Annotated in this window: 176 protein-coding genes, 15 tRNA genes, 3 rRNA genes, 4 pseudogenes and 1 riboswitch (2 of these 199 only partly in view); of the genes and pseudogenes, 59 read left to right on the top strand and 139 right to left on the bottom strand. The window is 35.7% G+C overall.

All coding sequences use genetic code 11. The annotated features are described in order from the left end of the window. The 9 genes from Q8X41_RS16025 to Q8X41_RS15985 all read right to left on the bottom strand — a co-directional run. Nucleotides 1–333, bottom strand: partial view of a flagellar protein FlgN gene (locus tag Q8X41_RS16025; protein ID WP_397537240.1) — the 5' portion only. The gene continues 162 nt to the left of window position 1, outside the view; 333 of the gene's 495 nt are visible here — the first part of the coding sequence; the start codon lies at nt 331–333; its stop codon lies off the left edge, out of view. Nucleotides 334–351: 18 nt separating this feature from the next. After that, nucleotides 352–615 carry a flagellar biosynthesis anti-sigma factor FlgM gene (flgM, locus tag Q8X41_RS16020; RefSeq protein ID WP_397537239.1) on the bottom strand — a complete coding sequence of 88 codons (264 nt, stop codon included), beginning with the start codon at nt 613–615 and terminating at the stop codon, nt 352–354. 178 nt (nt 616–793) lie between these two features. Continuing rightward, nucleotides 794–1,210: a TIGR03826 family flagellar region protein gene (locus tag Q8X41_RS16015; RefSeq protein WP_397537238.1), complete on the bottom strand. Its 417-nt coding sequence runs from the start codon at nt 1,208–1,210 to the stop codon at nt 794–796. 204 nt (nt 1,211–1,414) lie between these two features. Continuing rightward, nucleotides 1,415–2,056: a ComF family protein gene (locus Q8X41_RS16010; RefSeq protein ID WP_397537237.1), complete on the bottom strand. Its 642-nt coding sequence runs from the start codon at nt 2,054–2,056 to the stop codon at nt 1,415–1,417. Further along, a complete protein-coding gene (locus Q8X41_RS16005; RefSeq protein WP_397540289.1) occupies nt 2,056–3,396 on the bottom strand; it encodes a DEAD/DEAH box helicase in 1,341 nt (446 codons plus the stop codon). The genes Q8X41_RS16010 and Q8X41_RS16005 overlap by 1 nt, the downstream gene beginning before the upstream one ends. Nucleotides 3,397–4,185: 789 nt before the next feature. After that, on the bottom strand, nt 4,186–5,028 hold the full coding sequence (locus tag Q8X41_RS16000) for a DegV family protein (protein ID WP_397537236.1): 843 nt from the start codon (nt 5,026–5,028) through the stop codon (nt 4,186–4,188). 254 nt (nt 5,029–5,282) lie between these two features. Next, complete coding sequence (locus Q8X41_RS15995; RefSeq protein WP_397537235.1) at nt 5,283–5,942, bottom strand: nuclear transport factor 2 family protein; 660 nt, start codon at nt 5,940–5,942, stop codon at nt 5,283–5,285. 556 nt (nt 5,943–6,498) lie between these two features. After that, entirely contained in the window at nt 6,499–7,173 is a 675-nt protein-coding gene (locus Q8X41_RS15990; RefSeq protein ID WP_397537234.1) for a response regulator, read from the bottom strand. A gap of 26 nt (nt 7,174–7,199) precedes the next feature. Continuing rightward, nucleotides 7,200–8,354, bottom strand: coding sequence for a sensor histidine kinase (locus Q8X41_RS15985; protein ID WP_397537233.1), 1,155 nt, complete (start codon nt 8,352–8,354; stop codon nt 7,200–7,202). Between the two features lie 417 nt (nt 8,355–8,771). Between Q8X41_RS15985 and Q8X41_RS15980 the strand changes: the two genes are divergently transcribed. Continuing rightward, entirely contained in the window at nt 8,772–9,407 is a 636-nt protein-coding gene (locus tag Q8X41_RS15980) for a YigZ family protein (RefSeq protein WP_397537232.1), read from the top strand. Between the two features lie 133 nt (nt 9,408–9,540). After that, complete coding sequence (locus tag Q8X41_RS15975) at nt 9,541–10,728, top strand: LCP family protein (protein ID WP_397537231.1); 1,188 nt, start codon at nt 9,541–9,543, stop codon at nt 10,726–10,728. Nucleotides 10,729–11,224: 496 nt separating this feature from the next. On the opposite strand, the gene Q8X41_RS15970 is transcribed toward Q8X41_RS15975, so the two are convergent. Beyond that, nucleotides 11,225–12,262 (bottom strand): glycosyltransferase family 4 protein, encoded by a 1,038-nt coding sequence (locus tag Q8X41_RS15970; protein WP_397537230.1) that lies wholly within the window; start codon nt 12,260–12,262, stop codon nt 11,225–11,227. 962 nt (nt 12,263–13,224) lie between these two features. On the opposite strand from Q8X41_RS15970, the gene brnQ reads away from it, so the two are divergent. The 3 genes from brnQ (at nt 13,225) to Q8X41_RS15955 (ending at nt 17,883) form a co-directional block, all read left to right on the top strand. Continuing rightward, nucleotides 13,225–14,565: a branched-chain amino acid transport system II carrier protein gene (gene brnQ / locus Q8X41_RS15965; protein ID WP_397537229.1), complete on the top strand. Its 1,341-nt coding sequence runs from the start codon at nt 13,225–13,227 to the stop codon at nt 14,563–14,565. A gap of 303 nt (nt 14,566–14,868) precedes the next feature. Continuing rightward, a complete protein-coding gene (locus tag Q8X41_RS15960; RefSeq protein ID WP_397537228.1) occupies nt 14,869–16,443 on the top strand; it encodes an FMN-binding glutamate synthase family protein in 1,575 nt (524 codons plus the stop codon). Between the two features lie 82 nt (nt 16,444–16,525). Further along, a protein-coding gene (locus Q8X41_RS15955) for an IS3 family transposase (protein WP_397537227.1) occupies nt 16,526–17,883 on the top strand; the annotation gives its coding sequence in 2 pieces (ribosomal slippage) (nt 16,526–17,000 and nt 17,000–17,883; 1,359 coding nt in all). Between the two features lie 367 nt (nt 17,884–18,250). Here the strand turns inward: Q8X41_RS15955 and Q8X41_RS15950 are convergent. Beyond that, on the bottom strand, nt 18,251–19,582 hold the full coding sequence (locus tag Q8X41_RS15950) for an NAD-dependent malic enzyme (RefSeq protein ID WP_397537226.1): 1,332 nt from the start codon (nt 19,580–19,582) through the stop codon (nt 18,251–18,253). A 1,050-nt stretch (nt 19,583–20,632) separates the two neighbouring features. Between Q8X41_RS15950 and Q8X41_RS15945 the strand changes: the two genes are divergently transcribed. The 3 genes from Q8X41_RS15945 (at nt 20,633) to Q8X41_RS15935 (ending at nt 25,284) form a co-directional block, all read left to right on the top strand. Then, nucleotides 20,633–22,324, top strand: a complete 1,692-nt coding sequence (locus tag Q8X41_RS15945) for a methyl-accepting chemotaxis protein (RefSeq protein ID WP_397537225.1) — start codon at nt 20,633–20,635, stop codon at nt 22,322–22,324. 486 nt (nt 22,325–22,810) lie between these two features. Further along, the gene (locus tag Q8X41_RS15940) at nt 22,811–24,145 is read left to right on the top strand and encodes a LysM peptidoglycan-binding domain-containing protein (protein ID WP_397537224.1); all 1,335 of its coding nucleotides are present in this window, start codon (nt 22,811–22,813) and stop codon (nt 24,143–24,145) included. A gap of 401 nt (nt 24,146–24,546) precedes the next feature. Further along, nucleotides 24,547–25,284 (top strand): C40 family peptidase, encoded by a 738-nt coding sequence (locus Q8X41_RS15935; RefSeq protein WP_397537223.1) that lies wholly within the window; start codon nt 24,547–24,549, stop codon nt 25,282–25,284. 485 nt (nt 25,285–25,769) lie between these two features. Here the strand turns inward: Q8X41_RS15935 and Q8X41_RS15930 are convergent, their stop codons facing one another. Continuing rightward, complete coding sequence (locus Q8X41_RS15930) at nt 25,770–27,347, bottom strand: trypsin-like peptidase domain-containing protein (RefSeq protein WP_397537222.1); 1,578 nt, start codon at nt 27,345–27,347, stop codon at nt 25,770–25,772. A gap of 449 nt (nt 27,348–27,796) precedes the next feature. On the opposite strand from Q8X41_RS15930, the gene Q8X41_RS15925 reads away from it, so the two are divergent. After that, nucleotides 27,797–28,522 (top strand): WecB/TagA/CpsF family glycosyltransferase, encoded by a 726-nt coding sequence (locus Q8X41_RS15925; protein WP_397537221.1) that lies wholly within the window; start codon nt 27,797–27,799, stop codon nt 28,520–28,522. 505 nt (nt 28,523–29,027) lie between these two features. On the opposite strand, the gene Q8X41_RS15920 is transcribed toward Q8X41_RS15925, so the two are convergent. From Q8X41_RS15920 to Q8X41_RS15890, 7 genes are all read right to left on the bottom strand, one after another. Further along, complete coding sequence (locus tag Q8X41_RS15920; RefSeq protein WP_397537220.1) at nt 29,028–31,892, bottom strand: Ig-like domain-containing protein; 2,865 nt, start codon at nt 31,890–31,892, stop codon at nt 29,028–29,030. A gap of 871 nt (nt 31,893–32,763) precedes the next feature. Further along, nucleotides 32,764–33,603: an immunoglobulin-like domain-containing protein gene (locus Q8X41_RS15915; protein WP_397537219.1), complete on the bottom strand. Its 840-nt coding sequence runs from the start codon at nt 33,601–33,603 to the stop codon at nt 32,764–32,766. Nucleotides 33,604–34,109: 506 nt separating this feature from the next. Beyond that, nucleotides 34,110–34,400 (bottom strand): DUF2653 family protein, encoded by a 291-nt coding sequence (locus tag Q8X41_RS15910; protein ID WP_397537218.1) that lies wholly within the window; start codon nt 34,398–34,400, stop codon nt 34,110–34,112. After that, the gene (locus Q8X41_RS15905) at nt 34,388–34,873 is read right to left on the bottom strand and encodes a hypothetical protein (protein ID WP_397537217.1); all 486 of its coding nucleotides are present in this window, start codon (nt 34,871–34,873) and stop codon (nt 34,388–34,390) included. The genes Q8X41_RS15910 and Q8X41_RS15905 overlap by 13 nt, the downstream gene beginning before the upstream one ends. 121 nt (nt 34,874–34,994) lie before the next feature. After that, entirely contained in the window at nt 34,995–35,975 is a 981-nt protein-coding gene (locus Q8X41_RS15900; RefSeq protein ID WP_397537216.1) for a methyl-accepting chemotaxis protein, read from the bottom strand. A 2-nt stretch (nt 35,976–35,977) separates the two neighbouring features. Then, nucleotides 35,978–37,120, bottom strand: a complete 1,143-nt coding sequence (locus tag Q8X41_RS15895; protein WP_397537215.1) for an FIST signal transduction protein — start codon at nt 37,118–37,120, stop codon at nt 35,978–35,980. Between the two features lie 181 nt (nt 37,121–37,301). Further along, entirely contained in the window at nt 37,302–39,038 is a 1,737-nt protein-coding gene (locus tag Q8X41_RS15890; RefSeq protein ID WP_397537214.1) for a bifunctional metallophosphatase/5'-nucleotidase, read from the bottom strand. Between the two features lie 1,002 nt (nt 39,039–40,040). On the opposite strand from Q8X41_RS15890, the gene Q8X41_RS15885 reads away from it, so the two are divergent. After that, on the top strand, nt 40,041–40,427 hold the full coding sequence (locus tag Q8X41_RS15885; RefSeq protein WP_397540288.1) for a PaaI family thioesterase: 387 nt from the start codon (nt 40,041–40,043) through the stop codon (nt 40,425–40,427). A 279-nt stretch (nt 40,428–40,706) separates the two neighbouring features. Here Q8X41_RS15885 and Q8X41_RS15880 read toward each other — a convergent pair whose 3' ends face one another. The 4 genes from Q8X41_RS15880 to Q8X41_RS15865 all read right to left on the bottom strand — a co-directional run bounded on the left by Q8X41_RS15880 (nt 40,707) and on the right by Q8X41_RS15865 (nt 44,895). Continuing rightward, a complete protein-coding gene (locus Q8X41_RS15880) occupies nt 40,707–42,071 on the bottom strand; it encodes a S41 family peptidase (RefSeq protein ID WP_397537213.1) in 1,365 nt (454 codons plus the stop codon). 819 nt (nt 42,072–42,890) lie between these two features. Further along, on the bottom strand, nt 42,891–43,469 hold the full coding sequence (locus Q8X41_RS15875) for a competence protein ComK (RefSeq protein WP_397537212.1): 579 nt from the start codon (nt 43,467–43,469) through the stop codon (nt 42,891–42,893). A 588-nt stretch (nt 43,470–44,057) separates the two neighbouring features. Beyond that, nucleotides 44,058–44,315: a DUF5658 family protein gene (locus tag Q8X41_RS15870; RefSeq protein WP_397540287.1), complete on the bottom strand. Its 258-nt coding sequence runs from the start codon at nt 44,313–44,315 to the stop codon at nt 44,058–44,060. Nucleotides 44,316–44,604: 289 nt separating this feature from the next. Continuing rightward, nucleotides 44,605–44,895 (bottom strand): hypothetical protein, encoded by a 291-nt coding sequence (locus tag Q8X41_RS15865; RefSeq protein ID WP_397537211.1) that lies wholly within the window; start codon nt 44,893–44,895, stop codon nt 44,605–44,607. Between the two features lie 300 nt (nt 44,896–45,195). On the opposite strand from Q8X41_RS15865, the gene Q8X41_RS15860 reads away from it, so the two are divergent. Next, a complete protein-coding gene (locus Q8X41_RS15860; RefSeq protein WP_397537210.1) occupies nt 45,196–46,839 on the top strand; it encodes a pyridoxal phosphate-dependent decarboxylase family protein in 1,644 nt (547 codons plus the stop codon). Next, nucleotides 46,823–48,520: a methyl-accepting chemotaxis protein gene (locus tag Q8X41_RS15855; protein WP_397537209.1), complete on the top strand. Its 1,698-nt coding sequence runs from the start codon at nt 46,823–46,825 to the stop codon at nt 48,518–48,520. Before Q8X41_RS15860 ends, Q8X41_RS15855 begins: the two co-directional genes overlap by 17 nt. A gap of 275 nt (nt 48,521–48,795) precedes the next feature. Here Q8X41_RS15855 and Q8X41_RS15850 read toward each other — a convergent pair whose 3' ends face one another. From Q8X41_RS15850 to Q8X41_RS15830, 5 genes are all read right to left on the bottom strand, one after another. Further along, nucleotides 48,796–49,611 carry a LysM peptidoglycan-binding domain-containing protein gene (locus Q8X41_RS15850; RefSeq protein WP_397537208.1) on the bottom strand — a complete coding sequence of 272 codons (816 nt, stop codon included), beginning with the start codon at nt 49,609–49,611 and terminating at the stop codon, nt 48,796–48,798. 288 nt (nt 49,612–49,899) lie between these two features. Next, complete coding sequence (locus Q8X41_RS15845; protein ID WP_397537207.1) at nt 49,900–50,094, bottom strand: gamma-type small acid-soluble spore protein; 195 nt, start codon at nt 50,092–50,094, stop codon at nt 49,900–49,902. A 49-nt stretch (nt 50,095–50,143) separates the two neighbouring features. After that, the gene (locus Q8X41_RS15840; RefSeq protein ID WP_397537206.1) at nt 50,144–50,404 is read right to left on the bottom strand and encodes a hypothetical protein; all 261 of its coding nucleotides are present in this window, start codon (nt 50,402–50,404) and stop codon (nt 50,144–50,146) included. A 275-nt stretch (nt 50,405–50,679) separates the two neighbouring features. Continuing rightward, the gene (locus Q8X41_RS15835) at nt 50,680–51,999 is read right to left on the bottom strand and encodes an Ig-like domain-containing protein (protein ID WP_397537205.1); all 1,320 of its coding nucleotides are present in this window, start codon (nt 51,997–51,999) and stop codon (nt 50,680–50,682) included. 67 nt (nt 52,000–52,066) lie between these two features. Beyond that, nucleotides 52,067–56,647, bottom strand: a complete 4,581-nt coding sequence (locus Q8X41_RS15830; protein WP_397537204.1) for a S8 family serine peptidase — start codon at nt 56,645–56,647, stop codon at nt 52,067–52,069. 905 nt (nt 56,648–57,552) lie between these two features. Between Q8X41_RS15830 and Q8X41_RS15825 the strand changes: the two genes are divergently transcribed. Both Q8X41_RS15825 and Q8X41_RS15820 read left to right on the top strand, forming a co-directional pair. Next, a complete protein-coding gene (locus Q8X41_RS15825) occupies nt 57,553–58,179 on the top strand; it encodes a LysE family transporter (protein WP_397537203.1) in 627 nt (208 codons plus the stop codon). 115 nt (nt 58,180–58,294) lie between these two features. After that, complete coding sequence (locus Q8X41_RS15820; protein WP_397537202.1) at nt 58,295–59,521, top strand: MFS transporter; 1,227 nt, start codon at nt 58,295–58,297, stop codon at nt 59,519–59,521. 100 nt (nt 59,522–59,621) lie between these two features. Here Q8X41_RS15820 and Q8X41_RS15815 read toward each other — a convergent pair whose 3' ends face one another. The 4 genes from Q8X41_RS15815 to Q8X41_RS15800 all read right to left on the bottom strand — a co-directional run bounded on the left by Q8X41_RS15815 (nt 59,622) and on the right by Q8X41_RS15800 (nt 62,417). Beyond that, complete coding sequence (locus Q8X41_RS15815; protein WP_397540286.1) at nt 59,622–59,897, bottom strand: YqhV family protein; 276 nt, start codon at nt 59,895–59,897, stop codon at nt 59,622–59,624. 259 nt (nt 59,898–60,156) lie between these two features. Further along, a complete protein-coding gene (hpaB, locus tag Q8X41_RS15810; RefSeq protein WP_397537201.1) occupies nt 60,157–61,590 on the bottom strand; it encodes a 4-hydroxyphenylacetate 3-monooxygenase, oxygenase component in 1,434 nt (477 codons plus the stop codon). A 233-nt stretch (nt 61,591–61,823) separates the two neighbouring features. Continuing rightward, a complete protein-coding gene (locus Q8X41_RS15805; protein WP_397540325.1) occupies nt 61,824–62,096 on the bottom strand; it encodes a hypothetical protein in 273 nt (90 codons plus the stop codon). Between the two features lie 33 nt (nt 62,097–62,129). Beyond that, nucleotides 62,130–62,417: a hypothetical protein gene (locus Q8X41_RS15800; protein ID WP_397537200.1), complete on the bottom strand. Its 288-nt coding sequence runs from the start codon at nt 62,415–62,417 to the stop codon at nt 62,130–62,132. A 208-nt stretch (nt 62,418–62,625) separates the two neighbouring features. Here Q8X41_RS15800 and Q8X41_RS15795 point away from each other — a divergent pair, with 208 nt between their 5' ends. After that, a complete protein-coding gene (locus tag Q8X41_RS15795; protein ID WP_397537199.1) occupies nt 62,626–63,000 on the top strand; it encodes a hypothetical protein in 375 nt (124 codons plus the stop codon). A gap of 329 nt (nt 63,001–63,329) precedes the next feature. Next, on the top strand, nt 63,330–64,694 hold the full coding sequence (gene guaD, locus Q8X41_RS15790; RefSeq protein WP_397537198.1) for a guanine deaminase: 1,365 nt from the start codon (nt 63,330–63,332) through the stop codon (nt 64,692–64,694). 99 nt (nt 64,695–64,793) lie between these two features. On the opposite strand, the gene Q8X41_RS15785 is transcribed toward guaD, so the two are convergent. Then, nucleotides 64,794–66,185, bottom strand: coding sequence for an efflux RND transporter periplasmic adaptor subunit (locus Q8X41_RS15785; RefSeq protein ID WP_397537197.1), 1,392 nt, complete (start codon nt 66,183–66,185; stop codon nt 64,794–64,796). A 15-nt stretch (nt 66,186–66,200) separates the two neighbouring features. Then, on the bottom strand, nt 66,201–66,863 hold the full coding sequence (locus Q8X41_RS15780; RefSeq protein WP_397537196.1) for a hypothetical protein: 663 nt from the start codon (nt 66,861–66,863) through the stop codon (nt 66,201–66,203). 668 nt (nt 66,864–67,531) lie between these two features. On the opposite strand from Q8X41_RS15780, the gene Q8X41_RS15775 reads away from it, so the two are divergent. Continuing rightward, complete coding sequence (locus tag Q8X41_RS15775) at nt 67,532–69,031, top strand: alanine/glycine:cation symporter family protein (RefSeq protein WP_397537195.1); 1,500 nt, start codon at nt 67,532–67,534, stop codon at nt 69,029–69,031. A 511-nt stretch (nt 69,032–69,542) separates the two neighbouring features. On the opposite strand, the gene Q8X41_RS15770 is transcribed toward Q8X41_RS15775, so the two are convergent. From Q8X41_RS15770 to Q8X41_RS15735, 8 genes are all read right to left on the bottom strand, one after another. Continuing rightward, on the bottom strand, nt 69,543–73,952 hold the full coding sequence (locus Q8X41_RS15770) for a lamin tail domain-containing protein (protein WP_397537194.1): 4,410 nt from the start codon (nt 73,950–73,952) through the stop codon (nt 69,543–69,545). A gap of 296 nt (nt 73,953–74,248) precedes the next feature. Next, entirely contained in the window at nt 74,249–75,172 is a 924-nt protein-coding gene (gene rbsB / locus Q8X41_RS15765) for a ribose ABC transporter substrate-binding protein RbsB (RefSeq protein ID WP_397537193.1), read from the bottom strand. 15 nt (nt 75,173–75,187) lie between these two features. After that, the gene (gene rbsC, locus Q8X41_RS15760; RefSeq protein WP_397537192.1) at nt 75,188–76,144 is read right to left on the bottom strand and encodes a ribose ABC transporter permease; all 957 of its coding nucleotides are present in this window, start codon (nt 76,142–76,144) and stop codon (nt 75,188–75,190) included. Further along, nucleotides 76,110–77,606 carry a sugar ABC transporter ATP-binding protein gene (locus Q8X41_RS15755; protein WP_397537191.1) on the bottom strand — a complete coding sequence of 499 codons (1,497 nt, stop codon included), beginning with the start codon at nt 77,604–77,606 and terminating at the stop codon, nt 76,110–76,112. The genes rbsC and Q8X41_RS15755 overlap by 35 nt, the downstream gene beginning before the upstream one ends. A gap of 17 nt (nt 77,607–77,623) precedes the next feature. Continuing rightward, complete coding sequence (gene rbsD / locus Q8X41_RS15750) at nt 77,624–78,016, bottom strand: D-ribose pyranase (protein ID WP_397537190.1); 393 nt, start codon at nt 78,014–78,016, stop codon at nt 77,624–77,626. Next, nucleotides 78,013–78,897 (bottom strand): ribokinase, encoded by an 885-nt coding sequence (rbsK, locus tag Q8X41_RS15745; protein WP_397537189.1) that lies wholly within the window; start codon nt 78,895–78,897, stop codon nt 78,013–78,015. The genes rbsD and rbsK overlap by 4 nt, the downstream gene beginning before the upstream one ends. An 11-nt stretch (nt 78,898–78,908) precedes the next feature. Next, nucleotides 78,909–79,883, bottom strand: coding sequence for a LacI family DNA-binding transcriptional regulator (locus Q8X41_RS15740; RefSeq protein ID WP_397537188.1), 975 nt, complete (start codon nt 79,881–79,883; stop codon nt 78,909–78,911). Between the two features lie 619 nt (nt 79,884–80,502). Next, a complete protein-coding gene (locus Q8X41_RS15735; protein WP_397537187.1) occupies nt 80,503–82,683 on the bottom strand; it encodes a bifunctional metallophosphatase/5'-nucleotidase in 2,181 nt (726 codons plus the stop codon). A 787-nt stretch (nt 82,684–83,470) separates the two neighbouring features. Between Q8X41_RS15735 and Q8X41_RS15730 the strand changes: the two genes are divergently transcribed. Then, nucleotides 83,471–84,118 (top strand): hypothetical protein, encoded by a 648-nt coding sequence (locus Q8X41_RS15730; RefSeq protein ID WP_397537186.1) that lies wholly within the window; start codon nt 83,471–83,473, stop codon nt 84,116–84,118. 203 nt (nt 84,119–84,321) lie between these two features. Continuing rightward, nucleotides 84,322–86,478, top strand: coding sequence for an alkaline phosphatase PhoX (locus Q8X41_RS15725; protein ID WP_397537185.1), 2,157 nt, complete (start codon nt 84,322–84,324; stop codon nt 86,476–86,478). 163 nt (nt 86,479–86,641) lie between these two features. Here Q8X41_RS15725 and Q8X41_RS15720 read toward each other — a convergent pair whose 3' ends face one another. Together Q8X41_RS15720 and Q8X41_RS15715 are read right to left on the bottom strand one after the other, a co-directional pair. Beyond that, nucleotides 86,642–87,172: a DUF1643 domain-containing protein gene (locus tag Q8X41_RS15720; RefSeq protein WP_397537184.1), complete on the bottom strand. Its 531-nt coding sequence runs from the start codon at nt 87,170–87,172 to the stop codon at nt 86,642–86,644. A 394-nt stretch (nt 87,173–87,566) separates the two neighbouring features. Continuing rightward, complete coding sequence (locus tag Q8X41_RS15715; protein ID WP_397537183.1) at nt 87,567–89,345, bottom strand: sigma-54 interaction domain-containing protein; 1,779 nt, start codon at nt 89,343–89,345, stop codon at nt 87,567–87,569. Nucleotides 89,346–89,506: 161 nt separating this feature from the next. Between Q8X41_RS15715 and Q8X41_RS15710 the strand changes: the two genes are divergently transcribed. The 8 genes from Q8X41_RS15710 (at nt 89,507) to Q8X41_RS15675 (ending at nt 97,435) form a co-directional block, all read left to right on the top strand. Then, a complete protein-coding gene (locus Q8X41_RS15710) occupies nt 89,507–89,710 on the top strand; it encodes a hypothetical protein (RefSeq protein WP_397537182.1) in 204 nt (67 codons plus the stop codon). 60 nt (nt 89,711–89,770) lie between these two features. Beyond that, nucleotides 89,771–91,189, top strand: coding sequence for a purine-cytosine permease family protein (locus Q8X41_RS15705; RefSeq protein WP_397537181.1), 1,419 nt, complete (start codon nt 89,771–89,773; stop codon nt 91,187–91,189). A gap of 15 nt (nt 91,190–91,204) precedes the next feature. Beyond that, nucleotides 91,205–92,188, top strand: coding sequence for a heme-dependent oxidative N-demethylase family protein (locus Q8X41_RS15700; RefSeq protein ID WP_397537180.1), 984 nt, complete (start codon nt 91,205–91,207; stop codon nt 92,186–92,188). A gap of 1 nt (nt 92,189) precedes the next feature. Continuing rightward, nucleotides 92,190–92,696, top strand: coding sequence for a hypothetical protein (locus Q8X41_RS15695; protein WP_397537179.1), 507 nt, complete (start codon nt 92,190–92,192; stop codon nt 92,694–92,696). Continuing rightward, on the top strand, nt 92,693–93,658 hold the full coding sequence (locus Q8X41_RS15690; protein ID WP_397537178.1) for a PDR/VanB family oxidoreductase: 966 nt from the start codon (nt 92,693–92,695) through the stop codon (nt 93,656–93,658). The genes Q8X41_RS15695 and Q8X41_RS15690 overlap by 4 nt, the downstream gene beginning before the upstream one ends. Nucleotides 93,659–93,675: 17 nt before the next feature. Then, the gene (locus Q8X41_RS15685) at nt 93,676–95,163 is read left to right on the top strand and encodes an aldehyde dehydrogenase family protein (RefSeq protein ID WP_397537177.1); all 1,488 of its coding nucleotides are present in this window, start codon (nt 93,676–93,678) and stop codon (nt 95,161–95,163) included. A gap of 576 nt (nt 95,164–95,739) precedes the next feature. Further along, the gene (locus Q8X41_RS15680) at nt 95,740–96,723 is read left to right on the top strand and encodes a Two component regulator three Y domain-containing protein (protein ID WP_397537176.1); all 984 of its coding nucleotides are present in this window, start codon (nt 95,740–95,742) and stop codon (nt 96,721–96,723) included. A 133-nt stretch (nt 96,724–96,856) separates the two neighbouring features. Further along, the gene (locus Q8X41_RS15675; protein ID WP_397537175.1) at nt 96,857–97,435 is read left to right on the top strand and encodes a hypothetical protein; all 579 of its coding nucleotides are present in this window, start codon (nt 96,857–96,859) and stop codon (nt 97,433–97,435) included. 850 nt (nt 97,436–98,285) lie between these two features. Here Q8X41_RS15675 and Q8X41_RS15670 read toward each other — a convergent pair. After that, on the bottom strand, nt 98,286–100,376 hold the full coding sequence (locus Q8X41_RS15670; RefSeq protein WP_397537174.1) for a methyl-accepting chemotaxis protein: 2,091 nt from the start codon (nt 100,374–100,376) through the stop codon (nt 98,286–98,288). Between the two features lie 600 nt (nt 100,377–100,976). Between Q8X41_RS15670 and Q8X41_RS15665 the strand changes: the two genes are divergently transcribed. After that, on the top strand, nt 100,977–101,360 hold the full coding sequence (locus Q8X41_RS15665; RefSeq protein ID WP_397537173.1) for an HsmA family protein: 384 nt from the start codon (nt 100,977–100,979) through the stop codon (nt 101,358–101,360). Between the two features lie 682 nt (nt 101,361–102,042). Here Q8X41_RS15665 and moaD read toward each other — a convergent pair. The 5 genes from moaD to Q8X41_RS15640 are packed head-to-tail and all read right to left on the bottom strand — an operon-like array spanning nt 102,043 to nt 105,548. Further along, nucleotides 102,043–102,276 (bottom strand): molybdopterin converting factor subunit 1, encoded by a 234-nt coding sequence (gene moaD / locus Q8X41_RS15660; RefSeq protein WP_397537172.1) that lies wholly within the window; start codon nt 102,274–102,276, stop codon nt 102,043–102,045. Beyond that, a complete protein-coding gene (locus Q8X41_RS15655) occupies nt 102,269–102,748 on the bottom strand; it encodes a molybdenum cofactor biosynthesis protein MoaE (protein WP_397537171.1) in 480 nt (159 codons plus the stop codon). Before Q8X41_RS15655 ends, moaD begins: the two co-directional genes overlap by 8 nt. A gap of 1 nt (nt 102,749) precedes the next feature. Further along, nucleotides 102,750–103,265 (bottom strand): molybdopterin-guanine dinucleotide biosynthesis protein B, encoded by a 516-nt coding sequence (mobB, locus tag Q8X41_RS15650; protein WP_397537170.1) that lies wholly within the window; start codon nt 103,263–103,265, stop codon nt 102,750–102,752. After that, the gene (gene glp / locus Q8X41_RS15645; RefSeq protein ID WP_397537169.1) at nt 103,229–104,518 is read right to left on the bottom strand and encodes a gephyrin-like molybdotransferase Glp; all 1,290 of its coding nucleotides are present in this window, start codon (nt 104,516–104,518) and stop codon (nt 103,229–103,231) included. Before glp ends, mobB begins: the two co-directional genes overlap by 37 nt. Before the next feature lie 13 nt (nt 104,519–104,531). Next, nucleotides 104,532–105,548 carry a thiazole biosynthesis adenylyltransferase ThiF gene (locus tag Q8X41_RS15640; protein WP_397537168.1) on the bottom strand — a complete coding sequence of 339 codons (1,017 nt, stop codon included), beginning with the start codon at nt 105,546–105,548 and terminating at the stop codon, nt 104,532–104,534. A gap of 94 nt (nt 105,549–105,642) precedes the next feature. Between Q8X41_RS15640 and Q8X41_RS15635 the strand changes: the two genes are divergently transcribed. From Q8X41_RS15635 to moaC, 3 genes are read left to right on the top strand one after another with little or no spacing between them, the layout of a single operon-like run. Then, nucleotides 105,643–106,137 carry a molybdenum cofactor biosynthesis protein B gene (locus Q8X41_RS15635; RefSeq protein ID WP_397537167.1) on the top strand — a complete coding sequence of 165 codons (495 nt, stop codon included), beginning with the start codon at nt 105,643–105,645 and terminating at the stop codon, nt 106,135–106,137. Continuing rightward, nucleotides 106,134–106,736 carry a molybdenum cofactor guanylyltransferase gene (locus Q8X41_RS15630; RefSeq protein ID WP_397537166.1) on the top strand — a complete coding sequence of 201 codons (603 nt, stop codon included), beginning with the start codon at nt 106,134–106,136 and terminating at the stop codon, nt 106,734–106,736. The genes Q8X41_RS15635 and Q8X41_RS15630 overlap by 4 nt, the downstream gene beginning before the upstream one ends. Continuing rightward, entirely contained in the window at nt 106,729–107,217 is a 489-nt protein-coding gene (gene moaC / locus Q8X41_RS15625; protein WP_397537165.1) for a cyclic pyranopterin monophosphate synthase MoaC, read from the top strand. Before Q8X41_RS15630 ends, moaC begins: the two co-directional genes overlap by 8 nt. A 31-nt stretch (nt 107,218–107,248) precedes the next feature. On the opposite strand, the gene Q8X41_RS15620 is transcribed toward moaC, so the two are convergent. The 4 genes from Q8X41_RS15620 to Q8X41_RS15605 are packed head-to-tail and all read right to left on the bottom strand — an operon-like array spanning nt 107,249 to nt 110,264. After that, on the bottom strand, nt 107,249–108,031 hold the full coding sequence (locus Q8X41_RS15620) for a formate/nitrite transporter family protein (protein ID WP_397537164.1): 783 nt from the start codon (nt 108,029–108,031) through the stop codon (nt 107,249–107,251). Nucleotides 108,032–108,068: 37 nt separating this feature from the next. Then, on the bottom strand, nt 108,069–109,079 hold the full coding sequence (moaA, locus tag Q8X41_RS15615) for a GTP 3',8-cyclase MoaA (protein ID WP_397537163.1): 1,011 nt from the start codon (nt 109,077–109,079) through the stop codon (nt 108,069–108,071). A gap of 31 nt (nt 109,080–109,110) precedes the next feature. Continuing rightward, nucleotides 109,111–109,905, bottom strand: coding sequence for a formate dehydrogenase accessory sulfurtransferase FdhD (gene fdhD, locus Q8X41_RS15610; RefSeq protein ID WP_397537162.1), 795 nt, complete (start codon nt 109,903–109,905; stop codon nt 109,111–109,113). 8 nt (nt 109,906–109,913) lie between these two features. Beyond that, nucleotides 109,914–110,264 (bottom strand): DUF2294 domain-containing protein, encoded by a 351-nt coding sequence (locus Q8X41_RS15605; protein WP_397537161.1) that lies wholly within the window; start codon nt 110,262–110,264, stop codon nt 109,914–109,916. A gap of 636 nt (nt 110,265–110,900) precedes the next feature. Here Q8X41_RS15605 and fdhF point away from each other — a divergent pair. The 3 genes from fdhF to Q8X41_RS15590 are packed head-to-tail and all read left to right on the top strand — an operon-like array spanning nt 110,901 to nt 115,377. Beyond that, on the top strand, nt 110,901–113,837 hold the full coding sequence (gene fdhF / locus Q8X41_RS15600; protein ID WP_397537160.1) for a formate dehydrogenase subunit alpha: 2,937 nt from the start codon (nt 110,901–110,903) through the stop codon (nt 113,835–113,837). A gap of 2 nt (nt 113,838–113,839) precedes the next feature. Further along, entirely contained in the window at nt 113,840–114,319 is a 480-nt protein-coding gene (locus tag Q8X41_RS15595; RefSeq protein ID WP_397537159.1) for a DUF1641 domain-containing protein, read from the top strand. After that, nucleotides 114,319–115,377 carry a P-loop NTPase gene (locus tag Q8X41_RS15590; protein WP_397537158.1) on the top strand — a complete coding sequence of 353 codons (1,059 nt, stop codon included), beginning with the start codon at nt 114,319–114,321 and terminating at the stop codon, nt 115,375–115,377. Before Q8X41_RS15595 ends, Q8X41_RS15590 begins: the two co-directional genes overlap by 1 nt. A 49-nt stretch (nt 115,378–115,426) precedes the next feature. Here Q8X41_RS15590 and modB read toward each other — a convergent pair whose 3' ends face one another. Together modB and modA are read right to left on the bottom strand one after the other, a co-directional pair. Beyond that, nucleotides 115,427–116,092 (bottom strand): molybdate ABC transporter permease subunit, encoded by a 666-nt coding sequence (modB, locus tag Q8X41_RS15585; protein WP_397537157.1) that lies wholly within the window; start codon nt 116,090–116,092, stop codon nt 115,427–115,429. A gap of 3 nt (nt 116,093–116,095) precedes the next feature. Beyond that, a complete protein-coding gene (modA, locus tag Q8X41_RS15580) occupies nt 116,096–116,893 on the bottom strand; it encodes a molybdate ABC transporter substrate-binding protein (RefSeq protein WP_397537156.1) in 798 nt (265 codons plus the stop codon). Nucleotides 116,894–117,250: 357 nt separating this feature from the next. Between modA and Q8X41_RS15575 the strand changes: the two genes are divergently transcribed. After that, nucleotides 117,251–118,165: a substrate-binding domain-containing protein gene (locus Q8X41_RS15575; protein ID WP_397537155.1), complete on the top strand. Its 915-nt coding sequence runs from the start codon at nt 117,251–117,253 to the stop codon at nt 118,163–118,165. A 42-nt stretch (nt 118,166–118,207) separates the two neighbouring features. Then, nucleotides 118,208–119,272, top strand: coding sequence for an ABC transporter ATP-binding protein (locus tag Q8X41_RS15570; protein WP_397537154.1), 1,065 nt, complete (start codon nt 118,208–118,210; stop codon nt 119,270–119,272). A 244-nt stretch (nt 119,273–119,516) separates the two neighbouring features. Here Q8X41_RS15570 and Q8X41_RS15565 read toward each other — a convergent pair whose 3' ends face one another. The 3 genes from Q8X41_RS15565 to Q8X41_RS15555 form a co-directional block, all read right to left on the bottom strand. Beyond that, nucleotides 119,517–120,377 (bottom strand): lysozyme inhibitor LprI family protein, encoded by an 861-nt coding sequence (locus Q8X41_RS15565; RefSeq protein WP_397537153.1) that lies wholly within the window; start codon nt 120,375–120,377, stop codon nt 119,517–119,519. Between the two features lie 297 nt (nt 120,378–120,674). Beyond that, on the bottom strand, nt 120,675–121,505 hold the full coding sequence (locus tag Q8X41_RS15560; RefSeq protein WP_397537152.1) for a glycerophosphodiester phosphodiesterase family protein: 831 nt from the start codon (nt 121,503–121,505) through the stop codon (nt 120,675–120,677). A 108-nt stretch (nt 121,506–121,613) separates the two neighbouring features. Next, the gene (locus Q8X41_RS15555; protein ID WP_397537151.1) at nt 121,614–122,501 is read right to left on the bottom strand and encodes a PP2C family serine/threonine-protein phosphatase; all 888 of its coding nucleotides are present in this window, start codon (nt 122,499–122,501) and stop codon (nt 121,614–121,616) included. 456 nt (nt 122,502–122,957) lie between these two features. Between Q8X41_RS15555 and Q8X41_RS15550 the strand changes: the two genes are divergently transcribed. Then, complete coding sequence (locus tag Q8X41_RS15550; RefSeq protein ID WP_397537150.1) at nt 122,958–123,431, top strand: sigma-70 family RNA polymerase sigma factor; 474 nt, start codon at nt 122,958–122,960, stop codon at nt 123,429–123,431. Nucleotides 123,432–124,120: 689 nt separating this feature from the next. Next, a complete protein-coding gene (locus Q8X41_RS15545) occupies nt 124,121–125,218 on the top strand; it encodes a DUF5105 domain-containing protein (RefSeq protein ID WP_397537149.1) in 1,098 nt (365 codons plus the stop codon). A 170-nt stretch (nt 125,219–125,388) separates the two neighbouring features. Here Q8X41_RS15545 and Q8X41_RS15540 read toward each other — a convergent pair whose 3' ends face one another. Next, on the bottom strand, nt 125,389–126,048 hold the full coding sequence (locus Q8X41_RS15540) for an RsiV family protein (RefSeq protein ID WP_397537148.1): 660 nt from the start codon (nt 126,046–126,048) through the stop codon (nt 125,389–125,391). 171 nt (nt 126,049–126,219) lie between these two features. Between Q8X41_RS15540 and Q8X41_RS15535 the strand changes: the two genes are divergently transcribed. Further along, complete coding sequence (locus tag Q8X41_RS15535; protein ID WP_397537147.1) at nt 126,220–127,050, top strand: nuclease-related domain-containing protein; 831 nt, start codon at nt 126,220–126,222, stop codon at nt 127,048–127,050. 133 nt (nt 127,051–127,183) lie between these two features. Next, on the top strand, nt 127,184–127,723 hold the full coding sequence (locus Q8X41_RS15530) for a hypothetical protein (RefSeq protein WP_397537146.1): 540 nt from the start codon (nt 127,184–127,186) through the stop codon (nt 127,721–127,723). Between the two features lie 409 nt (nt 127,724–128,132). Here the strand turns inward: Q8X41_RS15530 and Q8X41_RS15525 are convergent, their stop codons facing one another. Continuing rightward, nucleotides 128,133–128,492 (bottom strand): hypothetical protein, encoded by a 360-nt coding sequence (locus Q8X41_RS15525; protein WP_397537145.1) that lies wholly within the window; start codon nt 128,490–128,492, stop codon nt 128,133–128,135. A 386-nt stretch (nt 128,493–128,878) separates the two neighbouring features. Between Q8X41_RS15525 and Q8X41_RS15520 the strand changes: the two genes are divergently transcribed. The 3 genes from Q8X41_RS15520 to Q8X41_RS15510 all read left to right on the top strand — a co-directional run bounded on the left by Q8X41_RS15520 (nt 128,879) and on the right by Q8X41_RS15510 (nt 131,040). After that, nucleotides 128,879–130,009, top strand: coding sequence for a hypothetical protein (locus tag Q8X41_RS15520; protein ID WP_397537144.1), 1,131 nt, complete (start codon nt 128,879–128,881; stop codon nt 130,007–130,009). Nucleotides 130,010–130,029: 20 nt separating this feature from the next. Then, on the top strand, nt 130,030–130,515 hold the full coding sequence (locus Q8X41_RS15515; RefSeq protein WP_397537143.1) for a hypothetical protein: 486 nt from the start codon (nt 130,030–130,032) through the stop codon (nt 130,513–130,515). A 345-nt stretch (nt 130,516–130,860) separates the two neighbouring features. Next, a complete protein-coding gene (locus Q8X41_RS15510) occupies nt 130,861–131,040 on the top strand; it encodes a small acid-soluble spore protein H (RefSeq protein ID WP_397537142.1) in 180 nt (59 codons plus the stop codon). A 430-nt stretch (nt 131,041–131,470) separates the two neighbouring features. On the opposite strand, the gene Q8X41_RS15505 is transcribed toward Q8X41_RS15510, so the two are convergent. The 4 genes from Q8X41_RS15505 to Q8X41_RS15490 form a co-directional block, all read right to left on the bottom strand. Continuing rightward, nucleotides 131,471–131,761: a hypothetical protein gene (locus Q8X41_RS15505; RefSeq protein WP_397537141.1), complete on the bottom strand. Its 291-nt coding sequence runs from the start codon at nt 131,759–131,761 to the stop codon at nt 131,471–131,473. Nucleotides 131,762–132,035: 274 nt separating this feature from the next. Next, on the bottom strand, nt 132,036–132,479 hold the full coding sequence (locus tag Q8X41_RS15500; RefSeq protein ID WP_397537140.1) for a hypothetical protein: 444 nt from the start codon (nt 132,477–132,479) through the stop codon (nt 132,036–132,038). Nucleotides 132,480–132,481: 2 nt separating this feature from the next. Then, on the bottom strand, nt 132,482–133,294 hold the full coding sequence (locus Q8X41_RS15495) for a DUF3100 domain-containing protein (protein ID WP_397537139.1): 813 nt from the start codon (nt 133,292–133,294) through the stop codon (nt 132,482–132,484). 52 nt (nt 133,295–133,346) lie between these two features. After that, entirely contained in the window at nt 133,347–134,558 is a 1,212-nt protein-coding gene (locus tag Q8X41_RS15490) for a M20 family metallopeptidase (RefSeq protein WP_397537138.1), read from the bottom strand. A 536-nt stretch (nt 134,559–135,094) separates the two neighbouring features. Here Q8X41_RS15490 and Q8X41_RS15485 point away from each other — a divergent pair. Further along, nucleotides 135,095–135,415 carry a DUF3784 domain-containing protein gene (locus Q8X41_RS15485; RefSeq protein WP_397537137.1) on the top strand — a complete coding sequence of 107 codons (321 nt, stop codon included), beginning with the start codon at nt 135,095–135,097 and terminating at the stop codon, nt 135,413–135,415. Between the two features lie 238 nt (nt 135,416–135,653). On the opposite strand, the gene Q8X41_RS15480 is transcribed toward Q8X41_RS15485, so the two are convergent. From Q8X41_RS15480 to Q8X41_RS15290, 39 genes and pseudogenes are all read right to left on the bottom strand, one after another. Continuing rightward, nucleotides 135,654–140,141, bottom strand: a complete 4,488-nt coding sequence (locus Q8X41_RS15480; RefSeq protein WP_397537136.1) for an endonuclease — start codon at nt 140,139–140,141, stop codon at nt 135,654–135,656. Nucleotides 140,142–140,846: 705 nt separating this feature from the next. Further along, nucleotides 140,847–141,176, bottom strand: coding sequence for a hypothetical protein (locus Q8X41_RS15475; protein ID WP_397537135.1), 330 nt, complete (start codon nt 141,174–141,176; stop codon nt 140,847–140,849). A gap of 194 nt (nt 141,177–141,370) precedes the next feature. Next, nucleotides 141,371–141,658, bottom strand: coding sequence for a hypothetical protein (locus tag Q8X41_RS15470; protein ID WP_397537134.1), 288 nt, complete (start codon nt 141,656–141,658; stop codon nt 141,371–141,373). Nucleotides 141,659–142,092: 434 nt separating this feature from the next. Beyond that, nucleotides 142,093–142,164 (bottom strand) — tRNA-Glu (locus Q8X41_RS15465). 4 nt (nt 142,165–142,168) lie between these two features. Beyond that, nucleotides 142,169–142,245, bottom strand: a tRNA-Asn gene (locus Q8X41_RS15460). 9 nt (nt 142,246–142,254) lie between these two features. After that, a tRNA-Ile gene (locus tag Q8X41_RS15455) sits at nt 142,255–142,331 on the bottom strand. A gap of 5 nt (nt 142,332–142,336) precedes the next feature. After that, a tRNA-Gly gene (locus Q8X41_RS15450) sits at nt 142,337–142,410 on the bottom strand. A gap of 3 nt (nt 142,411–142,413) precedes the next feature. Next, nucleotides 142,414–142,489: transfer RNA gene (locus Q8X41_RS15445), tRNA-Phe, on the bottom strand. Between the two features lie 25 nt (nt 142,490–142,514). Then, a tRNA-Asp gene (locus Q8X41_RS15440) sits at nt 142,515–142,591 on the bottom strand. A 4-nt stretch (nt 142,592–142,595) separates the two neighbouring features. Then, a tRNA-Met gene (locus tag Q8X41_RS15435) sits at nt 142,596–142,672 on the bottom strand. Between the two features lie 148 nt (nt 142,673–142,820). Next, nucleotides 142,821–142,913, bottom strand: a tRNA-Ser gene (locus Q8X41_RS15430). Nucleotides 142,914–142,921: 8 nt separating this feature from the next. Then, a tRNA-Met gene (locus tag Q8X41_RS15425) sits at nt 142,922–142,995 on the bottom strand. Nucleotides 142,996–143,020: 25 nt separating this feature from the next. Further along, nucleotides 143,021–143,097: transfer RNA gene (locus Q8X41_RS15420), tRNA-Arg, on the bottom strand. A 42-nt stretch (nt 143,098–143,139) separates the two neighbouring features. Further along, nucleotides 143,140–143,228: transfer RNA gene (locus Q8X41_RS15415), tRNA-Leu, on the bottom strand. 9 nt (nt 143,229–143,237) lie between these two features. Next, nucleotides 143,238–143,312 (bottom strand) — tRNA-Gly (locus Q8X41_RS15410). Between the two features lie 63 nt (nt 143,313–143,375). Then, a tRNA-Lys gene (locus tag Q8X41_RS15405) sits at nt 143,376–143,448 on the bottom strand. A 22-nt stretch (nt 143,449–143,470) separates the two neighbouring features. Continuing rightward, a tRNA-Val gene (locus Q8X41_RS15400) sits at nt 143,471–143,546 on the bottom strand. A gap of 41 nt (nt 143,547–143,587) precedes the next feature. Further along, a 5S ribosomal RNA gene (gene rrf, locus Q8X41_RS15395) occupies nt 143,588–143,704 on the bottom strand. Between the two features lie 65 nt (nt 143,705–143,769). Then, a 23S ribosomal RNA gene (locus Q8X41_RS15390) occupies nt 143,770–146,698 on the bottom strand. Between the two features lie 182 nt (nt 146,699–146,880). Next, nucleotides 146,881–148,428, bottom strand: a 16S ribosomal RNA gene (locus Q8X41_RS15385). Together the 16S, 23S and 5S rRNA genes with 14 tRNA genes alongside form the textbook arrangement of a ribosomal RNA operon. Before the next feature lie 561 nt (nt 148,429–148,989). Then, nucleotides 148,990–149,202, bottom strand: coding sequence for a bacteriocin immunity protein (locus tag Q8X41_RS15380; RefSeq protein ID WP_397537133.1), 213 nt, complete (start codon nt 149,200–149,202; stop codon nt 148,990–148,992). Between the two features lie 292 nt (nt 149,203–149,494). Next, a complete protein-coding gene (locus Q8X41_RS15375) occupies nt 149,495–149,962 on the bottom strand; it encodes a DUF2004 domain-containing protein (RefSeq protein WP_397537132.1) in 468 nt (155 codons plus the stop codon). 346 nt (nt 149,963–150,308) lie between these two features. Further along, nucleotides 150,309–150,764, bottom strand: coding sequence for a DUF600 domain-containing protein (locus Q8X41_RS15370; protein ID WP_397537131.1), 456 nt, complete (start codon nt 150,762–150,764; stop codon nt 150,309–150,311). A gap of 405 nt (nt 150,765–151,169) precedes the next feature. Then, nucleotides 151,170–151,610, bottom strand: coding sequence for an SMI1/KNR4 family protein (locus tag Q8X41_RS15365; protein WP_397540285.1), 441 nt, complete (start codon nt 151,608–151,610; stop codon nt 151,170–151,172). 229 nt (nt 151,611–151,839) lie between these two features. Continuing rightward, nucleotides 151,840–152,298 carry an SMI1/KNR4 family protein gene (locus Q8X41_RS15360; protein WP_397537130.1) on the bottom strand — a complete coding sequence of 153 codons (459 nt, stop codon included), beginning with the start codon at nt 152,296–152,298 and terminating at the stop codon, nt 151,840–151,842. A 162-nt stretch (nt 152,299–152,460) separates the two neighbouring features. After that, nucleotides 152,461–152,877 (bottom strand): immunity 70 family protein, encoded by a 417-nt coding sequence (locus Q8X41_RS15355; protein WP_397537129.1) that lies wholly within the window; start codon nt 152,875–152,877, stop codon nt 152,461–152,463. Nucleotides 152,878–153,175: 298 nt separating this feature from the next. Then, complete coding sequence (locus tag Q8X41_RS15350; RefSeq protein ID WP_397537128.1) at nt 153,176–153,742, bottom strand: imm11 family protein; 567 nt, start codon at nt 153,740–153,742, stop codon at nt 153,176–153,178. 339 nt (nt 153,743–154,081) lie between these two features. Then, a pseudogene (locus Q8X41_RS15345) lies at nt 154,082–154,528 on the bottom strand (DUF4274 domain-containing protein). Nucleotides 154,529–154,546: 18 nt separating this feature from the next. After that, entirely contained in the window at nt 154,547–154,921 is a 375-nt protein-coding gene (locus Q8X41_RS15340; protein WP_397537127.1) for an immunity 22 family protein, read from the bottom strand. 589 nt (nt 154,922–155,510) lie between these two features. Further along, nucleotides 155,511–155,792: pseudogene (locus Q8X41_RS15335) on the bottom strand (hypothetical protein); the annotation flags it as partial. A 13-nt stretch (nt 155,793–155,805) separates the two neighbouring features. Next, nucleotides 155,806–156,267, bottom strand: a complete 462-nt coding sequence (locus Q8X41_RS15330) for an Imm30 family immunity protein (RefSeq protein WP_397537126.1) — start codon at nt 156,265–156,267, stop codon at nt 155,806–155,808. Between the two features lie 310 nt (nt 156,268–156,577). After that, the gene (locus tag Q8X41_RS15325) at nt 156,578–157,039 is read right to left on the bottom strand and encodes a YrhA family protein (RefSeq protein ID WP_397537125.1); all 462 of its coding nucleotides are present in this window, start codon (nt 157,037–157,039) and stop codon (nt 156,578–156,580) included. A 2-nt stretch (nt 157,040–157,041) separates the two neighbouring features. Continuing rightward, a complete protein-coding gene (locus Q8X41_RS15320) occupies nt 157,042–158,340 on the bottom strand; it encodes an HNH endonuclease signature motif containing protein (RefSeq protein WP_397537124.1) in 1,299 nt (432 codons plus the stop codon). A 251-nt stretch (nt 158,341–158,591) separates the two neighbouring features. Continuing rightward, nucleotides 158,592–159,161, bottom strand: a complete 570-nt coding sequence (locus tag Q8X41_RS15315; RefSeq protein WP_397537123.1) for an imm11 family protein — start codon at nt 159,159–159,161, stop codon at nt 158,592–158,594. After that, on the bottom strand, nt 159,158–159,484 hold the full coding sequence (locus Q8X41_RS15310) for an AHH domain-containing protein (protein WP_397537122.1): 327 nt from the start codon (nt 159,482–159,484) through the stop codon (nt 159,158–159,160). The genes Q8X41_RS15315 and Q8X41_RS15310 overlap by 4 nt, the downstream gene beginning before the upstream one ends. Before the next feature lie 197 nt (nt 159,485–159,681). Next, nucleotides 159,682–160,914, bottom strand: a complete 1,233-nt coding sequence (locus Q8X41_RS15305; RefSeq protein ID WP_397537121.1) for a PoNi-like cognate immunity protein — start codon at nt 160,912–160,914, stop codon at nt 159,682–159,684. Nucleotides 160,915–160,941: 27 nt separating this feature from the next. Next, nucleotides 160,942–162,777, bottom strand: a complete 1,836-nt coding sequence (locus Q8X41_RS15300; RefSeq protein ID WP_397537120.1) for a T7SS effector LXG polymorphic toxin — start codon at nt 162,775–162,777, stop codon at nt 160,942–160,944. A gap of 36 nt (nt 162,778–162,813) precedes the next feature. Beyond that, nucleotides 162,814–163,086 (bottom strand): YwqI/YxiC family protein, encoded by a 273-nt coding sequence (locus Q8X41_RS15295; RefSeq protein WP_397540284.1) that lies wholly within the window; start codon nt 163,084–163,086, stop codon nt 162,814–162,816. 32 nt (nt 163,087–163,118) lie between these two features. After that, the gene (locus Q8X41_RS15290; RefSeq protein WP_397537119.1) at nt 163,119–163,475 is read right to left on the bottom strand and encodes a DUF5082 domain-containing protein; all 357 of its coding nucleotides are present in this window, start codon (nt 163,473–163,475) and stop codon (nt 163,119–163,121) included. 551 nt (nt 163,476–164,026) lie between these two features. On the opposite strand from Q8X41_RS15290, the gene Q8X41_RS15285 reads away from it, so the two are divergent. The 6 genes from Q8X41_RS15285 (at nt 164,027) to Q8X41_RS15260 (ending at nt 170,197) form a co-directional block, all read left to right on the top strand. Further along, nucleotides 164,027–165,421, top strand: a complete 1,395-nt coding sequence (locus Q8X41_RS15285; protein ID WP_397537118.1) for a T9SS type A sorting domain-containing protein — start codon at nt 164,027–164,029, stop codon at nt 165,419–165,421. Between the two features lie 222 nt (nt 165,422–165,643). Then, entirely contained in the window at nt 165,644–168,139 is a 2,496-nt protein-coding gene (locus Q8X41_RS15280) for a hypothetical protein (protein WP_397537117.1), read from the top strand. A 182-nt stretch (nt 168,140–168,321) separates the two neighbouring features. Further along, nucleotides 168,322–168,393, top strand: a tRNA-Cys gene (locus Q8X41_RS15275). Nucleotides 168,394–168,515: 122 nt separating this feature from the next. Further along, the gene (locus tag Q8X41_RS15270; RefSeq protein WP_397537116.1) at nt 168,516–168,998 is read left to right on the top strand and encodes an RNA polymerase sigma factor; all 483 of its coding nucleotides are present in this window, start codon (nt 168,516–168,518) and stop codon (nt 168,996–168,998) included. A 6-nt stretch (nt 168,999–169,004) separates the two neighbouring features. Further along, nucleotides 169,005–169,904 carry an anti sigma factor C-terminal domain-containing protein gene (locus Q8X41_RS15265; protein ID WP_397537115.1) on the top strand — a complete coding sequence of 300 codons (900 nt, stop codon included), beginning with the start codon at nt 169,005–169,007 and terminating at the stop codon, nt 169,902–169,904. An 11-nt stretch (nt 169,905–169,915) separates the two neighbouring features. Continuing rightward, complete coding sequence (locus Q8X41_RS15260) at nt 169,916–170,197, top strand: hypothetical protein (protein WP_397540324.1); 282 nt, start codon at nt 169,916–169,918, stop codon at nt 170,195–170,197. On the opposite strand, the gene Q8X41_RS15255 is transcribed toward Q8X41_RS15260, so the two are convergent. The 4 genes from Q8X41_RS15255 to Q8X41_RS15240 all read right to left on the bottom strand — a co-directional run bounded on the left by Q8X41_RS15255 (nt 170,156) and on the right by Q8X41_RS15240 (nt 181,474). After that, complete coding sequence (locus Q8X41_RS15255) at nt 170,156–170,485, bottom strand: site-specific integrase (protein WP_397537114.1); 330 nt, start codon at nt 170,483–170,485, stop codon at nt 170,156–170,158. The two genes, Q8X41_RS15260 and Q8X41_RS15255, sit on opposite strands and share 42 nt — an antisense overlap. A 6-nt stretch (nt 170,486–170,491) precedes the next feature. Further along, nucleotides 170,492–171,385, bottom strand: a complete 894-nt coding sequence (locus tag Q8X41_RS15250) for a tyrosine-type recombinase/integrase (RefSeq protein ID WP_397537113.1) — start codon at nt 171,383–171,385, stop codon at nt 170,492–170,494. A 231-nt stretch (nt 171,386–171,616) separates the two neighbouring features. Next, nucleotides 171,617–174,586 (bottom strand): hypothetical protein, encoded by a 2,970-nt coding sequence (locus tag Q8X41_RS15245; RefSeq protein ID WP_397537112.1) that lies wholly within the window; start codon nt 174,584–174,586, stop codon nt 171,617–171,619. 852 nt (nt 174,587–175,438) lie between these two features. Further along, nucleotides 175,439–181,474, bottom strand: a complete 6,036-nt coding sequence (locus Q8X41_RS15240; protein ID WP_397537111.1) for an Ig-like domain-containing protein — start codon at nt 181,472–181,474, stop codon at nt 175,439–175,441. 270 nt (nt 181,475–181,744) lie between these two features. On the opposite strand from Q8X41_RS15240, the gene Q8X41_RS15235 reads away from it, so the two are divergent. Then, nucleotides 181,745–183,016: a HupE/UreJ family protein gene (locus Q8X41_RS15235; protein WP_397537110.1), complete on the top strand. Its 1,272-nt coding sequence runs from the start codon at nt 181,745–181,747 to the stop codon at nt 183,014–183,016. 463 nt (nt 183,017–183,479) lie between these two features. Here Q8X41_RS15235 and Q8X41_RS15230 read toward each other — a convergent pair whose 3' ends face one another. From Q8X41_RS15230 to Q8X41_RS15180, 11 genes are all read right to left on the bottom strand, one after another. Next, nucleotides 183,480–183,902, bottom strand: a complete 423-nt coding sequence (locus tag Q8X41_RS15230; protein WP_397537109.1) for a hypothetical protein — start codon at nt 183,900–183,902, stop codon at nt 183,480–183,482. 457 nt (nt 183,903–184,359) lie between these two features. Next, nucleotides 184,360–186,189, bottom strand: a complete 1,830-nt coding sequence (locus Q8X41_RS15225) for a polysaccharide biosynthesis protein (RefSeq protein WP_397537108.1) — start codon at nt 186,187–186,189, stop codon at nt 184,360–184,362. Between the two features lie 406 nt (nt 186,190–186,595). Further along, a complete protein-coding gene (locus Q8X41_RS15220; protein ID WP_397537107.1) occupies nt 186,596–187,024 on the bottom strand; it encodes a VanZ family protein in 429 nt (142 codons plus the stop codon). A 441-nt stretch (nt 187,025–187,465) separates the two neighbouring features. Further along, on the bottom strand, nt 187,466–190,171 hold the full coding sequence (locus Q8X41_RS15215) for a glucosaminidase domain-containing protein (RefSeq protein ID WP_397537106.1): 2,706 nt from the start codon (nt 190,169–190,171) through the stop codon (nt 187,466–187,468). Nucleotides 190,172–190,893: 722 nt separating this feature from the next. Next, on the bottom strand, nt 190,894–191,430 hold the full coding sequence (resA, locus tag Q8X41_RS15210) for a thiol-disulfide oxidoreductase ResA (protein WP_397540283.1): 537 nt from the start codon (nt 191,428–191,430) through the stop codon (nt 190,894–190,896). A gap of 37 nt (nt 191,431–191,467) precedes the next feature. After that, nucleotides 191,468–191,869 (bottom strand): disulfide oxidoreductase, encoded by a 402-nt coding sequence (locus tag Q8X41_RS15205; RefSeq protein ID WP_397540282.1) that lies wholly within the window; start codon nt 191,867–191,869, stop codon nt 191,468–191,470. Beyond that, a complete protein-coding gene (locus Q8X41_RS15200; protein ID WP_397537105.1) occupies nt 191,862–192,506 on the bottom strand; it encodes a DsbA family protein in 645 nt (214 codons plus the stop codon). The genes Q8X41_RS15205 and Q8X41_RS15200 overlap by 8 nt, the downstream gene beginning before the upstream one ends. A 53-nt stretch (nt 192,507–192,559) precedes the next feature. Beyond that, entirely contained in the window at nt 192,560–193,408 is an 849-nt protein-coding gene (locus Q8X41_RS15195; RefSeq protein WP_397537104.1) for a M56 family metallopeptidase, read from the bottom strand. 3 nt (nt 193,409–193,411) lie between these two features. Beyond that, the gene (locus Q8X41_RS15190) at nt 193,412–193,825 is read right to left on the bottom strand and encodes a BlaI/MecI/CopY family transcriptional regulator (protein WP_397537103.1); all 414 of its coding nucleotides are present in this window, start codon (nt 193,823–193,825) and stop codon (nt 193,412–193,414) included. A gap of 617 nt (nt 193,826–194,442) precedes the next feature. Next, nucleotides 194,443–195,630, bottom strand: coding sequence for an MFS transporter (locus Q8X41_RS15185; protein WP_397537102.1), 1,188 nt, complete (start codon nt 195,628–195,630; stop codon nt 194,443–194,445). Between the two features lie 10 nt (nt 195,631–195,640). Then, on the bottom strand, nt 195,641–196,474 hold the full coding sequence (locus Q8X41_RS15180; RefSeq protein WP_397537101.1) for an aldo/keto reductase: 834 nt from the start codon (nt 196,472–196,474) through the stop codon (nt 195,641–195,643). A 218-nt stretch (nt 196,475–196,692) separates the two neighbouring features. On the opposite strand from Q8X41_RS15180, the gene Q8X41_RS15175 reads away from it, so the two are divergent. Beyond that, entirely contained in the window at nt 196,693–197,064 is a 372-nt protein-coding gene (locus Q8X41_RS15175; RefSeq protein WP_397537100.1) for a winged helix-turn-helix transcriptional regulator, read from the top strand. 865 nt (nt 197,065–197,929) lie between these two features. After that, nucleotides 197,930–198,715, top strand: coding sequence for an EAL domain-containing protein (locus Q8X41_RS15170; RefSeq protein ID WP_397537099.1), 786 nt, complete (start codon nt 197,930–197,932; stop codon nt 198,713–198,715). Between the two features lie 278 nt (nt 198,716–198,993). Here the strand turns inward: Q8X41_RS15170 and phnX are convergent, their stop codons facing one another. Next, nucleotides 198,994–199,800 carry a phosphonoacetaldehyde hydrolase gene (gene phnX / locus Q8X41_RS15165; protein ID WP_397537098.1) on the bottom strand — a complete coding sequence of 269 codons (807 nt, stop codon included), beginning with the start codon at nt 199,798–199,800 and terminating at the stop codon, nt 198,994–198,996. Then, nucleotides 199,800–199,991 (bottom strand): annotated as a pseudogene (locus Q8X41_RS15160) (2-aminoethylphosphonate--pyruvate transaminase); the annotation flags it as partial. The gene phnX and the pseudogene Q8X41_RS15160, both read right to left, overlap by 1 nt. 34 nt (nt 199,992–200,025) lie before the next feature. Here Q8X41_RS15160 and Q8X41_RS15155 point away from each other — a divergent pair. Continuing rightward, a pseudogene (locus Q8X41_RS15155) lies at nt 200,026–200,076 on the top strand (hypothetical protein); the annotation flags it as partial. A 420-nt stretch (nt 200,077–200,496) separates the two neighbouring features. Here the strand turns inward: Q8X41_RS15155 and Q8X41_RS15150 are convergent. From Q8X41_RS15150 to Q8X41_RS15130, 5 genes are all read right to left on the bottom strand, one after another. Beyond that, nucleotides 200,497–202,074 (bottom strand): glucosaminidase domain-containing protein, encoded by a 1,578-nt coding sequence (locus Q8X41_RS15150; protein ID WP_397537097.1) that lies wholly within the window; start codon nt 202,072–202,074, stop codon nt 200,497–200,499. 530 nt (nt 202,075–202,604) lie between these two features. Then, entirely contained in the window at nt 202,605–204,152 is a 1,548-nt protein-coding gene (locus Q8X41_RS15145; RefSeq protein WP_397537096.1) for a glycosyltransferase, read from the bottom strand. Nucleotides 204,153–204,262: 110 nt separating this feature from the next. Continuing rightward, nucleotides 204,263–205,072, bottom strand: a complete 810-nt coding sequence (gene tagH / locus Q8X41_RS15140; RefSeq protein ID WP_397537095.1) for a teichoic acids export ABC transporter ATP-binding subunit TagH — start codon at nt 205,070–205,072, stop codon at nt 204,263–204,265. A 23-nt stretch (nt 205,073–205,095) separates the two neighbouring features. After that, on the bottom strand, nt 205,096–205,917 hold the full coding sequence (locus Q8X41_RS15135) for an ABC transporter permease (protein WP_397537094.1): 822 nt from the start codon (nt 205,915–205,917) through the stop codon (nt 205,096–205,098). A 743-nt stretch (nt 205,918–206,660) separates the two neighbouring features. Beyond that, nucleotides 206,661–207,830: a CDP-glycerol glycerophosphotransferase family protein gene (locus Q8X41_RS15130; RefSeq protein ID WP_397540281.1), complete on the bottom strand. Its 1,170-nt coding sequence runs from the start codon at nt 207,828–207,830 to the stop codon at nt 206,661–206,663. A gap of 296 nt (nt 207,831–208,126) precedes the next feature. Here Q8X41_RS15130 and Q8X41_RS15125 point away from each other — a divergent pair, with 296 nt between their 5' ends. After that, nucleotides 208,127–211,726, top strand: a complete 3,600-nt coding sequence (locus Q8X41_RS15125) for a CDP-glycerol glycerophosphotransferase family protein (protein WP_397537093.1) — start codon at nt 208,127–208,129, stop codon at nt 211,724–211,726. 101 nt (nt 211,727–211,827) lie between these two features. On the opposite strand, the gene Q8X41_RS15120 is transcribed toward Q8X41_RS15125, so the two are convergent. The 3 genes from Q8X41_RS15120 to Q8X41_RS15110 form a co-directional block, all read right to left on the bottom strand. Next, nucleotides 211,828–212,049: a hypothetical protein gene (locus tag Q8X41_RS15120; RefSeq protein ID WP_397537092.1), complete on the bottom strand. Its 222-nt coding sequence runs from the start codon at nt 212,047–212,049 to the stop codon at nt 211,828–211,830. A gap of 318 nt (nt 212,050–212,367) precedes the next feature. Beyond that, entirely contained in the window at nt 212,368–213,387 is a 1,020-nt protein-coding gene (gene galE / locus Q8X41_RS15115) for a UDP-glucose 4-epimerase GalE (protein ID WP_397537091.1), read from the bottom strand. A 61-nt stretch (nt 213,388–213,448) separates the two neighbouring features. Further along, a complete protein-coding gene (locus Q8X41_RS15110) occupies nt 213,449–215,632 on the bottom strand; it encodes a CDP-glycerol glycerophosphotransferase family protein (protein WP_397537090.1) in 2,184 nt (727 codons plus the stop codon). Between the two features lie 462 nt (nt 215,633–216,094). Here Q8X41_RS15110 and Q8X41_RS15105 point away from each other — a divergent pair, with 462 nt between their 5' ends. Further along, nucleotides 216,095–217,249, top strand: coding sequence for a CDP-glycerol glycerophosphotransferase family protein (locus Q8X41_RS15105; RefSeq protein ID WP_397537089.1), 1,155 nt, complete (start codon nt 216,095–216,097; stop codon nt 217,247–217,249). Between the two features lie 80 nt (nt 217,250–217,329). Next, nucleotides 217,330–217,734, top strand: a complete 405-nt coding sequence (gene tagD, locus Q8X41_RS15100) for a glycerol-3-phosphate cytidylyltransferase (protein ID WP_397537088.1) — start codon at nt 217,330–217,332, stop codon at nt 217,732–217,734. Nucleotides 217,735–218,003: 269 nt separating this feature from the next. On the opposite strand, the gene Q8X41_RS15095 is transcribed toward tagD, so the two are convergent. Both Q8X41_RS15095 and Q8X41_RS15090 read right to left on the bottom strand, forming a co-directional pair. Further along, nucleotides 218,004–219,164, bottom strand: a complete 1,161-nt coding sequence (locus Q8X41_RS15095; protein WP_397537087.1) for an aminotransferase class I/II-fold pyridoxal phosphate-dependent enzyme — start codon at nt 219,162–219,164, stop codon at nt 218,004–218,006. After that, entirely contained in the window at nt 219,109–219,636 is a 528-nt protein-coding gene (locus Q8X41_RS15090; RefSeq protein WP_397537086.1) for a hypothetical protein, read from the bottom strand. The genes Q8X41_RS15095 and Q8X41_RS15090 overlap by 56 nt, the downstream gene beginning before the upstream one ends. 423 nt (nt 219,637–220,059) lie before the next feature. On the opposite strand from Q8X41_RS15090, the gene Q8X41_RS15085 reads away from it, so the two are divergent. Continuing rightward, nucleotides 220,060–220,272, top strand: coding sequence for a sporulation histidine kinase inhibitor Sda (locus Q8X41_RS15085; RefSeq protein WP_397537085.1), 213 nt, complete (start codon nt 220,060–220,062; stop codon nt 220,270–220,272). A 238-nt stretch (nt 220,273–220,510) separates the two neighbouring features. Further along, nucleotides 220,511–221,191 (top strand): hypothetical protein, encoded by a 681-nt coding sequence (locus tag Q8X41_RS15080; protein ID WP_397537084.1) that lies wholly within the window; start codon nt 220,511–220,513, stop codon nt 221,189–221,191. 14 nt (nt 221,192–221,205) lie between these two features. Here the strand turns inward: Q8X41_RS15080 and Q8X41_RS15075 are convergent, their stop codons facing one another. From Q8X41_RS15075 to Q8X41_RS15040, 8 genes are all read right to left on the bottom strand, one after another. Then, complete coding sequence (locus Q8X41_RS15075; RefSeq protein WP_397537083.1) at nt 221,206–221,901, bottom strand: YqjF family protein; 696 nt, start codon at nt 221,899–221,901, stop codon at nt 221,206–221,208. 320 nt (nt 221,902–222,221) lie between these two features. After that, a complete protein-coding gene (locus Q8X41_RS15070) occupies nt 222,222–222,989 on the bottom strand; it encodes a TatD family hydrolase (protein ID WP_397537082.1) in 768 nt (255 codons plus the stop codon). A gap of 2 nt (nt 222,990–222,991) precedes the next feature. Next, nucleotides 222,992–223,738 (bottom strand): ABC transporter ATP-binding protein, encoded by a 747-nt coding sequence (locus tag Q8X41_RS15065; RefSeq protein ID WP_397537081.1) that lies wholly within the window; start codon nt 223,736–223,738, stop codon nt 222,992–222,994. 6 nt (nt 223,739–223,744) lie between these two features. Further along, complete coding sequence (locus tag Q8X41_RS15060) at nt 223,745–224,497, bottom strand: ABC transporter permease (protein WP_397537080.1); 753 nt, start codon at nt 224,495–224,497, stop codon at nt 223,745–223,747. Further along, complete coding sequence (locus tag Q8X41_RS15055) at nt 224,497–224,787, bottom strand: MTH1187 family thiamine-binding protein (RefSeq protein ID WP_397537079.1); 291 nt, start codon at nt 224,785–224,787, stop codon at nt 224,497–224,499. The genes Q8X41_RS15060 and Q8X41_RS15055 overlap by 1 nt, the downstream gene beginning before the upstream one ends. 12 nt (nt 224,788–224,799) lie before the next feature. Then, a complete protein-coding gene (locus Q8X41_RS15050; protein WP_397537078.1) occupies nt 224,800–225,795 on the bottom strand; it encodes an ABC transporter substrate-binding protein in 996 nt (331 codons plus the stop codon). A 124-nt stretch (nt 225,796–225,919) separates the two neighbouring features. Next, nucleotides 225,920–226,029: riboswitch (TPP riboswitch) on the bottom strand. Between the two features lie 322 nt (nt 226,030–226,351). Beyond that, the gene (locus Q8X41_RS15045) at nt 226,352–227,107 is read right to left on the bottom strand and encodes a hypothetical protein (RefSeq protein ID WP_397537077.1); all 756 of its coding nucleotides are present in this window, start codon (nt 227,105–227,107) and stop codon (nt 226,352–226,354) included. A 189-nt stretch (nt 227,108–227,296) separates the two neighbouring features. Beyond that, on the bottom strand, nt 227,297–230,686 hold the 3' portion of the coding sequence (locus Q8X41_RS15040) for a S8 family serine peptidase (protein WP_397537076.1). The gene runs 1,032 nt beyond the window's last position; 3,390 of the gene's 4,422 nt are visible here — the last part of the coding sequence; its start codon lies beyond the right edge, outside the window; its stop codon occupies nt 227,297–227,299.

The following is a 230,686-nucleotide window of genomic DNA, read 5'->3' as shown; positions in this document are numbered from 1 at the left end:
TAAAGATTCGATAGTAAGTAATAGTCTTTTTCTTACTTCGTCTACCTTTGCCTTTTCTTCATGCGTATCAGCTGCTTCCATTACATCGGCAACTGTAGCTTGGCCAGATAGAGCAATCCCCTTAGCTCCTAGGTAATCCGTTACCATCTTCTGGCGTTGTTGCTCGAGCTGTGAAATCGCAGCTACATGCGCTTGCTCATCCTTGAGCATTTGATCGAGTCCAGCCATGTCTCCAACTTTAATCAGCTCTGTTTTGTGGTACGCAAGCTTGAGCAGACTCTTATGCATTTTTTCGAGTTTATCCATGATGGATAGTAGTGGATCAATCGACATGTCTTATACTCCTTTTTCTTATCGGCGGTGATATTTCAAGATATCTGATGCAAGCTTTTGCGCATCTACTTTATAATTACCAGATTGGACCTGTTCTTTAAGTTGCTGAACACGCTCAGCTCTTTCATCAGCAAAACTTTTAATCCCTTGAAGGTCCTTTGCAGCTGAAGAAATTTCTAGTTGGTCTGTTACATTAAGTGTGTTTTTCTTTACTTGCTCTGTTTTCAGCGATTGGTTTTGATAAGGGTTTACCTTATTTACACCGTAGTTATAGATTTTCATCTCTATGACCTCCTCTCATTCGTTCCTTGTCTACACATTATTTCGGATAAGTTTAAGTTAAGTTAAGCAAAATAGAAGAAAAGCGAAAGACATACTAGTGATTAAAAATCGTAATAGTGCTTTTTTCCTTTCAAAAATAAATCTCCATGCAAATACTATGCATGGAGACTTAGGACTTTTATTTTTTTCGACGTTCGGCTAAATATGTTGCTTTGTTATTTTCTTCTATATTCTTTCGGAATTCGCGTCCCGCTTCGAATTTATTTAGATTCGATTTCAGCTCTTCGGTACAATCATCACATAATTTCCCTTGATTAGTTAGGTGACCACAGTTATCACATGGATAGCCTAAGTTAGGAAATAGGGCAGGTTGTAATCTATTTTTTCGTACCCATTTATATAATAGTTCTTTTTCTACTCCTGTTGCTTCAACAATTCGATCTACTGTAGCTGCACGGTTCTCTCTTCTACGCAAAAAGCGGTACACAACTTCGTACATTTGCTCTTCTTCTTGAGCACATTTCGGGCAAACTTCTCTAACACCAGTATAGTTATAGAAACTTCCACATTTCGGACAATTTCGTAACTCCCCCATTTATAGTACCTCCATCTCTATTTTCATTTACGTATATTCATATTGTCGACATAATGAAGCAATATTTTATAAGTGTAATATCAGTAAACTTTTTTCTGATTACATCATAACAAATATATAGGACCTTGGATACTTAATGTGTGAGTTTCAGTGTTTTTTTCGGGTACTTTTCATTACTCTATTTATCATTACTGTTTGTTGTATCTATCCTTGAATTAGTGTAAAGGCTGTAACCTTTTTGGCACCTGCTTCTAGTAATAATGATTTCGCATGTTTTAGTGTGGTACCTGTTGTCACTATATCGTCTACTAATATATAGTGTACAGCTTCGATTATGGAATGCGGTTTCAGATTGAAAAGTTGCTCTGATTGTTCCCTCTCTACTTTCGATTTACTTGATTGAGTGATCGGCGACTTTTTCTCAAGCAAATGTGTATAGGGGATATTCGCTGCATTAAGTATTTCATCGATATGCGCAAATGTACGTTGTTTTAATTTTTCGGGATGCATCGGAATTGGTACGATAATTGCTTGTTTATCCCTTAAGTAGTTGTGAATTTGTGCACAGAAAACTTCGGACAATACAACATCCTTAAAAAATTTATATTGATGTAGGAAGTCCTTCATCGATTCGTTATAGTGATAAAGCGCTGTGACATCCTCATATTTTTGCTGCTCGAGTGTTACACGTTCAAATTTCTGCATGCATTTTTCGCAAATAACTGGTTCAACGATTTGGGTAAGAAGTCTGCTCCAAGTGAGTTTATTTTGGAGTTGCGTGCTGCATAGATAGCAATGTGTCACAACTTTTGTTGCTACTCTATCTAGGTTTCTGCTAGTCAGCATTATGTCAGCACCTCCATTTGATTAAGTTTTATGATCTCTTTCCGTGCCCCATCCATTTCAAGCGTAATGCCATGGTGAAAAAATACTAAATCCCCTGTTGGGCAATCTGCCGAGCGCCCAACACGACCACCGATTTGAATTAGTGCGCTCACTGTGAAAATTCCACTTTCAGCTCCAACTACTGCTACTTGTACCTTTGGAATGGTGATTCCTCGTTCTAGAATTGTTGTTGTTAGAAGACCCGGAACCTTTTTCTCACGAAGTGCGAGTACCTTTTCTTTGCGATCAGGATCCTCTGCGTGAACCGCTTCAATTTGTGGATGCAATTTTTGAAATAGCGGTATTGCTTTCTCCATTAGCTCGATTGTTGGGAAAAATATGAGAAACGGCTCTTTGTTGGTGAGCCGGGTGTTTGTCCAATCCTGCAATTTTTTTGGAATCTTTCCTTTAGTAATATGTTTTTGGTAATTAAAAAGTGTGGCATAGCGTGGCACCGGTAGATGGTGACCATGAAATCTTCTAGGAATAAAAGAATATCCACCCATTACTTTCTTTACTTTTTCAATTAATTCATCAGATGGAGTTGCAGTTACAAATAATATTGGTGCTTCTTTTTTCTTCGCTTTATTAACAGCTTGTTGCAACGTTTCGTCAAATGTATATGGGAAGGCATCTGCTTCATCGACAATGACGATATCAAATGCTTCTTCAAATCGATAAAGCTGATGAGTCGTTGCAATAATTAGTGGAGAATAGCGTTTTTCAACCGTCGCTCCACCATATAATGCTTGCACAAAAGTATTTGGAAATACTTTTTGAATACGTGGAGCAAGTTCGAGCACAACATCCGTTCGCGGTGTCGCTACACAGACTCGTTTTTTTTGCTTTAGACTTTCTGCTATTGCAGGGAAAAGTATTTCGGTTTTCCCTGCTCCGCATACTGCATGGGTCAAATGGGATCGATTCATTTTGACACTTTCTATTAATTCCTCTGAAGCCTTCTTTTGTTGAGGTGTGAATGTGCCATTCCATTGAAAAATGCAAGAACTGTTGAATCTTGTATGGTTCGGTAGAATTAGTTTGGACTGCGGCCCTGACCATATCATCAAATCTGAACAACTGCTCACTCTCCCCATGTTGATACAATGTCGGCAATATACACAAATCCGCTCGCAATTGGCACAATTAAAAAACGCAAAAAATTCTGCATTCTGATTTTGACAGCGATTGCAAATATATTTGTTATTCGGGAATAGCTTTTTAGTTAAGTTGATTGATTGTACACCTGGAATCGTTTGAATGTATCCCATTTGTATATGTTTGTTGATAGTTTCTTCCATGAATGGAGAATGATCACGAAGCCATAACCGACCTGTTAGAAAGTCACGAAGTTGAAAGTTAATAAGATTATGTTGGAAAGAAAGTTTATGGGGTAATTTTGTTTTGTTTAGTGTAAAGTGCAATTGTTTCCTCCAAATTCTGGGGTTGGATTGGGTTTAGTTTACAGATTCTGGAGTGATATTGCAAGTTGCTTTTATAGGATGACTTTCTTGAACTTATTAGAGCAAAAGATTAATTGCTCTTATTGTTCGCGAATGGAGCCTGTGTCATATTACTCTAGATTCTGCCGCGGATAATGGAAAGACCATTTATATTCTTTTTTTATAGATTAGTGGTACTAGAATTTTTTTCATACTACTCTCTGCATTCAGGAAAAATAATACTTGCGTAATTGGGTGAAATACTTGCGACTTCGGCCAAATTACTTGCAACTTTTGAAATTGTATTCGCATTCTCAGCAAATTACGTCCGAAACCAATGAAAACTACTAAATTCTCCTATTATTCGCGGCTGTATTTTAGGTCATATTATTTTAATCCTGCCGCGGACGATGAAGACATTAGGGATCTTTTTTTACTTGCGCTTTTTATCTGTTTACTTGCGAAAATGACTGTTTTACTTGCGACTTTTGAAATTGTATTCGCGTTCTCAGCAATTTACGTCTTCAAAACCCGTGAAATGACTAAATGCTCTCATTATTCCCGACAATATTTCAATCTATTATCCATAATCTTGTCGCAAAAAAAATCTCACCAAGAAATCTGGTGAGATACATTTTTCATATAAACCTATTTTCTATACCATCCAAGTCCCATAGAACCTTCACCTAGGTGGGTACCGATGACTGGGCCGAAGTAGCTTAGTTCGAAGTGTACAGTCGGATATTTTTCACTAAGCGTAGCTAGCCATTCTTTTCCTTCAGCTTCACAGTTTCCATGGATAACAACTGCTTCGATATTTGGATGTACTGCTACGTCTTCACCTAATAAATCTTCAACTCGTTTTAGAGCGCGTTTACGTGTGCGAATTTTTTCAAATGGTACGATAACTTTGTCTTGGAAATGCAGTAGAGGTTTGACTTGAAGCAAGCCCCCAATCAATGCAGATGCAGCAGAAAGTCGTCCACCTCGTTGCAAATGCGATAGATCATCTACCATAAAGTATGCGCGAATTGTTTTTTTCATCTCATCTAGTTTATCGATGATTTCTTTTGCTGAAGCGCCAGCTTGAGCCATTTTCCCTGCTTCTATTACATAGAAACCTTGGACTGCACAAGCAATTTCACTGTCAAATCCGTAGACGTCGATACCATCGACCATTTCTCCAGCTTGGACTGCTCCCTGATATGTACCACTAATACCGCTTGATAAATGAATCGTTACAATTTCATCATAGTCTTTTGCTAGCTTTTCAAATAAAGTAACAAACTCGCCAATCGGTGGCTGTGAGGTTTTAGGAAGCTCTTTTGCGACCCTGACTTTATTATAAAAAGTAGTAACATCTATATCGACGCCTTCAGCATATGATTCTTGATCGAAAGTTACACTAAGAGGTACAACTTGTATGTTGTATTGTTGTTGTTCAGCTTCGGACAAATAGGCTGTACTATCTGTTACAATTGCTGTTCTCATAAACGAATTTCACTCTCCTAACTAATTTATTCATTTTATAATATATTTCTATCAATGTTAAATAAAAAATATTCTTATTTTCTATTTTAGGTCAAATTTCAATAAAGTGAAACTTCCATCAGTGGGGATTTTCTTCATCCCCTACATATCTTCTTCACTTCTCTCTCAATCTTGCGGTGGGGGTCTTACTGTCCGTTAATACGGGATAAAAAAGAATGCAAAGGTAAACCCCTTGCATCCTCTTAATAAATTACCTATTCTTTTGTTCCCATTACATAAATTGCTGAAATAACCCATTTACCATTTTCTTTGACCATTACTGATACCTGATTTGTCGGTTGAGAAAATGAGTTGTTATCTTGTTTCATAAAAACTTTGACATTTGCAAATACCTCTGCATAATCTTGTTTGTATTTTTTGATTGTTACATTTTTGGCTATTCGTTTTGCGTCATAATCTTTGAAGACTTGTTTTGCATAATCAATGTCTTCTTGGCGATTGAAGCCTTTTGGTTTTTCAGAAATTGTTGCTGCGTAACGATTAATGTCTTTAGCGTTGAATGCATCTATATTTTCGTTGAAAGCAGCAATGATTGCTTTCTTTTCTTCATTCGGAATAGATTTTGCTTCTTCGACTTTACCATCTGAATTTATTTCGAAGCCTACTTGGTCATCCTTATTGGAAGTAGATGAATCGGGTGATGTTTGTTCTTTGCTAGATTTTGTCGAATCTTGTGTAGATTCTGCATTGCTTTGTTGTGTATCTGGTATACCATGATTAATCGAATTATTTTGTGATGTATAATCGCTATCTTTTGTAGAACCAGAACTACTTTCTTTAGCACTTTCATTGTTTCCACAAGCTGCTAACATTAAAGCACAAATCCCGACAAGTGCTAACTTTTTAAAAACCATTTAAACCCCTCCTACATTCTTCTTGGGATTAGAATACCCAAATTTCTAAATATTCATAATGTCTGTAATCTCAATAATTATTAAGACGTAATCGCTATAGATAAGTTTCTAATATGTACCGCTTATGCCGTTTTTAGAATTCTTGTAAGACATACTCAATTAGTATAATCCAGAATCTATTTATATGTCATTTAAAGTTACTTTCTAGTAGAACATGTCATTATTTTGCCATTTTTAATTTGGACTATATTAAACTACACTGTTGATAAACGTGAAAATGGCTTTGTTTTCCGTGGGCAAACCGTTGATCCCACTCGCTGTGCTAGCTTCGTCGCAGAAAAATTTCGCGGTGAGGTCTCTCTGATTCGCTTTCCCGCAGGAGTCTACGTATTTCCACCTCAGATTTCACTTATATAAGTCAACAACGAAGAAAATTACCAGCACTTTAATATTAAACATTTTTCCACTATCTAAATAGTGAAAAAGGCTAGAGCAACTGTTGTATTCCCAGTCACCCTAGCCTTATACGAATTCGTTTATTACTAATCTTTTATGATTATCGAACTTCTACCCAGCCGTTTTTAATCGCTGTTACAACTGCTTGTGTACGGTCGTTTACATTCATTTTTTGAAGAATGCTTGATACGTGATTTTTTACGGTTTTTTCAGAGATGTATAATGTTTCACCGATTGCTCTGTTACTTTGTCCATCCGTTAAAAGTTGAAGAACTTCACATTCACGTTTTGTAAGTAGGTGGAAAGGTCGGCGAATCTCTGTTTGATGGAAAGATCCTTTGTTTTCACGTTCACTTAAACGGCGATATTCTGCTACTAAATTACGTGTTACCTTTGGATGTAGGTATGAACCACCAGATGCTACAATTTTAATGGCATCGACGATTTCATCTGCATCCATTTCTTTTAACATATAGCCAAGTGCACCAGATTTTAATGCATGTGAAACATATGATTCATCATCATGGATAGAAAGCATAATCACTTTTGCATCAGGATACTTTTCTAATAGATCTGAAGTAGCTTCGACACCATTCTTTTGCGGCATATTGATATCCATTAATACCACATCTGGTTGGAATTCTTCATATAGATTAACGACATCTACACCGTCATCGCCTTCTGCTACTACATCAAAAGTATCTTCAAAATCTAAAATTCGTTTAACACCTTCACGGAATAATTGGTGATCATCTACAATAATAATTTTTGTCATTAATATTTCCTCCTAAAATTGGTCCCTTATTTTTTCTCATCTTGATTTACGGGGATTTTAAACATAATTCGTGTACCTTGTTTTTCAGCAGATGTTAAATTCATATCTCCGTTTAATAATTCGACTCTTTCACGCATACCGATTAATCCAAAGGAATTCTTTTTTACAATATTTGTATCGAACCCTATACCATTGTCCTTAATAGTAATATTGAAGTGTTCTTTTCGCCACTCAAAGTTTATCCATATATCGCGTGATTTACCATGTTTAAGTGAATTATTGACACATTCCTGAACCAATCTGAAGACAGCAACCTCATAATTTGTACCTATACGGACTTGTTCACCTATCGAATTAAAATGAACTATAGTTCCTTCGTTGTATTCTTCTACTGACTTCAAATATTTTTTCAAAGTTGGTACGATTCCTAAATCATCTAGTGCCATAGGTCGCAAATCATAGATAATACGTCGAACTTCATGTAACGCATCTCGTACCATATCTTTTAGTGATGATAATTCCTTTATAGCTTGTTCAACACCACGCTCTTCATATGTGCGATTGATTAAATCTGTACGTAATAATACATTCGCGAGCATTTGAGCAGGGCCATCATGTATTTCTCTTGAGATACGTTTTCTTTCTTCTTCCGTTGCCTCAATGATTTTAATCGTATAATCTTCTTTCATCTTAGCATTCTCAAGTGCTGGACCAATATGCTTAAGATCGAACGTTAAATAGTTTAAAACAACATTTACTTGGTTTACTAAATGATCCGCTCTTTCAATTGTATCAAGTAGACTGCGCATTCGTCTTTCTAAATCATCTCGTTTTTCTCGTAATTGTTTTTCTTCAGCTTGAAGAATTGAATAGCGAATTTGTATTTTATTTGCTTGATCGTAGGCTTTGTGAATTTCTTCTTCCGAAAATATTTTAAAATTCTTTGATACTTCTGCTAAACGACTTCTTGAAAGTCTTGACTTAGCTTCGAGTACATCATTTTCGGATATTACATTCTCTATGTTAGAACGAACTTCTTCTAGTTCAAGTTTCATCTCTTCAAATGTTCTTCGGCTTTGTTCACTGATCGTAAAGATGTCATTTTTCGATTCATCAATCATTTTAACCATTCGATTGAAAACCAAATCTAATGATTTCAAATCAACTTTATCATTTAACATTTACATCACCCTTACATTTTGTGCTACATTTAAAATAAATAATACACTATTGAATCAATTTCATAAATCCATTTTCGGTTAAATACGAACATTTCAACATCTCAGCTCAAGCTTTTTCCGTAGGACTAGTAACCTCATTGAATTAGCATCGCACAAAGAAAATGCGAATACATTTCGAGAACTCGCCGTCGAAAGCGTTGCAATGAACAAAATTGGATATCACTAAAAACGTTCGTATATTTCGTATAAATCTTGCATTATGGAATTGATTTTATTAAATAAATATCAAACCTACACCTTTCCTACTGTACCCCAGTCATTATTATATCATTAGTCAGTCCTATGACTATTAATTTTTGATGTCAAGAAGATGTCAAAGGTTTCATTAGGGAATACCTATTTAATGAGGAGTGTAACATGCGAAAAAATTATTTAACACTAAAAAGTACTGAAACCAGTGAAATAGTAATATCCAAATCCAGATTTATCGCTAACTGCAAAAGAGTGGAATCCGAACAAGAAGCTATAGAATTTATTCAATCCATAAAAAAAGAACATTCCTCGGCTACTCATAATTGTTCTGCATACCTAATTGGAGAACACGACCAAATCCAGAAAGCAAATGATGATGGTGAACCAAGTGGAACAGCTGGAGTGCCCATTTTAGAAGTGCTAAAAAAACAACATTTACAGGATACTGTAGTTGTTATCACTCGATACTTCGGGGGCATTAAATTAGGTGCAGGAGGATTAGTCCGTGCTTATGGTAAGGCCACTACATCTGGAATTGATGCTTCTGGTATTGTTGAACGTAGAGTCCATCATCTTATGAAGATTGATGTCGAATATGTTTGGTTAGGGAAACTTGAAAATGAAATTCGAAACTCTTCCTATATTATAAGGGACATAAACTATGCAGGTCATGTGGAAATTTATGTCTTTGTTCCAAAAGAGGAAGACTCTAAGTTCATGGAATGGCTTACCGAAATAACAAATGGGCAAGCTATTATTACATGTGTCGACAAGATATTTCTGGAATTTGACAGAATATAACCTAAATTTCATTTTACTGATTTAATTCCTCATAGTATAATTAAATTCGTTGCACAAAAAGCGGAAACTTTATTTTTGTGTTAGCGTCAATACAACATGTAGATTAGTATTCCTAATTTAGAGGAGATTATATATGACAAATTCAAGAGTACAGGCAAAAAAGGAGAGAAAAGTACCTAAGAAAAAGAAGAAGCATTTGTTTTTAAAAATCTTTTTAATATTGATTTCTTTAATGATTGTTTCTACTGGAGCTTATGCTTTCTACCTATATAAGCAAGGCGAAAAAGCTGCAAATAAAGCTTTCGATAAAAATAATACACGCGTTAAATCCGAATTAAGGGATGCAAAAGTTGAGCCTTTAAAAGACAATATTTCCATTTTATTTGTTGGGATCGATGATAGTGAAAAGAGGGAACAAGGTTCTGACCACTCACGCTCAGATTCTCTTATGCTTGCAACATTAAACAACAAAGATAAATCTGTAAAATTATTAAGTATTCCTCGAGATTCATATGTGTATATTCCTTATGTAGGTCATTATGATAAAATTACACACGCTCACGCGTTCGGTGGCACTCAAGCGACAATTGATACAGTTGAAAATCTACTAAACGTTCCAGTAGATTATTATTATCGTTTAAACTTCGACTCTTTTATCCAAATTGTAGATGCACTTGGCGGAATCGAAGTAAATGTACCGTATGCAATGCATGAACTTGATGAAAATGATAAACGTACAGTTAACTTAAAACCAGGAATGCAAACATTAAATGGTCGAGAAGCATTAGCTCTTGCACGTACACGCCATCAAGATAATGACATTAAACGTGGCGAACGCCAACAAATGATTTTAGAAGCCATTATTAAAAAAGCTTCTTCTATTACATCACTTACAAAATACGATGATATTTTAGCTGCTGTAGGTAACAATATGAAAACCAACATGACATTCGGTGAGATGAAATCACTTGCTGCTTACTTAAAGAACGGTATGCCAAAAGTCGATTCCCTATCTTTAAAAGGTTATGATGATATGTCAACTGGTATTTACTATTACAAGCTAGATAACAATAATCTTGCAGAGGTTAAACAAACACTGCAAAAACATTTAGGTCTTACAGCAAACGAAATTAACAAATCAAAAACAAATCCGAATAATAACTCAACAACGAACACGAATAACAATACAACAAACACCAATAGTAATGGATATGGATCAGATTATAAATCAGGTTCAAGTAGTAACTATAGCGGCTCTGGTTCTGGTAGCAACTATAACTCAAATTACAGTTCGAATAATAACTCGAACAATAACCAATAATAAAAAGGCATCTAACAGCTTTTGCTGATAGATGCCTTTGTTTTTATTTGTATGTGAGACTGATTGACCCGTAGGTGTGAGATGATCTCGTTCTTTCAAATTGTATTTGAATAAGATATTTCTCCATTTATCCGTGGTACCGCTTTTCTATTCTTTCACGAATAATAAAATCCTTACGATCTATTCGGTTCTTTATAAGTTTGAATTACGACTCATTTTTGAGTGAAATTTATTTTCGGACATATTATTAAATTGCAGGGGAAATTTACTTGCGAATTCTACCATTTTACTTGCGATTTCCGATGATATATTTGCGACTTTGACCAGTTTACTTGCTACTTTTTATATTGCATTTGCGTCCTCAACAATTTATATCCCTATGCAAGTACAACATTATAAATACTACAATACTAAATTTCATTTATAAATAAAAAAGAGTGACACTAAAAGATCGTTATCTAAGGATCTTTTAGTTCACTCTGATTGTTATATAGTTTTATTTCTTCCGTACTAAGTTTAACAATGGGCGATAATTGTTTCCTGCTAGTCCTATCACTTCAACGAATAACTCGATTGATATTAATATTACTGTGATTAGAAGGATAGCTCCCCAAAGTTTTGCCATTGAGAAGATGATTGCTGCTAAACCGAACATTGCAGCAATACCATAAATGATTAATACAGTTTGGCGGTGTGTAAAGCCAATACTCATCAAACGGTGATGCAAGTGAGATTTATCTGGGCTAAATGGTGGTTGTTTGTTTATCAAACGACGCAAAATAGCAAAGAATGTATCTGAAATTGGAACACCTAACATAATAATAGGAATTACTAAAGAAAAAAACGTTACGTTTTTAAATCCGAGTAATGCTAAAACAGAAATCATAAATCCGAGGAATAATGCCCCGGTGTCACCCATGAAAATTTTCGCAGGGTGGAAATTATAGAATAAGAAACCACATGTACTAGCTGCAAGGATTAATGCCATTGCAAGTACAAATGTGTTACTCATTATGAACGCCATGCCAGCAAGCGTGATCAATGAAATTGTTGAAACACCAGCTGCAAGGCCATCTAATCCATCTATTAAGTTAATCGCATTCGTAATACCAATTATCCAAATTAAAGTTAATGGAATACTTAAGTAACCGAAATTCAATTCGCCATCGAATGGTAAATTAATAGAATCAATTCGAACATCACCAAAGAAAATAACGATTACAGCGGCAATTGTTTGCCCAATCAATTTTGCTTTTGGAGAGATTTCAAGCATATCATCAAGGACGCCTGTCACAATAATAACAAAGCTTCCAATTAAGATTGCAATCATTGATTCATCCATAGGGCGTGCAACAACTACACCTATAAGAAATGCTAGGAAGATAGCTAATCCGCCTAATCGAGGCATAATATGGGCATGCACTTTACGATAATTTGGTTTATCGACGGCACCAATACGGTATGCGAGTCGTTTAACAAGCGGAGTCAAAAGAATTGAAGCGACAAAGGCTACAACTAATGCTAGGTAATTCATATTACCCGTCCTCCTTATAAACTCTACATATATTAATAAATGCGCAATAAAAAACGCATTCAAATGCTAGTCATCATCGAATACAAGAAGTATTATAGCACGATTTCAGGAAAATAACACTCTGTTTCAATTAATTTCTTAGCATATTACTATGTTCGTACTTTTTCTTTATCCTCTACTATGACGTATTTAAGACTTAAATTGTTTCAAGTTCATTAGAAATCTCCTGGCAAATCAGCCAGGAGATCATAAATCATTTTTAGTATGTATCCATTCCCTTGAATTTTCAATCACTTTAGTTTTACGACAAGCTGAATTTCTCAGTTGATGTGTGCATACCATGAGTTTGCTTATGTAAGTCATCCATTAAAACTGAAAACTATTTAACAGTAGATTTATTTTCCAAAGAAATTTGGTTTGTATGTTCAATATGTGGAGTTCTACTTGTTATCGTATGGTTTAGATGTTCAATAAATTCTATTGTATTTGTTTTTTCTTCCTTAGCTACGTGATTTCTTTTCTTGAACTAAATCAAGTTTATCGATTATTTTTTCATATGAATCATAAAAAGAGTTTAGTTGTCTCCGTTTCGCAATGATATATTGTCCCATTGAAACCTGTAAAAATTCTCTTCAGCAACAATCTATCATAAAGATAAAGTTCTTTATATGAATCTACAAACTCTTAATAATCCTTTATACCCCCTTAATAATCAGTTTGTTCATAATTTTCTTTTATTTTAGAATATTATGCCCTTTTAGTATAAGTTTTCACTTTTTCATCACAATTTGAGGTTCCATTCTTGACATATTCATGTTAATCTATTCAAGTAACTTTTTACAACCGTTGTAATTAGAATTTTCAGATAACAACGAATATTTAATCACTTTTATAATTAGCGTTCTAATTTCATAAAATCTTTCAGAGATTATACGCAAGTACATTTTAAAGGAGTCTTCTTTATGCAGAATCAAAATCTTCCTCTGTGGGAAAAAGTGTCGGTTGGGTTCATGCTTTTTGCATTGTTCCTGGGTGCCGGAAACATTATCTTCCCTCCACAATTAGGACAAGAATCCGGCGAACACTTTGCTGTTGCTATAATTGGTTTCTTAATTACTGGTGTCGGTCTTCCATTATTAGGTGTTATCACCGTTGCAAAATCTGGTGGTGAACTTCAAGATATGGCTGGTCGTATTAGCCCGGCATTCGGTATTATCTTCACATCAATTATTTATCTTGCAATTGGACCATTTTTTGCAATGCCACGAACTGGTACAGTTTCATTCGATTTAGGTGTTAAACCATATCTACATGGTGCTTTATTAGAAAGTAGCTGGCCATTAGTTATTTTCTCAATCCTTTTCTTCGGGATTACAATGTTCTTTGCATTGAACCCAAGTAAATTAATTGACCGTGTAGGTAAAATACTAACACCAGCACTATTAATCGTCATTGCTGCACTGGCAATTAAATCAATTGTTACTCCAATGGCTGGTCATGGTGAAGCAAAAGTTACAGTTGTAGCTGATTACTTACACAAAGCATTCTCTTCAGGATTCATCCAAGGTTATCAAACAATGGACTTCCTTGCTGCATTAATCTTCGGTATTGTAATCGTTGAGGCTCTAAAAGGTAAAAATATTACCCACCGTCCAACTGTTGTAAAAACAACAATCTTCGCAGCTTTTATTGCAGCTATTGGACTTGCTCTTGTTTATATCTCACTTGGATATATTGGATCATCCAGTGTTAAAACAATAGGTTTTATCGGTACTGGATCAGATGTTATTACAAAATCAGCTTATGTCTTATATGGTGACTTCGGGAATTATTTACTGACACTTGTAATTATGCTAGCATGTCTTACAACTTCAATTGGTTTAATGACTGCTTCATCTGAATTCTTCCATAAAATTATTCCAGCACTTTCATATAAAACATGGGTATGGATTTTCGCGATTTTCAGTACAGTCATTTCTAATTTTGGTCTTGAAAAAATGTTAGCTGTCTCAGGTCCTGTATTGAACATGATCTATCCATTAGCTATCGTACTAATGATATTAATTCTAGTTTCTAACCTATTCAATGATGCACGTCCTGTTTATATCGTTGCATTAATCTTCACTGGACTAGTTAGTATCTATGACGGATTAAAAGGTGCGAAAGTAATCGACATCAAAGCTTACGATGCTTTACTTAGTCATTTACCTCTATATTCATCAGGCATTGGCTGGTTAGTTCCAGCAATCATTGGTGCAATCATAGGTTATGTGATTACTATAGTTACGAAAAAAGAAAATTAGTTTGATTTAAAAAAGACGATTAGAGTGATTTACTCTAATCGTCTTTTTTGCTGAAATGAATGAAAAAGCCATCAGATATAGTGAAATAAATTAGAAATAACCCAAAAGCATGCTAAGTGTTGTTTACGACATTCATTGCGCCAACCTAATAATTTTCTGTTTAAGGTAAGCGTTTGCAACCATTTCCTAAAATAAATACATTTTTTGGTTCAACCACTTGAATTCATCTCGTTTTGTGATATATTTAATACGCAAATTAGATGAATTCACGAATTCGACACAAATATTAAAAGGGTGGCTATTATGGAAGGCTTTAAGATAATCTTCTTACTATTACTTATACTAATTGCTATTTTTGTTGTAATACCTGGTATTACATTCTTAGTTTTATATTTTATGGATCGAAACCAAAAACAACATGCAATTCTACGAAACTTCCCGGTTCTTGGTAGAATGCGCTATATTACAGAAAAAATCGGACCGGAACTTCGACAATATCTGTTCGACGATGACCATAAAGGGAAACCTTTTAGTCGTGAAGAGTTTTTACATGTCGTATTACCTGGGAAATACTTAGGAAATGTCATTGGATTTGGCTCAAAACGTAATTTTGAAGAAGCAGGATTCTACATTCGTAACGCTATGTTCACTAAACAAGTAGATGAAATGCGTGTCGACCAAAGTCAAACGGTTGAAACACAAAAATACGTGATTGATTCTGATGGATTGTTCAACCGTAAAGAACATAATGAAAAAGTAACCGTCAAACCTTGGTTATTACCAGAAGAAGATGCAGTTGTAATTGGTCAAAATTGTCGCGAACCATTCCACGTTCGTAGTTTAGTAGGACAATCAGCAATGAGTTACGGTGCATTAGGTAAAAATGCCATTTCAGCTTTATCTAAAGGTATTAGCATGGCTAAAGGTTCATGGATGAACACTGGTGAAGGTGGTGTTTCAGACCACCATTTAGCTGGTGGTGCTGATTTAATCGCGCAAATTGGTTCAGGTTTATTTGGATATCGTACAAAAGAAGGCGAATTTAGTTTTGAATTGTTAAAAGAAAAAGCTGCTATACCACAAGTAAAAGCTTTCGAATTAAAACTTGCCCAAGGTGCAAAAACTCGTGGTGGACATGTTGAAGCAGATAAAGTAACTGAAGAAATTGCAAAAATCCGTAATGTAGAACCACATAAAACAATCAATAGTCCAAACCGCTTCCGTCAATTTGATGATTTACCATCATTATTTGAGTTTATTGATAAAATTCGCGAAGCTGGTGGACTACCAGTTGGTATTAAAATTGTAATCGGTAGCCCTGAAGATGCAGAAAAACTTGCTTCATATATGAAAGAAACTGGCAAAGGGCCAGACTTTATCACAATTGATGGTGCTGAAGGTGGTACAGGTGCGACATTCCAAGACTTAGCAGATAGTGTTGGTCTTCCTATTCACTCAGGTCTTGTCCTTTTACATGATGCTCTTGTAAAACACGACGTTCGCGATCGCGTTAAAATTATCGCATCAGGTAAAATCATTACATCAGACCGAGCAGCTGTTATTCTTGGCTTAGGTGCTGACCTTATCAATGTTGCACGTGGCTTCATGATTTCCGTTGGATGTATTATGGCTCAACGTTGTCATACTAATGAGTGCCCAGCAGGTGTTGCAACAACGGATCCAAAATTACAAAACGGTCTAATTGTTGAAGAGAAAAAATATCGTGTAACCAACTACATTATCACAATGCGTGAGGGACTTTTCCGAGTAGCAGCTGCTGCTGGACTTGATTCCCCAACAAAATTCAACAGCGAACATATCGTCTACAAAGATGACTACGGCCGAGTGTTTACCGTTGAGAATTTGAAAGCAAAGTAGATAAATAGAATAATAGAAAAAGCGTGTCCCCTGAACTGCCCCGTAAATGTTAGACACTAACTAACATTTACGGGGTGTTTTTATGACTAAATTTACAATGGAGACAAAATTAAACGCAGTGAAACGTTATTTAAATGGAACTGAAAGTTATAAAAAGATTGCAGAAAGTATTGGTTCAACCAAATCTCAAGTTATCAACTGGGTAAAATTATTTGAGGCCCAAGGAATGAATGGTTTTGAAAAAGACTATACAGCTTACTCTGTTCAGTTTAAACTAGACGTACTTAATTTTATGAACGAAACAGGCGCTTCTCTTCGAGAAACAGCGAGTAATTTTAATATTTCTTCTCCAAGTACAGTTTATAAATGGGAATGGTTATTAAAAACACAGGGGCTGGATGCGCTAGAACCAAAGAAAAAGGGGCGCCCTCCAATGAAAAAAGAATCGAATAAGATGCAATCAAAAGTTGTAGTATCAGATGAAGGCTCGCTAGAGGCTTTACAAGCAAAGATAAAGCGTTTAGAAATGGAGAACGCCTACTTAAAAAAGTTAAATACTTTAGTTCAAATGCAAGAAAAATTACAAACAAAATCAAAGCGCAAGTAATAGTTGAACTAAAGCATAAATATGACGTTGTGGAGTTGGTTAAAGTCGCTGGCATTCCCCGTAGTACGTATTATTATTGGGAAAATCGATTAGATCAAACTGATAAATACGGACAAGTAAAAGAAGCAATTAAAATGATTTACCACGAACATAAAGGTCGTTATGGTTACCGTCGTATAGCTAAAGAATTGAAGAAATATGGTTATACTCACGATCCTAAAACAATTAATAGTCTAATGAATCAGATGGGCTTAAAATGTCTTGTACGTATAAAGAAATATCGTTCTTACAAAGGGACCGTTGGTCGAATCGCACCAAATCTATTACAACGTGATTTTAAGGCAAAGAAAATGAATGAAAAATGGGTAACAGACGTTACGGAATTTCATCTATTCGGAGAGAAACGTTATTTATCACCTGTGTTAGATTTGTGTAATGGTGAAATCATTGCGTATAAAGTGATGAGCCGTCCTGTTTATCGACTTGTTGGAGAGATGTTAGATCAAGCTATTAATCGTCTTCAACCAGGAGATCAAGTAATTCTACATTCCGGATGGCATTACCAAATGAAGAAGTATCAGAAGACCCTACAAGAACACCACATTACGCAGAGTATGTCCCGTAAGGGCAACTGTTTAGATAACGCCGTCATTGAAAATTTCTTTGGCTTGTTAAAATCTGAACTTCTTTATCTTCAGGATTTTGAGAGTATGGAACATTTTGAACAAGAACTACATGATTATATCGAGTATTATAATCACAAACGAATGAAGGCAAAATTAATAGACCTAAGTCCAGTAGAATATCGAACTCAGGTCTTAGAAGCTGCCTAAACTATTTGTCTAACTTTATTGGATCAGTTCACCCCCTTGTATTAAAGGGGGTTTTTTTAATTTGCACAGATTTGGAGTGATTTTTAGATGGTTGATTTGCTAGTGAAATTTACTTTCTTAGATTCGATTAATTTGCTGGTGAAATTTACTTGCGAACCTTGTCAACTTACTTGCGACTCCCCGTCATTTACTTTCGATATTAATCAATTTACTTGCTATGCTACTTTTTGAATTGTATTTGCATTCACAACATTTTACATCACCATGTCACCACTTCATCTCCTAACTCGCTCAATTAATCCTCCTTTGAGCACAATGGACAAAACAAAAAAAGACCGCTCTTAGCAGTCCTTTCCAATACTTTCTTCTATAATATTGTTTCCTGACTTAGCTCTTTCAGTGCAATGCGTTCGACTGCTTTTGCTACTGATTTGTGGACGTTTGGATCAAGTGGGTGTGGAACGAGATCACCGTTATGTGTTGCATCCACTATTGCATTTGCTGCGGCTAATAGCATTGGATATGTGATTCTTTTTGCATTTGCGTTTAATGCACCACGGAAAATACCCGGGAAACCAAGTACGTTGTTAACAAGGCGGCCATCTGCTGCATAGGCTGCTCCAGCTTTAAGTGCATCTTCAGGTGTAATTTCTGGGTATGGATTTGATAACGCTAGGATAATTTGTCCTTTGCGAATCATTTCAGGTTTTATCAGACCTTTTACACCTGTAGTAGCAATTACGATGTCACAGTGTTCCATTAATTCTTCAATGGAGTTCATGACTGTGCCGCCAAAGCTTCTTAATCGTACAAGAGCGCTTTCTTGCAAGTCGCTGCCGCATACTTCTTTTACTCCATATTCTAACAACATTCGGCTAATCGCAAGACCCGCTGCACCAAGACCGATTTGACCAACAACAGCATGTTTTATATCTACCCCAGCGTAACGGCATGCTGATAAAGCTGCCGCCAACGTTACAACTGCTGTACCATGCTGATCATCATGCATAACCGGGATTTGCAATTCTTTTGTCAAACGGTCTTCAATTTCGAAACAATGGGGAGATCCAATATCTTCTAATAAGATGCCACCGAAACCTTGAGCTATATGTTTCACTGTTTCCACTACTTCATCTGGATTACTTGTATCTAGCAAAATTGGAACACCGCTAATTTCAGCAAATTGGTCGAATAATACTGCTTTCCCTTCCATTACTGGCATACCAGCTACTGAACCAATGTTGCCTAAACCAAGGATGGCCGTACCATCTGTTACAATCGCCACTGTATTCCCGATACTTGTAAAATAATGTGCTTTTTCTGGGGAACGCTGGATTTCTTGGCAAACACTCGCTACACCTGGTGTATAAATACGACGTAAATCACTCAACGAACGAACATCGATTTTTCTAGTCATATGTATTTTTCCGCCTTCATGTGCTTTCATGACATCATCTGAAACAGCACGAACAGTAATATATTCAAGTTCATTAATAGCTTTAACGATATCTTCTAATTGAGCAAGGTTCTCACAAGTACAAGTAACGTCTCGAACCGTAGATAATGTTCCAATCTTTAGTGTCTTAATATCACCGATATCGCCACCTTGATCACCTATTGCTTTAGCGACTTTAGCTAAATTCCCTGGCTTTGATGGTGTTTCTACTATTAAATTGCGCATGATACTTTGAGTAGACATTCATTTTCCTCCGTCCTGGCTTTATCTTTGATAATTATGACTTTTCTGTGACCATTTGAATTTCATTCTACTACTATGCACTATAAAGGTAAATATTTATAATAAAAGGGGGGCGGAAAGTCATAATTATCTGTAAAATATACACCTGCATTAATTTCATTAATCTATTTTTTATTTTTAAATACAAATATTTCAAGACATTAACTTTTCACTATTCAGATTTGGATGTTCCTCTACAGAAAGGGCTTTCAACTCAAACTTTTCCCGTAGGACTCTGAATAACCTTAATGAAATAATATCGCACGATGGAAATGCGAATGCATTTTCGAGGTCTCACCGTCGAAAGCGTTGCAATGAACAAAATTGGCTATCATTATGTCGTATATTTTATAAGAGCTTTGCTTTATGAAATTGATTCACCTATCTTTGTTTTAAATTTTCTTTTTTCGGGTATGCTTGAGTTATAGTGGATTATGAATCAATTTATGGAAATTTTTATGTTTTTTCTATTCACTTCCTATTACTAATCGTTTATTTCAACATTGAAATATATTCTCTTTGCAACTCGGAATAATTAACCTCCTCAGCTCTACAGAGACCGCTAGCCGCCTTTGTTAGCGGTTCTTTGTTGTGCCCTAAAACACCATATTTCCTTTTTATACTTAACACCCATGTCCCTATTTCCATTTACAATTAATTTATATAGTCTCAATTACATATTCCCATCACTACCTAATATTCTTCCCATAATCTAATCAAAATATTTTGGCATCTTCTAGTAGCAATATGATGACTTTTAACTCAAAGTTTTATATCTATATACATTCCTCTGTGATAACTCAATTTTCTTTATGATCCATACTATTTTTAGTGTTTCAAACTATACGATTAAATATTCTGAAAATTATGTTTTAATATCAATTGGTTGCCTTTATACTATTTATATGGAATATTTTATAATAAATATTAACCTCAAGGATTAATGTAATAAGTAATCAATAAGTACTGTATAACAATATCTACATATTACTTTTATAAAGGAGTGGGAGCATGAAAATAAGTAGCATGATAAAATACTCAATCATTATTGCCATTGTACTTCTTGTGCTAAATGGTTTAAGTATTGGGTATTTGACGAAAAGTATATCCGAACAATCCAACGCCTTAAAAATTGATAAACAAGATGGATCTATCGGTGTGCGTCTGATGAAAAATATCGAAACCAAATCTTCTAATATTCGCACATACGCTGAATCGGGTTCAGATCGCTTTTTAAAGGCTTATGAGGATGAGGATCAGCAATCACTTGACACCGATAAAACAATCAAGCAGCTTAAGCGTGACCACTTACCTGAAGATACGTTAGCACTTGCTGAATATGCGCTTCAACAGTCTACCCATCTAAAACCAATAGAAGAAGAAACTATTGCCCTCATTAAAAAAGGTGAATATGACAAAGCGAAAAAAACACTCTATGGAACAGAATATAGTTTACTTAAAGATAATGTTAGTAACACCATTGCCTCTTTTGATAATAAGCTTTCCGCTTGGACAAGCAATCAAGTAGAGCAAGCAAACTCACAAGTCAAAGTAAGCGTATGGATCATGGTCATATTGCTTATGCTTTTACTTATAAATTTTATGACAATTCTTATTCTTTTATCTAGAAAAATTCGTCCACTATACAGTATGACCCATTTTGCAACAGAAATAGCAGAAGGAAACTTAACATTAGATTTATTAAAACATCGTTCTAAAGATGAAATTGGTCAACTAGCAGAAGCATTTAATCATATGTTCAGTAATTTAAAGAAAATGATTACAACTGTAACTCATACAAGTGAGCATTTAGCCGCTGCTTCCGAGGAGCTTTATGCAAGTACAGATCAAACAAATGCTGCTACTAAACAAGTAAGTGAAGAAATTGATCAACTTGCACATGATACGAATGTGCAAATGCAATATGTTTCTAATGGGACAAATTCAATGAATCTTGTTGCTAGTCAAATCCAATCTGTCGCAGCATCAGCAGCATCAGTAGCTCGATCTGCGGCAACAGCAACCGAAAAAACCGTTTCAGGTGGCACAAATCTTGAAACTTCCGTGAAGCATGTTAAAGCAATCCAAGGTTCGATAGTAGAAACCCAAACCTCTCTTTTGGAATTAGCAAATAGTTCTCAAAAGATAAACACAATGGTAACTGCTATCACGGAAATCTCTGAACAAACAAATTTACTTGCACTAAATGCAGCTATTGAAGCTGCACGTGCTGGTGAACACGGAAAAGGATTTGCAGTTGTTGCTGATGAAGTACGGAAATTAGCTGAAGAGTCCGCACGTTCAGCAAACGAAATACGTCAAACAACTGAGCATATTCATCAAAATATGAAGAATACTGTAGAGCAAATGGAAAATGTAAACGAGAAAGCCCAACTTGGATATGAAAGTATTCGAATTACAGGATCTGCATTCAAAGAGATTTACGAGACTTCTTTATCACTTTCAAATGAAATTCAAGAAGTATCGAATGTAACGGAAGCTATGGCTGTAGCATCTCAAGAAACTGTGGCTTCACTTGATCACGTAAATACCATTTCACAAGATACAACTGACAAAACACAACATATTGCTAGTCTTTCTGAAGAACAATATGCAATACTGGAAGAAATTACAGCATCTACTGAAGAATTAAGTAAAATGGCTGAGTCATTAAGCAATAGTATTCAAGTATTCAAATTATAAAGTGAAAATTCCATCAGTGGGGGGTTTTCTTCATCCCCACTAAAAAAGAACTCAGTTTAATTTCGCCACGTCCTGTGGCAACAACTGAGTGTCCAACATCCTGTTGGACCGAACCAATCGGGATTTTACGGGCAGTTATCCCCCTCCTACCTTCTTGCTTCTCTCTTAATCTTTGAGGTGGGGGTATTACTGCTCGCTAATGCGGGATAATATTTTACAAAAAGAGCACAATTTTTAACAATAATTGCGCTCTTTTTGCATATTAAATTTTCTATTTTTATACAATTAACAAGGATTTTATATATTTATTTGCAATATCATTAGTTCTTTAGTTATAATCATTCGATTATTTAAATAAAATCATACGATTACTAATCTATCAAATTTACCCTTTTTTTTAAGTAGATTGTTTTAATTTTAGTTTTTATCTACAATGAAGTTAACGACATTCGTACGCTATTATCCAACAAAAAAGGAGTGATTTTTGTGAAACAAGCTTTATACTCTGTTTTAGCAGTAGGTGCTGTAGGTGCTGCTACACTGGTTGTTAACGCACATGATGCAGAAGCAAGCACCAATACATATAAGGTCAAAAACGGCGATTCTTTATATGTGATTGCACAAAAATATAATACAACTGTAAGCCAGCTAAAAAAATCGAACAATCTTACTTCCGATATGATTTATGTTGGACAAAATATTAAAACAAACAGTAAGTCTATTACAAAAGTGAGTACTGCTTCTGTTACAAAAAAAACAACCACTACTACAAAACAGTCTAGAACTTACAAAGTAAAATCGGGTGATTATTTAGCAAAAATTGCTGCATATCATAATATTCCAATATCATCGCTTATGAAAGAAAATCATCTTGCAGATGATATGATTTATGTAGGGCAAACTTTGAAAATCCCTGGTACTTCAACCGTAAAAGTTGCTAGTACTACTGACACACGAAATACAAACAAAAGTACAAACAAAAATAGCACTACCAAAAAAACAACCACTACTACATATAAAGTGAAATCCGGTGATTATTTAGCAAAAATTGCTGCTAAATTTAATGTAACTGTTGCTTCAATTCAAAAAAGTAATAATCTTAAAAGCGATTCAATATATGTTGGACAATCATTGAAGATTCCCGGAAGTAGTTTGAACTCTAATTCTAATAGTGCAAATAATACAAGTTCAACAAATAAAACAACAGCACCAGCTCCTTCAAAAGCTACAAAACATACTGTAATTGCTGGTGATACACTATCGATCATTGCAAATCACTACGGAATTACAATTACACAATTAAAATCATGGAATGGCTTAACATCTGATATTATCCGTGTAGGACAAGTATTATCTGTCAAAAAGAGTGGATCAACTAGTCAACAACAAAAGGAAAATACGACATCTGTTTCAAATCCAAACAATGTAGGGCAAGGTTCTTCAAAAGTAGTAAAAGAAGCTTTGAATCTAGCTCTTTCATTTCAAGGGGTACCATATGTTTGGGGTGGATCTTCTCCTAGTGGATTTGATTGCAGCGGCTTTATCTACTATGTATACAGTCACTCAGGATATAGCAATATTGGGCGAACAAGCGCTGCTGATTACGAAGCACGATCATACTACGTTTCATCACCAAAAGCTGGTGATTTAGTATTCTTTAAAGATACGTATAAAAAAGGGATTTCACATTTGGGAATCTATTTAGGAAACGGTCAATTTGTTCACGCAGGTGGCGATTATGTACAGGTTTCTTCTGTTAACGATTCCTACTGGAAAAGCCATTTTGATAGTTATAAACGATTCTATGATCTAACATACTAATTAAAGATGTATCAATGTAACGATCCAGAGACCTTGCCAACCATTCTTGGCAAGGCCTTTTTCTTTTGTAACAATATGTAATATTACAAAACTACATAGATACTATCCTAATAAAATGGCATTGATATAAATATCCTACCTTTCAAATTACGTCATATTCTCTCTGATTTTATGCAAATGAATGTTTTATTTGAAAGAAAATACTACTATTTGGGTTTAATATACTCAATTAAAGTCGTAATCTATGCCATTTGTTACATAACTGTAATATAACTGTAAACGAAATTGCATTGTCTTTTTATCAGATTTTTTATAAAGTTATACTTGTAAACATTACAAATACTAAAACAATCGTTTAATACTATATATACAAAATATTTGAGAATAGTTGGGGGAATTTGATGAATAAGAAAGCATTATTTACAGCAATCGCATCAAGTGCACTAGCATTAACAATTAGCTTTGGACATGTGAAAGCTGCAGAAAACAACGAAGCAACACCTGGAGTTACTGAAAAAACTGAAGTTACAACGGTAGCTGATTCACAAGCAACACAAATTAGTGGAAAATATCACGTTACTGCTAGTTCACTAACTTTACGTGCTGATTCTACTACAAGTTCAAAAGCATTAGCATATATTAGCAAAAACACAACTGTAAATGCAAAATACAAAAAATTTGCTGGTGGCAAAACTTGGTTTAAAGTGACTGTTAACGGTAAAACAGGTTGGATGTCAGCTGCATATCTAAAAAAAGGTTCTGGCGTTAAGAAAACATCTGAAAGTACTGAAACGAGTGATATCGTAAGCACTGCTAAAAACTACCTTGGTATTCCTTATGTATATGGTGGTACAACCCCTTCTGGTTTTGATTGCAGTGGTTTCACTCGCTATGTTTACGCTAAACACGGTATCTCTTTACCACGTACAAGCCGAGCACAACGTGCAGCTGTTAAATATACTAATGACCCACAACCAGGCGACTTAGTATTCTTCAACGTTGGTGGCGGTGCAATTACGCACGTTGCTATTTATGCTGGTAATGGGATGTTAGTTCACGCTGCAGGTGATCACGTTCAATTCCAAACTATGAGTACTTACTGGAAATACTACGTACACAGTTACGGTACAGTACGTTAATCAAATACTCTACACTCAACTATTCATAAAACAATAAATCAAAAACCTAAGTAAATGGCTTCTTCTCCAAAGTCATTTACTTAGGTTTTTTCTATGTACCCTATTTATCTTCTAAATCACATACACTTTCCTCCGAATATAAAAACCGTTTTCTACGCATCGATAATCTGTACACTTACTCTCTCTTACTATTTTTTTATTCTAGTATGTAAAAAAATGAAACAAGATGCAATATTCTATACTTCCGATTATCCCTTTACCCAAAATTTTGCTCTTCCAGCTACTTTAGTTGGTTACCTTTCACTTTACTAGCCACTGATGAAGCTCTACATCGTTTGTTTCTAATATCCCACCATTTATATGTATATTGCTGAGCAAACATCTAATTAGATGTGTTTTTACACGCCTCACTATTCTACAAATTATAAAAACACCCGGCCGTGAATTGTAGTTCATTGACCGGGTGTTTTCTTTGTTGTTTGTTATTATTGAAGTTTTTGTGGATCAGTTGCAGCAGATGGATTATCTTCAGTCTTATTTTTGCTGTCTGTATTATCGTTAACTGAATCTGTAGTTGCATCCGTATTTACATTAGAATTAACACTTTGTTTATCTATAGTTGATGGATCTTCTTCGGTTGTTGTACTTTGACTTCCATCTTTATTATTCGAACTGTTTGTTGATTCTGTTTCTGCATTTGTTGACCCTGGTTCCGTATTCGTTGGCTGGTTATCATCAGCTGAGTCAGATGAGTTTGTAACATCTATCTTCGTAAATTGATAGTCACCATAATCATCAATCACAACTGTGTATACAATTGTTTCTTTTAGTTTATGTTCTTGCTTCGTTTTCTTATCTGTATATACAAATGTTGAATTGACTTCTACAGTTGCATACGCGTCATAGATATTGATTTTTCCAATTGTATGTTGCAGATCTTTGTATTTCTTCTCATCTGTTGAATAACTTTCAACCATTTTTTTGGCTGTATTAATCGCACTGCTTCCAGGCATAATATAGGTTTCATAATAGCTTTGCGATTTATTTTTGATCGCGTATGGGAACAATTCATAGTAACCATCTACATAGTCTTTTATTAGCTTTTTACCTAAGTAAGCCTCTTCTTTGTGATTATCTTCAAAATCTTGATCCTTCTCGATGCTAATTTTAACATCTTTGTTAGACCAAGTTGTAATGAGTGACATAACCTTACTAATTGGAATTGCATAACCAATTTCAGGTTCATCTGTAAGTATAATTGAGTTAATTCCTATTACATTACCTGTTTCTGCATTAATAAGCGGGCCACCACTTGAGCCTGAATGTAAGCGTGCCGTCATTTCATACAATCCATTATAAGTGTATTCATCTGTGAATTCTGCACCAATGCTTGTAATTTTACCTTCAGTTGCAGTACCGCCCTTGTTATTCGGGCTACCAATTGCAATAACTGGTGTATTCACTCTTGCAGATGCAGTATCTAGAACAAGTGGATCTTTTCCGGCTAGTTCAGGTACACGAATTAACGCAACATCCGTCTTTTTCGAAATCCCGATGACTTGCCCTTGGAATTCTTGTCCATGTTCGTTCGTTACAAATACATAAGAGGCATCTTTTGCAACGTGTGCGTTTGTGATAATGTCCCCTTTTTTATCGAATAAAAACCCTGAGCCTTGTTGTAAATCTGTGTAGACTGTATACACTTGCGTTTTTGCATTCGCAATAATAGCAGATGTATCATTTTTCGGCATGATTACATTTGTAGAGTCTTTTGTTGTTGTATCTCCATCATTATTCGATTGGATGGCATTTGTTACGGTTCCTTCTTTAAAACCGGTAGAATCGGTTTCCTTTTTGCTATCAGGATCCTTTTTCTCAGTCGGTTTTTCCGTCGTTGTTTTATGGACATTTTGAACTTTAATGTGATTGTTATCTGTTGCTGCTTTGTCGTTTTTCGCTAGGAGCATATATGCACCCGAAATAACTGCTATGAGCAAAACAATTGAAACAGCTATTCTTTTTATGGATGCTTTCTTAGGTTGATATCGTCGATTATTCGTCATTTCACATCCACTTCCTATCTTCAAAAAATTCTATACTATATATAGACGGATACATCAAACCTAAAGTTTCAAAAAGCATTAATAATCATCTTCTTTATCAATTTTTCACAAAGATTATCATAGCACATATTTCTTAGAATAGAATGAGAAAAATGGATTTTTATTTAGAAAAATTCTCCTTTTATGGTCTACCCCATTTTTGTAATAAGTATGTATGATATTAATTAAATTATTTTTCGGCATTGGCTACATTTTTTAGCTAGTGATGCAGCTTACTTAAGGAATCTTTTTTTGCAATAACTTCGTCTATTGTGTTTTAAAGGAATATTATAAACTATTACTTTTTCAAAAGATTTGTTTGCCCTATTCATTACATCACTTATTTTGAACATATGTGTCCGTAGTATATAATAGGAAGAAATAACATACGAACGTGGAAAGGTTAGATTATGAAGAAGATAGATGTACTAGGGATCCCGGTTGTAGATACGACGAAGAGTGAATTTATTGATCATATTGTGGATGAGATGCAAATCACCGAAAAACCAATTTGTATCGTCACAGCGAATCCCGAAATTATTATGTTAGCAAAAGAAAATACAAATTACGAAAAATGTTTATTGGAATCAAATTATGTAGTTGCAGATGGGATTGGTGTTGTCATCGGTTCTAAAATGCTTGGTACACCATTAAAAGAGCGAATTCCTGGTTATGAACTTGTCCATGATTTTTTGAGAACTGCAAAGGCAGGTCATAACCGCTTCTTCTTTTATGGTGGAAAGCCTGGCATCGCTAAACAAGCAGCTGAAAAGGCGAATTTATTATATCCACATATTAAAATTGTTGGAGTTGCTGATGGCTATGGTGGAGATGGTAACGGAGATGAAGTTGCCAAAAAAGCAGCTGCCTTAAATCCTGATTTTATTTTCGTAGCAACAGGTGCTCCAAAACAAGAAGAGTGGATTGCAGAACACCGAAATCAATTTTCAAATGCAGTCATGATGGGGGTCGGAGGTAGCCTTGATGTACTGTCTGGAAATGTGGATCGTGCTCCTGAGATCTTTATCAAACTGAACCTTGAATGGTTCCACCGCTTAATTACACAGCCGACAAGATTTAAACGTATGTTGAAAATCCCGCAATTTTTATTTGAGGTAAGAAAATCGAAGAAATAATTTATAAAGCTAGCTATGAAGCTGGCTTTTATTTTTAAGGAAAATCTTCATTTTATTTTTAAACAAAGGTAGCTGATAGTCATATTAATATTTTTGAATTCTTGTGTTGCCTACAGCTTTTATATTCATATGACTAAATAGTTTTGAAACATAGTAATTATTTTCTATACCTAAATAATTTCAGCATTCCTCATTTGTTATGTTGCTGTAGCCGTAAGATGCTGCAGCAATATTAACGGATATTTATACTGCCACTACGTTAAAATCTGGTGTAACTGCAACTGTAACTCCAGTAGGTACTACAACAACTAATGTCTTCACACTCATGCACATCCCTCCTAAGTTAAAAAGCTCTCACGCACAAATACATGAGAGCTAGAATTCAAAATAATAATATATATTTAAAAAGAGAATCCAAACGCTATGAAACAAAAAAACTCCTATCTTCCGAAGAAGATAGGAGTCTTTGAATCCGTTCGCCCAATAAGGTAAGAGGAGGGATTTATTAAAGTGAAACTTTGATGCCTGCAGCTGAGATATCAGCTTTGTTGCCAGCTTCATCAGTTAATTTGTAATCATCAGAAGTTAGAGTAACACCTTTAGCAAAGTCATCAGCAGTTAACTCTTTATCAATAACAATTGTTACTTCTTTAGATTTAGCAGTTGTTGCTGTTACTGTAGCTTTAACACCATCTACTTTTTTACCATCAACGTTTACAACATAATCAGTAGCTAAAGCATTTACTTCTTCGCTTAAAGTTACTTTAATAGTTGTTTTACCAGCGTCTGCATTTTTTGCAGGTTCACCAGCAACTGTTGCAATTGTGAAAGTTTCATTTGCAGCTAAACCTGTTGCTGTGAATGTTACACCACCTTGAGTGATTGTACCGTTTCCAGTTGTTAATGCAAATTCATTTGTGCCATCAGAAACTTTATCACCAGCTGCATTAACTGTGTAAGTTGTTGTAGCTGTTGTAGATGTTGCAGCTGCAGCATTTGTTGCTACAACTTTTGTAGTACCAGCAACAGTAGCTTGACCGTCTTTTGCTACTACAGCTGAAGAAGCTTTATCAATCTTAGAAACTTTTGCAGATTGAACAGTTGGTTTTACGTTTTCATTGAATGATTTAGTTGTAGTAAAGTCATCCATAACATTACCATTTGTAGCTTTAACACCAGTTACTTTAACAGTACGGTTACCAGTGTTGTTGTTTGAGCCAGATACAAGTTTAACTGTTGCTACACCATTTGCATTTAGCGATACTGAATCAATTTGAGCACCTGCAACATAGTAGTTTCCTTTGTTTACAACAGTTGAGTTGTCTAATTCTACAGTTGTACCAAAGTCTACTGTAAATGTATCGTTATCTAGAACATTAACATTTGCAGCAGTTAAAACAGGTTTAGAAGCATCTTTATCTGCACCACGAGTGAATGAGAATGCAGCTGTTTTAGCTTCGTTTTTGTTTCCAGCAACATCTGCAAATACATTAGCAGCTAAGTCTACTGTATAAGTAGTATCTTTAACTAATGATGCACCAGCAAATTTAACTTTAGATAATTCAACTGTATATTGAGTTGAAGAACCAGTTACAGGTTTTAAATCTGAAGAATTAAAAGTGATGTCACCAGTAGTAGTTACAAAGTTTTTAACAGCTTTAGCTGGAAGTGTAATTGTACCTGTTGTAGCAGCTAAAGTAGTATCTTCACTAGTAGTGAAAGTTAATACTTGGTTACCATCTTTATTTACAGAAATAGCAGCTGTTGCAGTTGGTTTTACAGTATCAGCAGCAAAGTTCACGATTTGGCTGAATGCTTTACCTTCTTCACCAGTTAAATCTGCATATGATTTGTCTGTCACTGATACATTAGTTAAACCAGATACAGCTGAGTTTAATTCAACGATGTATTTAGTTTTATCAGTTTTATCTTGAGTTACTGATTTCACTGATGAACCAGCTACAGTTAAATCTGCTGCTGTAAATCCTTGAACTTCTTCAGAGAATTTGATTTCGAATTTTTTAGCATTAACAGGAGTTACACTAGTAACTTCTGGAGCTACACCGTCTTTAGCACCTTTTTGAACAGTTACTGTGAATGGTGTTTCAAGAATGTTAGTAGCAAAGTCAGTTTGACCAGCAAATGATACTGTAATATCTTTACCAGCTTCTACATTTGAAGAAAGTACTATTTTAATTGTTGAACCATCTTTAGTCACAGTAGCATCAGTAGTTGGAATTACTGTACCATCTGCTTTTTTAACAACTACAGAGCCAAGGTCATTGATTGGTTCAGAGAAGTTAAATAAGAATGTTGAAGCATTTTCTTTAGTGAAGCCTACATATGTAGGAGCTACTTTATCTTCAACTTTTATAAGCTTAGTAGAAGCTTCTACTTTATCTCCAGCTGTTGTTTTAACTGAATCAGTAACTTTTACTGTGTATTCACCAGTAGTGAATGCTGTAGCGTTAGTAATCACTACTGATTTTTTATCTTCAGAAAGTTTAAGTGTTAAACCAGAAGAAATAGCTGAACCACCTACAGGAGCAACTGTAATATTTGAGATTGTATCTTCATCGATTGATTTGTTGAAAGTAACTTTAATTTGAGCGCCGTTAATCGCTTCTACAGATTTAACTTTAGCGCCGACTTCAACACCGTTTTCATATGCTTTTTCAACACCATTTGCATCTTTGTAAGTGTCGTTTGCTAGATCTGCATTGAAGTAAGTTTTACCTTTGAATTCTTTTAAGCCTTTGTTTTGTTCTGCACCATCGTAAAGTTTACCTTCGAATAATGCTAAACCAACGTTAAGTACACCATCAACATAGTATTTGCTTTGGTAAAGGCCAGTTGCAACGGCTTTTTTACCTTTTACATAGTAAGCTTTGTTGTAAGTACCTGTTGTTACTTTTTTAACACCTTTTACATAGTAAGCATTGTTATAAGTACCTGTTGTTACTTTTTTAACGCCGTTTACATAGTAAGCACCTGCGTAAGTACCTGTTGTTACTTTTTTAACGCCGTTTACATAGTAAGCACCAGCGTATGTACCAGTTGTTACTTTTTTAACACCTTTTACATAGTAAGTGTTTTTGTAAGTGCCAGTTGCTTTAACACCGTTTTTGTAATAACGATTGCTGTAAAGACCAGTGAATTTTTTACCGTCTTTGTAAAGTACTGATTTGTAAGATTTGTAACCTTTGATTGCTTTTTTAGTTTTAGCGTTTACAAGTTTACCGTTTGAAACTTTGTAAGTAGTTTTTGCAGATGCTGTTGTGTCACCAGCAACTACTGCTGTTGTGATTACAGAAGCACCTAGAGCTAGTGCAGCTGCAGATTTAACAAATTTTAATTTGTGGTTTGTCATTTTTTCCATTCTCCTTTATCCGATGAACTATAATTGGATCACCACGATGTGCATTTCATACTCGAAGATATTCCATATATACCCTCTTAGTAATCCTTATCGACTATATTATCATAAAATCTTTGTGTTTTTAATAAATTTAACAGTTTTTTTATCAAAAACATGAATAATAATTAATTGTTACTATTAAATTTATATTTTTTACCTTTTATAATTACAATTAATCCAAATAATATGTATTAAAGTTTGAATATAAGTAAATATGTGGATAATAATTACAGACTTAAAATAAGTCAAATTATATTTTGATAGATTGTAAACTTCCTTGCACAAAAAATTTATAAAAATTTACAATAAAAACTGCCCTTTGTATGTGTATTTTTACTATTTTTCACTTAAAAATATTTGGTATTTATATAGTTCTCATTAACAATCAAATAATACTTATGAATCAAATGTTCGTTTTTTACATAAAAATAGCTGATATTATTCGACAAATTACGACAAATGTTCGTTTTTTACTTTATTTATATCCAAATTAAGGAGATATGTCATATAAAAATATTTTGCGTCATCATTTTATAAACCCTATATAGTTTTAATTTCTTATGCATTCAATATTTTAAACAACCTTGTACCTATTATGTTAATTTGTAACCCCCATATTGCTATGTCCAAAATAATTCAATAAATATATTACGAATAATCAATCGCTAAATAAGCTATAAAACTCATATCAAAAAGGCACTAATCTCTTATAAGATTTGTGCCTTTTTCTTGATGCATTTGTTATTATTTATCTCTGATTAAAAAATACATGTTTAGCAATTATGGATTGAGTGAATATATCAGGTGTTCTTTTAATAGATTTTTATTTTTGAACCGGTGTAGCTTTTTTCACTTCTACAGAAATTTGAATAGCAGTCGCTTTGCTTGAAGAATTATCTTTAGCTGTGTAAGTGATTGTGTAAGTACCTGCTACTGTTGTGTCAATTTTTTCAACAGCTTTGCCTGCTGAATTGATAATTGAAGAAACCACTTCAACAGAATTGCCTAAATGATCTTTTGCAGTTGCTGTTGGTACTGTAAATACTTCACCGTTCTTAATTTTATAAACAGTTTTAGCCCCTTTTTCAAGAGATATTACAGGAGAAGTTTTATCAGTTACAACTTTCCCCTTTTTGTATTCTACTTTTACTCCATTAATTTCGTAGATTCCGTTTGCAGGTACGCCGTTGATATAATATTTACCATTTGGCATTGTGCGGTTAACTTTTTGACCGTTTTCGAAATACACATGGTGATGTTCTCCAGTGAATGGTTTACCTTCTTTGTAGAATACATGGTGTTTATCTCCAGTGAATGGTTTACCTTGTTTATAGTATACACCTTTAACTGTAGCTGTAGCTTTTACACCTTTTTTGTAATAAGTTTTAGTTACTACCCCAGTAAATAAAGTACCGCCTTTATAGTATTTACCTTTGTAAACACCAGTAAATTTTTTACCGTTTTTATAAAGTACTGATTGATAAGTTTTGAAGCCCGCGATCAACTTATGACTTTTAGAATTTACTAGTTTGCCATGAGATACTTTGCAAGAAGTTTTTGCAGATGCAGTTGTATCAACAGCTACAACTGCAGATGTAATTACAGATGCACCTAAAGCAAATGCAGTGGCAGATTTTATTAATTTTTGTGTGTAGTTTTTCATTGTCCATTCTCCTTTAGATATCGAACTATACAAGGATTACCTTAAAGTGCATTTCGTATGTAAATATTCCATATTCCACCTATCAGCAATCCTTATGGATAATAATACCTCATAAAACATCATTTTATTATTACAAAACGCGGTTTTTTATTAAATACATGTATACTACTACTTACTATTATTATTTTTATATAACTTAAATTTTAAAGCTAGGTTGGTTTTTTCAAATACTTTACAAAAGTTCGTTATTTCTAATATATATGTCAATAAAATTTCATTTTAACAGTCTTGTTAGGACCGCTCTATTTTAAGGGGGGGGAAATTTGATTGTTGATATTTGAAAGGAATAGTTATCGTACTATATTATGTTCTTAAGAAGGATTCTTTGTTTATTCATATGAGTTTCTACTATTATATTAGTGGAAACTATCCTATATAGCATTTTGAAGTTGAATGAATAATTATCATTCAACAAAAAAGCCACCCTATTTGGATGGCTTAATTTATTATTCAACTATTGCAATCATGCCCTGTTCATCATCAATTTCTAAGTGGATGCTTGCTGCATATGGATCAACATTCATTTCTTCCTGTAGGAATATGCGAATTGCCGCTAACATATTCGCAACTCGATAAATGTCTTTTCGACCATTGTAATAAGCTTCTGCAAAGTATCCCTCATCGTCATCGAAATTTAGTTCAATTTCAACGTTTTCAGGCATTACATTAATTTGACGAGCATGGTACACGCATAGAGCGTTTATCAAATTATCTTCTGATATAATTATTGTCTCCATGTGTTGCGTTCCTCATCTCTTCTCTTGTTGCGTTTGAACATTTGGAAGACCTTCATTACGATCATGATTAATGCTAAGATTGCAATGACATTGATAAGTAAACCAAATAAATTACCCATGGCACCCATATGACCTAACATACCGCCAAATAGCATACCTGCTAATCCGCCGACCATCATCCCTTTAAGGAATCCGCCTTTTTTCGTTGTCGGATTTGTTGTATTTGTTTTGTTATTTGTTGATTTATTGTTGAAGCTTGAGTTTTTGTTATCTTGTGTGTTGCTATTTGTATTTGATTTATTATTGAACATTGAATTATTATTTGAACTTCCGTTTGAATTGAATCCACGTTTTCCTGATTTATACCCTTTGGCTTCTGCAGTTATTGTACCATGATGACTATCCATTACAACTGGACCAACAGTCGAGAAAGCAAGTGTTGCTGCAAATAAAGCTGCTGCAAGTTTTTTCAATTAAAATAACCTCCGTTAATAATTGTATGATTTTTTAACTTACTATTATCTTATCATTACATCTAAGATTAATAAAATGAAACGCAAGGGCTACTTTAATTTATTCTTTTTGCAACATTATTTATAGCTTTTTATTTTTTAGTGCTTTTACTAGGTCATTAGATTGTGAGATAAAAGAGGTCATCTCTGTAGATAAAAAGAATTTATCTTGAGCAAAGGAATACAATTCATCAATCTTCTCTATAGAGCCTGAAGAGGTTTCTGCAATGGATTCTAATTCTTGACGGAATGCTACAATTTCATTCATCGCTGCATCTGTTGCAAGATTAATACTCGACATGCTATTAAACAATTCACTTTCAGATGCAGAAATTTTTTCAAAGAATTCACTTGTAAAACGTGTCATTTCTTGTGTTTTAGCAACATCTTCAGATTTTTCTCTAATATCTTTAGCTAGAAGTTCAACCTTATGTGTGATTTCTTGCACTTTTTTATTGATATCAACAAGCGCGCTTTTACTTTGCTCAGCAAGTTTACGAACTTCTTGTGCGACTACAGAAAATCCTTTTCCATGCTCACCTGCTCTTGCTGCTTCGATTGATGCATTTAATGCCAGCAAGTTCGTTTGGTCCGCAATATCTCCAATCATTTTCGTAATTTGAGTAATAGCATTCGTTTCTTTTTGCACATCTTCAATAGACACTTCGAAACCTTCAAAGACATTCTTGACATAATCCATTTGCTGATCCAGTTTGTCCATGTTCTGGTTGCCCTCAACAACAAGTTGAATATTCTTTTCTCCTTGTTCCTCAACAGCAGTTGTAATGGAATGTATATTTTCTGTTTCTGTAACAATTTTTTGGAGATTATCATTAGATGCAAGTATTGATTGTCGTTCATCTTCTAAGGCGTTCTTTATTTCTGTAATTCTTTCGATAAATACACTATCGCCTTTTGCGTTTTTTTCATTTGATTTTTTTAATAAACCTATTAAATCTTCAAGACCAGAAATCACTTTTTCTTTCTCGTTAGTTGTTAATCCCTCAATTTCCTTTGCAACTTCCACTTCATCTACCGGATGCTTAAATAGTTTTTCGAACATAGCTATCTTCCTCCCTTTTCTCCAAAACCTAATAATACGAGTGTTTGATTGATTAATGATTTATTTATTTGTTCACCATAACTACAGAATCCACTTAAATTAGGTAATTGTTCAAGTTGTCGATTTAGCGCTGGGAACAACTGCTGATTTTGAAATTGTAGCTTTCGCAAAATACAGTTACATGCTAGTACACCTTCTAATTTTGAAAATTGAGAAGTCAATTGTTGTAATGTGTGTTCTAATGTTTTGACAGGATCCATTGGTTCTAAAATTTCTACTATAGAATCCAAAAATACTTGGCAATAAAATTGGATGGCCCCATCTGTCATGACTTGGAATGGGGATGCGATGAAAATTTCATCATTGAAACGTCGGCCAATTGGATTGGACATAAAATAATTAGGTAAATCAGCTTCTCGTACACCAAGTTTCTTTGCGTAAACTGTGGCTGCACGTTGTCCATCCATTTCATAAACAATACGTGATTCTGTATCTACCTTTGTGATTTTCATCTTCTTTCCTGTACTTGTGAAAATATTTTCCTTAATCACACTGAATCCCAATGCGGGTTTCATGAAAATAACAACGCCACCCACACTTGAAATATCGTTATTTACACTTACATAAGTAGCTTCAAATTTTGCATCGTCTCCTGCTGTTCCACCAAAAAACGGAAAACCATCCTCATCGAAAATGGAATTTACTATAGATAACATTTTTTCTTCTGCACCTATTAATCCAGTTGGAAAAACGAGTCCAATTCCTTCCTTTTCAGGATGCTTACTTGAGGTTTGAATTCCTACCCCTTGTGCCGCTGTTTTTAGTTGTTGCCGTGCAAATACAGGATACTTTCCAATATCGTTCATTAAGATGGCTCTTACATGTCCAAAGTCTTTTGAAAAACTAATAGCTGAAAGTCCAAACTCTTGAAATCCCTTAGGGCCAATTTCTCCAGTGGTTGTCAATCCTACAACTTGAGCAGAAGGATAGTGATCATTAAATAATTTTGAAACCTCTTCAAATGAATAAACTGTACTTGAAAAAAAGATAACAAGTTCTGGTGTAGGATGTAGTTGACCTGTTATGTCCCGAATTGCTACTTTAATATCATGATTATTACTTGCATAAGTTCGTATCGTATCCAATTTTCATTCTCCTATCAGTCAGTTAGGCTCTAAAAATTCATAAATATTAGAATATATTTATTTTTACAATTACCTATTATACCCTAATTATCGGCAATTTCAGTGACTTTTTTCATATTTTTACATAAAAAAAGAGAGACTCTTAACCTACTTAAGAGTCTCTCAATATTTTACTAACGAATTAGTCGACTTTCACATTACGAACATCTTTTGATTCTTCAACATGTTTTACACTTGATAAATAATTAATGAAGGCATCTGTGTCAATTTCGATAATTTGTTCATTCGTACCTGTTTTAAATGCCGGGAAGTTATCTCCACCACCAGCGATGAAATCATTAATAACTACATTATAGCTTTTAGCTGGATCAATTTTTTCTTCTGTATTTCCAACAAATACATCGACAACACCTTTTGCATTGTAAGTGTAATGTAAGCCTGATACTTCTAAACCGTAACCACCAGTGAATTGTTGATTGATTGCTTCTTTAATGTTAGCACCTGTCATTGTTACAACTTTTAAGTAGTTACCAAATGGTTGAACGGCTTGTGCTTTACCCCATGTGATAACGTTTTTGTCGCCATCTTTTACTGTTGTTAAATCTGCACGAATACCACCTGAATTTGTCATAGCAAAATCAGCTTTGTAGCCATTTGTGTTTGCATCATATAGTTGTGCATCTGTTACAAGGTTTCCTACTGGTGATCCACCTAAAGGATATGCAGCACGATCTTTTGAAATGGATTCGAATGCTGCAGTTGCAATTGGTTTATCTGTAGTTGCTTTTACTAAATCTTTTGCTGTGTTTACAATGTTGTTAACTGATTTAGAAACTTTGTTACTATTAATCTCTTCATCAGTCTTCTTATAGTTATATTTCACTTCAGCCGAAGGTGTTTTTGTAAAGTCTTTTGTTTTTTTGCTTAATGTACCTTCAACTACTGAATATGCTTTACCAAATGATTTTGCTTCAACTATACGTGTGTTCTTATATACGCCATTTGCAAAGTTATGATCATGACCACCAAATACTACGTCTACTGAGTGATTTGGATCAATTTTTTCAAGTTCTTTTAGCATATCAACTGATTGTCCGGCAACTTTGTCTTGTCCTTGCGTTTCAATTGATGTGTCTGCATTGGTGTTATAAGCACCAGAATGTGCAATAACTACAATAGCATTGACACCTTCCTTACGTAGAGCTTTATCGTATTTTGCAATAGCATTTGCTGGATCTGTTACATCAATATTTTCGACATATTTAGATAAAACAACTGTTTTAATATCTGGAGTTACGACACCGATAAAGCCTACTTTTACGCCATTTACTTTTTTCACTGTGTAAGGCTTGAAACCGGGTAATAGTTTCTTAGTTTTTTTATCAACAATATTAGCTGAAAGGACTTCCATATCACTCTTATTTTGTTTATAATCTTTCACTAAATCATAGTTTTGTGTTGCAGTTGTTGGAGCTTGCCCTTTTAAAATACGTTGGAATTCTTCAATACCCTCATCAAATTCGTGATTTCCTAGTGCACCTACTTGGAAATTCATCGCATTTGCTACATTCATAGTTGGTTCATCTTGTAATAAGCTTGAATAAGATGGACTACCACCTACTAGATCACCTGCTTGAATACTTAAAGTGTTTGTAGTAGTAGATTTTAATTTGTTCTTTTTCGCAAATGCTGCTTTCTCTTGTTCAAAGTTATAAGCAAGAGAGGCTGCTCCACCGATTGGCGTGCCATCTGTTGCTTTAAACGATTCACCGATATTACCATGTAAATCATTGATTGCTAGTAATTGAACTGGAACAGTTGTTTCTACCTTTGACGTAGTTGTCTTTGCATACCCCGATACTGGTACCATTAGTAATGCTGCTGCGCCTAAAGTAGCAACTAATTTCTTTTTGAACACATTAACACTCTCCCAAATAATAAGATTCGATACTCTAAATATTCTACGGTCTGACGTCTTACAATTCAATGCATAAAATGAAAAATAATGTAATATAATCACTCTTACTATTATACATGGTATAATTTCATTCTTTCATAGTTTTGAAAGCGTTTTTTTACTATATCTTAAATCATGTAAATGAATTAATTTCATAAATGCTTTTCTAGGCAAAAAACACGCATATTATCTAAATGTACAATCCAATAATTCGGATTATACTTCAAATATACTATTTGTTTAATATGCCGCTACAGATGGCGCTTTCCGCGGGCGAGCGTTGAGCCTCCTCGCTCACTTCGTTCCCTGCGGGGTCTCAACTGTCTCGCTTTCCCGCAGGAGTCGCCATCTTCCGCTACTAGACAATATTCTAATAGATATAGCACAAACAATTCCCTCATTTAGTGTTCGTGTTTTATATCAAAACTTCGAATTACGAAATTGACTAAAATATATACAAATATAAGATTAAAAAAATATAGAACCTAGATTATTCATAGATTTATTCAAAATTGACGAACAAAGTTGATATTATCAGGTGCGGGAAGAGAACCGCTCCAACCTGCAGACAAACAAAAAAAGCCTCCTCACTGTGCTCCGGAGTCTCGTCTAGCTCGTTTTCCCACAGGACATTGAATGAACTTCATTGAATGAACTTCACTGAATGAACATTGCACGAAGAAAATACGCATTTTGAAGGAGTCTCCGCTAATTCCACTTCAACGAAGATAACTATAATAGATTTCCATTATTTTTATCATAAATTTACATCTATTTTTACTTCTTCAGTGCCTAATGGATGGTGTCTACTAATAACTACCTATTGTGAATCGACACCAATGTCGTACAAGATAAATCAAATAAATTAGGTAAAATAATGTTCAAGTTACTTTTATAATGTATCTTTTCTATTAAGCCATAAAAAGATATAGTTATAGTACTGGAGGAGATATTTTGACAACGATGAAAACAGTACAACAACGTTTTGAAGAAAGTGCTTTCTGGCAAACTCTTGGTTTTGAATATGGTCATGCTGAAGACGGTATTGCTGAAATTGCTTTTAATTTCCATGATGATTTAACAAATGTCGTAGGAACCCTACATGGTGGTGTATTTATGGCAGCACTCGACACAGTTATGGGGATTGCAACTCATACACTTGGCTTTGATAAAGTCGTTACAATGCAAATGGAGACTCGATTTTTAAAACCAATTACTGAAGGCCGTATCCAAGCTTTAGGTCGTGTCATCTCACATACCCGTTCAACAGTGATTTTAGAAGGTCGATTATACGACGAAAATCAAGAGCTTGTAGGCTTTGCAACTGCCACGTTTAAAGGATCTAACTAATTCCAATAGGATAAAATATACTTTTACCTACTTAACTCCCTTATACCCTATTACATTTTAATTTTAGATATAGTAGAGGAAATTACGAGGATTTAAGGAGTATTTTGATGAAACAATCGATGAAGAAGAGGAAATTAATATTAGCAGTGCCTATTAAGTCTACACTTAGACTTGTAGGCATTTTTTGTATTAACTTTAAAGTTCAAAACAAAAAAGTGACTCATCTAAATTAACAAGATTCTATTAATCCCTTTGTCAATCATAATGAGTCACTTTTCATTATTTGATGGTTACTTTACTGTATGCACCTTTTTTGTTTTTCGTTTTCGGTTGTACTACTAAGTAATATTTCGTTCCTGATTTTAGCTGTTTGCTTGGTGTGATGATGAGTTTTTTACCAGATGCTAGTTTCAGCGAAATTTTCCGTGATACGCCACCTATTTGCCATAAGTAAACATTCGCATTTTTCATTGTATTCCAGGATAGATTTTTGCTAACTTTTAAACTAATTGATTTTGAAGCTGACCCATTTTCAATGGGAGTTAGTTTGTTATAGTTCTTCAACTGCTTTAGTAAAAAGTCGCTATGGCTCTTTTCAACTTCTTTACCGATTGCTGTTGGCACATCGGGCTTGATGCCTTTTTGGTTAATTTTATAATTTTTAGGTCCAAAGAATTCAGCAATTGTTAGCTTTAAAAAACTGCCATCGCTTAATTCTATCGGTTCTTGCATAACACCTTTACCAAATGTAGTTTGACCGTAAATTTTCGCTAGTTTTAGATCCTTCGCAGCAGCTGCCGTCATCTCAGAAGCACTGGCTGTATACTTATCTGTTAAAATAGATACAGGTGCATTCCATTGCACTTTTTGCTTTATGGCATCGACCCCATACATTTTAGTGCCTTTTAATTTATATAAAAATGCGTGTTTAGCAGTTGGAAAAAGACCAATTACTTCTTGTGCAGAACCTACATAGCCACCTCCATTACTACGAAGGTCGAAAATCCAGTCTTTCATTCCTGGCATTGATTTGATTGCATCCTGAATTTCTTTTGCGCTGCCTTCTGAAAAACTATTTAAGCGAATAAAACCAATCTTCCCTGCAAGTTTTTCCTTTTCTACATTTGGTAAGGAAATCACTTTACGCGTTAATTCTTTATCAAGTGTTGTATTCGTCGAAGATCTGTAGATTGTTAGATTTACTGTTGTATTTTCTTTCCCAATTAATAGTGATAGCGTTGATTCAGCAGACTTCCCCGCAATACTTTTCCCATCAATTTTTGTAATAATATCTCCTACTTTTAATCCACTTTTTGACGCAGGACTCCCCTTAATAATCGATGTGATTTTAAGCCCTTTTTTATTTTCTAGGGTGGTAACTCCTATTCCAACCAACTCCATGTTTATAGAATTCATGAAAGATTGATACTCATCTTTTGTCATATAAATGGAATAGGGATCTAAATGCTTCATCAAATCTTCAATCGTTTTACTATTCAATGCATCGGTTGGTACTTTTGGGTAATAATGCTCTTTTACTATACTTTTCACCTCATTTAATGGCTCTGCTGCATATGCAAATGAAGAAGTAAAGAAGAGCATCATAGCCATTACACTAGCTAAAAAGATTCGGAGTTTTTTCATAGAATCCCTCATTCTGATAATATTTTTACAAACTATTGTACCTTTAAATGATTCAATTTCATATTGCAAAATTCATATAAACTATTAAATACGAACATTTCAACACATTAACTTTTCCCTAATCAAATTTGGATCTTCCACTACAGACGGCGCTATCTGCAAGCTTGGTTTCAATCTCCTCGTCACTACGTTCGATGACACTGAAAAAGTGTAGTAATACAAATATTAATAGTGTATATCAGCTATTGAATGAAGTGGAATTAGCTCCGCTTTCCGTGGGCGAACTGACGAGCCTCCTCGCTTGTGCTCCTGCATCGCTTCGCTAGCTTCGTCGCAGAGAAAATCTCGCTCCGGGGTCTTGTCTAGCTCGTTTTCCCACAGGAGTCTCCGCTAATTCCACTTCAACGAAGATAGCTATACCAAATCTTCATCATAAATTTGAATCCATTTTTACTTTTCTAATGCCCTCCTACGTTCCTTCGTGGCTTTCATCTCTAGCTTTTCCCGTAGGACTATGAATGCGAATTTACACGAAGGAAATGCGAATGCATTTTCGAGGAATCGCCGTCGAAAGCGTTGCAATGAACAAAGTTGGATATCATTAAATAATTGAAAAACCGAAAATGAATTTATGAAATTGATTCAGATGAATATAAATGATGTAAGTTTTGAATTTTTATATAAAGTTAAATCGAACTATGTAAACAAAAAATAATGGATGATATGATCTAACATATTCTTTTAATTCTGGATGAACTATAAATGCCCCTAATTCTATTCGTCATTAAGGGCATCGCATAATTATAGTACATAGCAAAATTAATTATCTAGTGAATCCTCATCCTTGCTATGTATTTGATAATTTATATCATTCGCTTCTTTAATGATTTCGTATTTAAGAAAATTTCTTTGGACACTTGGGGGTATTAACATAAAACTTGAGCGATATTCTAGTCGGAATTTCAAAGCATAAGCGCGATTCATTCGCATTTCAAAGGAACTAAAGCTAACCTCAATATTTAGTGAAGAACCATTTGTAAAAATGATCTTAGTACTTTGGTTTTTATTGCGCTTGTAACTTTTAATATGATTAAGTGCTAGCCAAACACAATCATTCTTTTTTGGAGATCTTGTCGGAAACCAAACAAGTTGATGTTTCAGATTCATAATTACTGGATACATATTAACTTCTCCAAGAATATAACGAGTTCCTTCACTTGCACCTCTTAAACTAGATCCAAAAAAGCGTAAATTTTGATCTAGAAGTTCAACAGGATTCAAATGACATTCTTTTAAATCATCCACTTCAAGTATAGTAGTTTTAAAACCACCAACACCATCGAAATCTGGGAGAAATGCCATTGTATTGTCACTTACTGTATAAATTTCTTCTAACATTATGTAACCCTCCATTTATAATTAGTCTATATGATCAAAAATAGTATACGAACTTAAAGCTAATATATTTGTAGAGGTTTTCTCGAGTTTAGTCCACAATCCGAAGCATTTTATAGTCCACAACAGTCACCTACTTCCATTTTCCCATTAACAGATTACTATAAAAATAAGAACTTTTGTCATATTTATATAATCCATTTATATCATTTTATATCCATATTTTCCAATTGTCAAATAATTCTTTATTTTCAATTTTTAACATTTTTAGTTTGCGTTTTTTTATAATAAATCCCTTTAAATAAACATTTATAGATATTTTCACTGTATTTATAGCATTTATTTTTTTCGTAATTCAACTCTACGCACAGTATAAATACCATGGACTAAAATAGTAATTTTCCTGCATACATTTTCTTTATAAGTTAATTTCAAAAATTCTTTTCCATAAAAAAAATCCACGCTGATTCAACAAATTTAGCGTGGAAAATTTCCGATAATAACCAGCTGTAGCAATGATCAAATTGGTTTACAAATGTATTACTCTATCTTAGACAGTTTAATTTATTTTTCTTTAGTTGGTTTTGTCCGTCATAAAACGGCAATCGCAATCCACCAAATATGCGTAAATAGGATTGCAAAATATATAGCTGTTACTCCGATCACTAGACTTCTAATTAACAGAGAGGGTTGAATGTTTCTCAAAATTCCAATTAATAAAATAGGCATTGAAATTTTTAGTGCATAGAACAATAAAATACTATTCTCATATACCCAATTCATCAATGGATTTGCCTCTGTAATAAGATGATTTCTGATGCCTATGTCAGTAAAGAGTGCATCAGACATACATAATAATAGCAAGCATGTTCCGATTGTTGAAAAATTAATGTTTGAGTTGAACGAAATTTTACCTTCCAGATTTATCAAACCCTTCATTTCAATTATAGTTAACTAAGTCTACGGAAAAAGGGCTGAATATATACTAAATACTTAGAAATTCGCCTTTCGCTCAATAAAAACTAATAAAAAAGGTATCTCATAATAGTCAATTTTGAATGACTTTATGGATACCTTTTTGTTATTAGATTTGATTGTAGTTTATTGTCATAATTATTTTGGCGAAAGTTATCCTATTTTATCGCATCCATGGGTTCCATGGGTTCCATGGGCTCCATGAATTCCATTGGTTCCATTGCCACCATGGGTTCCATTGCCACCATGGGTTCCACGGTCCCGGCCCCCACCATGGATTAAATTGATTAAATCCTCTAAAACGTTCTTCTCGTTCTTCAAATCTTGGAAAACGTTCTTCTCGTTCTTCTCGAAATGGAAACCGTTGCTCTGGAAACCTTTGCATCGGAAACCTTTGCATTGGGAACATCTGTCTACCAAAACCGCCGCCCTGTCCTCTAAAAGGTTGAACCATCTACTTCCTCTCCTTTTCCGAAATTCTTTGTAGTATATGTAAAAGGAATATTATAGATTGGGCTTTGCCTTGGATATATGAAAACAACAACTACCACAATTTTCACCTAATGACAAAAGGTCGCGGCTACTAAGTAGAAGGCTTTATCAACACGAACCTTTTTTAATATAATTTTCGGAATTATTTTAATTTTAAATCACATGGATTTTATACTTGTTTTTTCTTATACTATTTATGTACAACGAACTACATTAATAAAAATAACTATAAGTTTTTAGAACTACGAAAGGTGTTTTTAAATTGAATAATATTAAACAACTATTCCAAAGCGAAGATGGCAATGGAAAACAGAGAGAGCAACTAGTAGGTTATCTTGAGAAAATTTTAACTACAATGGACACATTAAAAGATCCATCTAAAACGACACTTGGTCCAATGCAGGAACGCTCAGCTAACTTTTATCAAGAATTGATGGAAGAACATGGTGTTCCTACTAATGGTACGGGATTAGATACAGTCGTGAATTCATTAACGGACTTAATGAAAGGTCACCCATTCCATACTCATAACTTTGTAACAAACGTATTACCTATGGCAAGTATTCCAGGTATTTTAGGTCTATTTGTTAATTCTCTTTTAAATGGTAATAACTTATGGGATGTTTACGGACCTGCAGCTACAGAATCTGAAGTAAAAGTCATTTCTATGATGTCTAAATTGGTGGGATATGATTATACTAAGAGCTTCGGTTATACAACTTGGGGTGGTCAAGGTGCTGTATTCAGTGGACTTCGCGTAGCTATTGCAAAACAATTCCCACATGCGAAAGAAGAAGGTGTGCCAAATAACCTTTACTGTTTCGCATCTGAAAATGCGCATTATAGTTTATTAAAATCAATTGAAGCAGTAGGTATTGGGAGCAACCATTTAATCCGAGTTAAAGCCGGTAAAGATCATTCAATGGATATGGATGATTTACAAAAACGTTTATCTGAGGTCATCGAAAAAGGTGGTATTCCAGTATATATTGTTGCAACAACTGGGGCTACAGATAGTTTTGCAATTGACAATATTAAAGAGATTAAAGAAATTACAACTGCCTTAGAAAATCGTCATAACTTGAAACCAATTCATATTCACGCTGATTCAGCTTTAGGCGGATTTTATGCATTCTTTAATGATTATGATTTCGCCAAAAACCCACTGCAATTTGAAGATGAAGTTCTTGAAAGCTTAATGGTCATCCGTTCACGTATGCAATACCTATATATGGCTGATTCCTTATGCTTTGACTTCCAAAAACTCGGTCAAACTCCATACTTAACAAGTCTATTCCTATTAAAAGAAGGTAGTGCACTTGGTCTTCTAGATTTAGAAGATTTTGATACTCCATATGTAGGTAACCGTGGATATGGTTCATATCACACAGGCTATACATTAGAATGCTCTCGAATGGGTAGTTCAATTGCAATATATGCTGCTTTAATGGCATTTGGAAAAACTGGCTACCAAGAAATATTAGCGAATTATGTTCGAGTAAATCTAGCATTCCATCACCAATTAGCAGATAAAATACCATCCCTTCAAGTGGTTAATCCAACTAATATCGGGCCAATTACTGCATTCCGTCTATACCCTAATGGTTATAATTGGGATTCAGAACAAGCAGGTACTTATTCAGTTTCTGAAATTGAAAAAATAAATGCATTAAATTCATCTTTATTTGAAGTATTAGGTAAACACCGTGATGACGTGTTCTTTGGAGACACAACACGTATTTGTACTGTTGATGCATCTGACAGCACAGACCGTATTCCAGTTGGGGTAGCAAAATTCTTCTCCATTTCACCTTATACTGAAGTAGAACATATTCCTGCAATGATTGAGTCACTTCTACACTCAATTGAAGAATTGGAGGGTTCAGCCCTTGAAGTTTCTCTCTAAAAATAGACATTCAATGTTATTTAAGTATATTCTATCTTTTATCATTCCGATTGCGATAATTTCAACAATATTCGGTTCTATACTTTATTATACTTGTAACAATATTATCCAATATAAGGTAATGAGTCTTTTTGAAGATAAATTACACCTCGTTTCAAATGAAGTAATGGGGCATATAGATACTTCACTTGTTACGAATGCTGATAATAATGATCAAACACAATATAAAACTCTTTTAAATACGTTAAATATAGCAAAAAAACAGCAAAACATTCAAAATGCCTACGTTCTTTCCCGTTCTAATGGGCAAGAACATATTGTAGCGTTAAGTGGTACAGACAATCATAATGGCGCTTATAAATTTGACCCTAAAATGAATCAAGCAATTGATCAAGGAAAAGTCATGTATAGTGATATTTATAAAGATAAATACGGTGTTCATAAATCTATATTCATCCCTTTTAAAGGGACTGATATCATTTTTGGATTAGATATGGATGCTTCATTTATTTCGCAAATTCAAACACAAGTAATATGGGTTTCAGTAGGTTTAGCATTATTGTTCATTGTTGTAGGTGCAATACTAGCTTACATCATAAGTAAACAAATTATTAAGCCTGTCCTTGCTGTCAACAACTATGTGGATGAAGTCGCAAAAGGTAACTTAGCAGCTAAGCGATTTGAGATTAAAGGTAAAGACGAAATCGCCCAATTATCCTTTGGCGTTTATCATATGGTAGATGATTTAAGAACCATCATTTCACAAATTAGTTCAAATGCTGAGCAAGTAGCGGCTACATCTGAGGAATTATCTGCGGGATCAGAACAAACAAGCGCTTCTATTGAACAAGTTACAGTATCTATGCAAGAAGTGGCAGCTGGTTCTGACAAGCAAACCGACGCTGTTGAAGAAATCGGCGATAACGTCAATACTATTTCGAAAAAGATGAATGACGTAACTAACTACGTAGAACAAGTTAGTACAAAAGCGATTGATACAACCAAAACAGCTGAAAATGGTAAAGATATTATTCAAAACGCTGTAGAAAAAATGAATATAACAACTGACATGATTCATACAACTTCTGAAGTCGTGAATCGTTTAAACAATTACTCAAAAGAAATTGGCCAAATTGTTTCATTAATCACTGAAATTGCAGATCAAACAAACCTGCTTGCACTTAATGCCTCGATAGAAGCTGCACGTGCTGGTGAACATGGTAAAGGATTCGCTGTCGTTGCAGAGGAAGTAAGAAAGCTTGCGGATCAGTCAAGAATTGCCGCAAACGATATTAGTAACCGGATTGATTCAATCAAAGCTGAATCGACAAATGCTGTTGATTCTATGTCTACTAGTTATGAAAATCTACAAGTAAGTGCCGATGCTTTTGATGAAGCAGGTGATGCATTTAATGCAATTTATACATCTGTGTCCAATCTAACTTCTCAAATGACGCAAGTAAGTAATGCCATTGAAGCTATGAATAGTGGCGTTAGCAACATTGCAGAATCAATGGAAGAAGTCAGCGTAATCGTTGTTCAAAATTCTAGTAGCATTCAAAATGTTGCTGCCGCTTCTGAAGAACAAACTGCTAGCATGGAAGAAATCACCGCTTCTTCAAATAACCTAGCAGCCATGGCAGAAGAACTTCGAACATCTGTTAACAAATTTTCAATATAAATAAATACCGAAATTGTAGTATATGGAGTTAAATTTAACACTAGAATACTTATTTCACTAAAGTGTCAAGACCTTGATTTGGGTCTTGGCATTTTTCTTTTGACTTTTTATCCAAGGTCTCAGCAGAATAACTATTCCTTTTAGTTCTATGTCAGATGTTTTGGGAAGTCTTCAGTACAACTAACCACACCTTCCATAAAAAATACCACCTGATTCATCGAATCAGATGGTATTGATTAATCAAAATATATAAAATTGTCTGTGTCAGTCACCGATTATAAATGTCTATATCCTGCAAAATGGTTGCTCCAGTATGATTCATTCACTGAACTTACTTGTACTTTTGTACCACTTGCACTAACAAATTTTCCGTTCCCCATGTAAAGTCCGATATGAGAAATACCAGATTTATATGTATTTTTGAAAAATACTAAATCTCCTACTTTAGGTGAACTAGTTGCTGTTGAGATAGAGTAGAAACCAGCTGCTGTTGTACGGTAAGAAGCAAGCCCAGCATTTTTATATGCATAGTATACAAGTCCACTACAATCGAATCCGCTTGTTGATGCTCCACCGAATACATATGGTACACCTTGTTGAGCTAATGCGATTGATACAGCTTTTTCTAGTTTCGTATCGCCAGATATTGGCGCAACACTATCGCTTACTTTTTTTGTAGATCCTTTAACTTTTAACTTTTGTCCAGCTCTAATGTTTGTTGATTTTAAATTATTCCAGCTCATAAGTGTCTTGTACGATACACCATATTTCTTAGCGATTCCAGATAAAGTATCACCTTTTTTTACTGTGTATGTAGAAGTTGAGGTAGAAGAACTTTTCTTACTAGAGCTAGTTGATGAGCTCTTTTTAACTTTTAATTTTTGTCCAGCTTTAATATTTGTTGATTTTAAATTATTCCAACTCATTAGAGTTTTATATGAAATATGATATCTGGCGCCTATGCTTGATAATGTATCGCCTTTTTTTACTGTATATGTAGTAGTAGCTGCTGATGCAGTTGTTTCTTCACTAATTGTTGAGAATAGCATAATCGAGCTTAATGCCATTGCTGAGATGATGGTTTTTTTCAATTTTCTTAACTCCCTTTGTCTATTACTAATAGAATCTATTATAGAAGAGTTATGTAACAAACTTGTTATAGTAATATCAAAATAATATTACAAAATGAGAGATTATATTACAATAAATAATACTTATTTGCTATTTTTATTATCACAATCTTATAATGTTATCAATTTCACATCTTGCAATACGAATATTTTGAAGAAAAATAACAAAAGATTCGTTGATTACATTTGGAAACGAATCTTTTGCATTTTCTTTTATGAAATGCTTTCCAAATGGTGTTAACATACTTTTTACATTTTAAGTTTATTTTCAGTTTGTATTTTTGGGGCATTTGTATCGCTATAAATGGCTGTATCTTGTAAGTTCGTTTTTGCAAGCATTGCTTTAACTTCATTGTAGGACATGCCTGATTCGGCATTTTTTCGTTTTACTTCATCAATATCCGTCCCTGCTACTGTAAATCCATCACGCTTATAATTGCTCAACTGAACACCTCCATTTCTGTACCCCTTACTATTTCCGCAACGCGTAAAATTATGAGTAAAAATTATTTTGATCGTAAGTATCTTCTTTTGTTTTTTTACTTTTGTCTACTCTGTGATATTCAGAAATTTGAATAACCCGAACATTACTGGTATTCAATTCATGGTAAATCCCTCTATTATCTGTAAACGAAATATATTGGTCACGTTCACTCTGAATAAGTTTTTCCGCTGATTCTTGCGATTCAACAAAGATAAAACGTCTGACATAATGTTCTTGATCAAAAAAATAAGTAACCTTGAATTCTTTCATCGTTCATTTACACCTCAATATGTTCCAATGATTTTGTTTCACTTAGACTTCTATAGGATATCCAACTACTATCACTTGAAACATCATGACTAGTGGTTAAAAAAACTTTTTTGAATTTCATTTTATTTGATGCAAGGTGTACATTACTTTTCCAGAGTATTAATGAAGATTCAATTTGAATGTGACTGAGTAATAATCTTTTTCAGAGAAGTAATGTATGAACTGATTCTAAATCAAAAAACCTAATCTTTTGGAGATTAGGTTTTTTTGATAACTTATTTCATAACCGGAATTATGCTAGCTTTCCCAATGTTTCCTGCTTTATCTTTTGCATATACAGATAGCTTGGTATTTGCTTTTTGTTTTTTAATAGTTACTGAGAAGGTTCCTTTTTTGCTTACGGTACCTGAGCCAATAACAGTTTTGCCCACTTTTACATAGACTTTAGCGCCTACTTCAGCTTTTCCCGTTACTTTAGTTGAAGTTGTTTTCACTTTATTTACTAAAGGAGCTTTTGGTGCTGTTTTATCTACTACTGTAACCTTAGCGGCTTGACTGATATTTCCTGCTTCATCTTCTGCTGTTACAGATAGAATTGTACCTGATTTTTGACTAGCAATTGCTACTGAGAAATTCCCTGTTTTGTCTGCAATTACTGAGCCAATTGTTTTTGTTCCTACTTTGATGCTGACTTTTGATCCAGCTTCTGCTGTTCCAGTTACTTTTTTGTCTTTGTCACTAACTTGTTTGGCAACTGGTTTTGCTGGTGCTGTTTGATCTGTAACAATAATTTTGGTTTCCTTACTCTCATGATCTCCAGCCTTTGCTATTGCGTAAAGAATTGTTCCTGTTTTTAGTTTTTCACTGAGTGTTATAGAAAATGTACCATCAGATTTGGCAACAGTTTCTTTAATGAAATACTGTTTGTCTGTTATTCTTATTTTCACCCCTACATCAGCAGTACCTGTAATTTTCAAGCTTTCTGATGTCACAGTGTTTACTTTTGGAGCATTTGGAGTCACAGTTGGATCTGGTATTGGGCTTGGTTTCACAGGAGTTGTTGGATCTGGCGTTGGACCAGGTGTTGGTGTTGGGTCTGGTGTTGGTGTTGGTTTTGGATCTGGGTTCGGGTCTGGTTTTGGCTCTGGCTTTGGATCTGGTTTCGGATCTGGCTTCGGCTCTGGTGTTGGGTCTGGTTTTGGCTTTGGTTTGTCTGAGCCGCCCTCTAACTCAACAGATACTGAAGCAGATTGTGCATCCTTTGCCGAAATGTTTATTGAATAAACCCCATTAGTGTAATTTTTCGTATTAATGGTTGTTGAAATATTACCATTTGCATCGATTTCGGAATCCTTCCATTGATAATACTGAACTGTTTTATTATCAGCATCCTTTACTTCAAGCAATGGGGTAGTACCTTTTCCCGAATCGTTTCCTTTTAGCACAGTTCCTGAAACCTTAATTATTTTACCTACAACATATTTTCCTGCGTCAGTTTCTACAGTAACTTTTACATTACTATCTGCACTAGCTGGCGAAATAGCACTCAAGAACACAAGTACAGCAATTAAGGCGATGATTAAGTTTTTTTTCACGACATTCACTCCCATCTTGATAAAGAAGAGAGAGACCACAACGAATGTCCTCTCTTCTTTCATTTATTTATTTCACTGTAAATGTTGCTATTTTGCTTGATTCTGCGAGTGGGATTGGTTGATCATTAGTATCTAAGACAAACAACTCAACAGTATATTCGCCACTTTCAAATGAATCTAGCGGGATATCTAATTTGAAACGATTTTTCGCTTTGCCAATAACGTCGCTAGCATTATTTTCTTGGAAGTAAACGACTGCACCATCTTTATCTTTCACTTGGAAAACAGCTTTAGTATTTAATGTAGCTGCTCCTAAGTTTTTAACAATAGTTCTAATGCTAACTACGCGATCTTTTGCAAATGAACTCTCTACATTACCTAATTCATCAGTTACTAATGTTTTTTCAGTATCCACAGTAACTGGATAATTTGAAACATTGAAATATGAAATCTGTTTTTCAGAATCATCACTATCCTTAGCACCGATGATTAATTGGTACTTTCCGCTTTCTGCTAGTTTATCAGGTGTAAATGTACCTTCATATGTTGTACCTTTATCACCTTCGAGATTCGTTACTTTTCCACTTGGACCAACAACCTTTGCTTCCCAGTCAATGGATTTAGAAGCTGATGCAGTAATTACAGCAGGGTTATCTACTGTTACATTACTTTCATTTGAGATTTCTAATGAAGTAACAAATGGATTAGGTTCTTGAACATCTTTATAAATATTAATAGTCTTTTTCGTAATATGCCCAGCAAGGTCGGTTACTTGGAATACAACTTCATTTATCCCTTTCTCTAAATTTAGTTGGACTTTTTGTTCATGAGTTGTTTTTCTCATTACATATGGCTCTTTAAAATCGGTCGTATATTCTTCACTGCCATTTACTAATAAGCGTAGGTCATCAAAGTTGTCGCTTACTGTAACAGTTACTTCTGGATCTGTTGACTTTTTGCTTTCTACAGGGTCCGCAACTTGTGTAATAGGTGCCGATTCTTCATTTCCAACAACTTCAGATTTAGATTTGACTGTAGTGTCTATTTTTTCAGCTGATTCAGCATCTTGGATTGAATCATCATTTACAACTACTTCATTGTCTTTTGTTGCATCATCATCTTTCTCTGGCTCTTTAACTTCTGAGCTTTCCATCGCTACAAAATTATTGTCTGGCAGACCACTTACTGACAATGTCGGCCCTTCTGTATCAATGATGATTTGTCTTCTGAATTCAATTTTATTGCCAACTTTATCAGCACCTTCAAAGTAAATATCATGGACACCATCTTCTGTAAATTTAATCATGGTAGCAAAATCATATTGTTTTGTTACAGGGTTATATACTAATTTGACATCATTTGTTTTATTAGTTAGTTTATCGCCTTTTATTTTCAAGTAATCTACTTCTGAACCATCAGTTACATAACCAGTAACAGGGATGTCACGTGTATCGTAAACTCCTAGAGCTTCAGGTGTATCAGACACAATATATGGAATCGTAGTATCTCCAGGGCTTGATGTCGTTAATCCACCGTGGTTATATGCGTAGTCATAAGCAATTACTTGGATGCTTGTCTTATCTGCCAATTTTCCAACATTCACTCTATAATTACTTTGTGTGCTAGGTTGTAAATTACCTAATAATTTCCCATTTGCATAAACTTCAATAAATTGCAATCCACTACCCTTTTCATCTGTTGCATTGAATGATAGAATCCCCGTCTTCTTACTATATGCTATGCTTGAAACAACAGGTGCTGTATTATCAACGATAATTGGGAACTTCGTTACTTGATTGTCTTTACCAGCAAGATCGACTTGCGTTTTTACTTGGTAATAGTACGTACCATCAGCAGCCTTCTTGTTATTCAAATATCCATCCCATTCTGTGTAAAAAGGTTTGTATGAATAGATAGAGCCATTGCTTTTTCCATTATGATAAGTTTTACGCTGTTCTTTGTCCGTACGGAGTTTTCGTAATACCTTACCACTAGCATCTGTAATTGCGTATTCAACTGTTTTACTATTTCGTAAGAAGGACAACACCGGCGTTACAGTTTCATTTAAACCGTCACCATTTGGTGAAATAGCGATTTTATCTTTACTGTAAGTCTTTTTGAATGGATTGTATCCAAGGTAATATCCTTCATCATCCACCATTCCAGAAACGTTATAATAAGAACCTGTATCATATTTTGTTGCATCTAGAACAGGTGGTTTGTTCCAATCTCCTTTAAAACCTAAATAAGGAACAGAAAGATTTGGATACGCTACATCTTGAGAATCATTTGTAAGGGTGATGAAACCTTCTACGAAGTATCCATTCTTTTGGATTGCTTCTAATGCAGCTTTTGCTTTTGAAAGATCGACTTGAACGGTAATATCTTGAGTTTTGCCTGGGAATATAGTGATATTTTTCTTATCTATTGTTATCTTGGCGTCTTTAACTATTTGTTCTTTTAAAGCATTTACTGCTGCCGTTTCTGAACCAGAAGTCGCATCAGTTAAGACAGATGCATCAACTTTATAAGAAACATTTTCTTTACCAAAATTAGTTGCTTTAACTGTCATATAAAACATATCATCTTTTATTTCTTTTAGTTCAATTTTTCCTTCATGTGTACCTTCTGCTTCAACATAAACAGGAGTAGTAACGGCTGCATTCAGTTGCATCAAACCAGCACCTTGTTGACGTGGAGAATAAGGAAGATTATTATTCGTAGAATCGGTTACAATTTTAGCTGTATTCATCAATAATGTTTTTGCGCGTTTTACTTTGTCTGCTCCTGTCAAATTCGGGAATGCTTCTTGAACTTTCTCTAGTACTAGAGCTGAGCCACCTGATACGTGTGGTGCTGCCATGGAGGTACCACTCATAACACCATATTTATCATCATTTAATGTCGAATAAATTTGTCCACCCGGAGCCGTAATTTCAGGTTTCATCTCAAGGCTTGGTGTAACCCCCCAAGAGCTAAATGATGAAATTTTCCCTGCAGAGCCATTCACCACAGTAGTCATTTTACCTGTGAAATTTACTTTACCTACTCCACCTGCTGCTTTAATCTTTGTTTCTAACATAGTACCATCAGATACCCCTAACGAAACTAATGGAATCGTAGGATTAGTTAGAGCCATACTTACATAATCTCCATGTGCGGCAGTACCTTTGATAATGACACCTGCTGCTCCTGCTGCTTCAGCTTGTTTTTGGATTTCTGTATAGTTCGGATTACTCGCATTTCGAACTGCAAAAACTACTTTCCCTTTTACATTTTTATCCTTATATTCTGCAGGGCTACCATCACCAACATAAACAACATCTTTTTCAGTATCTTTTCCAAATACTTCTAAAGGTAATGGAGAAGATTGCGTTTTATATGCAACTGGAAGTGTTTCATTACCAATCTTCATATTTAGTTGGTCAAGAGTAATTTTCGAATTTTCAATAGATGCAACCGACAATGAATTTGTAGAAAGGCCAGGAGAACCTACAAGTCCGATATCTGGATTTGTAGCTAATGGATTTCCATAATTCGCTCCATATTGAGCTGAGTTACCTGCAGAAATAGACATTAACACACCATTATTAACCGCACGATCAATCGCCTGTTGCTCTAAACTAGTCGAATCAACGAAACCAGCAGTTGATCCTAAACTCATATTCATTACATCTGCTCCAAGGATAATCCCATCATCTATTGCTTTAATATAAATATCACCGAATGTTGATGGCATTGCCTGGTCATTACCAAATACTTTTAACGCCAATAATTGTGCATTGGGAGCGACCCCTTTAATCCCTTTGCCATCTGTTTCATCGCCATTTGCACCAACCGTACCTGCTACGTGCATTCCGTGCATTGAAGCATCTGGACCAAGATCAAGTATTTCGCTATTTTTATCTGCATAGTTGTAGCCATATGGAACTTTATCAGAGTAAAATCTACCAGAAAGATTAGCGTCTTTTACAAGAGTACCAACTTTATCCTTACTTAATTTTATTTTCTTATTCTTATCCAAAACCATATCTTTATGAGTATCATCGATACCCGTATCTATGACCCCTACAACCATCCCTTCGCCATCATAGCCAGCATTCCATGTTTGCATGGCTTCGACCAATTCTTTACTTGATAGCATTTCAGGTTTTTCTGTGGGCCTTTCATACTCATTAACGATACTGACGTCTTTTACGTTATCTAGCTTTTCAAGATCCTCAATATCCCCATATTTTACTTCCCCGCTGACCCCGTTAACCACTGTAGTAAATTGATTTTCAACTTTAAAACTAATATCTTCGTCTTTTACATCTGATATAAATTCATCTTGTTGCTTTTCTACTTTTGATATCAATTCATCTTTTTTAGACTCTTTTAAGTCTTTGAATCTAACTCCTTGCTTGGTAGAGTAAGTAATCGCTGGTTCTCCCTTCAACTCAACAATTACTCTCACTTTGTCACTATCTTTAAAATCCTTTGTAGCTTCACTAATTTTCTCTGTTGCTTCTTTCATTTTTGAAAACTCGTCCAACACGTTGCTTTCTTCCGCTTTTGCAAAATTTGCATTAAACGGAAGACTAGATACGGTCAATAATGAAATCAGACCAGCAATGGCACTCTTTCTTAATCCCCAACTATTTTTCAATCGTATCTCCCCTTTTTTAAAAATTATTAAGTGAAATAAATCTCCCGCTCCTTTCTCATAAATAGAAGAATCTAATAACATCTTATTTTGGTAGTTATTAAAAAATGCTAACTTTTAAGATATTATTAAAAAATTGTGAATATTGTAGAGCTTAGAAGAAGCTAAACTATAAAATATGTAACAATAGAAATTTATCAATTTATACAAAAGAATCACTATTAAAATGAGTCAATTTCATAAATGCTTTTCTAGTAAAAAAATATGAATATTTTCTAAATAAGCAACTCAATAATTCGGATAATATTTCATTCCCTGTATTTACTAGTATGCCGCTCCAGATGGCGCTTTCGTGCTGAGCGAGCGTTGAGCCTCCTCGGAAGCTAAAACATTGTGCTCCTGCATCGCTTCGCTAGCTTCGTCGCAGGACATTGAATGTGCTTCCTTGAATTCGCTCCGCACGAAGAAAATGCGAATGCATTTTCGAGGAGTCACCATCTTCCGCTTCATGGACAATTTTCTAATTGATATGGCATATAACAATGATCCATTTAATGTTCGTGTTTTTTATCAAAACTTTGCATTATGAAATTAATTCAAATAACAAACTTAACTAAGTTACCATTCATCAACATAATCTTTAATGAAACATCAGATACTAACTTCTATAAAACCTTCATAAGTTTTTATATCCCACCAATGCTTAAAATACTTTTATACAAAAACCCCTAATCTCATAGATTAGGGGCACAATATTTTTCAAGACACTTATATTCTGTTAATTGTTCAAACAAACACTAATTTCACGATTGTTTCTGATCAAGGCGACGAATATTTTTCCTTCTTTGTCGTAGCGGTTGTCTCATCGGAATATGATATTACAACATTATAAAACGGAGGAAACGATTATGCATTCCTTATTTCCCTATTTCTTTTTAGGGGTTTCTTTAGCTGCTCCTATTGGGCCAGTAAAGGCTACTTTGCTTAATTTAGGCATTAAAAACGGGTTTTTCCACGCTTGGTTTTTCAGTCTTGGAGCGATCGCCACAGATTTAACGTATATGCTCTTAGTGTACTTTGGCATTGGACGTTTCATAGAATATCCAGTTTTCAAAACCATTTTATGGTCTTTTGGCTGTTTTGTTCTATTGTATACGGGGATTGAGAATTTACTTACAATGCACAAAGTTAAACTTGATTCCAATTTTAAAAAAGTGTTGCGTCTCAGACATTCACTTCTATCAGGATTCCTTATCGCATTATTAAATCCTTTAACAATTCTTTTTTGGCTAGGAATCTATGGCTCCGTTTTGGTAGGTGGATCAGGGAGACTAAGTGGATTGGAAATAGCATTTTATAGTCTATTTATATTGTTGGGTATAATATTGGTGGATTTTATAATGGCAATTTTATCAAGCGGTTCAAGAAAAGTTTTATCTTATAAGTTTTTAAACATCGTATCTGCTTTATCTTCTATTTCTATGATTGGTTTCGGCATTCATTTTGGTATACAAGCATATAAATCGCTATTTTAATTCTCCTCATCGTAAAAGTATTTTAACCGAAAATATAATAAACCTTGCACAGCATAAATTCAGTACTTTTGGAAACCATATCTATATTAATTGAAAAATATATAGAGGTGTTTTTATGGAGAATGCCGATAGAAATGAGGAAAAGGTTAGTATATGGTGTATCACCAGCTTAGCCTCAATTCCTCTTGTTATGACACTTGGAAATTCTATGCTAATTCCCGTTCTCCCCATCTTGGAAAAAAAAGTGGGGATCTCTTCATTTCAATCAAGTATGATAATTACCAGTTATTCAGTGGCAGCCATCCTGCTCATTCCAGTAGCTGGTTATTTATCTGACCGTTTTGGTCGCAAAATAGTCATCCTACCAAGTTTACTTTTCGCGATTATTGGTGGATTAATAGCTGCTTTAGCTTCATGGAAAATGGAAAATCCCTATACAATGATCATTATAGGAAGAATACTGCAAGGTATGGGGGCTGCTGGTGCTATGCCCATTGTTATACCACTCGTTGGCGATTTGTATAATGGTGACGATGAAAAAACAAGCGCCACTCTAGGAATTATCGAAACATCTAACACATTTGGAAAAGTTTTAAGTCCCATTCTCGGTTCAGCTTTTGCCGCCTTTTTATGGTTTCTTCCGTTTTTCTCTATATCAGCATTTAGTTTAATCTCTATTATCTTGATCTTCTTCTTTGTAAAAACACCAAAAGAAAAAGAGCCTCCTGTAGCATTTAAAGAATTTTGGAAAAGGGTCAAAAATACGTTCAAACAAGATGGTAGTTGGCTAATTGTAGTATTTCTAAATGGCATTTTCGTTATGCTAGTACTATTTGGCATGCTATTTTTCCTTTCTGAGCATCTTGAAAAAGGGCATCACATAAAAGGAGTTAAAAAGGGATTTGTTTTAGCAATTCCTTTATTATTGCTGTGTATCGCTTCGTACGTAACTGGAAGGAAAATTAAAGGGAATTTGAAAACAATCAAGGTAATAATCATTATTTGTTTAATCATTGTCTCTGCAAGCATTGTGTTCGTCGGATTTTCAAAGGAAAGTTTAACTCTTTTGTTGATCGTCACAAGTATCGCAGGAATCGCGTTAGGGGCACTCCTTCCAGTGCTCGACGCAATCATTACAGAAAATATTCAAAAAGAAGAGCGCGGTACAGTCACCTCTTTTTACAGCTCCGCTAGATATATTGGTGTTGCAGCTGGCCCTCCTATTATGTCACTCGTGATGGAAAATTATCTAAACACGAGTTATATTGTGGCAGGCGTGTTAGGACTGATTCTGTTATTTTTAGTTCTCAAATATATAAAAGTCGAATCAATCGGTGACTGACCATGAAGGCTAATCTCTAAAAAAATGAAGGGACGGATTCTTTTTAAATGTAGAATCCGTCCTTCAATATCTTTTCATTGATAAAAATTTGTAAATGTTTTTATTTAGCATTTAAGCTAATAAGAATGAGTGTGATTCCTGCAAAGAGGCAAATCATTCTAGTCACAGAAATTTTATCAGCTAGTCCAAATAATGCAATCGCAGTAGTTACAATTAATACAGTTGGCCCTACTAAAGCAAGCATCGTATTAATATAGAAAGCTTTTTCTAAACTATTGAATTTTAGCATAAACAAAGCTGCTGTTACTTCAATACTTCCAGACAGTAGACGCAAAATAACAATAAGAAGAAGCGATTTTTCAATAACTTTCATCATCCAATCTTTATTAAGATTAAGTTTTAAGATCATGCAACTAAAGCTGTTTAATTGCCTTTAAAATATAAATACAGCTTTTATTTTAAGAAAATCGTCAAATTCAATATATGTATGATTGATACGGATTATTTTTGTTATCTCATTATTTTTATTGCAAAATCGCTCATAGAAAAAGCCATCTGATTTAGTAGAGATCAGATGGTTAATGTAGGTTTATTTGCTGTCTAAAATCTTGTAAGCAGATAGGCTATTTGTACAGCTATTCTAGTTTTCTCTTGATGAGCTCAATATATGGTTTTTTGTCATAATCTTGATAAATCCCCAGTGTTAATCTCACTGGATCTCCGAAGAAGAAGCGTTCGTATAGTGTTTGGCGTGTGCCAAAAGGACTCATAGTGGCATCCCATGCTAAGCGGAATAGTTTGACACGGTCTTCTGCATTATTCCCCTTGGATTGAAGGTATTGATCTAAATCCTTTCTAATTGGAGAGTGAAATGCGCTTTCTGTAGGGATGGACATTAGTCCACTTGCTCCTAGCAACTGCACAATTTCTGTAAATCGCGGATATACTTTAGGGTAAATATTAATGGCAATTCTAAGTGTGGTGAAATCCGGTTGCATTAAACCAGATTCATTCACTTTTGCATCTACTTCAGATTTAATCACTAAAGCCTTCAAAGTTTCTAACGCAACCATGATTTCAGCAGCCTTTTCTTGCACATGATGGTAGATTGAAATATTGATTGAATCGATGATGGACAGAACAATACCCAGCATGAATTCGGTTTTTACAATCTGTCGAGATAGAACCTGATGCAATGCAAATGGTTGAAACGAACTTTGGTTAAGATAAGACTGCGCAACATCTATATTGTCATAAAAGAATACACGTTCCCAAGGAACCACGACATTATCAAAAACAACAATCGTATCCATTTCTTCAAAGCGAGAGCTCAATGGATAGTTAAATTTGGAATCTCCTCCAACAAAGGATTCTCTACAAATAAACTTAAGTCCTTTGCTGTTGCTAGGAATGGAGAATGCAAATCCACTCTCATCATCATATGGTTTACCTGCTGATACTAATAGCATTTCATCTGTTATTCCGCCCTGAGTTGCAAGTAAACGAGCTCCTTTTACAACTAATCCTTCATTCGTTCTATCAACAATACTTGCTGAAATAGGCTCTGTTGATCTTTCCCAATAGTTTAAACTTCTATCTACTTGTGGTTCAATAAAAGTATGAGTAAGGGATAAATCATTATCACGGACATATTCATAGTATTTTCTAATATTCTCAGGAAAACAATTCTCCTCTCCTTCCATCAAATGTGCTGAAGCTGCGAGCGTCATTAGCGTCGTATTCATATAATCTGGACTTCTTCCCATCATTCCGTTACTCTCTCTAGCCCACTGCTGTACCATTGCTCTTTTCTTTGCCAGGTCTTCTTTCGTCTTTGGCATTAAAAAGGAAAGCCCTACCGCTTCACCAGTTGTTGGAGATGGATAAGTCATGAGTTCTTTTAATTTTTCATCATGTTGCAAATCGTAAAGACTTGCTTGGCTTTGCATTACCCCCTTAAACGCTGGATGTTCCGAAATATTGCCCGTCACCTGTTTTCCATCGATCCATACATTCGTTTTCAGCTTATTGATCCGATCAATGTATTGCGCTCCTGTAATCGCAGGCATATCTTTCCCCCTTGTTCTTAACAATACAAAATACCAAAATCAGGTATGCATCTAAGTTTATACTATGAAAAATACTGCTGAACGGTGACAATTAGGATGGAGCGTAAGAAAATGATTGAGGAGACTTCTGTCAATCCATTTTAGTTCCAAAACAAAATGCCTCAAATCTCCAAAGAGATAAGAGGCCTAATTAAAATGTAACGAATTGAATGTGGTAGGGATAGTAGTGGATTCTATTCCGCTTCTAATTCCTTATCAAGCATCTCAAAAATCTCATTATAGCTAGGACCAGATTCGGCATTTAGTCTTTTTACTTCATTAATATCCGTTCCAGTCCATGTATACTTTTTTGGCTCATCGATATCTGGCACTTCGTTAGTAGGACCTCCTACATCACTATTCGCAATAATTTCTTTTATTTCATTATATGTTGGTCCAGATTCAGCATTCTGTCTTTTTACTTCCTCAATATCAGTTCCTACGGATGTATATTTCTTGCCACTCATTTACTCACCTCCATTGTGCATCTAACTAGTGTCTTAATCTGCACCTAATTGCTCTTCGAATGTCTCATTTTCTTCATTTTTAGAAGGATGAGGTTCTACTTTTCCCCCTTGTGATTCGTGGATAGACAGACCACCTGATGAGAAAATTGGAGGCTTATTATAATTTACCGGGTGGCTATAAGCTGATGTAGCAGTTCCACCATAATCTGCAACGACCGATTTGATTGCGTTGCTCGTTGTACCTGGATATGTGCCTTTTCCTATAACTTTTTCTACACCTGTTTCAGTCTTCGTAGATTTTTTTAGATTGTCATTATTCATTGAATCACCTCCATATTATGTATTGTTATAATTCCACAAAAGAAAATTTTTATGAGAACGTTTTTCTATTATTGGAAAGGAATTTTAGATTGGATACCATTTTTTATTGATTATGATATGTATTACTTACCTAATTCTAACACCTAGTTATAATTTCCCCTCTTTTTGGAAAGGATGTATTTAGCTTTTAAAGAAGGAGGTGGAAATGATGATTAAGAAGTTATTCGGTGTGGTACTTTTATGTTTCATAGCTTTTGTAGCAGGATCGTATTATACTATGAACAATCCTTCCACTCCTCTCAATGATTGGAATAAAACTAGTGTTGAGTTATTTGCTTCTACACCGGCAACCCTTAATTCGGCATTCGAAGATTTAAAGATTGTCTTAACCACATCACTGGATTTTATTGATAGCAAAATCGAAAACTTACTATCTCAAGAAAAAGACGTTTCTAATAATATAGAAAAAACTCAGCCCAACCATGGTAACCCTTTAGAGAAACCAACTGATGATTTGCAAAAGATCGATGTTGACCATGAAGAGATAGATAAGATGCCTGCGAGAGGCGGGATTGCACTTTGATTAATACCATCCTCTTATTAAAATATAAATACCCTATCCGAAGTAGTTTCAATCTTACGGATGGGGTATTTTTTGTTTCATGAAATTGCTTTTTTGATTACTCTCGAGTTGTTGCCGTTTCTTGCGTTTTTTGATAATTCACTCGCGAATTCAGCCAATTTACTGTTACGTCTTAACTTGAAGTCAATTCAGCGTGTGACTGATATCTCAAAAAACACAAATATTTAACGCTAAAAACTAAATATCATACGTTTTATATAGACTTATTCAGTATTAATTTCTATAATAATTATAAAAACAAAATAAAATACGAACATTAAGGTGATTCTATGAAAAAATATGCGCAAATTTTCCAAGGAACTGCTTTTTCCAGCAAGTCACCTAAGGAAATACAAATTTTAAAAGATTATCTTTTCTGTATTAATGAAGAAGGAATGATTGAAAAAGTTGTAGCACCAGAAGATGAGGCCTATCAGTATTTACTAGATACTTATGCGGATCAAACGAACTTTCATCGTTTAGCTGAAGGAAAATATTTCTTACCTGGTTTTGTTGACTTACATGTCCATGCGCCTCAATGGGCACAATCTGGCACTGCATTAGACATTCCACTTTATGATTGGCTAAATACATATACTTTCCCGCTTGAATCTAAATTTTCAAATCTGGAATTTGCGAAAAACGTCTATCGAGATTTAGTCAGTACCTTACTTGCAAACGGAACAACCACTGCACTTTACTTTGCTACTGTTCATAAAGAAGCTAGTTTACTGTTAGCCGAAATATGCGCTAAAAAAGGACAACGTGGTCTAGTTGGAAAAGTAGTAATGGATGATCCTGAGCAAAACCCTGACTATTATCGTGACTCGGATACTGATAAAGCTTTAAAAGATACAGAGGAATTTATTTTAGCTGTGAAAGAATTAGCAAAATCAGTTAAACAAGGTGTCTATCCAGTCGTTACACCACGCTTTATACCTAGTTGCACTGATGACGCTTTAAAAGGATTAGGAGAACTAGCTGATAAATACGATACTCATGTGCAATCACATTGCAGTGAAAGTGATTGGGCACATGGCTATGTAAAAGAGCGCTTCAATCAGAATGATGCCTTTGCATTGCATGATTTTGGGCTATTACGTGATAAGTCTGTCATGGCACATTGCAATTTTCTAAATGATGATGATGCAAACTTGTTTGCTAAAACAGGGACTGCAATCAGTCATTGTCCTATTTCGAATGCTTATTTTGCCAATAGCGTTATTCCTATTGCTCATTTCCATTCAAAGGGTGTTGAGATTGGTTTAGGATCCGATGTTTCTGGAGGCTTTTCACCTAGTCTTTTTGATAATGTAAGACAAGCCGTGATGTCTTCTAGGATGTTAGAAGATGGTGTCAATCCAAATTTACATGCAGAAGTAAGAGGTTTACCATCTTCTCGTATTACGATTAATGAGGCATTCTATCTTGCAACTGCTGGCGGTGGGGCAAGCTTAAGCTTGCCAATCGGTAAATTAGAAGAAAACTTTGTCTGGGATGTGCAAGTTATTGATACCAAAATAGCGTCTGCAAAACTCCCTATTTACAATGAGGAAGAAGATTTAATAGATATCTTCCAAAAAATCATGTATCTTGTTCGACCAGAAAACATTCGTGAAGTCTGGGTTCAAGGAGAACTTGTTCATTCACGATAAGGCATGGATAAATCTATTTATCTCTGCTCATTTCACGTCCTAAAAAAGATTAAAAACAGCACCTAGTTTCCAAAGAAACTAGGTGCTGTTTATGTGTTGTTACTCAAATATCCCAGTCAATATATATTGGGCCTGTTGTTTTTTGGTCATGCTTTTTATCTCTTTCTTTTGTATTGCGTACGTTTTGATAGGTGTGATGAAATTTGATGTTGATGCTAATGAAATGGCATCTTGATTACTTATAATTACATCATTTGCTTGAAGCCCTTTTACAACTTGATTTTTACCTTTATATGCTACACCCAAAGTAATTGGTTGTTTTTGAACAACTCCATTGGTAGTAAGCTGATATACATATTGTTTATTGCCAGATTTCCACATCGATTTAGAAAAGATAATTGGTACGCCTGATGCTTCATCTACTGTTACTTGCATATTCATATTAGTTCCAACCAACAAAGGCTTTTCTTTTTTGACAGCTGCCATTTGACTTTCTTGATTTTGCGTATCTGTTGTTTGTCCAGATTGGGTCTGTCCATCTTTTTTTCCTTCAACAGATAAAGATTCAGTGTTGCCTGTCTTCTTATTTTTATCAGCACCAGCTTCTTTCACTGCTTCTGAATTTAGCTTAACCAAAAATGAATACATAGGTTCTTTATTTTTCTTTTTATCTTTAATCGGATAAGTAATGACCTTCGAAACGGTCCCTTTGTAAGTTTGATTCGTTAGTTTTGAATACAATTTCACTTGTTGACCATTCATTACTTCTTGGATTTGTTTTGCAGGTAAAATAGCCTTCACAACGGAATTCGTAGAAGCGATTGTCATCATCGGATCTTTTAAATCCGAGTTAATTTTCACTATCTGACCATCAACAGTACTTACAACATTTAAATCAGTTAACTGTTTTTCAACTCTAGATACCTTTGCTTCATTTTCAGTTAAGGCTGCTTCAAGTTTACCCTTTTCTGCTTCTGCCTCTGCAATCTTCTCTTGAACATTTCCTTCAACAATAGATGATAGATTCACATTTACATCTAGTTTAACTTTTTTGTTGTTAGAACTTGTACTAGTCGTATCTGAAGTTGCATTTGTATCGATTTGTTGCAATTGGGAGATTTCTTGGTCAATACTGTCCATTTCACCTTGTAATCGTTTTGCTTCATCTTCTAAATCTGCTTTTCTTTCTTCAACCTTTTGTGAATCGTAAGAGAATAAAGGCGTACCACTTGTCACTACGTCTCCTTCTTTTACTAAGATTTCACCTAAGGAACCTTTTTGACTGTCAAAATACACATGGGTTTCAGTTTCTGGCTGTGTAACACCATTTGTATGTAATATTTTTTTCACATTTCCTTTATTTATTGTTGTCCAATCACTTATATTAATTGTTCGAGCTGCCTTACTATCTTCCTTTAATAAGAGGAAAAGATTACTCCCAACAAAAATAACTACTATTGCAGCAATAAGATACTTGCCCCATTTTTTCAAGTTTCTCATCCCCCTTTAGAAAAAGAATCCTATTTTGATATAAGACATAAAGCTTGCGAAAATCCAATAAAGTAAAAATAAAATGCTGATAGCAATTATTAAAGTCCTTTTACGAACTTCTACTATTCTTGATAAATAGTAATATGAATAGACAATCATAGCGATTCGGAATAATGTAATTTCTCCAAGGAAGTGAATGATCACTTCATTATTCGTCATATATTGTGCAAGAATACCAAATGAGAAAACATTAGAAGTTACATCAATATTTAGCAATAAGAATAATGGAATCTGAATGATCTTTTCAATTAAGAAAATACCAAATATATTCATTTGAGCGATGACTAACTTTCGATAACCACCATTAATAAATGCAAAATAATATAATGCAGTTCCAAAAAGAAATACACATGGAACTAAAATCCCTTGCAACAGTCTTCCAACTAGAAATAATTGTTTTCGTGCCTCAAATGCATGACCGCTAACACTTGATAATTCTTTCGATAACGACTCAGTGCCTATTCCAAATGCTCCACTTACTACATATGCACACATACTTATTACAAAAAGTATCAATATATTTATCTTATAATAAGAATAATCTTCAGCTTCTTGTAACATAGTACGATAATCCTTTGGTTTAAAAATCCCCTTCAATGGCTGTACCTTCAAAGTCATGTTTACTTCTCCTTTTAATCATGATGGCTGTTACTTCAAAATTCTTATCAAGAATGCCATCTCATTTCTGTTGCTGAATTTATCCCTTATGTACTACCAATATTGTGAATTGGATAGATAATTTTCCCTCATGTATAAAACAAAAAGTGTCGATTTTTGGGTAATATATCAAAATAGATAATTTATGTCTGTGTCTTCCCCTCACTTATCTACTTGTGCCATAATCCGAACAAATAATGATTCGTCAATAGAAATATAGAAAGCCCTGTAGAGAGGGTTCTCATAACAGAGCTTTTTTAAATACATTATGTATTTTAGTTGATAGTAACGGTCTCAATTCATTCTTCCCTCTTATTTTAGTAACTTATGGAATGAGTTGTCAACACTCTACTAAGTAAATCCACGTTAAGGATTGTAAAAGTTTGTAAATATTACAAAAAGGAAAAATCAGTTTTAAATTCGTTACTTCTAACGTTTGTAATTCTATGAATTTATAATACTCAACCTGAGCCTGCATTCATAAGTTAAATCTACATCAAATATTTTACTTATAGGTAAAACTTTCAAAACTATCATCATAAAAAAACATTTTTCTACAAATATATATTGAAGCTTCAAAATAATCAGAATATAATTAATTTTATATCACAATAGTGGGGTGAAGTTTTATGGAAGAAATGTTAACGAAAATTAATGCATTGCTATGGAGTCCAGTACTTATTTACGGAATTTTAGTAGTCGGTTTAATTTTTACATTTAGTACAAAATTCATGCAAGTACGCTTCTTTAAAGATATGTTTGTACAGTTGGCGAAAGGTGAAAAATCGTCTTCTGGTGTATCTTCTTTTGAAGCATTATCAATGGCACTAGCAGGACGTATCGGTGTAGGGAATATTGCTGGTACAGCAACAGCAATTGCTTACGGTGGACCTGGCTCCATCTTCTGGATGTGGGTGTTAGGATTTATTGGTGCCGCAACCTCTTATGTCGAATCAACACTTGCTCAAATTTATAAAGATGAGAAAGACGGAATCTACCGTGGTGGACCAGCTTACTATCTTTACAAATTTACACAAAAGAAATGGATTGGCATGATTTTTGCTGTTGTAGGTGTAATCGCCATGGCTGGATTAATGCCTTCTATTCAAGCAAACTCAATTGCGGGTGCGATGAATAATGCTTTCCATATTCCTGCATGGGTATCCGGTGTATTTTTAGTCGTGTTAATTGGTGTCATTATTATGGGTGGAGTTAAACGTATTGCGACAGCTGCTTCAATTATCGTTCCGTTCATGGCGGGAGTGTATATTTTAATGGCCATTGTCATTATTATCTTAAACTTTGATAAAATTCCTGAAGTTTTTGGTTTGATCTTCTCAAGTGCGTTCGGTCAAGATAAAATGTTCGGAGGGATTTTAGGTGCAGCAATTGCTTGGGGTGTAAAACGTGGTATTTACGCCAATGAAGCAGGACAAGGTACTGGTCCTCATCATTCAGCTGCTGCTGAAGTATCACATCCAGTTAAGCAAGGATTCGTTCAAGCTTTCTCAATTTACTTTGATACTTTCTTAGTATGTACAGCAACAGCGTTTATCATCTTGTTCACAGGAGCTTATAACGTACAAAATGAAAAAACAGGGGAATTTTTAGTAAAAAATATTCCAGGAATAAATCCAGGTGAAGCTTATACGCAAGCAGCAATTGAACAAGCCTTCCCACTTGCAGGATTAGGTTCAGGCTTTATCGCTATCGCGTTATTATTCTTTGCTTTTACTACGATTATGGCTTATTACTATATCGCGGAAACAAACTTAGCCTTTATGATGGAAGGTGCGAAGCTAAAAATTGCGATTCGTATCATGCAAGTAGGATTCTTAGCGCTATTATTCTTTGGTTCAGTAAAAACAGCTGCAACAGCTTGGGCACTAGGGGATACTGGTCTTGGTTTAATGGTATATGTCAACGTAATTGGTTTATTGTTCTTATTAAAGCCAGCTTTGATAGCTTTGAAAGATTACGAAGAACAGAAGAAACAAGGCTTAGACCCTGTTTTTGACCCTCGTAAATTGGGGATTAAAAACGCAGATTATTGGGAAAAGCGTGTAGACGAGATGAACAAATTAAATGTACAATCTAATAACGCCTCACCTTTACGTAAAGAGTCCTAATAGATTAAACACTTTTCATTAAGTGTCATTATTATTATATTTTTCTACTGTAAAATTTGATATTTAACCATTAAGCTTTCTAAGCTTATGTGAAGTATCAGTTTAAAAAGTTAGTAAATTGAGGCCTTGATATCCGTCGGAAATCAAGGCCTTTTTCATTTGATTGGAATGCTAAACTTTTATAAAATGTAACTTTCTTTATGTACTAACTGAAGAAAATGGAATCATTCAAATATTATTTAACCTGCTTTATTTGCTACGAATCAATATGCATTGTAGTTTGTGCAATCTTCTATTAACTTAATAGATTCTTAGAATGAATGTGAGTGAAATCTAGTAATTATGAATTCAATACTTTTGTGATTACTTTATAAAAAGACATAAAATAACTAAATCACGGATTGTCATAACCTAAGAAAAAATACGAAAAAAAAGATTCCAGCCTCTTAAGAGACTGAAACCTACATTGTGGCATGTTGTTCAATATTGTGTGTACCAGACACCGTTACTGTTACTTTTTCCCATGTGTTGGTTTGGTGTTATCGATCGTTTTGAATGTCCAAATAGGTGAGCGTACTTTTCCTTTAAAGTCATCCGTAACATTAACATACCAACTATAGTTTGTACCTTTATTTAATTTTTTCCAATTAACTGAAGCAGTTTTTCCGTTTTTGATATTTTTCACCTTACCAATTTCGTCATTTGTGTAGACGTTTACATCAATCGCATCTGTTGCGACAACTTTTTCTTTTGGTGTTAAATCAGTTTCAATCACGAATTCGTCTTTGCTAGGGTAATCTGTCGTATTATAAAAGTTAAATTTATCTAAGTAAGGAGAATAGGTTTTCATATAGATTTTGTTCTCTACAGGGTTGACTTGAAGTAGACGCATAAAACCTTGTCCGCCTTCAGGACCATCTTGGTAATCAGCTAGCATTTGATATACTTTGCGGTCTGGCGTGCCATCGCTATTATCATCAATTTCATCAACGAGTGTCTCAGCATCATGATAATGGCCAGATAATACGGCAATAACATTCTTATTTGGTACGACTACTTTTTTATAAATTTCATCACCGATCGGGCTCCGATTACCAGACACAAGTAAATATTCATGGAAGTTAAGAATCACTTTACGTTCTGGGTATTGCGCAAGAATTTTATTCATCCAAGCCATGTCTTCCTCATTAACGCCCCACCCCATATAAAGCATGATAAAGTCATTGCCTTTTTCATTAATCAAATCATAGTGACCACGGTTATTCTTGTAAGATGCTCCATAGTAATTTTTTCCTTTGAATCGACTTTCGCCAAAGTATTCACCGTATTTTGTATAGTCTTCTGCTTTATGATTCACATCATGATTCCCTGCTAAGACACCATAAGGTACATTTGCTTGATCAAGTGTTTTCATCGAGTTGTCCGCATTTTGCCATTGATACTCTTGATCCGCATTATCAACTAAGTCTCCTGTATGGAATACATATTTGATATTCATCTCTTGCTTTTTAGATGCGATCCAATCAGTCATTTTGTTATAAATTTGTGGATAGCTTTTAGAATAATATTGCGTATCGGACATCCAAATTAATGAATAATCAAATTGAGTGGTTGCTGCAATTTCATCTTGCACCATTACTTGTACCGTTTTATCTTGTACATATGCATTCCCTTTAACAGTAGCATGGAGTTTAAAGTTTTCACTATTTTCTGCAACCTTCCATTCCTTGACTTCCCATTTTTTAGTATCATAATTCCACACATACATCGAAACTTTACGTCCGATAATTGATTTACCTTCCCAGTTTACTTCTATCTCATCATTGTTATCGACTGCCTTGTCGAGCTTAATTTCAAAACGATGATATGGATATTTTTCGTCCCCGGTTGTTGTGATATATTGACCATCCACCTTTGTTAGTTTGTCTACATCTTTGACAAGCTTTTCTCCTTTTGACGAAATGGTTGTTGGTGGCTCGCGGTCTGCACTGTTTGCAAAGACCGTCATGTGCGATGTTTGATCAGCTTTATATTGGTATCCTCGATTGAATGAAACACTTAACTTATCATTCGTTGGATCGGATACTTTTACTTGAAGTTTCGGTGATAATGATACATCTTTTTCATGATTCTTAGGTGTGATTAATACGGGTGCATAAGGTTGCTCTTCCACTACTTTAAATGTTGTTGTTTTCGTTGCAGTATTTCCAACTTGATCTTTTGCTGTTATCGCAAATGAATGTTCACCTGGTGTTAAATCAGCTGAAGATGTTTTCATCGGTAATGTAATGTCTTTACCATCTAATGTAGCTGTAACTTCTTGCACACCTGCATGTTCATCCTGTGCCTCAGCTTGCAGTGTAAAATCACCTTTATATTCTTTGCCTTCTTCTACAGATGCTGTGATTTTAGGCGCTGTGTTATCAACTAATACTTTAGCCTGCGTTGATTCGTTACCATTTTGAGCAATGAATGTGTGCTCACCGTCTTTTGCAGTTGTTGTATCCCACGCATATGATTTGGCTGCATATTTTTCATCTGGCACCATAAAGTTCACATCTAATACTGGGGACATCCCACTACTATCTCCAACAGAAATTTCCTTCGTTGGATTATTATATTTTGGATCATAAATGACTGTCCCATCTCTTAAAATAAGGCGAATATTCTTTACATAAAAATCATCGCGATTTTCCTCTGAATTTGGATCGAATGGAGACACTTTCGTACCGGAACGAATGGAAATTTTCGTTTCTTTACCTTTTTCAAAGTATTTCGGATCGATTGGAACTGTTAATGTTGTGTAGTCATTGATCGTATCATCAAAAATACGTAAGGCATCATCACCGATTGTAATAGCATTTTTGAAAAATAAATTTGTACTTTTTACATCTACTGCAAAATAGGCTGGATCAGCCATGGTAAATGTTGCATTATTGGTAATATCCTGATCATCTAGAATTAGCTTCGTATCATTATTATTCTTTGAATGAAATGCTTTTAATAATACATTTTTGGATAGTAAAGATTTGTCTTCAACATTTAGTGTAAGACCTTCTGGACGCTTATCTTGAATAATTCCGATTTTCTTTTTATCTGTTGTTGCCATATTCGTCCCATCAGATGCTTCTAAATAGTATTCTAGCGATTCTTTACCAATCAAATTAGCAGAATAGATAGTATATCTAAATAAGCCGTCTGCATGATCTTTTTTTAGATCAACAGAATGATAGGTAGATTCTTGATTATTCTTATAGTACAGACGAGCTGTTTTGACCGTTTGACTGTCTTTAATGTCAAACTTCAATTTAACATCAGTTTGTTCTGATACAGCCTCAGTAATTGATTGGTCTGTAATAACAGGTGCTATGTTGTCTTCTGTAAGCTTTACTCTTTCTTCTGGCATTTGATAAGGAGAGACAGCACCCGGTGTTCCGTTCTCCGTTTTGCTACTATATTTTTTCATGACATTGTCGCCAGGGACTGTTGGAAACTTGTAAAGTATACCTTTGTCTTTTGCTGCATCCATATTTGTACCATTAACATTGTAATAGGCAACTGAAATATCTTGTCCTGTATTTGTAGAAATCGCAATACCTCGATGGCTACCATTTGCCATACCACTGTTATACAGTTTGACGATATTTTTATTTTCAACTAAATTGACACCATAGTTTTGATTGAAATCTGCTACTGTTTTGGACCCATTTTCAGCGTTAATAATCCAATAGACCATTGTCTCGCCTGGGGCTAGTTCAAGATCTTCTTTTTCAGGTGCCCATATGAGGTCCGCTTCTGGTCCTTCAGCGGGATAGCGATAGTGAATTTTATAGTCTTTTAAATTTAAAGTTTTGTCAGAGTTATTGTAAACTTCAATATACTCGTAGCCATCAGAGTTTCCGACATTTGTGGAATCTGGCACAATCTCTGTTACCAACAAATAAGGGACATCTTGTGGATTATAAGGTTCATGTGCAATCTCGACTTTGTATTCGTCTGATGATACAGCGTTCGTTCCATCATAAGCCGTAATTTTGTATGTTAATTCTTTTCCTACTAACTGAGGAGCAGTTAGTTGTGTATGATAATTATTGTCTGCAGATATGGTCATTGGTACTTCTGACCATTCACTTTGTCCATCTAAGCGATACGACAATACGACATTTTTTACGTATACGTCATCTGTCACTTTCGCTTGAAGTTTCAATCCTTCTTCTGCACTTGCTTTAGTAATAGGTATATGGTTAATCGTTGGGGGCGTAGTATCTTTTATGATTTCTCCTTGATTATCAGGGACTTGTCCTTCAATCACTTGCCCTGGTGTTACACCTTCATCCCTTTTTAAAATCTCCATTGTCTGATCTATGCCAGACCATTTATATTGAATACCCACATCCTCTCTGACATCTTCTTTTGAATATTTTGCACTAACAATTTCATTTTTGTATGTATCCGAAACAACAAGAATACGTTCAGCAGCATTTGCCATACCATCTGTTTCAATGGACGTAACTTGGTCTTTCGTTAAATTGGTTTTGTAGTATGCATTGAATTGCTCAAGTGTTGTATCTCGATTGGCGCTATTCTTCACCCAAACGACAATTGTGCTATGTGCTGGCACTTTTTTATCTTCTGTAAATCCCCAATCTGCATCCGCTTTATTCGCAGAAGCTGGATAGCGATAGAGCAACTTATAATCCTTCAGTGAAATTTCTTGATCAGAGTTATTATAGAGTTCAATAAATTCATATCCATCCACATTATTAATATTACCAGTGCTTGGTGTTATTTCAGTTATTAATATGGAAGGTGCTTTTTGTTCTGCATAAGCATGGTCAAACCCTAAATCTTGAAGCCCTAATGAAGAAAAAAGGATCCCTGCTGCTATTGCTGATGTAAACATTTTCTTTTTCTTTGTCATTTTGAACATTACCTCCTTTTAATTTACATCTTCATTATAAAAAATACGTTTTTTGGTAATTTAAAGGAGGCGTTAAGTTATTGTATGAAATTGTAAAAATATATTTTTTGTAGTAATAATGTGTTGTTACACTGCTTACCGCTCAGCTTGCCTTGCACTACTCAGCGATCTACTTGCACCACTCAGGCTCTCTCTTGAACTACTCAGAAGTCTACTTGCAGCACTCAACCTTCTTTCCCATCAAAAAAGCCACACTTGTTATCCAAGTGTGGCCCTCTATTTCAATAAATTATTTACTATTTTTTAATCAATTCAAGATCAACTGGGATAGATTTTGCTACTTTTTCACCTTTAAGTGATTTTACAGCTGTGTCGATTGCGATTTGTCCAATTTCAGTTGGTTTTTGTGCGATTGTTGCACCCATTTTGCCTTGTTTAACTGCTTTTTGAGCATCGTCAGTAGCGTCGAAACCTACTACTTTAATGTCTTTGTGAGCAGCTTCGATTGCTTCAAGAGCACCTAGAGCCATTTCGTCATTGTGTGCGAATACACCTTTGATATCTGGGTTAGATTGAAGAATGTTTTCCATTACTGTTAAACCTTCAGAACGGTTGAAGTTAGCAGTTTGAGATTTTACTACTTTTAAGTCTTTATCAGCTACTTTGTGGAAACCTTCACCACGGTCACGAGCAGCAGATGAACCAGCTACACCTTCAAGTTCAGCAACTTTTGCACCTTTGCCTACTAATTCTTCTAAGTATTGGCCAGCCATTTCGCCACCTTTTACGTTGTCTGATGCGATGTGTGATACAACTTTACCGCCGTCTGAAGAACGGTCAACAGTGATAACAGGAATATTCGCATCATTAGCAGATTGTACTGCTGAAGCAACTGCTTCTGAATCTGTTGGGTTAATGATGATTAAGTCTACTTTTTGTTGGATTAAGTCTTCTACGTCAGAAGCTTGTTTTGAAGCATTGTCTTGTGCATCTACCACTGTTAAATCCACTTTATCTTTTTTCGCTTCTGCTTTTGCACCGTCAGATAGTGTTACGAAGAATGGGTTGTTTAATGTTGAAACTGACATACCAATTTTCATATCATCTGTAGATTTTTTTTCTGCTTTATCAGATGATGAGCTATCACCATTTGGTGACATAGAACACGCGCCTAGTAGTAGTGAAGCTGATAATGCTAAAGTCCAAGATAGTTTTTTCATTGTATTGATACTCTCCTATGCTGTTTTTTTACGGTCAAGAAGTACCGCGATTAATATTACGACACCCTTCACAACTTGTTGGAAGAATGAAGATACCCCAATAAGATTTAAACCATTGTTTAGTACACCAATGATTAACGCACCCACTAATGTACCGAAAATCCAACCGCGACCACCTGTCAACGAAGTACCACCTAGTACAACTGCAGCGATGGCATCAAGTTCATATGATTCACCGGCAGTTGGTTGAGCTGAGTTAAGGCGTGAAGTTAAGATCAAAGCAGATAGTGCTGCAAGCATACCTGTAAGTGAGTAAACAGCGATTGTTACGCGGTCTACATTGATACCTGAAAGACGAGATGCTTCTTCGTTACCACCGATTGCATAAACGCGACGACCAAATGTTGTTTTACGTAAGATAAAGTAAAGAACAAAGAATGCCACGATCATCGTGATAACAGGTACGGGAATTCCTAAGAAATACCCTTTACCGAACATTTGGAAGACCATTGAATCACCAAGGCCTGATACTGGTTTACCATCTGTATAAACAAGTGTTATACCACGATAGATTGTCATTGTTGCTAATGTTGCGATGAATGGCGCAACTTTCCCTTTTGCAATGATGACACCATTGACTGCACCAAGCACTGCTCCTAGCGCTAATCCGATAAGCATTGCTAAAATTGGATCCATACCGCTTGCAAGCATACCAGCACTAATGGCACCAGTTAAGGCTAGGGTTGATCCAACTGATAAATCGATACCGCCAGTTAAGATAACAAAAGTCATCCCGAATGCGATTAACGCACTAACTGATACTTGACGAAGTACGTTGAAAATATTTGTAGCTGTTAAAAAGCTAGGGCTCATAATTGAAATAATGATGATAATTAAAAGGAGTCCTAGTAGTGGTCCAAGTTTTTGGATTAAATCTTTAGATTTGGACAACTTTGTCACCTCCAGTGGCATAAAACATAATTTTTTCTTGCGTCATTTCTTCTTTTGTGACTTCACCAGTGATTTTACCTTCATGCATAACAAGCACTCGATCAGCCATACCGATGACTTCTGGTAACTCTGACGAAATCATTAAAATCGCTACACCCTGTTCTGCAAGGTCATTAATAATTTGATAAATTTCTTTTTTTGCACCGATATCGACACCACGAGTTGGTTCATCTAATATTAAAATTTTCGGTTCATCACCTAACCATTTAGCGATTACAACTTTTTGTTGGTTACCACCACTTAATGATTTTGCTGTTTGTGCAGCACCTGATGTACGAACCCCAAGTTTTTTAATAAGCTTATCTACAAAACTCGTTTCTTTTTTACGATCGATAATACCTAATTTAGATGCTTTATCTAAGTTTGTTAGCATAATATTTTCTTTAATAGAAAAATCAACTACTAACCCTTCTGATTTACGGTCTTCTGTTACATAGCCAATGCCATGTTTTTTTGCTTGAAGTGGATTGGAAATTTTTACTTTTTGACCATCTATGAATATTTCACCTTTGTTCATTTTTCGATAGCCAAACAATGCTTGTGCAACTTCTGTACGACCAGCACCCATCAAACCAGCGATACCAAGCACTTCACCTTTTCGTATCTGGAAGTTAATATCTTGGCAATACCCATTTCTTGTAAGCCCTTTCACTTCGAGCTTAACATCACCGATTATTGCTTTTCGTTCTGGGAATCGGTCACCAAGTTCACGACCAACCATCATTTTGACAATTTCATCGAAAGTTGTTTCTTTAATAATTCGAACACCAACATATTGACCATCTCGCAAAATCGTAATGCGATCACAAATAGCAAAAATCTCTTCCATACGGTGAGAAATATAAACAAAGGAAACACCTTGAGATTGTAGTTTACGAATTGTTTTAAATAACGTTTCAATTTCACGATCTGTTAAGGCTGCTGTCGGTTCATCCATAATGATTACTTTGGCATGCGTTTCAATTGCTTTGGCAATTTCAATAATTTGTTGTTTCCCTACAGATAATTGTCCAGCAGGTGTTTTTACATCAATTGTTAAACCGAGTTGGCTAAGAATACGACTAGCTTCTTTATTCATTTCTTTTGTTTTTAAAATGCCAGATTTGCCAATCGTTTGTTCATTTCCTAAGAATAAATTTTCAGCAACTGTTAGATCAGGTAAAATATTAAGCTCCTGATGGATCACTGCAATCCCCATTGCTTCGGCTTCTTTAGGTGATTTAAAATGAACCTCTTGTCCATTTACTTTAATAATGCCTGCATCTCGCTCATAAATCCCCGTTAAAATTTTCATTAGCGTCGACTTACCAGCTCCATTTTCACCCATTAATGCATGGATTTCTCCATCTGCAAGTGAAAATTGTACATCTTTCAACACGACATTACCGCTAAAGGCTTTATCAATGCCTGTCATTTCAATCATTCGGTCTCACCACCTCGTTAAAATATAACGCCTGATTGCAAAATGATATTTGCAAACGGTGTTGCTTCGCCAGTACGAATAATTACTTTTGCTTTAGATGAAAGTTCCTTTAGTTCCTCGTGGTTAACTGTTTCAATTGGAACGTAAAGAACTTGGTGAACAAGACTGTGTAGTGCCGTATTTTGACCTTCCATCTCTTGTGCAATTACAGCTTTTTCAGCTTTAAAATCATCTAAAACTACTTCTAAAATATCTGCGAAACTAGGTTTTCCTAATGTATAAGCTAAATCTATACAAGGAACGCCATCTGGAATCGGCAAACCACAATCAGCAATAACGATTGTGTCCGTATGACCAATTTTGGCAAAGATTCCAGCAAGCTCGCGATTTAAAATTCCATGCTTTTTCACAATGACTGTCCTCCCAAGCGACTTTCTACCATTTGAAGCGTTGGCATTCCACCTTGAGCTCCAAATTTTTCGACTGATAATGATGCAGCTATGTTGGCAAATCGAACTGCCTCTTTGAGAGATTGTCCAGATGTTACCGCATATGCTAAGGCACCGTTGAATGTGTCACCTGCACCAGTCGTATCAACCGCTTGTGTTTTAAATCCTTCTACGAAAATATGCTCTTTCCCATCAAAATAACGAGCACCATTAGAGCCAAGTGTCACGATTAATTTGTTCGGATATTTTTCTAATGTTTTTTCTAAATCACCTGAGAAAATATCTGCACATTCTGTTTCATTTGGTGTAATATAGCTGATTAACTCCATCCATGATGCATCAAAGTTTTCTGATGGTGCAGGATTTAGCAATACTGGCACACCTAGTTCTTTGCATAGATTTAATGTGTATTGAACCGTTTTTGCTGGTATTTCAAGTTGCAAAATGACCATTTCACTTTGCTCAATAATTTCTTTAGCAGCATCAATTTCTGTTGATGTTACTAAACCATTTGCTCCTGGAACAACAATAATACGATTATCATTTTGATAGAGTAGTATATTGGCAATACCAGTCGCTGCTTTCGTTGTGGTTGATACATATTGTGTATGAATACCTTCAGCCTTTAAATTATTTGTTAATTCTTGGCCAAAGCCATCTTCACCAACTGCACCTACCATATGTAAGTCTGCTCCAAGTCTTGCAGCTGCTACTGCTTGGTTTGCTCCTTTACCACCTGGTACTGTTTCAAAACGATTACCTAAAACCGTCTCACCTTGTTTAGGGAAAATTGTTGTATCAACTACTAAATCCATATTGATACTACCTACCACAGTAATCATGAAATCTCTCCTTATTTCGTAGAACTTCTAACAACTAATGTTGCAGGTAATTCGATTAAATTACTTTCAATTACCTCGTCTTCAATTTTTTTTATGAGCAATTCAGTAGCGACAGTGCCGAGTTTGTAAATATCTTGTGCAACCGTCGTCAATTCTGGTGTTAACAGTTTTCCAATACTGATTCCGTCAAATCCTACTAATTGAAGATCGCCAGGAATCTGGATGCCTAGTGAATGCGCTGCTTTCATCGCTCCAATCGCAGATGCATCACTTGTCGCGAATATACCATCAACTGTTTCATGTGTTTTTAGAAATTCAAATGCTTTATGCTCTGCTTCATCAAAATCAAATAAACTTGTAATGATATCTGTTCTTATATTTGGATAGTGATCTACTGTTTCAATAAAGCCTTTCATTCGATCTTCTGCAACATCTAATCCTATGGGACCTCGCATACAAAGTATGTGTTTGCATCCTCTTCCTATTAAATATTCCGTTGCAATTTTAGCTCCATCAACATTTTTTGTTGTCACAGTCGGTATGGACGGATCTAATCGTCTGTCGAGAGCAACAATCGGTAATTGAATATTACGATAATAGTCCGCTTCTAGTTGATTCGTCGTCACAATAAATCCCGCAGCATACTTTTGCTGCAATGATTCTATATAATGAATTTCTTTTTCTTTCTGTTCTCCCGAATTACACAGCACAACAGTATAGCCATTTGCAAACGCTGTATCTTCTACAGCTCTAGCTAACTCAGGAAAAAATGGGTTGGTAATGTCCGGTACAAGTAAACCAATGATATTAGTCTTTTTTGTGCTTAATGATCGAGCGAGCTGATTTGGCTTATAATCTAACTCTGCTATCGCCTTTTCAATTACTTGCTTCGCCTCTTCACTAACATAGCCTTTTCCATTCAAATACCTGGAGACAGTAGCAACAGAAACGCCTGCACGTTTCCCTACATCCTTAATTGTTACCATATTTCTCCTCCTTCACGGCTGTGTGTAACCGATTACACATTAATATACTGAAATCCCCCTAATATGTCAACACAATAAGAGAATTATGTCATACTAAATGTTATTTTTTTCATAAGAGAGGTAGAGTTTCCGTTTTATATTTTAGTATTAATGGTAATTAGGGTGTATATTTAGAGGATTTTATTAAAAAAATTTTCTTAATTCATATTAATGAATGAAATTCTATTTAATAAGGATATACTATTCACTTATTAGTACACATTAATATAATTAAAAGTAAAATAGGCTTCTCTAGTGGGAAATGAGTTGCATTGATTTCTTTTTTATTCGCTCTTTCTTGGGGTTTATTCGCTTTCTCTCGGGGTTTATTCGCTTTCTCTCGGGGTTTATTCGCTTTCTCTCGGGGTTTATTCGCTTTCTCTCGGGGTTTATTCGCTTTCTCTCGGGGTTTATTCGCTCTTTCCGCTTGCTCATTCGCTCTATTTGAAATTGTATTCGCTATCTCAACCATTTACGTCATCGTACCAAGTGGGATTTATTCACCATAGATATATTTTTATCAAAAACATCAAAAAATCACCAACTGATTCCTAATTCATCAGATGGTGATTTTAGTTTTTTATTTCTTCACATCTACAATTCTACCTTCTACTTTTGGTTGAATAGTTTTCAGGTTTGTTAGATGTTCTGCTAGGTTCTCCCAATCTGATAATCCTAGGTCTGTTACGCGGCCTTCTGCATATGCTTTGGCGAAAACTGTGAAGCCGTCTCCACCTTTTGCGGTGAAGGCATTTGTCGCAACTTTGTAGGTTTGATTATCTTGAATAGGCGTGTAGTTACCATTTGCGTCTTTGTATGAGATGGAAACTACTCGCTCACCTGCTGGTTTGGATGAATCAAATTCTACTTTAGCTCCAGATACATGTAGGAATCCGCCATTTTCTTTTGGATATGATTTGAGGCTGGTTTCAAATGCTTCTTTTAACTCAGCACCAGTTAATGACATCGTTGCAAGTGTGTTACCGAATGGTAGAACAGTGATTACTTCACCCACTGTAATATCACCAGCAGGAATAGCTGATCGAATACCTCCACCATTTTGCATTGCCATTACAATATCTTTATCATACGTTTTTGCTTTTGCAAGCATACCATCTGTAATGATGTTACCTAGAGCTGTTTCACTATTTCGTACGCTAATGCCGTTACCTTCTGCATCAACTCTTGGGTTAGTGAGTTCACTTTCTGCTTTCGCTCCAATGGATTTACCAGAAACCGCCTTCAATTTTTCAGAGTAATCTTTCAGCATCGCAGCAGCTTCTGGATCTTCTGGTAAATCAGCTGTCTTGATCAACTTGCCATCTGATTTCACTACTTTACCAGCATAATCGAACTCAACATCTACTGTTCCTAAAAAGTCGCTATATTGATAAGCTTGAACGATGACTGTTGGATCTTTTGCTTTATTGTCGTTGTCTTTTTCAACAACCACAGGTTTATCCAGTTGTGTATGGCTATGTCCGCCAACGATTACATCAATCCCTTTTACAGATGCAGCTAATGTTAGATCGTTATCGACTGCTGGGTTATCATCATAACCAATATGTGTTAATGCAATAATTTTGTCGACACCTTTACCTTCGAATGCCTTTACTGCTTTTTTAGCTTCCGCTATATAGTTTTCAAAAACAATGCTTCCAGGGCTTGAGATATCTTTCGTCTCAGCTGTTGTTAATCCGAAGATACCTACTTTTTCACCGTTAATGTCTTTAATGATTCCATTGTAGATTTTGCCTTTCTCAGGGTTACTTGAGATTAGATCCGTGAATAAACCTGTAAAACGTGCATCCGCTGAAAAGTTCACATTGGCACTAACAAATGGGAAGTTTGCTCCTTTGATGAAATCGGCAAGTGCTTGGTGCCCTTCTGGACTTGAGCCTAAATCAAACTCATGGTTACCAAAAGTCATAGCATCATAGCCCAATGCGTTCATAAACTTAAGATCTGCTTGTCCTTTAAATTCATTGAAATACAGTGTACCGCTAAATACGTCACCTGCATCTAGTAGCAATGAATTTGGCTTTTCGGCTCTGACATTTTTGATAGCGGTTGTTCTTTTTGCAATATTATCTAAATGAGCATGTGTGTCATTTGTATGCATTACAGATAATGTAAAGTCTTCCTTCTTGCCATCCACTACTTTAATTTCATTGCCTTCAGGTGTTTTGATTGTGCCATTTGCAAGTTTTGAATCTTTATACCAAAGCTTATTGAATTGGACAACACCCTTATTCAGAGTGGATCCATTATAGAGTTTATCTTGATAAAGCACTAGACCTTTGTTTAATTTAGCACCGTCATAAAGTTTACCTTTATAAACAACTTTGCCTTTGTTCAAAGATGCCCCGTTATATAATTTATCTTTGTAAACTGCGAGGCCTTTATTGACCTTACCTTTTACATAATACTTCCCTGATTTCGAATCGATACCTGTAAATACCTTACCCTTCACATAGTAGATTTCTTTATATTTACCTGTTCCTTTTTTGCCATTTTTATAATATATATTACCTTTTATACCCGTATATAATTTGCCATTTTTATAAAGTTTGCTATTAAATGATTTGAACCCTTTCACAACTTTACCAGTTGCTTTGTCGACAAGTTTACCATGTGAAATTTTATAACTCGATGCCGCATCCGCTTCTACTTGTGTCGTACTTACAGCTCCTAATATTACAGCACTCCCTAAAACTAACGATGCCACCGGTTTAACAAACCTCAAATTATACTTTCCCACTTGACCATCCTCCTGGAATATCATTTAATAATGAAACTACCAGTTTCACTAATATATTACATTATAGATAAATATATATATATTATCCAATGGATTGATAGAATATTTGCAATATATTTAAATGCGAATCAATTTCATAATGCAAAATCCATATAAAATATACGAATATTTAATGATATTTAATATTGTTATTGCAACGCTTTCGACAGCGAGTTCTCGAAAATGGATTTATGAAGTTGATTCATTTTCGATTTCATATATGCTTTTCTAGTTAAAAATATATATCTGCTTGAATGAAGTGGAATTAGCTCCGCTTTCCGTGGGCGAACTGACGAGCCTCCTCGCTTGTGCTCCTGCATCGCTTCGCTAGCTTCGTCGCAGAGAAAATCTCGCTGCGGGGTCTCGTCTAGCTCGTTTTCCCACAGGAGTGTCCGCTAATTCCACTTCAACGAAGATAAATATACTGGATTTTCTCATAAATTTACATCTATTTTTACTTTTTCAATGTTCTCCTTACTTTCCCTCAGGACTATGAATTGACCTCTCAGAATTAACTTAGCACGACAGAAATGCGAATGCATTTTCGAGGACTCGCCATCTTCCGCTTCATAGACAATTTTCTACTAGATATGGCATATAACAATGACCCATTTAATGTTCGTTTTTTTATCAAACCATTGAATTATAAAATCAATTCATATTCATAAATAATTAGAGTTGAAGTGGAAAGACTAAATTATAGTGAATTTTGTGAGTGACAAACACCACTTCAGTAGGAGGTAAAATATTGAAAATATTTTTGAATTGTGCAGTATTAATCATGGCTTTTTTCTTATTATTCTCCGAACCAACAATTAACGATTCGTCACTGGACTTAGTATCTGCATCGACTTCAATAAATCCGAAGATTACTATTAAGAATTATAAAAATAACAAAAACTTTCAGTATGCAGTCATTAGTGGAAAGAAATACGATGCAGCTAATAATCAAATGTTGAAATATATAGCAAGTATCTATGAAGCTGATCAAAAATTTAAAAAGGAAAATTCTAAATATGCGTCCTATAGCATCAGCAAAGTGAAGTTCAATCAGGATAATAAAATCAGCATTTCTTATATTAATGCATTTTATCTAGGCGGGGCACATGATGATGTCATAATGACGGTATTCAATTTTTATAAAGGTAAAAACATTACATTACAAAAAGCATTCAAAAATTCAAAAGCCTATTTCGAAGCAAATAAATATGTAAAAAATTATGTTCTAAATCATCCTCATCAATATCCATTAGCAACTCAATATACTAATATATATAATCACCAATTCTATTGGACACTAAAAGGTATCAACGTTGTGTTCGATCCTTATGAATTAGATTCTTTTGCATCGGGTTTTAAATATGTACCTGTTCTACAAAGGTATTTAAAGTACTAAATTTGCACATTCTAAAATCCTAAATCAGATATTTAAAATAAAACGATAAAGAACTCTGTAGAAAAATTCTATAGAGTTCTTTATCGTTTTATTAAATTTCTTACACATCTTTAACAATCTTTAACACCACCTTAATATTCCATTAATAGTTATTATGTGTAATTATTGATAGAAGGCTATTAATCTTTTAGGAGGAATATTGAATGATGAATAAGAGATTTGTTAAAAAAGGAGCTGCAGCGGCACTAGCACTAGCCATTGCTATTCCAGCTATTACACCTACTCAAGCAGCTGCTAAGGAACAATTGAAGATTGAATCTGTTCAGTTCAATGGGATGAAAGCCCCGTCAACTATTGATCAAATGGTAAAAACATACACAACTGCTTCAGTTAATGTTAAATATAATAACGGAAAAGTTAAAACTTTCCCTCTTTCTTATAAACAATTATTTAAATCTGAAGATAAAGTAGCAACCGCAAAAGGAGAAAAGATACCAGCAGGTACGCCAATTGATGTGAATGGAAATCCAATCAAAGATCCTAGCAGCACAAACGGAAAATACTTTATTTCAGATTCACCGGATTCAAATAGCATTTTAAATCCTATCAACGGAAAACTTTTCATGGTTACACATTATGAATATCAAACAGTTGGTGCTGATGGGCAATCAACTTATGGTTTGGTTCCTGCTTCTATGTCTTTAACGGAGTTGGATCAAAATAAGAAAACGGGTGAACTTACACCGAAAAAAGTAAGTAAGATTGACTTTTCTTCTGTGAACGGTCTTTGGATTCCTTGTAACGGATCTTTATCACCATGGAATACACATTTAGGTTCGGAGGAATACGAACCAGATGCACGTACATTTGAAAGTGATCCAAAATCAAGCGCAAGAACTTGGACAGAAAGTTTTGCTAAATTTTATTTTGGAGATGCAAAGAAAGCAAATCCTTATTTCTATGGTTACTCACCTGAAATTACAGTGAATAAAAACGGTGATACATCTGTTGTGAAACATTACAGCACAGGCCGTTTCTCTCACGAACTCATGAAAGTAATGCCTGATAACAAAACTGTATTCTTCGGTGACGATGGTGGTAATACAGGGATGTTTATGTATGTAGCAGATAACGAAAAAGATTTATCAGCTGGTACATTATACGCAGCTAAATTTAAACAAACGGGAATTGAAAACGGTGGTTCTGGAGATTTACAATGGATTAATCTTGGCCATGCTACCGATAAAGAAGTGAAAGATATTATCGATAGCGGTATTAAATTCAGTGATATTTTTGAAACATCTGATACTCCTGCACCAGGTTTCACAGCTATCAAAACATATGCAAGTAAAAAAGTAGAATATTTAAAAGTGAAACCAGGTAAAGAAAAAGCAGCAGCTTTCCTTGAATCACGCCGTTACGCTGCAATCCTTGGTGCAACGACTGAGTTTAATAAAATGGAAGGTGTAACGCTAAACGCGAAAGATAGCAAAGTATACATCGCTATTTCCTATCAAGAAGGAAGTATGGAAAAGGATGCAACAGGAAAAGATCCAGCAGACCATATTCAATTACCAAAAATTAAATCTGGCGTCACCTATCAATTAGACTTAAATAAAGGTCAAAAAGATAGCAAAGGTACAGCAATTAATAGTTCATATGTAGCTGCATCTATGTCAGGGCTTGTAGTTGGTGAAGACCTTCCTGCAGCTGATTCATATGGTAATACAGCAACTGTGGACAAAGTAGCAAATCCAGATAACTTAAGCTATTCTGAAGCAATGAGAACACTATTTATTGGTGAAGACAGTGGTATGCATACGAATAACTATGTATGGGCTTATAATGTAGATACGAAGAAACTGGATCGAGTTTTATCTACACCAGCAGGAGCCGAATCAACTGGTTTATTCGCAGCAGATAATCGCAATGATTTCGCCTATATCCTAAGTAATTTCCAACACCCTGGTGATGAACTTGATACAAAATCAATTACAGCGGTGAATAAAGATGAACTCGAAAAAGCAATTGATACACAAATCGGTATAAACAAAACAGGTGGCATTGGCTATATCTCTGGTCTACCTTCTTTGGTGAAAATGCCAGATTTCGCACCACCTAAAACACCGACAGTTAAAAGAGTAACGCAAAAAACTACATCTATCACTGGCAAAACAGAAGCAAATGCAACAGTATTCATCTATAACGGCAATAAGTTACTAGGAAAAACAGTTGCGAATTCAAAAGGCGACTATAAAGTGAAAATCAAAGCTCAAAAGAAAGGCACTACATTAAAAGTAGTTGCTCAAGATCAAGCTGGTAACAAAAGTAACGGTACTGCCATTAAAGTAAGTAAATAGAATTGAAATTGAAAGAGGCTACGAAATGATTCGTAGCCTCTTTTCATTTCCTTAATAGACTCATTTAGGACTTAAATTATGTCGGTTCGTGTATTGCCTCAATTATGACTCTTCTAACAAACTAAAACCTTCTAATAGATTTTTCTATTAGAAGGTTTTTAGTTTAAGTTTGAATATTCGTATTCTCTGAATAACGATATTCTTTAAAGTTAATTACTGCTTTTATAGATATCGGATGCATTGGCCAACCGAATGAGTCTGTATGAAGGTGATACAATTTTTTACCGGTATCCTCCATATATTTTAGAATGGGATAGTTCGCATTGAACCATGTTCCTTCCTCCCCCCATGCGGCAATAATCATATCTGTTTCATCAATAGATTGCTTAACAATTTCTATATTTTGCGGAATTGAACGAACATCCACAGCCAACAGTTTCTTTGAGGTTGGCGTTCGTAGAGAAAATAGGTTTACGATAACAATCGAACCATACCCATTATAAGAAGCAATTTTAATACATTTATCAGTGGTTTGATCACAATTCTCCAATTCTACTGTATTTGGATTCAGCAGAATAAACAAACACACTGGCAAACTCTCATCCCAAGTGCAAATAAGTTTTAATCGATGCTGCTTTGATTCATCAAACATTACTCTTACATTCTCATTAGGTTTCCACGGTCTCATCATCATCATTAACCACTCCATTTATGCAGTTATTCTAAAATGTTTTCAATCCCTATATAACATTCCTTATATTTTCCATAAGAGACTTTGTATTTGAAGTATTAATGGACTATAAACGATTCATATGACTAATTGATAAATACGTTAGTTTTACTTTTAAATTACTGGTCTCCCCTAACGCTTCACCTCCTACCCCATTCAGCATATTTTTACTATTTTCATGCTTGGTTTTATTATTATCCAATAATTCAAACTGAAATTCTACAAATATTTTTTCTTTTTAAAATATTTATTTATGGAATCGATTTCATAATTCCATTTTCGGTTTTTACATACGACAACCACATGATAAAACAAAAAAAGGACAAAGAAGTCCTCTTTAAAAAACTTCTTTGTCCTTTTATATCACTACATTTAACTGGTGTCCTAAACGTTTTAACTCCATCGTAATATAGGATTGGCTATAATCATAGCCTATAATCGCATGTACTTCACCTTCATCGGTCATGAGAGGTGCAAAACATGTTTTCCATGATCCATAGCGATCTTCATAAACTGATGTAATCGAAACATTCCCTTTGAATGCATCATCGGCAGCTTTTATAACTTCCTTTGGAGCTTGGTATTCTTCACCGTTTGCCATGACAAAATCGTCACATGCTGACACATGTATCAAGTTCCCCTCTTGACTTCGCTTGAATACATATACCCAATGAATAATACCTTCCAGTCGTTTTATATCTGAAAGCTTCTTTGTCAATAAATCGGTAGCATCGCATTTCTCATCCTCTATTGCTTGTTGAACAAGCTTTAATGGGATTGTGACAGCTGTTACGATTGCGATAGATCGTAGCCTTTTATCAAGCTCCTCTTCTAATACCGCTCGTTTCGTTTTAACTGGTAATTGTTCTTGCTGCCTTATTTTTTGTAATTTACGACTCATCGTTGGTTGGCTAATACCTAGCATATCGGCTGCTAACTTTGGCGATTTATAACGAGCCATTGCCATTTCGATTAACTCTTTCTCTACTAAATCAAATGCGTCTTTTAAAGGTAAAACTTGTGAGAAAAAATGATTGATTTTAGTCGGTTTCTTTTCTAAATTTAGGATTCCTAAAATTTCTCTGCTTGATATAATCTCTGTTTCAGTTAAAACAACTAGTCGTTCTATACTATTTTCTAATTCACGTACATTCCCTGGCCACTCCTGAGTACAAAGATAATCCACTGCGTCATCTGTTAAGACTACATTTAAATCATATTTTTGAGTAAATTTAGCGACAAAATAATTGATGAAATCCGGTATTTCTTGCACACGATTTCGTAGGGCTGGAATATGAATGGGAACAATATTTAAACGATAATATAAATCTTCTCGAAACTTCCCTTCTTGTACAAGTTTAGCGAGATTCTGATTGGTTGCTGAAACAATTTGAACATCAATTGGATAAGATTTTTGGCTACCAATTGGCGTCACTGTACGCTCTTGAAGTACGCGAAGTAACTTTACTTGCATTTGAAGTGGTAGTTCTCCAATTTCATCTAAAAACAGAATCCCATGATCTGCCTGACGAAATTTACCGATGCTCCCTCCTTTGGATGCACCTGTATAAGCCCCATCAACATGTCCAAATAATTCATTTTCAATTAAATTTTCTGGAATTGCTCCACAGTTAATCGCAACAAATGGTCCTTTTTTTCGCATACCTGATACATGAATCGTACGGGCTGCCATTTCTTTTCCGACTCCTGACTCTCCTAAAAGCAAAACAGTTACACCCGTTTTAGCAGTTTTACGTAATTTCTCATATACTTCATACATTTCTGGGCAATTTACGATAAACGGAAATTCAGCTGGAATAGCTTTATATACTGTATTTTTACTATTTATCTCCACTTTACTGTAAGCATATATCCACTTAGTTTCATATTTAAATACTTTCGTTATGATTTGTAGCCCTGTTCTCGTTTTTTGAAGAAATGATTGCCTTTCTTTTTCTGCTATCAATGAAAAAATTGCTTTCTCAAAAACTCTCCGTTCTAATTCTTGAATGGTATGTAATATTGTTCCCTCATATAAAAAGCTACTTTGCCCTACCAAAAACTCTTCAATTACACCAGTACCATCTGCAATCACCACACCATCGAATTGTTGTAATAAAAATTGCTTCCAGTCCATTATTCCATTCACTCCGCTCAATTTCAGATTTGAATAACGCTTTCAAAATCGAATAGTAAAAAGTTTCGAATTATTGTAAAAATCAGAATTTTAAGTTGGCATGATTCTTGCTTTTATATAAAGTAACCGTAAAAAATCTTAACATAAGGAGGTGATTGAATATGACAGAATACACAAACAAAGCATCTGTAAATCCCTTAGCCCTTTCTCTACAAGATCGACTAACAGCCGAACTAGAACAAAAAATCCATGAATTTGAACAAGAAGAATCGCAATATAGTGGTCATTTTCGCCTTATTGATACGGTTGATGTGTTAACCTGTATGTCTCTTGTAGCACTTTTCTTCATTATAACAGTAATTTAAGGATAAATTATCTAAATACAAATACAAATAACATTGAAAAAGCACAAAGGAGGTCAGTCTTTGTCTAAAGAGAACTCGAATATTGCGGATGATGTTGCTCTTGGCTATTTACCAACTGATAAAAGAGGTAAAATTTTCGGTTTATGGGATTTAATCTTGGTACAGGTGGTAATTGGATTCTCTGCTTTCGGGCTTTTGACGGGTGCATATACAGGAAGTATGTTGAATGCAAAAGATTCAATAGCTGTCATTCTATTTGGAAATGCCTTTCCGATGTTTTTAATTGCACCGATTGTTTTACTTTTTGCACGCTATGGAATCGATACATTTATTGGCTTTCGAAGTTCACTTGGCTATTTAGGGGCAACTCTCTTCTTCTTATTATTTCTCTGTTTAACTCTTGGTTATATTTCCGTTGCATTATTTATGTCGGGCCAAACGCTTGTGGAACTTGCTACTTGGCTAGGTTTACCTAAATTCTTCATAGATTCAACAACTGGAACACCCTTTTTTGCTATTTTTTTATTTTTTATTGCCTTTATCATAGCAGCTAAAGGACCAATCGCTATCAAAAAATTTAACCTCTTAGCAGTTCCTTCATTTTTAGTATTTTTAGCAGGATTACTCGGAATTTTAATATTCAGTTCTCATATCCCAGCCATTAGTTCACTTATACCATCAGAACCATTTGACATAAAATCACAATCTTTTATGACAGCACTAGAAATTAATATTGGTATGGGATTTTCTTGGTTACCTTACCTTGGGCAATATGCACGCCTAGCAAAAACAGGAGCTGGTGCATATAAAGCTAGTTTTTATAGCTATGGCATTATTGTCTGCCTTGCAGCTTTGGTTGGCGCTCTAGCAACATTAGTGATTGGTTCTATTGATCCATCTACCTGGATGTTCCCAATAGGGGGCTCATATCTAGGAGTTGCTGGCTTACTTCTTTTAACCGTAGCAAATGTAGGAGCGGTTATTTTCCTTATGTACTCCCAAGCAATTAGCTTTAAAACAATGTTTCCTTCAAACTCCTGGAAATTCTCAATGGGTACAACAATTCCTGCAATTCTCTTACTCATTAGTCCCACTTTCTATAATGCATTCGGTTCATTTATGTCGTTTATTTCCTTTGTAATGGCTAGCCTAGGGGGCATTATTATTTCTGATTACTTCTTTGTAAAAAAACAAAAAATTTCGCTTCGCGAACTCTATAACTTAAAAGGTGACTATAACTATTATAAGGGGGTTAATCCATCTGCTGTAATCGCAATTAGTATGAGTACGATTGTGTACTGGTCTTTATACAATCCGCTCACTATGGAATCTAGCAAACTCTTTTTACATCTATCAGCCGGTCTTCCAACCTACTTTGTGGCTCTCGTGACTTATTACATCTCTGCAAAATATGTATTTAAATTCTCTGTTGATCATTCAACGGTATTGCCAATGATTCACCCAACTAAAGATCATTAAAAGGAGGAAACTTAAATGTTTACACAAGATTTAGATTTTAAATGTACTGATTTGAATACTTTCCCGTTCCCTTTCCGTTCGGGAAATTACCGATATTCTAATGATTTAAGTAAACTCGAAAATTTAAACTGTATTGAAATTACACCCGAATACAAACTGCAAGTGGAAGCTAAACGACGATTACTTGACGAACAACCAGACGTACGTTTTCAAGCACTTGAAGGAACAGATGAATTTCAATGGGAAATTTTAGAGATGTTAGTGGAAATGGCAATAGATCGCTATCCTCAACATTTTTCCTTAGAAAAAAATGGCCAAGTTTGGACTTTCGAAAACCACATATTTAAGGACAAGGATACATTCACATTTGGAGACAGCAGTACACTTCCATATGCACCACTAGATTATATTGGACGTCATTTCCATAATGATTTTATCTTAATGGTTCATAGGGATAACAACTTCTATTTAGAAGTCGGCCAAGTTTCGTATGCCGCTCTTTTTTCCGCAAATTGGAATGCGGGTATGTCCTTCGATGAAATTCATGCACCTGTTCCCTTTGTATCAAGAAAAGGTGATCAGTTAGTAGAAAGAATTCGCAGGTTTTTGTTATCTATTAATCCTGGTGAGCCTTGGACACGAATCAATTGGAATTTAATGGCGGATCGTTGGGATGTTAACTACGAAACAATGGATGTATGGGAACCTCAACGAAATCTTATTACGCCAGAAAACGCCGGTAAACTCGTTCGCTTACGAGTAGAAGAACAAAAATTTTATCGTATGCCACGTAGTAATGCGATTCTTTTCGTTTTAAACACTCAATTTTTACCTCTGGAAGATTTAAAACTACGTCAAGAATGGTTTGATCTAACTTATAACGTACTACAAGATATACCTGAAGCAATGGCCGAGTACAAAGGCATTGCACCTTTTTTACCTCAATCAATTGAGTACTTACGCTGTGAAGCTGAAAAAATGAAAAAGGAGGAAACTTAATATGCCACAACGCCCAAGCCTTTATGATCGTTCTATCGTTTTAACTGATGAATCCTTCATATGTAGAGAATCTACCAAAAAAATTTTGATTCTTCGAGAAAAAGATACACAGATTTCAAAAGAACTATTTCCAAAAACAATTCCTGTTATAGAAATGGTCATCCCAGAGAACAAAGAAATGATTCGTCAATTAATACAAAGTCAAACCATTGGCACCCACATTTTTGTCCTTGCACCTTGGGACAAAGCAAGTATGGTCTTTGACGTATGTATTGAAGAAGGAATGGCCGAAGAAGAGCTACAAATTCAAATACTAGGTGAGAAGAAAAAGAAAGTCTACTGTATGAAATGTTATCAATTACATGAAGTCAAACTAGATGATACGACAACACAGTGCTCATGCGGAACTCACTTAAGTGTCGGTCCCTTCTTCTCTGCCCTTCGGAAAGGGTACATTGGCTATCCTTTCCTACCAATTATCGAAAAAGTAAGGAGTTGCGTAAGATGAGAGTTGCCGGGAAGATCGAAGTTAAAATAGAGAAAATTGTAAACGAAACACATAACGTAAAACGTATTCGACTAGTTCCAACTGATCAATCTCTTTTACCTGCTTTTACTGGAGGTTCCCATATTGAAACGACCATTAATAAAGGTGAAACAAGTTATGTTCGTTCCTATTCTTTAACTAGTCCGCCAACCAATCGTAATTTTTATGAAATTGCTATTCAGCGAGATTCTCAATCTCGTGGTGGGTCAGTGTTCTGGCACGAACAAGCTGAGATTGGTCAAACTATATCTATCAGTTTTCCAAGAAACCATTTTCCACTAAGTTCTCGTGGTCGCCACCATGCATTTTATGCGGCAGGTATTGGTATCACACCATTTCTGACCATGATTCGTGATTTACCAAAAGAAGATACTTTTGAATTGCATTATGCAGCTAAAACAAAACAATCTTGTGCTTTTTATGATTATTTACAAGAGCACTATCCTAATCAAACGACATTTTATTTTAGCCGTGTTCAAAATCCTCAACGAATGGTACCTGACACAATGGCCACTCATCGTGTTGGAACGCACGTTTACTTTTGTGGCCCTACGAATATGGTAGACGAATTTCGCAATGCAGCTAAATCTATAGGCTATCCCGATAGTGCTATTCATTTTGAACTGTTCGGTAACAACAACGATAATCTACCTAAAAATCCTTTCATCGTGGAACTTACTGAAAGTGAACAAATACTCGAAGTATCTGACAAAGAAACGTTACTTGAAACACTTTTAAAAGCAGGTATTGATGCTCCTCATTCTTGCCGTATTGGTGGTTGTGGAAGTTGTGAAATAGATGTTATCGATGGTGAAGTAGATCACCGAGATGTCTTCTTAAGTGAGGAAAATAAAAAATCACGTAAAACCATCTTAACTTGCTGTTCACGTGCCAAATCAGAAAAACTTACTTTAAAACTATAACAAGGGAGAGAATGCAAATGACAATTCAAACAAGTGTATTAACATTAAAAAACTATATTAACGGTCAATGGAGCGAACCAATTTCAAAAAAATACGAAGAAGTGATTAATCCTGCGAACCAAGAAGTAATTGCTTATGCTCCCCTCTCATTAAAAGAAGAAACAGAACTCGCTATCCAAGCAGCAAAAGAAAGTTTTCTATCGGGTGTTTGGTCTTCCAAAACTACGCATGAGAGAGCAGCTGTATTAGTAGAAATCGCCAATAAAATCGATGAAATGGCTGAAGAATTAACGATCCTAGAAACACTAGATAACGGAAAAAGAAAAGATGAAGCAAGTTTTGACATTGCGGATGCCGCTACAGCTTTCCGATATTATGCAGGCCTGATTTTACATCCAGATGGTGAGACTTACCCTGTACCCGATAATGTGCAGGCAATGGTCATAAAAGAACCAATCGGGGTTGCAGGATTAATCGTACCTTGGAATTTCCCTCTTTTAATGGCTGTATGGAAAATTGCTCCAGCATTAGCTGCCGGTAATAGCATTGTCTTCAAACCTTCTGAGGTTACACCTGTTACAGCCATGAAACTGTTTGAAATTATACATGATGCAGGCGTGCCAAAAGGTGTTGCTAACATGGTCATAGGACATGGCGATACCGTTGGCCAAACCATTGCAGAGAGTATGGATGTTGATATCGTGTCCTTTACTGGTAGTACAAATGTTGGGCGTAAAATTATGCAGGCAGCAAGTGGGAACCTAAAGAAAATTTCCTTAGAACTTGGTGGCAAATCACCAAATATTATCTTTGCTGATGCAGACTTTGAAACGGCCGTTGATTATGCATTATTTGGAATTTTCTATGGCGGGGGTCAAGTTTGTTCTTCAGGTAGTCGTATTTTAGTTGAAGATAGCATTTATGATGAATTTGTTGCTCGTTATATTGAGCGTGCCAACCATATTAAAGTTGGCCCTGGACTTGCAGAAGACACAGAAATGGGTGCAATAGTAAGTGAACAACAGATGAATCGTATTTTAAATTATATTGAAAGTGGAACTAAGGAAGGCGCTACGCTTGCTGCTGGTGGTAAACGTCTCACTGAAAATGGATTAGACAAAGGTTTCTTTATAGCCCCAACTGTTTTCATAGATGTTACAAACGATATGCGTATTGTACGTGAAGAAATCTTCGGTCCAGTTGTCACTATCCAAAAATTCCATTCAGAAGAAGAGGCCATTCAACTCGCGAATGATACGGATTACGGTTTAGCTGGCGGCGTTTTTTCGAGCGACGGAGCCAAAGCCTTACGTGTGATTAAAAAAGTTCGCGCAGGTATTACTTGGGTCAATGATTACCATCCAACATATGTAGAAGCTCCTTGGGGTGGTTACAAACAAAGTGGAATTGGTCGCAGTTTAGGCAAATACGGTCTTGAAGAATACCAAGAAACAAAACAAGTGAATATTCGTTTAAATGTTGAACCGAATGGTTGGTTTAAATAATAAAATGTCCGCTACAGACGGCGCTTTCCACGGGCTTGGCTTCAATCTCCTCAGGCCAACACGATGTTGGTCACGAAGCCGTTGCCACAGGACGTGGCGTTCTTAGACTTTGTTCCTTAAAAGATGTAATCTTGCATCGCTTCGCTAGCTTCGTCGCAAGAAATTCTTTTTAACAAAAGAATTTCTTCCTGCGGAGCTTTCAGCTCAAGCTTTTCCCGTAGGACTTTGAATGAGCCTCACTGAATTAGCATCGCACGAAGGAAATGCGAAGCATTTTCGAGGACTCGCCGTCTTTCGCTCCACAATGTACAAAATTGGATAGCTCAATTGTTCGTATATTTCATATGAATTTTGCATTATGAAATTGAGTTCATATAAAAAAACAAAACGCCCAAATGCTAAGATCTCTTCTGCATTTCGGCGTTTTAATTTTACTATCAATGTAGCAAAATTACGTGATGTGGTTCAGCATTGTAAAACTATTGTGAAGTGTTTTTTAAATTCAATAATTCTACCTTCGACTGTAATAAAATAATCTTTAGATTTGGACAATTTTACCTTGTAAAGGAGACCCTTATGTTTAAAGGCGAAAAAATTTTTGAAAGTGAAAAGTCAATCAAGTATTTATTTCAACAATCATATGCAAAGACAAATAGCTTAATCATCATATTTTCGGCGTTTCCTACTAAAGGAAAACAGCCGACATATAATTTTGTTCGAACACTAAAAGAGTTTGACTGTAACAAGCTTTTTATATTGGACGACTTTGGTAGTAGAGCAAGTTATTATCTTTGTGAAAAGAGGGAATTTTCCATTGAAAGATCCGTCATTTCTTTGATCAACTATATTATGAAAGAAAATAACATTGATCACGTCATTTCTTGTGGATCTAGCAAAGGTGGCTATGCGGCTTTATATTTTGGCATTAAATATGGATTCGATCATATTATCGCTGCTTCTCCTCAATATTATTTAGGTGACTATTTACTAGATCAAACGAACTCACAAGATGTGACTCTTTTCATGTCTGGATTTTCAGGGGACGAAGATCATTCGTTTCTGAATGAGATCATGCCGAAAATGATTGAGGAAACAGAAAACAAACCGAATATTTTCATACACCTAGGGAAAGACGAACCCCACTATGAAAACCATGTAAAACCCTTATTAGCTAAATTAGATACTGTTAAAATCGAGTACGATATTGATTTAGGAAACTACAGTAAACATAGTGATGTCAGCAAATTCTTTCCAACTATTTTAAAAGAAAGTATTCGAAAGCTATTAAACTATCCTTCACTTGAATTAATCCAATCAACTAAAGGTCAGCAACCTATTGGATCACAATGCATATTTGTGGCTAAAACCGATTCAGAGGAAAATAAAATCGCATGGTATATTTACCGCGACAATGAACGAATTGATATGAAAAATTATTCAACTGATCATCAACTTTCAGTAACATTTGATCAAGTAGGTAAATATCATGCAAAAGCTTTTGCAGTTAATAGCTTGAAGCATAAAGTTTCTGTTAGTTCAGATGAGATTGAGGTTTTTTAGTTTCTGAAATCAATGTCCTACGGGATAAGCTTTAGCTGAAAGCCCCGTAGGACAGTTTATTGAAGAAGAATAAACAAAAATTAAATTAGTACGATATATAATAAAATAAAATTTGATGCAAAGGGGCATTAACTTGAGAAAGATAATAGCTATTATCTTTATTTGTTTAATATCCGCATTCCTAATGACTCCAACAACTGAAGCAACTACAAAAAGTTATGCTTGGAATCCAAACAAGGTTTACATCTACTATGGGGATATTAACCAAATAACATATACGTTTATGAAAAAGAAAGATGGTATATCTTATTGGAAAGCAAAAAACCAAGGTATTAATGATAATGGTAAAATTGAATGGACTGATACTTACACATTCAGACAAAGAGAAACAAAAAATGGATTACAATGGGAACTTACAGGTGAGCCAAAAAAGAACTATTTCTACTTAGCGTATCCTGTTGAAAAAGGAAAAACATTTCTAAATTGGAATGGAACTCCGACCAAAATTGTATCAACAAATGCAACGGTAAAAATTAAAGCAGGTACATTTAAAAATGTAGTAATAACAAAGACCACCGATAAACATTCAGGAATTCAAACTAAATGTTATTATGCCCCAGGTTATGGATTAATTAAAGCAGGTCATACTACTAATCCAAAATATCCATATGAAACAGAGCTTGAATTAAAAAAAGTAACAAATAAAAAATAAATAATCAAAAAAACCACTTCTTAGTGGTTTTTTTGATTGATGATGTGTGGGAATTAGTTAAATTTATAAATCTTTTTTTAAATCTTACTACTCAGCTTCAAATAGCTCTATTTCGTCACCTTTACTGCTTTTACCTGACCATCAATGTATATGTCACTATTATAAACTGCTCTTACTTTGATTTTATAAGTATGCTAACATATGATATTTTCGTAGAAATACTCTTTGTTGTATCATATTAATAATCGTTTAATCCTCTATATGAATAGTAAATTTCATATTTTTTGGCACCCGTTACTTTTTTCCATTTTAATGTAATGGTATTTCTTCTTGAGTTCGATGCAGCTGTAATTGTTGGTGATTATGGTTTAATCTTAAATGTAAATGATCTGGTAACTCCGGCATACTGTCCCTTACCTTTAAACGTAACATTTGCTTTTCCAACGTTTTTGTTGTTTTGTTGTTAAAGAAATAAAGTAAAAGGTATTACCTTTGAACATGCAGTATTAAATTATCCCCTTTCGAAATACCCGTTATTATCTAATTATATTATTTTATACCATTTTTATATATATTACTGAATACTCATTTAAATTAAACCTAAATAATCATTTATAGAATTTACTATAAAAAAATCATTAGATGATTTCTATTGGTCTACTTTGTATTTCCTCAAAAAAAATACTAGAAATTTATTTGATTAAAATAAAAAGCCCTATAAAGTAGACTATGAATTGTCTACTTTATAGGGTTATTAATCTTAACCTCTGTTCTCTACTGGTTTTGTAAACTCTATAAATTTGAATACAGTTTATCCCGTTTTTTAAAGGACTGCCTTATTCAAAGGAAACTAGTACTTAAATTTTGATAACGATTGATCAAGTGATTCTGCCATATGAGTAAGGTTGTTGGCCATTCCCTGAATCTCTTGCATTGAAGCATTTTGTTCTTCCATAGTTGCTGATAATTCTTCTGTCCCTGCAGATGATTCTTGGCTGATTGCAGCAATACTTTCTACGGCTTTTAGCACTTCTGTGGTTGCATCATGAATTGTTTTAGATGCACCATTGACTTGATTGATTTTGTTAACCATTTCATTGATATTTTGATGGATATCATCAAAAGCTACTCTATTTTGATCAATTAAAGTAGAACCTACTTGAACTTCTTGAACAACACCATTCATAGCTTGTTCAACTTCCTGTGTTTCTTTTAATACACCGACAATAATAGTTGAAATTTGATTTGTAGATTCTGCAGATTGTTCGGCCAGTTTTCTCACTTCATCAGCTACGACCGAAAAACCTTTTCCATGTTCTCCAGCACGTGCTGCTTCAATGGCTGCATTTAAAGCCAATAAGTTTGTTTGAGCCGCAATGTCATTGATCACTTCAAGAATTCTTCTAATTTCTTTTGACTTTTCACCTAATTGTTGAACAATACTTGCAGTGGACGCTACTTTTTCCTGGATTGTTTGCATCCCTTGTATCGATTGATTAGCACTTTGTAAACCTTTTTCAACGGAACCCTCTGTTCTATGCGAACTCTTCGTCATCTCTTCCAAATATTGTCCTATGTTTTTTCCTGCTTGGTCTACATGTTGGACTTTTTCTAACGTTTCATTAGCATGTTGCGCTTGATCAGTCGAACCTGCAGCTAATTGTTCCGTTGTCGCAGATACTTGTTCAATGCCATCACTTATTTCATTGGTATGTGTCAATAATTCTTCACTATAAGAAGATACTTGTCTTGAGATACCTGCAGCGTCTTTGATTAATGTTCGAGTATTAGAAGTCATCTCATTCATAGCCTTCGCTAATTGACCGATTTCATCTTTTGATTGAATCGCTAATGCTTCCGTAGTTAAGTTGCCACCAGCAATTTCTTGAACATTATCGACTACTTTTACAATTGGCTTAACTAATCCTCTCGCAATCAATGTAATCAATGCTGCAAGAATAATGATACCAATAAGACCAATAATGATTGAGTACTTCATCATTGTAGTGGCATCTTGTTTTACTTCATTTAACGGAATAGTAATCATAAGTGACCAAGGAGTATCTGTAGAACGGATATGGATCGGTGTATACACTTTATATACATCATCCCCATTAGATACTACATCAGTATAGGATAAGTATTGCCCTGTTTGAACAGCGCTTTTGACTTTACTTGAATTTTCACCGGCAAGCTTAAAACTGCTTTTTCCAACTAATTGATGTGATTTGTGAGATACAATTGTTCCATCATTCGAAATAATGGCACCATAGCCACTATTATATAGGTGAATTGAGTCGTTAACTTTTTGTATAGCGTCTAGACTAATATCCACCCCAACAGCCCCAACTACCTTATCATTCATCTTAATAGGTACGACAACTGTGGTCATTAGTACTTTTTTTCCACCTACTTGATAAGTGTATGGATCGAGGATAACTTCTTTACCAGTGCTTTTGGCAAGATCATAATAGTCGTTTTCCCCTGGTACATCATAATCATCTGATGGGATTAGACTAATCTGATCATTTTCCCAAGTCCAATAAGGAATAAATCTCCCTGTTTTATCATGCCCCTTGGTGTTCTTATATTTTTTATCTGCTCCATCGAAAGCATTTGGTTCCCAAATTGTCCAAGTAGCCAAGAAATTCGGATTTTTTTGAAGTGTATTTGCTAAAATGAAATTTGCTAATTGACGGTTCGCTTTATGATGTTCTACCATTGAGGTTAATGTAGTTGCAATCCCTCTAGAAGTATCCATTGCATAATTTAATTTATCTTCAACATTACTTGCTTGTCTTTCACTTTCCATGGAAGCTATTTTTTTGGCGTTTTTTACAGATGATTGATTGACTTGATATAGATTAAATCCTATGATCGTAACAAATACAATCATACATGTACCAAGAATCGATAATAATATTTTAGTTAATAACTTCATCGAATATAATCTCCTTCAAATGTACAGCACAATGAAGCTCAAACTGAAGTTGCCCCTTCAAATTCTGTTTGACTATCACTGAAATGTCTCTCTATTCAATTTTACCCTTCTTACCCAATAGAAAATTACAATTACGTATTACAATTCACATGTCAGATTAATTACGACAAATTTTATGTTTTTTCTTTTCTACCATGTCGTTTCTATAGTACGTATGTATTTCAAATATAAAAAGATCAAGCTAATAGATACTTTATACCCATCTATGAACTAAGGAATAAAATACTATATTAAAAGTAAAAAAAAGAAAATTTAAGCGCACAAAGAAATACTATTACTCCCAACTATAAATGTCAATAAAATTCAATAACGCATATTATTTTGGAAATATAAGGTGGCTTGCTATCGGTACTTTTACATCTATTATTTATTCTTTTATGATGAACCTCTATCAGAGCTCTATGTCTCTATTAAATTGTGTCTATTCCTGCACCGCACTCAAAAATTATTGTTGCATTGGGTCATGTTATCTCCCATACTATTGAAATGGTATCACGCTCCTTTAGTACCATATCTTTTAAAAGAAAGAAGGAAACACAAATGGATAGTACATTACTTTTATCAATTGTAATCATTACTCTTGCGCTTATTTTCTACACATGGGGTGTATTTAGCGAAAAACGTACAGGAACAATTAAAATAAGTCACATTTTAAGTTTTGTAATTGGTCTTGTATTCGATACAATTGGTACAACTACAATGGGCACTATTGCTGAAACAACTGGCGGATCAAAATTAGGTCTACATCAAATAGCAGGCGGTTCGGCTATCGTTTTAATGGCTATTCATCTTATTTGGGCAATTTATGTCTATCGAAAAGGAACTGAAAATGCCAAACATCAATTCCACAAATTTAGCATAGGTGTATGGGCTTTATGGCTTATCTCTTATTTGTTAGGAGCTTTTTTAGGTATTACACACTAAAATACAGGAAACATGTCCTTTTCATTGGAACAATATATAACACCTTTGAAATCAGGATTAATATAAAACTACTGTCATCTGAACTGCATCTCAATTGGAGGTGCAGTTTTGCATTACAAGAGCTGAAAATTTTTTTCCGACTAATTTGTAAAGGGATGATCATATAGATAGTTATCGGAAAATTCAAATAATTAAAGGTGGTTTAATTGAAAATATCAAAACACCACCTATTTAATTTACCAATAGGTGGTGTTTATTTAATTTACACATGAGTCAATTTCATAAATACTTTTCTAGTTAAAATATAGTATTTACTTAGTATACCGCTCCAGATTTCGCTTTCCACGGACGAGCGTTTAGCCTCCTCGGAAGCTAAAACATTGTGCTCCTGCATCGCTTCGCTAGCTTCGTCGCAGAAAATTCTTTTTGCTTAACTCAAAAAGAATTTTTGCTCCGGGATCTCGTCTAGCTCGTTTTCCCACAGGAGTCTCCGCTAATTCCACTTCAACGAAGATAGCTACTAGATTTTTATCAAATCTTTGCATTATGAATTTGATTCACATAAGTACTAGTAAGCACTTTTAATCTTCGGCACATATCCTTTTGAAAATATAATTTTATATGAAAGTCCCATACTAACAAATTTGAGTGTACCTGTTACTGCCTTGTTGTTGTCTTTCCACTACCCACCACTAATCGGTGGAATAAATGCCACTGTATCACCTGAGGTTACAATGGTTTCATCGTTTGCAAATTCCTCGTTCACGGCCGCCATCGTTAGCTGTAAGGATGTTAGAGTATACTGCTCCTCTAACCACTCTTTTACTTGTTGTACCGTTGCTTCTGAGGCATCCATCATCACTTGCGACTGACCGATTTCCTCCTGTAATTGTGCAAAAAGTAGGATGTTAATCATGCTTTTCCCCTCCCTCCACTACAGGTTTTCCTGATGGATAAGGTACATTTTCGAGCTGATCGCCAATCCAAGCTGTGCCATCTTCCCAAAATTCCTTCTTCCAAATCGGCACAATTTGTTTAATGCGATCAATGACGTATTCATTTGCCTCATAGGCTATTTTACGATGTGGCGAAGAAACAGCGATAACAACTGCAATATCTGAAATTTCCAATCTCCCTGTACGATGCGTAATAGCAAGATGCGCTTCCGGCCATTTTTCTTTTATTTCCTTTTCAATTTGCTGAAACATTTTAATCGCCATCGATGGGTACGCTTGATACTCTAAATGCAACGTTTTTTTGCCCTTTGTCAATTCTCGAACCGTTCCAATAAAGACCGTGATAGCCCCTGCATTACGACTCTCTACTTTTTTCGTAACTTCCTCTACACGAATAGGCTGATCTGTGATAACAAATAATTTTTCTTCCATTTTAGTTCCTCACTTTTTTTAGTAAAAGTTCCATATAAAGAGCTTCTTTCCTTATTGGAAATGCAGGGCATGTAAAAGTGGAAAGGTCTACATCTTGCCAATACAGTACACAAATGATATTCGTCAATTTCTGTAAATAGGCGACATCTTCCTTATCACGAATTAAAACGACCTTTGGATAATCTGCCTTTTTGTAGCCCTCTACTAAAATCATATCGGGGTGAAATAGTTGATATAATTCAACGAGCTCCTCAAGCTGCCAGGAGGCCTGCTGAATGTTCAAACATAATGTACCGGCTCCTTCGACACCAGCAATCACTGCACCTGCTCTTTCATGACGCTGGCTGTCTTTTCTATATACAGTTTCGGGTGCTCCACCATGACCATGATGCTTAATGGTTGCAACACGTGCCCCTTCCTCTGAAGCCTTAGCAATTAACTTCTCCATTAATGTCGTTTTTCCACTATTTTGATAGCCGACTATCTGTAAGACGGCACAATGTTGTCCCATGGCCATTCACTTCCTTGTTCACCTTCAAGTAATAAAACGTCTACGCTCATCCCCTTCTCATAACCGCGCGTACCACCAGGAAGTACAATGAAAGCTTGAGCCTCCGCTAATGAGGAGACAGCATTCGATTTATTAAAGCCTGAAGGTTCTGCAAAGAGCTGCCCCTTTTCAAAGTAAATGCGAGCACGAATAAAACGTGTAAACGGATTAGCCTTTTTGAAATCTTCTCCTAAAATGGCTTGCTCTCTATGCAAATGTGGTGCTTGATTTGAAAAGGCGTTCCGCACAATGGGACGAACAAATAGCTCAAAGCCTACATAGCAGGCAGAAGGGTTTCCTGAAAGTCCGAACAAAAGCTGGCCGTCTCGCTGTGCAACCGTTGTGACACTACCTGGACGCATCGCTACTTTATTAAATAACACCTCTGCACCAAGCGCCTGATAAATTGCAGGCAAGTAATCATAATCACCTACGGAAACGCCACCTGTTGTAATGAGCATATCCACCTCAGATAAAGCGGATTTCACTGCATCAATACAAATGTCTAGATTATCGCTAAATATACCATAATAGCGTGCCTCTGCTCCAACACGTTCAATTTGCGCCATAATCATATAGGCATTGCTATTACGAATTTTACCAGGTTGAAGCGGCTCATCTGTTTCTAATAATTCACTCCCTGTCGCAATCACACCAATGACTGGTTTACGTGTTACCGGCACTTCATGATAACCAAAAGTAGCTAATAATGCGGAGACACCAGGGTTAATAAACGTTCCCTTTTGAACAAGTGCATCTCCCTTTTTCATATCCTCCCCTTGATACGAAATATTGTCGCCTGCTTGATAAGCTCGTTTAATTTCCACATAGGTTTTGCCCTCTTTTACATAAGAGCGTGCCAATTCTAGCATGACAACTGCATTACATCCTGCTGGAATTTGAGCACCAGTCATAATACGAACAGCCTGTCCCTCTTGCACATGCTCTGGAAAGACAAAGCCTGCTCCAATTTCTCCAACGACTTTAAAAGAAACAGGGTTCTCCGCGGAAGCGGATGTACTATCCTCTGCACGAATAGCAAAACCGTCATAGGGAGAGCGATCAAAAGCCGGCACATCTTGATCCGCTTTTAAATCTTCTGCTAAAAAGCGACCATATGCCTTAGGCAGTGGCACCATTTCCTTTCTTCCTGTAAAAGCAAATTGCATCACGCGACGAACAGCCTCACCAACTGAAATAGGGGTTCTCTTTTCAAACATTTTCATACGCTCCTTATCCTAATAAACGATAATATAAATTTTTTGCCTGCTGCACATCATTTGTACCATGCACAAGCACTCGACCATCTTGGAAAATAACGAGTCGATAATCTTTTAATTGACATGATAATAGATATGGATTTTGCTGAATAGTGCCATGCTTTTGAAGCTGTTGAGCTAGGTAATCTAAATTATAGTCATCTGATCTCTGAGGTCGAATTTGTACAGCATTTCGACCACACAATACATCCACCTTCGTTTGATTCTCAAAGGCTAAATAAGGGTAAATTGCCTGTTCACCGCATGACGGACAATCCTTTTTTTTCGCCTTTTGTACACGCATATCATAATGCTGATTATGCCATACATCAAACGTGCGATACGTATCACATACTGCCTGCCAATCCTCCACTAAAATTTTCAATGCCTCCGCTACTTGATAAGCTGCTACTATTTGCACAGCTGGGCTAATGATGCCTGCTGTATCGCAGGTTATCGTCATATTTGGTACCGCCTGCAATAAGCAGTGCAAGCATGGCGACTTTCCAGGAATAATCGTATAAGTCGTACCATAGCTACCTACGCATGAGCCATAAATCCACGGAATATGATATTTTTGTGCTAAATCATTAATGACAAAACGAATATCAAAGTTATCAGTGCCATCCAAAATAACATCGACATCATGCACGATGCTTTCTAATGAATCGGCCATTGCATCCATGACTAATCCTTTAATCTGTACGTTCGAATTAATACGTGCGAGCCTTTCCTTTGCTGCAATGGCTTTCGGTATTTCTTGCTCTGCTTCCTTTTCACTGTACAGTTGCTGGCGTTGTAAATTACTCCATTCCACGTAATCACGATCCACAATTGTCACTTTACCAACACCTGCTCGTACAATAGCCTCTGCACTGGCACTCCCTAATGCGCCTGCTCCTATGATTAGTACATGCTTTTGTTGCAATAGCGCCTGTCCTTTTTCCCCAATCGGCTGAAACAGTTGCTGTCTAGAATATCGATCACTCATTCAAAACGCTGCCTTTCTATTACTGAATTTTATTTGACCTTTCGATTTATATCGTTATAATTAATCATTGATTCTATGATCAGGAGGATTTACAATGCATCCAACTCATAAAGATCTCACCATACATGCCGCCATTTTAACTGTTAGTGATACGCGCACAGTAGAGACGGACAAGGGCGGTCAACAAATCAAAGCATTACTAGAAGACGTGGGTTTTCATACTGTTCAATACCGCATCGTAAAAGATGACGCTGCTACAATTTCACAACAAGTGCGTGCTTGGTGTGAGGATGCTCACATCAATGCCATCATTGTAACAGGCGGTACCGGCTTTACGTCACGAGATGTCACATACGAAGCACTAACGCCTCTTTTTGAAAAAGAAATGCATGGATTTGGCGAACTATTTCGCTCATTAAGCTATGAGGAAATTGGTCCACGAACCATGTTTAGTCGTGCCGTTGCCGGTTGCTTACAGCAAACGGCTATTTATGCATTACCTGGCTCAACAAATGCCGTTAAGCTCGGTATGAGTCAGCTCATCATTCCTACGGTGCAGCATTTTATTGGCGAGTTGCATAGACGATGACTATTGCAGGTGTCGTACTAGCAGGTGGTCAATCCTCACGATATGGAAAACCCAAAATGTTTGAAATGTTCAATGGACAATTTTTATATCAATATAGCTTACAAGCGCTAAAAAAGAATGCACTAAAGCCTCTTATTATCTCAACAAATGCATCGTTATCTCCACAATTTGAAGAAAAGGACGTTCGCTTGAATATCGAGGAAATGTCACATCAAGGACCGCTTTTTGCTTTAAATAATCTTTTATCCAAAACTCCAGATGTAGATTGGTTTTTCTTACTTGCAAGCGATATGCCCTTTATAACGGACTCCTTTGTCCGCAAGATGCTTTCCTTTGTAGACGACACTTATGATGCTATCGTGCCAAAGCAATCGGACAAAATACAACCGCTCGCTGCCCTTTATCATCGTCGCGCTTTACTCAAAACAGAAAAATTATTGCAGCAAAATAAAAGAAGCATGAAATCGCTACTCGATCAACTGACCGTTTACTATGTGCCTGTTTCAGATGATGAGCAAGCACTGATCAATATTAATGCCATAACCGATTGGCCCGAATTACCCAATACCGTATACAATAAAGGAGATTATCATGACTGAATTTACCCATTGGAATGAAGAAGGTCGTCCTAAAATGGTCGATATTTCCGATAAAAACGAAACGAAACGAACAGCTATTGCACGAAGTACAGTTTTATTATCAACTGAATTATACGAAGCGATTCAACAAGGCAATATCAAAAAGGGAGATCCCACTCAAGTTGCACAAATCGCAGGTATTATGGGTGCAAAGAAAACATCTGAACTTATTCCGATGTGTCACCCTATTATGCTACAGGGTACGGATTTTACATTTAACTACGAAAAAACGGATACAGGCTATGCACTGCATATTGAAGTACTCGTAAAATGCAAAGGTAATACAGGTGTTGAAATGGAGGCATTAACAGCTGTGTCCATTGCAGCTTTAACCTTTTATGATATGTGCAAGGCTGTCGATAAATCGATGGTTATTCAAGATACTTATCTTGTGCAAAAAACAGGCGGTAAAAGCGGCCACTTTTTACATGAACGTGCATAAAAACCGGCATACGCCGGTTTTTTTTTGTGTGCTATTTAGTTGCACTGTATTCTTTTTGATAAGAAACAAAATAAATCAAGCCAACGAAAACGGCGCCACCAACGACATTTCCTAAAAAGGCTGGAATAACATTACTTAAAAAGGCAGTCCATGTTACTTGTCCTGCAAAAATAGCAGCTGGAATAACAAACATATTTGCGACAACGTGTTGGAAACCAATCGCAACGAATGCTGTGACAGGGAACCAAATACCTGCAATTTTACCAACAAAATCATTTGCGCCATAAGCCAACCAAACAGCTAAGCATACAAGCCAGTTACAGCCAATACCAGAAATAAACGTTTGTAAGAATGAATCTGCTGTTTTTGCTTTCGCAATTGCTACTGTTTTATCTAAAAATGGGCCTGTTTCTGTTAGACCAACAACATGTCCGAAGAAGTATGCTACAAATAAAGCTCCAAGTAAATTGGCAAGTGTCACCCAAAACCAGTTACGGACTAATGCTGGAATTGAAATTTTCTTTGCATAAAAGGCCATTGCTACAGACATCATATTCCCCGTAATCAACTCAGCACCTGCTAATAAAACTAAAATAAGTCCTAATGGGAATACCGCTGCTCCAACAAAGCCAGCGAAGCTGCCCCATGCTGCCGGCATATTGCCACATACACGAATATCAAGTAAAAACCCGAAGGCAATAAAGGCTCCACCTAAAAATCCTAATACTAACATTTTAAAGATTGAATAACTTGCTTTACCTACACCTGCATTAATGGCGATTTCTGTAATTTGCTCTGGTTTGTTAAAAGCCATCCTACTAATCCCTCTTGTCTATTCTATTTTGTTGTGATTATCCACCAATATGAGACATTTCAATCTTTCTCTCCTGGTGGGATGTATGTTCTGTTCGCTCATCAGAATAGCGATCTGCCCGTTGCTGCCACACATCCGCAATGCATTTTGCAATGACATCATCACTTTGTCCGGAGCGTAAAAGCTCACGTAAATCCGTACCATCTGTAGCAAATAAGCATGTGTAAAGCTTACCCTCTGCTGAAATACGGGCTCGTGTACAAGTGGCACAAAACGAATCCGTCACGGAAGAAATAATACCTATTTCTTGATCACTATCATTGTAGCGATAACGAGTCGCAACTTCCCCTTTATAATTTGGGCTTACTGGCTCAATCGGTGAAAGCTGCTTAACTGCCTGAAGAATTTCTTTTTTCGATACAACATCATCTAGGCGCCAGCCATTGGAGTTTCCAACATCCATATACTCAATAAAACGTAAAATATGTTTTTTTTCTTTGAAAAACTGAGCCATTGGCAAAATATCCTGATCATTTTGTCCCTTTTGCACAACCATATTAATCTTGACCTGCATGCCTACTTGCGCTGCCTTTTCAATCCCCTCCAGGACTTTTTTCACTTTCCCGCGACGACCATTCATCGATAAAAAGCGTTGTTCATTGAGTGAATCCAAGCTAACAGATACGCGAGATAATCCCGCTTTCGCCAAATCTTCTGCATACCTTTTCAGCAAAGAGCCATTTGTTGTCATAGCGATATCCTCTACACCTGGTATATGATGAAGTCGCTCAATTAGCTGCGCAACATCCTTTCGTAGTAAGGGCTCCCCGCCTGTAATGCGTATTTTTTTCACGCCAAAAGAAACAAAGATTTTTACAAGCCGCTCAATTTCATCAAACGATAAAATTTGCTGAGATGGTAAAAAGGCATAATCTGGTCCAAAAATTTCCTCTGGCATGCAATAGCGACAACGAAAATTGCAGCGATCTGTCACGGATATTCGTAAATCTCTCAAAGGTCGCTCAAACTGATCTTGTATCGAATTCATTGTTTCATCTCCTTGTTCGGATAAAGCCAATTTATCCATCGAAAAGAATTCGTTCTGCATGTGTATAAACATTTAACGAATTTTGACGGATAAATCCAACAGTTGTTATACCTAATTGTTCCGCTAGTTGTAAAGCTAATTCTGTTGGAGCTGACTTAGAAAGAATAATTTCACATCCAATTTTAGACACCTTCAGTAAAATTTCCGATGATATACGACCACTAAATACAATGACCTTATCGTGAATTGAAATGTCATGTTGTAAGCAATAGCCATAAATTTTATCGAGCGCATTGTGGCGACCAATATCCTTTCGACTCAGTACAACATCACTTGCATCGCATAATGCTGCATTGTGAACGCCGCCTGTTTTTTGAAAAGTCACCGCATTTTGCTGCATATTTTGCATGAGATGAAAACAATCTTGTGGTGTCAGTTGAATGTGAATATGATCCATTTTTTTTGCAGCCAATGCATCATTAGCAAACACAAAGCCCTGTCTACTCATACCACAACAGGATGTAATGTAGCGCTTATTTTGTAGCTTCGTTGCTAATGGATTCAGTTTTTTCGTTTGGACATGTACCACGCCCTCTTTTTCCTGGAACCAAATATTTTCAATATCATCAAAGTTTGTAATCACCTTTTCAGAGGCTAAATAGCCAACGACCATATCCTCCACATATTCAGGTGTGCAAACCATTGTTACAAATTCCTGTTGATTAATTTTAACAGTCACTGCATATTCTGTTACGATGGTATCTTCAACTTTTTGCACTTGCCCATTTTCTACGCGAAGGATTTCTCTCGTTATCTCAGTATCCATAGTTCCTCCTAGTGCTCCACAATATTTTGATCAAAAATAAAAACAGAGACGGCCATATCCTCTTCGATTTTGATATCTGAAAACAGATGCAATAATTTGGCCCCCATCAATTCCTCCATACCTTCAGGCGTTGCCTTCGAATACACTTCTTGAATCATTTTTGTGCGAGCAGCATGTACCATCGCCACGCCTTCTGGTGTACTAGCAATGAATTTTTCAGTTGGCGTTATATTTCCATATAGCGTTGATATAGCCATATTTTCCACAAAAATGGTATGAATACGCTCAGGGCCTTTGCCAAATAAATCTTTGCGAAGCTTTCGGATGATGTCATTAAATTCATTCACTTTTTTCGACATAATCAGCATTCTCCTATCGTAAAAAATGTTTTTATTTTCTTTTAAGCTATTTTCATCTCTACAGTTTGTTAATCATAAAGCAACTTTTAAAAAAATTAAAGTGTATTTTTTTTTGGCTCTTTACCAAACATGTGCTTGACCGTACATTCCGCTACGGGTGGACGCTTTCCGCGGGCACGGCTTCAATCTCCTCGGGCCAACACGATGTTGGTCACGAAGCCGTTGCCACAGGACGTGGCGTTCTTAGGCTTTGTTCCTTAAAAGATGTGCTCCTGCATCGCTTCGCTATTCCCGCTGGAGTCCCACCCTTCGCTCCATGTAATTTTTCTGTCAAAAACAGATTTCGGTGTTGAACCTTTCTGAGAATCATTATCAAAAAAGAGGTTTTATAATTCATATTGTTATATTTTCTACAAGGGGCTATAATGATTCTATAAAATAAATGGAATCAAAATATTTATGTTTTTTATGTTTTGATTTTATTTGAACAACTCTAAAAAAAAATTTGGATTGGTCTTTTAGTAAGATCTGCTAAAAATCTTATCCACCATGAATTGCTTAAGCATACTTTTTAGTTAGAAGTGTGCACATTCATGGTGGATTTTTTTATGTTTGAGGAAAATAGGAGGCAATACTATGACGAAAATGAAAATTAACGGTACGCCCTATGAAATAAAACCGGGCGAAACGATTTTAGACGTCATTAACGAAAATCAAATTCCCCATCCACAAATTTGTCATGTACCAGAAGTGGACCCGATTCAAACATGTGATACATGTATCGTTGAAGTAGATGGGAAGCTCGTTCGTTCATGTTCAACGAAGGCACAGGCTGGAATGGATGTACAGCTTACATCACCAAAAGCAAAAGAAGCACAAACAGAAGCGATGGATCGTCTGCTTGAGAACCATATGCTGTATTGCACAGTTTGCGATAATAACAATGGGAACTGTACGCTACACAATACGGTAGAAATGATGGAAGTTGAGCATCAAAAATATCCGTACACGCCAAAAGTGGATCCAACAGAAGTTGATATGTCACACCCATTCTATCGCTACGATCCAAACCAATGTATCGCTTGTGGTCAATGCGTTGAGGTCTGCCAAAACCTTCAAGTAAACGAAACGATATCGATAGATTGGGAAGCAGAACGTCCACGTGTTATTTGGGATGAAGGCGTTGCGATCAATGATTCTTCCTGCGTTAGCTGTGGTCAATGTGTAACGATTTGTCCATGTAATGCATTGATGGAAAAATCAATGCTTGGAGAAGCTGGTTTTATGACAGGTATGAAACAAGATACGCTTGACCCAATGATTGATTTAATCAAAGAAGTGGAGCCTGGCTACAGTGGTATCTTTGCCATCTCTGAAATTGAATCTGCTATGCGTAGCAAGCGCACAAAAAAAACGAAAACCGTTTGTACCTTCTGTGGTGTAGGTTGTTCGTTCGAAGTTTGGACAAAAGGTCGCAAAATCTTAAAAGTTCAACCTTCTGAAGGTCCTGTAAATGCTATTTCTACATGTGTCAAAGGGAAATTTGGTTGGGACTTCGTCAATTCGGAGCAACGTTTAACAAAACCATTAATTCGTAAAAATGAAGAATTTGTTGAATCATCATGGGAAGAAGCACTTGACTTGATTGCTTCTAAACTCGGTGGTATTCAAAAAGAATTTGGTTCAGGTTCTGTTGGTTTTATCTCTTCTTCAAAAATTACGAATGAAGAAAACTACTTAATTCAAAAAATGGCACGTCAATTGTTCGAAACAAACGATGTCGACAACTGCTCACGCTACTGCCAATCTCCTGCAACAGACGGCTTGTTCCGTACAGTTGGTATGGGGGGCGATGCAGGTACGGTAAAAGATATTGCCCAAGCAGGACTCGTTATTATCGTTGGTGCCAACCCAGCAGAAGGTCACCCTGTTTTAGCAACTCGCGTCAAACGTGCGCATAAATTACACGGTCAAAAATTAATCGTAGCCGATCTACGAAAACATGAAATGGCCGAACGCTCAGATATTTTCATGCGACCTAAGCAAGGCACAGACCAAGTATGGCTCATGGCTGTTACGAAATATATGATCGACCAAGGCTGGCATGATGAAGCATTCATCAAAGAAAATGTTAACTACTTCGATGAATTCAAAAAAGTACTTGAAAAATATACACTCGACTATGCCGTACAAGAAACAGGCATTTCAAAAGAAACACTTATACACGTAGCAGAAATGATTCGCGATGCGGATGGTACATGTGTTCTTTGGGGTATGGGTGTTACTCAAAACACAGGTGGCTCGGATACTTCAGCTGCTATTTCTAACTTACTATTAGCAACCGGCAACTACCGCCGTCCAGGAGCAGGTGCTTACCCTCTTCGTGGTCACAATAACGTACAAGGTGCTTGTGATATGGGGACATTACCAAACTTACTTCCTGGTTATCAAAAAGTAGTGAATGATGAGGAACGTGCAAAATTTGAAAAAGCATACGGTGTCAAAATTCAACCAGAACCTGGTCGCAACAATATGCAAATGCTTGATGCCATTAGCGAAGGAAAAATGAAGGCAATGTATCTTGTTGGGGAAGAAATGGCACTCGTTGACTGTAATGCCAACCATGTAGACCAAGTACTTTCACAACTTGACTTCTTTGTCGTACAAGATGTGTTCTTATCTCGTACAGCACAATATGCGGACGTCGTACTTCCAGCAGCACCTTCTCTTGAAAAAGAAGGAACATTCACAAATACAGAACGCCGTGTTCAACGTTTATATCAAGTACTACCAACACTCGGTGATTCAAAAGCAGACTGGAAAATTCTCCAAGATGTTGCGAATCGCTTAGGCGCTAATTGGAACTACAGCCATCCAAGTGAAATTTACGCAGAAATGGCAAGCCTATCTCCTATTTTCAGCCAAGCGAACTACGACGTACTAGAAGGCTGGAATAGCTTCTGCTGGGGTAGCCTAGACGGAAAAGATACACCACTTTTATATACAGACGGCTTCAACTTCCCAGACAAAAAAGCACGATTCGCTTTATATGATTGGGTAGAGCCTGTGGAATTCCCTGCCGAATACGATTGCCATATTAACAATGGCCGTATGCTTGAACATTTCCACGAAGGAAACCTAACAAACAAATCAAGCGGTATTCAATCAAAAGTACCTGAAACTTTCGTTGAAGTTTCTCCTGAATTTGCGAAAGAACGCGGTATTGAAGATGGCTCACTTGTACGCCTTATTTCACCATATGGCGCACTAAAATTAAATGCCCTTATTACCGATCGCGTACGCGGCAATGAACTATTCTTACCGATGAACTCCGTTGATAAAGATTCATCTATCAACTTCTTGACTGGGCCAGCAGGCGATAAGAATACATCCACACCTGCTTACAAACAAACAAAAGTACGCGTTGAAGTGTTAAAAACGAAAGGGAAAAATCCACTCCCACGTATAAATCCGCGCTACAAAGAACGTCATCCACAAAATGGTGTTGAAGTATCGCGAAAATGGCAACGTCCTGGCTACGTTCACTTAACAACGAATCATGAAGAGGTGTAAAAATGGCAGCACCAATTACGACTATTCAAAAACAACAAGTTACAGAAGAACAAATCGCAGAACAAAAATTAAATGATTTAAAAGGTTTACTTTCAGAAAATGAGCAAGCACTACAACAAATTTTTTCGATTGTATCCGATTTAAACGATATCGGAGCACTCGAAGCGGTCAATAAAATGCTACAAGCGAAAGAAGAAATTGCCCATATTGCACTCGGTCAAATTTCTCGTGAGCCTGTAACAAACATCATCAATCAGCTAATGTCTGTTGCAGGTCTTTTATCAGCAATGGATCCTGATATGACGAAAAAGCTAATCGGTAGCTTAAATACTGGACTTGATGAAGCCAACGCAGCAACTGCTAAAGAAGAAAAAGTCACACTCTTTAGCTTAACGAAAGTCATCAAAGACCCTGATGTCAACCGTGCTCTAAACTTTGGCATTCACTTCTTAAAAGGTCTTGGTAAAGGATTGAAAGACTGATGCTTACAAAAGAACAAGTATTAGAAGCGCTCAAAAAAATCAATGACCCAGAGCTTCATAAAAGCATCGTTGAATTGAATATGGTGCGCAATATTCAAATTGACGGTACAAGTATTCAGCTTGAAGTCGTGCTAACCATTCAAGGCTGCCCTTTAAAAGCCAAAATCCAGCAGGACATTGAGGAGACTCTTCAAACAATCGGAGCTACGCATGTTGCTCTCACTTTTGGCTCAATGACTGATGAGGAAAGACAAGCTTTAACAGCCGCTTTGAAAATGGAAGCAACAACGGAAACAGGTATGCCTAAAATACTCCGTCCAGATTCCGGCGTGCGCTTTATCGCTATTACTAGCGGTAAGGGCGGCGTTGGTAAATCAACAGTAACGATTAACTTAGCCGTAGCCCTTGCTCGACTAGGAAAACGTGTTGGTATTTTAGATGCCGATATTTACGGCTTTAGCATTCCAGCTATGATGAAAATTGAGCAAAAGCCAACAATGATTGAGCAAACAGCGATTCCCGTTACAAGCCATGGCGTCAAGGTGATGTCGATGGGCTTTTATTCAAAGGACAATCAACCAGTCATGTGGCGTGGCCCTATGTTAAATAAATGGATTCGCAACTTTTTAGCGAATACGCACTGGAGCGAATTAGATTACTTACTCTTGGATCTGCCACCTGGCACTGGTGACGTGGCAATTGATGTCGCTGCAATGATTCCTCATGCAGAGGAAATTATCGTCACGACACCCCATAATGCCGCATCGCATGTTGCTTCAAGAGCAGGTGTGATGGCAAAACACACAAAGCACGCCATTGTTGGTGTCGTTGAAAACATGGCTTATTTTGAAAATCATGAAGGTGAACGTAATTATTTATTTGGTCAAGGCGGTGGCGAAGCATTAGCTGCGCAGCTACAAACAGAGGTCATAGCCCAAATTCCATTCGTACAACCTGAGGAAAATACTGGTTCCTCTGTTTATGACGAAGATTCTGTCGTTGGCGAAGCCTTCACACATTTAGCTGAAGATCTTATATATACCTACGACAACAAATGATAAAAAAACAAGCCAACGCCTAGCGTTTGGCTTGTTTTTTTATATGAATTTATCGAGCGGGTGCCTTTATTAAATGCACACCGAGTAGCAAGACGAAGGATAAGCCGATCATGACGATAACCCATGACCAGGCTAATGTCATATTACCTGCATCAATTGCAACATAAATGGCAAGTGGTGTTGTTTGCGTTTTTCCTGGTAAATTTCCTGCAAACATGAGGGTAGCACCGAACTCGCCTAATGCTCGTGTAAAACTTAAAATACTACCTGAAACAATGGACTTCATCGCCAACGGAATGGAAATGAAAAGAAATACTTGCCACTCCTTTGCACCATCAATACGTGCAGCATTTTCAACATTTTCATCTACCGCTTCAAATCCTGTTTTTGCTGATTGGTACATTAAAGGAAAGGCGACAATCGCTGAGGCAATAACAGCCGCCCACCAGGTGAACATGATGGGCTGATGAAAGAGCCATTCAATACCTTGTCCCAGCCAACTGTTTTTACCAAAAATAATGATGAGTAAAAAGCCAACAACAGTCGGTGGCAACACTAAAGGAAGCAGTAAAACTGTTTCTACGACCGTTTTGCCTTTAAACGTTTTTTTAGCCATCCACTTTCCGATAAAAGTGCCGAGTACGATGACGATGAATCCAGAAACAAGTGCGATTTCAATCGATAGCCGAATGGGCGTCCAAAAATCCATTGTCATACACTAGTTAGTTCCTTTAAAACCATAGCTTTTGAAAACATCCATTGCCAGTTTACTTTGAAGGAAATCATAGAAGGCTTTTGCCTCTTTTGCATGCTTACTATCTTTAATGATGCCGAGTGGATAAATAATCGGTGTATGTGTATGGTCATCGGCTACAGCCACAACCGTTGCTTTTTTTGAAATCATCGCATCGGTGCGGTAAACGATACCTGCGTCCACATTACCTGTTTCAACATATGTTAATACTTGGCGAACGTCTTTTGCATACACAACTTTCGGTTCTACCGTTTTCCAAACTTTCATATTTTCTAATGTTTCTGTTCCATATTGACCAGCTGGCACAGACTCTGGTGTACCAAGAGCCACGTTACTGGCCTTCGTTAAATCTTGAAAGCTATGAATACCGGCCTCGTTCTTTTTAGGAACGACTAAAACTAAATCATTTGATAAAAGATTGACACCTTGTGATTTTTCAATAATGCCTTCTTTGACAAGTTGTCCAAATTTATCTTCTGCTGCTGAGAAGAACAAGTCGACAGGAGCACCTTGTGAAATTTGCTGTTGCAATGCACCAGAGCCACCAAAATTATAAGTGATTTTCACATTAGAATGTTCCTTCTCATACGTAGTTTTAAGTGAATTAAGCGCATCTTGCAGACTCGCTGCTGCTGACACAGTTAACTCCACTTGACTTTGCTTTGTTGAACCTTGGCTTTTTTGCTGTTCTTGACTGCCACAGCCAGTTAAAATGCCGAGTACAAGGACAATCGAAAATAATATATAAAAAGACTTTTTCATCGTTTTTCCCCTTTTTATAATTAGTTATAATTAGATATATCTAATTATAACTAATTATAATTAAAAATAAAATAATCCGAGCGTCCTTTTTTGTGACAAAAGCAAAATAAATGCGTTACTATAAAGTGAAACTTCCATCAGTGGGGGTTTTCTTCATCCCCCACTGATGGTTAGTTGAGGCTCACAGGATGTGAGTCACACAGACATTGCCACAGGACGTGGCAATCTTAGTCTGTGTTCATTAATTCGGGCTTTTACGGACAGTTATCCCCCCACCTATCTTCTTTGCTTCTCTCTCAATTTTGAGGTGGGGGATTACTGCCCGTTAATGCGGGATAAAGTAATGGAGGGATTGCTATGTCACAGGAACGTTCCTATACAATTGAAGAAGTCGCACAACTATTAAAAATATCGAAACTCACTACTTACGATCTCGTGAAAAAAGGTGAAATTCCCGTCTTTCGCGTTGGTCGACAAATGCGTATAGATGCTCTTGATTTAGAGGCTTATATCGAAAAACAAAAAATAAGCAATAAAGATGCTACATCAAAACCGATGACTCGAGATAATCAAACAATCGTTATTAGCGGTCAAGATTTAGTCCTTGATTTGCTAGGAAAATATATTACAAAAAACGGTTATTATAAAACACTCCGTTCACATGAGGGAAGCTTGAATGGTCTAATTGCCTTATATCAAGGAGAGACAGATATTGCGAGCCTACATATGTATGATGGCGATACAGGTGAATACAATACGCCGTATGTCAAAAAACTATTTGTTAGCCAACCCTATATTATAGTCAATGTCGTATCACGAAAAGCTGGATTTTATGTTCAAAAGGGAAATCCACTACACATTCATTCCTTTAAAGATTTAGCAAAACCAAATGTTATGATGATGAATCGCGAAAAGGGCTCTGGTGCACGCACACTTCTAGATGAACAGCTTCGCATCCATCATATTATTCCTTCAACGATTCAGGGCTATGACCAAGAAGAAACCAATCACCTCGGTGTTGCCTCAGCAATAGCAACTGGAGAAGCGAATGTCGGAATTGGGATTGAAAAAACAACCAAATTGGTGGATGTTGATTTTGTACCTTTTATTGATGAACGTTATGATCTTGTTCTATTAAAAACTGAAAAAAATCACCTGCTTATTGAAGAAGTACAGAAAATATTAACATCTGAAGCATTTCACGCTGAATTGAGTTCAATTGGAGGCTATGATCTTTCAAAAACAGGAACGATTATCCACGAAACATTTTGAGAATCTTCTATTATATATACGAATTTAGTGGAGGCAAGATGGATGGCTTTTATAGAGCTTAAGCATTTACAAAAAACATACAATAATCAGCAGCAATTCATTCTAAAGGATATTAATGTAGATATTCAAAAAGGGGAATTTTTTGTGATTGTTGGTCCATCAGGTTCTGGTAAAAGCACCTTATTAAATATGATTGCAGGACTAGAGAACATTACAGCCGGTGTACTTACTATCAACGGTCAGGAAATGAATGATGAGCCACCCCGTAACCGACAAATATCGATGGTTTTTCAGCATTATGCGCTCTATCCTCATCTAACGGTTGAGCAAAATATTTTATTTAATTTAAAAATGAGGAAGATATCCAAGAAAGAACAGGAAAAGCTACTAAAGGATGCTGTGGCATTGACTAGCTTAGAAAACCATTTATCACAAAAGCCTCATGAATTATCAGGAGGCCAACAACAACGCGTTGCATTAGCACGTGCTATTGTCAACGATGCACCGATTTGCTTAATGGATGAGCCCTTATCCAATTTAGATGCACAGCTTCGAGCACAAATGCGGACAGAAATTCGCCGTATTCAACAAAAGCTCGGTCTAACCATTCTTTATGTCACTCATGACCAAACAGAAGCAATGACAATGGGCGATCGCATTATGGTCCTGCATGAAGGCGTCATTCAGCAAATTGGAAAGCCACTCGATTTATACAATCATCCGCAAAATCTATTTGTTGCTCGGTTTATCGGCTCACCGAAAATGAATATCGCGCGAGCAATTTGTAAAGAGCAGCAATTAATAATTGAAGGCGAATGGAAAATCGAGCTACCACAGTCAATCGCAACCACCCTTCCACAACAAGAGGAATTTCTTATTGGCATACGTCCAGAGCATTTACAAAAAGGTGGGGACTTACAAATGCACGTTCGAAGTATAGAACAGCTTGGACATGAAACACATGTCACATTCTATATGCCTCAAGAAGCATGGGCTGCAAAATGGAGTGGACAACATGAAATTGATGCTGGTACTACTCTCTCCATTAGCATCGATCCACAAAACATCTATTTTTTTGATAAAGAGACAGAAAAGCTTTTAGGATAGTGAGCATTTCTACTAAAGGCTATTCAAAAAAATATAAAAGGCATGAGTGCTGTTTATTCAGCATTCATGCCTTTTATATTAGAATAATTTTCTGATTTTATCCCTAGAGAACGAAAATAAATAAAGACTTTATAGAGATTTCCTCTCCACAGAGTCTTCATTGTAATCTACCAATCAAAATTGATACACGGAATTGTTTTGTAATCTAGTAACGGATATATTATAGGTTTTGAATCAACTGTCTTTATCGTTGAAGTTGAGCTGCATAGTCATTTAGTAATTCATAACAGCGTTCTTTCGTAACTTCTGCTAAGGACATAGCGTGTGATACTTTTGGTGTATACGAATCCATACTTTCTGCATCTATACTTGCTCGATCTGCAGTAGCATCGCGGCCATTAATCCATTGACGTTGGTAGTTTCGTAGATTATTAAAATCACTTGCTGGCAATTTTGTTTTTAATGTACCATAGATGTCATTTAGTAATGCATCCCATTGCGCATAACGTGCATTTTCTGCATTGATCATTTTATCTTCTGAACCTTGTGTTGTACCGTCAATCATTGCAGCAAGATTATCATAATTTGTGACAATTGAAGATGCGCGATTTGAATATACTTGATACATATTATTTCTTGTTTGTGTTTGCGGTTGAGATTGAGATGTACTGATGTTACTTGAAGAAGCTTGCTCTTTTTTTGTTTTAGCAGCAAGCTCTTTGCCTTGTTTTTTCTTTGCTTCTTGACGTAGATTCTCTACTTGTCCACTTACGCTATTGAGTATGTCTGTAGAATCCAGTAATCCATTTGCTTGCTTAATCGCTTTTTTATATTCCTTATCATCGATTAAATTTTCAATCTCTTTTGTTTTCTTTAATTGTGTTACATAGTTTTTGGCTTGCGAATCTTCGGGTTTTTCGTCTAGCGCTAATTCAAAAGACGCTAACGCTTTATCAATATCCCCATCTGTTAATGCGAGTTTTCCCTGCTCTACAGCTTTTGTATATGTAGAATTTGCACTTTCTGCACTTTTTTTCGGCTCTTCACTGTTACCACAACCAGCTAATAGCGCTCCTACTAAAATTATGTATGACAATTTTCTCACGATAAAACCACCTTTACTTACTATTATTCTATTTTAGTATTATTTTTGAACCATGACTAGTAAGTATATTATTTCTGTTCAAATAGTTCGGCTCGCATAAATCATCTTTAGTCCCCACCACTTTAACCTCTAATTAGTCAAATCCTTACACTCAACCTATCAATAAAATACTCTTAATATGTTATCTAATGAATTTTTTATCTACGATTTTCAAGCAAAACCCTCGCTTCCATTTAAGGAAGCAAGGGTTTCTTATTTTGCAATCAATTATTTAGTTGGTGCAATTGGTCATTCTAATCATTTCAATAATGACTGCGTATCAGATATGTGATTCGTAAATACACCGTCTGCTCCGTCTTTCATGACTCGTTTTTGTTCAGCTAGTTCTGTCTCCGTATTAAAAAAGAATGGATACACTTTCAGGTGGTTTTGATGAAGAATATCGATTAATGCTTTGTTAACCAAAGTTGAGTTCACGCCTATCCCCATTGCATATTTTTTCCACTGATTTATTTTTTCGGTTGTAAAATCCTTTTGACTAGTACAAAGCATCAATTGGACAAGGGGAATTTTATTGTTAATGTCATGTATTTTCTTTAGACTCATAGCTGAAAAAGATTCAATGATCACCTTGTTTTTCTTAATTAGCCCTTTCTTATTTAATAAATCTACTAATGGCTTTTCCATCTTCAGCTTATTATCTACCAGTCGTGTTTCTATGAAATAATTTGTTTTTGAACCAAATTGATTTATAAGTTCTTCAAGCGTTATGATTCTTTCGTTTTTGTATGTTGGGTTAAACCAACTTCCAGCATCAAACTTTTGGAGTTCCTGTAAGCTATATTGATTTACCTCTCCATTCCCATTTGTTGTTCGATCTATCGTCGGATCATGCATCAGAACTAACTGATTATCCTTCGTTTCCCTTAAATCCATTTCAATATAATTCGCTTTTTCTTGAACTGCTATTTTATAAGCTGGCATTGTTTCCTCAGGCGCTTTGTCATTCGCCCCTCTATGTGCAATCACCATCATAGGTCTATTTGCTTTTACTGTAGAAACTGAAAACAATTTAATTGTACTGAACGTAAATAAACCGATTAATATAAGTAATATTAACTTTTTCATAATCTTATTTTATCCCAATAATTCATATTTAGAGCAAAGTTGTCCAAAGTTTAATTCAATTTTAATTTACATCTTTTTAGTGTTTAAATAAGATGTTCAAAAAGCTTATTAACTCCTCAAAACCTCCAACAAAATCCCTGTTTTATCATCGGAGCGTTCGGCTCTGGGGAATTGTTGACAGTATGGGTCATTCTTTTCCATTAGGGTGATTTTCGTGCAGGTACTTTTGAGTCCTCTATTGAAAATTTGCTTTGCTGATTCCATCCAATTTTCATGACTTGGTGGTCTATGACTTAGTAATTGAAAACCATCTGTTACTAATGCGATTTTCTTTACATCCATCAATGGAATTTTCCCTATTTCCCAGAAGCTCGAAGTTTCTCTACTTCCGTCTATGATTCCATATCCTTCATACGTATTAAAGCTTTCGCAACACTGCATACGAAAAGATTGAGTCAACGTCAGCGCGTTTTCATAGCATTGCACTAACTTCTTTTCTGTGTAATTTCTCCTCAACGTCTTTTTTAAACCATTAAATTGAAGCTTTACTTTTCGAATATATTTTTCTTGAATTTTGGTTGTGTGGTCATAGGTTAAGCTACGTATGGTACCGTTTTGATATTGCACAAATAACATACAATTTCCTGTTTGAATATAGTGCAACGTATCATCTCTTATTTGAATTGCGGCTACACTACAACAATTCCTTATGTACTTTTCCATATCACCAAGATCATCCCATATTGTCATTCCTCTTTTCGCTCTTCGCATTTCAATATTCGCTGATCTTAGGATGTGTTCCAAAGAATCATTTTCGTAAGATTTATCTAGAAGAAATTTTCTGATAGTGTGAGCAGCCTCTACGCCAGAAAAAGGACCAAAACCAGAATCCCCATCAATTACCGCAAATCGATTGTTTTTTTGATCACATACATATGCATCCTCTAGCTCCTTTTTATACCCTTCTTCATAAATAACACCTAACACGTTAATCATCCTAGAACAACTCCCATTCTTTTTTAGATTAAGTGAATAACTCCCCTTTGGCATTATCTATCAATACTATTAAACTTCCATACTCATATCCCAAGACCTCCATCCATCAACAATACTTTATAACCATACATTACCATTATCTAGAATATATTAGTTACATATTATGTAATTTGTAACAATTAATTCATAATTAAGTGAATATTATAAAAAATCAAAAATTGTATAGAAACTGAATAAACCACTTGAAAATTTAGTACTTATCAAATTTTTATCATTGCTACAAACACACTAATGACGGGTTTTTGCTAATGTTCGACATTTCTTCGACAGACCTATTTTGTGTGTTTTAGCCCTCTAAAATGCCATTTTGTTCATTTTACAGATGACAACACAAATCTGTATTCTGGGTGCACCTAGGAAAACAAGCGTTGTGCACAATGAGAATGGACACAAATTATGTTTCAATTTGATGAAATTTTAGAGCAATATGAACCCATGATCTCTGCAGCAATTCGAAAATGCCGTATTTACAAAAACCATGAACACTATGCTCAAACAGCACGCATTGCCTTATGGAAAGCCTGGGAAAAGTATGATCATGTACAGGGAGATTTTGCACCCTATGCCTTTACCTGTATCCGTGGCAGCATTTTAGATGAACTAAAAAAAGAAAATCGTTATGAAGAACGCTATCAGCCGGAACAAGATGACATCATCGAGCTTTATATGCCAACATCAATCGAATCCGAAGTATCCTATATATTAGAGGGATTGCTCAACAAGATCTCTAAAGAGGAGCAGCAATTTCTCATAGACTATTACATCGGGGGCTATTCATATGAAGAATTGTCAGCGAAATATCATGCTTCTGTTGCTACTTTGCAAAAGAGACGGATGCGGATAATAGAGAAAGTAAGAAAAGAAATTTAATATGAACAACACCACCTGATTTGTATTGCTCAGGTGGTGTTGATATAAATATAAGCTGAAGTTACCAGTAACCCAAAAAATCTATTTATTCAAAAGAAATCATAATTGCTCAAGTGCATTGTTCGCGAAGGGATATTCTTTTTAAAGGAAAGGTAGTCGTGAAAAATGGTAATTGAGGAAGCTGAAGAGACTTAAATTGTCTTTTGCGCGAATACAAATCATTATTTCGCGGATAAGCAACCTAATTTCGCGAATTGGACCACCAATATCGTGGATAACACCTCCGATTTCACGAATAAGCTTTTCAATTCCACTCATTAGATAAGGAGATGTATTAAATCGTTCTCAAAAAGATAAGTAAAAATATCAAATATTTATGTAAAAACTAAAATATTTCATTTGAATTTCATTTCTCATTAGACCTTTCACCTAACAATTCCGTTCCCATATTTCTAAATATGAAAATGTTGCAATACAAAACACTCAATATTTCGACATAGCTAAATTTATTTAAAGAATTAACATAAATTACTTTATTCATTTATAGGTAATTACTCATCAAACAGATGGAATATAACGTATTTTTTATTTCTTTATAACCATTCCTCATTTGGTATTTTTATTCCATTTTTACATTTTAACCCACATTAAGGTTTGAGAAGTGCTATAATCATCTAGAAATTATTGTAATGGAGGGATTTGTTATTAATAAGAAAAGGTGGTTATTCGTTAGTTTATTTGCAGTACTTTCGTTACTTCTAACAGCATGTGGTTCAAGTGGTAGTGGTAGCGGTTCTGATTCTAAGCAAGAAGCACGTGACGTTGGAATCGAACTCAACTCAGGTGAATATATAGCAATCAGTAAATATGATGACAATGAAGAAAAAACTTACCTCAAGTTAAACATAACAGTACATAATAAATCTAAAAACGAAATATCTATATCGGGATTAGATTTTAGTCTTTATGATAAAAACAATGAAAAGATTGAAACAGTTTATGTAAATCCTCCAGACGAAGATTCTTATAAAGAATTATCTGGAAGTGTTTCACCAGAGAAAAAGGCATCTGGCAATTTAGCATACCCTATTAATCCAGAAGAAAAATATGAGCTTCATTTCCAACCACATATTTACGATGATAAAGGTAACAAACAGAAAGAATTAGTAGTAAAAGTGGATCCGTCAAAATATAAAAATGATACTGAAAATGCGAAAAAGGCAATTACATCTTACATCGATAACGTATTCCTAAGCAAAGAAAACCCTGATTTTAAAACTTTACTCACAAATGATGTGATTAAGGATAGCCAAAAATTTGATGAAGAACTTGGAAATCAAATTAAAGAAGGTTCCGGGGATTACGCACCAGATTTAAAAACTGAGAAAATTTTTATTGATAAATACCGTAAAGCATTAAATCGAAAAATCAAACCAACTTATCAAATCGAATATGCAGACGCAAAAAATGCAAAAGTGATGGTAAGATTAAAAAACTTTGATACTTCTGATTTGTTCAAACAAACTACAAAAGTAAGCGCACAATTTATGAAAAAAAATCAAAAAAAATATTCATATAATGAATATGATAAAGCGAAAAAAGATGCTTTAGTTTATACTATGAGTCGAATTGACCAAATTCTAAACAATACAAAACTACGCAGCGACTCAAGTAACTATTCAATTACTATGAAAAACGTTGATGGTAAGTGGCACATTCAAACCACTGATGAAGATTTGAATAGCCAATACGATGATTTGCTAAAAGCATTTGTTTTAGAAATGTAAAATCAGCTATCACGAAAAAGAAACACAGACCATAGGTTGGTCTGTGTTTCTTCTATTATATGTGGCAATTTGGATTAATGATTCAACTTTTAGATACTGTGTGATTCTAGATCACTTGTGACTTAATCTGTAGTCTATTTTTCTATTTTTTCGGTGCCTTACATCAAAATCTACTTTAAATATTTACTTGGTACTGATACATATTGTATACCACCAGCATACGAACTTACTTCATATGGATCAAAAACAACTTTTAACCCTTTAGCAGTCCAGAAGAAAGAATGTCCTGCGATTGTTGTTTGATGATCAGCAAATGGGTAATCGCTAGGATGATTAAGCATATAGTTTTTGGCATAGTTTTTTCCATCTTCATAACTCTTTTCAGATTTAAATGCAGATTTTAGACCTATGACCTTCCCTTTATACATGTTAAAGGATTTTACATATTGCATTCCATGTGCCCCGCCATCATATATATCATTTACACATAATATACTTACTTTTGAAGAGCTACTATATTTCTTTTTACAACTAATTTTTGACCAGTATTCCATTCCCTTCATCGCTCTGCCGCTCTTTAAATCTTTCTTCAATTTTACTTGAAGCTTCGCATTATCCTTATAAATCTTTTTAGTGTGCTTCAGCATTTTGGAGTTAGCATCCATATATTTTGCTCCACTAATCTCAGCATATTGATAATACCTATTATTCTTGTATTTTTTTATCTTTACAGTTGGTCCAACTGCCTGTGCTTCATTTTCGGATACTGTTGATGAAAAGACTAAACATATTGATAATATACTTACTATGGAAATTATCCATTTCTTCATTTACTTTATCCTCCTAAAAATTCTTTTGAAACTCAATTCTACCATATATATGGTAGAATTAAATACACATTATAATATATTAGACCTAAGTATTAGTATAATTTATATAAAATAGTATATATAAAGTCATACATAAAAAGAAACCACTTGCACAAGAAAAGAGGTAAAAACATGGTTTTTGGCTTTCTCTTTAAAAAAAATAAACAGGATGTAAAAGAAGTTACCAATTCTTCAGTTAAAAAAACTACTGATAGTAAGAAAAATAATGAACAATGGGCAAATCGAAAAGGAGAACTTGGTGAATATAAAATCAATATCCAACTAGATCAGTTTCCTAAAAATTATAAGTATCATAGTGACTTACTTATAAAGAATGGTAAGTCATCGACAGGCTACTCACAAATTGACCATGTAATCATTACACCTTACGGAATATTTGTTATTGAAACAAAGAACTATCAAGGTACTATTTACGGAGAAAAGAATCGAAAAACGTGGTTAATTAATGGCAAATTTAAAATGATGAATCCACTACTACAAAATTACGGTCATATTCAAGCGATCAAAGAGCTGGTTGATATAAAACACCATGAACACTTTCTCTCAATCGTCTCTTTCACAAAAAGATGCAAACTAAAAATTGATCCAGATTTACAGAAAATACAGTCAAACGAATTAGTTATTTACGATATTCTATTATCGGAATTTATTAATAGGAAAACTGCCATCCTAAAATTGCAACACCATGAACCCTTATTAACAAATGATGAAATCGACTGGATATACAATACACTTTCACAATCCAATGTTCTCGATCCCTCAATCAGAAAACAGCATATTGAGAAGATAAAAACGAACATGAATAATGATGACAAAGCCGATGAAAATAAGTGCGTTATATGCAAGAAACCTGTTTCAGATAAAGTGAAATCATATTGCTTATCAAATCCAAAATTCAAAGGAAGCATCTATTGTTATGAACACCAAAAAAATCCCGTATAAGTATAAAAATTAAGTTTCCATAGTATTTGATCAGGTGCGAAGTTTGAGTAATCAAGTCATCATAACCCATAAACTTACATATACCCCATAATTTATATACATGGTAATATATTAATAGATGGGAGATGATTTCATGAAAAAAATATTTTGGAGTTGTTGCGCTTCCGTGTTGTTTATTATTACGTTTATGAGCTTTTCTTCAACACAAGCTTCAGCTAAGAATTATCAAGCAGTTGATCGGAACCTAAAATCTGTAACACTTGAAACGAAACATACTTCTAAAGGATATGAATTTGCTTTAAAGTATCCTGGCAAAGCGAAAAAAACACTGTCAACAACCTTCAAAAACAAACCACCTTATAGAGCAAAAGTTACGATTGCTCGCAATGCAAAACAACCAACACTCATAATTTGCTTACTTGAAAATGAAAATACTGGTTGGCCATACGTTGACCGCATCTATGCGATTAAAAATGGCAAACTAACAAAAGTACAGGTAAAAGGCAATGTAGGCAATGTGTTAATTTCTTACAAATCAAATAATACACTTAATACAATGTACTATAATCGGTTCAAAAATATTAAATATACTTATACCTCAAAATACAATCGAACATCCAATGTATTAAAAACCATTAAAACAATTGCCCAAGAAAATGCCATTGGCTACTAGTAAAGCAACTCTGCACTATTCAACACCAATTCGCTATAACTTATTGGTGTTGTAGTGCATTTGGCAATAAGTTTGGGATTGAGAGTTCTTTCAGTCCCCCCTTTGCTTACTCCTGTTTTGATAATGGCTTTCGTTATTATGATCTGTCTTCGGGACAGATCATAATCCTTTTGAGTGCTCTACCTGCTTCTACTCAACAAGAAATTTAGTATGTTTAAGTCCACCTGTACCTCTTCCCATAATATTTTATCGAATCCCAAGAGCTACTATCTATCCAACTCTCTTAAAGAGTCATTCAAAAAAAGAAATAAGCTCCCCCCTATATCTTTTTTTCTTCTCTTTTTACTTCTTTTAAATATTGAATCACATTGTTTTCTTCATACAAATCAATATGGTCCATAGATAGGGCTCAATCTGCATCTAAGGTTGAACTATTTTGTAATCCCAGCTCATCATAAAGAAGATCATAGTTAATGCGATACCATTTACGATGATCCCACTTAGTTGTATTAAACCTATTTGTCGAAATAATAAAGTGCCTTTTTTCAAGCCTTAAAAATGTGCGCTGAATCGTTATAACCGACCAAAAAGGAAACTGTTTGGCCCAGCCTTCATAAGTGCTCCTATACCAAGTATCACCCTCGAATTTCACCGATGAATTTTGCAGTTGGATATCGAGCTGTTGTAAGATGATCGCTTCTTTTAACTTTAACTTTTTTGCTAGATCTGGTAATACAAAAAGCGGTGTGCAGTTGATTAATAATTCCATAGTGATTCCTCCTGAAAAGATATAGTAAATGCAATTAATAATCCATGATTGAAAAGTTTTATTGATATTCCATTTGTCGAGAATATGAAACAACGTGATACTCAAAATACATCCCTCCTCATCTGTTAAATAGAAACAAAAGAACAAAAGAAGGACAACTTCATGAGAAAATTTTCAAATAAACAAACAGCTAATGCTGTTTGTTCAAGCTAAAGTGGATGTTGGAATATTTACGATTGAAGGGCTGGCACCACTTATAGAAAGGATCCTTGTTGTATCGTATTGATTTCCCTCCTTAATATTTTTTAAATACCTAAATATATATCCAAACATTATAAAAAATGTTATATTTTACATGTATTTATAAAAATAAGGGAGATGGAAAATTGAAAAGTAATATATCATTGCTAGTAAAAATATTACTTGGGTGTGCTCTATTACTGTTTAACGTACCAAATGTAAAAGCAGAAGAGGTGCAAAGTTTTGAAGTAGACAAATTTGAAGCTGAAAATGTAGCAAAAAAATTCATTGAATACAAAATGGAAGTCTTCAAACTTCAAGATAAAAACTATGAACTGAAGCTTCTTTCAGAGCTTTATGGACTAGATGATAAAATGAATTCCTATTACTTTCAAATTTACACAAAAGATGCTTTAGTCGGATATGTTATGATAGCAGCAGATTACCGATTCGATCCAATATTTGAGTACGGCATATTTGAAAATAATTATGATTATTATTATGGAAAGGAACTAGCCAATAAGACTCAAAAGGCATATTACTTGGGAGGGCAAGGAGTAAAAATCTCAGACAGTGCTAGCTCAGTTGAAAAAGAAATATATAATAAGATTCAAAATATCGCCAATTCAACCTCTAAAAATAACGGTTCACTTTCCAATATTTCAATTGGAATTCAACATGAAAAAGATACAAATCCGCTATGGAATGATATTCATGACTCAAGTAAGGTTGGAGTTCAGTCTGTTCCACCTGTTACTTTAAATGTAACGAGAGTTTGGCAAAGGCAATCGGGTGTAACCCATCCAGACTCATCTTGTGGCCCAGCTGCTGGGGCAATGATAGCGAATTATTATAAAGATATTAAAGGATACAAAGTAAGAGGAAAAGGCTCATATAGTAACAGTAACGCAAATTTGATTAATCATTTATATTTTGAAATGAATTCATATGCGTTAGGTACAAATTCATATTCACTTGCAAATGGTTTTCAAGTTCACTTAAACCATGATATGACAGGCTGGAAATACACAAGAACAACTGATCCTGGATATAGTAATGTTACTGCTCCTATTAGAGATGGGCATCCGGTGGCAACAGTTTGGCTTGCTCTTGGTGATGAAGATTATCATTGGAGGGTTATCAACGGAATTGATACTGATGGTGGACAATATCTTTCTTATAAAGATTCCGATGGTGGATCAGATAATACAGGGGCACATTGGGTTAGCTGGAGCACGATGGTTGGTAAGGTTCATACTGTTTCATTCTCAAGATAATCACTAAAAGAAGGTGGAATATGTTTAAGATCATCTACATCATAAGCTTTTTAATGTCTTGTTTACTTTTTTATTTATGTAATGATATGACACAAACTTTAAATATAAATAGTGAGTTTGGAGTAGTTGGTGGTAATGGTAATCCAGGCCTTATTCCTTGGATTTTCCTCTTTCCCTTCTTTGGATTTTTTGTTTATGGAACTTTTAAGTATTCGACGCTTACATTAACTAAACTAGCTAAAGCTAAGAAAATAATGATAATTACAGGGTCAAGCGTGCTATCTTTCATAATACTGGTAAATGTCTACAATCAAGCTTCAGAATTGAGAAAAAGGATCGTGGAGGTTAGTCCTTCTTATACAAAGGAAAGTGAATTATCATTATTGAATTTCTGGTCAAATTCTATTTTCTTTAATTTTTTTACTTTTTTTCTAGTTATTCTTCTGACTATTCTGTTTAGTGCAGGAATAGCTATGTTAAAAAGTAGTGTTCCAAGAGCAGGGTAATATTACTACTCTTTTTTATCGGACACAAAAAAGATAAAATTAAAAAGAAATAAGGGTATTCTTTATGTATCTAAGAATTTCTTAAGCTAACCTGTTTTAGTTCATGTTGAGTTGCAAAAATACGTGAAATAAATAAACACCTTTAGCCCCTACTCTTTTGTGAGAGATAAGGGGCTAAAATTTTTTTACCGACTAATACCGGCATTATTACAAAAAAGAATAGCCCTAATTTGAGCGATTTGTTGCAAATTGTGCTGGTGACTGTAAATTTAAATCTGTATGCATTGATTAATGAGTGAATGAGAATAATTAATAAGTAAACAAAATGAAATGGAGGTTTTTATAGTGGATAGTCAAAGAGCACAAGAAATTGCGGCATCACCAGTTTTAGCAAATGTATTACATGACGGAGTTCCAATATACATTCAACATGTAGATGAAACAAAAGGAACAGCTAGAATATATCCTCTCCATGAACCAGAGAATGAAAAAGAGGTTGCTTTGGAAAAATTAAGAGAACATTAACATGCAGTTTGCAAACATGTTTAGCTAAAAATATGAAAGATGCTGTCGTAGATACTTCTAATGGCGGCATCTTTTCATTTTTAATAAATATCTAGATTTTAGATAGTCTTGGTAGGACTTAAATTGCTGAGAGAGCGAATACAATTTGAAATAGAGCGAATAAAAGGTCCAAAAGAGTGAATTAACTGTCCAATAGAGCGAATAAATCAGTGGAATTAGCGAATAAAATACTTTTTCTTATTGTATACAAAAAAACAACTGCTAACATATGTGTCAGCTGTCGGTTATATTGATCAATTGCATATTTTTAGTAGAACTTCCCAGTCAATCTTAGTTGTTTGAGTACCTGGCACCAAAACTTTAACACCAAAAAAAGCCCGTATATGTATAAAAGCTCTCGTGTTTATATACCCGAGAGCTTTTGGTTTAATTAAGGTCTTCTTCCATCAAATGATCTAAAAAATGATCCTATTTGCCTCACCATATTTACCCCATTTTTTATTGTTCCCGCATGGCCCATAATTGTATTTAAATGATCTGGTAGTCTTTCAAATCTAGAAACATTTGATTGGGGTCGTTGATTAGGGTCAAAGAAACGTTGCCCCTGTCTACCTTGATTAGGAGGCCCAAAGCCTTGTCTACCTTGATTAGGAGGCCCAAAACCTTGTCTATTTCTTGGTGGAAGTGGTCTTCTTCTAGGATCCGGCTGATAAAATGGCATCAATTCACCCCCTATCAGGGTTATACTTCTAATTTAGTATATGTCTGTACTTTTTTATTGATTAGACTTTATACACATTTTTTAGATTGGACTTCAAATGCGATATGTATTTTGTAAATAAAATTGGATTGAAAAAAACCCTTTCCGTAGAAAGGATTTTTCTTATCATTTGTTGACACCAATGTAAACATGAAGCCCACATATTTGTAATTGTTACAATATAACCTTCTAACATATATGTCAGCAGTCGGTTATATTGATCAATTGCTTATTTCTAGTGGAACTTCCCAGTCAATCTGAATCCAATTTCAGCAATGAGTGTGGCAAAAAGAAATGTTCCGGTGTATACGCAAATAGATACTACAACAATTCTCCAACCGAGTTTTTTAAATTCTTTTAAATCTTTCCCAAAAGAAAGACCTGCATAGGCAAGAATTGGTGTGGCAAGTGCCATAAAGTTAATCTTTTCTGTATATTTGACAATTGATTGCTGGTAAGGATTAACACTTGAAGTAACTAATAATGCAATAATTGAGACCCAAATAACTGTAGGGATCTTTTTGACTAAAAACTTATTTATAGCAAAACCTAAAACTGTAATTACAACAATAATCAGCATACCTGGGATTGCTTCAATGGGTGAAACATGATAGCCAACCCAATTCCCTAATATTGCAATAATACCAATGATGATAAATGTTAAAATTTGATCCTTCATAATTATTCACCTGCAGACTTTTCTTTTTTTGATTTTCTTCCCAAAATCGGCTCTAAATATTTATAGAGAAGATTTGTCATTGGAAGAGAGAAGTACACACATATAAATGTACCAACGATTGTTGTGATTAAGTTTGCTGCACCTGCAAATACAGCAATGTCATTGGCAGAATCCGGGAACATAATTGATAGAGATCCAGTCATGGCAGCCATCATACTACCAGAACCAACGCCAGCTCCCATTGCTAAAGAAATCGGGTGAAACCATCCTGTGCTAGCGATTAAACTTGCGATTAAGGATAAATAGATTGCCCCAAATAATGTTCCGCAGATATATACGCCTAATGCCCCACGAGACTCAGGAGAATCTGCACCATATTTTTCAGAAAGGATTGCTAAGTTCGGTTCTCGGTCAATCGAGAATGTTGCACCAATTGCTTCCCGTTTCATACCTAGCAGTAATGCAATTGGCAATCCTAATACAATCGTACCTAAAAAGTGACCTACTTCTTGGAAAACAAGAGAAAAACCTGCATCGAATAACTGGGATAAAGAAGGTCCCATTAATGTTCCTAATTTTGTGACAAACAACATGAAAGAAATGCCCAATATATTAGAAGCAACAGTCATATTTTTTTCAGATAGAATTTTAAATTTTGGTAAACTAATAATTGCTCCAATGATTAAGGCATATAACATTGGGAAAAACGCAATAGAACCAATACCTAATTTTAATGTTTTTACACCTATAAATTCTGCGATAAGTACTAAAAATAATACGAAAATATGTATTTTCCAGCTAAATAAACGATTCATTTCCTACTCCTACCTCTTTTTGATTATTTACGGCGAATAATCCCTTTTTGATTTATTCTGCTTTTACATTTCGATAGAGCTCATTGTTTAAAACTAAAAATAAAAATAAGGATATACCATTTCTTATTGATTCAAATGGTGGTAAAAAGTGAGCGTTATGTAATTTATGAGCTCCTCCTTTGCCATCATTGACACCTAGGAAGAAAAATGCACCTGGAACTTCTTCTAAATAACATGCAAAATCTTCGGATGCTAGACTAGGGTTCTCGACATCTACGATACGGTCTTTCCCAAATTCCTCTACTAATCCATCATGAATGGCATGGACAACAGATGGTGTGTTAATCGTAATTGGATACCTCATATCGTAATCAATATCTGCTGTTAATCGATTTGCTTGTGCAACATTGTTAACAATACTTTCAAAACGTTCTTTCAACAAAAATCGGGTTTCTTTCTCCACTGTACGAACCGTACCTTTGAATTTTACTTCTTCTGGAATAATATTAAATCCTTGTCCACCTTCAATGGTTCCAATCGTCATAACAGCAGCATCTACAGGATTAATCTCTCGACTTAAAATGGTTTGTAATGACGTAATAATTTGAGATGTCCCTACAATAGCATCTATACCTTGATGCGGTGCTGCTCCGTGCCCTGCCATTCCTTTTACAGTTACCTCAAAAACATCCATACTCGCCATTAAGGAACCTGGCTTGACACCAATCTCACCTATATTGAGTTCTGGCCAAACATGCATGCCAAAGATAAAGTCAGGTTTTGGGTTTTCAAGTGCACCTTCTGCAATCATCTTTTCCGCACCCTTTACCATTTCTTCTGCTGGTTGGAAGATAAGTATTATCTTGCAGTTTAATTGGTCTTTCACCATATTTAGTATTTTGGTTGTGCCTAGTAAAGTCGTGGTATGAACATCATGTCCACATGCATGCATGGCACCTTCGTTAAAGGAGGCAAAAGCTACACCCGTTTCTTCTTTGATAGGTAATGCGTCCATATCCGCTCGTAAAGCAATGGTTGGTCCATCAACTTCTTCATTAATCATTGCAACAATTCCAGTTTTCGCTACATTATCAGTATATGAAATACCCCATTCATCTAAATAGCCTTTGACGATTTTAGAAGTTTCATATAAACCGTAACCAATTTCAGGTGTTTGGTGTAATTTCTTTCGAATGGAACAGAATTCATCAAAATTGTCTTCGATCAAATCCTCCACATTTTTAAGAATTGTAGTATTCATCATTACATTCCCTTCCTCATAACGATTATTTAAAGAAATTTCCTTTAAGTATTCTAAAAATAATAATAATACATAATTACTATCTTTCGATATTTTATTTATTTTCTGAAAACTTTACTAAGAGAATATTTTAAAATTATGTGTGAAGATCTTATAAAATAATCGTTGGATTCATTTCACTTCATCAATTACTCACATTCCATAAAACGCGAACGTTTATGCATTAAATTCAATTAAATGTTTGTTTTTTATATTATACTTTATAAACATTAAAATTGTATAGATGTAAATGTTCGTTTTTTATGAATTCTACAAAAGAACATGAAGGAACCATATAACTTTTACAATATAAAGTTGAAGATATCCATACGCGAAATACCGTTATTGTAAAATAATTGGAGATACTCTTTTTTCTATAGTGCTGAACCTTTCCAATCACGTCTATTATCAATTCTACGTTCTTATGAAAAGTAATCACCAAAGAAATAAAAGGAAATATGCTACTATTGCGTTAACGAAAATAATTAGGAGGAGATAAAATGAGTGGAGATTCAATTATTTTAATTGTTGTTTTATGTTTATTTTTGATATTCAGTTTAATTTTATCTTTAGGAAAGGGTAGTTTTTTGATAGCTGGCTATAATATGGCATCTGAGGAAGAGAAAAATAAGTTTAACGAAAAAATGATGACTAAGTTTATGGGGAAAATGATGTTCTTTTTAGCTTTATGTATATTTCTTTGGTTTTATGATGAAGTATACGATTCACCTATAGCTTTCTATTTAGGATTAATTCTTTTTATTATTATAAGCGCTGGCGGAGTTATTTATTTAAATACGAATCCAAAATTCAGAAAATAGAAAAGAGCAATGGGCAAGTTCCATGATTTTTCTAGGGTAATCCATGGATTCTTTGGGCCAATCCACAAAAAAAGAAATTAAATCCACTCATCGTGCTATTTACGTCCACCTCCGTCTCTCCAAGAGAACTCGATGAAATAAGAAAATCCCACCTCCTAAGAGATGGGATTTGTTTGGCATTACTCTTTCGTATTGTTTCCTTTTGAAATCTTAACCCGCAGGCACTTATCCTTACGACTTACCAAATTGCTTCTACCCATTCAGGGTGGTCGATGAATGGATTGCGGTTTCCTTGAATATTGTATATTTTTTCGTTTCGTTGTTTTTCCCACTTGCTTACTGGATCTTGTTCATTCCATTGTAGTAAAACAGAAAGCTTTCCGTGGAAAGGATTTGTTCCATTGTTAACTCGATCATTCAATTCTAAGTCAACCCTGTCACCTTTTTCATAACGTGTTGCCATGTAAAATAGGATTCTAGCGATATCGCCTTTTACATCATCTGGCGGCTCCCATGAATCAGAATCCCTTTTACACTCAGAACAACCGTTTACTGCACTTCCACCATTATCAAAATCTAAGTTCCCTCTTGCACTATTTACTTGTACGTCAGCTGGTCGTAAGTTATGAATATCTGTACCAGGGCCATTACTTGTACCAAAATCACCATGTGACTTTGCCCAAGTATGCTCTCTATTCCAGTCTCCAACATTGCCACCGGCTTTGCTCTTTGGACGAGATTCTCCAGTATAAAGTAGGATAACATTGTTCGAATTATTTGGATCTTCATCTGTTATTTTCAAAGCATCCCACGCTTCATTGTATGAAAGCACACGGTTATCATCTATGATATCGTGTAATGCAGCCTTTAACACTTGCCCTTCTTTCCCAATAGCATCGCTATAGTATTTATCCGTTGTATTGTCAGAAGTAACAGTTACAGAAAAACTAGAGGTGACAGATTTCTTTCCATCTGTAGCTGTAACTCCCACAATATGAGTGCCAACAGGTAAATCCAAAGTTAGTTCTGAACCATTAATAGTTCCTAATGGGGAACTAAATGTTAGTTTATCTCCGTCAGGATCTTGAAAATAGTCTGTCAAAAGAAAATTTAGCTTTTTCCCCACTGCTACAGTTTGATTATCAAAGTTTTTTATTGCTACTGGAGCACTGTTTTCTGCTGGTGTTGAAGGTGACTCACCTTCTGAATCTATAAACTGAATGCTTTCAGGATTTGCACCATTTGTATATCTGATATGTTTAATATTTTCAGCGCCTCTAATTTCTTTCACATTCGGTCCATCAATGATGACTTTTCCTAGTGGGAGCCCTGAGAAGTTAATAATGGCACCAGCTTCTTTTGGTTTAATCGTCACTGATGAACCATTAAAGCCTTTACTTGTGAATCCTTCCCCTTTCAGCTCAGCATATTTGGAACTTGTAATGATGATTCCTTTTGTAATCTTGCCACTTTCAAAATTGACGGAAATGCTTGGCTCAGAAAATGTTAGTTCTTTCTCTCTTATGTTTGCTAAGTTGTACGTTTTTTCAGGAACAATCTCATCTGATTTACCAGATAAATCAAGTTGTACCATTACTGGATCATGGTCACTTGCACGGCCAGCCATGTCAGTGAAATCTGAATTGATATGGAGAATATCAATTTTAGTTGATTTAGCTAGATTATTCGATACAAGAATATGATCTAGCACTTGTGAATTCCCTTGGAAAAGATACGTATAACGATCATCTTCAGGTACTTTATTAATCATGTTTGTCATGTGTTTGCCTTCGAGGATTTTTAACGAATCCGTGAATTGGAAATCGTTATAATCACCGACAGAGACAATATTTGCATCTGGGTTGTCAGCTTTAATCTTTTCTACAAAGTCTTTCACGACATTTGCAATCTGATGACGTTGCACTTCGCTTTCCAATCTAGGTGGCTGTGTTGAGCCGAATAATGGTGTATCACCTGATTTAGAGTTCCAGTGATTCGCAATGACAACAACACTTTTACCATTAAAATCAAATTGTGCAGCTAGTGGTTTTCGACTATTATTGAATGCAGTATTTGTAGGATCAATACGCCCTGGATTAAGTGATAGCTTTCCATTCTTATATCCTACAGCTGTTTTTGCATCACCACTTGGAATGCCTTGTGTTAATTGTACGCGTTCTGGATTATATAAGAATCCTACACGGATATTCGCATTTGGTGCACCACCATCTGCATTGTTCTCTGGGTCAATATTAACGTAGTTATATTTTACGCCACCAGCGTTTTTAATTTCAGTAATTAAGCGCTGATAACTTTGATCTGCCGCAGTGCCTCCTGCAGTAGAACCATTATTATCTTGAACTTCTGTAACACCAATAATATCAGGGTTTTTCATATCAGAAGCAAATGCTCGTGCCAATTTGCGCGCTTTATCATCAGTTGTTTCTTTCGTATTGTTAGAGAAGTTTTCTAGGTTATAAGAAGCAACGGTTAATTTGTCATCTGCTTTTACGATTGTCGTTGTTTCTGGTGTTGAATCACCTACAACATGTTTTGATTTCATCTCATCATAATCGGCATAGATTTTATAATTTTGGAAGCCATAATTGACTACCCCAGTAATAGGGCCCTTAAATTTATCGCCTGTTGCTACTTTAAAATCTCTCGCTTGCGTATTATCATAAAGTTTAAATTGAATTCTATCAGCATTTGCATTATCTGCTGTAAGTAAGACACCACCATGAATCGTATCCGTTTTTCTTTCATCTAGCACTGTAATCAGATCACCATGTTCTTGAGGTGCTACAGCTTTCACATTTCCTACCTGAACCCTCATACCTTCGAGAGATTCCCAGAAATCAATAGCATCTTCCTCTGGATCGAATTTAGCAAACCCATCGTTATCAATCACTTCAGATGGCAGATTATTGCGATCAATCACTATTGGTGCTGGCAGTGTTACATTGCTCTTCACAACGCCCACTTTACCACCTTGGTCGTTTCGAGCATTAATCTGTGTAACGGATAAATCTGTGTCTTTTTTTGTGTCAGTATAACCATCAATTTGAAATTCATCTACTTTTCCATCAACACTTACAAGATCCCCAATTTTAACAGTCGCTGCAGTGTTACCCGTATAAACAATAATTCCTTCTGACGTGTTTGGATTGTTGTCCTTTTTATCATCAGGTGTTTGAATATGGAAATAGTTTCCGCTTCCTATTTTATAGACATATGTGACAATTCCTTCAAGCCCTGAAACTTTCTCACCTCGTTTAGGTGATTGATGCGATGCTCCTTGAATATCGTGAATTTGGATTCCTTGTGCTGGATCAAAAACAGTATATTCATACGAGGTAACCTGACTATTTTTTAAACTCTCTTTTACAGCAAACGCTTTTAATGTCGTATTATTTTGAATAGCTATAGGCTTACTGTATACGTTACTAGATTTGGTAGGTTCTGTTCCATCTTTTGTATAATAAATAGTTGCACCTTCAGTTGTAGTCGTTAGAGCTACTTCAGTACCTTTTGCAACAGCTCCTGCTTTAACTGATGGCATTACAGACTGAACTGCAGTCGCATCTTCTATAATATCTGCTGTGGAACGTGGGATGATTTGATAGACATCATCGAATTGTTGCACAATCCCTGTAATCGATTCATAGTTTTTCCCAACCACTAAGTTCAATGTCTTCGTCTCATCACGTACCACAAATTGTGTTGTACCATCTGTAACCGTATAGTTAGCCGAAGTACCGCCATCTTCTACAGATAGGATCTTAATATTTTTTGCTGTTACTAGGCGAGATTCATTTGCTTCTGAAACTTCTGCACCTGAAACTATTTTAGGTGTTGGTGTACCTACATTTAGTTTCTTTTCAACAATTGTTGCCCCATCTAATTGCAATAGTCCTCTGAAATCAGCTACTTTACCCGTTAAAGTGACTTCATCACCAACTGCTGCATCTAAAGTAGCTGGACGTACAGCTATTCCACCCGTACCATCCTGAACGGAAATCGTATTTTTTAGTTTTGCAGCAACTACTGCCTTGATCGTAACAGTTTCGCCTATTGGTAGAGTTCTTGCTTGTTCAATCGATTTGATGTCAGCTGGGTTTCCTGGATCTACTGAAGAACCATCCATTGTATGTTTACCGAGGTTAGATACATCATCTATCGGCAATTTATCCCACTCATTAGTAGGATCAAACGAATCATCAATAATTGTATCGCCTGTTGTAATATTGTTCTTCCGGACTAACGTTACATTCTCCATGTTTTTTACTGTTTTACCAACTTGTCCAATGGAATCAATAACATTATTCCCTTTTTTTAATACTACGGGATCATCCCCATTAAAATTAATGACGGTAGAATTAGCGAGATTTCCCTTACTCTTTATCGATTCATTTGCACTATTATGATAAATTACATAGGTTTCTCCGTCATTTATATTTCCTGTAAGTTGTAATGTTTGTCCTGCTTGAGCAGCTCCATTTACATATAGCTCTAATTTATACTGACTTAAATCAATGGCAGATCCAGTCCCATTATAAAGTTCAATAGCTTTGTTAAAACTACTTCCCTCAATATACTCAGAAATAATCAGTTCTGAAGCTTGTCCTGCCGCAGCAGAAGTTGGAATGGCTGGTGTTAAGATACTTGCTACTAAGAGTGTCGACAAAAACGCGTTTAAAGGCTTTTTCCATTTTCTTTTATTCATTTAAACTAGTTCCTTTCTTTATGAGAATTTGCTAAAAGAATTAAAGCGTTGCTTCTTCTACTTCAATACCATCAAAAGAAATTTCACTATTTGAAATTTGTCACATACAAGAATCCTCCTTCATTATTATTGGCATTTATCTGATTAAAATTGATATCAGCCGATACATAACTCAATTATTTACTATTATAAATAATATTTCCACACCCTTACATATAAAAAACTTAATGTTTACAAATAAAATGTTTTTATATAATAGATACTTTATATTCCATATATATTTACTAGCAATTCATTAATATAACCAATTGTTGGAATTTTTTCTTTGTTTAGGCTTGCTTGAAAGTAATTTCTGTTTAGGTACTGTATGTTGCTTTTAGAACACTCATGAATCTCCCTCCTAAATAAAAAGCTCTCATGCACTAATACATGAGAGCTAGAATTCAAGATAAAAATATATATTTAAAAAGAGTTTGAACACCAAAAAAATCCCGTATAAGTATAAAAGCTATGAATAGCTTTCATATTCTTAGCAAGATTTCCCCCAAAAAGGCTTTGCACTAATAAACTAATCATTAAAGCTATTACTTTACAATTATTAAAAGGCACAACGCCTGCATTCGCTATAGACATTTGGTCCTCTAATCTAGAGTAAGCCCAATTATTAAAGCTTCTAATAAATGTGTTATAGTCATTTGATGTATATTAATTATAATTAAATATTAATGATAAGTTTTCCTTAATTGTATCTAAACTCATATTTGCTTTTAGCCTTTCTTCATCGTTATCTCTCCAGATAAAAAAATCTGAAAGTCCGACTTGCGGCTGATTGATTTTTTTATATATTTCCTTTAATTTACTATTAAGTTCTTTTAAATCATTATTTTCATAGCTGCTATTCAAACATTCATTAATTAAATGTAACCCTAATTCTAATTGATTAATTATATACAATATCTCTCTATCATTTTCTTTTTCTAAAATATCGATTAATTCTTTAAATAAAACTCTTAATTTTTTTAAATCCGATATCATAATTTATCCCCGCCTTTTATCTAATAGGTTAGTTGGTGCTTGTGGAAGTTCACCCCTACATACAATTGTTTCTATTATTCAGTAAGGCTATTAATCCTTTTACTAAAAAAGACCTTAATTAGCTTTGCACTAATAAGGTCATCTATCACTCATTACCTAATAATACTATCCACTTTAATTCCAGGGTGTTTTTTCTAGAAATCTCTCCACCTCCAGTTAATTTCTCTATCAGGATAAACCGCAGGTATATATATACCTTTTTTTCTATTTTCATCATCAATAATAAACCAATTGCTATCATCTAACCATTCTTCACTATAACTATCTTCTTCAATACCATTTTCCTCGTCAACAATCCCTGCAAAAAAACCGTAGAATTTCTCCATATTTTTTGAGGGGACAATCTCAGCATTTATCCACATTCCGTCAACACTAATATTACCTATCTTCCCCAAAAACTCGTTTAAAAAGTATAGTTTCAAAATTCTCACTCCTTAGACAAAACCTTAATATATTGGTCAGGAACTTCCCCTTTAGTGCATATGACACCCATTCTGCACGTGAATAGGATCTCCCTCAAGTACCCTATGTTGTAATCTTAAAATAAAAAGCACCAGTTGTCTTTAGTTGACAAGCAAGTGCTTTAAGCTTATATGTTTTCTAAATGTATAAATCTCTTTATGTTTGTAAGTTTTATAACTTTATAGTGAGAAGATGCTTTTAGTTGGGAAGTATCCGAAAAAAGCAACAACAGGACATATCAGAAAAAAAGTTATAGTAGTACTGTTAACATAAAGAAGCTAGCTATGCAGTAACGTCTTTAATAGCAAATGGTCTATACATTACAAGATTTCATGCATATCATTGCGCAAAAAAATCCTTTAGAACCAAGATGATTCTAAAGGATTTTTAAGTATGACCCCTACGAGATTCGAACTCGTGTTACCGCCGTGAAAGGGCGGTGTCTTAACCGCTTGACCAAGGGGCCAATATGGCTCCGAAGGCAGGACTCGAACCTGCGACCCTCTGATTAACAGTCAGATGCTGCTACCAACTGAGCTACTTCGGAATAATTAAATGGTGGGCCTAAATGGACTCGAACCATCGACCTCACGCTTATCAGGCGTGCGCTCTAACCAGCTGAGCTATAGGCCCATAATTGGAGCGGGTGAAGAGAATCGAACTCTCGACAACAGCTTGGAAGGCTGTGGTTTTACCACTAAACTACACCCGCATATGGTGGGTCGGGACGGAATCGAACCGCCGACACTTAGAGCTTCAATCTAATGCTCTACCAACTGAGCTACCGACCCGTGATAACAATTAATTTATGTAAAATGGCGGTCCGGACGGGACTCGAACCCGCGACCTCCTGCGTGACAGGCAGGCATTCTAACCAGCTGAACTACCGGACCATTTTGGTTGTGGGGACAGGATTTGAACCTGCGACCTTCGGGTTATGAGCCCGACGAGCTACCGAACTGCTCCACCCCGCGATAGTAATATTATCTTAATTTCAATATGCACTAAGTAAGCTGACGTCTTCCACGCTTTGCTTGCGTCGACGTTAATCGCAATTTTCGTATTGCGATTTGCTCCACCCCGCGATAATAGTATTAACTTGATTTCATTATTTAATAAAAATGGAGGAGGAAGAGGGATTCGAACCCCCGCGCGGTTTGACCCGCCTGTCGGTTTTCAAGACCGATCCCTTCAGCCAGACTTGGGTATTCCTCCAGGTAATATGGCGGCCGAGGGGATCGAACCCCCGACCTTACGGGTATGAACCGTACGCTCTAGCCAGCTGAGCTAGGCCGCCATAATAATAATATTAAATTTAAAACTGGTGCGCCCAGCAGAAGTCGAATCCACAACCTTCTGATCCGTAGTCAGACGCTCTATCCAGTTGAGCTATGGGCGCATATCATAATTAAGTTATTTCGTTTTTATTTTAAATAAAAGATGGTGCCGAGGACCGGAATCGAACCGGTACGGTAGTCACCTACCGCAGGATTTTAAGTCCTGTGCGTCTGCCAGTTCCGCCACCCCGGCATCTCTTAATGGAGCGGAAGACGGGGTTCGAACCCGCGACCCCCACCTTGGCAAGGTGATGTTCTACCACTGAACTACTTCCGCAATGTATTAAGAAAAAGCGGGTGATGGGATTAGATCTCACACCCGCGATATTTAATTAAATGATGAGTCATGCAGGATTCGAACCAGCGACCCTCTGATTAAAAGTCAGATGCTCTACCAACTGAGCTAATGACTCATTTAAAATAAATGATAAAAAATGGTGGAGGATGACGGGATCGAACCGCCGACCCTCTGCTTGTAAGGCAGATGCTCTCCCAGCTGAGCTAATCCTCCATAAAAGAAACAACTGATATTTATCAGTTGCCCCTGAGTCTGCCTAGCAACGTCCTACTCTCGCAGGGGGACAGCCCCCAACTACCATCGGCGCTAAAGAGCTTAACTTCTGTGTTCGGCATGGGAACAGGTGTGACCTCTTTGCCATCATTACTAGACTTTTTATAAGAAAGATTTATTCTTTCAAAACTGGATAAACTCACATTGAAGTTCTTAAGAACTTTTGGTTAAGTCCTCGATCTATTAGTATTCGTCAGCTCCATGTGTCACCACACTTCCACCTCGAACCTATCTACCTTGTCGTCTTCAAGGGATCTTACTTACTTGCGTAATGGGAAATCTCATCTTGAGGGGGGCTTCATGCTTAGATGCTTTCAGCACTTATCCCGTCCACACATAGCTACCCAGCGATGCTCTTGGCAGAACAACTGGTACACCAGCGGTGTGTCCATCCCGGTCCTCTCGTACTAAGGACAGCTCCTCTCAAATTTCCTACGCCCACGACGGATAGGGACCGAACTGTCTCACGACGTTCTGAACCCAGCTCGCGTACCGCTTTAATGGGCGAACAGCCCAACCCTTGGGACCGACTACAGCCCCAGGATGCGATGAGCCGACATCGAGGTGCCAAACCTCCCCGTCGATGTGGACTCTTGGGGGAGATAAGCCTGTTATCCCCGGGGTAGCTTTTATCCGTTGAGCGATGGCCCTTCCATGCGGAACCACCGGATCACTAAGCCCGTCTTTCGACCCTGCTCGACTTGTAGGTCTCGCAGTCAAGCTCCCTTGTGCCTTTACACTCTACGAATGATTTCCAACCATTCTGAGGGAACCTTTGGGCGCCTCCGTTACTCTTTAGGAGGCGACCGCCCCAGTCAAACTGTCCGCCTGACACTGTCTCCTACCCCGCTAAGGGGTACGGGTTAGAATTTCAATACAGCTGGGGTAGTATCCCAAGGACGCCTCCACCGAAGCTGGCGCTCCGGTCTCTCTGGCTCCTACCTATCCTGTACAAGCTGTACCAAAATTCAATATCAGGCTACAGTAAAGCTCCACGGGGTCTTTCCGTCCTGTCGCGGGTAACCTGCATCTTCACAGGTACTATAATTTCACCGAGTCTCTCGTTGAGACAGTGCCCAGATCGTTACGCCTTTCGTGCGGGTCGGAACTTACCCGACAAGGAATTTCGCTACCTTAGGACCGTTATAGTTACGGCCGCCGTTTACTGGGGCTTCGGTTCTCACCTTCGCTTACGCTAAGCAATCCCCTTAACCTTCCAGCACCGGGCAGGCGTCAGCCCCTATACGTCACCTTACGGTTTTGCAGAGACCTGTGTTTTTGCTAAACAGTCGCCTGGGCCTATTCACTGCGGCTCTCTCGGGCTTGCACCCTACTAGAGCACCCCTTCTCCCGAAGTTACGGGGTCATTTTGCCGAGTTCCTTAACGAGAGTTCTCTCGCTCACCTTAGGATTCTCTCCTCGACTACCTGTGTCGGTTTGCGGTACGGGCACCTCCTACCTCGCTAGAGGCTTTTCTTGACAGTGTGAAATCAGGAACTTCGCTCATACGAGCTCGCCATCATAGCTCAACGTTATAGAGAGCGGATTTGCCTACTCTCACGCCTTACTATTTAGACGCACATAACCAACAGTGCGCTTACCCTATCCTACTGTGTCCCCCCATTACTCAAATGGTAGGGAGGTGGTACAGGAATATCAACCTGTTATCCATCGCCTACGCCTATCGGCCTCGGCTTAGGTCCCGACTAACCCTGAGAGGACGAGCCTTCCTCAGGAAACCTTAGTCATTCGGTGGATGGGATTCTCACCCATCTTTCGCTACTCATACCGGCATTCTCACTTCTAAGCGCTCCACCAGTCCTTCCGGTCTGACTTCACAGCACTTAGAACGCTCTCCTACCACAGACATCGTAGATGTCTATCCACAGCTTCGGTGAATTGTTTAGCCCCGATACATTTTCGGCGCAGCGTCACTCGACCAGTGAGCTATTACGCACTCTTTAAATGATGGCTGCTTCTGAGCCAACATCCTGGTTGTCTAAGCAACGCCACATCCTTTTCCACTTAACAATTACTTTGGGACCTTAGCTGGTGGTCTGGGCTGTTTCCCTTTTGACTACGGATCTTATCACTCGCAGTCTGACTCCCGTGCATAAATCACTGGCATTCGGAGTTTGTCTGAATTCGGTAATCCGGGATGGACCCCTAGTCCAAACAGTGCTCTACCTCCAGGATTCTCTATCACGAGGCTAGCCCTAAAGCTATTTCGGAGAGAACCAGCTATCTCCAGGTTCGATTGGAATTTCTCCGCTACCCACACCTCATCCCCGCACTTTTCAACGTGCGTGGGTTCGGGCCTCCAGTAAGTGTTACCTTACCTTCACCCTGGACATGGGTAGATCACCTGGTTTCGGGTCTACAACCACATACTCATTCGCCCTATTCAGACTCGCTTTCGCTACGGCTCCGTCTTTTCAACTTAACCTTGCATGTAATCGTAACTCGCCGGTTCATTCTACAAAAGGCACGCTATCACCCATTAACGGGCTCTAACTACTTGTAGGCACATGGTTTCAGGATCTCTTTCACTCCCCTTCCGGGGTGCTTTTCACCTTTCCCTCACGGTACTGGTTCACTATCGGTCACTAGAGAGTATTTAGCCTTGGGAGATGGTCCTCCCAGATTCCGACGGAATTTCACGTGTTCCGCCGTACTCAGGATCCACTCAGGAGAGAATGAACTTTTGACTACAGGACTGTTACCTTCTTTGGTGGGTCTTTCCAAACCGCTTCGTCTAACTCATTCCTTTGTAACTCCGTATTGAGTGTCCTACAACCCCAAGAGGCAAGCCTCTTGGTTTGGGCTCTTCCCGTTTCGCTCGCCGCTACTAAGGGAATCGAAATTTCTTTCTCTTCCTTCAGGTACTTAGATGTTTCAGTTCCCTGAGTCTGCCATCATGACGCTATGTATTCACGTCAAGATACTGTCCCATTACGAACAGTGGGTTCCCCCATTCGGAAATCTCCGGATCAAAGCTTACTTACAGCTCCCCGAAGCATATCGGTGTTAGTGCCGTCCTTCATCGGCTTCTAGTGCCAAGGCATCCGCCATGCGCCCTTAATAACTTAACCTATAAGTTATTAAGCCTAAAAAATTTAAAACTTAATATAAAAAATGTGTTACTTAAGAATTTCTTCAATGTCGTTTTATCCAGTTTTCAAAGAACAAGTTTTGAAAGCAATGAGCCTTCAAAACTGAACAGCAAGCGTTAATCGTATAAGTTCCAAGAACTTATTTCCGAAATATTCCTTAGAAAGGAGGTGATCCAGCCGCACCTTCCGATACGGCTACCTTGTTACGACTTCACCCCAATCATCTATCCCACCTTCGGCGGCTGGCTCCAAAAGGTTACCTCACCGACTTCGGGTGTTACAAACTCTCGTGGTGTGACGGGCGGTGTGTACAAGGCCCGGGAACGTATTCACCGCGGCATGCTGATCCGCGATTACTAGCGATTCCGGCTTCATGTAGGCGAGTTGCAGCCTACAATCCGAACTGAGAACGGTTTTATGAGATTAGCGTACTCTCGCGAGTTAGCGACTCTTTGTACCGTCCATTGTAGCACGTGTGTAGCCCAGGTCATAAGGGGCATGATGATTTGACGTCATCCCCACCTTCCTCCGGTTTGTCACCGGCAGTCACCTTAGAGTGCCCAACTAAATGATGGCAACTAAGATTAAGGGTTGCGCTCGTTGCGGGACTTAACCCAACATCTCACGACACGAGCTGACGACAACCATGCACCACCTGTCACCAATGTCCCCGAAGGGAAAACTCTATCTCTAGAGCGGTCACTGGGATGTCAAGACCTGGTAAGGTTCTTCGCGTTGCTTCGAATTAAACCACATGCTCCACCGCTTGTGCGGGCCCCCGTCAATTCCTTTGAGTTTCAACCTTGCGGTCGTACTCCCCAGGCGGAGTGCTTAATGCGTTAGCTGCAGCACTAAGGGGCGGAAACCCCCTAACACTTAGCACTCATCGTTTACGGCGTGGACTACCAGGGTATCTAATCCTGTTTGCTCCCCACGCTTTCGCGCCTCAGTGTCAGTTACAGACCAGACAGTCGCCTTCGCCACTGGTGTTCCTCCAAATCTCTACGCATTTCACCGCTACACTTGGAATTCCACTATCCTCTTCTGCACTCAAGTTCCCCAGTTTCCAATGACCCTCCACGGTTGAGCCGTGGGCTTTCACATCAGACTTAAGAAACCACCTGCGCGCGCTTTACGCCCAATAAATCCGGACAACGCTTGCCACCTACGTATTACCGCGGCTGCTGGCACGTAGTTAGCCGTGGCTTTCTAATAAGGTACCGTCAAGGTACGTTCATTTCCTAACGTACTTGTTCTTCCCTTACAACAGAGTTTTACGATCCGAAAACCTTCATCACTCACGCGGCGTTGCTCCATCAGACTTTCGTCCATTGTGGAAGATTCCCTACTGCTGCCTCCCGTAGGAGTTTGGGCCGTGTCTCAGTCCCAATGTGGCCGATCACCCTCTCAGGTCGGCTATGCATCGTTGCCTTGGTAGGCCGTTACCCCACCAACTAGCTAATGCACCGCGGGCCCATCCTGTAGTGACGCCGAAGCGCCTTTCAACATCTTCACATGAGAGAAGATGGATTATCCGGTATTAGCTCCGGTTTCCCGAAGTTATCCCAGTCTACAGGGCAGGTTGCCCACGTGTTACTCACCCGTCCGCCGCTAAATCAGAGGAGCAAGCTCCTCGTCATTCGCTCGACTTGCATGTATTAGGCACGCCGCCAGCGTTCGTCCTGAGCCAGGATCAAACTCTCCATAAAAGTAAAGTTTGAAAGCTCATTAGCTTTGCTAGCGTATCATCTATAAGATGATATCTATTTTGTCCTTGTCACTAACCGAAGTTAGTAAACAAAGTTTATTAATTAACGTCTTGCTTGTTCAGTTTTCAAGGTTCATATTCAAGGTCGTTTGTTTCAGCGACTTTAATATTATATCAAATCTCAAAATCGATGTCAACAACTTTTTTAATTTAATTATTTTCGAATTTCATTTTTCGCTATTTCTCTTAGCGACTTAAATAATATATCACGATATTTTTATAGCGTCAATATATTTTTATTATATTTTATGATTTTATTAATATCTTCTATCATTGAAGATATTACAAACAAATTATTATCTATAGATAGACTTCGATAAACCTTCAGAACCCATAATAAATACTAAATGCACTCGTATTCCGAAAGTACCTTTTAAATTATGTCAATATATAAATTAGAAGGGTAATGTGTCAATCTAATAATAATTATATAGAAGAAAATCAAGATTACACTCGAAATTCAAAAATGATAAAAGTGTATGGAGATGATATAGTTTTAAAATTACTTTTCTTCTTTATACGCTAAGGAAATCTCTACTACTTCCTCTGGTGATAAATCCTCATCACTCCAAAAAATTAAGTCACTAGGGGATGGATGAGGAACATTATCTTCTAAAATTTCTATATATCCACTTACTTCTTCGTCAGATTCCTTGGGATTACATATTTTATTTACTAGTTCAACTAATTCCTCTTTAGATAATTTTTTACTCATTTTTTCCACCTTCCTTAATTACTGCCCTTCTTTCCAAAATGATTAGCAGGGAAGTCCCAACGATTCCTATGCATATGGAATAAGTATCGCCTTTCACCATATCTCGCTCATACGAATCTACTGGATGGGCGACAATATCATTTTGATACATTTCTATCTGTAATTTTACCAGTTTATACCTATATGAATAACAATATAAATCGTACTTAAAAAGCCTTCAACCTGGTAGAGGTTAAAGACTTTATTTGTAGTTTATTTTCAGAATTGTTTAGGTACCTGGCACCAAAACTTTTTAAATAGCAACATCCTGGTAACCTACTTCAGTTACTTTTTCATTTATCAAACGAATCCCTAGCCCATTTTCTGTATCCCATGTACAATCAAAGGTTATCCCAATATCTCGCTCTTCATAAATATCTCCATATGAAACAACAATTCCAACTAAAGTTATCACCTCGAGTAATTGATTAGTTGTTTCGATTTGCGGATAATTCTCATTAACTTCAATATCATATCCTAGTTCTTGACGCTCTTGTTTGTAATAGTCTAATATTGCTTGTAAAAAACCTTGCTGTAACTTTTCCCAATTTTGCACTAGTGAGTTATAAGCAATATATTGTTCTTCATCAAACTTTCCGTCTTCTTCACCTTTAACCATCAATGCTATTTCAACTTCTTTTCCACAAAATTCAATTGTGGTGTACTTAACCCATCCATAATTATATTTAAGCTCACCAAAAACCACATCTTTTATTATCATCTTACTTCTCCTTTTTATTTATTAGCAAATCCTCCCGGCTCAAACACTCTTTATTATTCATTCAATTTTACTTTCAGGCCCCTAAAACCAACAAAATAGATTTTTTACTGATTTTTCAATAAACTCACTTTACTTCTTTAACAACAACTTCATACATGTCTCTAACATTTTCATCTATTGGTACCCATGCATAATAATTCTGATCTTTCGGTGGCAAGATCCCTGTTCATTACAGAGTTCTCACTACCGAGAAAGTTACCTAATATTCAATTTTAAAAAAACGGAAGTCCCTGATGGTACAACCATCTAAGTCATTAATTCAAATCCGAACATACCTTTAAACAATTTAAAGATTTTTATTTTTCATCTCTTCAAACCACTCATCAGCAATATGCCCCGCTGTTTTAATATCATCATTCGTATATACTAAATCATACTTGTAATCAGCTTTGAAATTGCCACTTTTAACTTCATATATTAATTTCATCTCTGTTGGCATGTCTCTTTCATATTCTTTGCACAATACTTCTACTTTTTCGATATCTTCATTCATTATGTTCAATATCATCATCATTCGATTTGGAGACACATCATATCTTTCGTCTCCACCATCCAATGCATCATTTACCTTATGACATTTTACATACTTATTATTAATTAAATAAAAGAACTTGCTCGAAATAATATTTTCTTCACATGAAGCGTAAACATATACTTTATCCGCTCTATCCTCAACATATTCCATACATATCGATATCATATCCGCTTGCAATTCACTAAATCTATCTTCAAATTCTTTCATATTACTTTTCACTCCTTAGATTAATTTTTAATAACTTCAGAGAACGGCTCACCATCAATAAAGTAATTAACTTTAAATTTCTCTGGGCGCATATGGAAATAAGTTTAGGTTGGAGGTTTCTTTTAGTGCACCCTTTACTTTGCTTACTCCTGCTTTGGCAGCGGCTTTCGTAGTTGCCATTCCGGTCTTTGATACAGCGCCTATCCCTTTGGTTCTAACCACGGAAGTCACGACGGTTCCAAAAGCATAGGGTATCCTATCGTCCCACGTGACTCGGCATCTCCGTTGATTACATCTCGTTCAAACGAATCGCTGATTTCGAAATATAATCGTATGTTTCGATTGGGTGGGCTTATAGCTTGGATTGTGCTCTCTCAAGCATTAAGTAATATGTTCGCTATATTTTCAATCTACTAATAAATCAAGGTAATACTTATCATTTTCATCTATTTTTCTTAAAAATCCGGAAAGAGAAGTTGCTATTTGAATATCATAATAATAAATTGGATTTTCATTGTTATTATTCAATTCAATTGACATTAAAGCTGATTCATTACCCTCAAAAAATATTAATTTGTTACTCTCAAATTCATCGTATATTTCTATTTCTGGATAAAATTCGAAATCATTTATTCTCAATCGAAAGTCTCTTATAGAATAAGGGTCCATAATACGATTAATATTAAACTCTGATCCTTTAATAAACCCATAACCAACTTCTAAATAAAAATTAACTAATTCAATAGGAATTTTTAAATTCAGTTTTTTTTCAACCTCTTCTATTTCACTTTCAGTGACTGAATAAAAGCTATTTTCTTTGTTTGCTTTTATAAAATTATAGTTCATCATTTTTTACCTCCTTTAAACAAGACATTTGCTGGTGAACTTGTACCATGAATACCAACTTGGTGTTCATTTAAAAATTTTACCTATCGAATCATTAATTTGTTTTTACGCGCCCTTAACTTCTTTAATTCTATGATAAGTAGTTGTTGGGAAGGATCAACCCTATTTCTTTGTCGATTAAAAAGAAAAAATCCACCAAAAGGAGTGTACTCTTGGCAGGTTATCTCCTTTACCAATCTTCTTGATCTTCTTCCCAATTTCCCTTCATTTCGTTTAAATAATTCCAAAAAAACTCTAAAAAATTACTAGCCTCTTCAGAATCATAACTTCCGCTATCTACATCCCATGATATAACCGGACATTCATCGTTATTCATCTTATTTGTATCTAAACAATATGCAAAGGCATCTACATGAACGATTACTACTATTCCATCTTCTAATCCATAATACTTTTTATACTCATTAGTAGTGCCTACTACTGTTGCACTCACTAAACCATGACCTAAAATATTTATACCAAATATACCGCCTGATCCATATTTTCTTAAAAACCACTTGTAACTTTCAGGTAATACAACATTAAGCTGTTCTTCAATAACCTTAATCTTTTCTTCACCGATACCTCCGGTGAAATCTTTTTCTTTACTAAATTCCTCGATAAATTCCTCAACAGCTCTAAAATTCATATATTCACCTCATTTGTTTTCTATTCCGAATTGTTTAACTCTCCACTTCCAAAATCTATCTAAGTAATTGTTTGAGTAGCTGGCACCAAATCTTCAAGAGTGATGTATTCGCCACTCAGTATCGTAAAAAAACACGGAAAGACACCCATGGTTTTAAAAAAGTTATAATTTATGAAATCTCAAATCACATTTATCTTCTTCCGCTACATCCATCGCTGTTAGTAGCACTTCAATAAATGTTTTCCCACTAGTTGTTGCAAAATAATTCGCTAGACTAGTAACTTTTGGACGTATTTTATCCCCCCACGGTGGTTTTTGTGATAAATCATCAATATCCCATATCACTTGTTCTGGCATGTATTTTGATAACTCCTGCTCAATTTCAATTAAATTAACTTTTGCAACAGAAACATCATCCCAATTTAATTTGTCGTTATATAACTCATTCATAATTAAAGGGTATTTTGTCCCCCATCTTTCTTTTTCTAAATGATATGAGATTGTCGAAAAGAATGAATGTACAAAATCTCTATGACCTAATTCGTAATAAAAACAATCTACTAATATTCCTACCGCCATCTAAATTTCACCTCTAATTCATCTTAAAAATAATTTCTGCTGCACTATTTGTTCTTTCATTTATTTTTAGTTTAATGTTCTTAAAAACATCACTTGTGACTTGACCTCTTACATCAATAATGTTCCAGTTAATCTTGCAAACATTACCAGTTTTCTCCATTTATGAATAACACTTAAGCTTTTCAAATTAATATAAATCGTATTTAAAAACCCTTCAACTCTGGTTTAAATACTGTTTATTCAACCCTCTTCCTATTATAAAACCCTTAGAAATTACTCTAATGGTAAGTTAAGATGCTTACGGGGTTACTTCAACTTCAAGAAAGTCACAACCAGTAATATTATTTTTTTCTATTAATTCTTTCACTAATCCCGATACAAATATTGGAATTTCATCACCTTTTAATTTAAATATATGTTTATCCTTTATTTCATTTTCATTTAATGTATATTTGGAGATATCATAAAATTTATCATCATCTAATTCAAATACACTATATGTTGACTTTTCGTAGTTAATAGCGTCAACCACATTAACCACATTTCCTACTGAATATCCAAGTATTGAACTATCGTTTTCTTTATTTATTATATTTATTGGCAAGAATTGCACCCCACCGTTATCTATCTCGTTTAATATCGTTTCAAACAGTGGGGAAACTATAAACCATGATAGATTATTATGGATATAATTTGATACCTGATTACCTTCAATTGGATTGAAATAGAAAGTTATTTTCTCATTCCAACTGCTAATTTGCTTTCCTTCTGATAATTCATATTGCTCCCAACCAAAAGGATTTTCACACAAACAAAATATCTCCCTCTCATTTGTACAGTCTTTTAGCAACTTAAAGTATCTCATTATTGCTTCCTCCAATAATCTTTATATAGCATATCTGGATCTTCTCTAATTCCAATCATGATCTAAGTCTAAATCATATTCTCTAGTAATCTCCTCCATCTTAGGATGTGTATTTCTTACTTTTATTTATTGCATAGTGATGTTTTTGTGAAGGTTTAGTACTACCCTTACTAATATTACCAGTTTTACATTATATGAATAACACGCTAAGCTTTTCGAATTAATAAGTCGTATTTAAAAAGTCTTCAACCCCGGTAGAGATTAAAGACTTTATTTGTACATTATTTTCAGAATCGTTTGGGTACCTAGAACCAAAACTTTAGGTTTTAACCAATCACATTATATTTTTGGAATATCAACCACTTCTCCTGGCGACTTACTAATGAGAATATCAGGAATGGTTGGGTTACTCTTTTTCAATTTATATTTTTGAATTTTTGTTAATTCAGGGTCGAAGGAAATATTCTGAGATTTAAATTGTAAGTTTATTATAAATCTTACCCAAAAAATTTTTCCATTCTTCTAACGATGAACTTGAAACTTCATCCTGATTTTCTAACATGCGATATCCGTCTGCATAATGAAACATTAGTAAACCCGTTCCAAAATCACAAGCCTGATTTTCTAGAATAACTGTTGTACATCAAATCCACTATTCCAATTATAATTTGCAGCAAAGTAATGAAGTAATAAAGAGTTATTTGTATTCGTTAACTGACTGACTATATAGTTTTTTTCTGTACCATAGAGCAACCCTTCTAGAAAAGTAATCTCTGTGTTATCCATCGCTTCAAGCTACTCTCCTTACTCATAATTTATAGAAGTAAAAAAGTCAAAAGCATCAGTTGAAGTAATTTCATTGTTATACTCAAAATTATATATCAGAATTACTGCATTATATGATTTTTTTAAGTCTATTCTTTTCTTAATTTTTGGGATGATAATTTCTTCATACGAACACCCATCTAATAATGTGGAAATATCACTACTGCTATTCTTATAGACCGCTTTTTCTATAGTATCCTCATCTGTTTCATCCATATCAATATTAAAATCGATAAAAAATTTGGAAGGTACAGACTCGCCATCCTCAACATACGTTATATCTACATACTCTCCTATAGAGTCCTCTTCTTTAATATTACCTAACCAAATAGAAATCCATCCTTGTTTTTCCATTATATTATCCTCCTATTTTACTCTAAGACCTTCTGGTAAAGACGAAAGCCCACCCTCGAGTCTATAATTAGCCCAATTATTAAGTCGTCTAACGAATGTATTATAGTCGCTAGAAGTATCTATTATTGCTAACAATTCATTATGTGCTTTAGTTGAGCCTAAACCTCCATGAACACCGTTTGGATTGACAAATTTAACATCAGATATAGCTGTTCGTAAATCTTTAATCTCTTTAGCACTAATATTCCAATACTTAAATTGCGTAGCCCTTGAAACTAAGTGCCACTCATGTAAACCTCCAGGTGCTCGAAGCTGACGTTCAATTTTCTTTCTAATTTTTTATCTTTCCAAAGTTCATTTAACCCACTACTTGTAAGGGAAATGAAAAATCCATTAAATTTCCCACTCCTTGCAGTTGGTATATCATCAACAGTCAATTTTTTTATCATTACCCGTACCCTTAAAGCTAAGCCCTAAAGAAATGGTGGCAGTCGGATTTTCCAACTACCACCATTTTATCATTCATTCAATTTTACTTTCAGGTTCCTAAAACCAACAAAATAGATGTTTTACTGATTTTTTAATAAATTCACTTTACTTCTTTAACAATAATTTCATACATATCCTCAACATTTTCATCTATCGGTACCAATGCATAATATTTCTGATCATTATCTAATATAAATTGAACCAACTTTGTTCTTGAGTCATTCCAGTAATTTTTCATACTTGAATAGTAATCTTCCAAATCTTCTTTATAATCCAATTGTAATATATATCCTTTTTCGGTCATGGCAAAAACAATTAAACTTCCTAAGAGATTTTTTTGCTCATTTTCTTTTTCATACTCTTGTAATAAAAACCATACTTGTTTTTAAATTGCTTTAAAAATCTAATATTGAATTTACGCTTTCTTCAAAACGACTGGGGTTCTTTTCTTTAATACTAGTTAGTTGTGAAACAATAAATTCCTGAGTATCATTGTTCAATGTAGGGATGATTTTTTTATATACATTTCTCGATGGTTCATGATTTAATATCCTTTTGTGAAGTATTTTTAACCATTCCTTAGCATGAGGAAGCATTTTAGGAATAGAATTAGCTAACACTTCCAACGAAACTTCAGAACTAACAATGTTATCATACGACTCAATAGCATGAATTAACCCAAACATTTTCTCATCGTTTTCAGTTAAATCATCAAACCCTTGACACAATATTTCTATATGATTAACATCCTTCATCACTAAAATATTTTCTATAGACTTCTCAAACTTTTCTACTTCATTCTCATCTCTTAATAAACGATTATTCTTTAATTCAGTAAGTTCGACTATTATGTCCAACTTCCCCACCTCCTACTATCTATCAAACATATTTGGATGCTTTGCTTTATTTAATTTTATTAGTTCCAATAGCCCTGAACGTATCTCGGGTGTATAAAGTCCTTCTCTTTTATATAGATGTTCCTTGCATCAATAATATCAATAATTAATAAATAGTATTTAAAAAGCCTTCAACCTCTGTAAAGATTAAAGACTTTATTTGTAGCTTATTTTTATAATTGTTTAAGTAACTGGCGTCAAAACTTCCCCCCAAGGGATTTAAAGTATCCCTTGAGGTTTTACACAAAAAAGATTTACACTAAGGATTTCATTACAAAAGAATTGTTTCAAGTGCATCACTCAACATGGAATCAAAACTTTCAAATGACTGAATTAAAGTTCCAGAGGGTTTATCGAGTTCTACATATACACTCTCTTTTAGGTCATAACAATACCATGCTGTATCAGAATCTCCAAAAAATATATATTGCTTTTGCCAATCATTTTCATACCAAAGCTCGTTTGTCTCAATAAACCCATGGATGTCTTCATCTTCTTCCTTATCAAGTAGAACGTCATCAACACCGTAGATTACTAATCCATTAAAGTCTAACCCATTTATTTTCTTTAGAAATTCAATATATGACTTAGGTAATACAATGTTTCCTAATTTCTGCTGAATATTATGATTCATTTTTATAATTTCTGTATCTGACGCTGGATTTCTAAGTGAACTTCCATATTTTTTTTCAATTTCTTCTATTTCTATCAACAAGTCTTTCCACTGGGGCATATCTACTCTTCCCTCCTATTAAAAGGTTTTGATGGGTAAACATCATTATCAAACATTGGCCAATTTATCGTTTTACTTTGTTTAGGGGCTAATCCTCTTGTTAGAGAGTTTTGTTCATTGGTAACCGCTTTATGATAAGGGTCATTCTTAATCAATACTAAGTTAGTGAAATCATTTGTACCACCATCATCTAAAGGTAAATTGTGATGCACTTGCCACCCTTTAGGGTTAAGTCCATCTTTCATTCTAGCAATATCATCTTCACCTAAACCAGCTTTTCTAAGATATTCAACTCTTATAGGGTTGTTAGCAAATTCTTTAAGAAAATTCTTCCTAACAGAACTATTAAATTGCTTTCTAAGTTTTGCTGTTTCTTCTGGAAGTCTCTTAGTGTAAATAATTTCTTCTACCTTTACACCTTTTAAATGAATTTTCTCTCCTTTTAACGATCCTATAAAGTAATCATCTTTTTCAACATTAACCTTACCCTTAGCTCCCTTACTGCTACCCTTCGTCTCCACCTTAGCCACAGAAAGCAACCGATCTCTCAACCCAACACTATCCACCGTATTAAACGGCACACTGCCTACATTCACACCAGCTAGTTGGTGTTGGGGTGCATATGGAAATAGGTTGGGGATGGAGGTTTCTTTTAGTGCACCCTTTACTGTGCTTACTCCTGCTTTGGCAGCGGCTTTCGTCGTTGCCATTCCTGCCTTCGTTACAGCTCCTGCCCCTTTGGTTCCCACCACGGAAGTCAAGACGGTTACTGATGCATAGGATATCCATCGTGCACGTGACTCGGCATCTCCGTTAATCACATCTCGTTCATACGAATCAGCTATCGATTTCGCCAGATACTTATATGTTTCTGGATCAGCTACCGCTTTAAGCGCTTTAAGTGTACTCTCCACCGTTTCTATTGGATTGGTGGTGAATAAATCATATATCCCATTACATATCCCTACCACGAAGTCTTTTCCCGATTCGTAGAGGCCGTCTTTGATACCTTTCGCTGTTTTCAGCATGGTGATGAATTGTTTCTGATCTTCATCTAGGTTTGCATCGCCAAGTTCTTCCGCAATCTTTAAATATTCGTCTACAGAAGATGCCTTTAAAAGTTTCTCTTTCAGTTCTTCGATTTTATCGACTTCTTCTGTGTCTGCTCTAGGACAGGTGCTTCCTACGTCCGAAAGCCAATCATCCAAATGATACTTATTTAAGGTACCGCTTGCATAGTTTTCTAGTTGGAGTTTCCCGCTGTTAGATAGCGATTTAATCCCGTTTATGTAGTTTTGCATGTTCGATACATCATTGGATAATTGTTCTACTAAAAAAACTTGAAAGCATATAGCCAATCAAGGTTTTAATAAATGAGGTACTAGATTGTCAATATCACCAGAACCTTTTAAAATGCTTCATAAAAGAATTAAAGAAAAACTCTGTGGTAATAGCCCCGTTCAATATAGGGTTCTCACTACCGAGAAAGTTGCTTAAAAATAATATTAGTCCAACTTTTGGGGGGCATATCACCTCTAAGGTTCTTGAAAAATTATAAGATAGATCTTATTTCAAGAAAGTCACAACCAGTAATATTACTTCCTTCCACTAATTGTTTAAAAGTTTCTGACACGAAAAATGGAATTTCATCTCCCTTTAATTTGAATATATTTTTATTATTTATTTTTTCTTCAGAAACTGCATATTTTCTAACCGAATATATTTTTTCACCGTCTATATCCATTACGCTATAATCAGAGTTTTCTAGATTTAATGCGTCAACTACTTCCAATACATTTGCTACAAAATATTCATCATCTTCTATTCTAGTTTTGCTTTCAAAATCAACAACATTTACAGGTAAAAATTGGACACCTTCTCCAATTGTATTTATTAATCTTTTTAACTTTTCTGATACAATAAACCATCCCCAATTATTTGCTAAATAATCAGTAAATCTATTTCCATCCCTAAGATTATAATAAAAAGTGATATTGTCACTCCAATTCTCTAAATAATTCCCTTCTTTTAACTCATACTGTTCAAAACCAAGTGTATCCTCACAATGAACAACCACATCATTATCGTTACTGTCATCTATAATTAGTTTAAAATATTTCATTTTGACCTCCAATATTCTTTATAAAGCATATCTGGATTATCTCTAACTTCTTGCTTTAACCCTTCAAACAATTTAAGAAATTTCTCCCTATTTCCCTTTGCTAATCTATCATAAGTACTCAGTTTGTCTAATACATAATCATGATATGCATATGGATGTATCCCTTGATGTGGTAGTAGTTCCTTATTCCATTCATCGTCTAAATGTAAACCGTATTTTTTTGTTATATCCTCCTTTTGAGGAGTGTATTTCTTACCTTTATTTGTTGCATAGTGATGTTTTTGGAAAGGTTTAGTACTACCCTTCGACTCCACCTTAGCCATAGAAAGCAACTGATCTCTTAACCCTACACTATTCACCGTATTAAACGGTACGCCTACCCGTACCCTTAAAGTTAAGCCCCACTAAAGAAAAAGTGGCAGTCGGATTTTCCAACTACCACCATTTTATTATTCATTTAATTTTACTTTCATGTCCCTAAAACCAACAAAATAGATTTCTTACTGATTTTTTAATAATTTCACTTTACTTCTTTAACAACAATTTCATACATATCCCCTATATTTTCATCTACTGGTACCAATGCAAAATATTTCTGATCATTATCTAATATAAATTGAACCAACTTTGTGCTTGAGTCATTCCAGTAATTTTTCATACTTGAATTGTAATCTTCCAAATCTTCTTTATAATCCAATTGCAATATATATCCTTTTTCGGTCATCGCAAAAACAATTAAACTTCCTAAGAGATTTTTTTGCTCATTTTCTTGTTCATACTCTTGTAATAAAAACCATGCTTGGCCTAATCCTATCGATTCCTTGTATTTTTCATAAAAACTACGATCATCCATATTCTCATAATCATGTATCAATTCATTGACAAATGAGTGCCATCTTGGTGGAATAATTGTTTCCAATAAAGGATTATTTTCAATTCCTTCTATTATTTCATCTATCTCTTCAGTCTCATTTTCAATACTGTATTCACTTAGGGAGATTGGTTTGAATATCATTGAATTCTTGTAATGCGCTAAATCATACGGATAGTGATTATTATTTAGTAGGCTTGTATCATCTAGTTCTAGTATCTTTGCTAGTGCAGCTGTTTCAAAGCTCCAATATCCTACATACCCAGGTTCTTTATGCGCATTTTTCCATTCATAATCATAATGGCCTTTATACCATTCTTTCTCCATGTAGGTTTTCAATCTGCTTGATGCTTCTTTCTTATCTGTTTGCGCAAGTTCTATAATTTCTCTTGTTTTTGCATATGGATTTTCTTTATAGTAAGCGTTAGTGATTTTTGTGTATCCAATATCACTAGCATATAACAAATAATCAATCACTGAATCATTAATATTTTTTTTCTCAATTACCCTATTTAATCTTTCTATATTCTTTTTATCCGTTTCTAATAATATTCCTAAGGAAATCATCCAAATCAAAAATATATATCCTATTTCATTATTTCCTATATGCTCTAAATCATAAATTGCATTATGAAAATCTTCTTCTATTTCACTAATGTCTTCTCCTAAAGAATACTTTGCCCTAATATCCTCTATCTCATATAAAAAATTGCTTAAATACCTTCCTTCGATAATACTTTGATTGTCTTTAGGTTTTCTTTGAATACCATTTTTTTCATCTTCTTCTAAACTTCTAATATACTCTCTATTTTCCTCAATAAACTCTTTATTAAATTCTATTCCTTCTCTACATTTCTCTTCTATACATAAATGATCTCTCATTCCATTTGATTCCTCCTAGCTTCTAAATTATGGCCATTCCCCTATGATGTTACCATCTGCATCTAACCTAAATGTTTTAACATTTCCCCTACTATCAACCTTAGATAGTACTCTTTCAACTTCATCTTCATTTAATGCATTTGTAATCTTTGTTGCTAATTTCTTATCTCCATCAACGGCTTTTAATATTCTACTTTTACCAGATATTGAACCTCTCAACCATTTATCTGACATTTGCGGTCCATCTTTAGTTTTGCCTAATTGTGAACTACCAAACTTAGCTTCATCAATAACATATTTGATATTCGAATCTGGATGTTTATTTTCGTATAATCCGTCAATCCCTTTTACTATTTTATCATCTATGCTTGATGGAGCACCCTTACCAACTGGCTTTAAATCATATCCAGCACCTTTTAAACTTTTATTGTTTAATAAATTGTCACTTGATTTTATTTCACCATAATTACCCTTTTGCTTATTTGTAGCTGTTTTCGGGTTAAAGTCTTCCACACTACCCTTAGCCACAGAAAGCAACCGATCTCTCAACCCTGCACTATCCACCGTATTAAACGGCACACCGCCTACATTCACACCAGCTAGTTGGTGTTGGGGCGCATATGGCAATAAGTTTGTGATGGAGGTTTCTTTTAGTGCACCTTTTACTGTGCTTACTCCTGCTTTGGCAGCGGCTTTCGTCGTTGCCATTCCTGCCTTCGTTACAGCTCCTGCCCCTTTGGTTCCCACCACGGAAGTCAAGACGGTTACTGATGCATAGGATATCCATCGTGCACGTGACTCGGCATCTCCGTTAATCACATCTCGTTCATACGAATCAGCTATCGATTTCGCCAGATACTTATATGTTTCTGGATCAGCTACCGCTTTAAGCGCTTTAAGTGTACTCTCCACCGTTTCTATTGGATTGGTGGTGAATAAATCATATATCCCATTACATATCCCTACCACGAAGTCTTTTCCCGATTCGTAGAGGCCGTCTTTGATACCTTTCGCTGTTTTCAGCATGGTGATGAATTGTTTCTGATCTTCATCTAGGTTTGCATCGCCAAGTTCTTCCGCAATCTTCAAATATTCGTCTACAGAAGATGCCTTTAAAAGTTTCTCTTTCAGTTCTTCGATTTTATCGACTTCTTCTGTGTCTGCTCTAGGACAGGTGCTTCCTACGTCCGTAAGCCAATCATCCAAATGATACTTATTTAAGGTACCGCTTGCATAGTTTTCTAGTTGGAGTTTCCCGCTGTTAGATAGCGATTTTATCCCGTTTATGTAGTTTTGCATGTTCGATACATCTTTGGATAATTGTTCTAGTGCTTCAGTTTGATTGTAATCAAATTGATGAACTTTTTCTACCGTATCATTTATTTGTTTTTTCGCGTCATTGACTTCTTCAAGAAAGGATGCATCACTTAATTGTGGTAATGCAACAATGTCTTGTACCGAAAGAATCGTATCATTCGTATCGTCTGTTAGCGTGATTGTATGATTGGCTGTTTTTTGCAGACTATTTTTTAACTCTCCTGTTAAAAATTCTTCGACAATCCTACCATCACTAGCAGATTCTAGCGCAAGTAATTCTTTGTCCATGATATCTAGTTTACTCTTATAATCTTCTATAAAATCTTGATAATAGGACATAAATGGAATATGGACTTCTTTATAAAAGTCTCGTAGCGCATCACCGCTTTTTCCTTTAAAGGCATCTTCTAGTGCAATTATCCCTTGCACTGCCTTTTCAACTTCTTTTATCTCAGTTTGTTTATTTTTTAATGATTTGAGCGTATCCTTTATTCCATTCTGTAAGCCAGTAACATCTAATATCTTCGTAATATCGATCCACCTCACTTAGCATAAAGTAAAACTTCCCACAGTGTAAATTTCTTATTTCAATAGTGTATAATCCCCCAGCTGATGATCCAACTCCATCATACTCTGAACAGCTTGTCTGCTTGCCTCTTCGTTTTGTATTAATAGGACTTTGTAGGCTTTTACAACTTGTTCGAGCGCTTGATGGAGGTCTTTCCATTTCTCAACGAGCGTTAGAACATTATCCTCACCGACTGTAGAAGGAAGCGAAGTATGAAGAGCATTTGTAGAGGATTTCATCTTAGAAAGGGCTTGTTCAATCTCACTCTGCTTGATTTTAATTTCCATACCCAACAAATATCACCTCCTAAAACTTGTTATTAATTTCGCTTCCTTTGAGCAGCAAGTTCTGCCTCAAGTTGTTTAATAATCGCTTTTATAGCAAGTATTTCTTCTTGTAAGCTTTTTATTTTGTCACCTAACACCTGATAAACAGAACTGAATTGTTGCCCGTCTAAATCACGATATTCAGTAAGCATCTGCTCGGTGCGAGTTTGATCAAACTTATTGGCTAACATCCCTTGCCAAGTGCTACTAGAAAGTGTAGGTTGTATAATCTTGCTTTCATACTCGATAAAATCTTGTTGATGTGCGTGCAACTGACCATTACAAGCCTGCAGTCTTTTAAGTTGCTCTTCTTTTTCACGTAAAAGTGCATAGTAATAACCTAAAGACATATGTTCATCACCTCTTTTATAAAAAAACAGAAGTCTTCCTACGATTCTTTAATCTCCATTTCACATTAATCCAATGAACATGATCAATTAAAATAGGATACAATTATGTTAATTATTAGAAATTATAACATGTAAAAAACATACTATTAAGATTATTTTTACCTATTTGTTGAAATGAGACATTGTTAAATTTCTATAAAACGAAAAGGAGAAAATAGAATTTTATGTATTCTAAATTGTCATCCATAGACTCTATAGAATCGCGTAAATGCTTTTATTGCCTATCAAACCAAAAGTTCAATGAAAACATCTATTGTTATGAACACCAAAGAAGTATATAGGCAGTTAGGCACCTAACATAAAACACCTGATTTTCTTTCAAATCAGTTTTTTTACATATATTTTAAAATTAAATCAAATTAGTACTAAGCTAGCATTATTTATAATCTATTAACTATGTATTAAATAATTCCTTTAGCCGATTCCTCCATACATGGAAAATATGGTATTTTGTATAGGTACAAAATATTAATAACAAGGAGATGGATTTAGTGAAAAGAGTTATTCAATATTGTTCTCTTGTTTTGCTGTTCACTTTATGTGCAGTTGGTTTTAATGTGTCCCATGCACAAGCAGCAGCAGGAAACCTTCCATTTAATACATGGAAAACAGAATTTATCCAAACAGTTCAAGGTGAAACGTACACACTTAATATTCCAAAAGACGGTGTCGTTACATTAGAAATGAAAAATAACCTCAATTCAAAATGGGATATGGTGCTAACAAACAAGAACCAAAAAGAATTAGCAACAATGACTTCTACAACATATATGTTAAATGGCAATTCAACAAAGAAAGAAATCGGTATTCCTAAAGGGACTTATACTTTACAAGTGAAAGGTAACTGGGGCAACTTTGATACTACAGCTAGTCTTTTCAAAGTGAACTACAGCGCTCGCTCAGATTTTGAAAAAGAAGATAATACATTACTTCAAGATGCGAATGCTATTTCAATTAACAAAACATATTACGGGAATATCAGCTCAAACAATGACCGTGATAGCTATAAATTTGCATTAAGAGCTGACAGTAACGTTACTTTAAATTTAAGCAATCATAAAGACGTACAATGGGAAGCTGTCATCTATGATGCAAGTGAAAGAGAATACCTTCGCCTGAAAAGTACGGATACAACTTCGGGTAATGTAACAAAAAATGTAGGGTTATCTCGCGGTACTTATTATGTAGTGGTTCGTCAAATGGACTCACCTAAATACGCAAATGAACGGTACAACTTTAAAGTTTCTACAAATACAAACCAAAACGTTGAACAAGAAAATAACGATTCCATGTATAGTGCAACAGCAATTTCATTCGCAACTAATTACACAGGAATCATCTCAACCATAAATGATTTTGACTATTACCGTACAGAGATCAAAAACAATAATACGTACACTGTATTTTCACTTAGTAATAAGGCTAACACTTCTTGGTTAGTAACCATTTATAACGAAATGGGCGGAGAAGTTGGTAAATTTACTACTAAAAATTCAAATAGTGGATTTTCTTCATTCGCTACTTCCCTACCTCAAGGAATGTACTATGTTCGAGTTTCTGATCAATCAAACACAGTAAACAAACCATATAAAATTAATGTTTACACGAAAGCTAAATCAGCAGCACCTTCTTCAAAAAATATCTCAGTAGTAAATAAAAAAGGTGCCAAAGATACAATCACAGTGAAAAAAGTAAGCAAAAAAACTGTTGTGCGTATCTATAACTCAAAAGGGAAATTACTGAAAAACGCTACCGCTTCATCAAGTACTTTAAAAGTAAGCAAATTAAGCCTTGGCAAAAAAGCCGGCACAATTTACGTAACAATCCAAAAACCAGGTCAATTAGAAAGCTCTAAAACAAAAGTGAAATTTAAAAAGGAAAAATAACATTAAATCCTCACAAAAACCCTTGCATTTGTTGAAATGCAAGGGTTTTTAACGTTTTCACTTCTAACTAGTTAACCTAGATTCTCTCTACCTACATATAACAAACACTAGTTAAATATTTTCGCATAAAATTATGGTAAATTAAACCTGTATAGTTGATAATTAGTATAGTGGTGATTAACAAAATTAATAATCACATCCAAAAAAAGGAGGATATTATCCATGTTACATTTTAAACTTGCTAAAACTGCAACTGCTCTATTACTGGGAGCTTCAGTTCTAACAACTTCAGTAATAGTTCCAGGTGCAGATGCTTCTGCAAAAACCACTTACAAAATGACTAAAAGTGGGACACTTGTAAATGCAAAAACAAACAAATTAATCAAAGGTTACAAATCTTATTACGGTGTACTGTTTAAAGACGGTAAATCATTCACTGGTGTTTACAACAAAAGCTACTACAAAAATGGTGTTAAAGCTACTGGTACTTACAAAGGTGCTTACTACGTGAAAGGCGTTAAAAAAGTAACAACTGGAACTTACGCTGGCGCTTATTACCTTAATGGCGTTAAAAAAATCACGACAGGTACTTATTCTGGTGCTTACTATGTGAAGGGTGTAAAAAAAGTAACAACTGGAACTTATGAAAATGCATACTATGTAAAAGGTAAAAAAGTGGTTGATACTGGCCTTTATGAGGATAAATTCTATAAAGATGGCGTACTTAATGTAGGACTAGCATTATTCAATGAAAAATACTATTTTGATGCGGATCTAGCTAATGATACATATCTAGATAACGAAGTTGAAAAAGCATTTGAAGGTGGACTTGTTGTTGGACCTAAAGTAAAGTCTTTGGAAGCAATGAACGCAAAACAAATTAAAATTACTTTCAATCGTTCAGTAGATGCATCAACTATCATTGGTGCATCAAATACGCTAAAAAATATTACAGTGACAAAAGTAGGTTCCACTACTTTACCGGATTTAACAGCTGAATTATCAACGGATAAAAAATCAGTAATCATCACTGCTGGATCTGGATCTATTTTCACTGGTTCAAACGTGGTAGAAGTGACAGATAAAGTAGAAACAACGACTAAAGAAAAATTTGCAGCAAATACCCAAATTGTAAAAGTCGATGATAAAACGGCTCCAACATATGTTGATTTTACAAAACAAAATGCTTCTACCTTTGTCTTTAATTTCTCTGAACCCATCAATGATAAAGGATTCGTCGCATTAAAATATGCAGATGGTTCTTCTATTCAAGTACCATCCGACAACATCACCGTTGAGGGTTCTTCTATTAAAGTTGTATTACCTTCAACTGTAGTAGCTGGAAAAGATATTAAGGTATCATTCACTGGTTTAACAGACTTTGCTACTAATATCCTTGAAACACCATTCTCAGTCACTATTCAAAAAGGTGAAAAAGATGGTGTGGCTCCCCAAGTTACTAGTGTAACACCTATTAATGCAAAGAAATTTGAAATTAAATTCTCTGAAGAAGTTCAAGAGTTTGATAAAACAGACTTATTGATATCTGGTTCGAACTCTAACATCAAATCGATAACTAAAGATAAAACAGATAAAACAAAATACATTGTCGAGTTAAATTCTGCAATATCTGGCTTAGTAAATGTAGCAATTGCAGACAAATCATATTCTGACCTATCTGGTGAAGCTGGTAAAGGTTTCAATCAAATTATCAATTTTGTTGCTGATACTGTAAAACCAACAGTAACTGCATCACTTTCTATAGATAAAGACGACAAACAAGTATTAACCTTTACAACGAGTGAAGACACTACACTAGTTGCTTCAGGTACAATCACTCTACCAGCAAAAGCAGTTAAAAACTATGTCACAACTACAGGCAATATTAAATTTGCTGCTTCCGATTTAACACCTGTACCAAGTTCTTCAACTCAATACACAATTGCATTATCAAAACTAAAATTTGAAGATAAAGCACTAGAAAAAGATACTACGTACACTGTAGACTTAATCGCAAATGTATTTGCTGACGTAGCAGATAACAAAAATGCAGCAAAAAAATCTGCATTCTTATTCACTCGCGGTGAAGACAAAGATAACTCAAAACTAGTATTAACAGACAAACAAGTAACTGTTGTGGATAATGATACATTTACAGTTGACTTCGGTACGGATGTAGCTTTGGACAATTCAACTGTCGTAAACAAAGATAACTACTACGTAGCAGGCGCTACTATTGACTCCGTCACTTTAAATGCAAGTGGTGTAGCCACAGTAAAACTTGTATCTGGTTCAAACAACTATTCTGGAAACCGTACTGTAAAAGTTAAAGGCATCAAAACTCTAAACGGTAACATGATGGATGATTTTGTCACAACTAAGTCATTCAACGAAAATGTAAAACCAACAATTACTTCTGCAAAAGTTTCCAAAATCGTTGGTTCAACAACTGTCATTGTGACATTCAATGAAGAAGTAAAAGTCAATAATGACACAACATACAAAGTAAATATTGGTGGCAAAGAAGTAACAGGCACAGTTGCTTCCTTATCAAAAACAACTACAGGCAGCAAAGAAGTAACTCTTACAATTAATAAAGAATTAACAACTACAGACTTTGCAAGCGGCGTGACATTAACATCTGATGATTATCAAATAGTAGATGAAGCTAACAATAAAGCGGATATTACAGATAACGGGATTGTTGTTACTTTATAATTTAAGAAGGAGCTTTTAAAGAATATGAAGATCTTAATCTCTTAAGAGGTTAAGGTCTTTTTTATAGAGAACCTTGGGAATGGTGCCAGTCCCCCACACAATTAAAAATAAATGAATTTATTTCCTTTGGTTGAAACGCATAGTACATTCCTGTTTCTTTCAAGTAGTATACATAAATATTTGGTGGTGTAGCCAAGTGGTAACGGCAAAGGTCTGCAAAACTTTTATCCACGGTTCGAATCCGAGCACCACCTTAAAAAGCTTTCTTCTATTGGAAAGCTTTCTGTGGAAAATAATACCCTTAATTAAAATAATTTTACATTTTATGAAACGATTTTAATTTCCGTGCGTTGTTTAAGTGAAGAAGGAGGAAGTTATGGAAACAATTGAGAGGGTGTTTAATCTATATTCTAATGATCTTCTTCGCTATATTTACAGCCTTGTTAAGGATCAGCAACAGTCAGAAGATTTACTTCAAGAAACGTTTTATAAAGTATATATTGCATTAGACACATATCAAGGTGACAACATTAGACCATGGCTTTTTACCATAGCAAAAAACACTTGTATAGATTATTTTAGAAAACAAAAACATTTTACTGTGACTGCTGATGATTATTTTAATAGAATTCAAGTCGATTCAGATATAGAAGAAGATTATATAACACATGAAACACTGCAAGAAGCCTTAAAGATAATAAATAAACTACCTAAAAAACAGAAAAAGGCATTTACTCTAAAAATAATTAAGCAGTTTACATATGAAGAATGTGCTGAAATTATGGGCATGACGGTACCTGCATTTAAAAGCTTAATATTTAGGGTGAGATCTAGCATTAAACAAGAAATGGGAAGGTGATACACGGTGAAAGAATCATTAAATCACACGGACATATTATTAAAAGCTAAGAGTAAGGCCAAATGGAATACGATTATTAGTATATTGTCAACTCTTTTATTGATTGGTCCGGTAATGTTCTTATTATCTTTAACATATTACTCAATTGGAGATAGAGCCAACAAGCAGATACTTACACTTGAAACTATATACTCACTAACTGATCCGACAATGACGATTAATGACAACAAAGTTAGAAGTTCAATTTCTCCTTTTTTTGGTTTAACAATTGATGCACCAATAAAACAACAATATAATTCGACTGAATATAATGTGGGATCACATGAAGTAACCTATAGATTTGGTAATGTAATTTCTCAAAAGCAGAATTTGAACATTCCTAAAGAAACGTCAGCTACTTTTCCACAAACAATTATAAATGAGGATTTAGATGATTCTACCAATGGATTAGATAAGGATAGTACCGTTAATGCATTCGTAGTTTTTAAAAATAGTATTGAATATGGTAAAGTATCACAATTCTTAAACGAATATAATGCAAAGTCTATTTGGAATGCTGTTGAAACAGGTAAGGAGAAACAAGCCTTAAGCGATAAAACACGGGGGATTACTCTAATTGGTTTCCCGTCTAATAATAGAGCCCCTGAAAATTCTGGTTTCATAGATAAATCTACACCTGTTCAATTATTTTACGAGCAATTAGCATTTATATCTTCCAATTCTGATATGGTTGATGAACTCATTTGGCCAATATCTTTAGAAATAAAAGAAAGAAGAAACTATATCAAAGATAATGGTTTGAAACTATATGGTGCTACGTTATCAATTAAGGTAAAAGACCTTGACGCTATGATAGAAGATGAAAAAATATCAGGTATGAAAGTAATAACACCAGAAATGCGTTAGGAGGAAACGAAGTGACTTCAGAAAAATCAATTAACATCTATTTTTCAATAGGTTTAGTATCTGTATTATTGAGTTTTATAAGCTTAGCTTTTCTTAATTTTAGTTTGTTCACAAATTCCATGCTTACAATAGCTTATCCTTTACCGATACTTACAATTATATTATCTATAATCGCTCTGCTAAATAAAGAAAGTAGAAAATACGGTTTATACGGCTTAGGGTTCACCCTTTTTACCTTTGTATTTTTAGTTCTAGTGGTTGTAATGGAACTCAATATAAATTATCACCCATGAAAATAAAAACTCGTTCGGTTCTAAGAAACTGAACGAGTTTTTTACTACTCGAAGATGTAACATTAGGACTCTCATGGATATAAATTTTATGTTGATTGATCGCGGTTTTAAACCTTTTTCCTCCATTGAAGCGAGCCAGGACCGAATATCAGTAGACTTTACACTGTCATAGTCCTTGCCGCAAAAGGAAAAAAATTGATTGAGGGCAATCTTATATCCCCTAATCGTTTCTGAACTAAATCGAGCTTGGTGATCTTGAAAGAAAGATTGTTGAACGTCTAGATTCATAGGTATCTACTCCATTTTATTTTGATAAGCCGAAATTATATCTTCGGCAGGAATACGTGCATAGACTCGCGTAGTATTTAGATTGCTATGGCCCATTTCATCAGCGATAAATTCTAAGTCTGCCCCTTTTGATAACATATTCGTTGCAAAAGTATGTCGACAAACATGAGGGTGTAACGATTGCCTCAAACCAGCCTTTCTTCCAACCTTCTTTATCACTGCGTAGATTGCGCTTTGTTGAAGGGGTTGACCAAATTTGTTTAAAAATAAAGGCTCCGTTGGATCAACTGACCTCGTTTGTAAGTAATCTTTTAACACGAAAGCACACTCTTCTGAAAAGTGGGCATGTCTTATCTTTTTCCCTTTTCCTTTGACTATTACTGTTCGTCTATTAAAATCAACATCTTGAATCGTTAATTGAGCCACTTCAAACCTGCGGCATCCTGAAGAAAAAAGAAGTAATACAAGCGCTCGATCTCGAGTGGACAAGCCCTCAGCGGTTCTTTTAACTCGAGCATACTCCTGTTCGGCTAGATATTTCGGCAACGACTGCGGTATTTTTGGACGCCAGCGCTGTTTAATAACCACAGTATCCAAATAATCTTCTAAAAGACAAAAATTAAAAAATGAAGAAAGCGTGGAAATTACCTGGTCCAGTGTTCTTTCTTTTTTACCAACAGAATAGGCTTGTAACCACTTAAGAACATCCTCTGATGTTAGCTCAGAAATAGGAATTAAACACTCAAGAAAGAATCGCTCTAATATCGAACGATATCTTGAAATCGTCGTTTCAGCTTTATTTGCTAGTTTTATACTTAACAAGTATTCATTTAATATTGTTCTTGTTTCTATCGGGATACCTTCATCGGTACTAATCCAATATTTTTTTGTTAATTTCATCCTATTAACCTCCTTTAAATTAACCAATTATCAAGAGAGTGATATAAACATCATTAACCAAACTTTCCTCTTTTAATCATTTTTATTGATATTATTTATTCATAACAATTTGGATGACATCTGGACGCACTAAAAAAGCCCTTAACCTCCGAAGAGATTAAGGACTTAATTTGTATTCTAAAGTCAGAATTATTTCGGTGACTGGCACCAAATAATAGTTTTAAAATTTAATTATTTTGCAGCGTCTAATGCTTTTTGTGCTGTGTCTACATCTGCATCTGCTTTTACTTTAGCATCTTGTGCTGTTTTTAGATCTGCATCTGCTTTTGTTTTAGCGGCTGTTGCTGCTGTTACTGCTGCATCTGCTTTTGTTTTAGCATCTTGTGCTGCTGTAATTGCTGCGTCTAAAGTTGTAGTATCAGCTCCAGGATTTGCTGCTACAAAGTCAGTTTTAGCTTTATTAGCAGCAGCTAGGTCTGCATCTGCTTTTGTTGCTACTGCTTTTGCATCAGTTTCGTCTTTTGCTGCTTTTGTTGCTGCTGTTTGTGCATTTGTCACAGCTGTTGCTGCTGTTGCTGCTTTTGCTTTTGCTGCATCTAAATTTTGTTGTAGAAGTGTAGTACCTGTAACGTTTACTTTTACTGAAGTATCAGTAATAACATTTCCATCTACTACTACTGAGAAGATTACGCTACCTTTAGATACTGTACCAGTTACAACTTTAGCACCATCAATCGCATTTGTAGCATCTAAGTTAGTAGAGTTTGCTGCAGCTTTTGCAGTTACTGTACCAATTACTGTATCACCTGTAGAATAATCACCGCTATCATCACGGTCGATATATAAATCACCTTTTGATAATTTATCAGTTGATGCAGCAGTTGTAGCAGCTTTACCAGTATAGATACGTACACTGTTTGCTACTGGAGAAGATAAAGTTACATCTTTAACGATATCATCTTTGTTAGTTGCACCTTCAGTAATATTTAATACATCTTTATAGTTAATTTGTTTACCATAAGTTACTTCAGGAGCTGATTTCCATGCTACTGATTTGAATGAAGTACCAGCAGTATTAACCGTTACAGTTTTTGTATCAACTAAGTTATTATTTGCATCATAAATTGCAACAGTTGTAGTACCTTTTCCTTTAATTGAAACTGTGAATGAAGTACCAGAAGTAATTTTATATTCGCCTGTAGCATCTCCATTTACTTTTACAACTGAACCGTTAAATTTAACTTTATATCCAGCTAAATCAATTGCAGATTTAATTTTAACACCATCTTTATTGAAAGTGCTCAATTGGTATTCAACAGTATCGTCACTAGCTAATTCTGCATCGATTACATCGTCAGATGATTCTGATGTTGGAGCATAAGTTAATTTAGTAGATGCGATAGCGTTATCAGCAGTAGTTTTTACTGTAAATGTACCAACAACAGATTTTGTTGCTAAATCTTTAACTACTACAGTACCTGATTGGCCAGCAACAGTTGCTGTACCAAGAGTTAATGGAGCAGTTCCATTTGCACCTACAACTAATTCAGGTGAATTTCCAAATGTTAAACCTGTAACATCAGTAGGAACTACAGCAAATAGACCTGAAGCACCAGCTTTTAATACATCACCATATTGATCGAGGATTTTAATGTTAGATGTTGAAGAATTACCATCAACAAAGATAGATTGGTTAGCAGCAACTATGCTTTTCGCATAACGTTGTTCACCTTTAACTGTAATAGTTACCTCTTTAGTAACTTTACCTACAGTAATTTTTAATGTTGCAGTACCAATTTTGTTAGCAGTAATTGTATTATTGCTAGCAACAGAGATAACTGAATCATCAGATGAAGTTACTTTTACGTTTGGATTACTTAAAGTAGTTGCAACTTCAGCTTTGTTAGAACCTACACCTAGAACTAGGTTTTCAAATACTGCAGACTCGTTAACTACTAATGTTGAACTAGTTTGTGTACGGCTAGTTGTTGTATTAGCTAATTCGTAATCACTGATTGCAGTAGCTGCATTATCTAAGTTAGCAATTTTGATTTCTGCTTTTTCAGAGTTTAAAATTGCAGAACCTTTAGATACAACAACAGTTACTTTATAAGTACCAGTTTTTAAGCCTGAAGATTTTAATGAACCAGTTGTAGATGAAGCGAATAGATCAGTTGTTACATTTTTACCTTCAGAATCGTATGCATTGAATTCAACATTGTAACCTGAAGATAATAGATAATCTACAGAAGTTGCAACGCCATCAACTAATACAGTTAATTTTTGGTTAGCTGTATCATCATCATAAGTACTAGCTAGTACTGAAACTGCTTTTGGTCCGAATGCATAATTTACAGTTAAGTCTTTAGTTTCAGTACCAACTTTTACAGATACTTTTACATCTTTGTTAGCAGGTAATGAACCGTTTAATTTAACTGTAGCTGTTTTCCAGTCAGCAGATGGAGTTAATGAAGTTACTTCAACACCAGCAACAGTAACGTCAGCAGCTTTTAGTTTACCTAGAGCCGCACCAGAAAGTGTGATTTCTGATTGGTTAACTGCACTTACAGAAGCAACTGAAGTTTTAACTACAACACCGTTTTCGTAAGCGTTAGTATCGTTGTTGAATTCGAATACGCCGTTTGCAAGATCAGCATCTTTGTATAGTTTGTCTTGGAATAATGCAAGACCTACGTTAAGTACGCCATCTTTGTAGTATTTGTTTTCGTAAAGGCCAGTTGAAACAACTTTTTTACCTTTTACATAGTAAGCTTTGTTGTAAGTACCAGTTGTTACTTTTTTAACGCCTTTTACGTAGTAAGCGCCTGAGTAAGTACCAGTTGTTACTTTTTTGATACCTTTAACGTAGTAAGCACCTGCGTAAGTACCAGTTGTTACTTTTTTAACGCCTTTTACATAGTAAGCGCCTTTGTAAGTACCTGTAGCTTTAACACCGTTTTTGTAGTAGCGTTTGCTGTACACGCCAGTGAATTTTTTACCGTTGTTATAAAGTTTACCTTTATAAGATTTGTAACCTTTCACTGTTTTGTTAGTTTTTGCGTTTACAAGTGTACCTTTTTTTGTCACTTTGTAAGTAGTTTTTGCTGAAGCATTTGCGCCTGGAACTAATACTGCACTAGTAAGTACAGAAGCACCAAGTACAAGTGCTGTTGCAGATTTAACAAATTTATGATTTGCCATGAATAAAAATCCTCCCTTATTGGATATGATTAGCATTTTGCTGGTTTTTTGTTTCATCAGCTAATCATGCTTAGCCTAATTATCGACTATCAGAGGGAGAATTTCCACCTTTTTTTCTGTAAAAATATTCAACATAAAAAGTACAATATCACTATATTATCAAAAAAAGCAAAAAAATTATACATTTTTTCTCAAATAACAATATTTTTACAAAAATTATTTGATTTATACAACATAAACATAAAACGTAGGAATATAAGATTATTTTGTAGCTTTGTATTTTACTAATTTAAGATGATTTTTAAGTATATAATTATTTGTAACATTTGCATAATAACGAAACAAATTAATTTCTGTATAAAATCGTTTGAAATTTACTCAATACTCAGAAAGTAATTTTGAGTTTCTTCCTTTATATATAGTTTTTTTAAAACAGTTATGTATTTTGATATTTTGACATCATCATGACAATTTCAATTTTCAGTCATACTATTATTCGGAATGACTATTACAAATGTTACGCAATTGTTGGATATTGTAATAATATAGCACGAGATTTTCTGTTGTTTTTTTATAAAGGGTACCCTGTAAAACTAAATTGCAATTCGTTATATCGGTCGCTTTTTGTTTTGTACGATAACTGATCTTAAATGATCATTATACGAATAGAAGTTTTTTCGAAGAAACTATTGATTGCTACTGTACAGTAAATGAGACAGCGGTGGATCATGCAGAAACCGAGAGAGGATCTGTCTATACAAAAACACCACCTGACTAGTCTCGACTAATCAGGTGGTGTGGAATTAGCTTATGATTGAATTGTAGTAAATTGTATGCGTGCCAGGTATCGTTTTATTTTTTCACGATTACTTTTTTGGACTTACTTGTATTTCCAGCTTTGTCTTTAGAGGTGATGGTTAAGACTTTGCCTGCTTTTTGTTTTGGTAGTTTAATCGCAAACTCGCCTTTTTTGTTTGCTATTGCTTTTGCGATAATTTTATTTCCTGACTTTACATATACGGTTGATCCCGCTTCTGCCTTACCTGTTATTTTCGTTGTGTTAGCAGTGATTTTATCAACTTTTGGCGTATTTGGTGGTGTTTTGTCTTCTACCTTGATTGTTGTTGTTTTGCTGATATTTCCTGCATTGTCTATTACTTTGATCGTAATCGTAGTACCAGCTTTTATCTTCTTCATGTTAAAGCTATAGTTACCAGATTTATCAGCTTTCACACTGCCTTGGTATTTTCCTGAGATGTAGATTTTAACAGTGGCATTAGCTTCTGTTTTTCCACTTATCTTCGTTGATTTATCCGATACTTTACCTACCTTAGGTGCTGTTGGAGCTGTTTTATCAATCGTGAATTTGATGATGGTTACTTTTCCATCTTTGTCCGTTACGATTAATGCGTGTTCTCCTTCAGCAGTAATCTTCGTACCGCTACTATATTCTTTCCCATCTAGAGTTGCTGTTGCATCCTTTGCTAATGTGAATACTACGTCTTTATTTGTTTGGGTATTATTTTCAACACCATTAGTAATTGGAGGTGTTGGTTTACCACCGGAAGAGCCATCACCTGAACCAGAATCAGAACCTCCTGATGAGCCATTGCCTGAACCAGAGCCAGAACCTCCTGAAGAGTCTGATCCAGATTTCGGCGTTCCTACTAACTCTCTAGTATCTCTCACACGAATTCGAGTTCCTTGTGAGAAGGAGCCTGAAAGTCCGACAGCTTCTAATGTATCGCCCGCTTTCAGATTTGGTACTGGAATATTGCTTTGGTTGACGATATAACCGTCTGTAAATACGAGCAAATCTCCAGAACCGTCATTGATAACATATGAGTTTTCATCGAATTTCGATACAACTTTGCCTTTCACTTTTACTAGAAGCCCTTGGTTGGCAGCAGTTGTTGCTTGACCAGTTAATACGGTCTTCGGTTCTAATGGTTTTCCTGATTTTAGTTTGATGACATCTTTGTTGAAACTTGTAAACTCTAATTCTTTGTTGTTTTCATATGTTTTCATATGACCATATACGCGTACTTTATCGCCTTCTTTTAGAGAACCAGCCGGTACTTCTTGGAAGGCCATAATACCACCTGTGTCATCTTGAAGATAGAAGGCGTCGAAGAATACGCCTGCAGCTGTAGTGACTGTTCCTTCTATTACTACATTTGTATCATCAGACAGTTTGCGAATTTCCGCGATTTTCTGCACTTTGGTATCTCGTTTTGCTAACCAGTTGATGGAATTAAATGCTAGCTCGTCATTACCTTTCGGTTCAAAGGCTTCATCCATTTGTTTGTCGTTGAAGAAATTCATACCGGAAACGATGATACGTCCACTGCCAATTTCTTCAGTTGCAATTAATGGAATTGCTGAGCCGCCTTTATCGTCTGAAACGTTATCGTACGTGTAGCCACCCTTGATATTTTTTTGGTAAGTTGTTTCATTACCTTTTGCGAGAATGGTCAGCTTATCATTCGCTTCCAGTGCTTTATTGTCAATTCCAGACAAGCTTGCACCGCTATAGTAATCGACAAATGATACACGGTCTGTTATATAGTTTGAAACTAATCCTGGATGAATTCTGACAGCAAAAGGACTTACTGCTGGATCACTCCAGAAATTACCTGTCTTACTATCATCGAATACACCATCGTTACTGATTCGAATGGCTGAACCTAATTGCGCTAGTAAAGCATTATTATTATCAGGTGTTATGCTACCGTTATTACTTTTACCTGCCATAAATAAGGAACCGCCATTTTGTACGAACTTATTAACAGCTACTTTTTCATCATCTGTCAAAGCTTTTGTTGCGTTTGTAAATACTAATACTTTAACATCTTTTAAGACGTCATCTGTCAGTGCTGTTTTATTTTCAGTTACAGTATAGCCTTCTTTTTGAAGCATCAGTGTAAAGGCTTTTAAGTTATCTTTATATGTGCCACCATCAGCGCTTGTATTTTCGTTGCCGTGATTGGCATCGATTAGTACTTTCTTGCCTAGTGATTCTTTTACTTTGATGGCTTCTGTGTACTCTACTTTCCCAATATCGAGTCCATCTTTTGAAGTCACCACTACAATAATTTTATGGTCACCTTTTAACGGGTTAGGCCATGTAACTGTTGCAGATGATGAACCCTTTGTAGGAATGGATGTAATATCTTTTGAATCAATTAGATTTTTTTCATTTACTTCATCGTAATAGAAATCTACTTTTAAATTCTTGATTGCTTCTGTACCATTGTTTGCTACAGTTGCTGTTAGTTTTGCTGGGTTCCCATCGATAACGACCCCACCATTTACATCAAGGTCATTTACTTTGACATCCACTGATTCTTCTTTTGACCAAATTGGTGAAGAGTAAATTTGTTCGCCATCCATTTGAGTTACTTTAACGACAAACCACTGTTGACCACCTGATACTGTGTACTCTGGTTTCCAAGTAAAGTCTTTTGTCATCGGTTCAATGGTATCAACTACTTTTCCTCCATTTGTAATCAGTTCCACTTTTTTAATACGGTCGTCTGATTTATATGATGTTGGCAGATATGCATAATCACTATTATTATGTGCTTCTGCTACTGGGTCGTCTCCTTTAATATCAAATTTCAATGATTTGCTATCAACTGTTGAGCCCATGTAATAACCATTTGCTAATACATCCAACTGGAAGTTTGGATCTTCTTCCATATAAACACGCATGTTGCGCATTGCATGTAGAAGAGACTCTTGCTTTAGACTATCTGCAACGATGACTGTACGTGCGTTAGTTTGTCCCCAAGTTCCATCATGATTATCTTCACCATATGTTGGAGCGATATGCCATCCTAGATCTAGAGCTGAGTAGAATTTCTTTTCTGCATTGGCATAGCCATAGTGACCAGAACCATTTCCAACTTCTAACATCGTAAATAGTTTATCTACTTCTTTGTTATAAGGTTTGAAATTATTAAATGCATTGGCCGACATATCTGGGTGGTTGAATTGACCAACGATATCGTCGTAAGTTAATACCCATGCATAGTATTGGCTTAAATCTTGATATTGCTTGCCGTTAATATTACGGTCGATAAAATTATCCGTACCGAAGATGTTAGAATGTCCCCATGTTGTAGATGTCATTTCAAATGCTGGGAACACGACATAATCATCTTTTGTATATTGTTTTGCTAGGTCCTTTGTTTGCTGCCATTGAGCGCCGCCTGAACGTTCTTGCATATTGCCACGAGTTACGGTGTCTTGTCCAAGTTTTTCTGGATCAATATCATGTGAGTGGTCTGAAAATGCAAACCAATCATAATGATGCGCTTTCCCTGCTTTTAATGCATCTTCTGGTGTACCAGCTGCATCATGTGAGATATTCGTATGGTTATGCGTTGTTCCTCGGTAGTGATGGCCACCTGTGAAACGAGCTATCACTTCGAAGGTCCATTCTTTTTCTGATTGGTTACCTTTGTTGTCTGATGCAGATACCTTCACTTTATGATTACCAAGAGAGAGATCCTCTTCAGGAGTGTACTTTACTTGTGTTTTACTGATATTTGCTTGTGGTGCTTTGAGCTCTTTACCGTCTAACCACAGTTTTACTGAATCTTCTTTTATCCCACTTGGGTCATTGATGAGTGCTGAGATTTCTGGTCTTGGTGATTCCACTTTTGTATTGTCTTGTGGTGTTAGACCAGTGATTTCAGGGCCAGCTTTGTCTTCGATTACTGCTACTGTATATGGTTCTGTTTTTGTACCCTTTGTTTGAGTTTGTTCCCCTGCTTTTGCTTCGATGTAATATTGGAAGCCGCTTTGCGGAACTTTTTCTTTTGGTAAGGTTGCTGTGTAACGGTTTCCGCTCCCTTTATCCATTTTTAATGCGGTGTAATCTGTTGCGTCCGTTGTTTTGTAGTAAACTGTGACAGAATCTGCTCCATCTGCCTCTGCTTCAAAATCTACGTTTACGTCTTTATAAACTTGTTTAATAGGTGAATGAGTAATACCAAGGATTGGTGCAATATCTTTTACATCACGTGGAAAGACTTGATAACCACTCTTTGGTGATGCATTTGTTGTATATTGCCCTACAATCCCAGTGACTGTGTAGCTTTTATTAATTTCCAAGTCTGTTTCAGGTTTAATACCAGTTGTACCCATTACGCGTAATGTTGTTGCTTTATTGTTTTCATCAACGAAAGTCACATTGTAGTTTGGAGCAGTGACTGCAACTGCAGAAACTTTTCCTGTTACTGTTACAAGGCTACCTTCTAGTGGTTCTGCTTTTTCATATATCGTTAGATCCAGGATTGTGACTGGTTTTGGATCTGGAATTGAATTTCCTTCACTAATTTTCTCTATTGAAGTTGCTTCCAATTCTAATAAACCATTGTAAATTAATACTTTACCTGTTACTCGAACTCTATCACCTTTGTTCGTTTTAAAAGGTGTTTCTACTGATCCGAAAATATTGATTCCAGCTGTTTCATCTTGAATATAAAAGTTTTGCTTTTGTGTTCCAAGAATTTGGTTATTGACTGTTGCTACACCTTCTATAGTGAAAACTTTATTTAAGTTAACTGGTTTTCCGTTTGCATCAGGTTCACGTACATCCTTGATTTTCGAAATGACAGAAGTATCTGCTTTTGTTACTGAGACAGGTGCGCTTTCTAACATAATTCCCTTACTGCCGTTTGTGATTTGCGTTACATAAACAGTGTCAGGTGCGCTGTCGATTGTTACATTAAAACCACCTGAAGCATCGGCTTTTACTTCAGTTTTTAGTAAACTAGTGCCAGATTCAGCTTTGGCAGTAGGGTAGACATTGATTATTGCATTTGCCGTAGCAGATTTTGCGTTACCGATTAAAGTACCTTTGCCGTTTGTTACTACATAGCTTAACATTGTTTGATCAATATTTTTGCTGGCAGTTGCTAAGTCGATTGCAATTGCGTCACTTTCGTCAAGACCAGTTTGTGTTGCTGAAACATAGATAGAAGAAAGAGGTGTTTCTTTTGTGAAATCTGCTGTGAAGGAACCGTCTGCTTGTGCTGTTGCAGTTGTTAGAGGAGTTCCTTTGGATGCAGTTTCATATATTTTTACCGTTGAATTAGGCTCAACTGCATCTACTTTCCCCATTATCGTTGCAGTATTTCCTTGTTGGTTAAATTGAATATTTGTTCCTTTAGGTTGCAAGCTGAGTTTAGGAATCATCGGTGATTCTGTTGGACTTGCTGTGTTTCTTGCTGTGGGATTAGTAACTGCGAAATCTGCAGCATTGTCATCTGAATCCCATGCGTTTCCTAGTCCTTGTGCTGGTGCGACATTTGCGTATGGTCTACGTTGAACGCCTGTTGTGTTAGATGGAGCTGGTGTTGGACCTGTGCCTTCAAATCCTTTAGAAGTGGTATTACTGCCACCAAAACCTACAAGATCAATCGCACCCGCTGGAGTTGTACCACTAGCTAGAGTAGTAGTGTTTAATAAAACCACTTTCCCACTAGTAGCAGATATTGCAATTGAGCCAGTTACATCTGGTGTTGGTAGATCAACACCAACGGTACCACCTTTTTCTGCGATCAAATAATATCCATGCGCTTTAATAGTCCCCTTTAATTCTGTGGGAGTCCACGTGTTCCCAGTGGATGAGGCATACTGAATTGACCAATTATCAAGTGATACATCTTGATCTGTAGGATTGTACAATTCGATAAAATCCAAATTATAGGGAGCCCCAGCATTTCCTCCCCCACCATAAACCTGAGAAATAACCACATGATTAGCTTGTTCTGCGTGAGCTTTATTCATAAATTTACTCGGCAAAATCGTGCTAATCACTAGAAGAACGATCATGAACAAACTTGTCCATCGGTTGAACTCCTGATTCCTTTTCATCCATTTACCACCTTTGTTGTTTTATTGTAATTAAAACCAATGATTGGTAAGTCCTATGACGTCAGACAACCTAATATTTTCAATTACTTTTTTATTTTACTAGATGGATGTTACTTTTTATATATCATTTCGTAAATTATTTTATAAAAATTCTAAATAAACTTTTAACTACTATGCAAATCAGCTATAAATATGGTTATATAAAGAGAGATTGCTATTGTATATCCATTTAAAATTATTTTTATATAAAGAAGAAAGAGAGGTATACATATGAAATTATCTATCAAAAAATTATTACCCAGGTTTAACATTGGACATCTTACTTTAATTACTCCCATTTTATTTCTTATTTTATTTATTTCCCATCCATTGAAATCTTCTGCCCATGCTTACAGTGCTAGTTATACAAATATATCAATGGAAAAAGATAAAACTACAATGGAATTTTCTTTAGATACGTTATCTATATTTGAACTATTGCCCTCTATTGATCAAAATAAAAACTGGATTCTGGATTCTTCTGAAATCAAAAAGAACAAGCATCATTTAGAAGAATTGATTACTGAAGGGCTTACGCTTGATAAAGGGAATCAAGAGCAAACACCTGAAGTTAAAGACATGAAGATTATCAAAAAGAAGAACAAAGAATTTCTTACAGTCACAATGATCTTCCCAGCATTTACTCCTGGTGATACGCTGAATTTTAATGATGGATTCTATTACAATGATTCCGCAACAAATTATATCAATCTAATTACTGCCTCTTATATGGGAGAGAAGAGTGAGGGGGTATTAGAGGGTAAAAATCGAACTTGGACGATGTTGCTTACAGAAGTTCAACAGGAGCAACAAGCTGATGGCAGTGGTACGGCACAGGAGGATTCAGGGAATGGTGCAAGTGATAATCGTGATGGAGAAACTGTTCAAGCGAATGCACAAAATGAATCAGTCCAAGGAAATGCTGAGCAAAAATCGGCGGGTGTTACTGCTACAACAACTTCATCTTCATGGCTATCATTCTTGAAACTTGGTATGCATCATATATTATTTGGCTATGACCATTTGTTGTTCTTATTGTCCTTATTAATCGCAAGACAAAGCTTCAAACAAATTGTGGCAACGATTACAGCATTCACTGTTGCACATAGTATCACGCTAACTTTCTCAGTACTTGGTATCATTAACGTACCAGCAAGTATCGTTGAACCAGCTATCGCACTTAGCATTTGCTACGTAGCATTGGAAAATATCTTCCGCAAAGATATTAGTCATCGATGGGTACTAACATTTGTATTTGGATTAATCCACGGCATGGGTTTCGCTGATATTTTAAAAGAGATGAATCTACCAAAAAGCTCCTTAGCTATTGATTTAGCTAGTTTTAACATCGGAATTGAAATTATTCAACTTGCCATTGTAGCACTTCTATTGCCAGTCCTAACTTGGGTATATCGCTCGAAGTATTCAAAGCAAGTGATTATTGGAGTTTCAAGTCTTGCATTTGTTTTGGGTGGAATTTGGTTGATCGAACGAGTGATTTAGAGTGAATGACGTTTGGAATTTGAAAGGGATTCTCTATTGAGATCCCTTTTTTGGTGGCGAGGAATTGATTGCTCGGCTTGATCGCGGTTGGGATTTTGGTATTTCTTTGATTTTGAGTCGCGGACGAAGATGAGCATTATTGGGGGGGATTTTTACTCGCATTTTGTCGGAGTTTACTCGCGGATCCGGTCCGTTTATTCACTCTTTGGGTTCGTTTATTCGCTCCTTGGATTGGTTTATTCCGGATTCGATTCGTTTACTCTCGAAATATCGAATTGTATCCTCGTTTCGTGCGTTTTAAGTCTTTCATTTCAATTCGGATGGATGATTATCACTTCCTCGAATTTATTTAACACAAAAAAACACCACCTGAATTGACTCGACTAATCAGGCGATGAAGATTTTAATTTATGATTATTAGTACTACAAATGAGTAACATTGCATTTGTAATTTTGATTGTCTTTAAACATACTCGGATATATCATACTTTGCAATAATCTCTCTAATCTCTTTTAACGTAAAAATAAGAGAGTCATAATTTACTTCTTCATAACCGAAAAGTCGTTCATCGTTCCAAAATGATATAGGAGCACTCTTAAATAACTCGCCCATGCACTTACCTATGACGTCCTTTGGTTCATAATCTCTGTTTAAGTAATATGATGCTCTTCCATTTTCTATTTTTACTAAAATAATACCTCTTGTAGTCAAATCAGATAGACGTTCTCTTATTCTTGTCACTTCTTGCTTTTGACTGTGCTTTTTCCACCTCTGCCAAAAGCGTTTTGTTTTAAAAACTATCCTCTCTTTACTCGTCGGTACCCCAATTTCCTCCAGAGCTATTAAAATCGCAAGATCAAACTGAGTATTAATTAAATGCTTCATTATTAATCCCTCCAAGTCTATGCTTAACAATAAATTAATTACCATAGATGAATAGACATTCGAATCAAGACCTTTTCTTCTTACGGTTCAGCCTTTTGTTAAGATATCTTGCTATTTCGGTAAATATTATTGGCCCTTTATTAATTGTATTTGTACTTTTAGTAAATTATGTCTGCTTGTTCGCAGTGGTTGTTTTACTACTGCTGTGGTTTGGGTTGCGGACGAAGAAGAGTATTATTGTTTTTGATTTTCACTCTTGTTTTACTGGAGTTTACTCGCTCTTTTTGTTGGTTTATTCGCTCTTATGACCAGTTAATTCGCTCTCTTTACTAGTTCATTCGCTAATACGATGTTTTAAGTCCTTGTCCTAGGAGTTACAGTAACTACTACTGATACATAGACAGAAAAAAGCTCATCTACATTTCGTTCAAATGTTGATGAGTTTTTAGTTTTATTCTTAGGCACCAGCTTTACTCAGCTTAGATTTTTCGCTAATTTTGGTATTGGCAATTTCGATGATGATTTCTTTTATTTCTTCGGAATCTAGATCTAGTAGCGTTTCCATCACCTTGTATAGCTTTTGTTTGTCGATTGGCTCAGCCTTCCCGATGAAGATTTTCGGAAATACCTGCTTCTTCTGAACTTCATTGTCATTCAACAACTCTTCAAACAGCTTCTCGCCAGGTCTTATCCCAGAAAACTCTATTCCTATTTCTTCTTCTGTATAGCCTGATAGGGTGATTAAATTTCGAGCCAAGTCCACAATTTTGACGGGGTCACCCATATTTAAAACAAATACCTCGCCCCCCCTTGCCAACGCCCCAGCCTGAAGCACGAGCCGAGAAGCTTCTGGAATCGTCATAAAATATCTTGTCATTTCTGGATGGGTTACTGTTACTGGCCCCCCAGCTGCGATTTGCTTTTTAAAGAGAGGAATGACACTGCCGCGGCTTCCTAAGACATTTCCAAAGCGAACCGCCACGAATTTTGTTGTGCTTTCTTTTGCTAAGTTTTGTACGATCATCTCAGCAAAACGTTTTGTTGCACCCATGATATTAGGCGGATTTACTGCTTTATCTGTAGAGACCATGACAAAACTAGCCACACCAAATGTGTGTGCTGCTTCTGCTACATTTTTTGTTCCGAAAATGTTATTCTTTACCGCTTCGATTGGGTTATATTCCATTAATGGTACATGCTTATGTGCTGCTGCATGATAAACCACATCTGGCAAATACTTACCCATTATCTCGAAAATTCGCCCTTGATCTTGAACATCTGCGATAAGAGGAATTAATTCAATTTCATCTTGATAGAATTTTCTTAGCTCCATGTCAATTGTGTAAATACTATTTTCGCCATGGCCTAAGAGTAATAACTGTTTGGGATAGAATTTGCATAGTTGTCGGCAAATTTCAGATCCAATTGAACCACCAGCACCTGTCACTAACACTGTTTTCCCTGTTATTTCTCCAGATATACTCGTTATATCTAATTCCACTGGTTCCCTGCCCAATAAATCTTCCACTTGAACATCTCTAAATTGATTGACTGAAATTTTACCTGAAACGAGGTCTTCAATAGATGGCATGATCTTCGTCTTTGCTTTAGTTTTTGCACTTTCCTCGTAAATTCTATTTAACTCTGATTTTGTGAGAGAAGGAATTGCGATGACGATATTTTCGACCTTCAATTTCACTACTAGTTTTGGAATATCTTGAATCATCCCTTTTACCTCTACTCCATACATTTGTAGCTTTGTTTTTGTCGGGTCATCGTCTACAAATGCAATTGGATAAAGGTCAGTTTCTGTATTTTTTAATAATTGTCGAACGACCATTGTACCAGCAGATCCAGCTCCAACGATTAACGTCCGTTTTTTATCGGGATTTGGTGTGATAAAACGATCTCGATATACTCTCCATGAAAATCTTGAGCCCCCTATTAAAATCACATGCATCATCCAAGTAATCGCCAGTACACGTATATTGGCATGTTGGAAAACGATTAGTTGAATGATGGCTGTTGTTAGCATTGAGAATGTAACAGCCTTTACAATAGCTAGCAATTCTCGAATGCTCGCATATTCCCAAGCATTTTGATACATGCGGTATATCGTTGCAAATAGATGATGGCTTATTAATAAGGTAATGGAACTAACCCAAAGCGAAGGCATTGTATAAGTCTTCATAATAGGATCTAATAAAAAATACCCAAAAAATATTGCTGAGAAAACTATGATAGAGTCTAATAACATTAGTAACGGCAATCGTTTGTTGTATGGCACTTCGAGTCCTCCTTCATCCCAAATTGAAACTACTATAAAGCTGATTCATTATATGGTGCTTTTTTATTAGCTATGACTGAAAAATACGTTAATTCGAGGGAATTGGAGAATTTGCGCTGAAATCGATAGTGAAATTGTCTTGAAGTAAGTAGCAAAATGAAATGATTTCTTTTTGTACTAGGTGGAAGTATATAATTTTTCATGCTATTTACGAATTAAATGTCCTACATAAAAAACTATTTATATAGTGTTAATGTCACTAATCATTTTAATGAATTGTATAAAAAGAGCTTTCATGTGCTTTATTTTCGAATATTATTATTCACAGAAAAAATCGCCTGACCGTTTATTGGATCAGGCGATTTTTTTAGTATTGAATTGTATGAGTGATTGTAGCCGGCCGGGGTTAATTGGTCACTACATTTCTCTGGCTTCTTTGTTTATATCTTTTTATTGCATAGGTAAGTACGGTTAAAGCGACAATAGCACCAAAAGAATCTATCATTACATCGAAGATTGACGATGTTCTTCCACTTACTAATAATTGATGAATTTCATCTGTTCCCGCGTAGAGGGTTGTGCAAAGCCATGCCTTGAAAACTCTGTTCTTTTTAAAAACAAAATACAAAATAATTGCTAAAAAGCCGAACACCGTAATATGTGCTAACTTTCGAATTAGATAATTCAGGATTTCTGCTACTGGTTCACTTATTCCTAATGATGTGTGGATTATATTCAAAGTATTTGATCCAGTTGCGGAGGGAGAGGCCGTAATATTGTAGATCACGATGAGCCATATAATGGCGGTGAATAGTGCAAAGTAGCTTTTTCTCATAAAAACATCCTTTAGTTAATTTGTTGGTTGCTGAACGCTTCTCAATGTTGGGATTCGTTTGTAGAGACGGACAAAGTTTATCCTGATTTACAGAATAATATGCGTTGTGTATCCATGAAGAGCTAAAGGGAAGTATATGATTGTTGAGGGTTTAGTATTACTTATTGATGGGGTGGGGATGGGGTGAATGGATGGATGGATGGGATTGGGACTACTTGGCGGGTGATTGGCACCAGTTAACTTGATTTGCACAACTCGATGGTTTACTTGCACCACTCAAGCTTTCACTTGAACTACTCGCACAACAACTTGCACCACTCGCGACTTGGCTTGCACTACTCACCAATTGTTTGGCTCAACTCACAAATCATTATCCTATTCATTTTATAAACACGAAGGCCCTAATCTCTTTTGAGGTTAGGGCCTTCGGTAATTATGGTTTTAGAATTTCGTGATGATTGTTGAGCTGATCCAGGCTGTTGTGGTTGTGCCTGGGATGTAGATTTGGTACCAAGTTGTGTTGTTTTCGTCTTTTGCTGTTACGGCTGTACCTTTTGAGTCTGTTACTAGTTTTAGATATTTATCTTTGTTAAGTGTTGCCACGATATTAGAGTCTTTTGATGTTGCTTTGTCACGAACGTTGGATCCATCTCCGTTTGTGACCGCTAGATTTTGGATGTTTAAGTAATCACTTCGGATCCATGCTTGGTCATTGCCATTGTAGCTGACACGGAACCAACGACCTTTTAGATTACCTTTACTATCTTCATAGTCCCAGATATCTTTGTTGTGTCCTAAAATAGTAATCGGTTGTCCTAATGTTAATGTTCCAATTTGTCTAGCTGTTGTTGCATAAGGCATCGAGTAGACCGGTGTTAGTAGTGTTGCAGTAGCTGTGATCCCATCATCAAATGTAAAGAATGTATCAGGCTGTGGTTTGTCTGCTGGGATGATATGGTTATAGACAGTCGCTACTGGTGCTGGATTTAATGTACTTAGTGGATGAGCTCCATAATATGTGCTGTCATAGGGTTTCATCTCTTCCATTAGTCTTGAAATGTTACGACCCCAGTTTTGGTCTGTTGCATATTTAGTATTCATCCCTGCAATGCTGACACCATTATTATAGATGGCACCCGCTTTTAAATATTTGTTATAGATGGCATCTGCATAATATTCGAGTCCTGCTTGTCCAGATGGGAAGTATAAAGCACATGTGAATGGTGCTGAGTCATATGCTTGATAGCCAAAGAAATTGTTTTTGTACTGTGAGATTAATGAACCTCCCCACCCTGTTTCCCAAATTGCATGGGCAAACATGAATTGTGCATTGATGCCGTATTCCTCTTGAACTTTAAGAAATGCTGGAATCATTTTGTATAGATTGTTTGTTTTGATACCAGTACCTTTTTTCTTTATAAGATAGTCTTGCATTTCGTTTTGTGTGATGTTCGATGTTTTTCTTAAGTTCTCTGCTAAATAATCGTTCCCTACTTGCTCTGGTGTGATCCAGACTGTTTTGCCTCCGATACTGCCTTGATAATATGTTTTACCATTGATGACTTCTGTTTTCTTAGCTGTGAAGGCATTTGCTCGATAATTTGCAAGTGAACTATAAACGACGTTGTTTGTCGTGCCGCTTGAGATGTTATATGCTTTGCCGAAACCTGTTAAGTAAAGCTTTACGTTTGTTGCGGTAGATGACGTGATATCTGTTAAGGTGATTTGACCTTTTTCTATCCATCCTACTGATTTGGTTTTTGTACCGTCTGTTCGACTAATTTCGTAGTAGGTCTTGTTATCAACGATTGCTTGTTTGTACACATAGAAATTTTCATTTGTATAGTTCGTGCCTGCATCAATTGTTTTTGTTAAGTCGGTTAGGTCTTGATAGATTTTCGTTGTTGTATCTTTTAGTGTGCCGACTTTTGTAATAGCTGTTGCTTCTGGTTGTTGCGATGTATCTGGTTTTGATGGATCCGTCGGTTTTGTCGGATCTGTTGGTTTTGAAGGATCAGTTGGTTCTTCAGGTTTTGGTTTGCTTGGTTCTTTATAGTTTTTCACTTGTTCTGAAGATACCCAGATGTTTTTGTTGTTCGTTGTTTTTCCTTGGTACCAGATTTCATCACCTGCTTTAATTGCTTTGTTGATGGTGATTTTTTTGTCTTTGTATGCTGTTAGTGATTTTTCTACAATATCGTTTTTGCCGCCCCATTGGATGTTGTAGCCTTCTCCTTTTCCTGTTAGTGCTTGCTGCGTTGTTGGGATTTGAGCTGTAGCTTGCGTCACCGATTTTACATCTGAACTTTTAATCCAGCCAACTTTAGCTGCACTGCTTGTTGGGTTCGTGCTTAGTTGGAAATAGATATCTTTTCCAATCGTTGCTTGTTGGGTAATGTAATAGGTTTTACCTAGTTTCTTTTCCGTTGCTTGTGCTGACTTTTTTAGATCATTGATATCTGGATAGACGTTGGCCATTTGTGTATTGATGCGTCCAAGTCTGTTTACTGTTTTAAGTACCGGTTTGACTACAGTTATTGGTTTTTTCGTTGTCAGTTGGTCTGATTTTAGCCAGACTGTTTGACCATTTAGCGTACCGTTGTACCATGTTTCGTCACCGGCTTTTACAGTTGTTTTTGATTTAAACTGTGTCCCTTTGTCTTTGTTAAGGGATGTGAAGAGGACGTTGCGCTCTCCGCCCCATGGTCTTGTGTAGCCTTTACCCGTTCCTGTTATATATCTGGGTGTCGTGCTGTTTTTATTAATCGTATACGTTTTGGTTGTGAGGTCTTGTGCTTTCACCCAACCAATTGATGGTTGAGTTGTGCTTTTGTAGTTGCTCACTTGGTAATAGGTTGTCTTGTTGTATACTGCTGTTTTGTTTATGTAATAAGTACTCTTCAGTTTCTTAATATCTGCTTTTGTTCCTTTTGTTGCGGTTGGTGAATTATAAATAACGGCTTTTTCATTTTTGATTTGGCCTAGTTTACTAGTATTTGTTTGCTTTACTGTTTTTGTAGATTGAGTAACAGTTGTCTTTGCATCTGCTTTTAGCGCAGGTAGTGACATCGATATTGTTGACGCAAGCATAGCTGCAGAGATGACTGCTGTTGTTAGTTTTCTTGTTGCCTTTTGTTGTGATGACATGTTGATCCTTCCTTTCTATGAAAATGATGGATTTTTAATAACTATAGCATGATTTTAAGTGCTTTGTATAAGATGAATTTGGATTTTTATTGAAATATTGATAGTTTGATGGTGGGTTTAGGATGTGAGGTTTACTTGCGAGTTTGAGTGATTTATTCGCTACTTTGATCGGTCTATTCGCTCTTTGGATGGATTTATTCGCTTCTTCCATGGGTTTATTGGCTAATTCGATAGGTTTATTCGCTACTTTTGAAATTTTATTCGCCCTTGCAACAATTTAGGTTTTCTCAAACTCTTTTTTATTGAGGATCTTGAGTTGCTCTGATTGAGCGCGGCTACGATATTAGGGGAAATGGGGTTTTCTGCCGCGGACAATGGGGTTGAGTCTTTGGTTTTCTCTCGAGTTTAATGGGTTACTCGCGATTTGGTTCGGTTTATTTGCAAGTTTGATGGTCTATTCGCTCTTTGGATGGATTTATTCGCTTCTTCCATGGGTTTATTCGCTAATTCGATAGGTTTATTCGCTACTTTTGAAATTTTATTCGCCCTTGCAACAATTTAGGTTTTCTCAAACTCTTTTTTATTGAGGATCTTGAGTTGCTCTGATTGAGCGCGGCTACGATATTAGGGGAAATGGGGTTTTCTGCCGCGGACAATGGGGTTGAGACATTTAAAAACCAGAAATGCTGTATATACAACATTCCTGGCATACTCAATTCCACTTACTTTGGCATGATCTGCTCCATGTTTGCTTTGATGTCGGATTCATTCATTTGTCCGGTGATGATTTTTTCTATTTTTCCTTCTGGGTTAATGAGGAGTGTTGTTGGTAATGGATCGATATTATATGCTCTCATAACTGATTTCGTATGATCGATTAGGACAGGGAAAGTTAATCCTTTTCGGTCAATATATTTTTGAACAGAAAGCTCGGGTTCAGCAACATTGACAGCTAATACTTGTAGACCTTGGCCTTTATGTGCCTGATATTGCTTGTCGATCAAGGGAAATTCCCTTTCGCAAGGTTTACACCAAGTTCCCCAGAAATTGAGAAAGACGCCTTGGCCTTTGTATTCCGATAATTGATGCTTTTTCCCATTCATATCAACCAGTACAAAATCAGGAGCCTTATCACCTACTTGCAACATGTCAGCTTTCTCTTTAGTTGCCGTATTGTAAATGGTAAAGACGATCGCCCCAAACAGTACGACCAAAATAATCAGACGTAAGTAAAATCTTATTTTCTTTTTATGATTCATAGATTTTTTTATTGTCCTTCCTTCAAGAATAGACATATTATTTACGTTTCCAAAGTATAATCATCGAAACTGTAATCATTGTAAAAGCGATCAATGATAGCAACGGAATCGTAATGAAGCCGAGCCAATTTATATATTGTCCAGAGCAAGGTACACCACTTGAACATGTGGCAAACTCATGCATGGACGGAATTTTTTGTAGTGCATAGTGATAGCCCGCCATAATCATACCAATCACTGAAATCGGTAGAATGTATTTATAAATATTTCTGTCGTTATGATAAAAGGCGATGCCTAGGAAAATAACAAGTGGATACATCAAAATTCGTTGATACCAACAAAGTGTACATGGGATGAAGCCCATATATTCGCTGAAAAACAGGCTTCCCCCCATCGCGATAATCGATGTAATCCACGCGAATAGTAAAGGTTTACTTATCATTTGCAGCCTCATCTACCATTTTCGCGAAGTCATCCATTGTTTTTCCTTTGAATTCTTTACCACCAATGAAGATTGCAGGTGTTGCTTGTACCTTCAATTTATTTGCAGTTTTCATATCTTTGTCAAAGGCAGCTTCTGCTTTATTTTCTTTGAATGCTTTCGCTACTTTTTCTGTTTCATCTTTGCTTGCTACTTTACTTAACACTGTTTTTAGGAAATCTTCGTTCATTAAGTTTTCTTTGCCATCTTTTGTTGTTTGATTTGCAAATAATAGCTCGTGGAATTTCCAGAACTTTTCGTTACCGAGTTGTTGATAAACTGTTTCTGCAAAAAGTGCTGCTGTTTTAGAATCAGGGGCAATAAATGCGTAATTCATAAAGTAAAGCTTAGCCTTCCCTGTTTGGACGAACTGCTGATCAATATAAGGTAAAACATTTTTATTGAATTCACCGCAATGTGGACATTTATAGTCACCAAATTCAACGATCTCAACTGGTGCAGATTTTTCACCTAAAAATGGTTGGTCCTTATAGTCAATTATTGCTGACGACTTTCCACCTTTTCCATTTAACACAATAAGTGCAATCACACATACGGCAATAATGCCGATAATCCAAAATAATTTCTTAGACATATTAAAATGCTCCTTCTTTAAACTACATCATGTAGTGTAATTGGGTAAAAAATTTACGCAAGCGCGTAAATAAAAAAGATACAGATTAAGCTAAAAATCATAAATGATTTGAACGCTATATTCACTGGAATCTTTATTTGACTATCTTTTAAAGGATTTAACATATATTCAATTCTGTAATTTACAGATGTATCTGCAAAAGACGCATAAACAAACGGCATTGAATCTAACTTTCCTGCTTTTAACATTTTCAATAATGCACTACCTATGTGCATAGATGTTGCTTGTTTTTCTATCGCTAAGTTATCCGCCAATACTTCCTGTACGATTCTATATTTTTGATTGAACCATTTTAATATCGGAATATACGACATGGATGAGGCACAAAGTGATAGCAAAAATAGTTTAAGCGGGTCATAGTTTTTTTGGTGATACATTTCATGATAAATAACTGCATCTAATTCTTCGTCATTTAACAGATTCATCAGTCCTGTTGAAACCATGATTTTAGGAGAAATAAATCCCATTGTAATCGCAAGTGGCACAGGATAGGAAATAACTAAAATGGATTCCTTCTTGGTGCTGTATTGCTTATTCAATTCGATTGTTAGCTTGTTCTCTCTATATTGTTGAAATTTTCTTGTCATATTCATCGTGTGAATCAATTGCGATCCCAATTTCCATAACGAGAATAGTAATGTATAGATTACAAGTGCGTCGAGGGCATATTCAAGTGAAGACATGCCGATTGCTTTCAAGGCACTATGACATACATCGACGAGGTTAAATTTCATGTCCCAACCGGCAAAAAATGCAATAGCATATAAAGCCATTTGGACAAAAATAGTTCCAGAAATGAAAAGTGACACGATTAACATAGTCGTTGATTGGCGTTTTTCCATATGCTATCGATCCTTTTTCAGTTCTTTAATCTTCATCTCAAGCTTTTTGACTAACTCATCATCTACGTCTTCAAGTGCATCAAGCATATGACTTACAACCACATTGCCGAATTCATCCATCAGTTCATTTGTCATCTCTTTGGACTGCGTATCCACAAACTCATTTCTCGATTGAATGGGCTTGTACATAGAGGATCTTCCTTCTGCCCTCTTTTGTAGAATTCCCTTTTCAACTAACCGATTCATGACAGTCATAACCGTGTTAAAGTTAGTCGCTTTTTCTTTTTCTAGATGGTGTTGGACTTCTTTAATGGTCATTTCATCACTGTTCCATAAAATGTCCATAATTTTAGCTTCAAGCGGTCCAAAAAAGCGGTTCAATCCACTTTCATGCATTTTAAATTTGCGTATTCTCATGATTGGCCACCTCACATTATTACATTACCCATTGTAGTGTGAGAAGGTTGGGTCGTCAACAGATAACTCTTTGAAATCGAGATATTTGGAAGTGAGGGGTGTGGGATTGGGGTGTCGCTAGATTGGTGGGGTTATTCGCTCCTCTGGTTGCTTTATTCGCTAATTCAGCAAGTTAATTCGCTACTTTTGGAATTTTATTCGCTCTTACAGCAATTTACGTCCTACTAATTCCTTTCCTTTTAGATTGCTCTGATTGGGCGCGGATTTGATTCATATATTCACTACAGTTACTTGCCGCGGATAAAATGGGGTGAGTAATTTGGTATTCGGAGCGGTTTATTCGCTTGTTCGGCTGGTTTATTCGCTCCTCTGGTTGGTTTATTCGCTAGTTGAGCTGCTTTATTCTCTAATTCAGCAAGTTAATTTGCTACTTTCGGAATTTTATTCGCTCTTACAGCAATTTACGTCCCCTTAGATACGTGGGATTCACACATTTCACTAAAAATCATTTCTTATTCACAAAAAAATAGTAGCACAAACCGTGATTTTGATTTGTACTACCATTGTTAGTCTATCTGTTTACTTATGATTTGAGCATACTTGCCTGCTACATTTGCTTATAGATTGGCATTCGTTTTATTCCAACGCTGTAATTGTATAATCAACAAGATCGCTAGGAATACCATGCCTACACCACCGAGTGGAGTATAAAGTAGTCCTACGCTACTAGTGATTTGTCCACCTACTGAAGCACCGAGTGTGATGCCGATATTAAATGCTGAAATATTTAAAGCTGACGCTAATAGAACATCGGATGGTGTTTTTTCTTCAGCCAGCTGAACGATATATAATTGAAGACCGGGAACATTCATAAATGCAAAGATGCCCATAATGAGTACTGCAAGTGTGCCCAGATAAAGATTTTGAACCGTAAAGAATAAAAAGATCAATGCAACTAACAGTCCAATGAACATTTTGAGTAGCGCTGAAAGAGGATTTCGATTGGCTAGTTTACCACCGACAGTGTTCCCGATCGCTACCATGATGCCATAGACAATTAGTAGTATTACCACGCCACTAGCTGAATAGCCAACATATTTCTCTAATAGTGGACTAAGGTAGGTATATGCAGCAAAGGTCCCTCCATAACCGAAGGCGGTAGCTAATAGCGCAAACATTAGCTCTTTACTGCGGAAAATTCGTAAAATGCCTTTACTAGTTATGCGACCTGGAATAGGTAGTTCTTTAGGAATTAGCCAAGCATCGGCAATTAAGCCGATACCACCCACTATGGTAATGAACCAAAATGAAAAATGCCAGCCCATATGTTGACCGATAAAGGTTCCAAGTGGTACACCTGTTACAGTTGCTACAGTTAACCCTGTAAACATGATGGCGATAGCACTCGCTCGTTTTGAGGGAGCAACCACTTCAGCTGCTATAACGGTAGATACGGACATAAATATACCATGTGCTAATGCAGAAATAATCCGTCCAGCTAATAGCATCGGAAAATTGATTGCTACTGCTGCCAAAATATTACCTATCATAAAGGTGATCATGATACCAATCATCAGTTTTTTACGATTGATTTGACCTGTTAAAATGGTTAATAGTGGTGCTCCCACAGTTACGCCTAGTGCATATAAAGAAACGGTTAAGCCAGCTTGAGCTAAGCTGACATTAAACGTTTCAACAATCATCGGTAAAAGCCCAACGCTAATAAATTCTGTCGAACCGATAGCAAATGCACTGATGGCTAAAGCCAATAGCGTCAACGACGGTGAGACATTGTTTTGTTTCATGGTTGCTCCCTTACTTTCCTGTAGTCTCCTTTAACCATGCTTCATCTGCTGGATTTGGTCCTACTCGTAATCCACGATCAAGTGAAGCAATCTCTTCTAATTCCTTCTCGGTTAAAGTAAAATCAAAAACATTAATGTTTTCTTCTAAACGTTCTTTATGAACAGATTTCGGAATAACAATAGAGTTTCGGTCAAGATGCCAACGTAAAATGATTTGTGGAACAGATTTTTGATATTTGTTGGCTAAAGCTTGTAGAACAGGCTCTTCAAATAAATCCTTTAATCCCTGTCCTAGTGGTGCCCATGATTGATGGAAAATTCCTTCTTTCTCCATGAACTCACGTAACTCGTTTTGTTGGAAGTATGGATGTGTTTCAATTTGATTAATCATCGGTTTAATTGTAGCTGTTTCCATTAATGCTTGTAATTGATGGATTTCAAAGTTTGATACGCCAATGGCTTTTGCTTTTCCTTGTTGGTATAACGTTTCTAATGCACGCCATTTTTCAACATATCCTTCGCTTGGCCAGTGAATAAGCAATAAATCCACAAAATCCGTTTGTAATTTTTGTAGCGATTCCTCAAAACTATTTAACGTTTCCTCATAAGTTGTGTTACTATTCCATACTTTTGTTGTTAAGAAATAGCTTGAACGCTCTCTTTGTGCTAGGGCTTTACCTAAAATTGCCTCATTGTTATAAATTTGAGCTGTATCGAAATGACGATAGCCTGCTTCATATGCCCAATTGACAGCATCAGTCAGAATCTTTTCATCCTCTACTAAAAATACTCCTAGTCCCATTTGTGGTACTTTATATGAATTGTTTAACATAATATTTTGCATTGTGTTGTCTCCTTCTCGTTTGATGTTTTTAAGTATACGCTCATAGTCCTTTTAAACAAGTAAGTACTTTAAAGTGCTATAGGCACCAAAAAGTAATAATTGTGGCTATCAAGGGATGTACGCCATATCTTTTTTTGAAAAAAGTACTGTTCAACAGACAAACTTAAGAAAATATGCTAAAGTGGAAGAAAATTTTCAAACTGAAGGAGTTTTAATTCATGCAAAGTAATACCCCTCCCGATACACGTATTTATAATATTGGCGTTGAAGCTACAATGGATGTTATCGGTGGTAAATGGAAGCCTATCATTTTATGTAATCTACGTCACCAAAAAATGCGAACGAGCGAATTAAAACGAGCAATTCCTGACATTACACAAAAAATGCTTACACAGCAGTTGAGAGAACTAGAAGTTGATGGCATTATTCTACGTAAAGTGTATAATCAAGTTCCCCCAAAAGTAGAGTACTGTTTAAGTGACTATGGCAATAGCTTAGGTGATTTGTTGGACCTTTTATGTAGCTGGGGTGAAAAACACGTAGAAGTGTTGCAACAAAATGGTCGCTCGGTAGAACTTCGCTGTAACTAGATCAACAGTTTGGCTAAGATGGTCATAAGTTTGTCTCCCCTGTTTACTCTTACTAATGCTCTATTCGTGTGTTCGTTCAGCTGCAGTCCTTATCTGACTAGCGTTTTTATGAAAATATATAAATAAAAGGTCTGGAGAATCACTTTATTCCCCAGACCTTTTGTTATTTTAACTTAAAATAGTTTGTCACTTATAATTACTATTCTTTGTACCATTATCAACAGTTCCGTTCTTTTAAAAGGATATTTTTTTGATAATTATCATATGATTTTATCGAATAATTATTTATAAACTGGTGGATCAAACTCTTGGGGCCAAAGAAAAGTAGTTACAGTTAAAGTAAATACTATCATCGATATCCATATATTTCTCTTATTCTCTGATACATTACTAGCCATCTATTCTTGTCATCGTTCTATTTAAATGAAAGTATAGAAAATTTTAAAAGTCATCGAGGTAACAAAGAACTATTTTTCGGGACTAGGTAGCTACAAAAAAAGAAACCCTGATGGCATACAGCCAATCAAGGTTTTCAATCACTATTTTTTTCAATCATACCCCAAGATCAATAAATTGAGCATCCTTTTAAACAAGTCCTTTATCTTGAAGAAAAGTACTTAAGTCTTGGAACTCATTTAAGTAAAGTTCCTCATTTTTCCACGATGCTTCACATTCATAACAGTTGCCTGTCATTTACAAGTCTTTAAAAAAAATTAACATTGCTTTAACAATAAAACATTAAAATAAGGAAAAACATCTTTATACATAAGGAGATCGTATGAATTTTTCAATATATTCCGGGGATTCACCTGTTAACTCATTCTCATATTTAAAATACTTATATAGCCGGCGTCATGAGGATCTCTTGAATTTCAAAAGATACAATGAACTAAAAAAAATATTAAAAAACGAAAAGCTCAACACATTTTTCCAGCCCATTGTTAATTTGCATACAGATGAAACATTTGCCTTTGAGGCGTTAAATAGACCATCTAACTCAAAATTATTTTCAAATGCCGATGTGTTTTATGAATTTGTTGGGCAAACGGATATGGTTTTTGCATTTGAAAAGTTTTGTAGGAATCTTTCTTTACAAAGATATATGACTAGACTTCCGGAAAACTCCATTGCAAAGCATTACACATTATTTTTAAATGTCCATCCATCAATTCTACTGGATAAAAACTATCACAATGGCGAAACATTAAAACTTTTAGAAAATGTTGGACTGCAACCAAATCAAGTCGTTTTTGAACTAACGGAGCGTAGTGCTGTCACAGATTTCCAAGAATTTGAGCGAGTTCTCTCCAATTATCGTTCACAGGGTTATCGCATTGCCATTGATGATGTGGGCTCTGGCTACAATAGTTTAAAGACGTTAATCTATCTAAAACCAGAATTTATCAAATTAGATCGCTCACTTATTCAAAATATTCATCAAAATGAGGCCAGTCAAAAACTAGCTTCGATGATATATGATTATGCAGAACAATCTAATACAAAAATTATTGCTGAAGGCGTAGAACATATAGAAGAAATAAAATACCTTCAATCTGTTGGAATTCATTATGGCCAAGGTTACGCACTAGGTAAACCCAAAATAGAAATACTGAATGGTAGCATTCCTAATAGTTCAACAGATTATTTGTGAAATTAATCCTTTCAAAAAAGAGAGTCCTAAACTATTGTGGTTTAGGACTCTTCATCTGGACAAAACCCATGAATTTTCTGGGCTAATCCACGATCAGTTTTTTATAGCTTTCAATCGTTAGTTCTTTTCTATTGAAAACTTTACCTATATAGAAACATAGCATTTCAAACTAGTTCCTCTACCCAAAGAATAAACCCAATATAAATAAAAGCACCCTTTAAAGTAGACGTTTCACTTGTCTACTCTAAGGGCACTTTTCGTTACAAATATGTTTGTACTTATTGAATATTAACTTGCATTTGTTTTTCTTCTATTTGATCAATTAAAGGAAGCAAATCAGCCATCTTATCAATAGTATAACTTGCCCCGTTTTCTAAGAAGGTTGCACGTACCTTTTCGATGATTTCGTTCTTTTGTTCGTTACTTAATGATTGAAATTCTTCTTGGGTTAGCCCCATTTCAGAACTTCCAATAATCACACCTACTGCTGGAATCCCTGCATTTACTGCCTCTTTCATATCTGATACTGTATCCCCTACTTTAATAGCAGCTTTTACAGAAGATACTTTTAGTGCTTCAAGATTACGGAAGATCATAAACGGATATGGACGACCATAGCTGTTTGTATCATCAGGTGTAACTAAATAATCTGGTGTATAACCTTTTAGCTTAGCGTTTTTTGTGACAACTTCCATCATAGAAGCAGTGTAACCAGTTGTTGAGCCAATTTTAATGCCTCTCTCTTTTAAATGAGCGACTGTCTCAATCACTGTTGAAATAGGATCTGTATAAGTTGCTAATGTAGCCATTAGTTCTTCTTCAAATTGAGCGTAAAGTGTATTTACATCCTCTTCGTTTGAAGGGCGATTGTATTGTTTTTGCCATTCCTCTTGGATTCTAGGCATTTCTAGCATTGTACGGATATGATCAATTTTCAGCATGCCCATCGGTTTTCGTGCTTCTTCAATAGTTACATCAATACCAGCCGTTTTGAAAATGTTCACAAACACATTGACTGGAGCAAAGCAGCCAAAATCTACTGTTGTTCCTGCCCAATCTAAAATTACCGCTTCAATTTTCGCCATTATACATTCACTCCCATATATTGATCGATTGCATCACATAATACACTTAAGTCTTCTGTCGAAACATCACCGATATTCCCGATGCGGAAAGTATCAACATCTGTTAATTTGCCTGGGTATAGTACGAATCCTGCTTTTTTCATATTTTCATAGAAATCGTGGAAGTCAAATTCAACATTTGGGAATAAAAATGGTAGTTTTGAAGAAGCCGTTACAAGAAGGAAAATCATAGAGATCTCAAAAGAAACATATTTAGCATGCGATCATACGAAATTCAATAAAGATGTAATGGTGCAAATTTGTTCATTAAACGATGTGACAGCTATTGTAACAGATGACAAATTATCAGAAGCTACTGAAAAAAGATTCACAGAAAATGGGGTTTCATTAATAGTAGCGAAAGCTTAAAATGAGAGAATTCTAATCGGGATGGTATTGACGAGTTAGCTGCCGAGGATATTTAGGGATATAAAATATACTAGATATTGATTGAACTTACTTTTTCAAAACATTATATGCCCAATTGATAATCGAATAATATTTCCCTCAAATATGAAAGAGAAGGTCATTTTCAATAGTTTTATAACTGTTGAAAATGGTCTTCTCTAATAAATATATATAAATAAGCATTTGGATAAATTCTTTAGAAAAAAATAACATGGGATCACCAGTATATTAAAGGTGATCCCATTATTGTTAGTTATACATTTGAATTAGTGAACCACTGATCCATACTTTTTTGGTAGTGCCTGGTTTGTAGATTTGATACCAAGTGGTTTTATTCTTATCTTTTTTTGTAACATATTTGTTGTCTTTTTTGACGAATTTGATTGGCATGTTTTTGTTGACTGATGCTACTTTTGTATATTTTGTATCCGCGCCGTCTCTTAGGTTTGCAGTGTCGCTTGTAAAGCCTAAGTTTGAAACTGCGATTTGGTCGCTACGAACCCATGCTTGTTTGCCGTTATATTGGATGCGGTACCAGCGTACTGATTTTCCGCTTTCATTTTTGAAGTCACGGACATCTGTATGGTATGCCTTTAATGTGAGCGACTTGCCTTTTTGATATACACCATATCGAGCTGAGTAGATATATGGCAGGCTATAGACAATTGCTCCTGCTGATACATCGACTTTTGCTGTGATGCTTGATGGCATGGCACGATATTGCTCTGGTTGAGTTTTTGTATCTGGAATGACGTTATCGTATTCTTGTGGTGCTTGGAATACCTTTGTACTTGCTTCTTTGTCACTATAATAAGAGCTGCTATAAGGTTTCATTTGCGCCATCAAATTAGCGATTTTCTCACTCCAACCTTTGTCTGTTGCGTATTTGACATTCATGCCAAGCAATGTCGGACCATTGTAATATGGACCTGTTGTTGTTAAGTAATCACGATAAATTTTGTAGGCATATGCAGTTAAACCGTCTTTACCTGTTGGGAAGTATTTTGCACATGTAAGTGCGCAAGTATCATATGCTTGATAGCCAAAATAATTGTTTTTGTATTGTGAGATGGTGGAACTGCCCCACCCTGTTTCTAAAATGGAATGTGCGAACATAAATTGTGCGTTTATGCCTGCTTCTTTTTGTAATGTGACAAATGTTGGTGCTAGTTGATAAAGGATATTGTTTGGTAATTTCCCTTTACTTAATAAGAAAGCACGCATTTCATTTGCCGTGATGTCGGATGGTTTTCTTAAGTTTAGTGCGATGTATGGATTTGTTTCTACATCTGTTGCTGAGATCCATACTGATTTACCGTTTAATGTACCTTGGTGCCATGTTGCTGTGCCAATTGTTTCGGTACGAGTGATTTTAAATGCTTTCGCACGATAATCACTTAATGTGAAGACTTTGTTTTTCGTACCACCCCAAGGCATGTTGTAGGATTGTCCTGAACCTGCTATGTATACAGTGGATTTTGTAGTATTTAGCAGTGTACGTGTATTACGTTTTAAGTCACCTGATGCTACCCAGCCGATTTCTTTGGAACCTTGGAATAGTTGATAATACGTTTTTTTGTTAATTGTCGTTTTGCTTTTGACGTAATAAGCTCTGCTGGTGTAGGTGGTTTCGGCTAATTGGAAGTCATCTTTGTTGTCAGGGCTTTTGTAGATTTTGTCGGTTTTAGATTTGATGTGGGCAATCTCGTTGACCTCTTTTTTTACGAAAGATTCCGATTCTTCTGCAGAGGCTTGTCCGTGTGCGATAAAGACCGTGGATAGTAGGATTGTTAGAATCATGCCAATTGTTTTAATAGTCCTATTCATTGTGCTCTCCTTTCGAGGGATTGTTATATATGGTTATTGTAACCTAAATTGGGAGTGATTTAAACATGGGATGGCATTTTATATCGGAAGTTGTCGGGGGGAGGGGGGGTGATCGGCTGAATTCAGTGCTGGATTGGCTTCGGACGCGCGTGATGACTTGCGCTACTCAAAGACTGACTTGCGCTACTCGACTGCTCTTGCACTACTCAGTCGATGACTTGCACTACTCGGCTTCTCTTTTGCATCACTCGGAGTCTGACTTGCACCACTCAACTGCTCTTGCACCACTCAGTCGATGACTTGCACTACTCGGCTCCCATTTTGCACTACTCAACCTCCATTCAAACTTGCACTACTCAACTCAATTACGCGGCTTGGATTCTGGTTGTGATTGGATTTTTTGTCGCGGACAATAGTAGCATTTTAAACCTTCTCTGAATCGGCCACTTGGGGACTTCATTTGTTCGTTTTGTGGGTTTATCTCTAAACAAAAACCAGCCTCAATTGATTCTGAGGCTGGTTTTACTTATTTATAACAATGGTTTTTGCTTATCTTCAGCAATGGTTTGTTCGATTAGGTCACGCCATTTATCATAGTAGATTTCTGGTGTGTAGGATTCTTTGATTAGGTTGAAGGCGTTGATGCCCATGCGTTTGGCATCTTCTGGGTCTGCCAATAGTTTTTTGATGCAATCTGCAAGTGCTTCGATGTCTCCATCTGGTGCCAGATAGCCTGTTTCGCCATCTTTGATGATTTGAGCTGGACCATAGTTGATTTCGTAGCTGACCACAGGTGTGTGGTTAGCAAATGATTCAAGCATGACAAGACTAAATCCTTCTGCTTTTGATGTGACAAGGGAGACTGTTGATTTGGCAAACACTTCGTCCGTACGATTTGTGTAGCCTTTTAGTTTGACGCTATGCTGTACTTTTAATTTTTTGATTAATTTTTTTAGTTCGGATTCTTCTTCGCCTGCTCCGTAGATTTCCAGTTTGGCACCTGGTACATCACGTGCTACCTCAAGGAATGCTTCGATAGCTTGGTCGATACGTTTATCTTTGGCGTAGCGTGCTACAAGTGAAACAAGTAGTGGATCTTTTTCTACTTTTGCTACTGGTAAGTCAACGCAGTTTGGAATGACATGAATATTACCACGGTTGCCGATTTCCTTGTGTAGGTCAAGTTGTTGCTGTTCAGTTAGGACGACAACTGGGAAACCTTTTGGAATAATGTCCAAAATCGGTTGGACTGCTTCACGATATTTGCTACCCAGTGTGTAAGGTTCTTCAAAATGATTTGAGTGAAGCATATAGATTTTGTATGCTAAGTCTTCGTTCATATTGATGACACGTTCTGCTGTTGCTGCTCCATCTACAATCACAACTGGTTTAACCACTTCGGTGCGACAAAGTTCTTCGAGCCAGTACGTATGGAATTCTATGCGGTTCGCAAAGTCCTCTACTTTTTTGTGTGCTGGGTCAAATAAATAGATCCGTTGTTGTTTACCAGTTTGATAGTTAAACCACATTGTTAAGAAACAGAAACCATCTGGTGTAAAATATCTTTCTTGATTCTTTTTATTGTTGGCTGGGTGGTACAATGTTTCGCGAATTTTATAGCCATCCTTGTGGAATTCTTCGCGACGATTACGGACACGGTTTTCATCGAAATAATCGATGAATTTTAGGATGCCGTCATCGTCCCATTGTTTATATTTGATATAGGTACCATTTATGAAATAGCGAGCAAAATAGCCACCATCTTGTACCCAATAGTCACCTTCATATTTCTTTACGTTTTGTTCGTACTGTTCTTTTTGTGAGCTCGATACATCTTTTTTAGCAAATTTTTCACGATAGTAATCATAGACGTTGATAATTTCAACATCTCTGCCTAGTTGCCCTGTTGCACGTAGTTCTGATGCGATTTCAGGGTAGTTCATTTTAAAATCCATTGTGAGTAGGACGGAACGGTAGTCATTGTTTGAGAATAATGCTGAGCGATGAAGCATTACTTTGTTGACGCCGCCTTTTTCAACATCCATGTCCCATGCTGTCATAAATATTGTTCTTTTCATTAGAAAGTCACATCCTTTTGCGATATGTAAGAAAAAAGAGTGAATCACGGATTGAAATTAGTTCAATCCGTGATTTGAGATGAAGCGAGAGGAACAAATAAAAGCCCCTGTTATTCATCCAATTCTTTTTTGTTATGTTTGCGTCGATCTGCGAGTTTGTCTCGGAATGCCTTCTGTTCTTCTGCTGGCAGTTTATGATATTTTTTGATGAAGGCTGAGTAGTTTTTCATCACGACGTTTGTCGGGCCGAATTCTCTTAGATGGCCGCCTTCGATCCAAGCGATTTTGGTACAGAAACTGTTTACTTGACTTAAGTTGTGGCTAACGAAGAAAATCGTTTTGCCACGTTTTTTGTATTCATTCATCTTCGCAAGTGACTTGTCCGCAAAGGTTTGATCCCCAACAGAAAGGGCTTCGTCGATGATGAGAATATCAGGGTCAGCTGTGACGCTGATGGCAAAACCTAGTTTTGATTTCATACCGCTTGAATACTTTTTGACGGGTTGGTAGATGAAGTCTCCAAGCTCTGAGAATTCTACGATTTCAGGTAAGACTTTGGCGATTTTCTCTTTACTATAGCCCATAAGTAAACATTTGAACTCGATATTTTCAATACCTGTTAGCTGGCTGCTTAAACCGGCGTTAATGGCGATGACATTGACTTCCCCATTGACGATAACCTCGCCTGAAGTTGGTGGAACAAGTCCACCGATTATATTGGAAAGGGTTGATTTCCCTGAGCCATTGATACCAACAAGCCCAACGACATCCCCTTTTTCTACTGCAAAGGAAATGTTTTCGACAGCATTGAAGTTACTTCCCTTTTTTCCTGGGAAAATAAGATCACCTAGCTGCTCACCCTTTGTTTTATACATACGATACGTTTTTGTTACATTTTTGATAATAACTGATTCCGCCATGAATACTCTCCTCCATACGGTTTTTAGATAAAGTCAGAGAAGCGGTTTCTGAACTTATAGTGTGCTGTTGAGCCAATTAGTAGTAAAACTAAGATGAGTCCCCAGTTGTATAGTGTTAGTTCCCAATGTGACACGATATACCAATCATTGTATAGCAATGACGCTCGATAGCCGTTTGCTAGATAGTAGAATGGGTTTAACATTAAAATGTTATGAATCCACTCAGGCATGTTCGCTGAACGATCCCAAAGAATTGGTGATAAGAAGAACATTGCTTGTAGTAGTGATTGAATTAGCATTTGAATATCTCGAACCACAACAGTTAAGGTAGATGTTAAAAGTGTGATAGCAAATGCAAGAATATAACTCATAGCCAAGAAGTATATTAGCTGTAAGTAATATACACTTGGATAGTATCCATTAATCCAAAAGACGATCATGATGACGCCGACTAATATTAGGTGTCCGTAATATTTGCTCATAATAACGTAACTAGGTAGCACCGATAGTGGGAAGTCCATCTTGGCGACCATTGAATATTTTTGGTAAATGGATTTGGAAGCATTTAAAATCGCTTTTTGAATAAAGAACCAGAACGAGATTCCAGCTAGCATCCAGTAGATATATTGAACCTCGACTCCATTATCACCTTTCATTAAGCCACGATTCGATGCGAAGCCAAAGACGAACCAATACATCGCCATTTGAATCGCTGGGTTGAGAATTTCCCATGCAAAGCCCAAATAGTTATTCTGATTGTCCATGCGCAATTGGAAACTTGCTAAGCGCATAATCAAATAAAAAGAATTTACTTGTTCTTTTATAATTTTAATAAGTGCTCTCATTTCAATTTTTTCCCCAATTTCATGTATTGAATTTGTTGTAAACTAGTAGTGTTTTGTTTTCTTATAAGTATAGCTAAATTGGTACTTTTTCATAACTTTCTTCTATTATTCATGGTCTTCATGAGCAGCATAAAGAATAAGTAAGAACTTGTTATGATTTCCGTTAATCCAGCTGAGTTTTCTCTATTCATCAGAGTCGTTTAAAGTATGAGATTCTACATATAACATTACTTGATATCAATAGAAAAACACTTCACATAGTATAACATATTAATGTAAAATATACCGTCCGTACAATTGGCATATTTATGAAAGAGTTATTGTAAATATGTAGTTACAAAAATTATTTTATAGAAAAGTTCCGTTCAAATTAATACATCTTACTTTTCGAGAGTAATTGTTTATAGAAGATCCTATTTTCTCATTATAAATAAAAGCACCTAGCCGCTTTTACGCAAGATACGTTTAGTGCTTCAAGATTACGGAAACTCATAGATGGATATGGGCCACCTTAGCTATTTGTATCATCAGTTGTAACTAAATGATTCTGTGCATAGCATTTTTTGTTACAACTGATCTTTATCATAGTACTCACGTTCTCGATCAATTTACTCGCATTTTCAAAATGCAATCTAATAGAATACATTTTACGTCTTCGCTTCAATAACTTAGCCTTGTTCGTATCCCGCTTTTAAGTCAAAAAGCCCTACCAGTAGCGGTAGGGCTTTAATTTATTTTAGCTATTATTTTCCGAATACTTGTTTGACTAGGCGCTCTGAGGCTTTGCCGTCTTCCCATACGCAGAATTTTTCATTAAAGCGATTGAATTGATCTTGTGAGTAGTGTCCTTCTTTAAGGGAACGGCCGATTTCTTCGAATAGGTCTTGTTCGTTTTGAACGATTTTCCCTGGTGCATCTGCTTCGATGTCGATGTAAAAGCCGCGAAGGCGATCGCGATAATCTTCTAGGTCGTACATGTAGAAGATGATTGGGCGATTCAAGATAGCATAGTCAAAGAATACGGATGAGTAGTCTGTAATTAATAGGTCACTGATTAAGTATAGGTCTGCGATATCATAGTAGTTTGAAACGTCTTTGATAAAATCGCCGTATTGGCTGAAATCAAAGTTTTCGGATACAAGATAGTGCATACGTGCAAGTAATACAAAATCGTCGCCGTATTGTTCTTTTAATTTTTGAATATCAAATTGGAATTGGAATTTGTATTTCCCTTTTTTGAAGAATTGATCATCACGCCATGTTGGTGCGTAAAGGACGATTTTCTTGTTATCAGGAATGTTCAATGATTTACGGATTTTCGCAATTTTCGCTGGATCTTCATGTTGTAGTGCATCGTTACGTGGGTACCCAGATTGAATCATCGGTCCTTTAAAGTGGAAGGCACGTCCAAGAATTTCTTCGGTATATGGGTTTGGTGCTACAAGATAGCTCCAGTTTTTTGATTCAGCAATGATATTCTTGCGGTATTTCTTTGTTTTTGTACCAGGCATGTGAACTTCTTCGATGTCTGTTCCTAGTTTTTTAAGTGGCGTACCATGCCAAGTTTGTACATAAGTTGTGTCTTTTGGTCGTGTCATCCATTTTGGGTAGCGTACGTTGTTTATCCAATATTGTGCACGCGGGAAAGTGAATAACCATTTAAGAGTGAATCGTTTCATATAAGGGACACCCATTTCTTCGAACATTGGGATACTGCCTTTATCAACACTCCAAATTAGTTTGTATTCAGGATTATGTTCTTTCATATATTCATAAATTGCTCGTGGATTATCACTGTAACGTTTGCCGTGAAAGCTTTCGAATATGACCAGGTTTTTAATACGAGGCGCTTTGCGTCCGATAAAGCGGAAAGCCTTAGCAAAATATTTCTTAAATGTTTTGTTATTTAACATCATCTTTTCACTCTTTCATGTGGTATTAAAATGTTTATGTAAAAATTTAATCTGCAAATTATCATAACATAGATAGGCATGTCCAGCAATCAGACGCTGTAACAGCAACATTTAAATAGGTATATTTGTGTCATTTTGAAGGACAATAAGTTATGGGTTTCGTGACTTTTAATTTAGTCTAAATATAAATATTCTCCATTTTCTTCATTAAAAAATGATTAAATTGGTCTCATTAGCACCAAAAAAGTGCTACTATACGATAGGGATTATTTTAAAAATAAACGAGGTGATTTTCGATGATCGTAAAAGAACTGTATGGAAACTTTAAAGAAGTCTTAGATGACCGTAACCATAAGGAAGCTCATCGAAGAAATCAATTATACGCAAAGTTCTATGATACATTATCAATTATAGATCATTCTATTATATATGAAGTAAGGGACGGACAAAGTGTAACAGACTCTCCTTTTGCCGTATTCAAATATATTTTAGAACATGACACTCAAAAAAAATATCAGCATATATGGTCCATTCAACCTTCTGAAGAGTTAGAAAAGGTGATTGCTCCTTATCGTGAGATGACAAACGTTACATTTGTTGAACGTAATAGTGAAGACTATTTAAAATGGCTAGCTCAAGCTCAGTATATTTTGAATAACTCTACTTTCCAATCATTTTTCGTTCCTCGACCTGAACAAACTTACATTAATACATGGCATGGAACACCATTAAAATATATGGGCTATGATATTCCTGGAAATCCTTCTGGAAGTCAAAATGTCGTGCGTAACTTTTTGAATGCGGATTATATTATTAGTCCAAATGAACATTCTACCAAACTTTTTGCCGACGCTTTCCGATTAGATGGTATTTATGAAGGTTCTATTTTAGAAATGGGGTATCCACGTAATGATTTAACATTAAATTCAAAACGTGAAGATATCGTAAAACAGTTAAACCAACAAGGACTTGCCGTTTCTTCAGATGTGAAGATTGTACTGTACTCCCCTACTTGGAAAGGGACAGATACGAATAATGCAGATGATAATATGAAGCAAATTATTCGTGAGATGGATTATTTGGCAGAACAGATTGGTCCTCAATATCATGTGCTAATGAAGGTACACCCATTCCTCTATGATGTAGCAACAAATTATCCGGAAGCTCAAAGTCGACTAATATCAGATCTAATGGATATGAATGAATTACTCAGTGTCGTGGATGTTTTAATCACGGATTATTCAAGTGTATTCTTTGACTATTTAGTAACAGACAAACCTATTTTGTTCTATGCATGGGACAAAGATCTGTATTCTCAAAATCGCGGTATGTACTTAGATGAAAAAGAACTACCAGGTCCTATATATGAGCAAATTGATGAAGTTGCGAATGCTATTCTTCATATTGAAGATGTAAAAAAAGAGTATAGAGATGTCTATCAAGCAGCTAAAAAACGCTTTGTAGCATATGATGATGGCAAAGTGGCTGAACGATTCTATCGCTTGGTCTTTAACAAGGAAGCGTTAGATGATGTAAAAGTAGTACGTTTTGCAAATGAAAAAGAAAAGATCTTCATCTATCCTGGCGGTTTGATCAATAATGGGATTACCAATAGTTTTATCAACTTAACAAATAATATTGATTATGATCGGTACGATGTGACTGCCTTTGTAGCTTCTTCAGGCAAAGAGGAAGTACTGCATAACCAAAATCGTATCCACCCGAAAGTACGTTTTCTTTTTAAACCAGGTGTACCAGTCTATACGTTCCAAGAAGCTGTTCTTGATCGACTTATTCGCTCACATGGTCTAACCCCAAAGTTAAAACCGCATTATCCAAATAAGGCGTATGAACGTGAAATTCGCAGACTAACAGGTGGCGTACATTTTGACTATGCAATTGACTTTAGTGGCTACAGCTTTTATTGGTCAAAGCTTATATTAGCTTCAAATAGTACACGTAAAATTTGTTTCTTACACAGTGATATGAAAGCCGATCGAAATCGTACAGTGAATGGCGTTCGTCCACACTATCAAAATTTACTAACGATGTTCTCAGTTTATTATCAATTTGATAAATTATTGGCCGTTTCGGAAGCCACTATGAATTTAAATAAATCAAAATTAACAAGGTTTACAACAGACGAACAATTTGGATATTGTGTAAACACGATAGATCCTAATCGAATTTTAAATCCACCCAAAAAAGTCTATGATCAAATCAAAGAAGGTTCTCATATCGCTTTGATAAATGAAATTGGTAACTGGCAAATCCCGGCTGAATCAGTTTCTATTTATCGTACGCTGGACGAGGTAATGCAAGGAAATCCAACAATTCAACATGTTGTTCAAGCAGCTGATGAAATTCACATTTCCGCAAAATATCATTGGCGCAACGAAGACTATTGTAAAATTACGGTGAATGATATTTATGTTGGATGGTGCAAGGAATCTCAATTATTGATAAAAGAATTTGACAATGAACAAGATGTGAATATTTCTTATCAGGTTATGAATACTTTTGCAAAGCTTACAAATGTAACACCAAAATATTATGTGTGGAATTTACCTTTTGGTGCACCAGGAGCTCATAAGAAATCTGACGTTACATTTTTAAAAGATATGATTGTTCACATTACGAAGATGGCCGAAACACCACAAGCTACGTACTACTTGATCTCAATCGACAATCATGAGATTGGATGGATTAACAGTAATGCGGTCACCTTATTAGAAAAGATTGGACCAATGGCAAGTAGTAATCTTCTTTCACGCTCTATTGCCAATACCTATGTTAAGTTCCACTATAACAAGCATAAAGAATTGATCGATAAGGTGAATCGACTTGCAAAGTTAGAAGAAAAAGTAAAACAATACGGTTATATTTTAGAAGATCTTGATAGCTATAAAGTCTTTACAGAGCCTCCTACTCGTCCGGATAGTAAAATCGTTAAACATAAAAAGGATTTACGTGGCGAGCTTATTTTTGTTCATAAAAAACAAGTGTTTAAAGATCGCGTTTATTATTTTATGAAGAAAGGTACTTATGTCCAAGGCTGGATCGATAGTCGTAGTGTTCGATTAGTGCCAGCTGATTATTCTGTGTTCATCGATGAAAAAGATATTGTGTACCCAGCGATTGTTGAAGAAGATTCAGTTGGGGTATATAAAGAACTGCCTTCTACATCAGAGGTTGCAGATTTCATATTACCTGACGAACTCCGTTTAAAACCTTTAACAGTGAAAAAGGAAATGCGTACAGGACATGGTCATTCCGCATTACTTTATGATGGGGCTCAAAAAATTGGCTGGGTAGAAAAAAAGGTCGTAACACCTTATAATTGCTGGATTGATATTCACAACAATATTATTAAATTGAAGGATGATGATTCCTTTAAATTTGTTACAATGGGTCGTCTTTCACCTGAGAAAGCTCAGGATAAGCTCATTAAAGCATTTGCGCAAATTCATGGAGAATTCCCAAATACAAAGTTGTATCTACTTGGTGATGGCCAGTTGAGAAAACCATTGGATTCATTAGTAAAAAAATTAAAATTAAAGGATTCGGTATTTTTAACAGGGCAATTAGATAATCCATTTTCATTTATGAAGCAATGCGATGTTTTCGTTCTATCATCAAAATATGAAGGACAACCAATGGTGTTACTTGAAGCACTAACATTGAAGATGAAAATTGTAGCAACAAATATTGTAGCGAATCGTGCCGCTTTAGATAACGGCGACTATGGATTATTAACAGAAGATACATCTGTAGAAAGTATCTATGAAGCGATGAAGAAAATATATTTAGACCAAAATATGTCATTTAAAGAATTTGACTATAACACATATAACCAAAAAGCGATTGAAAACTTCTATCGCGAGATTCATGATTAGTTGAACAACGAGTGGCCTATTTCTGAGCCTGATTTGTTCATTTGGTAGGAAGAATGCCTGTCCGTGGAGTCGGTAAAAACCGATTTTACGGGCAGGCATTCTTATATTTTCATTAAAGAAAGATTATGGAAAATATAAAAATCATATGGTAGCTGAAGTTGTTCAAGCGTTTCCATAACAAATTTTTCGCCTATATCACCAGCGCTGATACGATTGTATTCATATTCTAAGTCTTTCTTTCTTGAATATACTGGCGAAAGGCGATGAATTAAACTTTTTAATGTCTCTAAATAATGTGTTGCTGAGTATGTTTTTATAATCAATATAATGCCTCCCTCTTATCCTCTTGACTTAACCATATAGGCTTTGTTGTTTTGTTGCAAAGTCGCGAAATCGCGAAAACAATAGCTTTATTGGTAGTGAAATTAAGTTTTGCGTACTGATATTGCATTATTTGATATTCAAAAATTAATTTTGCGCATTTTTTAGTTTTTTTTGGAGTTTATTCGTTCCACCCGCCTATTCGCTCCGGTTGAAATTGTATTTGCTATATCAGCAATTTACGTCCCCATACCAAGCAACTGCCGGAAAACTACCCATAAAAAAACCACGAAAACGATTTGTTTTCGCGGTTCTCTTTTTTATTCAAAGCCGTTTGGATTGCTAGATTGCCAACGCCATGTGTCTTCGCACATTCGTTCAATACCGTATTGTGCTTTCCAGTCTAGCATTTGTTCTGCTTTTGTTGTGTCTGCATAGCAGATGGCACTGTCTCCTGCTCGGCGATTGGTTATTTGATAAGGGACTTTCTTGCCTGATACTTTTTCAAAAGCATGCACTAGTTCAAGTACACTATAACCATTACCTGTTCCTAAATTAAAGGCATCAACGCCTGTATGATCTGACAGATATTCTAATGCTTTTAAATGCCCTTTTGCAAGGTCAACAACGTGAATATAGTCGCGGACGCCCGTTCCATCAGGAGTATTGTAATCATCTCCAAAGACAGATAACTTATCACGTTTTCCTACAGCTACTTGTGAAATATAAGGCATTAAATTATTTGGAATACCAGAAGGATTTTCTCCTATTTTGCCACTTTCATGAGCACCAATTGGATTGAAGTAGCGTAGCAATGCGATTCGCCATTCCTGATCAGCATGACCAATATCTTGCAGCACTTGTTCTACCATCAGCTTTGTTTGGCCATAAGGATTAATGGCATTGAGAGGAAAAGTCTCATCGATTGGGACCACTTTTGGAATACCATAAACAGTTGCTGATGAGCTAAAGACGATTTTCTTGATATTATGACGTTGCATTGCTTTTAGTAACTCGATTGACCCTTGCACATTATTTTCATAATAATAAAGGGGATTTTCAACGGATTCACCAACTGCCTTTAATCCAGCAAAATGCATAACCCCATCTATTTGGTAATTAGTAAAAAGTTGTTCTAATATTGCCTGATCGCGGATATCACCTTTTACAAACGAAAAGGTTTTTCCTGTGATTTCCTCCACTCGTTTAAGTGCAGTCTCACTACTATTACTCAAATTATCAAGTGCTACGATTTCGTATCCAGCCTCTAACAACTCCACACATGTATGTGATCCAATATAGCCTGCTGCTCCTGTTACTAAAATGCTTTTACCATGCAAAATGATTTCCCTCGTTTCTTTGATGAGCATCAGCTTCAAACTTACATAAGCCACTTAGATCTTATGTAAGAGATTCGTTACATATGAGGTTTTTGTGCTCATTTGGTGATTTTTCGAATACTTCATGCACTATTTTTTCTGTTGCGTGTCCTGATTCCCAACAACAAATTTGATCGTAGAAATTATTGTATTTGTCTTTATATTGTTCATTGATTTGATTGATATTCTTTACTGCATCAATAATTTCATCCGTTGTTTTTAAAATTGGTCCTGGCATTTCATTTTCATAATCTAAATAGAAGCCACGGAGTTTATCACGATAATTTTCTAAGTCATACGCGTAGTACAGAATAGGTCTTCTTAAATTTGAATAATCGAAGAATACAGATGAATAATCAGTTATGAGTATATCTGAGATTAAATATAGATCCGCTATGTCATCATGTTTAGATAAATTATAGACAAATCCTTCATAGCCATCAATATTCAAGTGATCAGCAATAAAGTAATGCATCCGTAAAATAATAATGTAGTCATCACCCAGCTTTTCACGTAGCTTTTGTAGGTCAAATTTTAAATCAAATTTATATTTGCCGGCTTCGTAAAACTCATCATCTCTCCATGTTGGAGCATATAAAATGACCTTTTTGTCTAATGGCATGTTGAGTGATTTCTTAACTTTTGTTATATAGTCTTCATTATTATTTTGGTATAGTGTGTCATTACGTGGATATCCGTATTCTAGCATTTTCTTATCAAATTTAAACGCTGATTTAAAAATTTCAGATGAGTATGGGTTTGCCGCAATAAGATAATCCCATAACCGTGATTGTTGGTAAAAATTCTTTTTGTATTTTGGATTTGCAGAATAAACTTCATCCATATCAAAAACAAGTCTTTTCAATGGCGTACCATGCCATGTTTCTAGAAAGATATTCCCCTCTCTTTTTTTCAAATGAAGAGGTTGACGCATATTGCTAACCCAATATTTTGAAGTGGCCATATGGTAGTAATAAGCAAGACTTAACCGTTTAACTTGTTTTGCATTTCCAGGAAGCTTTCTACCTGTTTCATTGAAAATCCAAACAAATTCATATTCTGGATAGTGTTCGACCATATATTCATAGATGGCTTTTGGGCTGTCAGCATATTGCTTTCCTAGAAAACTTTCAAAAACGACTTTCTTTTCTTTTAATGGTAATTTCATAAAAACATCACGATAGATTTGGCGATAAAATTTGTTGAGACTTTTTAAGGATTTCTTTGTATCCCTACCAAAATGGTGAAGTTTCAATACACGAAGATACTTCTTAAATTGTCTATTTTGTAATGCACGAAGTTCTCCACGTATTACGACGTTTTCTTTCTTTACACGTTCCTCTGAAATTAATTTTATTCCGCGAGAAAGCAAATGAAATGCGGGTTCTTTTTTATCTTCTTCTTTCATCAATAATATGAATTGTGAACGATACAGTTTAATCAGCTGTTTATCTAAGTATTTATTCACTTCTTCGTTATTTTCGTAGTCACTTTTTAAGCGAATATAAATATCGACAAAGTCATGTAGTAATACATCTTGATTGCGTTGATTTAGCGATGGGTTTGAAATGGGATCATTACGATCACGTTGGAAATAATAAGAAGTATTCACCCGAACAATATTATATTGCATATAAAAAGGCACCATAAAAGAAAGTTCGGAATAGCTATCAACCTTTTCGTCAAATTTTAATTGGAATGATTGAATAAGATGAGTTGGAAATAAAGTATTTAGTACAATTATATTCTTAAAAAATTCATATTGTTGGAGAGATTTTGTACGGAATGTTTCTTGTTCTTGTTCTTGTTCTTTTAACGATTCTTCTATTCCATCTTTTTTAGTGATTTTCACGGTATGACCTGTGTAAATTGTATCTGGCTCATTTCCTTGAAGAAGGTATTCGATTGCTTTTTCATGAAGTAGATCATCACTATCCGCAAAATATATGTATTCTCCTGTTGCTTTTTGTATGGCTAGATTTCGTGAAGAACCTACACCCATTCTTTTGCTATTTGTGATACATTCTATTCTTGTATCTTGAGCTATAAATTGATCAATAATTTGCGCAGACTGATCGGTCGAAGCATCGTTTACAACGATGATTTGAAGATTTTCGTATGTTTGTTCAACAATAGACTGTAAACATTCTTCTAAAAATTCTTCAGTATTATATACGGGGACAATTATACTTACACATTGTTCCATTTGAAGACACCTCTTTTTAACTTTTATCATTAAATTCCTTAAAATTGAATTTCAATTATTTTTTTCCGAATTAAATTAAAGATTAGATACGATACTTTAATTCCGCAGTAAAGGGAAGGAAAATCCCAAACTTTATAAAATCAATCTTTGTTGGGTATAAATAATGTAATTAAAGGAATAAGCCTTATTTACCGCATTCTAAAGTAGTAATTATTTTCTAAACGTACTTTTTATTTCGTTAATGAAAATTATCTCACCGAAAAATTAGAATTTGATGAGAAAAAATGATATTCATCCAGTTTTTTCTGTAAGTTAAAAGGATTGTTTTTTTTCAATAATTTTACTTATTAATATTAAATAGTCTAAGCGTAAGTTTAGTCATTCGATATCTTTTAGAAAATGGAACTCGAAATATGATATAATCTGTAACTATAGATAAGAATTTCTAGATTGGGTGAATGAATGAGAAAAGAATGGTTGATAGAACTGTTTTTATTTATAAATAGATGCATTTTTTCTGTGTTCAATTTGTTTCCTTTAAAGAAAAAAATCGTGTTTCTATGTGATTTTGGCGATAATGCTCGATTTGTCGTAAATGAGCTTGCAACTCGTGATTTTAAAGATATTGTTGTTTTACGAACTGGTAAATGTAAGGAAAGTTTTAACCGATCCGGAGCAAGCTCAGTACTATCATTTAAAATAACAAACTCTTTCGATTATATTCGGGGGCTTTATCATTTGGCGACAGCCGAAACGGTCTTAATTGATAATTATTTTGCAATTTTAAGTGTGACAAATTTCCGTCCTAACGTGGAATGTATTCAACTTTGGCATGCAGCAGGTGCGGTGAAAAAGTTTGGATTACAAGATCCAAGCGTTTTGTTCCGCTCCCCTGCTGCTATTCGACGTTTTAAGCACGTATATAGCCGTATGAATAAAGTAGTTGTCGGTTCGAATGAGATGGTGCCGATTTTCAAAGCAGCTTTTGGAATGCAAGATCATCAATTTTTGCGTTCAGGTATCCCACGTACTGATTTCTTTTATAATCCTTCTGCAATTGAATCAGCAAGACGTGAGATGTTAGCAAAATATCCGATGCTAAATGGAAAAAAAGTTATTTTGTATGCACCAACTTTCCGTGATCAACAGCTTGATGTACAAAGTATTCCTTTAGATTTTCGGGATATAATAGAGCAACTTGGCGAAAACTACATTATGATGATTAAATTACATCCGGCTGTAGCGCAAAATATGGGGACATTTGATCATCCATTAATCGTCTCAGTAGAAAACGATGTAGCTGTCAATAAGTTATTATGTGTGACAGATTATGTAATAAGTGACTATTCTTCTATACCATTTGAATTTTCTTTATTGGGTAAACCGCAAATTTTTTATCCATATGATTTGGAAAAGTATGAGATGGAACGTGGTTTTTGGACGAATTACAATCAATTAGTACCTGGACCTGTAGTATCAACAGATGATGAACTTGTATACGTGTTGCAAAAAGATGAGTTTGATATGGAACAAATAAAAGCATTTTCTACATCGTGGAATACGTTCTCAACCGGTCATGCAAGTAGCAAGTTGGTTGATTATTTATTGAATAAGTAAAAGTGGAGAACATCTGGGGTTCTTTCATTTTTGAATAAAGTGTAATATAATACGCATTAGTATATCTATGGAGGCACATTATGAAAAGAGTAATTACGTATGGTACGTTCGATTTATTACATGTTGGTCATGTTAATATTCTACGCCGTGCCAAAGCACTTGGCGACTACCTAGTTGTTGCAATTTCTAGTGACGAATTCAACGCATTAAAAGGTAAAAAAGCTTACTACAGTTATGAAGATCGCAAAACCATTCTTGAAGCTATCAAATATGTGGACGAAGTGATTCCTGAAAACAATTGGGAACAAAAGATTCAAGATGTAAAGGATCACAATATCGATACTTTCGTAATGGGACATGATTGGGAAGGAAAATTCGATTTTCTAAATGACTATTGTGAAGTCATCTACCTTCCACGTACAGAAGGCATCTCAACAACAAAGATTAAAAAAGACCTAAATGTAGCAGCAACTACTGTAAAATAATATACAAGAAAAAGAACCCCCTAATTGCATTCGGTATGCATTTGGGGGTTCTTTGTGTTTTAAAAATGTTTAGCTTCTTTCTATTTATAAGAGCTGTCCAACAATTATTTTTAAGCCCTTTAGATTGACCATATCTAAACATTCTTATTATATTTTTGCAAGAAAATAAGGCCGTCACTAATCCAATTGTAAGGATTAGTGACAGCCTTTATAAGTTTTAAGGGAAGATTAATTTGTTCATTATTAATCAAAAATTCTAGTTATGATATTTATAGTGCTTTGATAAATGCTTCTAGGCGGTCCATACCTTCTTTAAGTTCTGCATCTGAATATGCATATGTGATACGAAGGTAGCCTTCACCATAAGGTGTGAAGACGGAACCTGGGATGACGCCAACGCCGCCCTCTTTTCGTTTCATCAAGCGAAGTGCAAATTCTTCAGATGTTAGCCCGAATTTTTTGATAGATGGGAAGATGTAGAATGCACCGTTTGGTTTTTTCACTTCAATGCCCATTTGGATGAGACGATCATAGACATAATCACGGCGTCTGATATAACTTTCGTTCATTTCTTGCGGTGTGTTTTTACAATTTGTTAATGCTTCAATAGCTGCATATTGGCTAGGAAGTGCTGCACAAATAGCATTGAATGAATGAATTTTCGCAACTTCCCCTATTAATCTTGCATCCGCCATTAAGAAGCCGATACGCCAGCCAGTCATTGAATGAGATTTTGATAAACCATGGATTAGGAATAATTTGTCTTTTAACTCTTCGTAAGAACCAAATGAGCGGTGCTCTCCAACAAATGTATTTTCACTGTATATTTCATCTGAAATCACATAGATATCATGTTTTTTTAACACATCTGCAAGAGCATCCATTTGTTCATGTGAAATAGTAGCACCAGTTGGGTTAGACGGGAAGTTAAATAATACCGCTTTCGTTTTTGGTGTGATTAATTTTTCTAAGCGTTCAGCAGATGGCTGAAAGTCTGTGTCTGTTGTGTCTAAGTAAACTGATTTTGCACCGCAATACGTAATGATTGGTTCATATCCCGAATAGATTGGTGCAGGTAAGATGATTTCGTCCCCTACATCCAAGATGGTACGGAAAACAGAGTCAATCGCTTGTGTTGCACCATTTGTTACTAGGATCTCATCTTCAGGTTTGTAGTGACAATTATATTTTTCTTCGAAGAAGGCGGCCACTGCTTTACGTAATTCGATTAAACCTGGATTTGATGAGTAAGTTGTTAAATTGTTCTCAATCGCTCGAATCCCTGCTTGCTTCACTGCTTCAGGTGCCGGGAAATCCGGTTGACCGATTGTTAGGTTAATCGCATCTGGATAGTTGACTAACTGATTTGAAAATTTACGAATACCAGGCAATCCTAGCTGATCCATATGTGGGTTCATTGATAAAGACATTGAAAAATCCTTCTTTCGTTAGGTTAGATTTAAAGTCATTGTATTCATTATACTCATAAATCTGAAAAATTAAATATTTTATTTCTTTTTTAAAAGAGTTTTGAGTAAAAAAATTGTTTGTGAGATTGTGATTTTGATTTTGGGATCGAGGGTCTGAAATATTTGATAAATTGCAGATTTTAATTGATCTTTTGACCAGTTTATTCGCTCTTTTGGCCATCTTATTCGCTCTTTCAACCATCTTATACGCCCTTTTGACCAGCTTATTCGCTCTTTCAACCATCTTATACGCCCTTTTGACCAGCTTATTCGCTCTTTTGGCCATCTTATTCGCTCTTTCAACCAGCTTATTCGCTCTTTCAACCATCTTATTCGCTCTTTCAACCAGCTTATTCGCTCTTTCAACCAGCTTATACGCCCTTTTGACCAGCTTATTCGCTCTTTCAACCAGCTTATTCGCTCTTTCAACCATCTTATACGCCCTTTTGACCAGCTTATTCGCTCTTTCAACCAGCTTATTCGCTCATGTATATATTGAATTCATTATCCACAAATAAACCAAACCGTTTTTGTATTTTTGTGAGTACTATGTTGGGAAATCACTCGAAATTACAAATAAAAGCAATATTTCCATAAAAACTTTTCGACAAATTTCCCCATTTCAGGAAATTGTGGATAAGTTTATGCACAATTTCCACACCATTTTATATGTACTTTACCATTTATCCACACAGGTTAATCACATTTTATCCACGGTTTCTTGTGGATAAGTGGCTGGTTGTCTTGTATTAAACAATTTGTTAAATTAAGTGTACAACTTAGCAAACTATCCAATATATTCTTTCTTTTCATATATTAGAACAAAATCTTTTTTTACTTGGAGGTGAGATGATCAATGGAGACACTATCAGACGAATTATTAATCCAGGCATACAGTGACGCGAAAACTTATAATTTGAATTTAGACTTTATACGTTTGTTAGAAGACGAAATTCTTCGTCGTATCGTGGTAAAGTTGATATCTGAATCCAAAATAGAAAACATACCAACAATCAGCTCTTTACCAATAGATTCTAATGTAGTCAATGAGTATTTTAACCTTGCCTGATACCTTCTCTGATTGTGAAAATGATTTGATGAAAAGTGATTAAAATTTTTTTGTTTATCTTCCATAAAGAGATAGATTTTTTTCCTTTAAAATCTTTTTAGAAATTTTATTTTGCATTCTGATCATTCTTGAATAAGTTTCTTATTTTATCAATATCCGAAGGGTCCGCATATGCTAATTTATAGGCAGTTATCATCCATTGATAAATGGCTTATTAATTAGAGGGAGGATGTAAATTTTGTATCCTTATTCAAGTGGTAATACCTCATATTCTTTAGGGCAAATGTATGGGCAACCATACTCTCAATACACTGCCCCTATTCGTTTTTTCCTTCAACAACCACCATCCATTTACGATAACTGCTGTAAAAGTAAAGCTGAAGTCGATTTTATAAGTATGAATCGCCTCCTTTGGATGGAGCATGTCAATTGGACACGAATGGTTATTACGAGTATCGTATTTAACTTACCAGATGTACAATTTGTTGAGGAACGTCTTTTAAGAAATGCGACAGACTTAGGAAATTGTCTCCGACCGTTTTACGGCGATCAAATTGCAGATCGATATGCTTCACTCATCCATGACCACCTAACAATCGCTGCAGAACTGGTAACAGCAGCTGCAAAAGGTGATACAGCAACAGCAGCTGCAAAAGAGAAAGAATGGTATAAAAACGCAGACGACATTTCTTTGTTCTTAAGCTGTATTAATCCTTACCTAAACAAATCGAAAATTCAAAAAATGTTCTATACCCACTTAAGCTTAACGAAACAAGAAGCCGTCAGTATGATTCAAAAAGAATATAAAAAAGATATCGCTGTATTTGACCAGATTGTAATGGAAGCATTGCAAATGTCTGACATGATTGCGAACGGAATCGTTAAACAGTTTTGTCCATTATTTTATACATCCTATTGAATTATTGCAGATAATCAGCTTTCTTTTACTGGTAAGTAGAGGAAAGCTTTTTTATATTTTGAAAAGTGGGCTATAGGTTTATTTTCTTTTACATTACGCATTAGAAATGGCGACATCGAGTTTTCATGAACAGTACAATGTACTCGTTGCAAAATCCAAGGTGAATGCCGATTATATTGTCGTATAAGTCTCCCCACTACTTTCGTCCATAAATGATGGCGTTCTGTTAGCCAGTATTCTAATGGTGTTCTTTGGATTGGCTCAGAACTCACTTCAACGGATGCAATGAATACCTCTGGAAACTTCCCTGTATACTCCCATCTATTTTGAAAAGTTACTACCTTCTGATCAATCTTCGATGTCATATTTGCAAAGCGAAATGGCAAAAACCTCCCAAACTTTGCAAACTGTGAAACGATTTTATTATTTACATCTAAACTAAAAAAATAAACTCCTGATTTTCCTTTATGCTTTACATAAGTTCGTACATTTAGCTCAAAAAAAGTATCGATACTCGGAATAGAAGGCATCAACCTAGCTCTGAAATTCTTCATTTTGAAAAATATAATACCAATCCAAGCTTGATCTTCAAATGTATCAATCTCTAATTCAATCGGAACATATTGCCGTATATCCTCTGGTGCAATTGGCCAATGAAGAAAATACACATCATGCCATTCTTGCGTCATCACCCAAGGTAGCTTACTCATTAAATACCTCCTCTTCAAATCGCATGACTTCAGTATTCGCTATGTTTCTTTGTTTCAAACAGGGGTGAATATATGGTTATACAGAGAATAAGAAGAGTCTTCCACATTGATATGAGGACGTAAATCGCTGAGAGAGCGAATACAATTTCTATTGGAGCGAATAAACTTCCCAAAATAGCAAATTAATCGTAAGAAAGAGCCAATAAACCAGAGGTGAGAGCAAATAAAATCCTAAAAAAGAAAATGAACAAACTAGAGTCTCTCTAAAAAAGCAAAACTCCTCCAAATCAAGTGATCTAGAGGAGTCTTTCTATATAAAATTAGTCTATGTTATAAAACCTTTTCGTGTTTTCATAGAGCACACTAGCTACTTGTTCAATAGGTTGCTGCTTTATTTGTGCTATCTTTTCAATACTTGCTTTGATCATTTTTGGGTGGGTCATTTGTCCATCGAAAGGTCCTTCAAATGGCCAAGGTCCGTCTGTTTCTACCATCATTTGTTCAAGTGGATAGTGTTGAACAAGACTTTGAATTTCTTTTTCATATAGAACGTCCGGCGTAATGGAAATGAAGTATCCATTAGCAATCATTCGATCTACAGTTTGTGTATCTCCTTTGAACCAGTGAAAATGTGCTGCAGATACTTGATGTTTTTCTAATAAGTCACAAGCTATTTTGGCATCTTCATAGACTGCATGTAAAACGATAGGTTTTTTGAGCTGTGCTGCTAAAACGATGAATTTTTCGAGCAAGTCAATATACGGTTGATAATTGATACCTTTTTCTTTATTTAAATAATAAGGTAACCCAACTTCCCCTATAGCAATCATATTCTCATTGTTTTCTTCAATCCATTGGAAAAGCTGCATTTCTTGCACTACATCTGCTAATGATTGTTCTGGATGGAAGCCGAAAGCGGGCATAATGCGCTTGTCTTTATTTGAAAGTGCCAAATTGTCTTTACATGATTGTAAATCAGTCGAAACAGCAATGACATGCGATACCTCATTTGGGTGCAATTCTTTTAACATTGCCTCTTGCTGATCTATATTGTATTGGTCAAAGTGAATATGTGCATCGATGATCATTTTTACAATCCCTCATCTAATTCATCTTTTAGTAGGTTAAAAATTTCCTGCTTCATATGAAAGAACTCTTCATTATTAAAGAGGCTTTCATCTCTTGGTCGCTTAAAAGGTACTATGATTTCTTCTTTCACCATCGTAGGTCGCTTCGTTAAAATATAAATTCGATCTGCCAAAAACAGTGCTTCTTCAATACTGTGTGTGACAAATAAAATAGATTTTCGATTCGCTTCCCAAACAGATAGTAGCCATTTTTGCATATTAATTCTTGTAAACTCGTCTAATGCAGAGAATGGTTCATCAAGGCATAATAGATTTTGTTTACTCAACATGGCTCTGATAAAAGCGACACGTTGTTTCATCCCACCTGAAAGTTCAATGGGATAGGCGTTTTCAAATTCTTCGAGCCCTACTTTTTTTAACCACTCTTTCGCCTCTTGGATGTTAGGCTTTCCTGATAATTCTTGGACAAGTACCACATTCTCAAGAACTGTTCTCCATGGAAATAATGAAGGTTGTTGTGGCATATAGCCGATTAATCCCCGCTCTCCATGAATAATTTTGTTATTCAAAGAAATGGTGCCTTCATCTGGTTCGATAATTCCTCCGATTAAGTTAAAGAGTGTACTTTTGCCGCTTCCAGATGGACCAAGAAGTGCAACAAATTCCCCTTCTTCTACATGGAGTGAGATATCACGTAAGACTTCTGTTTCAGCAAACTGCTTCTTGACTTGTTCAATAGTTAATAACATTTTTTTCTACCTCTCTAGCTTGCCTTTTATGAATAACTTTTCAAGTATACGAATGAGGCCAAATAGGAGTACGCTTAAAAGCATGATAGTAAAGATGGCTACAAATACATGATCTGTGCGGAAGGATGCTTGGGATAGAGTCATATATACCCCGATTCCCTCTTTCGCACCTAACCACTCTGAAATAACTGCCCCCATGACACTGTAAGTTGCCGAAATTTTAAGTCCTGAAAATAAAGATGGAAGGGCATTAGGTAATTCCAATTTCCAAAACATTTGCGTTTTAGATGCCCCTGCCATCTGCATATAGTATTTTAGCTCTGGTGGCGTGTTTTTGAAGCCGTCTAAAGCTGCGACAACAATTGGGAAGAAGCATACAAGCCCAATGACAATAAGTTTTGGCATAATGCCAAATCCAAACCAAATGATTAACAATGGCGCTAAAACAATGATTGGAATGTTTTGCGACAGAATGAGCAATGGGTACGTTATCTTTTGTACAACCGGTAATATATGTAGAATAACTGCTATTGCGAAACCTACTGCACTCCCAATAATCAGACCTAATAGAGACAATTTTGTTGTTGCCAAAATATCAACAAAAAAGCTAGGAATCACTTTAAATCCTTCTGAAAAAATTTGTGATGGTGCTGGTAAAAGCCATGCCGGTGTGTCAGTGATTCGTACAATAATTTCCCATAGACCTAAAAGAAAGAGGAGGAGAACAATCGCCCCTCCATTGTTTCTTAACCATTTCATTATCGGTATTTCTCCGTTAAGGTATCCATTGTAATACCTGATGGTTGGTAAAGAATTTTCACTTGTGTAATGACATTGACACATCCTAATTCAACCATTTTTTCATTCATCTTCGTAATGATATTCATCAACTCTGACATTTCGCCTTCCATCGTTGTTTCAAGAGGATGCACTTCATATTTTACCCCTGATTCATCAATTACTTTAATCGCAGCATCTACAAAAGGAATCATATCTTCATATTTTTCTGTTTTCGGTATAATTTGAACACTGATTAAAGAATTAGCCATTTTCATTTCCTCCTATTGTGGTAAAAATTCATTTGTGAATGCTTTTTTAGCATCGAATTTACCTTCTAATAATTTATTGTCACTCATCCAGTTTGCATAGTTTTCCCAAACTTCAAGTTTTTGCTCGCCCCATTGTTTAGCATCATCTTGATATTTATCAGCAAGCCATTCTTGACTTTTCTTCACAAGTTTTTTGTCTAAATCTGGTGCTGCTTTGATTAAGATATCTGCCGCTTTGTCTGGATTCTTAATGGCATATTGATAACCTTGAGAAGCCGCTTTAACAAAAGCTTTCACTGTTTCCGGATCATTTTGAATCATTTTTTCATTAGTCGCTAATACAGGTGTGTAGTAATCAAGCTTTTTACTGTAATCCGTTAAATAGATCATGTTCAATTTTTCTCCGCGAAGTTCAGCTTCTATACCTGTCCATCCATAGTAAATCCACGCAAAGTCTACATCTTTTTTGACCATTGTAAAGTAGTCGGCATCTCCTGCATTGATGATATCAACTTTTTTCACATCTGCATTTTCGGTTTTCATCAATGAACCAATAACGGCTTTTTCAACAGGTGAACCCCATCCACCGTAAGTTTTTCCTTCAAAGTCTTTTGGCGATTTAATGTTCTTCGCGATTGGTGATGCGAAACCAGATGTATTGTGCTGAATAATCGCTGCAATTGATACAAGAGGAACCCCTTGTACTCGTGCTTGTGTAATTCCTTCTTGATAGCTAACTCCAAAATCAGCCTTGCCAGATGCAACAAGTTGGTCTGCCCCCGTCTCGCCTGGTTGAATAATATCTACATCTAAACCCTGTTCTTTAAAGAATCCTTTTTCTTTTGCAACATACAATCCAGTGTGGTTTGTATTAGGTGTCCAATCTAAGACAACTGTTACTTTTTTTAGCTCTTTCTTCGAGCCTGCTGCATTTTCTTTTTTATCCTTTGACTGACATCCTGCTAAAGCGAGTATCGCCACTAACAGCAACACATATAATTTTTTCATCTTACTTGCTCCAATCTTTGTTATTTAACAAGTTCTATGTAAAAAAGAGAAAAAGAAAAAACGTCCGGAACCATTCCGGACGTTAACATACATTCTAAAAGATAGTCATTTGATAACTCTATTATTATCTTTAGCTGATGTTCCCTCCGCTGGTATTAACCAGTTCAGGTTCTAAGGGTCAGTATCTATCGGATACATTCTCAGCTGGCATCACCAGCCCCCCTACATTCTTCATACATATGAACTTTTCACAATCATTATAACAAAAATTTCGGGAAATGGGGAATGGCATAATATTAAAAGATTTATATTAGAAGAGGTTTGCTGAAGGTGTTGGTTTCACTTTTGAGTTTTTGGGTTTACTCACGTTTTCAAGGGAAATACTCGCGCTCAGTTACGATTTACTCGCACATTCGCACATTTTATTTGCGCTTCCATTTGGAGAAATTATTGAATAAACACAATGTTCATTGTCTGAGTTCAGATAAGAATTTCTTTGTGTTTCCGGGGAAAGGGGGTGTAGACGGTAGGAGTTTTATAACTAGTAAATAGAATTTTAGTTTTGCCTCAGTTTGCTTAATATTTCATTCTTTAATTCAATCATTTTATCTTTTGATGGATATGGATTTGTAAAAGTTAATGCCTTATCAATTGAAGTAAGTGCATGATCGAATTCTTCTGCATTTAGGAGAGCTTCGGCTAAATAGTACCAATAATACGAGATATCGTATTTCTGCAATATTTCTTTGTTATAGGAAGCAACCTTTTTGAAATAATAAGGATAAACATCTTTTGCTATCGTAAGTCCTGTTCCTTGATATCGATAAACATCAACCATGTAGGCATCTCCCGTATCATGAGTCCAAATCGCTAATTCAAACTGTCCATCTTTCCCGTATTTTCCAGGCATATCTTCCACAAACAACTTACTATAATATACGTAATTTGTAAGTAAATTTACGAAGTTATACATTTTCCATTGTAATAAAACCAGTTGTGACCAGATACTTCCTATTTGCCAGCCAATGACTAATGAATTTACACCTAAAGGAGTTAGTGGAACAGCCATTAAATCCGTAATTGCATATCCCTTACCTTTTATTTCTGCCATTGGATACCAAATATCATACGATTTTTTTAATAGTAGAAGATAGTTTTCACCTTGATATTTATAGGCAACGATTAATTCCTTTAACCGATCTCCATCTATATCTGCCAATAAAATGGCTGGTCTGTTGTTTGCATTTTGCAATTCCAAAATAGTGGCCGATGGTGGTAATATGCTTTCCAGCAATTGTTCAAATTCATTCATAATCTATCCACCCTTTCATAGTAGTGTATGCATAAATAGAGATGGGAGATAGTTAGGTGTGATGGGCAGTTTACCTAGTTTCATGGGATTTTTAGTAATATAGGTGATCTTCCATTGTTGGATTGAATTTTGCCCCATTTGGAATTGAGATAAAAAACCTCTGATCACTTAGATCAGAGGCTTCTTTTATTATTTTGGAAGATTAATATAAAGCTTACCCGCAGCTTTTTGGAGTGTTTCATTTTTGAAGCTATCGACTGCTTTTACTTCGATAACTGCTCCATCTGCTTTAGTTCCGTCCGGTACAGTCCAATAGCCAACATAATGTCCTGCTGATTCTTCAGACATTGGTAACTCTGTTGCATTTTGTACAACATCATTTACGTTTGTTAATGGCATATGAATGAAGAATGTTGCTTTTAGGTCTGGCTCGCTGTCAAATACGATTTTAACTGTTTTACCAGTTGTCAAAGTAACATCATTTGCTGGCGTTAAGTTTTCAATAACTGGTGCTGTATAATCTGCAGTTACTGTCACTTTTTTCGTCACTTTGTTTTTCGCTTTATCTTGTGCTACTACTTTGATTTCATTTACGCCCTCATCTAAAAGAATGCGTAGAGAGTATTTACCATTCGTAACTTTTGCGTCTTTGCCATTTACTTGTACCCATTCAAGATTTTCGTCAGAAATTGTACCTTCAACTGTAGCACTCTCACGGTTCGTTTTAGCACCATCTTGTGGACTATCAATTGTTAGGGTAGGTTTTATAGTATCTAAAATCACTTTAACAGATTCAGATTCTCCTGTTACTTTTCCATTAAGCTTAGAAACTACTGAGAAAGTGTTAGTACCTTCTACTAATGTAGCAGGAATAGAAAATTTACCATTTTCTCCAACGACTGTTTTACCTGCTTCTTTACCATTTTGTTTCAGTGTGATTTCAGTTGTTGGGGAAGCTTTCCCTTCAACTTGAATTGATGATTCACTCGTTACAGTGTTGGCTACTGGTGATGTAATCACTGGCGCATTTACTTCATAACTAACACGAGCACGAATCATATAGTTACCTTCTGCAACTGGTGATTTTGACCAAGCTCCTGAAACGCCTTGATAACTTCTTCCAGCATTCTTACCATCTTCATCTGTTGCAAGCCCTGGGGCATTTGGATTTGCATTTGTTTGGCGGTATACCATAAAGAAATCGCCGTTTACAATAATATTGTGTTCACTTAAATCAACAACAGTCCATTGACCATTTCGTAGGGCTGTTGCATTAAAAGGTCCTGCAAGTTTTTTACCAGGAGCCCCATCGGTTCCATTCGCATCCCATACTTCAACTTCAAATGCTGTACCCCCAGGACTTGGCCATGTAGTATCCCAGAAGCGGAATACACCATCTGTGACAATGCCTTGTTCTTTTCCTTCTGGAAGTGACATTTTCACCGCCCATGCATTGCCAGCAGCATTGAATGCACGTGCATTTTCTGCTGTACCGTCATCATAGCCTATTTCTCCACCTGGGTAAGTGTAAAATGGTTTTAAAATAATATTCTTTGTACTTGCTTGTCCACCGATTGTAATCGCTACTTCTTGGCTATGATAACCACGAGCGACTATTTTCAATGTGTAGTCCCCTTGATATGCAGTTAAAGAGTAGTTACCTTCTGCATCTGTCGTAACAGGTGTAATGTTCGCATCTTCTTCAAGTAAGATGGTTGCTCCTGCTACTCCTTCACCAGTAGATTCATCAGTGATTTTACCGCTCACTGTATTTTGAGCAATTTCTTGTAATGTGAAGTTTGCATTTGTTGCTTTGTCTGCTTCAATTTTCACTGATTGTTGTTTTGATGTGAATCCATATGCTTCAGCTTTTACAGTAAATGTACCTGAACTGTGTTTTAGTGAGTATGATCCGTTAGCTGGATCTGAGTAAACGGAACGGTTGGATTCTAGTACACTTACTTGGGCACCTAATGGTAGAAGTGTTGGATTCACAATTGCTTCTTCAATAGGTGCTTTTTCTTTTACAGGTAATACAGGTTTAATTGTTTTAGGATCAATAGATTCTTTTTTAGCATCTTTATCCTGACCTTTTCCTGTATTTCCATTATTGTTGTTCGTATTGTTTTTATCTTTTCCTTTTGATACTTTGCCTGTTTGAGAAGCATTTGCTAATGCCACGTCATCAATATACCATCCTTCTTTGGCAACACTTGAATCTGAGAATGCATTGAATGCTAAATAGATTCGTTGACCTGCATATGCAGATAAGTCTACTTCAGCATTTAGCCAGCCATTTGATGCACCTGAAACTGTATATAGTTGTGTCCAATCTACTTGGTTTGTTGATACAAAAACATTGCCATAATCATAAGCTTTTCCAGAAGAAGATTTTTCGAAGTTATACCATTGTTTAAATTGCAAGTAAGCGTGACCTTCTGGAAGATCGATTGGAGGCATCACCAATGTTGCATTCATATTGTTCGCATAATTCCCTGCTAAATTTGTTGCATATACTTTTTCTCCAGATGCAGCTTTTCCTGGACCAGAAGTTGGTTTACCCCAATCCCAGCTGTTTTCCTTTCCAAAGGAATGCCAGCCAATTGGTTGTGATTCGAAGTTTTCAGAATATCCAACTGTAATGCCCGGTTTCACTTTTACAGTGTATTCATCACTTACAACCTCATTATTACCGAAATCATTAATCACCCATTTGTATTTGAAGTCGCCAACTGGAATACTTGCACCAGGAACCGTTACACCAAACTCTCCTGATTTATAATCACCCGATTTACGACTCGCTGTAATATCTTGCCACGCACCATTTCCATCTTTGTATTTTAATACGACAGATGAAATGCTAATGTTATCTGATACTGAAGCTGTTAGATCTAAATCCATACCAGCATACGTTTCTTTTGGAGCTGTATGTTTTAGCACTGGTGCTTCGTTGTCATTTCCTTGTTTTGTCACTTGGCCTTGAAGGGTTCCAAGACCTGCAGCGATAGACGATACAGCTTGATAAGCATCCACTAATCCATAACCATAACCATGATTTGGTGTTTGAGGATATTGTGAGTCTGTTAAATGTGTTGCTGTATTGATGAGAATTTGTTCCATCTCATTAACAGTTAAATTTGCATTCACTTGGCGAAGAAGTGCTACTACACCAGAAACTGCTGGCCCCGCCATTGATGTTCCATTCCATCCTCCTTCATATGCACTACCTGGTACTGATGAACGAATATTGACACCAGGAGCAGAAATATCAGGTTTGATTTTATTATATGGTGATGGACCACGAAGAGAAAAACTTGCTACTTTGTTGTTACTATCAATTGCACCTGTTGCAAAGCTCTCAGGGTAGTTCGCTGGTGCTGCGACAGATCCAGCACCACCTGGATTTGTCAATGTTGTGTTCCCCGCAGAGAATTCTGGGAAAATTTCAGCTGCACGCCAGTTGCGTACGACATCACGGTACCATTCATCAAGTCCTGGACCGCCTCCCCATGAATTATTGACAACATCTGGTGCCATATCAACTCGTGCGTTACCGTTTGAATCAGTAGGTGCCAAAAT

The sequence above is a fragment of the Rummeliibacillus pycnus genome, from assembly GCF_044359855.1.
Classification (GTDB): domain Bacteria; phylum Bacillota; class Bacilli; order Bacillales_A; family Planococcaceae; genus Rummeliibacillus; species Rummeliibacillus pycnus_A.
This window is presented reverse-complemented; position numbering and strand designations above follow the sequence as displayed.

Excerpts from the sequence above, each read along its gene's own strand:
- Q8X41_RS16015 (WP_397537238.1), bottom strand. The coding sequence starts at position 1,210 with ATGGGGGAGTTACGAAATTGTCCGAAATGTGGAAGTTTCTATAACTAT.
- Q8X41_RS15475 (WP_397537135.1), bottom strand. The coding sequence starts at position 141,176 with ATGATATCGGATTTAAAAAAATTAAGAGTTTTATTTAAAGAATTAATC.
- Q8X41_RS15500 (WP_397537140.1), bottom strand. The coding sequence starts at position 132,479 with ATGAAGGATCAAATTTTAACATTTATCATCATTGGTATTATTGCAATA.
- Q8X41_RS15490 (WP_397537138.1), bottom strand. The coding sequence starts at position 134,558 with ATGATGAATACTACAATTCTTAAAAATGTGGAGGATTTGATCGAAGAC.
- Q8X41_RS15150 (WP_397537097.1), bottom strand. The coding sequence starts at position 202,074 with ATGAATAGGACTATTAAAACAATTGGCATGATTCTAACAATCCTACTA.
- Q8X41_RS15350 (WP_397537128.1), bottom strand. The coding sequence starts at position 153,742 with ATGAGATACTTTAAGTTGCTAAAAGACTGTACAAATGAGAGGGAGATA.
- Q8X41_RS15840 (WP_397537206.1), bottom strand. The coding sequence starts at position 50,404 with ATGAAAGAATTCAAGGTTACTTATTTTTTTGATCAAGAACATTATGTC.
- Q8X41_RS15315 (WP_397537123.1), bottom strand. The coding sequence starts at position 159,161 with ATGAAATATTTTAAACTAATTATAGATGACAGTAACGATAATGATGTG.
- Q8X41_RS15630 (WP_397537166.1), top strand. The coding sequence starts at position 106,134 with ATGACTATTGCAGGTGTCGTACTAGCAGGTGGTCAATCCTCACGATAT.
- Q8X41_RS15245 (WP_397537112.1), bottom strand. The coding sequence starts at position 174,586 with ATGGCAAATCATAAATTTGTTAAATCTGCAACAGCACTTGTACTTGGT.
- Q8X41_RS15770 (WP_397537194.1), bottom strand. The coding sequence starts at position 73,952 with ATGACAAAGAAAAAGAAAATGTTTACATCAGCAATAGCAGCAGGGATC.
- Q8X41_RS15075 (WP_397537083.1), bottom strand. The coding sequence starts at position 221,901 with ATGAGTAAGCTACCTTGGGTGATGACGCAAGAATGGCATGATGTGTAT.
- Q8X41_RS15280 (WP_397537117.1), top strand. The coding sequence starts at position 165,644 with ATGTTACATTTTAAACTTGCTAAAACTGCAACTGCTCTATTACTGGGA.
- Q8X41_RS15240 (WP_397537111.1), bottom strand. The coding sequence starts at position 181,474 with ATGAAAAGGAATCAGGAGTTCAACCGATGGACAAGTTTGTTCATGATC.
- Q8X41_RS15325 (WP_397537125.1), bottom strand. The coding sequence starts at position 157,039 with ATGCCCCAGTGGAAAGACTTGTTGATAGAAATAGAAGAAATTGAAAAA.
- Q8X41_RS15230 (WP_397537109.1), bottom strand. The coding sequence starts at position 183,902 with ATGAAGCATTTAATTAATACTCAGTTTGATCTTGCGATTTTAATAGCT.
- Q8X41_RS15355 (WP_397537129.1), bottom strand. The coding sequence starts at position 152,877 with ATGGCGGTAGGAATATTAGTAGATTGTTTTTATTACGAATTAGGTCAT.
- Q8X41_RS15535 (WP_397537147.1), top strand. The coding sequence starts at position 126,220 with ATGGTTTTTGGCTTTCTCTTTAAAAAAAATAAACAGGATGTAAAAGAA.
- Q8X41_RS15125 (WP_397537093.1), top strand. The coding sequence starts at position 208,127 with ATGATCGTAAAAGAACTGTATGGAAACTTTAAAGAAGTCTTAGATGAC.
- Q8X41_RS15560 (WP_397537152.1), bottom strand. The coding sequence starts at position 121,505 with ATGAAAAAGTTAATATTACTTATATTAATCGGTTTATTTACGTTCAGT.
- Q8X41_RS15270 (WP_397537116.1), top strand. The coding sequence starts at position 168,516 with ATGGAAACAATTGAGAGGGTGTTTAATCTATATTCTAATGATCTTCTT.
- brnQ (WP_397537229.1), top strand. The coding sequence starts at position 13,225 with ATGCAGAATCAAAATCTTCCTCTGTGGGAAAAAGTGTCGGTTGGGTTC.
- Q8X41_RS16000 (WP_397537236.1), bottom strand. The coding sequence starts at position 5,028 with ATGAGAACAGCAATTGTAACAGATAGTACAGCCTATTTGTCCGAAGCT.
- Q8X41_RS15700 (WP_397537180.1), top strand. The coding sequence starts at position 91,205 with ATGTTTACACAAGATTTAGATTTTAAATGTACTGATTTGAATACTTTC.
- Q8X41_RS15915 (WP_397537219.1), bottom strand. The coding sequence starts at position 33,603 with ATGAAAAACTACACACAAAAATTAATAAAATCTGCCACTGCATTTGCT.
- Q8X41_RS15910 (WP_397537218.1), bottom strand. The coding sequence starts at position 34,400 with ATGGAGACAATAATTATATCAGAAGATAATTTGATAAACGCTCTATGC.
- Q8X41_RS15715 (WP_397537183.1), bottom strand. The coding sequence starts at position 89,345 with ATGGACTGGAAGCAATTTTTATTACAACAATTCGATGGTGTGGTGATT.
- Q8X41_RS15290 (WP_397537119.1), bottom strand. The coding sequence starts at position 163,475 with ATGTCTTTAGGTTATTACTATGCACTTTTACGTGAAAAAGAAGAGCAA.
- Q8X41_RS15235 (WP_397537110.1), top strand. The coding sequence starts at position 181,745 with ATGAAATTATCTATCAAAAAATTATTACCCAGGTTTAACATTGGACAT.
- Q8X41_RS15880 (WP_397537213.1), bottom strand. The coding sequence starts at position 42,071 with ATGAAAAAACTCCGAATCTTTTTAGCTAGTGTAATGGCTATGATGCTC.
- Q8X41_RS15550 (WP_397537150.1), top strand. The coding sequence starts at position 122,958 with ATGTTTCAATTTGATGAAATTTTAGAGCAATATGAACCCATGATCTCT.
- Q8X41_RS15820 (WP_397537202.1), top strand. The coding sequence starts at position 58,295 with ATGGAGAATGCCGATAGAAATGAGGAAAAGGTTAGTATATGGTGTATC.
- Q8X41_RS15680 (WP_397537176.1), top strand. The coding sequence starts at position 95,740 with ATGTTTAAAGGCGAAAAAATTTTTGAAAGTGAAAAGTCAATCAAGTAT.
- resA (WP_397540283.1), bottom strand. The coding sequence starts at position 191,430 with ATGAATCATAAAAAGAAAATAAGATTTTACTTACGTCTGATTATTTTG.
- Q8X41_RS15250 (WP_397537113.1), bottom strand. The coding sequence starts at position 171,385 with ATGAAATTAACAAAAAAATATTGGATTAGTACCGATGAAGGTATCCCG.
- Q8X41_RS15190 (WP_397537103.1), bottom strand. The coding sequence starts at position 193,825 with ATGAGAATACGCAAATTTAAAATGCATGAAAGTGGATTGAACCGCTTT.
- Q8X41_RS15495 (WP_397537139.1), bottom strand. The coding sequence starts at position 133,294 with ATGAATCGTTTATTTAGCTGGAAAATACATATTTTCGTATTATTTTTA.
- Q8X41_RS15865 (WP_397537211.1), bottom strand. The coding sequence starts at position 44,895 with ATGGTTCAACCTTTTAGAGGACAGGGCGGCGGTTTTGGTAGACAGATG.
- Q8X41_RS15885 (WP_397540288.1), top strand. The coding sequence starts at position 40,041 with ATGAAAACAGTACAACAACGTTTTGAAGAAAGTGCTTTCTGGCAAACT.
- Q8X41_RS15805 (WP_397540325.1), bottom strand. The coding sequence starts at position 62,096 with ATGAGTGGCAAGAAATATACATCCGTAGGAACTGATATTGAGGAAGTA.
- Q8X41_RS15795 (WP_397537199.1), top strand. The coding sequence starts at position 62,626 with ATGATTAAGAAGTTATTCGGTGTGGTACTTTTATGTTTCATAGCTTTT.
- Q8X41_RS15870 (WP_397540287.1), bottom strand. The coding sequence starts at position 44,315 with ATGTCTGATGCACTCTTTACTGACATAGGCATCAGAAATCATCTTATT.
- Q8X41_RS15670 (WP_397537174.1), bottom strand. The coding sequence starts at position 100,376 with ATGAAGTTATTAACTAAAATATTATTATCGATTCTTGGTACATGTATG.
- Q8X41_RS15540 (WP_397537148.1), bottom strand. The coding sequence starts at position 126,048 with ATGAAGAAATGGATAATTTCCATAGTAAGTATATTATCAATATGTTTA.
- Q8X41_RS15375 (WP_397537132.1), bottom strand. The coding sequence starts at position 149,962 with ATGATAATAAAAGATGTGGTTTTTGGTGAGCTTAAATATAATTATGGA.
- modA (WP_397537156.1), bottom strand. The coding sequence starts at position 116,893 with ATGAAAAAGTCTTTTTATATATTATTTTCGATTGTCCTTGTACTCGGC.
- Q8X41_RS15775 (WP_397537195.1), top strand. The coding sequence starts at position 67,532 with ATGGAAGAAATGTTAACGAAAATTAATGCATTGCTATGGAGTCCAGTA.
- Q8X41_RS15555 (WP_397537151.1), bottom strand. The coding sequence starts at position 122,501 with ATGATTAACGTGTTAGGTGTTATTTATGAAGAAGGGTATAAAAAGGAG.
- Q8X41_RS15060 (WP_397537080.1), bottom strand. The coding sequence starts at position 224,497 with ATGAAATGGTTAAGAAACAATGGAGGGGCGATTGTTCTCCTCCTCTTT.
- moaA (WP_397537163.1), bottom strand. The coding sequence starts at position 109,079 with ATGAATTCGATACAAGATCAGTTTGAGCGACCTTTGAGAGATTTACGA.
- Q8X41_RS15360 (WP_397537130.1), bottom strand. The coding sequence starts at position 152,298 with ATGAATTTTAGAGCTGTTGAGGAATTTATCGAGGAATTTAGTAAAGAA.
- Q8X41_RS15310 (WP_397537122.1), bottom strand. The coding sequence starts at position 159,484 with ATGGCTAAGGTGGAGTCGAAGGGTAGTACTAAACCTTTCCAAAAACAT.
- Q8X41_RS15220 (WP_397537107.1), bottom strand. The coding sequence starts at position 187,024 with ATGAGAAAAAGCTACTTTGCACTATTCACCGCCATTATATGGCTCATC.
- Q8X41_RS15690 (WP_397537178.1), top strand. The coding sequence starts at position 92,693 with ATGAGAGTTGCCGGGAAGATCGAAGTTAAAATAGAGAAAATTGTAAAC.
- rbsB (WP_397537193.1), bottom strand. The coding sequence starts at position 75,172 with ATGAAAAAACTATCTTGGACTTTAGCATTATCAGCTTCACTACTACTA.
- Q8X41_RS15295 (WP_397540284.1), bottom strand. The coding sequence starts at position 163,086 with ATGGAAATTAAAATCAAGCAGAGTGAGATTGAACAAGCCCTTTCTAAG.
- Q8X41_RS15545 (WP_397537149.1), top strand. The coding sequence starts at position 124,121 with ATGGAGGGATTTGTTATTAATAAGAAAAGGTGGTTATTCGTTAGTTTA.
- Q8X41_RS15995 (WP_397537235.1), bottom strand. The coding sequence starts at position 5,942 with ATGGTTTTTAAAAAGTTAGCACTTGTCGGGATTTGTGCTTTAATGTTA.
- tagD (WP_397537088.1), top strand. The coding sequence starts at position 217,330 with ATGAAAAGAGTAATTACGTATGGTACGTTCGATTTATTACATGTTGGT.
- Q8X41_RS15920 (WP_397537220.1), bottom strand. The coding sequence starts at position 31,892 with ATGACAAACCACAAATTAAAATTTGTTAAATCTGCAGCTGCACTAGCT.
- modB (WP_397537157.1), bottom strand. The coding sequence starts at position 116,092 with ATGACAATGGATTTTTGGACGCCCATTCGGCTATCGATTGAAATCGCA.
- Q8X41_RS15525 (WP_397537145.1), bottom strand. The coding sequence starts at position 128,492 with ATGGAATTATTAATCAACTGCACACCGCTTTTTGTATTACCAGATCTA.
- Q8X41_RS15055 (WP_397537079.1), bottom strand. The coding sequence starts at position 224,787 with ATGGCTAATTCTTTAATCAGTGTTCAAATTATACCGAAAACAGAAAAA.
- Q8X41_RS15065 (WP_397537081.1), bottom strand. The coding sequence starts at position 223,738 with ATGTTATTAACTATTGAACAAGTCAAGAAGCAGTTTGCTGAAACAGAA.
- Q8X41_RS15960 (WP_397537228.1), top strand. The coding sequence starts at position 14,869 with ATGGAAGGCTTTAAGATAATCTTCTTACTATTACTTATACTAATTGCT.
- Q8X41_RS15485 (WP_397537137.1), top strand. The coding sequence starts at position 135,095 with ATGAGTGGAGATTCAATTATTTTAATTGTTGTTTTATGTTTATTTTTG.
- Q8X41_RS15975 (WP_397537231.1), top strand. The coding sequence starts at position 9,541 with ATGACAAATTCAAGAGTACAGGCAAAAAAGGAGAGAAAAGTACCTAAG.
- rbsC (WP_397537192.1), bottom strand. The coding sequence starts at position 76,144 with ATGCCACTGGAGGTGACAAAGTTGTCCAAATCTAAAGATTTAATCCAA.
- Q8X41_RS15980 (WP_397537232.1), top strand. The coding sequence starts at position 8,772 with ATGCGAAAAAATTATTTAACACTAAAAAGTACTGAAACCAGTGAAATA.
- hpaB (WP_397537201.1), bottom strand. The coding sequence starts at position 61,590 with ATGCCTGCGATTACAGGAGCGCAATACATTGATCGGATCAATAAGCTG.
- Q8X41_RS15970 (WP_397537230.1), bottom strand. The coding sequence starts at position 12,262 with ATGAATTACCTAGCATTAGTTGTAGCCTTTGTCGCTTCAATTCTTTTG.
- Q8X41_RS15570 (WP_397537154.1), top strand. The coding sequence starts at position 118,208 with ATGGCTTTTATAGAGCTTAAGCATTTACAAAAAACATACAATAATCAG.
- guaD (WP_397537198.1), top strand. The coding sequence starts at position 63,330 with ATGAAAAAATATGCGCAAATTTTCCAAGGAACTGCTTTTTCCAGCAAG.
- Q8X41_RS15195 (WP_397537104.1), bottom strand. The coding sequence starts at position 193,408 with ATGGAAAAACGCCAATCAACGACTATGTTAATCGTGTCACTTTTCATT.
- Q8X41_RS15640 (WP_397537168.1), bottom strand. The coding sequence starts at position 105,548 with ATGAGTGATCGATATTCTAGACAGCAACTGTTTCAGCCGATTGGGGAA.
- Q8X41_RS15665 (WP_397537173.1), top strand. The coding sequence starts at position 100,977 with ATGGATAGTACATTACTTTTATCAATTGTAATCATTACTCTTGCGCTT.
- Q8X41_RS15530 (WP_397537146.1), top strand. The coding sequence starts at position 127,184 with ATGAAAAAAATATTTTGGAGTTGTTGCGCTTCCGTGTTGTTTATTATT.
- Q8X41_RS15755 (WP_397537191.1), bottom strand. The coding sequence starts at position 77,606 with ATGATTGAAATGACAGGCATTGATAAAGCCTTTAGCGGTAATGTCGTG.
- Q8X41_RS15720 (WP_397537184.1), bottom strand. The coding sequence starts at position 87,172 with ATGATGATGAGACCGTGGAAACCTAATGAGAATGTAAGAGTAATGTTT.
- Q8X41_RS15045 (WP_397537077.1), bottom strand. The coding sequence starts at position 227,107 with ATGAATGAATTTGAACAATTGCTGGAAAGCATATTACCACCATCGGCC.
- Q8X41_RS15110 (WP_397537090.1), bottom strand. The coding sequence starts at position 215,632 with ATGGAACAATGTGTAAGTATAATTGTCCCCGTATATAATACTGAAGAA.
- Q8X41_RS15950 (WP_397537226.1), bottom strand. The coding sequence starts at position 19,582 with ATGTCTACTCAAAGTATCATGCGCAATTTAATAGTAGAAACACCATCA.
- Q8X41_RS15305 (WP_397537121.1), bottom strand. The coding sequence starts at position 160,914 with ATGAGAGATCATTTATGTATAGAAGAGAAATGTAGAGAAGGAATAGAA.
- Q8X41_RS15605 (WP_397537161.1), bottom strand. The coding sequence starts at position 110,264 with ATGTCGAAAAAAGTGAATGAATTTAATGACATCATCCGAAAGCTTCGC.
- Q8X41_RS15070 (WP_397537082.1), bottom strand. The coding sequence starts at position 222,989 with ATGATCATCGATGCACATATTCACTTTGACCAATACAATATAGATCAG.
- Q8X41_RS15620 (WP_397537164.1), bottom strand. The coding sequence starts at position 108,031 with ATGGCTTTTAACAAACCAGAGCAAATTACAGAAATCGCCATTAATGCA.
- mobB (WP_397537170.1), bottom strand. The coding sequence starts at position 103,265 with ATGGCCATGGGACAACATTGTGCCGTCTTACAGATAGTCGGCTATCAA.
- Q8X41_RS15990 (WP_397537234.1), bottom strand. The coding sequence starts at position 7,173 with ATGACAAAAATTATTATTGTAGATGATCACCAATTATTCCGTGAAGGT.
- Q8X41_RS16010 (WP_397537237.1), bottom strand. The coding sequence starts at position 2,056 with ATGCTGACTAGCAGAAACCTAGATAGAGTAGCAACAAAAGTTGTGACA.
- Q8X41_RS15815 (WP_397540286.1), bottom strand. The coding sequence starts at position 59,897 with ATGATGAAAGTTATTGAAAAATCGCTTCTTCTTATTGTTATTTTGCGT.
- Q8X41_RS15255 (WP_397537114.1), bottom strand. The coding sequence starts at position 170,485 with ATGAATCTAGACGTTCAACAATCTTTCTTTCAAGATCACCAAGCTCGA.
- Q8X41_RS15575 (WP_397537155.1), top strand. The coding sequence starts at position 117,251 with ATGTCACAGGAACGTTCCTATACAATTGAAGAAGTCGCACAACTATTA.
- Q8X41_RS15090 (WP_397537086.1), bottom strand. The coding sequence starts at position 219,636 with ATGGTTGAAAGAGCGAATAAGCTGGTTGAAAGAGCGAATAAGCTGGTC.
- Q8X41_RS15930 (WP_397537222.1), bottom strand. The coding sequence starts at position 27,347 with ATGACGAATAATCGACGATATCAACCTAAGAAAGCATCCATAAAAAGA.
- fdhF (WP_397537160.1), top strand. The coding sequence starts at position 110,901 with ATGACGAAAATGAAAATTAACGGTACGCCCTATGAAATAAAACCGGGC.
- Q8X41_RS15105 (WP_397537089.1), top strand. The coding sequence starts at position 216,095 with ATGAGAAAAGAATGGTTGATAGAACTGTTTTTATTTATAAATAGATGC.
- Q8X41_RS15825 (WP_397537203.1), top strand. The coding sequence starts at position 57,553 with ATGCATTCCTTATTTCCCTATTTCTTTTTAGGGGTTTCTTTAGCTGCT.
- Q8X41_RS15085 (WP_397537085.1), top strand. The coding sequence starts at position 220,060 with ATGGAGACACTATCAGACGAATTATTAATCCAGGCATACAGTGACGCG.
- Q8X41_RS15320 (WP_397537124.1), bottom strand. The coding sequence starts at position 158,340 with ATGCAAAACTACATAAACGGGATTAAATCGCTATCTAACAGCGGGAAA.
- Q8X41_RS15875 (WP_397537212.1), bottom strand. The coding sequence starts at position 43,469 with ATGTTAGAAGAAATTTATACAGTAAGTGACAATACAATGGCATTTCTC.
- Q8X41_RS15180 (WP_397537101.1), bottom strand. The coding sequence starts at position 196,474 with ATGCAAAATATTATGTTAAACAATTCATATAAAGTACCACAAATGGGA.
- Q8X41_RS15945 (WP_397537225.1), top strand. The coding sequence starts at position 20,633 with ATGAAAATAAGTAGCATGATAAAATACTCAATCATTATTGCCATTGTA.
- Q8X41_RS15050 (WP_397537078.1), bottom strand. The coding sequence starts at position 225,795 with ATGAAAAAATTATATGTGTTGCTGTTAGTGGCGATACTCGCTTTAGCA.
- Q8X41_RS15740 (WP_397537188.1), bottom strand. The coding sequence starts at position 79,883 with ATGGTAACAATTAAGGATGTAGGGAAACGTGCAGGCGTTTCTGTTGCT.
- phnX (WP_397537098.1), bottom strand. The coding sequence starts at position 199,800 with ATGGCGAAAATTGAAGCGGTAATTTTAGATTGGGCAGGAACAACAGTA.
- Q8X41_RS15935 (WP_397537223.1), top strand. The coding sequence starts at position 24,547 with ATGAATAAGAAAGCATTATTTACAGCAATCGCATCAAGTGCACTAGCA.
- Q8X41_RS15095 (WP_397537087.1), bottom strand. The coding sequence starts at position 219,164 with ATGTCTTTATCAATGAACCCACATATGGATCAGCTAGGATTGCCTGGT.
- glp (WP_397537169.1), bottom strand. The coding sequence starts at position 104,518 with ATGTTTGAAAAGAGAACCCCTATTTCAGTTGGTGAGGCTGTTCGTCGC.
- Q8X41_RS15515 (WP_397537143.1), top strand. The coding sequence starts at position 130,030 with ATGTTTAAGATCATCTACATCATAAGCTTTTTAATGTCTTGTTTACTT.
- Q8X41_RS15655 (WP_397537171.1), bottom strand. The coding sequence starts at position 102,748 with ATGGAAGAAAAATTATTTGTTATCACAGATCAGCCTATTCGTGTAGAG.
- Q8X41_RS15900 (WP_397537216.1), bottom strand. The coding sequence starts at position 35,975 with ATGTTCGAAAAACTATTTAAGCATCCGGTAGATGAAGTGGAAGTTGCA.
- Q8X41_RS15480 (WP_397537136.1), bottom strand. The coding sequence starts at position 140,141 with ATGAATAAAAGAAAATGGAAAAAGCCTTTAAACGCGTTTTTGTCGACA.
- Q8X41_RS15145 (WP_397537096.1), bottom strand. The coding sequence starts at position 204,152 with ATGAAAAGAACAATATTTATGACAGCATGGGACATGGATGTTGAAAAA.
- moaC (WP_397537165.1), top strand. The coding sequence starts at position 106,729 with ATGACTGAATTTACCCATTGGAATGAAGAAGGTCGTCCTAAAATGGTC.
- flgM (WP_397537239.1), bottom strand. The coding sequence starts at position 615 with ATGAAAATCTATAACTACGGTGTAAATAAGGTAAACCCTTATCAAAAC.
- moaD (WP_397537172.1), bottom strand. The coding sequence starts at position 102,276 with ATGATTAACATCCTACTTTTTGCACAATTACAGGAGGAAATCGGTCAG.
- Q8X41_RS15175 (WP_397537100.1), top strand. The coding sequence starts at position 196,693 with ATGCAAAGTAATACCCCTCCCGATACACGTATTTATAATATTGGCGTT.
- fdhD (WP_397537162.1), bottom strand. The coding sequence starts at position 109,905 with ATGGATACTGAGATAACGAGAGAAATCCTTCGCGTAGAAAATGGGCAA.
- Q8X41_RS15685 (WP_397537177.1), top strand. The coding sequence starts at position 93,676 with ATGACAATTCAAACAAGTGTATTAACATTAAAAAACTATATTAACGGT.
- Q8X41_RS15370 (WP_397537131.1), bottom strand. The coding sequence starts at position 150,764 with ATGAAAGAATTTGAAGATAGATTTAGTGAATTGCAAGCGGATATGATA.
- rbsK (WP_397537189.1), bottom strand. The coding sequence starts at position 78,897 with ATGATTACTGTGGTAGGTAGTATCAATATGGATTTAGTAGTTGATACA.
- Q8X41_RS15590 (WP_397537158.1), top strand. The coding sequence starts at position 114,319 with ATGCTTACAAAAGAACAAGTATTAGAAGCGCTCAAAAAAATCAATGAC.
- Q8X41_RS15380 (WP_397537133.1), bottom strand. The coding sequence starts at position 149,202 with ATGAGTAAAAAATTATCTAAAGAGGAATTAGTTGAACTAGTAAATAAA.
- tagH (WP_397537095.1), bottom strand. The coding sequence starts at position 205,072 with ATGGCGGAATCAGTTATTATCAAAAATGTAACAAAAACGTATCGTATG.
- Q8X41_RS15135 (WP_397537094.1), bottom strand. The coding sequence starts at position 205,917 with ATGAGAGCACTTATTAAAATTATAAAAGAACAAGTAAATTCTTTTTAT.
- Q8X41_RS15725 (WP_397537185.1), top strand. The coding sequence starts at position 84,322 with ATGATGAATAAGAGATTTGTTAAAAAAGGAGCTGCAGCGGCACTAGCA.
- Q8X41_RS15185 (WP_397537102.1), bottom strand. The coding sequence starts at position 195,630 with ATGAAACAAAACAATGTCTCACCGTCGTTGACGCTATTGGCTTTAGCC.
- Q8X41_RS16005 (WP_397540289.1), bottom strand. The coding sequence starts at position 3,396 with ATGGAAGAAACTATCAACAAACATATACAAATGGGATACATTCAAACG.
- Q8X41_RS15595 (WP_397537159.1), top strand. The coding sequence starts at position 113,840 with ATGGCAGCACCAATTACGACTATTCAAAAACAACAAGTTACAGAAGAA.
- Q8X41_RS15505 (WP_397537141.1), bottom strand. The coding sequence starts at position 131,761 with ATGCCATTTTATCAGCCGGATCCTAGAAGAAGACCACTTCCACCAAGA.
- Q8X41_RS15215 (WP_397537106.1), bottom strand. The coding sequence starts at position 190,171 with ATGTCATCACAACAAAAGGCAACAAGAAAACTAACAACAGCAGTCATC.
- Q8X41_RS15985 (WP_397537233.1), bottom strand. The coding sequence starts at position 8,354 with ATGTTAAATGATAAAGTTGATTTGAAATCATTAGATTTGGTTTTCAAT.
- Q8X41_RS15695 (WP_397537179.1), top strand. The coding sequence starts at position 92,190 with ATGCCACAACGCCCAAGCCTTTATGATCGTTCTATCGTTTTAACTGAT.
- Q8X41_RS15780 (WP_397537196.1), bottom strand. The coding sequence starts at position 66,863 with ATGACTTTGAAGGTACAGCCATTGAAGGGGATTTTTAAACCAAAGGAT.
- Q8X41_RS15635 (WP_397537167.1), top strand. The coding sequence starts at position 105,643 with ATGCATCCAACTCATAAAGATCTCACCATACATGCCGCCATTTTAACT.
- Q8X41_RS15925 (WP_397537221.1), top strand. The coding sequence starts at position 27,797 with ATGAAGAAGATAGATGTACTAGGGATCCCGGTTGTAGATACGACGAAG.
- Q8X41_RS15365 (WP_397540285.1), bottom strand. The coding sequence starts at position 151,610 with ATGAACTATAATTTTATAAAAGCAAACAAAGAAAATAGCTTTTATTCA.
- Q8X41_RS15340 (WP_397537127.1), bottom strand. The coding sequence starts at position 154,921 with ATGGAAAAACAAGGATGGATTTCTATTTGGTTAGGTAATATTAAAGAA.
- Q8X41_RS15710 (WP_397537182.1), top strand. The coding sequence starts at position 89,507 with ATGACAGAATACACAAACAAAGCATCTGTAAATCCCTTAGCCCTTTCT.
- Q8X41_RS15800 (WP_397537200.1), bottom strand. The coding sequence starts at position 62,417 with ATGAATAATGACAATCTAAAAAAATCTACGAAGACTGAAACAGGTGTA.
- Q8X41_RS15200 (WP_397537105.1), bottom strand. The coding sequence starts at position 192,506 with ATGTCTAAGAAATTATTTTGGATTATCGGCATTATTGCCGTATGTGTG.
- Q8X41_RS15130 (WP_397540281.1), bottom strand. The coding sequence starts at position 207,830 with ATGTTAAATAACAAAACATTTAAGAAATATTTTGCTAAGGCTTTCCGC.